The organism is Arenibacterium halophilum, assembly GCF_005938225.1.
Taxonomy (GTDB): domain Bacteria; phylum Pseudomonadota; class Alphaproteobacteria; order Rhodobacterales; family Rhodobacteraceae; genus Arenibacterium; species Arenibacterium halophilum.
Map to the genome: position 1 here is coordinate 227088 of NZ_VCPC01000002.1, position 229006 is coordinate 456093.

Here is a 229006-nt window from a genome sequence, read left to right on the forward strand (position 1 = left end):
GCAGCTACGCGGTGGCGCTGCGCGTTCTGGGAGATCGGGCGGAGGCGGAGGATGTCGCGCAGGAGGCGATGATGCGCCTGTGGCGGATCGCCCCTGATTGGGAGCCAGGGACGGCGAAAGTGAGCACATGGTTATATCGCGTCGTGATGAACCTGTGCATTGATCGCAAACGCCGCCGCAAGCGCAACGGCCCGGCGCTGGACGACGTGGCCGAGCCGGCCGATCCGGGCCCAAGCGTGGTGGGCCGGATGCAAGAGGCCGAACGGGCCGATGCCTTGCAGGGCGCCTTGATGGAGTTGCCCGAGCGGCAACGACTGGCCGTGATTCTGCGCCACATCGAAGGCCTGCCGAACCCCGAGATTGCGGGGATCATGGAGATCAGCACCGAGGCGGTCGAAAGCCTGACCGCCCGGGGCAAGAGGGCGCTGACGGCAATACTGTCGGGCCGGCGCGAGGAGCTTGGTTATGAAAACGCCTGATACGGAACGGTTTGAACGGGAAGACGGGGCCGATGGGCTGGACGCATTCTTTGCGGCGGCGCGTTCTGATGCACGCCTGCCGACGGACCTGGCAGCGCGGATGGTGCGCGATGCTGACGGAATGCACCGCAGCCGCACGCCCAACCGGCCCGGTCGCTGGGCGCAGCTGCGCGACGTTCTGGGCGGATGGTATGGTATGGGCGGCCTTGTCGCAGCCTGTGCGGCCGGGGTCTGGATGGGGTTTGCGCCGCCTGCGGGATTGCCGGATGCTGTTTCGCTTTTCGCAGGACAGGACAGCACGGCCGAACTGTATCTGAGTGAAAGTTTTGCCATGGCCATGGCAGAGGATGGGTGACAGGGATGCGCGAACCAATTGATAGACCCAAACGGCGGATATGGCTGCGAGCACTGTTTGCGGTTTCGCTTGCTTTGAACCTGCTTGTGGTCGGGTTGGCGACCGGGGCCATGCTGCGCCATGGCGGGCTGCGCGACGGGGCCGAGGGGCGGCGCCCTCCACCGTCGCTTGGAGCGGTAATGTATCGTGCCTTGCCGCGCGATGAACGCCACGCTCTTCGCGAGGCTTCGGTAGAGGGTGGCGATGGCGCTCGGGTGAAGGTGAGCCGCGGCGACAGTGTGGCGCGGATGGTCTCGCTGTTGCGTGCGCCCGACTTCGACGACGTCGCGGTTTCGCAGATTTTGGCGGAAGAGCGCACGCGGCGTGAGGATTGGGCCGATCGGGCCGAAAGCAACCTGATGCGCGTCGTGGCGGGCATGAGCGCGGCCGAGCGGCAGGCTTTTGCGGATCGGATGGAAGATGTCGCGCAGAAGCGTGGCAAGAAGTTCGCGAAATAGCAGGCAGCGGGCGCGGCTGCTGACGCGCATAGGGGTCAGGCGGCGGTTCCGGCCATCGTCACCTTGTTCCGGCCCGCGTCCTTGGCGCTGTACAGCGCGCGGTCTGCCTGTCCGATCAGCATATCGGTCAGGCGGTTCTCGGCCTCGGGCACGGCGGGTGGCTGAGCCATGACCAAGCCGATGCTTATCGACACGGAAATCGGTGTGTCGATGCCGGGAACAGGGAAAGGCCGGGCATTGATCTGCTGGCACATCCGATCGGCGGCGCGCAGTGCCTCATCCTCTGTCATGTCGGGCATGACGATCATGAATTCTTCGCCGCCAACGCGGGCGATCATGTCATCCGGGCGCAGGTGTTTTCGCAACCTTGCCGCAGTTTCAACCAGCACGGCATCGCCGGCAAGATGGCCGAATTTGTCATTGATCCGTTTGAAATGATCCAAGTCGGCCAGCATCAGCGCAAAACGTCCGCTTGTCCCATTGCGTGGCCCTTGCGCAATCTTGTTCAGGTAGGGCAATGCATAACGGCGGTTGTAAAGGCCTGTCATCGGATCAATCAGCGCGGCGCGCAGCCCGTTTCGCATCGTGTCGCGCAGGTGATCGGCGCGCAGCTTTTCCCGCAGGCGCGCTGTCAGGCGCAGCGAAAGTTCCTCGGCGCAGAAACCGGTGGGCATGGCATCGTTGGCGCCGCGGTCCAGCGCTTCGGCGGCCAGAGACGCGTCGGACGGCGCTGCAACAGCTATCAACGCAGCGGTGCGTGTGGCGGCCCGGGCGCGCAGATCGGCCAGCAGATGCAACCCGTTGCGCCGACCGTTGCCCGACACCTCGATCACGTAGGCGTCGAACGGGGGCTGGTCGGTTTGCTCGCCAATATCGCCGCGCTGCACGGCATGGAACCGGTTGCCTTTCCGAAGCGACAGTTGCTCGACCCAATTGACGCCAGTGTCGGCGCTGCGGGCCAGGATGGCCACGCGCGGTGCAAAGCTGAAGGCCCTTTGCGGCCGTTCGCCAAATCCCAACGCGGCCGATGACTCGCCGCTGGCCAGATCCTCGGCCTGGGGGGCGTGACGCAGCAGGTTACGGATACGCGCCTGAAATATCTGATCGTCGAAGGGTTGCGCCATCGCGTCGTCGATCCCGGCTTGCAGCGCGTTCAACCGGGCCTGCCTGTCGTTTTCTGGCGTAATGGCAAGGATTGGTATGTCGGCGGTGGCCCTGTCACTGCGCATCCGGGCCTTCAGCGTGATCGCATTGCCATCGGGCAGCCGCATCGCTGTAACGATCAGATCGGGCGTGGTTCGACGCACCAGCTGTTCTATGCCGTCCAACCGGTCGCTTTGCACGACATGGTATTGGGATGCGGACAGTTGAACCTTGAGCATGATTCGATTCGTTGCGATTCCGTCAACGACAAGCACGGTCACCGGCACGATGAAGCCCCTCGCTTTTTCATCAATATCTGGCGATTTTTTCTGATAGGAGTTAACAAACTCTTTCCGACAGCAGGAAAAGGCCGGGACCTTGGAATATTCGACGGATGCGGCCGAAACGCTGGCGCTGCAGGCGCTGGGGTGGCTGGTTGGAAATGATGATCTTTTGCCGGTGTTTCTGGGGGCGTCGGGGGCATCCGAGGCGGATGTGAAAGCCAATGCCACAGACCCGGCGTTTTTGGCGGCCGTGCTCGATTTTCTGCTGATGGACGATGCCTGGATCATCGCCTTCTGCGATTCGGCCAACGTAAGATACGACAAGATTTCCCAGGCCCGCGCGGCGCTGCCGGGCGGGGCACAGATGAACTGGACATGACATGACGATCAAGGCCATCGTTTTTGACAAGGACGGCACGCTGTTCGATTTCTCGGCAACCTGGGTTGCCTGGGCCGAGTCGTTTCTGTCGCGGCTGGCGGGGGGCGACCGGGACCTGACCCGCAGGTTGGGCCAGAGGATCGGGTTCGATACCGAGACACGGCGATTCCTGCCCGGGAGCGTCGCCATTGCCGACACGCCCCCGGATATCGTGGAGGCTTTGCTGCCATTGTTGCCGGGCATGCCTGCGGAAGAGGTTCTGGCTCTGCTCAATTCCGAAGCCGAGGCCGCGCCGCAGGTCGAGGCCGTGCCGCTGGCCCGGGTGCTGGGAGATTTGCGTGCGCGGGGGCTGCGTCTTGGCGTGGCGACCAACGATGCAGAGGTGCCGGCGCGGGCGCATATCACCTCGGCCGGTGTCGGGCATCACTTTGAATTCGTGGCCGGATCTGACAGCGGGCACGGGGCGAAACCTGCGCCCGGGCAACTGCTGGCTTTCGCATCGTATCTGCGGCTTGCGCCCGGTCAGATCGCCATGGTCGGCGACAGCTGTCATGATCTGGCAGCGGGGCGCGCGGCGGGGATGTCGACGATCGGCGTGCTGACAGGCATGGCGGGCGCCGACGAGCTGACCCCGCTGGCGGATGTCATCCTGCCCGATATCGGCCATATCGCTGGCTGGCTGGATCGCTGAGCCGGGTATTTTCCACCGTAAGTTCTAAAATCGACACATCGCGTCGCAATCAGGCCGGCGTTCAGGGCGGTGTTCCGGCTTGCTTGCCCTGCGCAGTGGCGGAGGGCTCGATGGCGGATACAACAGGCAAACGGCGGCGCGGCGGCGGGCGTGCCGGGAATGCGGCCCGCCGTGGGGGCGATGTTATAGAACAGATGCCGTGGCGCATGATCGAAAATATCGATCCGCCCATCGAACCGCTGACCCCCGAGGGCGTCGAGGCGATCCACGATTGCGCGATGCGTATCCTGGAAGAAATCGGCATCACCTTTCTGAATGACGAGGCGCTGGAGATCCTGCGCGAGGCCGGATGCCGGGTCGAAGGCGCGAATGTGCGCATGGGGCGCGAGTTCGTGATGGAGATGGTGGCAAAGGCGCCGTCGAGTTTCACGATCACGCCACGCAACCCGGCCCGCGAAATCACGATGGGCGGGCGCACGATGTTGTTCGGCAACGTGTCCTCTCCTCCGAACTATTGGGATATGGAGCTGGGCCGCAAGGTGCCCGGCACCCGAGAGCAATGCGCCAACCTGCTGAAACTGACGCAATATTTCAACTGCATCCATTTCGCGGGCGGCTATCCGGTGGAACCCGTCGACATCCACGCCTCGGTGCGGCATCTGGATGTGCTTTATGACAAGCTGACGCTGACCGACAAGGTGATGCACGCTTATTCGCTTGGGCGCGAGCGGGTCGAAGACGTGATGGAGATGGTGCGCATTGCCGGTGGCATGACCGACGAAGAATTCGAGTCGCGCCCGCATATGTACACCAACATCAACTCGACCTCGCCGCTGAAGCACGACGAGCCGATGATCGATGGGTGTCTGCGGCTGGTGCGGCGCGGACAGGCGGTCGTGGTGACGCCTTTTACGCTGGCCGGGGCGATGGCGCCCGTTACGATGGCCGGAGCGGTGGCGCAATCCATCGCCGAGGCACTGTGCGCGATTGCACTATTTCAATATGTACGCCCCGGATGCCCCTGTGGGATCGGTACTTTCACGTCCAATGTCGATATGAAGTCGGGCGCGCCCGCGTTCGGAACGCCCGAGTACATGCGCGCCACCCAGATGACGGGGCAGTTGGCGCGGTTCTACGGTCTGCCGATGCGATCCTCTGGCGTGTGCGCGGCCAACGTGCCCGATGGGCAGGCGATGTGGGAAACGTCGAACAGTCTCTGGGCCGCTGTCCAGTCGGGCACGAACATGGTGTATCACGCAGCCGGTTGGCTTGAGGGCGGACTGATTGCAAGCCCCGAGAAGTTCATTATGGACTGCGAGGTTCTGCAGCAAATTCAACGCTATATGGAGCCCGAGATCACCGCGACGACCCCCGATCATACCGCCTTTGACGCGATCAACTCGGTCGGCGATAGTGGCCACTTCTTCGGAATCCAGCACACGCAGGACAGATACACCAGCGCCTTCTACCAGCCCTTTCTAAGCGACTGGAAGAATTACGAGGGCTGGGAAGCTGCAGGCGCCGTCTGGACCCCAGAGCGCGCCCATCATCTGTTCAAGCAGATCATTGCCAGCTTCGAGCCGCCCGAGATGGATATTGCGATCCGCGACGAGCTTGCCGCTTTCGTCGAACGGCGCAAGGCGGAAGGCGGGGCTCCGACGGATTTCTGATTAAATTCAGTCTGGTGCAGGGCTGGCTTGACCTGTGCACAGGTTGTCCACCCGCCTATGTGTGTAAATGGGAAACCGCGATACTAAAGCGACTTTGCGCCGCATATCGCGCCCGGATCTGCCGGCCTTTCCATCGTGATCGAGGTCGGCGTGTCATATCCCTTATGGGCGGTCCTGCCGGTTTCGACGAACCCAAGCCTTGCGAATGTCGCATGGTTTTCAACCAGTTCGATGCGGGTTTGAAGGCGCAGCCGGGTCAGCCCCAAAGCAATGGCACGCTGCGCTGCCACGTCAATCAGCCGCGCGGCAAGGCCCTGCCGGCGCGCGCCCGGATCCACGGCCAGCTTGCCGATGTACAAGCTGTCGGGCTGCGGCGTCAGCGTTACGCAGGCAAGTGCCGGGGTGCCGATACACCAGATTTCGCCTGTCAGGGCCGCCCGCTCCATATCGGGCATCGTGAGCCGGTGCATGGAAGACGGCGGGTCGATCCGGCCGTCCATCTCGGCAAAGCAGCGCCGGATCAGGTCCAGCGTCTGGGCCAGTCCGGTCTCCCCGGGTTGCAGGCGGCGTGGGTTCATTGGTAAAAGTCCTGTCGCTTTCGCGAAATTTCCCCTAGCGTCCGACCACGCCCGGATCGCGCGAAGAATGCCGTCCAAACCGCCACAGGTAAAGCAGGAACCCCATGCCGGACCACATCGGAATACGCGCTGCAATGCCTTGGGCAGACAAGGCCGGGCTGGCGGCGATTGGCGCCGTGGCGGCGTTTCTGCTCTGGGGGTTCGGCAAGGCGATCGACCAACCCGAGGTTCCGGCTGCCATCCTGCTTGGCGCGTTCATTTTCGTGCTGACCCACGCCATTTTGACGATGTCGCTTGCCGGGCCGCTGCGCGTCGCGCAGGCACTGTTGGGCGCGCTGAGGTTGTCGCTGCCCCTGTCGGCCTTGGTGGTATGGTCCGGTCTTCGTCATCCGATGGCAACAGATGTGCTTGGGCAGGCCTCTACCATGGGGGCTGTCTGCGTCATCCTTTTGGTCGGCGCGCCGTTCCTGATGCTGCGCCTCGTCGCCCCGCGCGATTGGCTGCGGTATACCTCACTTTTCGACACGGCCTGGACGATGCACCTTCGGTTCCTTGGCGGGCTGCTGTTCGTCGGGATGGTCTGGCTGGTTCTGCTGATGTCGAATGCGCTGCTTGAACTGGTGCGGGTGCCGCTGCTGGATTGGCTGCTGGCGCCCGAGTGGTCGGGCTTTGTCCTGACCGGGCTGTTTCTGGGCATCGGCATGGCGGTTGTGCATGATCTGAGCGATACAGTTTCACCCTTTATCCTGTTCAGATTGCTGCGCATTCTGGTTCCGGTGGTGCTGTTGGTGCTGATCGTGTTCGTGGTGGCACTGCCGCTGAGCGGGTTGTCCGACATTTTTGGGCCCCTGTCGGCGGCGGGCGTGCTTATGGGAATGGTTCTGCTGGTTCTGACCCTGCTGAACGCGGCGATCGATCGCTCTGACAACAGGGCTGTTGGCGACGGATGGCTGGGTCGCGCCACGCGGTTTCTGGCCATCGGGATGGTTGTCCTCTGTGGCCTTGCCGTGTGGTCGGTTGCGGTTCGCGTGCAACAATACGGCTGGACACCCCAGCGTGTCGTTGCGCTTTTGGCGGCGCTGATGCTGCTGGCGTACGGCATCGCCTACGGGGCTATCGCGCTGCGTGGCGCGGATTGGAAGGGGCATCTGCGCGCCGCCAATGTCCGTCTTGCCATCGCGTCTGTCGTGGTCGCCGCGGTTCTGATGACGCCGGTTCTGAACCCCTACAGAATCACGACCTCCAGCCAGATCGCGCGCTACGACGCGGGGCGGATCGACCCCGAAGCGCTGCCGCTGTGGGAAATGGCGCACGAATGGGGCCATGCGGGGCAGGCGGGCTTGCTGCGTCTCGAAACAGCCGATGCACAGCCCGAAGGCGCCCGGCTACACGAACGGATCGCGCTGGCCCGCTCGGCGCGTAGCCTTTCGACCTATCGCGCCGAAGACAGGCGCCAGCAGCTACCGGATCGCATGGCGAAACTGGCCGAGTTGATGCCCGTGCGGCCTGTGGGCGCCTCGCGGCCTGATATCTTCGCGGAAACCTCCACCTATCGGCTTGAGACGTGGGAAGAGGGCTGTAACCGGCGCTTGCCGGGCGGGCGCCCGGGCTGTGTGCTGATCTTTGGCGGCTTCCTGCCCGAAGTGCCGCCGGACGAACAGGCCATTTTGCTGTATCGGCTGGGCGACGGCGGTGTCTGGGGCGGGTTCGCGAGTTTTCAGAACGGCGCGATTGCCGAGGTGCAGCCGCTGATGGACCCGCGCACTGGCACTACGCCGGATCTGGGTGTGGATGATATCGTGCGCGCGCTTGATGGCGGTTTTGACATCCGGCCCAGCCCGGCACAGGTGCTTTGGCTGGGCGATGTGCCGATTGGCCCCGCGCCGTAAAGACGTTTTGCCAAAGCGGGCGCCGTTGGCGGATTCTTAACCCGTGATCTGCAACAAGGCCCCATGCAAGACGGGGCCACGCGATGCACGGACTGATCAACAAGGCGGTACAATCCTTTTTCTGCCATACCTATGGCGCCGCACGATGGGATCGGGTCGTTCGTGCCGCCGATATCGGCGTTTCGGATTTCGAGGCGATGCTTGTCTACGATGACGAGGATTCGTTGAAATTGCTCGGTGCGGTGTGCATGGAACTTGACCGGCCCGAGGCGGAAGTGCTGGAAGATCTTGGAACATTCCTCGTGTCGCATCCCCAGCTTGAATCGCTGCGGCGCCTGTTGCGCTTTGGCGGGGTGGACTATGTCGAGTTTCTGCATTCGCTTGATGATCTGCCCGACCGGGTGCGCCTTGCGGTCTCTGATCTGATCCTGCCGCCGATGGAACTGCGCGAACATACCAGCGGGCTGTTCACGTTGACCTGCGCCAGCGGCCCGCCCGGCTTTGGCTCTGTCATGGTCGGCCTGCTGCGGGCGATGGCCGATGACTATGGCGCGCTGGTGATGCTGGATCATCGCGGCTTGCAGGACGGACGCGAGGTTATTTCCGTCGCGCTGGTGGAAAGCGCATTCGGCGAAGGGCGCAGCTTTGAACTCGGGGCCGCGTCATGAGCTTGATCCGCGACGAAATGGGCATCGTGATGGATCGGCTGTGCCCGATGCATGTCATCCTGGGGGACGACGGTCGCATCACGCGGGTTGGCCCCACTCTGCAAAAGCTGCGCCCCGATGTGCCAATGGCCGGTCAGATGTTCCTGGAACTGTTTGAACTGAACCGCCCGCGCGCGGTGAATTCGATGGCGGATCTGATCGAACGTCAAGGCGCCAAGCTGCACCTGCGGCTGCGCGATGTTCCGCGCACGGCGCTTAAGGGGCAGATCGTGAAGTTGCCCAATACCGCCGGGTCGGTCGTGAACCTGTCGTTCGGAATTTCGGTTCTGGATGCGGTGCGGGACTATGAATTGAACGCCGCCGATTTTGCCGCCACCGACCTGACCATCGAAATGCTCTATCTGGTCGAGGCAAAGTCGGCCGCGATGGAGGCGTCTCGCAAGCTGAACATGCGCCTGCAGGGCGCGATGATCGCGGCCGAGGAACAAGCCTATACCGACACGCTGACCGGGCTCAAAAACCGCCGTGCCATGGATTACCTGCTCGATCGGCTCATCCAGTCCGGAGGGCGGTTCGCACTGATGAACCTGGATCTGGACTATTTCAAGCAGGTGAACGATTCGCTTGGCCACGCGGCGGGCGATCACGTCTTACAGCGCGTGGCCCGCATCATGACCGAAGAAACCCGCGAAACCGACATGATCGCGCGGGTCGGGGGCGATGAATTCGTCGTGATCTTCAACCGGCTTGTTGATCGCGACCGGCTTGACCGGATCGCAACCAAGCTGATCGGCCGCATTCGTGAACCGGTGCTGTTCAAAGGAAATACCTGCCAGATCTCGGTTAGTATCGGCACTGTCCTGTCGCCCCCCTCGGGCGAGGTCACGGCCGAGCTTATGCTGCATCAGGCCGATATGGCGCTCTATGCCGCCAAGGATTCCGGGCGAGCGGCGCACTACTTCTACGCGCCCGAGATGGAGCGCCGCAAATCACGGATGAAGGCCGCGCCGGGCCCAGAGCGCGACCGACGACAGGTGGACTGACCCCGTTCAAAGCGCAGGGTTGCCGTAATCCCGTTGTTCGCAACGTCGGCCTTGCCCGTAACGGGGCCGAACGCGTAGGGTCAAGCCATTGGAAACTTGGCCTTTGCCCCGGATGCGTGTTCCGCAACCCGGGCACCGTGGGGCCAGGGGTGGCTAGGGGTGCGATGCGTATCGCCATGTTCATTGCGGCGATCCTGCTTGTCTTGGCGACGGGCGGCGCGGCCTATTTGCTGGTGCAGGCCTGTGGGGTGCGCCTGCCGCTGATCGGAACCGTCAGCTATTGCGCGCCCGATACCGGGGCCACCCGCGACCAACTGGCCGCCACGCTTCAGGACAGCCGCGACGCCGAGGCCGAAATCGCCGCACTGGAACGCGAGATCGCCTTGCTGGCCTGCAAGGCCGATCCGCCACCTCCACCGCCGCCGCCCGAACCCGAAACACCCAGCGGGCTGGACCCGGATGCCTTCCGGTCCGAGGATATCTCGGTCATGGAGGGCTGCTGGGAGCTGTCGTCGAACTATGACGTGCGCGACATCCGCAGCGACCGTGTGACCCGGTTCCGCTATTGGCAGATCTGTTTCGATGCGCAGGGCAACGGGCGCGAGATCATGCGCGCAACCGACGGCACCCAATGCAGCGGGGCGCTGTCCGGGCAATTGGGTCAGGGGCAGTTGACGATGCGCGAACCGGGCAACCTGCAATGCGACAACGGGTCCGAAATTTTCCGCCGTGACATCACCTGCACGCTGGATTCGGCGGGCCGGGCCAATTGCGAAAGCCTGCAACCGGAAATCAACGGACGCGGGCGCGCCACGCTGCGCCGCGCCGGGAGGTAGCCAAGATGAGCGATCATTTCCTGTCGAAACTGAAGGTGGCCAATGACGATTTTGTCGAGGCTGGCGGCCAGAGCGCGCTGGAACAATATGCCGCCCTGCAGGAGTTGCTGACCGAACATGCCGGCCCCGAGGTGGCAGCGATGTTCGCCGAGCCGCTGATCAGCCGGGGCAACGATGCCGCACCCCCGACTGTTTCGTGGTATACATCGCTGGCCGGAGAGGCGCGCCCGCTGGACCGGTTGCCGCCGCTGGAGCGCGACCGGATCGAAAGGTATCTGTCCGAACACCTGCGCCCTGTCCGCGCGCTGGCCGAGGCCGATCGCGGCGGGCTGGCGATGGGCGCGCTGACGACCTATGGCGCGTCTGACGTTCTTGTGGTCGACGGGCGGCCCGTGATCCAGAACTGGGGGCTTATGCCCGGCGGAGGCGGGGCAAACGCGGCCGCGCGTCCTGCGCACTATGGCGCGACCCTTGGTCGGTTCCTTCCTCTGGGGGTAGGGGCCGCCGCTTCAGCCATGCCTGCGTCGACGTCGGCAAAACCGCCCCCGCGTCAGACCCCGCCGCCGCCGCCGGTTGCCGCCCCGGCGCGGCTGACGCCGCTGGCTTGGGTGCCGCTGGTTGTGCTGTTGGTTCTGGCGGCGGGAACGCTGGCCTGGCTGCTGATACCCGGAAACCGCCTTTTCCCCGCGCCGGAAGCGACGGCCGTTACCGATGCCGATCGCCTTGCGGCCGCCCGCGCGGAAACCGCTGCGCTGGTGGCCCGTCGTGGGCAGTTGCAAGACCAGTTGGCTGGCGCCATGTGCCGCGCCGATGGCCAGTTGATCCTGCCCGGGGGGCTGACACCCGAGGGGCTGACTCCGCCGCCGCTTGGGCAGGTGCCACCGGATCGCGCCGATGCGGCCCCGGATGCGACTCTTCCCAGCCGTCCGACCCGCGTCGTGGTGCCCGATGGCGATGGCGCGGAAACGACCTTGCTCGCGCATCTCGAAGCGCGAACCGTGCTTGTCATCGCCGATGGGGCCACCGGTTCGGGCCTGTCGCTGGGCAACGGGCTGATCGTGACGAACAATCACGTTATTGACAGCGGAACAGGCGATGTATTCATTGTTGGCGCCGCGCTTCAGGCGCCTCAACGTGCCACAGTGGTTAAAACCACCGGCCCGCTGGACCAGACCGGAGGCGATTTTGCCCTGCTGCGCATCGATGACAGCACCTTGCCCGCGTTCGACTTTTACAGGGCACCGGGGTCGCTGGCGCTGACGAATGTGGTCGCGGCGGGCTTTCCGGGCGACGTGTTGGAAACCGATGCGCGTTTTGCGGCGCTGCGCCAAGGGGATGTGGGCGCCGTGCCGCCGCTGACCGTCACGGACGGTATCGTGAATACCGAACAGCAGCTGGGGAGCCGCACCAATGTTTTGATGCATTCGGCGGCGCTCTCGACCGGCAATTCCGGCGGCCCGCTGGTTGATATGTGCGGGCGCGTGGTTGGCGTGAACACCTTTGTGCGCAAGGGCACGATGCAGAATCGCGGCTTTGCGCTGGCAACGGGCGATCTGCTGGATTTCCTGTCGGGAACCGAGGCCGTGCCACAATTGGCCGACGCGCCTTGCGCACCCGTTGTCTTGCGCCCCGCGCTGGCCGGGGTGACCCCCGCGCCGCAGGACTGACCCGATGCGCGACACGCTGATCGTCACCTCGACGCCGGAAAACCTGATGCCGCTGGGCAGCCCGGCGCAGCGGTCGTTCGACCTGGTGACGGGGGTGGTCGCTGACCGCATTGGCGCCGATCACGCGGCCCTGTTCGCGGAACCGGTGCTGGACGCGCGCGGCACCAGCATCGACTGGCACGCGCCGCGCGCCGGGCAAGCCATGCCACTGTCCGATCTTGCCTCCGAAGAGGCGACCGAGGTCAAGTTGCGCCTGTCCGATATGGTCGCGCGTATTCTGGCAGAGGCTCAGGCGTTGCGAGAGATTGGCGGGGCAGATCAGCTGCGCCTCGCCGAAGCCCTTGAAAATGCAATGGAAGTGCCGGGGCAGGATCAGGTGTATGTGATACGCAGCCCCGATGGCGGGCTGGACCCGGTGTTGGTGCATTGGGCCTGGCTGCGCCAGACGCGCGCGCCGGTCCGTGGCGTACTGAGCGCGATGGTGCCGCGCGCGTCGGCGCCGGGGGCCGCAAGTGTCGGCGCGCAACAGGGCACGCATCCGGGGCTGTGGTGGCTGCTCGGGCTGGGATGGCTGGCTCTGGCGCTGATGCTGGCCGCGATCTGGTGGCTCAGCCTTGCGCCCTGCGGCCTGCGCCTGAGCGGGCCAAACGCCTGCGCCCCCGATCCGGCCGAAATCGCCGCCGCCGAGACCGATCACCGCATCGCCGCCGATGCCGTTGCCGCGCTGGAGCGCGAGATCGCGCTGGCCAATCGTCAGTGCCACCCGGTGGTGCCGCTGACGCCTGCCGCCGCGCCCGAGGACAAGACAGAGCTGCCCCAACCTCTGCGTCGCTTCGCTCGCATTGGCAGGCCGCCACAGGAGGCCGCGCATATTTTCCGCGCCGATTTACCTTTGCCGGGCGTTAAAGTTATGGTGATGCACAATCAGGCCGACCAAGGCGCCAGCAGGGGCCCCGGCATCGGCATATCGAGGTAAGGCGGCAGAATGCAGCATTCGACACAACTGGCTCCGCTGGTGGACTGGCGCGACGAGGTCACGCTGGTGCCTTGGTCGGGCGTGCAGATGCTCGATTTCGGGTTCCGGCTCGATACGCTCGATCTGCGCAACGCCCGCTTTGTCGAACGGGTGATCGGCGGCACCGAAGCGGCAGAGGAGTGGGCGCTGGTCCCGCTGACCGGCGATGCCGCGCTGGACGAAACCGCCGAGGAAGAAGCCCGCGCCGACGACGATGAATATTCGGTGCGCCCTGCGGCCGCGTTGGAGCCGTTTCTGGAAAAATGGGTGCCTGTGCCGGTCCTGCGGGTCAAGAACGATCGCGGCCCCGGGGGCGAGGAACGGTTCGATCCCGGCCCGACGGCATGGGCACGCTGCCGCGTGGTTGAACTGGATTCGCCCGATCCCGACACCGGCCACACCCACCGGGTGCAACTGGCGTTGGACACCGCGCTGGCCGAGGACGAACCGCCCCTGCAATACACCACCCCAACGATCGCGGATTCGGAAAAATCGCGCGATTTCAAATTCGTGTCCGATCCGGCGCGGATGGATTGGTTCCTGCGCCGCCCTGAACGCGATGGCGACGGCAACCTGCTGGATTTGCAGAAATGGGTGTCGGACTGGCTTGACGATCTGTTCATGGCCTTCAAGCGCGCCGAACGTCCCGGGCGTCCCATCACCCACGATGGCTTGCCGCATCGGTTTGAGCATTGGGCGCGCTACCTGGCGTTCCTGAGGCTGATCGACCATGCCGTTGCGGTGCCGCGCATCCGGTTGGTGAACACGGTCGATGCCCGCGATGGCGCCACCCCGGTCGAGGTTGACCTGGTGCTGGACGTGGGCAATTCGCGTACCTGCGGCATCCTCATCGAACGGTTTCCCGGCGCCGCGCGGCCCGAACTGGCGCGGTCCTTCCCGCTGGAAATCCGCGATCTGTCGCGGCCCGAATTGCTGTATTCCGGCTTGTTCGACAGCCGCGTGGAATTTGCAGAACACCGCATGGGTGATGAACGCTTTGCCAGCCGCTCGGGGCGGCGCAACGGGTTCCTCTGGCCCTCGATCGTGCGGATCGGCCCCGAGGCGCTGCGCCTTGTCGCAGGGGAAGAAGGGACCGAGACCGCCTCGGGCCTGTCCTCGCCCAAACGTTATCTGTGGGATGGCGCGCCCGCCCAGCAGGACTGGCGTTTTCATCATCACAACGACCCGAACAATCTGCCGAAATCGCTGCGCGCCGCCATGCGCTACATGACCGAAGCGGGCGACATGCTGACCCAGATCCGCGCGGACGAGGCCGACCGCCTGCGCCCGCGCAGCCGCACGCCGCATACGCCCGCGATCCGGCCCCGGTTCGCGCGCTCGTCGCTATTCGGGTTCATGCTGGCGGAAATCATCGCCCATGCGCTGGTGCAGGTGAATGCGCCCGCAGGCCGCGCGCGGCGGCGCGAATCCGATCTGCCGCGCCGATTGGATCGCATCATCCTGACCCTGCCGACCGCCACCACGGCGCAGGAACAGGCAATCATCCGGTCCAAGGCGCGCGGCGCGCTGGCGCTCGTGTGGGACATGCTCGGCCGCAAGGATGGCGAAAGCGCGATCAGCCAGATGCCCGAACTCGTTGTCGACTGGGACGAGGCCAGCTGCACCCAACTGGTCTATCTCTACTCTGAGCTGACGCAGAAATTCGAAGGCCGCATCGACCGCTTTCTTGAGTTGAAAGGCCGTGAACGTGACGGACGGCCCTCGCTTCGGCTGGCCTGTGTCGACATTGGCGGGGGCACCACCGACCTTATGGTGGTGACCTACACGGGCGAGGACAACCGCGTATTGCACCCGGTGCAGAATTTCCGCGAGGGGTTCCGCGTGGCGGGCGACGAGCTGTTGCAGCGCGTCATTGCCACCATCGTGCTGCCCGCGATCCAGCACCAGATCGAGGCCGCCGGGGGCCGCTTCGTTGCCGAAAAGATGCGCGAGCTGTTCACCGGTGACAGTGGCGGCATGGATCAGCGCACCGTGCAAAGCCGCCGCCAATTCGCGCTGCGTGTGCTGATGCCGATTGCCGTGGCCGTGCTGGGCGAAAGCGAAACCGCCGCACCCTTTGCGCCGCTGTCACTGACGCTGTCCAAGGTTCTGCCCGAACTTGCCCCGGCCGAGGGTGAAGAGGCTCCGTCCACGCTGGCCGCCTTCATCGAAGACGCCGCCGCCGAGCGGGGGGCCGAGGGGTTCCGGCTGGCCGATATGGTACTGCACTTCAACCGAGAAGACGTGGACGCCGCCGCGCGCGAGGTGTTCCAGCAGGCCATCGGCAACATGGCCGAGGTGATGGACCATTTGGGCGTCGACGTTGTGCTGCTGACGGGGCGGCCCTCGCGGCTGCCTGCGGTGCGGTCCATCTTGGAGGAAATGCTGGTGGTGCCGCCGCATCGCCTGATCTCGATGCACAGCTACAAGACGGGGCCGTGGTATCCGTTCCGCGACCGCATGACCCAGCGCATCGGCGATCCGAAATCCACCGTTGCGGTAGGGGGGATGCTGATTGCGCTGGCGGAATCGCGCATCCCGAATTTCAAGGTCGATACGCGCGCCTTCCGGATGCAATCCACCGCGCGCTATATCGGCGTGATGGAAGGCTCGGGCCAGATCACCGATGCGCGGGTACTGTTTTCAGATGTCGATCTGGATGCGCGCCGGTCGGCGGGCGATGCCACGCCTTCGGTCACGCTGACCTCGCCCATGTATCTGGGCGCGCGGCAATTGCCGCTGGAACGCTGGACGACGACTCCGCTGTACCGTCTGGATTTCGCGACTGCCTCGGCGGCGCAACGCGCGCCGCTGACGGTGCAGTTCGAGCGCACCGAATTCGATGGGGACCCAGACTCGGCCGCGCCCGAACAGGTGCTGCGCCGCGAGGCGATGCGCGAGGCCATCGCCGTCGACCTTGTCGAAGACGCCGAGGGCACCGAGATGAAGAAGACCGAAGTCGGGTTGCGGCTGCACACGCTGGGGTGCGAAGACGAGTACTGGATCGACACGGGGTTGTTCCGGCTGTGAGAAAGGTTTCCCGCCCATGACGACGCCAGAGCAGGAACAGCTGGCCCGCGACTGCGCCGAGGTCGCCGATCTGACGGCGCAGGCCCGCGACTGGATCGCGCGTCCCGAAAACGCTGATATGGTCGGGGCCGAGGCGCGCTCGCTCTCGCGCATGATGGGGCGGTCGATCCGGCGCAGCCGACGGCTGGCGCGGGCTGCGGAAACGCCGATGTCGGTATCGGTTTTCGGACCCAGCCAGGCGGGCAAATCGTTTCTTGTGTCGGTTCTGGCGCGCCCCGAAGGCGGGCGGCTGGTGGGTGCCTATGACGGCGGCGCGATGGATTACATCGCCGAGGTCAATCCCGAGGGCGAAGGCGAAAGCACGGGGCTGGTCACGCGCTTCACGATGGAGCGTCAGCCGACGCCCGAAGGATTTCCCATCCGCTTGTCGCTGCTGTCGGAATCCGACCTGATCCGCATCGTGGTCAATTCCTTCTTCAACGATGGCGACGGATCGGAAGAGCCGATCGACGTCTCTGATCTTTCCGCGCATCTTGACACTTACAAGGCGCGGGCCGGGGCGGTGCAGCCTGGGCTCGACGGCGATGGCGTGCTGGATATCGCCGAATATGTCGAAGCCACATTCCGCAAAAGCGCCTATGCCGCAGCGCTGAAACCCTTTTGGGAGGAAGCGGCCGAGATCGCACCGCGACTTGGGATCGAAGACCGCGCCGGTTTCTTTTCCGTGCTCTGGGGGCGTCATTCCGCGCTGGGCGACCTGTATGCCCAACTGGCCCGCGCGCTGGCCACGCTTGACCACGCAGAGGTGGTGCATGCCGAACGCGCCGCCCTGATCCCGCGCGGTCAATCCATCATCGACGTCAAAACGTTGACCGGGCTGCGCGGGGCCGATGTGGGCCCGCCGGTCGCGATCCGGACTGAGGCGGGGCGTGAACTGCGCCTGCCGCGAGCCGAGCTGTGCGCGCTGGCGGCTGAGCTGGTGTTTCCGATGCAGGATCGCCCCTCGGAACTTTTCGGGCGCACTGATCTGCTGGATTTCCCCGGTGCCCGCAACCGGTTCGAAGAGCCGCTCGACAAGACGTTGAACGATCTCGACAAGAACCTGCATCAGCTGCTGTTGCGAGGGAAAGTCGCGTATCTGTTCGACCGCTACGTCGAACATCAGGAAATCACCTCGATGCTGTTGTGCGTGCCCGGGTCGAACATGGAAACGCTTGATCTGCCCGGGTTGGTCGACACATGGATCGCGCGCACCCACGGTGACACGCCCGAGCAGCGCGCGCTGACGGACAACGTGCTGTTCTTCGTGCTGACGAAATTCGACATGCAATTGGGCGAATCCGCGGCCGATGGCGGCGTGGAAACGCGGTTTGAACGGCGGATGCAGGCGTCCTTGCTGGAACGCTTTGGCCGGGGGCAGGACCCTTGGGTGGATGAATGGACCCCGGGGCAGCCGTTCGAGAACTGTTATTGGCTGCGCAACCCCAACTATTACGTCGACGGTCTTGTTGAATACGATGACGCCCGGCGCGAACTGCGCCTGCGCCCCGAGAAACAGGCGCGCTTGGCCGAGCTGAAGTCGGGCTGTCTGTCGGCCCCGCCAGTGCGCCGCCACTTTGCCGAACCCGAACGCGCCTGGGATGCAGCAATGCAGCTGAACGATGGCGGGGTGACCTATCTGACCGAACAGCTGGCTCGCGTCTGCAAACCCGACAGCAAGCTGCGCCAGATCGCGGTGCAACTGGATGCGATCCGGGCCGAGCTGGCGCGCGCAATGCAACCCTATCACGTCTCGGATGATGTCGAGCAGCGCGTCGCCCAGGCGCAGGAGGCCGCAAACCGCGTGATCGACGATCTGGAACAGGTGCTGGCACGGCATCAGTTCGGTGCGGTTCTTTCGGGGCTGACGGTTGATCAGGACCTGATCGAGGCGCGGATTGGCCGTGTGCCAAGTTCCGTGCGGATCACCAGTGCCGTTGGCGGGGCAGGGGCGGAACCCGCGCGCCGCGGTCCGCAACGTCCGGGCCGTCCGCGCCCGGCCGAGGCCCGCGCGCCCGAAGCGGCGGCATCCGACATCCGGACCATGACGCTGGAGCAGTTTCAGGCGGAAACCGCGCTGGAATGCTGGATCGACGCGCTGAAGGCGTTCCGCGATGATCGCGCGCGGCTTGCCGCCTTTGGTCTTGGCGAACCCGCCGCCGGCGATCTGGTGGCAGAATTGATCCACGCGGTGCGCCGTACCGGACTGTTGGCGCGCATTGCCCGCGCCTTCGAGGCTGTGAATTTCGGGCTCTCGGTCGAAAAGCAGGCACCGCCCGCTGCAATCCTGGGGGCCGAACGGATCAACAGCTTTGTCGCCACGCTGGGCATGGACGATCAGCCCGAGAGCCAGCGCCCACAGGTTCAGGACGCAAATGGCGGCACACGCCCGGTGTTTCGCGCCCGGCCTGCACATGACACGGTCGACGGCCTGCCGCCACAGCCACGCAACATGGCAGAAACCATGTGGACGGATTGGGTGTTCGCGCTGGACGCGATGTTTCAGGCCAACGCAAAGGATGGCGCAGGCGGAGAGATCGACATTGAACAGAACCTTGCGCTGGGCCGGATCCTTGCCCAGCTGGAGAGCCCTGCGTGACCGTTCAGGTCCATCCAGATCCGCAGGAACCTGCGGGTGGCTACGCGTTTTTCGAGCTGCCCGAGGGCACGCTGGCCGAAGATCAGGTGACGCTGACGGTGTTCGACGCCTTTGGCGAACGCTGGCTCGGGCTGGATGCGGCGCCGGGCGCACCGGTGCCGGTGGGAGAGCCGCATTGGCAAGCCGATCCTCATGCGTTCGGGCCCTATACCGTCTATCGCCATGAAAGCGCCGATTGGGTGCGTGTTGGCCCCGAGATTGTGAATCAGGTTGGCGAGTACATGTCGCTGCGGCTGGGTATCGCTGGCGGCGATTATGCGGTGATCTGGCCCGATGACGTGCCGCCGCGCGCCGGGGCTGCCGTGCTGGGCGGCATCCGACCGCTGCGCAAACCGGCGCCCGAACCTGCACCCGCGCCTTTGCAGGCACCTGAGCCGGCCCCGGAACCCGAACCCGGCCCTGTACCAGAACCGCCAAAAAAGCCGGAACCGCGCAAGCCGTTGCGCGCAGAGCCAAAGTCCGGCACCAAGCCGCGCAGGCGGCTTTGGCCATGGCTTCTGCTGCTTCTCGCACTTCCTGCAGCCGTCGCGGCGTGGTGGTTCTGGCCTACGCCGACCTACGAGCCGGTGGCCGAAGCGGTTCCGGCCGCCGAACCTGTCGCGCAGCCGGTCACCGATCCCGGCAATCAGTGTGGGCTTGCCCCGCTGCTGTCCATTCCGGGCAGTTTCAGCGCTGTCGCGCCGCAACTGCGCGCCTGCGGCGATCAGGTCACCCCGGATATTGCGCTCACCGTGGTTGAAACCCATGTGGCACGCGACGATCCAGACGCGCTTTTGTTGATGGCCACCCTATATGATGGCACGGAACAGGATACGGATGTCGAGGAACGGATCGGACTGACCTTCAGCGCGGATGATACGCGCGCCGCCGAATATTACGCCCGCGCGGCTGATGCCGGGCTGGCGCGGGCGTCGGGGCGGCTTCAGGCCACCTGCGCGCGGCTGGAACAGGATACGTCGACATTGGCCAGGGGGGCTTTGGATGATTATTGTAACTAGGTTGGCCGTTGCGGCCACGATGGCGGTGATGGCTGCGATGCCTGCACCGCTGGCGGCGCAGACACCCGCACGACCCTTGCTGGTGGAAGGCAAGCAAAGCGTGTACCAGCGCGTGCTGACCCGCCCCGGCGCCGAACGCTTTCAGGCTGTGGATGCCGCGCCCGAAGGTGCCTATCCGGCCTTTCAGCCGCTGTACGTCTATGGTGAGCAGGCGGGCTGGTATCAGGTGGGCCGCTCGATCAGTTCCGGCCCCGAGGCATGGGTCAAGGCCGATACCGTCGTCGACTGGAAGCAGAATATCGTTGCCGCTTTCACCAACCCGGCCGGGCGTCAGCGTCAGGTTCTGTTTGAGACAGAAGACCAGCTGCGCGCCCTGATGGAACACGAGGCCCTGCGCGAGATGCAGGACCAACTGCTCGATCAGATCGCCTCGGACACCGTGCCGCCAGAGCGCGGCGTGGTGGCTGCCGAACCGCCCGTGTTCGTGAACATCGTCGATCAGCTGTACCTGATGCCGATCCTTGATTTCACGCAGGATCTGCACCCGCTGAACTACGAAGAGAACCTGCTGATGCAGGTTGCCTCGGTTCCCCTGCGCGAAGAGGGCCGGTCGCAGCCTCAGGACGATGGGTTCGATGCAGGCGTGGTGTTCGTGTTCGACACCACCCAATCGATGGAGCCCTATATCGCGCGCACGCAGGCCGCTGTGGAACAAGTCGTGCGCGACATTCGCGGCACCGAAACCGGCGATCGGGTGCAATTCGGAGTCACGGCGTTTCGCGACAACACCGAGGCCGCGCCCGAACTGGAATATCGCACCCGCACGCTGCTGCCGCTGCAACGCCGTGCCGACCAGTCCGAAGTGCTGGCGACGATCCGCGCGGCCACAAACGTGGCCTCGGTGGATTCGCCCGGTTTCAACGAAGACAGCCTTGCCGGGGTCGAAGATGCGGTGGATCTGACCGATTGGACGGCGGGCGGGGGCGACCCGTTCGATGCGCGGATCGTCATCCTGATCACCGACGCCGGTCCCAAGGATGTGCGCGACCCCAACGCACGCTCGCAGATCGGGGCGCGCGAAGTGCAGCGCGCCGCGCAGGACAAGGGCGTGGCGATCATGACGCTGCATCTGAAGACCCGTGCAGGCGGCGAGGCCCAGCACGCCTATGCCGAAGGCGCCTATCGCGAACTCAGCCGGTTCAACGACGATACATTTTACTATGGCATCGACAATGGCGCGCCCGAGGCATTCGAGGCCACGGTGCGCCGCGTCGTCACCGCGATCACCGATGTGATCCGCACCGCCCGTGACGAGGCGCCGGTGCTCTCGACCGAGGAAACCGGGCAAGAGCTGGTGAACCTCGGCCTGGCGATGCAGCTGGCCTATCTGGGCCGTCGCGAAGGCGCGCAGGCGCCCGATGTGATCGAAGGTTGGGTGTCGGAAAAAGCCATCGAAGATCCGGCGCGCCTGGCAATCGAACCCCGGCTTCTGGTGACCAAGAATGAAATGGCGACTATGGCCGATCTGCTGTCGCAACTGCTGACGCTGGGGGAACAGGCGCGCGGGGCCGAGGATGCGGCCAATTTCTTTACGCAGGTGCGCGACGTTGTCGCCCGCATGGCGCAGAACCCCGACCGACTGGTGAATACAGAGTCGGAGACGCTGGGCGGCGCTTTGGAATTTCTCGAGGATTTGCCCTACGAAAGCCAGCTGATGCTGACGACCGAGGATCGCTGGGCGCAAAGCGCGATGAACCGGCGCCAGATTCTGGACGGGATGCGGCAGAAGCTGGTGCAGTATCGCAAGTGGCTGCTGAACCCCGATGTCTGGACACCGCTGTATGACGGCGCACCCGATGGTGAATATGTCTTTGCCATGCCGTTCGACGTTCTGCCCTAGGCGGTGATGGAGGGGCTGCACCTTCACGATGCCTCGGTTTCGCTGCGCGATGGCGACAGGGCGTTCCGGGTGTCTGTCGACGATCTTGCGATAGCCCCGGGGCAGGCCGTGGCGCTGACCGGGGCCAGTGGCTCGGGCAAGACGCTGCTGCTCGAAGTGCTGGGCCTGCTGCGTCGCCCTGATCCCGAAACGCGCTACGTCTGGCGGGAAATCGATCTTGCCGGCACATGGGCGCGACGGGCCGAACTGGCCGCGCTGCGGGGCCGCATGTTCGGATTCGTGCCGCAAACCGGGGGCTTGCTGCCTTTTCTTGATGTGCGCGCGAATGTGGCCCTGCCGCAGCGGGTAACGGGACGCGAAGATGCCGCGCGCGTGGGCGCGTTGATTGAACGGCTCGGGCTGACGGCGGTGGCCGCGTTGCGACCGGGCGCGCTGTCGATCGGTCAGCGCCAGCGCGTGGCGGTGGCGCGCGCGCTGGCCCATCGCCCGCCCGTCATCATCGCGGATGAACCCACCGCCGCGCTGGACGGTGACACCGCCAGCGACGTTCTGGCACTGTTGTTGGATACGGCGGCGCAGGATGGCTGCGCCGTGATCCTGTCGTCGCACGATCACTCCCGTGTTGCGCCATTTGGCCTGCGCCGGGTGCACCTGACCAGCCAGCGCGAGGCGGGCGGGCAGGTGATCTCGACAGCGGAGGAGATGCCATGGTGATCCTCTCGCTTGCCATGCGCGATCTTTGGCGTGACAGGTTTTTCACGCTGTGCAACATCGCCATCATGGTTGGCATCCTTGTTCCGCTTCTGGTGTTGTTCGGCGTCAAGAACGGCGTGTATTCCGCGCTAGTAGGTGACATGCTGGCCGATCCGGCCAACCTTCAGATCGACACGGCGGGCAATGCCACCCTGTCCGAGGCAGACATCGCCCCGATCCGTGACTGGCCCGAGGTGGCCTTTGTCACGCCGCGCGTGCGGGGCCAGTTCGATTTCATGAACGTGCGCGCGGTTGATGGCCGCCGGATGCGCCCGGCGCTGGTGATCCCGTCGGGCGCGGGCGATCCGACCTTGCCGGATGGCGCCGATCTGGCTGCCGATGAGGTGGCGATCAGCGCACAACTGGCCGAGCAGCTGACCCTGGCGCCCGGCGACGCGATCCAGCTGGTATCGCAGGCCGAAGACCGCCCCCGCCAGCTGGTTCTGCCGATGCGCGTGGCGCTGGTGCTGGCCCCCGGCGCGGCCTCGGGGCGGGCGGTGCTGGCGCGGTTCGAAACGCTGGATCTGATCGAGGCATTTTACGATTCCTACAGCCTTCCCGACTATGGCATCGACACGGGTAAGGATTTGGCCACGCGCACCCCGGCCTATGCCGGTGCGCGGCTCTATGCCCGCCGGTTGGAAGAACTGGGCGCGCTCCAAGCCCGGGTTGAAACGCAGCTTGGTCTTGGCACGACCGCCCGCACGCGCGAGGTCGACTCGCTGTTGTCCTTGGGGCGCAAGCTCAACCTGGCGCTGGCAGGCACGGCGGCTTTGGCGGCGCTGGGGCTTGGTGCGGCGTTGGTGCTGGGGTTCTGGTCGCATGTGGTGCGCAAACGCGCGGTGCTGGCGGTGATCGCGCTGATCGGGCTGGGGCCGTGGCAACTTGCGCTGTTTCCGCTGGTACAGGCGGTGGTGACGGCCGCCGCTGGGCTGGCGACGTCTTTCGTGCTGTATGCGCTGGCTGCGCGGGGGGCCGGCTGGCTGTTCAGGGCCGAGATGGCGCAGGGCGCACCGTTGGCGGTGATCGCGCCGGGGCAGGGCGCGCTGATCGCACTCGCCTTGCTGGCGCTTGTGATGCTGTCCGCAGGCGCGGCGGCATGGCGGGCGCAACGGATCGACCCGGCCACAATCCTGCGGGACGCGATATGAAGGCGCGCGCACTCTTCCTTGCCTGTGCGCTGGTAGGCCCGGCCGCTGCGCAAGACGCGCCTTGGCCGGTTGACCTGTACGATCCTGCGGCCGAAGCCGGCGCGCCAGCCGATTTGGTGCTGCCCATGCCCTGCGGCGCGTCGATGGCCTTTCAGAAGGTCGTCGTGCCCGTCGAACCCGGCGACCCGCTGGCCGACCGGCGCCTGCGCCTGGGCCAGACGCAGGATGAAACCGGCTTTTCCGACTATCTGCGCGCGGGGTTCCTGCGCGGCGCCTTCACCGAAGGCGACGGCGGCACGACGTTCTACTACATCGCCCGGTATGAGCTGACACAAGGCCAGGTGCGCGCCCTGCGCGGCGATTGCAGCGCGCCGGGCCGAGCCGACCGGCTGGCGCAGGGCACGCTGTCTTGGTTCCAGGCGGTGCAACTGAGCGCGACCTATACCGAGTGGCTGATCGCGAACGAGGTGGCAGATCTGCCCGCCACCGACGGCGCTCCGGGCTTCCTGCGCCTGCCGACCGAGGCCGAGTGGGAATATGCCACCCGCGGCGGCGCCAAGGTCGAGCCGACGCAATTTCCCGCGCGCCATTTCTTCGGCGACGGCGCGTTGCAGGATTTTGCGCGGTTCCAGGGCAACGGATCATCACGCGGCCAGCTGGGGCCGATCGGGTTGCGCGCGGCCAACCCGCTGGGATTGTTCGACGTTTACGGCAACGCGGAAGAGCTGATGCTGGAACCGTTCCGCCTGAACGCCATCGGTCGCGATGGCGGGCAGGTGGGGGGCATCGTCACGCGCGGCGGGTCCGTCCTGTCGGACGCGCGGCAGGTCTACAGCGCGCAGCGCACCGAATATCCGCCCTTTGATGCCCGCACCGGCGCACCGCTGGCTTTTGAAACCTTTGGCGCGCGTTTCGTGATCTCGGCCCCCATTGCCACGTCCGACGCGCGGCTGCGCGCGATCCGCAGCCGCTGGATCGCCTTGGCTGAAAGCCTTGCCCGCCGTCCGACAGACAGCGGTGAACTGGACCCGACCGCGATATTGTCCGACCTGATCGAGGCGGAATCCGATCCGGTTCGCGGCGCGGCGCTGGACGATCTGAAACTGGCCTTCCGCCGCACCAGCGATCAGGCCCAGAGTGCCCAGCAGCAATCGGCCCGCGCCACGCTTCTAGCAGGGGCGATCTTTGTCGAGATGCTGGGCGATACCGAGGCCGACATCGCCGCGAAACAGGCCGGGATCCGGATGCTGATCGACCTGCAAAGGGCGGGCAACCAAAGCGCCGTCTACGCCCGGCAGGTCGCGAAACACGTGGTCGAAACCGATGCGCTGCGCCGCGAACGCGCGACCTATCTGCTGTCGTTCCGCGCCGCGCTGGATACGTTGACTGCTGATGTTGCCGCCCCCCTGCGCGAAGCGGCCTACAACGTCCTGCGCGAAGAGTTGACACTGGCGGGACGGCAGGCGCTTTTGCCCGTGCTCGACCGGTTCTGGGCCGATCTGGAGAGCTATTCCGCCGCGCCCGATCTTGACCCCGAGGCGCTGCTGGACCTTGCGCTGAACTAGCTCCGATGAAACGCGCCGATCACAATTGCGCTGCAAACTGCTGGATTCGGCTTGGGCGGGATCAGAAAACTTGACTTTCAGCCGGGGGTTTGTTCGGGTGTTGTTCTAGGTAAAGTCGTTTTTCCCGGTTCCCCGGGCCCGTTCTGCCGGGCGCAACAGGGGCTGGCTTCGGAGGTTTTTGAAATGTTGAAACGAAATCTTTGCGCATCCCTGATGGCTGCCAGCGTGATCGTCTTTCCGGTGGAGCGCGCGCAGGCCGATCGCGGCGCGGCGCTGCTGGGCGGTGCCCTGCTTGGCGGGATCATCGTCAACGAAATCAACAAGAACAAGCGTCGCCGCACGGTGTCCTCGGGTTCCAGCGCCGCCTATAGCGCGCAGCGCGCCCAGAACCGTCAGGTCCAGACCGCGTTGAACTACTTTGGCTACAATGCCGGTACGGTCGACGGGTCACTTGGCAGCCGCTCGCGCGCAGCTATTTCGCAGTATCAGGCGCAGATGGGGTTCAACCCCGATGGCGGTCTGGACGATTACGAACGTGATTTCCTGCTGGGAAGCCACCAGCGCGCGATGGCCTCGTCGCATGTGGCGCCATATAACCAGATCGTCGCGCAGCAGGGCCCGGCCGGACTGCTGCGGACCTATCGCAACGAGCAGCTGGGCATCTCGACCACCACAGCGGTGCAACCCGCGCCGGCTCCGGCGCCTGCGCCGGCACCTGTTCCGGTGGCAACGGCCCCCGCGCCTCAGCCAATGCCTGCACCAACACCGGCCCCGGCTGCGACGCCGGCCCCGACCGAGCCTGTTTCGGTCACCACCCGGTCCGACAATGCATCGCTGCCATCATTCACCTTCGGTCAGGCCGATCGCTCGGTCAGCCAGCACTGCAGCGAGATCAACGTGCTCACCGCTGCCAATGGCGGCATCACGGCGCCCGGCCGGGTGACGGATTCGGAATTCGCGCTGAACGAACAATTCTGCCTCGCCCGGACTCATGCGATGGCTGAATCGAACTCGATCACCGCCACGATCCCGAACCTGACCGAAGCGCAGATCGAACAGCAGTGCCAGGGTTTGGCGCAAGTCATCAAGCCGCAGCTTTCGGCCCTGCCGACAGCCCGCCCCGACATGGTCATAAGCGACGCCTCGGCCGTGCTGCAAGGTTCGGGCCAGCCGATGGCGCAGCTGATCTCGGGCGGCAAGGTCTGCCTCGGGGTTGGGTATCGCACCGACAACGCGGAAATGGCGCTGGCCTCTGCCGTGCTGCTCTCGGCTGCCGGTCAGCTTGGGTATGGCGAAGCTGTCAGCCACCACATGCGCGAAGGCTTTGGCACCGCTCAGGCGGATGCAGCCAAATCCGGCGCCTGGATGTCTCTGGCGCTGAACGCAGTCACTTCGACCGCTGGCGCTGCCGTGATGGGCCAGTCTCAGGACCGCGTCGCCGTGCTGCAGGATGCGAGCCAAGGGTCGGCCAGTGGTGGCGCCTCGGCGGGCCTGCCGGTCTTCCCGGCGCCTTCGGGCAACTGAGCCAGTCATACGCTCCGATACGCAATGATCGCCCCGGCCAGAAACGGTCGGGGCTTTTTGCTTCTTTAGGGCAGAAATATCCCGGGGGAGTCCCGCAGGGACGGGGGCAGAGCCCCTTCTTCTTGTCGCGGGCCTGGTGGGAATAAAAAATCCGTGCAGCTTTTTTGTGCCTGACAGGTAAGCGACTGGATTGGCAAAAAAACAAAAGCCGCCCAAAGGGCAGCTTTGTTTTCAACCGTGGGTGTCGGTTGATTTTGGAGCGGGCGAGGCGATTCGAACGCCCGACCCTAACCTTGGCAAGGTTATGCTCTACCCCTGAGCTACGCCCGCTTCCTTGTGAGGGCGGATGTATAAATATCTCGGATCGGCTGCAAGAGGAAAATCGCGGCTTACGAAAATTTTCTTGCCGCGCGACGGAAAACGGCCGATCCTGCGTTTGTATCTTGCGAGGTCCAATGGGAGTGTTCGCGGATGAAGTACCTGCAAACGATAAAAATAGCGATTCTGGGCGCGCTGATCTTCGTTGCGTTGCTGATCAGCTAGGGTGTCAGGCCGGTGACGCCCTATGACCTGGTCTGAGGCGCTGAGAGTTCTGCCCCCACCGTAGGGAGGTGGCAATACAATGGGTTGGGGGCGCTGCCCCCGTCCCTGCGGGACTCCCCCGGGATATTTTTGCCCCGAAGAAGAATTGCTCAAAGAAGAAGGGGCGCGCCGCGGCTATCTGGCGGCGCGCACGCGGGTTATTCCAATTCGACCAAAAGGTCCTTGGCGTCGATCTGGGTGCCGGGGGTGACGTGAACGGCCTTGATGGTGCCGTCGCGTTCGGCATGCAGGCCGGTTTCCATTTTCATGGCTTCGATGGTCAGCAGCAGGTCGCCCTGTTTGATCTTCTGTCCGACGCTTGCGCCGACCGAGGCGACAACGCCGGGCATCGGCGCGCCGATGTGGTTGGGGTTGCCGGCTTCTGCCTTGGGGCGTGCGGCTGTTGCGGCGGTGACCAGGCGGTTCGGAACGCGGATCACCCGGGGCTGGCCGTTCAACTCGAAGAACACCTTCACCTCGCCCTTTTCGTCGGTGTCGCCAATGGCTTGCAGGCGGATTTCCAGAGTCTTGCCGGGGTCGATCTCGGCGCTGATTTCCTCGCCCGGTTCCATACCATAGAAGAAGGTATGGGTTGGAAGCGTCCGCACCGGGCCATAGCTGCGGTGGCGGCCCATGTAATCCAGGAAGACCTTGGGATACATGAGGTATCCGTTCAGATCCTCGTCATCGATGCTCATGCCTTCCAACTCGGCGGAAAGTTTGCCACGGGTCTCTTCGATGTCTACCGGGGCGGCCTTTAGCCCTGGTCGGTCGAGATTGGGCTTTTCTCCTTTCAGCACTTTCTTGAGGATGGTGTCGGGAAAACCGCCCGGCGGCTGGCCGAGGTTGCCGCGCATCATGTCGATCACCGAGTCGGGGAAAGACACCTCGGTTTTCGGGTCTTCGACCTGCGCGCGTGTCAGTCCCTGAGACACCATCATCAGCGCCATGTCGCCCACCACCTTGGAGGAAGGCGTGACCTTGACGATGTCGCCGAACATGCGGTTCACATCGGCATACATCTGCGCCACCTCGTGCCAGCGTTCTTCCAGCCCCATCGAGCGGGCCTGCGCCTTGAGGTTGGTGAACTGCCCACCCGGCATCTCGTGCAGATAGACCTCGGAAGCCGGGGCCTGCATGCCCGATTCGAATGCCGCGTACTGGCCGCGTACCGCCTCCCAGTAATCCGAGATTTCGCGGATCGCCCCGATGTCGAGCCCGGTGTCGCGGTCGGTGTGGCGCAGCGCCTCGACCACCGAACCCAGCGTGGCTTGCGAGGTATTGCCCGAGAGCGCGTCCATCGCGCAATCGACCGCATCGACGCCCGCCTCAGATGCGGCCATGATGGTGGCGATGGCCACCCCGGCGGTGTCGTGGGTGTGGAAGTGGATCGGCAGGCCAACCTCTTCCTTCAGCGCCTTGACCAGCACGCGGGCGGCAGCGGGTTTCAGCAGGCCCGCCATATCCTTGAGGCCCAGGATATGGGCCCCGGCGTCGCGCAATTGCTTGCCCATCGCCACGTAGTACTTGAGGTCGTATTTGGCGCGGTCCGGGTCGAACAGATCGCCGGTATAGCAGACCGTGCCTTCGCAAATCTTGCCCGACTCGACCACCGCATCCATCGCCACGCGCATGTTTTCGACCCAGTTCAGCGAATCGAAGACGCGGAACACGTCGATGCCGGTTTCGGCGGCCTGTTTCACGAAGAACTTGACCACGTTGTCGGGGTAGTTGGTATAGCCGACCCCGTTGGCCCCGCGCAGCAGCATCTGGGTCATCAGGTTGGGCATCCGCTCGCGCAGGTCACGCAGGCGCTGCCAGGGGCATTCCTGCAGGAAGCGATAGGCCACGTCAAAGGTCGCGCCGCCCCAGCATTCCATCGAGAACAGCTGTGACAGGTTGGCGGAATAGGCAGGCGCCACTTTGATCATGTCGATCGATCGCATCCGCGTCGCCAGCAGCGACTGATGCCCGTCGCGCATCGTGGTGTCGGTGATCAGCAGCTGGCGCTGTGCCTTCATCCAGTCGGCCACCGCCTGCGGGCCCTTCTGCTCCAGCAGGTTGCGGGTGCCCATCATTGGCTCACCTCTCAGCGCGGGGGGCTTGGGCGCCTTCAGATCGGCGGCGGGCAGGGGGCGGTTCTTGGTTTCCGGGTGCCCGTTGACCGTGATGTCGGCGATATAGGTCAGCACCTTGGTGCCCCGGTCGCGGCGGCTGCGGAAGTTGAACAGCTCGGGCGTCGTGTCGATGAACTTGGTGGTGTATTCGTTCGACAGGAAGGTCGGGTGTTTCAGCAGGTTCTCGACAAAGGCGATGTTGGTCGACACGCCGCGGATGCGGAATTCGCGCAAGGCCCGGTCCATCCGGGCGATGGCCATCTCGGGCGTCGGCGCCTTGGCGGTGATCTTCGTCAGCAGCGAATCGTAGTAGCGCGTGATGACCCCGCCCGCGTAAGCCGTGCCGCCATCCAGCCGGATGCCCATGCCTGTCGCACTGCGATAGGCGGTGAGGCGGCCATAGTCGGGGATGAAATTGTTCTGCGGATCCTCGGTTGTGACGCGGCATTGCAGCGCGTGGCCGGTCAGGCGCACGTCATCCTGACTGTCCTTGCCGGTGGCCTCGGCAATTGTCTTGCCTTCGGCAATCAGGATCTGGGCGCGCACGATGTCGATGCCGGTCACCTCTTCGGTGACGGTATGTTCGACCTGCACGCGGGGGTTCACCTCGATAAAGTAGAACTGGCCCGACTCCATATCCATCAGGAATTCGACGGTGCCCGCGCATTCGTAATTCACGTGTTTGCAGATGCGATAGCCAAGTTCGCAGATCTCGGCGCGCTGATCTTCGCTCAGGTAGGGCGCGGGGGCGCGTTCGACGACCTTCTGGTTGCGGCGCTGGACCGAACAGTCGCGCTCGAACAGATGGTACATGTTCCCGTGCTTGTCGCCAAGGATCTGCACTTCGACGTGGCGGGCGCGGGTGATCATCTTTTCAAGATAGCCCTCGCCGTTGCCAAAGGCGGCCTCGGCCTCGCGGCGGCCTTCCTTGACCTTGTCTTCCAGCTCCTCCGGCTTTTCGATCGGGCGCATGCCGCGACCGCCGCCGCCCCAGGACGCCTTCAGCATCAGCGGATAGCCGATTTCGGCGGCCTCTGCCTTGATCGCCTTCATATCGTCGCCCAGCACTTCGGTTGCCGGGATCACCGGCACGCCGGCCTCGATGGCGACCTTGCGGGCGCTGGCCTTGTCACCCAGCTTGCGCATGGTCTCGGCGCGCGGCCCGATAAAGGTGATGCCCGCCGCGTCACAGGCATCGACGAATTCCGGGTTTTCCGACAGCAGGCCATAGCCGGGGTGGATCGCATCGGCGCCCGACTCGCGCGCCACGCGGATGATTTCCGGGATCGACAGATAGGCGGCCACCGGGCCCAGACCTTCGCCAATGCGATAGGCTTCGTCCGCCTTGAAGCGGTGCAGGCCCAGCTTGTCTTCCTCGGCATAGACCGCGACGGTCTTTTTTCCCATCTCGTTGGCGGCGCGCATGATGCGGATGGCAATCTCGCCCCGGTTGGCGATCAGGATCTTCTTGAAGTCTGGCATGGGTCTTCTCCGTGTTCGGCAAAAGCCTAGGATAATGCTGTCGCAGCGTAAACATGCCGCAGGTGCAAAATGGAGCTGCGGAAATTCATCTGGTGTTACAGGGGCGTATGGTGAAACGGCTTGGGCAGGTCGGTCAGCACGGGTGCGCCCAATTGGCCCATATTTGCGACCATGTCGCGCTGAAGCATGTCAATCAGGTGTGCCGGGCCGGCCGCGCCAAGCGCAGCAAGGGCAAAGTGAAAGGCGCGGCCCAGCATCACGAAATCGGCCCCCAGCGCGAGCGCGCGCAGGATATCCAGCCCCGATTCGATGCCGCTGTCGAAGATCAGCGGCAGGCGGGTGGCTTCGCGGATCGCGGGCAGCACCTCGATTGTTGCGGCGGCCCCGTCAAACTGGCGTCCGGCGTGGTTGCTGACCCAGATCGCATCGGCGCCCAGTTGTTCCAGCGTGGCGCAATCCTCGGGGCGCATCACGCCCTTGATCAGCAGCGCGCCCTCCCAATGATCGCGCAGCCATTTGACGTATTCGGCATCCGGCGAGGTGCGCAGCAGGTATCCCACATGGGCGGTTGGCGGCAGGTGCGCGCGATCCCCGCTGATATACTTGTCGAGCATCCGCATATGCGGAATGCCGCGCCGCGCCATGCCCAGCGCCCAGGCGGGACGCAGCGCGGTCTGCGCCAGCAGGCGCGGCGTCATCACCGGGGGAGAGGTCAGGCCCGACCGCGTCTGGCGTTCGCGGCGCGAGGCGACGGGCACATCCACCGTCAGGATCAGCCCGGTAAACCCCGCGTCGCGGGCGCGGGCCAGCATATCGTGGCGGATGCCTTCATCTTTGGGTGGATACAGCTGAAACCACGCGTTCTTGCCCAGATGCGGGGCGAGGTCTTCGGGGCTCTGGCTGGCGACCGTGCTCAGGCAATAGGGAATGCCGGCGGTGGCGGCGGCACGGGCAAGGGTGCACTCGGCGTCGGGCCAGATCAGCCCCGACATGCCGACCGGCGCAATCCCCACGGGCAGGGGGTAATCCTGGCCCAGAAAGCTGCAGGAGGTGCTGGTGTCCTGCGTGCCGTGCAGGATCGAGGGCGCAAAGCCGACCAGGTCCAGCGCGGCGCGGTTGCGCGCCTTTGTCGCCTCGGAGCCGGTGCCGCTGTCCAGATACTCCCAGACGAATTTCGGCACGCGCCGTCGCGCGCGGGCCTTCAGATCATCGACGCCGGGGAAGGTGCTGTGCAGGTCCATGCGCGGCATTTGCGTCGCTCGATTCGGAAATGTCCAGACTGTTAGCGCTGCCCGAAAGCGCACGCGAAACTTGGCGTGAATTGAAGGAACAAAGGTGGAACGGTTCTTTCCAATCGCCGGGCGATCGTCTATCTAGGAGCCATGAGCAGTTTCGACGATATCGACGCTTTCGAGGCGGCATCGCTGTCGGCCCGTGCCATGGCGGCGCGTCCGGCCCCCTATCTGGACGGGCTGAACCCGGCGCAGCGCGACGCGGTGGAACATCTGGACGGGCCGGTGCTGATGCTGGCGGGGGCGGGCACGGGCAAGACACGGGCGCTGACCGCGCGCATCGTGCACCTGCTGTCGGTGGGCAAGGCGCGCCCGAACGAAATTTTGGCGGTGACCTTCACCAACAAGGCCGCGCGCGAGATGAAGAACCGCGTAGGCGACATGCTGGGCCAGTCAATCGAGGGGATGCCCTGGCTGGGCACCTTCCACGCGATCTGTGTCAAGCTGTTGCGCCGCCATGCGGAACTGGCCGGGCTGAAATCGAATTTCACCATTCTGGATACCGACGATCAGATCCGCCTGCTGAAGCAGCTGATCCAGGCGGAAGGCATTGATGACAAACGCTGGCCCGCACGGATGCTGGCCAATATCATCGACGGCTGGAAGAACCGCGCGCTGACGCCCGACAAGGTGCCCACCGCCGATGCGGGCGCCTACAATCACCGCGGGGCGGAGTTGTACGCCCAGTACCAAACCCGCCTGCGCGAGTTGAACGCCGTCGATTTCGGCGATCTGCTGCTGCATATGGTCACGATCTTCCAAACCCACGCCGACGTGCTGGAGCAATATCAACGCTGGTTCCGCTATATTCTGGTGGACGAATATCAGGATACCAACGTCGCCCAGTACCTGTGGCTGCGGCTGCTGGCGAGTGCGCACAAGAATATCTGCTGTGTCGGCGACGACGATCAGTCGATCTATGGCTGGCGCGGCGCCGAGGTGGGCAACATCCTGCGGTTCGAAAAGGATTTTCCCGGCGCCCATGTGGTGCGGCTGGAGCAGAACTATCGCTCGACCCCGCATATTCTGGCCGCCGCATCGGGCGTGATCCGGGGCAATCAGGGGCGCCTTGGCAAAGAGCTGTGGACCGAGGCGGAAGAGGGCGAAAAGCTGCGCCTGATCGGCCATTGGGACGGCGAGGAAGAAGCGCGCTGGATCGGCGAAGAGATCGAGGCGATGCAGCGCGGCACGCGTGGAATGCGGCCGATGGGGCTGGACCAGATGGCGATTCTGGTGCGCGCCAGCCACCAGATGCGCGCGTTCGAAGACAGGTTCCTGACCATCGGGCTGCCCTATCGGGTCATCGGCGGGCCGCGATTCTACGAACGGCTCGAGATTCGCGATGCGATGGCCTATTTCCGTGTGGTCACAAGCCCCGACGACGATCTGGCGTTCGAACGCATCGTCAATACGCCCAAGCGCGGGCTTGGCGACAAGGCGCAGCAGGTGATTCAGCGTGTGGCGCGGGCCAATGGCGTGAACCTTGTGGAAGGCGCACGCATGGCTGTGGACGCCGGCGAGATCAAGGGCAAGGGCGGGGGCGAGCTGCGTCGCCTGATCGAGAGCATCGACCGCTGGTCCGCCATGGCGCGCGGGCCGCAGCGCGTGCTGGACCGGGACGACGACAGCGTGCTGGACGACGGCCCCACCCCGATGGAGCCCGGCGGGCTGGACCATCTGGAACTGGCCGAGACCATTCTGGACGAATCCGGCTATACCGCCATGTGGCAGAACGACAAGACGCCAGAGGCACCGGGGCGGCTGGAGAACCTGAAAGAACTGATCAAGGCGCTGGAAAGCTTTGATAACCTCCAGGGCTTTCTGGAGCACGTCAGCCTGATCATGGACAACGAGCAGGCCGATGCGGAGCAGAAAGTTACAATCATGACCCTGCATGCGGCCAAGGGGCTGGAATTTCCCGCCGTGTTCCTGCCGGGATGGGAGGATGGGCTGTTCCCGTCGCAGCGCAGCATGGATGAAAGCGGGCTGAAGGGGTTGGAGGAAGAACGGCGGCTGGCCTATGTCGGCATCACCCGCGCCGAGGAGATTTGTACCATTTCCTTTGCCGGGAACCGCCGCGTGTTCGGCCAGTGGCAATCGGCGCTGCCGTCGCGGTTCATCGACGAATTGCCCGAACAGCATGTCGAGGTGCTGACGCCTCCGGGGCTCTACGGTGGCGGCTATGGCGCCGCCGGGTCGGTCAGCGGCGGGATGCAGCAGCGCATGGCCGATGCCGATGGCTACAACTCTCCGGGGTGGAAGCGGTTGCAGTCGCGCGCGGGCCAGCGCGGCACGGCGCAACCGTCCGAAGTGCGCAGCACGGTGATCGACATGACCGCCGTCAGCGCCTTTGCCATGGGCGACCGGGTGTTTCACCAGAAATTCGGCTATGGCGCGGTGACAGGGATCGAGGGCGACAAGCTGGAAGTCGATTTCGAGAAGGCCGGGGTCAAGAAGGTCGTGGCGCGGTTCGTGACCAGCAGCGACGACGTTCCGTTCTAGCAGGGTCGGCGGGGGCGCTGCCCCCAGCCGCTGCGCGGCTTCCCCCGGGATATTTGTGCCCCAAAGAAGCCGGGTTATTTGAGCGGGTGCGAGACCAGTTTGTTCAGTTTTCCTGCGTGGTCGGTGATGGTTTTCGACCGCGAGGACACTTCGCTGACCACGTCGTCGATGTCTTTGCTGATATCCTTGTAGGCCGACATCATCTGGGCGACGAGCGCCTCTGCCTCGCGTTCCAGCTGTTCGCATTGCGGGACCAGCTTGGCGGCGGTTTTGGGGGCGATCAGCAACAACGAGTCGAATTGAGCTTGTTTCTTGGTCAGCTTGGTCAACACGTCGAAGAGCGCGACCCAATACCCCTTGTTCTTTTCCACCGCCTTCTTGCCGAGCTCACGATGGCCTTCGACCGCTTGGCGCAGCATGATCCCTTCGACCATGATCTTGTCCATCAGGTTGACGTAGGCAGCGTTGTTCTTTTGCTCGGCCTTGGCGGCCTTTTGCAGAATGCGGCCATCAGTGGCTGTCATTTCCGGCAGCGGGCCGCCCATCAGGATCGCCGCCTCGGTAAGGCCGCCGACCGCGCCATCGGGTTTCATCTTGGCCTTTTTCTGGAAAGCCTGAACGGCGGCTTTGGTCAGCGGGCCGAAAATGCCATCGACTTTGAGCTTTGGCTTGGCACCGAGCCGGTTCAGATCGGTTTGCAGCCGCTCGACGGGCTTGCCTTTGCTGCCTTGCTTCAAAAGTCCCATGAAAACCCCCTGAAAAATAGGGCGAGGGTACAGCGGCGGCGCGAGTCGGCCTAGAAATTTCGAGGCAGAAAACAAAAACGGCGACGCCAAGGGAGGAGGAGGGCGTCGCCGTTCGTTGCAACATCCGAAGCTAGAGGGAGGAGAAGCCCCGGACGTATCTGGCCCGGCTGATCTGCCGGTATCTTGGTAAGGTCGCGGCGGCACCAGGGAGGAGGAGGGTGCCGCCGCTCTCTTACAACACCAGGGGCACAGGGAGGAGCGGCCCGAGGTGTATTCTGCTCCGGCGTCGTGCCGGGAATTTCGGTTCGAGGCGCGGCGGCACCAGGGAGGAGGAGGGTGCCGCCGCTCTCTTGCAACACCAAGGGCACAGGGAGGAGCGGCCCAAGGTGTATTCGGGTCCGGCGTTCAGCCGGGGTATTAGGTGCGACGGCATCGGGGAGGAGGATGATGCCGCCGCTGAACACAGACACTCCAGGGAGGAGGAGAGGAGTGCCTGATCTCTTAATTCCTGTCCGGGCGTTCGACCTTTGGGCCTGGTGTCCGGTAGTGCGCTGTGTTGCGCCTTATTTCGATACTCAAAATAACGAATTGCTGCGTTTGCACAATAGATGCTTTTTCAATGCTGCTATGCGGCAAGCGCATGGATAGGCAGAGTTTTTTGGAAAGGCTCGTGCTGCAACAGAGAAACTTTTGTTGCGTGACCTAACGGAAATAGGATGATTTTGCCTGCGAAATGGGCGAATTGCATATGATCTGAGCGGTGTGACGCTGGTGGCGCCATCAGTTTCTGCATCGGGCACGATTTTTGTGACGCCATGTCGCAACAGCCGTCTTGCCGAAAGTTATCGTCTCCTTTCTCGCGACACACATTCTGTTTGCGGGGTGCGAGTTGTCCGCGACTCGCGTCGGAATCAGGATGACGCTGCCCCCGGGGCCGCCACTGCGGTGGGAAGCTGTGGGATCGGTGGGAATACATGGGACAGACTCTGCGAGCATCCGAATCACGGGGCCGTGACGGGCCGTGATTTGAGCGAATTCGCCCCGATTGCGGTGGGGTGTCCGGCGTATCGGGTGTTGCAGTGCTGCCGGTTTGGGGCAGGTTGAACTTTTTTCTGGGAATGGATGGGAATTTCTTAGGTCGCCGCTTTGGGGCTATATATGGTGTGCGTTTTGTCACGAAAATCTATATGCGCGAAGACTTCGCGGGTTCTTCTTAAAAATATAGCGATCTTGGGCTGCGTTCCCGGTCGGGCGGGTCCAAATTCCCGTAAAATTCTCTTGCTTCCCATGATCTCCCATGGCATCCCTCTGTCATCGGATGAGGACGAGACAGCTCAGGGGCAACAAACGACCCCGAACCAATAAAAAGCAGGTTTCATACAGGCACTTCGCTTCATCAGACCAAGAGATCCGGCGCGCGGGCGAGCAGACATCCCCCCAGGTGGCGCGCGCAGCTGGACACCCCGCACAGCGGGACGAGGGGCGGCGGGTTGATCAGTGGCAGCAGATCAACGCGCCGTTTCTCATTTCTGGGGGTCAACTCGCGGGGGCGCGGACAAAGGGCAGGGCAGGTGAGCCGCAGGTTCAGAGGCGAAAGCCAGCATAAGGTGGACAGCAAGGGCAGGGTCTCGATCCCGGCCCAGTTTCGCCGTGTGCTCGAAACCTGCGACCCGAACTGGCAGGCGGGCGGCAACCCCGAGTTGGTCATCGTCTATGGTGACAAGCGCCGCGGCTACCTTGAATGCTATACCATCGAGGCGATCCAGGAAGTGGACGCCAAGATCGCCGCCTTGCCGCGTGGATCGGGCCCGCGCAAGACGCTGGAACGCCTTTTCAACCGTCAAAGCTATCAGATGAGCGTGGATGAGACCGGCCGCCTTGTGCTGCCGGCCAAACTGCGCGATCGGATCGGGCTGGACGGCGAGGCGGTGTTTGCCGGCGCGGGCGATACGTTTCAAATCTGGCACCCCGACGCCTATGACATCGAAACCGCCGAATCCGATGCGGCGCTGGAAGAATTGCCCGAGGATTTCGACCCGCTGATGTACCTGGACGGGATCACGCCCGACCAGCTGAAGGGGTAGGCGCATGGCACCGGATCGCCCAGATACATCGTCCGACACGCCCAAGGCCCCGCATGTTCCGGTTCTGCTACGCCCGCTGATCGAGCGGGTGTCGCCCGTTTCGGGGGTCTGGCTGGATGGCACATTCGGCGCGGGTGGCTATACCCGCGCGCTGTTGCAGGCCGGGGCCGAGCGGGTAATCGCGGTGGACCGTGACCCGCTGGCGTTTCAGATGGCGCAGGGTTGGGCGGGCGATTATGGCGACCGGCTGGTGATGCAGCCCGGCGTGTTTTCCAGGATGGACGACTACGCCCAGGATTTGGACGGCGTGGTGCTGGACTTGGGCGTGTCGTCCATGCAGCTGGATCTGGCCGAGCGGGGCTTTTCCTTCATGAAGGACGGCCCACTGGACATGCGCATGTCGCAGGACGGGCCAAGCGCGGCTGACATCGTCGCGACGGCGAGCGAGGCGCAGCTGGCCGATATCCTGTTTCATTACGGTGAGGAGCGCGCCAGCCGCCGCATCGCGCGGGCGATCCTGCGGGCACGCGAAGAGGCGCCGATAAAAACCACGCTGCAACTGGCAAAGCTGGTCGAATCCTGCCTGCCGCGCGCAAAGCCCGGGCAATCGCACCCGGCGACCCGCACATTTCAGGCGCTGCGCATCGCGGTGAACGGCGAATACGAAGAACTCTATCGCGGGCTGATGGCCGCCGAGCGGGCGTTGAAGCCGGGCGGGCTGCTGGCGGTGGTCAGCTTTCACTCGGTCGAGGATCGTATGGTCAAACGCTTCCTTGCCGCGCGAGCGGGGCAAAGCGGGCAGGCCAACCGCTATGCGCCGGTGCAGGATGAAAGCCCGGCGCAATTCGTGGCCGAGCCGAAGAAATCCATCGCGCCCGACGCCGAGGAACTGGAACAGAATCCGCGCGCACGCTCGGCCCGGTTGCGGATTGCGCGGCGCACCGATGCGCCCGCCGGAACGGTCGAGCCGCGCGAGATTTCAATGCCGCAGGTGGGCGAGGGACGCACATGAGAAACCTGGTGTATATCCTGACCGCGCTGGCGGTCTTTGGTCTGGCGTTCTGGGCCTATCGCGAAAACTATGCCACGCAGACCGTGCTGAAGCAGACCCAGCGGTTGCAGCGCGACATTGGCGCGGCGCAAATCCGGCTGGGCGTGTTGCGGGCGGAATGGGCCTATCTGAACCGCCCCGACCGGCTGATCGAGCTGGCCGAGCTGAATTTCGACCGTCTGGGCCTGCTGCCGCTGCGTCCCGATCAGTTCAGCCGCATCGACGAGGTCAGCTTTCCGCCGCCGCCCGAAGTGGGCGAGTCGCTTGAGTTGCCGGTGGTGAACCCGATCGACATTTCCACGATGACGATGCTTGATAGCGGGGAAAACCCATGATCCGCACGCCGCTGCGCCCGCTGGCCCGTATCCTTTCCGCCCGCGACCGGGGCGAAAACCCCGATGCCATCGAACGCGAGAACATTCGCCGTCGCCACGAGGATATGCAGGACAGGTCGCGCGCCCGGGCCGAGGGGCGGCTGCTGGTGCTTGGGCTGTTCTTTTTCTGCGCCTTCACCGTGGTTGGCGCGCGCATGGGCGTGATTGCCACCGCCGAGCCCGCCGAGCCGCTGGCCAACGCGGGCGGCACCCCGATCGCGGCGCAGCGTGGCGACATCGTGGACCGCAACGGCCATATCCTTGCGACCAACTTTGAAACGCACTCTCTCTATGCGCAACCGCCGATCCTGATCGACCCCGAGGCCGCCGCCAAGGGGCTGGCGCGTATCTTTCCCGACCTCAGCGAAGAGCGGTTGATCAAGGATTTCACCGGCAAGCGCAAATTCGTCTGGATCAAGAAGAAGATCAGCCCCGAGCAGAAACAGGCGGTGCATGATCTGGGTGATCCCGGTCTGCTGTTCGGCGCGCGCGAGATGCGGCTGTATCCCAACGGCCCGCTGGCGGCCCATGTGATGGGCGGCGCGTCTTTCGGCAAGGAGGCGGTGAACGCGGCCGAGGTGATCGGCACCGCCGGCGTGGAAAAACAGTTCGATACCTACCTGCGCGACCCGGCCAACGCGGGCAAGCCTCTGCAACTCTCGCTGGATCTGACGGTGCAGGCCGCGGCCGAACGGGTGCTGTACGGCGGCATGAAGATCATGAACGCCAAGGGGGCCGCCTCGATCCTGATGGATGTCCATACCGGCGAGGTGATCAGCGTCGTCAGCCTGCCCGATTTCGACCCGAACGACCGTCCGCGCCCGCCGACCTCGGGGTTTGACCCCTCGGTCAGCCCGCTGTTCAACCGCGCGGTGCAGGGCGTGTACGAACTCGGCTCGACCTTCAAGATCTTCGCCGCCGCGCAGGCGATGGAGCTGGGGCTGGTCACGCCCGAGACGATCATCGACATTCGCGGCCCGCTGCGCTGGGGCAAGTTCCGGATCAGCGATTTCCACTATTACGGCAAGGAGTTGTCGGTCACCAAGGTGATCGCCAAGTCGTCGAACATCGGCACCGCGCGCATGGCCCAGCAGATCGGGGCCGAGCGGCAGCAGAAATTCCTCTCGGCGCTGGGCTTCTTCGATGCCACGCCTTTCGAGATTGTCGAGGCAAGCGGCGGAAAACCGCTGTTGCCGCCGAACTGGTCCGAGCTGTCGGCGATGACGATTTCCTATGGGCACGGGCTGTCCGCCAGCCCGATGCATCTGGCCGCCGCCTATGCCGCCATCGCCAACGGCGGGCACTATGTTGCGCCCACGATCCTGCGCAAGGAGGGCCCGCAATACGGCCCCCGCGTGATGTCGGAAGAGGTGGCCAAAGCCTCGCGTACAATGCTGCGTCAGGTGGTGACCGAAGGCTCTGCCTCTATGGGCGAAGTGCCGGGATACGCGGTTGCGGGCAAGACGGGCACCGCCGACAAGCCCAAACCGCGCGGCGGCTATTACGAGGACAAGGTGATCGCGACCTTCGCCACCATGTTCCCCGCGCATGACCCGCGCTATGTGCTGGTGGTGACGCTGGACGAGCCCTCGGAAAATTCCGGGTCCGAGCCGCGCCGCACGGCTGGCTGGACCGCCGTTCCCGTCGCGGCCGAGCTGATCGGGCGCATCGCGCCGCTGCTGGGGCTGCGACCGGACGTTGAACCCAAGGTGCTGGCTGGTGTAACCCTGACCTCATCCAACTGACCGGGGCACATGGGCATGACCAATTCGGGGGCAACGAAACCGTTGAGCGCGCTGGCGCTGACGGCGCGCGGCGGGCATGACCCCCAGATCACGGGCCTCTCGGTTGACAGCCGCGACATCCGGCCCGGCGTGCTGTTCGCGGCGCTACCCGGTACGAATGTGCATGGTGCAACCTTTATCGAAACCGCCTTGCAGGCCGGGGCCGGGGCCATCCTGACCGACCGCGACGGGGCCGACATGGCCGCCGATGCGCTGGCAGGTCACGATGCCGCGCTGGTCATCGCCGAAGACCCGCGTCAGGCGCTGGCCGGGGCGGCGGCGCTGTGGTTCGGCGCGCAGCCCGGCGTGATGGCGGCGGTGACGGGCACCAATGGCAAAACCTCGGTTTCGACCTTCCTGCGCCAGATCTGGACGGAACTGGGCCATAGCGCGATCAACCTTGGCACCACCGGCGTTGAAGGCGCGTGGAGCGCGCCGCTGAAACACACCACGCCCGAGCCGATCACCCTGAACCGCGCGCTGGCACAGGCGGCGGCCCATGGCGTGACCCATGCGGCGATGGAAGCTTCCAGCCACGGGCTGGCGCAGCGCCGGCTGGACGGGGTGCACCTGCGCGCGGCGGGGTTCACCAACTTCACCCAGGACCATCTGGATTACCACGCCAGCTTTGACGACTATTTCGATGCCAAGGCCGGGCTGTTCCGCCGCGTGCTGCCCGATGAAGGCACCGCCGTCGTGAACCTTGACGACCCGCGCGGCCCCGAGATGCGCGCCATCGCCGCCGCGCGCGGCCAGAAGGTGCTGACAACGGGGCGCGGCGTCGGCGATCTGATCCTGCTGAACCAGCGGTTCGACGCCACGGGGCAGGACATCCGGTTTTCCTTCGGCGGGCGCACCTACCAGACCCGGCTGAACTTGATCGGCGGGTTTCAGGCGGAAAACGTGCTGCTGGCCTGCGGGCTGGCGATTGCCTGCGGTGATGCCCCCGATTCCGTGTTTGATACCTTGCCGCACCTCACCACCGTGCGGGGCCGGATGCAGCTGGCCGCGCAGCGCGGCAACGGCGCGTCGGTCTTTGTCGATTACGCCCATACGCCCGACGCGGTGGCGACAGCCCTGCGCGCCCTGCGCCCGCATGTGATGGGCCGCCTGATTGCCATCATCGGCGCGGGCGGAGACCGTGACGCGGGCAAGCGGCCACTGATGGGGCAGGCCGCGGCAGACCATGCCGACGCTGTGATCGTGACCGACGACAACCCGCGCAGCGAAGACCCGCGCGTGATCCGCGCGGCCGTTCTGGCCGGCGCACCCGGTGCCACCGAAGTGGCCGACCGGGCCGAGGCGATCCTGCGCGGCGCCGATATGCTTGGCCCGGGCGATGCGCTGCTGATCGCGGGCAAGGGGCATGAGACCGGGCAGATCATCGGCGACGATGTGCTGCATTTCGACGATAGCGAACAGGCCAGCGTCGCCGTGGCCGCGCTGGACGGGAGACTGGCATGACAGCGCCTCTTTGGACCGCTGATGAGGCCGCAAAGGCCACTGGCGGCACGGCCACGACCGACTGGCAGGCCACAGGCCTGTCGATCGATACACGTACGCTTGCACCGGGCGATCTGTTCATCGCGCTGACCGCGGCGCGGGACGGGCATGATTTCGTAGCTGCCGCGCTGGACAAGGGCGCCGCCGCCGCGCTGGTGACGCACCGCCCCGATGGCGTGGCCGAGGATGCACCGCTGCTGATCGTGCCCGACGTGCAGGCGGGGCTAGAGGCGCTGGGGGTTGCGGGGCGCGCACGCACGCGGGCGCGGGTGGTGGCGATAACCGGTTCGGTCGGCAAGACCTCGACCAAGGAAATGCTGGCGGGCATTTTAGGCGATCAGGGGCAGGTCCATGCCAGCGTCGCCAGCTACAACAACCATTGGGGCGTGCCGCTGACGCTGGCGCGGATGCCCGCCGAGACAGAATTTGCGGTGATCGAGATCGGGATGAACCATCCCGGTGAAATCGCGCCGCTGGCCCGGATGGCCCGGCCCCATGTCGCGCTGATTACCACCGTGGCCGCGGCGCATCTCGAGGCGTTCGACTCGGTGGCCTCTATCGCGGTGGAAAAGGCCAGCATTCTTGACGGGCTGGAACCGGGTGGCGTGGCGGTGCTGAACGCGGATATCGACACCGCCGCGATCCTTGCGGCCAAGGCGGCAGACCTGCGTGCGCGCACCATCGGCTTTGGCTGGCAGGGCACTGATTTCAAACTGAAAGATGTGCAGGTGACGGCAGATGCCACCGTGGTACAGGCCGAGTCTGACGGCGCGCCGCTGCTGTTCAAGCTGGGCACGCCGGGGCGGCATTTCGCGATGAACGGTCTGGGCGCGCTGGCGGCGGCGCAGGCGCTTGGTGCCGACATGGCGCTGGCCGCGATGAGCCTGGGCCGCTGGACGCCTTACCGGGGCCGGGGCACGCGCGAAACCATCTGGCTCGATCCGGTGGAAACCGATCTATGGCTCGAACTGATCGACGATGCCTATAACGCGAACCCGACCTCGATGGCTGCCGCGCTCGAGGTACTGGCCGCCGCGCCGGTGCGCAATGGAACGGGGCGGGTGTCAAAAGGGAGGCGCATCGCCTTTCTGGGCGATATGAAGGAGTTGGGGGGCGACGCTGCCGCGATGCACGCCGAGCTGGCCCGCCACCCGGCATTGGCGAAGATTGACACGATCCATTGCATCGGCCCGATGATGGCGCATCTGCACAAGGCGCTGCCCGAAGCGCAGCGCGGCCAATGGGCCGAGACCAGCGCCGAAATCGCCGCCGACGTGCGCCACAGGCTGGATAGCGGCGATGTTGTGCTGGCCAAGGGCTCGCTCAGCATGAAGGTCGCCACGGTCGTTGACGCCATCCGCAAAATGGGTCATGCGCGCCCGGATACGGTTCTGGCCGCCGAGGAGTGAGCCACCGATGACTGAACTGCCAGACAGGACAACCGCCACATGCTTTACTGGCTGACCGCGCTTTCGGACGGGGGGGATTTCTTCAACCTGTTCCGCTATATCACCTTCCGCGCCGGGGGGGCTTTCCTGACCGCGCTCGTGTTCGGGTTCCTGTTCGGTCGGCCACTGATCGCGGTGCTGCGGCGCACGCAGGGCAAGGGCCAGCCGATCCGCGATGACGGCCCCGAGGGGCATTTCGTCAAGGCGGGCACGCCGACGATGGGCGGTTTGCTGATCGTGGGGGCACTGACCACGGCCACGCTGCTTTGGGCGCGGCTCGACAATCCGTTCGTGTGGCTGGTGCTGTTCGTCACGCTGGCCTATGGGCTGATCGGTTTTGCCGACGATTACGCCAAGGTGTCGAAACAGAACACCAAGGGCGTGCCGGGCAAGCTGCGGATTTTGCTGGGTATTCTGATTGCCGGGGTGGCGGCCTTTCTGGCCAGCGCCTTCCACCCGGCCGAGTTGCAGAACCAGCTGGCGCTGCCGGTTTTCAAGAACACGCTGATCAATCTTGGCATCCTGTATATTCCCTTTGCGATCTGCGTGATCGTGGGGTCGGCCAATGCGGTGAACCTGACCGACGGGCTGGACGGTCTGGCGATCATGCCGGTGATGATTGCGGCCTCCACGCTGGGGGTGATTGCCTATGCGGTGGGGCGGGTCGACTTTACCGAATATCTGGATGTGCATTACGTGCCGGGCACCGGGGAAATCCTGATCTTTACGGCTGCGCTGTTTGGCGGCGGACTGGGGTTCCTGTGGTACAACGCGCCGCCAGCGGCCGTGTTCATGGGCGACACCGGCAGCCTTGCGCTGGGTGGCGCGCTGGGGGCCATCGCGGTGGTCACGAAACACGAGTTGGTGCTGGCCGTGGTCGGCGGGCTGTTCGTGGTCGAGGCGCTCTCGGTCATCATTCAGGTGCTGTATTTCAAGCGCACCGGGCGGCGCGTGTTTCTTATGGCGCCGATTCACCACCATTATGAAAAGAAGGGCTGGGCCGAGCCCACCATCGTGATCCGGTTTTGGATCATCTCGCTGATCCTCGCGATGATCGGTCTGGCGACGCTGAAGGTGCGCTAGGGACGAGGGAGCAGGGGGCTCTGCCCCCCTCCGCTTTGCGGAGTCCCCCGGGATATTTGGCCCCAAAGAATTGGACTTAGAACACCGACCAGTCCATGGCACGAGCGAGAAGTTCCATCGCTTCGGTGCCGAGTTTCGAATTGCCATAGGCATTGAGCCCCGGCGACCAGACCGCGACCGAAGCACGCCCCGGCACGATGGCGAGAATTCCTCCGCCCACGCCGCTTTTGGCGGGCAGCCCGGTGCGGAAGGCGAATTCGCCCGATCCGTCGTAATGCCCGCAGGTCAGCATCAGCGCGTTCAGGCGGCGGATACGGGGGCGGGCGACGAGGTTGGGCATGCCGGGCGCGCCGATCAGGAAGCGCCCGGCGCGGGCCAGCTGGCGGGCCGAAAGCTCGATCGCGCATTGGTGGAAATAGGTGCCCAGCGTCAGTTCCGGCGCGTGGCGCAGGTTGCCGCAGGCGCGCAGGAAATTGGCCAGCGCATAGTTCCGGTGGCCGTGCGCGTTTTCCGACAAAGCCACCTTGTCGTTGATATAGATGCTGTCGTCGCCCGCCGCGGCGCGCACGAAGCCGAGGATTTCGGCCAGCGCCTCTTTTGGCGGGCGCCCCGAGAGGATTTCATCGGTCACGACGATGGCGCCTGCATTGATGAAGGGGTTGCGAGGGATGCCCTGTTCGTATTCGAGCTGCACGATCGAGTTGAAGGCCGAGCCCGAAGGTTCGCGGCCCACCCGCGCCCAGAGTTGATCGCCTGCGCGGCCCAGCGCGATGGCCAGCGCGAAGACCTTGGTCACGCTTTGCGCCGAAAACGGCGTGTCGGCGGCGCCTGCGGTCAGCATCTCTCCGCCTGCGGTGGCAACCGCGATGCCGAATTGCCTGGGCGGGATTCGGGCGAGTTCGGGGATATAGCTGGCGACCTGGCCCCAGTCGTCGCTGGCCTGCATCCGGGTTGTGATCGTGTCGAGCGCCTGTTGCAGGCGGGCGGTATCCATGGGCGGTCCTTCGCTGGGCGCGGCGGGGTTGTGGGGGGCGCGCGTTCTGCGCATTGTGCCGCGCGACAGGATAAGGGGACAGTGTAAATGATTCCGGTCAAGGGTGTTGCGGGGCAGCGGATTGCGGTGCTGGGGCTGGGGCGGTCTGGTCTGGCCGCGGCGCGGGCGCTGCGCGACGGCGGGGCAGAGGTGGTGGCTTGGGATGACAACCCCGCTGCGCGGGCGACTGCCGAGGGCGAGGGGTTCGCAACCGCCGATCTGACGCGGGCCGGGGCCTTTGATCAGATCGCGGCGCTGATCGTGTCGCCCGGCATTCCGCATCTCTACCCTGCCCCGAACCCGGTCGTGATGGCCGCACTGCGGGCCGGTGTGCCCGTGGACAACGACATCGGGTTGTTCTTCCGGTCGTTCGCGACCGAGGAATGGCACAGTTTCGACATGCTGCCGCAGGTTGTCGCGGTGACGGGATCGAACGGGAAATCCACCACCTCGGCCCTGATCCACCACATCCTGAGCCATGCGCAGCGTCCCGCGCAGTTGGCGGGCAATATCGGGCGCGGTGTGCTTGATCTGGACCCAGCGGCGGATGGCGATGTGATCGTTTTAGAACTGTCATCGTATCAGACCGATCTGGCCCGCGCGTTGACGCCGGATGTGGCGGTGTTCACCAACCTCAGCCCCGACCATCTGGACCGGCATGCCGGGCTGGGCGGCTATTTCGCCGCGAAACGGCGGCTGTTTGCCGAGGGCGGGCCCGACCGCGCGGTGATCGGGGTGGACGAACCCGAAGGCGCCTATCTGGCCGGGCAGATGGCCGAGGGGCCGACGGATGACCGGGTGATCCGCGTCTCGGTGGCCGCGAAGCTGACCGGGCCGGGGTGGCAGGTGTTTGCGCGCAAGGGGTTCCTGTCGGAGTATCGCAAGGGGCGTCAGGTGGCCTCGATCGATTTGCGCGAGGTGGCGGGGCTGCCCGGGGCGCACAACCATCAGAACGCCTGTTGCGCCTATGCGGTGGCGCGCACGCTGGGCCTTGCGCCGCGGGTGATCGAGGCGGCGTTGCACAGCTATCCGGGGCTGCCGCACCGCAGCCAGATCGTCGCGCAGGCGGGCGGCGTGACCTATGTGAACGACAGCAAGGCGACCAATGTCGACAGCGCGGTGCAGGGGCTGCGCGCCTTTTCCAACATCCGCTGGATCTGTGGCGGATTGCAGAAGGAAGGCGGGCTGGAGGCGCTGAACGCGGCGTCGGGCAATGTGGCCAAGGCCTATGTGATCGGGCGGGAGGCGGCGCAATTCGCGCTGCAACTGACCTGCGAGACCGAGATTTGCACCGATATGGCGACCGCCGTCGCCCGCGCTCATGCCGAAGCGCAGCCGGGCGATACCGTGCTGCTGGCCCCGGCGGCGGCCAGTTTCGATCAATACGACAACTTTGAGAAACGCGGCGAGGCTTTCGCCGCCGAAGTCGCAAAGGTGACGGCCGGTTAGGCGTCGATCAGGGTCAGCATCCGGTTCTCGGTCGCAGACAGCCCGCGCAGCCCGGCGCCTTCGGGCGTTTGCGGGGTGTCCAGCAGGTCGATCACCTTGGGGTGGATGTAGGAATTGCGCGCCACGGTAGGGGTGTTCGCCAGCCGCGTGGCGGCGGCTTCGGACAGGGCCTTGATCGTGTCGGCGCCACCCTCGACTGCCTCGAACGCGGCAAGGGACCCGGCCCAGGTGCGGAACACCTTGGCGGTGGTGTCGCTGCCCGCGGCATCAGAGAGGTAGGCGTTCAGCCCGCCCGAGGTCAGGCTGCGCGCGATGCCGTCGTCATCGACCCACGACATCAGCGTCGCCCCCGGCAGGTCGCGCACCGTTTCCAGCACGCGCAGCAACTTGCGGTCGGTCAGGCGGCGGCGCACGGCCAGCCCGCCCTTGGCCGTGTAGCTGAGGTTCAGCCCCGTGCGGGTCAGCCGCAGGTGCCGCCGGGTCAGCGTCAGCGCGCCATAGGATCCGTTTTCGCGGGTATAGGCCTTGTTCCCGACGCGCAGCGACAGCCGGTCGATCAGCAGCGCGGCGGCGGCCAGGGCAAACGCCTCGCTTCCCACCTCTTCCGCCAGATCGCGGGCGATGCGGCGGCGGATGCGGGGCAGGGTGCGCCCGAATTCGGCCAGTCCGCCGAATTTCAGCAGGGCGCGGGCCTCGGCCCAATCGGGGTGATAGCGATATTGCTTGCGATGGCGGGCGTCCATGCCGGTGGCCAGCAGATGCCCACGCGCGTGCGGGCTGATCCAGACGTTATCGTAGGCGGGCGGCACAGCCAGCGCCTCGATCCGGGCGCGTTCGGCGCCGCGCGCGATGGTGGTGCCATCGGCCCCGCGATAGCTGAACCCGCGCCCGCAGCGCACCCGGGTGATGCCCGGCTCGCTGTCGGGATACCACAGCAGCCCCTTGGGAACCTCGGCCGTGCCCATGTTACTTGTGCCGCACTTCCGAGACGAGTTTCAGCACCTTTTGCCCATCGTCCTGTTCGATCACCAGTGCCGGATCGTCGGAAGAGCCATTGCGGGAGATATAGCTGCCGTTGATCTTGCGTTCGATCCGGTCTTCGTGGCGCTCGGTCACCTTGCCCTCGGCGGTGCCATTGCCCCAATCCCACTGAACCGTGCTGCCCTTGCGGATTGTCATCTGTGCCTCCCGGGGATGTGTGCCGGGAAAACGCCGCTAGACCTGTGGCGGTTCCGTGCCCGCGCGGGCGGCGATGGCGGTGCCGGCGGCGTGCCCCGAAGACCAGGCCCATTGGAAATTGTAGCCGCCCAGCCAGCCGGTCACATCCACCGCTTCGCCGATGGCGAACAGCCCGGGCAGCGCCTTGGATTCCATGGTTTTCGACGACAGCCCGTCGGTGTCGATGCCGCCCAGCGTCACTTCTGCGGTACGATACCCTTCGCTTCCAGACGGGGTCAGGTGCCAGCTGCGCAAGCCATCAACCAGCGTCTCGAGCGTGGCGTCCGATTGGTCGGCCAGCCGTGCGTCCAGCGGGACCGGAGTTGGCAAGGCCTCGACCAGACGGGCGGGCAGGGCACGCGCCAGAACGGTGCGCAGGGCGCGGCGGCCCTCGCTCTGACGGGTGTCGCGCAGCAGCTGCAACAGCGCGCCGGACGGGTCCAGATCGGCGACGATCTCCTCTCCCTCGCGCCAGTAGGACGACAGTTGCAGAACCGAGGGCCCCGACAGCCCGCGATGGGTGAACAGCATCGCCTCGTCAAAAGATGCGCGCGCGTTTGACAGCCGCACGGGCAGCGCCACGCCGGACAGATCGGCAAAGCGGTCGTTCGGAAAGGTAAAAGGCACCAGCGCGGGGCGCGTTTCGGTCATCGCAAGCCCGAACTGCTGCGCGATGTCATAGGCCAGTCCGGTGGCCCCCATCTTGGGGATGGATTTGCCGCCTGTGGCCAGCACGAGGTTCGGTGCGCTGACATCCTGGCGCTGCCCGTCGCGGTCCAGCGTGACATGGAACAGCCCATCGGCATGGCGCACCCCGGCGACCGAGGTGGCCAGCCACAGCTCGGCCCCTGCGCGCGCCATTTCGTCGCGCAACATCTGCACGATCTGCGTCGCGCGCCCGTCGCAGAACAGCTGGCCCAGCGTCTTTTCGTGCCAGGCGATGCCGTATCGCCCGACCAGATCAAGGAAATCCCACTGCGTATAGCGCGCCAGCGCCGATTTGCAGAAATGCGGATTGGCCGACAGGAAGTTTTCCGGCGTCGCGCCCATGTTGGTGAAATTGCAGCGCCCACCGCCGGAAATACGGATCTTTTCGCCCGGGGCGCGGGCATGGTCCACCACCAGCGTGCCGGGCCCGGCGTGGGCGGCACACATCATGCCGGCGGCCCCGGCGCCGAGGATGATCGTGGTATAGCGCATGGCGCGCCTTATGCCCGCCGGCGAGGCATGACGACAGGGCAAAATGCGCAAGGACCCGCAAACACGCGCCCGTGACCGAATGGGCCCCATCAATCTGCTGGCCTGAACGCGCAAATCACGCTATCCTTGGCGAACGAGACCCCGAAAACGGGGCGGTAGAGGCAGAAAACGGCGGTTGGCCATGACAGAGATGGTGTACGGCGCGGCTCCGGATCGGGGCGGCGAACCTATTCTTCCACGGTGGTGGCGCACGGTCGACAAGCTGTCGATGACCTGCGTTCTGCTGCTGTTTGTGGTCGGGCTGCTGCTGGGGCTGGCCTCTTCCCCGCCTTTGGCCGCGCGCAATGGCTTTGACGCTTTCCACTATGTCCAGCGTCAGGCGGTGTTCGGCTCGGCCGCGCTGGTGGCGATGTTCCTGACCTCGATGATGTCGCCGGTGCTGGTGCGGCGGCTGGCAACGATCGGCTTTCTGGGCGCCTTCATTGCGCTGGCGCTGCTGCCGTTTTTCGGCACCGATTTCGGCAAGGGCGCGGTGCGCTGGTTCAGCCTTGGGTTTGCCAGCGTGCAACCTTCGGAGTTCCTGAAGCCCGGGTTTGTCGTGGTGGCGGCGTGGCTGATCGCGGCAAGCCAGGAAATCAACGGCCCGCCGGGCAAAACATGGTCCTTCTCGCTGTGTGTCGCCATCGTGCTGATGCTGGCGATGCAGCCGGACTTCGGGCAGGCCTGCCTTGTGCTGTTTTCCTGGGGTGTGATGTATTTCGTCGCCGGCGCGCCGATGCTGCTGCTGGTATGCATGGCCGGGCTGGTGGTGCTGGCCGGGACGGTGGCCTATTCCAGCTCGGAACACTTCGCGCGTCGGATCGACGGCTTCCTGTCGCCGGATGTCGACCCGACCACCCAGCTGGGCTATGCCACTAACGCCATACGCGAAGGCGGGCTGTTCGGCGTCGGCGTGGGCGAGGGGCAGGTGAAATGGTCGCTGCCCGATGCGCATACCGATTTCATCATTGCGGTGGCCGCCGAAGAATACGGGCTGATCCTGGTGCTGGTCATCATCGCGCTGTACACGGTGGTTGTCGTGCGCTCGCTGCTGCGGCTGATCCGCGAACGCGATCCTTTCATCCGGCTTGCGGGCACCGGGCTGGCCTGCGTGTTCGGCGTGCAGGCGATGATCAACATGGGCGTGGCCGTGCGCCTGCTGCCCGCCAAGGGCATGACCCTGCCCTTTGTCAGCTACGGTGGGTCATCGCTGATTGCGGGTGGCATCGCGTTGGGCATGTTGCTGGCGCTGACGCGGACCCGGCCCCAGGGACAGATCAGCGACCTGCTGCGCGGGCGCGGAAGATGAGCGCGCCTTACCTGGTGATTGCCGCAGGCGGCACGGGCGGGCATATGTTCCCGGCCCAGGCGCTGGCCGAGGCGATGCTGCGCCGGGGCTGGCGGGTGCGGCTGTCAACAGATGCGCGCGGCGCGCGCTATACCGGCGGCTTCCCCCATTCGACCGAGATCACCGAGGTGCAAAGCGCGACCTTCGCGCGTGGCGGCGCACTGGGCCGCGCGATGGTGGTGCCCAAGATCGCGCTGGGCGTGGCGCGCACCGCCTGGAACATGTACCGCGACCGTCCCGATGTCGTGGTGGGCTTCGGCGGCTATCCTTCGATCCCGGCGCTTGGGGCGGCAACGCTGCTGAAGCTGCCGCGCATGATCCATGAACAGAACGGCGTGCTGGGCCGCGTGAACCAGATTTTCGCCCCCCGCGTGGAGGCTGTGGCTTGTGGTGTCTGGCCCACCGCGCTGCCCGAAGGGGCCGAAGGCATCCACGTCGGCAACCCCGTTCGCGCCGCCGTGCTGGAGCGTCAAGGGGCGAGCTATATCACGCCGGGCGACTACCCCATGTCGCTGCTGGTCATCGGTGGCAGCCAGGGCGCGCGCATCCTGTCGGATGTGGTGCCGCAGGCTATCGCCCTGCTGCCCGAACCGATGCGCGCCAACCTGCGCGTGGCGCAGCAGGCCCGCCCCGAAGACCTGGATCGCGTCAGCGCTGCCTACGCCGAGCTGGACGTGCGCGCCGATGTGCAGGCGTTCTTCACCGACATTCCCCGCCGCATGTCCGAGGCGCAGCTGGTGATCTCGCGCGCGGGGGCGTCTTCGATCGCCGATCTGACCGTGATCGGGCGGCCCTCGATCCTGATCCCCTTTGCCGCCGCCGCCGGAGACCACCAGACCGCCAATGCGCGCGGGCTGGTCGAGGCCGGGGCGGCCATAAAGATACCCGAATCGGCGCTTGACCCCAGCACGCTGGCCGCGCAAATCGAAACGATCCTTGCCAACCCCGCAGGTGCCGCGCAGATGTCGCGCGCGGCCATGGCGGTGGGGGCACCCGATGCGACCGAACGGCTGGTCGCGCTGGTCGAAGAACTTGCACAAAGGGAACCCGCATGACCCCAGCCACCAAATTGCCCGGCGACGTTGGGCCGATCCATTTTGTCGGCATTGGCGGCATCGGTATGTCGGGCATCGCCGAGGTGCTGATCAACCACGGTTACACTGTGCAGGGGTCCGACCTGAAAACCTCGCGCATCACCGACCGGCTGGCAGGGCTGGGCGCCACAATCTTTGAAGGCCAGCGCGCCGAGAACCTGGAAAACGCCGAGGTGGTCGTGATTTCCTCGGCCATCAAGACGGGCAACCCCGAGTTGGACGAGGCGCGGCGGCGTGGTCTTCCGGTGGTGCGGCGGGCCGAGATGCTGGCCGAGCTTATGCGCCTGAAATCCAACGTTGCCATCGCGGGCACCCACGGCAAGACGACGACCACGACGATGGTCGCCACGCTGTTGGACGCAGGCGGGCTCGATCCGACCGTCATCAACGGCGGCATCATCCACGCCTATGGCTCGAACGCGCGGGTGGGTCTGGGCGAATGGATGGTGGTCGAGGCCGATGAATCCGACGGCACCTTCAACCGGCTGCCGGCCACAATCGCCATCGTCACCAATATCGACCCCGAGCATATGGAGCATTGGGGCAGCTTCGACGCGCTGCGCGACGGGTTCCACGAATTCGTGTCGAACATCCCCTTCTACGGGCTGGCGGTGTGCTGCACCGATCATGTCGAGGTGCAGCGCCTTGTGGGCCGCATCACTGACCGGCGCGTGGTGACATACGGCTTCAACGCGCAGGCCGATGTGCGCGCGGTGAACCTGCACTATGAAAAAGGCGTGGCCCATTTCGACATCGCGCTGCAAGCCGACGAGATTGTGATCGAGGGCTGTACCCTGCCGATGCCGGGCGATCACAACGTGTCGAACGCGCTGTCGGCGGTGGCCGTCGCCCGCCACCTTGGCATGAAGGCCGAGGAAATCCGCACCGCGCTGGCCAATTTCGCTGGGGTCAATCGCCGCTTTACCCGCGTGGGCGAGGTGGATGGGGTGACCATCATCGACGATTACGGCCACCACCCGGTGGAAATCGCCGCCGTGCTGAAAGCCGCACGGCAAGCGACCGAGGGCCGGGTGATTGCCGTACACCAGCCGCATCGCTATTCGCGCCTGTCGTCGCTGTTCGATGATTTCTGCAACTGCTTCAACGAGGCCGACGTGGTCGCCATCGCCGAGGTCTATGCCGCCGGAGAGGACCCGATCCCCGGTGCCTCGCGCGATGACCTGGTCAGCGGGCTGATCCGCCACGGCCACCGCCACGCCCGCGCCATCGTGTCGGAGGACGATCTGGAGCGGCTGGTCCGCGAACAGGCGCGCCCCGGTGACATGGTCGTGTGTCTTGGCGCCGGGACGATCAGCGCTTGGGCAAACGCGCTGCCCGAGCGGCTGACCAATAAGGGAGCGGCGGCATGAGCACCTCGATCCTGCTGGCGGCGGCCTGGGTTTTCGCGGCGACGGCTGTCGCCTTCCTGCCGCTGCGCCTGCAGATGGTGCCGGGGCTGGCGCTGATGATCGCGGCGCCGCTCGTCATTGCCTACCTGGGCTTTCAGCACGGAGCGGTCGCGGCCATCGCCGGGACTGCCGGGTTCATTTCGATGTTCCGCCAGCCGCTGCGCCATTTCTTGGGGCGCCTGCGGAGACGGGCACAGGAACCGGTCGAATGACGCTCTCACTGGTGCTTGCGGCGCTCTGGGGCTTGGCGGCGAACATAATCGCCCTGTTGCCCAGCCGCGATCACCACTGGCGCAGTGCCTATGCGCTGATTGCCGTCGGCATCCCGATCGTCGGGTATGTCACCTGGCAGAACGGCCCCTGGGTCGGTCTGGCCGTACTTGTCGCAGGGATGAGCGTGCTGCGCTGGCCCGTGATCTATCTGTTCCGCTGGCTCCGCACACGGGTGTCAGGTGGCGCGGCGCGCTGATTTCGGCACGTTTCCTCATTGCCTGCCGAAAGGTGATTCCCGTTCCCGCCGGAATGGATTAACAGGGCGCCATGACCGGATTACCAACTCCCAAAGGCACCCTGACTCCGGGGCGCGACCTTTCTGAACTGACGTGGCTACGTGTGGGCGGCCCGGCGGATTTCCTGTTTCAGCCGAAGGACAAGGCCGATCTGGCCGAATTCCTGCGCAATCTGGATGCGTCGGTGCCGGTATTTCCCATGGGCGTCGGGTCCAATCTGATCGTGCGCGATGGGGGGCTGCGCGGGGTCGTGATCCGGCTGGGGCGCGGCTTCAACCAGATCGAATGCGACGGCACGCGCGTCACTGCAGGGGCGGCGGCGCTGGATGCGCATGTGGCTCGACGGGCGGCGGATGCGGGGCTGGATCTGACGTTCCTGCGCACGATCCCGGGCAGCATCGGCGGCGCGATACGGATGAACGCGGGCTGTTACGGCAGCTATGTCGCCGACCGGCTGGTGGCCGCCACCGTCATCACCCGCGAAGGGGCCGAGGTGCGGCTGACGCGCGACGATCTGAACCTGCGCTACCGCCAGTCTGATCTGCCCGAAGGCGCGGTGCTGATTTCCGCCGAATTCGAGGCGCCGCAGGGCGACCCCGAAGCGCTGCACGCCCGTATGGAAGACCAGCTGGCCCGCCGTGACGCGACCCAGCCGACGCGCGAACGCAGCGCCGGCTCGACCTTTCGCAATCCGGCCGGATTCAGCTCGACCGGGCAGGCGGATGATACCCATGATCTGAAGGCGTGGAAGCTGATTGACGACGCGGGCCTGCGCGGTGCGCGCCGGGGCGGCGCCCAGATGAGCGAGAAGCATTCGAACTTCATGATCAACACTGGCGGCGCCACGGCCGCAGATCTCGAATCGCTTGGCGAGGACGTGCGAAAAAAGGTTTACGCCTCCAGCGGGATAACGCTAGAATGGGAGATCATGCGGGTCGGCGATCCGCTGGCTTGAAACCGCCCCCCAAAGACCCGACAGGCACCAATGATACGGGGCAGGGGCGGTCCTGATACTAGAAACCGATCACACAGAAGATCGGGCAATTTGAGGCACTTGCGGTGGGTCATTCGAGCGTGACACCCCTGAAAGTGGCGGTATTGATGGGCGGGCCCTCGTCCGAGCGCGAGGTGTCCTTGTCAACGGGGCGCGAATGCGCCGCCGCGCTTCGGGGTGAAGGATACGAGGTTGTCGAGGTCGATGCCGGCCCCGATCTGGCGCAGCGGTTAAGCGCGATTGCGCCCGATGTGGCGTTCAACGCGTTGCATGGGCGCTGGGGCGAAGACGGCTGTGTGCAGGGCATCCTGGAATGGCTGCGCATTCCCTATACCCATTCGGGCGTGCTGGCCTCCGCTATGGCGATGGACAAGCAGCGCACCAAGGCCGCCTATGAATCCGCCGGTCTGCCAGTTGTGCCCTCGCTGATCGCCGCGCGTGACGACATCGCTGCGCGCCACCTGATGGAACCGCCCTATGTGGTGAAACCGAACAACGAAGGCAGTTCCGTAGGCATCTATTTCGTGCATGATGCCGCCGACAGCCCGCCGCAAATTGCCGATGACATGCCGGCCCGCATGATGGTCGAAGCCTATGTGCCGGGGCGCGAGCTGACGGTGACGGCGATGGACGGGCGTGCGCTGACGGTCACGGAAATCATCACCGATGGCTGGTACGACTATGATGCCAAATATGCCCCCGGCGGATCGCGTCACGTGGTCCCTGCCGAGGTGCCGGCCGATATCTTCGACCTGTGCATGGATTACGCGCTGCACGCACATCGCGCGCTGGGCTGCCGGGGCATTTCGCGCACCGATTTCCGCTGGGACGACACGCGCGGCGCCAAGGGGCTGTTCCTGTTGGAAACCAACACGCAACCCGGCATGACGCCCACGTCGCTTTCGCCCGAACAGGCCGGGGCGGCGGGCATGTCATTCGGTGCTCTGTGCCGCTGGCTGGTCGAGGACGCATCATGCGATCGCTAAGACGCAACCGCACGACGCATGATCCCGCGCCCTCACGACTCAGCTATCGGCTGCAACGGCTGATGCTGACACCTGGCGTGCGGCTGGGCCTGCGCATCGGCATTCCCTTTGCCATCGTTTTCGCCGCCACATCGGCCTATCTGGCGAATGATGTAAGGCGCGATGCGCTGATCGGCTATGTCAACAGTGTCCGCGCCTCGATCGAGGAGCGCCCCGAATTCATGGTCTCGCTCATGGCGATCGACGGGGCAGGGGCCTCGCTTGACGAAGACATCCGCGAGGTGGTGCCAATCGACTTCCCGGTCAGCTCGTTCGATCTGGATATCTCGGCCATTCGCGATCTTGTCACCGGGCTGGATCCGGTGAAGGCAGCGACCGTGCGTATCAGACCCGGCGGTATCTTGCAGATCGACGTGACCGAACGGCAGCCGGTGGTGCTGTGGCGCAACCGGCATGGTCTGGCGGTGCTGGACGAAGGCGGCGTGCATATCAAGCGGGTGCCAGAGCGCACCGATTTCCCGAACCTTCCGCTGATCGCGGGCGATGGCGCCAACCGCCATGTGCGCGAGGCGCTTGAGATCGTCTCCGCCGCCCAGCCTTTGGCAGACCGGATGCGCGGGCTGGTACGGGTTGGCGAGCGGCGGTGGGATGTGGTGCTGGATCGCGAACAGCGGATTCAACTGCCAACCGAGGGTCCTGTGCGTGCGCTGGAACGCGTGATCGCCCTGTCGGAAGCGCAGGATATGTTGCAGCGCGACGTGGCGGTGGTGGACATGCGGCTGGGTCAGCGGCCGACCCTGCGGATGAACGAACCAGCGGTGCAGGACTGGTGGCGCATTCGCGAGTTAAACGGCTATTAATCATGATAAAAACAAAAGGCGGGCAGCGGGCATGACGGATTTGTATCAATCGCAACGGGCGATGCGGCAGCTGCGCCAGCAGGCCCTGCAACGCGGCGTGATTGCCATTCTGGACGTCGGCAGCTCGAAAATTGCCTGTCTCGTGCTGCGCTTCGACGGGCTGGGACGGCTGAGCACCGACAACTCCATCGGCGCGCTGGCCGGGCAATCGGGCTTTCGTATCGTGGGGGCCGCCACGACCCGCTCGCGCGGGGTGAAATTTGGCGAAATTACCGCCATGCAGGAAACCGAACGCGCGATCCGCACCGCGCTTCAGGCCGCGCAGAAGATGGCCGAGGTGCGCGTTGATCACGTCATCGCCTGTTTCTCGGGCGCCGATCCCCGCTCGTACGGGCTGGACGCCACGGTCGAGTTGGAAGGCAACGTGGTGACAGAGAATGAAATCGCCCGCGTTCTGGCCGCCTGCGAGGTGCCGGAATACGGCGCGGGCCGCGAAGTGCTGCACGCCCAGCCGGTGAACTTCGCGCTCGACAACCGTTCAGGCCTGTCCGATCCGCGCGGCCAGCTGGGGCATGAGTTGGCCGCCGACATGCACATGCTGACAGTGGATTCCACCGCCGTGCAAAACCTGGCGCAATGCGTCAAACGCTGTGATCTGGAACTGGCGGGCATCGCGAACTCGGCCTATGTCTCGGGCCGTTCGGCGCTGGTGGAAGACGAGCAGGAATTGGGCGCGGCCTGCATCGACATGGGCGGCGGATCGACCGGCGTGTCGATCTTCATGAAGAAACACATGATCTATGCCGACTGCGTGCGCATGGGTGGCGATCATGTGACGCAGGACATTTCCATGGGCCTTGGCATCCCGATGGCGAACGCCGAACGCATGAAAACCTTCTACGGCGGTGTGCTGGCCACCGGCATGGACGATCGCGAGATGATCGAGATCGGCGGCGACACTGGCGATTACGAACATGACCGTCGCCGCGTCAGCCGGGCCGAGCTGATCGGCATCATGCGCCCCCGGGTCGAGGAAATTCTGGAAGAGGTGCGCGCGCGGCTGGATGCGGCGGGCTTCTCGCACCTGCCGTCGCAGCAGATCGTGCTGACGGGCGGGGGCAGCCAGACACCGGGGCTGGACGGTCTTGCGACACGCATCCTGGGCCAGCAGGTGCGGCTGGGCCGCCCGTTGCGCGTGCACGGGCTGCCGCAGTCGGCCACCGGGCCGGGCTTTGCATCGGTCGTCGGACTGTCGCTTTTCGCCGCGCATCCACAGGACGAATGGTGGGATTTCGAAGTGCCGATCGACCGGTATGCCAAGCGCAGTTTTGGCCGCGCGGTGCGCTGGATTCGGGACAACTGGTAAAGCGCGCTTCCGCAGAATCAGGTTGCGGCGGGGGGCTGCCGTGATACTGTTGTCCACAAGGCACGAAGAGGCCCGACAGGCGGACCGAGCAGTCCTCTGACATTCAATCGAACGATCATGCGCAGATTTTGTGCATGCTTGCCCGGCGCAACAGTCCGTTTCGCGCCGCTAGTATTACTTTGGCCTCGTGCCGCAAGATGTTGGCGTCCCGGCGAAATACTGCCAACGGGGTCTACTGCCTCTCCACATTTTGTATTGGATCTGTGTTTTTTGGGTGACGATCCTGTGTGCAACGGGTATTGTTGCCCTCAGGACAGAGCCGTCCGGCAGAGACGGTGGCGCGACACAACCGATTTAAGACAGGCGGACCTCAGAATGACTTTGAACCTATCGATGCCGGGTCAGGACGACCTCAAGCCGCGGATTACCGTATTTGGCGTGGGCGGTGCTGGCGGTAACGCCGTCAACAACATGATCGAAAAACAGCTGGACGGTGTCGAGTTCGTGGTGGCGAACACCGACGCGCAGGCGCTGCAGCAAAGCGCCGCGACCAGCCGCATCCAGATGGGTGTGAAGGTGACTGAAGGGTTGGGCGCCGGGGCGCGTGCCGCTGTGGGCGCGGCCGCTGCCGAAGAAAGCATCGAGGAAATCGTCGACCATCTGGCGGGCGCGCATATGTGCTTTATCACCGCTGGCATGGGCGGGGGCACCGGCACCGGCGCCGCGCCGATCATTGCGCAGGCCGCGCGCGAGCTAGGTGTGCTGACTGTCGGTGTTGTTACCAAGCCGTTCCAGTTTGAAGGCGCCAAGCGGATGCGCCAGGCCGAAGAAGGCGTCGAGCAGCTGCAGAAGATGGTCGACACGCTGATCATCATTCCGAACCAGAACCTGTTCCGTCTGGCCAACGAAAAGACCACCTTTACCGAAGCCTTCAGCATGGCTGATGACGTTCTGTATCAGGGTGTAAAAGGCGTGACCGACCTGATGGTGCGTCCGGGCCTGATCAACCTCGACTTTGCCGATGTCCGCGCCGTGATGGACGAAATGGGCAAGGCGATGATGGGCACCGGCGAAGCCGAAGGCGAAGATCGCGCCATTCAGGCGGCCGAGAAAGCCATCGCAAACCCGCTGCTGGACGAAATCAGCCTGCGCGGCGCAAAGGGTGTGCTGATCAACATCACCGGCAGCCACGATCTGACGCTGTTCGAGCTGGACGAAGCCGCCAACCGCATCCGCGAAGAGGTGGACCCGGACGCCAACATCATCGTCGGCTCGACTCTGGACACCGCGATGGAAGGTGTGATGCGCGTGAGCGTTGTTGCCACCGGCATCGACGCCTCGGAAAGCGTGGGCGACATGCCCGTGCCGCGCCGCTCGATGTCGCGCCCGCTGCCCAAGAAGATCGAAGACTACGAGCCCGTCAACGAAGAGATGCCCGAGCCCGCACAAACCCGCGTGTCGGCTGCCGCCGAAGAACCGGCGCAATACGAAGGCATGAGCGTTGTGGCCAGCAACGAGCCCGAGCCCGAGATGGAGCCCGAGCAGGACCTGTTCACCCAAGCCGAGCCCGAGATGGAAGACGATGGTCTGCCCGCGCCGGCCTATCGCCCCGAAGTGCCCGCGTTCGAGCCGCGCCTTGACGTGGAAGAAGAGGCACCCGAGGCCTTCGTCGCGCCGCGCCCGCGCCCTGCCGGAACGCCGTCGCCCGAGGCGTTGGCCCGGCTTCAGGCCGCCGCTGCAAAGCAGACACCGCGCCGCCCTGTTGCCGCACCCGAACCGCAGCGTGGGGCCGCACCTGCCGCTGATCGCAAAGGCTTTGGCATCAACTCGCTGATCAACCGGATGACAGGCCACGCCGCCGATACACCGGCGGAACGGCCCGCGCCGAAACCGGTGCGCCAGCAGCCGCAGATCCGGCAATCAGACTCGGTTGCGCGCGCAACTCCGGATCATGAAGACGATCAGGACAAGATCGAAATTCCGGCCTTCCTGCGCCGCCAAGCCAACTGATACCGTCACAATACATGGAAATGCGGCCGCCAAGTGCGGCCGTTTTTCTTTTTTATTACATGCATTTAGAGTGCTGGTGGCGGTATGCTGCCAATGTGTTACAGACATGTTTCATTCCGTTGCAAAGATTGAGTTGAGCCGGAACAAGGCAGCCGCTACCTGAGTTGCACCACTGAACGAACAGTGGATAAGGACATAAAATTCCGAGGCTCGTCTTGCAGAACACGATCAAATCACCGGTGGTTTTCGAAGGCGTGGGGCTACACACAGGGGCCCCCGTGAAGATGGTTCTGCGTCCGGCTTCCGCCGGTCACGGTGTCTGGTTTCGACGCACCGACATTCAGATCGGCAACGCACTGGTTCCTGCGCTGTGGGACGTTGTTGAACGCTCGCCGCTATGCACGCGACTGGTCAATCACTCGGGTGTGTCGGTTTCGACCGTCGAACACGTGATGGCGGCGCTGGCGGGCTGTGGGGTTCACAACTGCCTGATTGAAATCGACGGCCCCGAAGTGCCGATCCTTGATGGATCGTCGGCACCTTTCGTGCGGGGCATCATGGCGCGCGGCGTGCGCCGACTGGCGGCCCCGGTGCTGGCGTTTCAGGTTCTGAAACCGATCACTGTCGAAAAGGATGGCGCCAAGGCAACTCTGCTGCCGTCGGACAAGTTCGAAATCGAATTCCACATCGACTTTGCCGACAAGGCGATTGGTCGTCAAAGCAAGTCGCTTGACATGCACAACGGCACTTTCGCGCGTGAGTTGTGCGATAGCCGCACCTTCTGCCGTCAGGCCGATGTTGATGCGATGCATGAAAAGGGCCTGGCCCTTGGCGGCACGCTGGACAATGCCGTCGTCGTCGATGGCGACCGCGTGCTGAGCCCCGGCGGGTTCCGCCACGCTGACGAAGCCGTGCGCCACAAGATGCTGGACGCGCTTGGCGACCTCGCGTTGGCCGGTGGGCCGATCTTTGGCCGCTACATAGGAGAGAAGGCCGGGCACAGCCTGACCAACACGCTGCTGCGGGCGCTTTTCCAGACTCCGGGCGCCGTGCGCACCATCCTGTGCGACGCCGAGCAAGCCGACCGCCTGCCGGGTCAGGGCCTTGTTCTTTCGGAAATTCCCAACGTCGCGTGACCGAACGGCCCCATGCGGTTGACCTTGTCGCAGCGCAGGCCCATAACCCGTTTTGCACCGCACCTTATTGTGCTAGGTCAGTCCATGACCGGGGGGGCCGGTCAAGAATGCTAAGGGGTTCTCACGCATGAAAGGCGCCATGTCGCGGGTCAGGCTGATCGGAGCGGTTATAGCGGTGTCGGTGCTTGCCGCCTGCGGAGGTGGTGGGATCGGCGGTGGGCCAGCTGCGGATCGCAGCGAATCCCTTGAGGCCTACAGCCCCGACCAGATTTACGAACGCGGCGAATATGAACTGTCGCGCAACCGCACCGACGACGCGGCCTATTACTTCTCGGAAGTCGAGCGGCTCTATCCCTATTCGGAATGGGCGAAGCAGGGGCTTATCATGACCGCCTTCGCCTTTCACCAAGGCAAGGATTACGAAGAAAGCCGCGCCGCCGCCCAGCGGTACATCGATTTCTACCCGACCGAAGAAGATGCCGCCTATGCTCAATACCTGCTGGCGCTGTCCTATTACGACCAGATCGACGAGGTCGGGCGCGATCAGGGGCTGACCTTTCAGGCCCTGCAAGCGCTGCGCACCGTGATCGAGGTATATCCCGACAGCGAATATGCCACCTCGGCAGTGCTGAAATTCGATCTGGCGTTTGACCATCTGGCGCGCAAGGAAATGGAAGTTGGCCGCTACTATCTGAAGCGCAGCCATTTCACCGCTGCCATCAATCGCTTCCGCGTGGTGGTCGAGGATTTCCAGACCACCAGCCACACGCCCGAGGCGCTGCACCGTCTGGTCGAGGCCTATCTGGCGCTTGGTCTGGATGAAGAGGCGCAAAGCGCCGGCGCCATTCTGGGCCACAACTTCCAGTCGACCGAATGGTACGAAGACAGCTATGCGCTGCTGACAGGGCGCGGTTTGCAGCCGCGGGCACTGGGCGACAACTGGCTGGCCCGTATCTATCGTCAGACGGTCAAGGGCGCCTGGCTCTGAGCCGGGCAGGAGCCTGTCCTTTCGGAGTGTGGGCCGATGCTGCGCGCCCTTGATATTCGCGATCTGTTGATCATCGACCGGCTGGAGATTGCCTTTCAGCCGGGGCTGAATGTGCTGACCGGCGAAACCGGGGCGGGCAAGTCCATCCTGCTGGATTCGCTGGGGTTCGTACTGGGCTGGCGGGGCCGGGCCGAACTGGTGCGGCAGGGTGCCGAGCAGGGCGAGGTGACGGCTGTCTTCGATCTGTCCGCCGATCATCCGGCCCGTGCGGTGCTGGACGAGGCCGGGATTCCCTGTGGTTCGGAACTGATCCTGCGGCGCGTCAATACCGCAGAGGGGCGCAAGACGGCCTGGGTCAACGACCGTCGCGCCAGTGGCGAGGTGTTGCGCGCGCTGTCGGAAACGCTGGTTGAACTACACGGGCAGCACGATGACCGCGGGTTGCTGAACCCCCGCGGGCATCGTGACATGCTGGATGCCTTTGCCGGGCACGACGATCTGCGCGCCGATGTGCGTGCCGCGTGGCGCGCCCGCGCCGCCGCCGAACGCGCCGTGGCCGAGACCAAGGCCGCCTTGGAAGCCGTGCGCGCCGAGGAAGATTTCCTGCGCCATTCCGTGGCCGAATTGGACGGGCTGGCACCCGAGCAGGGCGAAGACGCCGCGCTGGACGTGGCGCGCCGCCGGATGCAGGGCGCGGAAAAGGTTCGCACCGATATCGCGCGCGCTTACGATTTGCTGGGCGGTAGCGGGGCCGAGGCCGCGCTGATGGACGCCATGCGCTGGCTGGATGGCGCGGCGGCGGAATCCGATGGCACACTGGATGCGCCCTTGGCCGCCTTGGGCCGCGCGATGGTGGAACTGACCGAGGCGCAGTCGGGCGTTGCCGCCAGCCTCGACGCGCTGGATTTCAACCCGACCGAGCTGGAAGAGACCGAGGAACGCCTGTTCGCGATCCGCGCCATGGCGCGCAAGCATGGCGTGCTGTCTGACGATCTGGCCGAATTCGCCGAAACCCTGCGCGCCCGGCTTGCGGCGCTGGACGCGGGCGAAGGCGATCTTGCCCGGCAAGAGGCCGATTTGCGCAAGGCGCGCGCGGCCTTTGATGCGGCGGCAGAGGCTCTGTCTGCTTCGCGTGTCGAACACGCCTCGGCGCTGGACGCGGCCGTGATGGCCGAGCTTGCCCCGCTGAAGATGGAGCGCGCGGTGTTTGCCACGGCGATTACCCCGGCAGACCCCGGCCCCGACGGGCGCGACAGCGTGGCCTTTACCGTCGCGACCAACCCGGGCGCGCCGGCTGGCCCGCTGAACAAGATCGCCTCGGGCGGTGAACTCAGCCGCTTCCTGCTGGCGCTGAAGGTCTGCCTGACCGGCGAACGGGCGGGCGTGACGATGATTTTCGACGAAATCGACCGGGGCGTGGGCGGGGCGACCGCCGATGCCGTGGGCCGGCGTCTGGCAAAGCTTGCGCAGTCGGGGCAGGTGCTGGTGGTGACACACTCTCCGCAGGTGGCCGCGCGCGGCGCGCATCACTGGCGTGTGCAGAAACAGGTTGAAGAGGGGATGACGCTCTCGACCGTCGTGCCGCTGGCGAAAACCGAACGCACCGACGAAATCGCCCGGATGTTGGCGGGCGATACGATTACCAAGGAAGCGCGGGCCGCCGCGCGTGCGCTGCTGGAAGGCTGACAGATGAGCATATCGCCAGACGACCCCGATTTGACACTCGACCCGTCTGATTGGGACGCTCTGCGCGCGCGTGCGCATACCATGTTGGATGCCGCGCTTGAGGAAATGCAGCGCAAGCCCGGTGGCCCGGTCTGGCAGGAACCGCCCGAGGCGCTGAAGGCCCTGTTTGACCGTGATCTGCCGGTGGAGGGCCTTGGGCCCGATGTTGTCAGCCAGGACATGCAGGCCTTGTTGCCGCATGGCGTGGGCAACACGCACCCCCGGTTCTTCGGCTGGGTGCATGGCAGCGGCACGCCCGCTGGCGTGGTGGCCGAAATCGCCGCGGCCGCGATGAACGCCAATCTTGGCGGGCGCGACCATGGCGCGATCTATGTGGAAAAGCAGGTGATGCGCTGGTGCCGCGAGTTGTTCGGCTTTCCCGAAGGGTCAAGCGGGCTGATCGTGTCGGGCACCTCGATGGCGACGATCATCGCGTTAAAGGCGGCACGTGACCGGGCGCTGGGTTTTGCCTCGCGCACCGAAGGCGTCGGCGCGGCGCGGCTGGTCGGCTATACGTCAACGCAAACCCACGCCTGCGTGGCGCGTGCCTTCGACATGCTGGGCCTTGGCAGCGACGCGCTGCGCCGTGTGCCCGTCAACGCGGCCTATGAAATCGATACCACCGCGCTGGCCGATGCCATCGCCCGCGACCGGGCAGAGGGGCTGACCCCCTTTGCCATCATCGGCACTGCGGGCAGCGTCGATCTGGGCGCCATCGACGATCTGGCCGCGCTGGCCCGCATCGCCGCCCGCGAAGACCTGTGGTTCCACGTCGACGGCGCCTTTGGCGCGTTGGCGGTTCTGTCAGAGCAACTGCGCCCGCGACTGGCAGGGATGGAGCGCGCCGACAGCCTGGCCTTTGATTTCCACAAGTGGATGCATGTGAACTATGACGCGGGGTTCGTGCTGATCCGGTCAGAAGAGGCGCATCGCCGCGCGTTTTCCGACCGCCCCGGTTATTTGCAAGGGGCGACCCGCGGGTTGGCCGCAGGCAACCCTTGGCCGGTGGAATACGGCCCCGAGCTGTCACGCGGGTTTCGCGCGCTGAAAGTCTGGGCCCAGATCGCCGAATTCGGCACAGCCCGGTTCGGCGCCCTGATCGATCGCAACTGCGCCCAGGCCGCCTATCTGGCCGATGCCGTGCGCGCCGACCCGGCGCTGGAGCTGATGGCGCCCGTCGCGCTGAACATCTGCTGTTTCCGTTACCTGGCGCCAGAGGCGATGGCCGCCGAACAGGACCATCTGACCGAAGAGCTGGTGATCGCGTTGCACCTGCGTGGCACGGCCGCTCCCTCGACCACCACGATCAACGGGCAGAAGGCGATCCGGGTGAACATCACCAATCATCGTACCGGCTTTGCCGATCTGGATCTCTTTCTGGAAGAGGTGCGCGCCGTGGCGGCCGATCTGATCGCCGGAATGGGCAGGAATACCGGTTAGACCCCGCCGCGAAACAGGATAGAACAAGGTATCCCAGCCAGCCGATTTCACGCCAAGATGACCAACGAACCGCCCTCTTTCCTGTCTGATCAGTACAAACAGGCCGTGACCGCCTGCAAGACGGGCTGGACAGTGATGCGTCGGCGCGGGCCGAGCCAGGTGCAGTTCTGGTTCATCGCTTTGGTGATCGGGATCGCGGCCGGCTTTGCCGCGCTGTTCTTCCGCAAGGGCATCGATGCGCTTCAGGCAGCGCTGTATGGCACGGACGATGTGCAGTTCCTGCACACTTTCGCGCAATCGCTGCCATGGTACTGGATCCTGATGCTGCCGGTTCTGGGCGGGCTGATCGTGGGCGTGATCCTGCATCGGTTCACGCCCGATGGTCGGGTGCGCGGCGTGGCCGACGTGATCGAGGGCGCAGCAATGCGCGATGGCCGGGTCGAACGCCGGGCAGGGGCGGCGTCGATGGTGGCCTCGCTGATCACGCTGTCCTCGGGCGGGTCTTCGGGCCGCGAAGGCCCGGTTGTGCATATGGCGGGCGTGATCTCCACGCTGGTTTGCCGCAAGATCAACGCCGACGGGATCACCGGGCGCGACCTGCTTGGCTGTGCCGTGGCCGCCGCCGTCTCGGCCAGCTTCAACGCGCCCATTGCCGGGGCGCTCTTCGCACTCGAGGTCGTGCTGCGCCACTTCGCCGTGCACGCATTTGCCCCGATCGTGATCGCCTCGGTCGCCGGAACGGTCATCAACCGGCTGGAATTCGGAGACGTGACCGAATTCGTGCTGACGACACCTGGCGCCCTGCAATTCTACGTCGAATTGCCGGCCTTTCTGATGCTTGGGCTTGTCTGCGGGGTGGTCGCCGCCGCCCTCATGCGCTCGGTCTTCTGGGCCGAAGATTTGGGCACTCATTTGCAGCGCGGACTGCGCCTGCCGCGCTGGCTGCGCCCGGCGCTGGCCGGGGCGATGCTGGGCGCGCTGGCGATCTGGTATCCGCATATCATCGGCGTCGGCTATGAAACCACCTATCGTGCGCTTTCGGGCGATCTGATCCTGCACGAAGCACTCGTGTTTGCCGTGCTGAAAACCGTGGCCGTGGCCATCACCTTCGGCGGGCGTATGGGCGGAGGCATCTTTTCGCCCTCGCTGATGATCGGGGCGCTGACCGGGCTGGTCTTTGGTGTGATCGCCACCGGCGTTCTGCCTGATGTGTCGGGGTTGCCGACGCTCTATGCCTTTGCCGGGATGGGCGCGGTGGCGGCGGCAGTCCTTGGCGCACCCATCTCGACCACGCTCATCGTGTTCGAACTGACTGGAGACTGGCAGATCGGCCTCGCGGTTATGGTTTCGGTGTCGATGTCGACCGCGCTTGCCTCGCGGCTGGTCGATCGGTCGTTCTTCCTGACCCAGCTGGAACGGCGCAACATTCACCTCGCCGCTGGCCCCCAGGCCTACCTGCTGGCGATGTTCCGCGCCGGCGCCGTGATGCGCCCGATGGGCGATGCCCGTGGAGGCGAACCAGACGTGTGCCGAGAGATGATAGCCGAGGGGCTCTTCGTCGAGGCCTCCGCCACTCTCGAAGCTGCGATGCCGCTGTTCGAACGCGCCGACGTGGCGTTTCTGCCGGTGGTGACGCGCTCAAAAACGCAGCCGCCCGAACTTGTGGGAACCTTGTTCCATATCGACGCGCTGAAAGCCTACAACCGCGCGCTGGCCGCGACCGCGGCCGAGGAACACAGCTGACTTCGCGAAAGGCTGGCGGCAATATCGCGCTGCGCGCGATGCCTCCGGCGGGGATATTTAGGGCCCAAAGAAGCGCGGACCATGTCGCTTTCTTTGGGCTCCAAATATCCCGGGGGAGTCCGCGCAGCGGGCGGGGGCAGAGCCCCCTTCCACCTGTTTGACAAGGCGCCTCAGACCTGCTCGACCGCCACCTGTTCGCCCACATAAAATGCGATGTGCCCGGCAATCTCCGAAACACCGTCAATCGGTGTCTCATAGCTCCACGCGGCGTTCTCTAAGGTCGTCGACCGGGTGACTATGGAAAAATACGTCGCATCGCCCTTGTGTGGGCAGTGCGACGTCTTTTCGGTGCGGTCCAGAAAGGCCATGGCAATATCGCCCCGGGGGAAATAGATCACGGGCGGGTAATCGCCCTCGCTCAGCTCCAGCGCATTCGTGCTCTCGCCCAATACGGCGCCGCCCGAGCGGACAACCCAGTTGCCGCCTGCTTTGCGAATTTTGATGTGATCTGCCATGCCCGTCCTCTCCCCTTGTTGTGTCGCTCAAGCCGCCTGCATATGACAGTGAAATGTCACAGCGGCGCAGCCGCGGCATCCAACCACAGTTTGGCATCCTTGCCCACCCTGGGGCCGATCTTTTCGCGCACCTCGGCGTGGTAGGCATTCAGCCAGGCGCGTTCGTCCGCGCTCAGCATCTCGACGACGATCAGACGGCGGTCAATCGGTACAAAGGTCAGCGTCTGCCACTGCAGAAAGCTGCGTTCGGGATCGGCGCCCGGCAGATCGCCAAGGGGTTGCACCACCAGAAGATTTTCGATCCGGATGCCAAAGGCGCCTTCGCGGTAATAGCCGGGCTCATTGCTCAGGATCATGCCCTGCTCCAGCGGGATCGTGCTGGCGCGCGACAGGCGCTGCGGCCCTTCGTGGACGCTGAGATAGGCGCCAACACCATGGCCCAGCCCATGATTGAAATCCTGACCGGCAGCCCAGAGCGGTGCCCGCCCGATGCATTCGATGTCACGCCCGGCCAGCCCGGCGGGCCAGTGCAGCATCGACATGGCAATCATGCCTTTCAGAACCCGGGTAAAGGCTGCGCATTCTTCGGAGCCAGGGGCGCCAATGGCGACAGTCCGCGTGATGTCGGTGGTGCCGTCCAGATATTGCCCGCCGCTGTCCAGCACCAGCAAGTGCCCCTCTTCCAGCCGGGCATCGGTTTCCTCGGTCACGCGGTAGTGCATGATTGCACCGTTCGGTCCGGTGCCCGAAATCGTATCGAAACTGATATCCTGCAACGCGTTGTCACGGCGGCGGCACAGTTCCAGACGGGTTACAACGTCGATCTCCGTCAGGTTGCCGGCAGGTTGCGCATCAAGCCATGCCAACAGCTCGACCATCGCCGCCCCGTCGCGCAGGTGCGCTTGCGCCGCGCCCTCGATCTCGGCGTCGTTCTTGCGGGCCTTCGGCAGCGCGCAAGGGTCGTCTCCAGCCACCCATCGCCCCTCCAGCGCGTCTGCAACGGCCTGCGGCGCTGTCGCCGGATCCAGACGCACCCAACCGGAAAGCGGCTGTAGTGCTGCGCCGAACTCATTCGTGTCGAAGACAGCAACATCCGCGCCCAGATGGTCGGCCAGATCCACCAGCCGGTCCCGCCCCATGAACAGATCGACCCGACCGTTGGCATGCAGGATCGCAAACCCCAACGCCAGCGGATTGCGCGCAATGTCGCTGCCGCGAATGTTCAGAAGCCACATGATCGAATCCGGCTGTGTCAACACGGCGGACGTCTGTCCCGCGGTGGTCAGTCCGCGCGCCAGCCGGGCGATCTTGTCAGCACTGCTTTCCCCTGCAAACTCCAGCGGATGCGCCTTGATTGGCGCGGCAGGGGGGGGCGGCTGATCGGCCCAGATGGCATCCACCAGATTGGGCGTGCGCACCATCTCGATTCCGGTGTCCGCCAGCGCCTTGCCCCACCGCTCGACTTCGGAAATCGTGTGCAGCCACGGGTCGAACCCCACCTTTCCGCCCTGCGGAAGGTGCTCTTTCAACCAGCCCGGCAATTGCCGGTCGGGCCATGGCACCGGAGAATACACATCGGCCACCTGCGCTTTGACCTGCGTGCGATAGCGTCCGTCGATGAACACGCCCGCCACCTCGCGCAGCGCCGCGCAGAATCCGGCCGAACCGGTGAACCCGGTCAGCCATGCCAGACGCGCATCCCGTTCCGCCACGTATTCGCCCTGATGCGCGTCGGCGCGCGGCACCATGAATCCATCAAGCCCATGGCGCGCCATTTCGGCGCGCAAGGCGGCCAGACGCGGCGGCCCCTGTTCGGGGCGGGCGGTCACGTCGAAGGTCTGGAACATGGGGGTCTCCTTGGTTGGCCGATGCCACCCAACCGCGAAGCCGCCCGGGGTGCAAGCCGATTGCACCACCGGACCGCGGCTTCTTTTCGGTACAAATACTTTCGCCGAAGGCGGGCGAGCGTCAGCTGGCCTTGCGCATTCCCATCACCCGGGCGCGCGCGCGCGGATCACTGTCGAACAGCGCGGCAAGCTGTTCGGTCATCGCACCGGCCAGCTGCTCGACATCGGTGATTGTCACCGCGCGGTCGTAGTAACGGGTCACGTCATGGCCGATGCCGATGGCCAGCAATTCCACCAGCTTGCGCTTTTCCACCATGGCGATCACGTCGCGCAGGTGTTTTTCCAGATAATTCGCCGGGTTTACCGACAGCGTCGAATCGTCAACCGGGGCGCCGTCGGAAATCACCATCAGGATCTTGCGCTGCTCACGGCGGTTGATCATGCGGCGGTGCGCCCATTCCAGCGCCTCGCCGTCGATGTTTTCCTTCAGCAAGCCTTCCTTCATCATGAGGCCAAGGTTCGGCCGCGCACGGCGCCAGGGCGCATCGGCGCCTTTATAGATGATGTGGCGCAAATCGTTCAGGCGGCCGGGTTGCTGCGGGCGGCCATCGTTCAGCCATGCTTCGCGGGCCTGTCCGCCTTTCCACGCGCGGGTGGTGAACCCAAGGATCTCGACCTTGACGTTGCAGCGTTCCAGCGTGCGCGCCAGAACGTCGGCGCAGATCGCCGCGATCGAAATCGGACGCCCGCGCATCGAGCCCGAGTTATCCAGGAGCAGCGTCACCACTGTGTCACGGAATTCGGTGTCTTTCTCCACCTTGAAGGACAGCGGAGTCGTGGGGTTGGCAACCACGCGGGCCAGGCGCCCTGCGTCCAGGATGCCTTCCTCGCGGTCGAATTCCCAGCTGCGGTTCTGCTGGGCCTGAAGCCGGCGTTGCAGCTTGTTCGCCAGCCGGCTGACGGCGCCCTTCAGCGGCTCGAGCTGCTGATCCAGGTAGGCGCGCAGACGCTCCAGCTCGGCGGGTTCGGCCAAGTCCTCGGCGGCGATTTCCTCGTCGTGGGTGGTCAGGAACACCTTGTAATCCGGGTCGGCCTCTGACGCGGGCGGGGGGCCGGGCGGGTCAAGCGGCGCCTCGGCATCGGGCATTTCCGCATCTTCGCCCAACTCGTCATCGGCAAGATCATCCATTGACACCTGCGCATCCGCGGCATCCTGCTGATCGTCCTGCGAGCGTTCTGGATCGGCGTCGGCAGCATCATCGTCGCTGTCGTCATCGCCGGTGCTTTCCGGCTCCTGATCGTCGGACTGGTCTTCCTCGGCCTGATCTTCCTGTTCGTCGTCATTGGCGTCGGGGTCGTCGCCCAACTGATCGCCAAAGCCCAGATCCTTGATCACCTGCCGCGCCAGACGGGCAAAGGCCGACTGATCGGCCAGCATCTCGTTGATCTGCTCTAGGCTGCCGCCGGCCTGGTTCTCGATGAACCCGCGCCACAGGTTCATCACGTTCTCTGCGCCTCGTGGCAGATCGCGCCCTGTTGCCAGATGGCGCACCAGATACCCCGCCGCCATCGGCAGCGGCGCTTCCGAGCTTTGCGTTATCTGATCATACCCGCGCCGCAAGGCATCGTTGCCGATCTTGGCGTCGATGTTGCCGGCGGTGCCGGGCATGTCGCGCGCGCCCATCGCCTCGCATCGGGCAACTTCCATCGCCTCATACAGATCGCGCGCCATGTCACCCGGAGGGGCATAACGGGCGTGGGTGGCATTGTCGTGATACTTGCGGTGCATCGCCAGCGCATCGGCGGTGCCGCGCGCCAGCAGCACCTCTTCGCGGCTCATCCGGCGGCTGATCTGGGGCAGGCGCATAGCCTCGCCCGACAGGCCCGAGGGGTCGACCGTATAGCTGACCGTCAGTTCAGGGTCGTTGGCCATGACCTTGGTGGCCTCGGCCAGGGCCTTCTTGAACGGGTCGGCGGGGTTGTCTGACTTCTGCGCCATGTTTGGCCTTCTGATCGCTCGCGGAGTTCAAGGCCGCAACCTAAGCGCATTGATCGGGATTGACCAGCGCGGGCGGCACCACGGCTTCAGGAAATTAGGCGGGGAAGGGCTCTAAAGCACCAGCGCCCGACAGATGCGCAGGCGCTGTTCCAGCAATCGGTGGGCCCGGTCAACACGACGTTGATCCAGCGCATAATCGGCCTCGGCCAGCAGCACCGCCATTTCGCTCCACCCGTTGGTGCGCCATTGACGGGGCTGGGTTTCGGCAGTGCCATCGCGCAGCGCATCGGGCAGGATCGTATCGACCATCAGATCGAACAGATCGCGCAGGCGTTCATTTTCCGCCGCGTCGGGATCGTCCCAGGCGCGTTGTCGCGTGGCAAGCGCGGCCAGCCGCCCCGAGCATGTTGCAAAGACCTCGACCCGTTCCTGAGATCGTGAGGGAACGGCATTCGCCGCTGTGCCGGACAGAAGGCCGAGGCAGAGAACCATCAAGGGAAACATGTGGGCAGCGCGTGTCATGGGATCCAGCCTACCGCAGAATCCCTAACCGACAATTGAGTATATACATTGCATATGCAATTTCGTTGCAAATGGGATACATTTCCCCTGAGTCGTGCCGTGCTGATGCGGCGCGGTGCCTGAAAATCAGGCGATCCCGAACAGATGGATGCCTGTTTAGCCCAAGGTCAGCGCCCGGCACTCGGCAATGGCGCGGTCTGCCCCGGAACGTGCCATGCGCCTGTCGCGAGCCGATGTGGCGAATTCGGCGTGTAACAGCATTCTGGCCAGCAGGTGCTTGGCCTCGATCCGGCGCGCCAGGTGTTGTTTGGGGTTCGGGGCAGGAGCCGTTTCAAGTAGGTCAATCATGCCTTGCCGTTGGGCCCGCGTCAGATCCGCGCCCGCCGCGCCAATCAGCCACTGGTGTTCCATCAGGGCCGAAAGCCGGCCGGCACAGGTGGCAAACCGTGCGTAGGGGTCTGGCGTTTCACCCGCATGGACCGGAGCGCCAAGGCAGGTCAGCAGGGTATATGAAATGAAAATTTTTCGCATAGCGCCCATAATTCAAGCAGATCACTTAAGATACCGCCTGTCAAATGTGCGATCTGAAAACTTTTTGGTAACGTTGCCTAAAAATGAAAACGCCCGCCAGAGGCGGGCGCCGGTAATGCGATGTCGTCGGGTTTAGCCCAGCGAAACGCTGGCCGCGCTTTCGGGCAACTCTTCGTCAAAGCAGCGCTGATAGAACTCGGCCACGGTCTGGCGCTCAAGCTCGTCACACTTGTTCAGGAAGGACAGGCGGAAGGAATAGCCGACATCGCGGAAGATCTCTGCGTTCTGGGCCCAGGTGATGACGGTCCGAGGGCTCATCACGGTCGACAGGTCGCCGTTCATGAAGGCGGTTCGCGTCAGATCGGCCAGGGTGACCATCTGGCTGACGGTCTTGCGGCCCTTTTCGTTGTTGTAATGCGGCGCTTTCGACAGAACGATCGCAACCTCGGCGTCGTGGCTGAGGTAATTCAGCGTCGCCACAAGGCTCCAGCGGTCCATCTGCGCCTGGTTGATCTGCTGCGTGCCGTGATAGAGGCCCGTGGTGTCGCCAAGGCCCACGGTGTTCGATGTGGCAAACAGGCGGAAGTACTTGTTCGGCGTAATGATCTCGTTCTGATCCAGCAGCGTCAGCTTGCCGTCATGCTCCAGCACGCGCTGGATCACGAACATCACGTCGGCGCGGCCCGCATCGTATTCGTCGAACACGATGGCAGTGGGGTTGCGCAGCGCCCAGGGCAGGATGCCTTCGTGGAATTCCGTCACCTGCTTGCCGTCGCGCAGCTTGATCGCATCCTTGCCGATCAGGTCGATCCGGCTGATATGGCTGTCAAGGTTCACGCGCACGGTGGGCCAGTTCAACCGCGAGGCGACCTGTTCGATATGCGTCGATTTCCCGGTGCCGTGGTAGCCCTGGATCATGACGCGGCGGTTGTGGCTGAAGCCGGCCAGGATCGCCAGCGTGGTGTCGCGGTCGAACTTGTAGGTCGAATCGACTTCGGGCACACGGTCGGTCCGCTCGGGGAAGGCCTTGATCTTCATGTCGGTGTCGATGCCGAACACCTCGCGCACCGAAATTTCTTCCGTGGGTTTTGCGTTGATATCGATTCCGCCGTCGGCCATGCCTGTCGTCCTTGTCGCTTGCGCCCGGGGTGTTGTCTCGGACCGGGCGTTGGTGCCTCATTCTTGGCTCAAGGGCAAGAGGAAGCGGCGCCAGGCCCGTGTCATTGTTCGCGCGCGTTAGGGCGGGCTGCGCAAAAGGCGAGCAGACAGCGCTGAACACTTTGTGATGAAAAAATCGGCATCCATTTGAAACCAGTCCGGTCCGGGGCCCGTACCTCTTGTCATACCCGGCGCGCTGCCGGGCCAATGCTCAAGGGAGATAAGCATGTTCACGATCAAGACGTTTGCCGCCGCTGTTGCCAGCACCTGTGTTCTGGCGCTGCCCGCCGCTGCCGCCGAGAACCCGATGGTGGGTGGTGCGGCGATGTATGCCGACAAGAACATCGTCGAAAACGCGGTGAATTCCGCCGATCACACCACGCTGGTCGCCGCTGTGAAGGCCGCCGATCTTGTCGATACGCTGGCAGGCCCCGGCCCATTTACCGTGTTCGCCCCCACCAACGCAGCGTTCGACATGCTGCAGAAGGGCACTGTGGAGACCCTGCTGAAGCCCGAAAACAAGGAAATGCTGACCAAAGTCCTGACCTGCCATGTTGTGGCGGCTGATGCCATGTCGGACGCGATTGCCGGTATGATCAAGGACGACGGCGGTGTGCATCCGGTGTCGACGGTGGGCGGTTGCACCTTGCAGGCTAAAATGATGGGTGATGACATCGTGCTGGAGGACGAGCGTGGCCGCACCGCGACAGTGACCATCGCTGACGTCGATCAGTCGAACGGCGTGATCCACGTGATCGATACGGTTCTTCTGCCGGCGGAATAATGCCAGCCAGTGATCGCGCCTATGGGTCGGAGGTGCTGCTTCATGGCCCACAGGTGACGTCGACCTGAATATCAGGACGGTCCTTGCCCGGTGCGGCGGGGGCCGTTCCTGTTTTGCGCGCGGCCGTGGCGGGCGAAGTCAGGACAGGTGGGCATCCTGAAATACCTGATATTGCGCGGCAAAGGCGCGCTGATAGGCGGGCTGGGTCTCGGCACGGGCAATATAGGCGCCAAGGCGCGGGTAGCCTTCCAATATGCCCGCGCCGTCCAGCCTGCGGATCGCATGAACCATCACGATATCGGCGGCACTGAACGCTCCGGCGAACCAGTCCGCATCGCCAAGCGCGGCGGCAAGCTGATCGAGGCGCGCCCGGATCCGCGCATCCACCATGTCGAAACGCTCGGCCTGCCAAGGCTTGTCGGTTTCGAAGAACCGGACGGTTTCTCGCTCCAGAATTGGCGGCTCGACCGTGCTCAGAGCCGCGAACAGCCAACTGAGCGCACGGGCGCGCTGGACTGAATCCCGTGGTAAGAGGACCGGATGATGCTCTGCGATATGCAGAACGATGGCTCCCGACTCGAACATCGCAACGTCGCCGTCCTCGTATGCCGGGATTTGCCCGAAGGGCTGGCGCGCCAGGTGCGCGGGGTTTTTCATCTGCTGAGACGTCACCAGCCGCACGTCGTAGGGTTGCCCCACCTCCTCCAGCGCCCAGCGGACGCGCATATCGCGCGCCAGCCCGGCCCCTTTGTCAGGCGAGTCCTTGAAAGCTGTGAGTGTCGGCATGATCATTCCGGCTCCGTGAGGGCCACGTTCGGCCGAAAACTAGCACAAACCGATACACGGTCGTGCACGCGGTCGTAGTTTCGGTCTCGTAGAACGGCAAAAAGGCGCCCGGTTCCCCGCGCGCCCAGTCTCTGTCACCGGGACGGGGCCGGGTTCAATCCTTGAAGTTGCGGCTTGCCTTGATCTGATCCCAGGCCCAGACCACCTGCTGCAATTGTTCTTCCTGGCTGCGGTCGCCGCCGTTCATATCGGGGTGCAGTACCTTGATCAGAGCCTTGTAGGCTTTGCGCACCTCGGTCTTGGTCCAGCCGTCACCCGCATCAAGGATTTCGATCGCACGGCGCTCGGTGGGAGGCAGGCGGCGGCCTGAATTGTTGGTGCGGCGGCCCGGGTTCTGAGTGGCATTGGCGCCCAGAACCTGGTGCGGGTCCTCGATGCCAAGGCGGGCCCAGGCGCGCGCCTCGGGGTCGCTGATCGGCTTGGTGGTGCGTTCCCAGACTTTGTCTTTCGACATCTGAGCGTTCAGTTCGGCCTCGGTCGTGCCGTCGAAAAAGTTCCACTTGAGATTGTATTCGCGCACATGCTGCTGGCAGAACCAGAAATAGTCGTCCAGCACGTCCGGTGCCTTCGGCGCGCGGAACTTTCCGGGCTGGTCGCACCCTTCGTGTTCGCAGATACGGACCGAGGTCTCCGACGCGCCTGACATCCCACGCCGTCCGCGGGGGTTCTTTTTCTTCGCGGACGACACGGACATATCGAATCCAAAGGGGTCTGGTTTGGTCATCGGGCGATCCTCGGGATTGTACTTTTCGACTCGGAGGCCAGAGTTTAGTCTATGTCGCGACAGACGGAAGAGGGGAGCGGCAATAAATTTGCTGCATTGGATCAAAATGACCGTGACCGAGACGATACGCGACAGGTTGCAAGCGGCCTTTGCACCACACGCACTGGATGTGGTGGACGACAGCGAGCGCCACCGGGGCCATGCCGGTTATCAGGACGGCGGCGAGAGCCATTTCAACGTGCGAATCCGCGCGGCGGCCTTCGAGGGACAATCACGCATCGCGCGCCATCGGGCGGTCCATGACGCCTTGGGCAAAGACCTTGTCTCGCGCATCCACGCATTGTCGCTTGATATCGACAGCTAGACTGACATGGGGGCGCTGCCCCCGTCCCTGCGGGACTCCCCCGGAGTATTTTCGGAATAATGAAGAGGAGAAGACTCCCTGCTTCTTTGGGGGTCAAATATCCCCGCCGGAGGCATCGCGCGTCAGCGCGATCAGCACCCTTCCAGCGAGTTGCGCGATCAGTTTTTTGAGTCCTCGCCCGCGTTGTGGCGCATGGCTTTCTCGATGCCGGTCATCCGTTGGTCGGGCGCATCATCCTGTTCGTCATCCGGCGTGTCCACGGCGGGTTTCGTTGTGGGCGGGGTGTTCCGCGACGCGGTGACCGGCGGGGTTTTCCCGGCGGCGGGAGGGGTGCTGCTGATCGGGCGGGCCGCGGCGGCGCTGTCGGAATTGGCGGCGACCGACAGGGCAGATGCACCCGCGACCATCGGCAGGCCGGTTTCAACCACGCCCGCATTGGCCGTGGTATCCACCGAGGTGATTTCACGGCGGAACACCAGCAGGTTGCGCCAGTTGGTGGCGCTGCCGGTCAGGCCACTGCGTTCTTCGCTGGGCAGCAGTTCGGCGCGCTGGAACTCCCAGCCTTCGGCGCCCATCGTGTTGAGCAGGGATTCGACCGTGTGCGCAAAGCGGGTTTCGGGCGTTTTCAATCCCTTGGCCTTGGTGCCCTTGGCGGGGGCGGGGATCACCTTGTATTCGTAGACGGGCATATTTCTGGTCCTGCTTGCTCTGGCCGGATGCGGCTTGGCCGTGGCTTTGCCTTGAATGGCCGATCAGGCGCCTTGACGCAAGCCGATGCGGCGTCCGGCGCCGTCAGGGTGGGGCAGGTCGGCATGATCCTGCGCCATTGCGGCGATTCTGGCCTGAACGTCGTCGGGGAAGGCCGCGACGCGCGGGCCGGATTGATCTATCGACAGATGTAGCGTTTCGCCCGTCGCCGCCAGCCAGCCATCAACGTGGCGCAATTCCTGGAAGGAATGCACGCGCTTTGCGTCATGGTCGAGGATCTGGAACGTTGAAGTCACCAGATCGCCCAGCTTCAGCTCGCGCACATAGCGGACATGGAATTCGGCGGCAAAGGTCGTCATGCCGCTGGTTTTCACGTAGTCGAGCCCAAGGCCGAAATCGTCCCACACCTGATCGACGCCCCGGTCGAACAGGACCGAGTAGAACGCCATGTTGAGATGGCCGTTGTGGTCGATCCATGCCGGTTCAAGCGCCAGAGGCGAAGAGGTGAATACAGCCATGCCGAGTTACAGACCCAGCTTGGCCGAGACGATATCATTGACCGCCTTCGGATTCGCCTTGCCGCCTGTGGCCTTCATCACCTGACCCACGAACCAGCCGGCCAGCTTGGGGTTCTGCTTGGCCTTTTCGACCTGCGCCGGGTTGGCGGCGATGATCTCGTCCACGGCGGTTTCGATGGCGCCGGTATCGGTCACCTGCTTCATGCCTTCGGTTTCCACGATCTCTTCGGGGTCGCGGCCCGAGGTATAGCAGATCTCGAACACGTCCTTGGCGATCTTGCCGCTGATCGCATCGGATTTGATCAGGTCGACGATCTGGCCGATCTGTGCGGGCGATACCGGGCTGTCGGCCAGCTGGGTTTCGTCTTTTTTCAGGCGGCCGTAGAGTTCGTTGATGATCCAGTTCGCGGCCAGCTTGCCGTCGCGGCCTTCGGCGGCCTGTTCGAAATACCCGGCGGCTTCGACTTCGGCGGTCAGAACGCTGGCGTCATAGTCGCTGAGGCCAAAGCCCGTCATGAAACGGGCCTTCTTTTCATCGGGCAATTCCGGCAGTGAGGCCGCGATATCGTCGACCCAGGCCTGTTCGATTTCAAGCGGCAGCAGGTCGGGATCGGGGAAGTAGCGGTAATCATGCGCCTCTTCCTTCGACCTCTGGGTGCGGGTCTCGCCGGTGTCCGGGTCGAATCCGCGGGTTTCCTGGTCGACGGTGCCGCCGCCTTCGACAATGGCGATCTGGCGGCGGGCTTCGTAGTCGATGGCCTGCTGGATGAACCGCATCGAGTTCATGTTCTTAATTTCGCAACGTGTCCCGAGGTGCGAGAAATCGCCGCTTTCAAGATATTTTTCATATTGCCCGGGCAGGCAGACCGAGACGTTCACATCGGCGCGGAGATTTCCGTTCTGCATGTTGCCATCGCAGGTGCCAAGGTAGCGCAAAATCTGCCGCAACTTGGTGATATAGGCGGCAGCCTCATCCGCACCGCGGATGTCGGGGCGCGAAACAATCTCCATCAGGGCGACGCCTGCGCGGTTCAGGTCGACGAAGCTCATCGTTGGATCCATGTCGTGGATCGACTTGCCCGCGTCCTGTTCCAGGTGGATGCGTTCGATCCGGACGCGGCGCGCGATGCCTTCCCCCATTTCGACCAGCACTTCGCCTTCGCCCACGATGGGGTGATACAGCTGGGAAATCTGGTAGCCCGCCGGTTGGTCTGGGTAGAAATAGTTCTTGCGGTCAAACGCGCTGTTCAGGTTGATCGCGGCTTTCAGCCCAAGCCCGGTGCGTACGGCCTGATCGACGCAGAATTCGTTGATGACGGGCAGCATTCCGGGCATCGCCGCATCCACGAACGACACGTTGGAATTCGGCTCGGCCCCGAATTTGGTCGAGGCGCTCGAAAACAGCTTGGCCCGCGACGACACCTGGGCGTGGACTTCCATCCCGATGACCAGTTCCCAGTCGTGCTTGGCCCCGGCGATGGTTTTCACCTTGGGGGCCTCGTAGGTCAGATCCAGCATGTCGCGCGCCTCTTGTCCGCTATCCGGTTTGCGTTCTAGGCCAGCACAGGGGGCGGGGCAAGGGCGCGGGTTACGCGCGTTCAGATCGAGCGCATCGACAGGCCGGTTTCGGTGAAGGTGATATGGGTGCCGCGGCGGATGTCGTCGCCGAACACCTCGCCCAGAACCCGGAACGCAGAGCGGCGCCCGCGCGCGGCAAAGCGTTCGACCGAACCGACCGTTGCGTTGTTGTCGAACCGGTCAAGCGCATGGGCCCAGATCATCGGGTGCAGCTCGGTCAGGTGATCGCGGATCAGCCAGTCGGCGGAGGCCGCGACGCGCGCGCGCTTGTCTGCGTGGCGGTCATTGGGGCGGGCGTCGGAGCTGGCATCAAGCGGCAGCGTCAGTGCGCAGTAGGCTGCAAGCAGGTTGACGGTGGCCTGATCGGGGCGGGCGGCGACGATATCGTGCAACCCCGCGATGAAGCGATCTGCGTCAAGCCGATCAAAGGCGCCAGCGTCGCGGGCGATGGCGTCAAAACAGACCCAAGTGTAGCCTCCGTCGCCCCATATGTCGCGGGTGCGCGCAGCGGTGTTCTTTGCCTGCCGGTCAAGCTCGGCGTAGGAACCGAACCAACGGGGCAGCAGGTAATGCCCAAGGGCGCGCATGTGGCGGAAGTTATGCGGATCAAGGTCAATCAGGTCTTCGTAATCGTCGCTGATGCGCTGGTTGGGATCGCTTGCGCCCGCGAGCAGCGCGCATTGGGTCGCGGCCACCAGAGGGCTGTTCAACTCGACGCCGTTGTAGGGCGCCATCAGTCCGGTTGCGCGGTCGAAATGGGCGGCGCATTTCTGGCGGCGATCCTCGGGCAGACCGTCGCGCCAGTCGTTGCCTCGCCATGCCCAGCCGATATCCAGATGCGTCTGTGCAAGGATGGTGGCAAGGTAGGGAGCGGTGTCCGGGGTGGTGTCGAGATCGTGGCGCAGGGCTTCGAGAGCGTTGATTCCGGCAGTCAATGCCGGATCATCGCAGGCGCAGCCATCGCGGATCGCGGTGTCGGCGGCCTGCACCACGTCGGTGCGGGCCCCAAAGGCCAGAAGTTCGGCAACCGGCAGGCCCTGTCCGGTGGTGGCGCGGGCCATGTCGGCCTGATGGATTTCGTGCAACAGCGTGTCCCACATGTCTTGCCGGGCAAGGAACTGGCCGCGGGTGCGAGCGGCATCAGCGCGGGTCGTATCCTCTGTCAGCTCGCGCATCGGGATCGAGATATGGGTTTCCGGGCGCGGCGGCGGGAAGGCGCCAAGCGGCGTCTCGGACCCCGAAGGCTGCGCGCCGATCTGGGCGGTCGGCTTGAGGCAATCGGCGAGGCGCGTCATCAGCGCGAGGGGACGGGAACGCAAATTGGTGGCTCCGGGTATTGCTGTCATTCTGATGCAGACCATCGGCGCGGTTTCGGGCGCAAACAAGGCAGGGATAAGATGTTTGCGGTTTCGATGTGGGGTAATTGCAAGGCGCGACGTATAAGCGCGCTGGGGGCTGCTTCACCGCTGAGGGGATGTTCGATTTTCCCGTCTTTTCACCGGGATTTCAGCAGGCCCGGATGCGTTCATTTTTGTTACTATTGAACATCGGCAGGCTGCGCGATTTTTGCGCACAGCCTTGGACCCGGCGTCCAGCCTGTTGGCTAAACCCGTTTCACGATGTATGGCATGCTCCGTCCCGGATCGCCGGGCCCTCGAAGGACGCCACAAGGCTCGAAAGCCCGAAAGCGGGCACGGCATGTTGCGGTGACCTTCGGTGGAGGCGGCCGCCGGACGCACGACGGCGCCAAGCCCGTGCGGTGATTGCGCGCCAAGCCCCGGCATTCACGCAGATTTCACGGCGGGTCGCGCGTCACGCCGCCTTGCGAAACGCCTGATTGAAATTGGCAAGGTCGTCGCGGGGACAACATGACACAACATTACAGACAGCCAAAGGCCATGTCGGACCTCTTGCTTGAGATGCGGAATGTGCGCGCTTCTGACGCCGAGGCGGTGCATGAAATATTGAAGTCCGATCATGTGAACCGCGGCACCATGCGCTTGCCGATCGAGTCGCTTTCGATGGTGACCGAGAGGATCGCCGATACCCCCGGCGCAACCAAGATCGTCGCGATGCGGGGTGGCGCGGTTGCCGGCTATGCGGAACTGATACGCTATCCAATGCTTCCAAGGCACTGGCATTGCGCCGACATCAACCTGATCGCCACCCATCCCGGTCATCACGGCAAGGGGGTGGGTCACGCCCTGATGCAGCAGATGGTCGATCTTGCGGACAAGTGGCTGCAAATTCGCCGGCTCTCGCTTGTCGCCTGGGCGGGCAATCGGCGGGCCATCGCGTTGTATGAAGCCCTCGGGTTCGCAATTGAAGGCAGGATGCCCGGGTACGTGTTCCTTGACGGTGCCTACGAAGATGCGCTGGTCATGGGGCGCTTGCGGCCATTTGCGGACAGGGGCGAGGGCTAAGCATGGTATATGCTTTCGAAAACCGGGTCGTGCGTGGGTCCGATGGATGACGCTGTGTCTGTCGGGCGAAAGAGTCACGCGCCCTGACGGCGTAACGCCCGTGCGGTTGTGTGCGTGCTGATACCCCGGCTTTTCGACCGGGTTCAGGGCCTGACGTAATCCCGTTCAGGGCTAAGCAGGAGCAGCGCGCAATCCTCGAGGCCGGCGGCGCTCACAACCTCTGCATGGCTCTGGCGATCCGCTTCGGTCGACGGCCATAGAAGGAGTTCGGCGGTGCGGATGTAGAGTGAAAGCAGGCCGATCGGCTCTTCCGCCGCGAATGCCTGCATCGCATCCATTTCCTCTTGCGCCAAAATCCGGTCACCGTCCATCACGGCGCGTTCCAGAACGCTCGCGTGATACCACAGGACAGAATGTGCCAAGGAGCCCCGCGCGATACACGCCCGGCCCTGCGCGATCCAGTGATCGCGCGTCTCTCGATCTTCGGCGAGCAAGGCGGCATGACCAAGTATCTTGGCGCCGATATACGCGTCTGAAACGGCGTCTTCGAGAAACGGTGCAAGACGGTCGCGCGCTCTTTGGGGATCGCCCCGGCGCATGTAGAGCCAGGCATAAAGCGCCTCAACATCTTTCATGAACCGGGTTTCCCCCTTGGCCGTGGCGATGTTGGAAATCGCGAGCAGGTCCTGTTCCAGTCCTGTCAGGTCACCATTCGCTGTCCGCATTTCGGCGCGTATCTCGCGTGCGATGAGTTCCGTGCGCGCGGCGCCACATTGCACGGCGCTGTCAACGGCGACATCGGCCAGAAGAAAGGCCTGCGGACCGGGGTCGGCGAAAAACAGCGAGAAGGCGCGCATGAACATATATTCTTCGCGCACCAGCCCAAGCCCAGCCGTTTCGGCGGTTTCGATTGCCTTGGTGAAATGGTCATAGGCTGTGGCAAAGCGACCGGCCGCATAGGCTGCATCGCCAAGGCCACCGTGGCCGCGGGCGATCCCGCGGGGATCGCCTGTAGCTGCGGCCGCCGCGAGTGCGGCCGAGTGATGTGCCATGCAGGCGGCATGATCGCCCCGCACAAAGGCGCGATTTCCGCGCTGTTCATGGATTTCCGCCCGGACAGGGCCGGAAAGACCTCCTGCGTCTGCGATCTCTTCGGCCGCGTCCAGTGCCCGGTCTGCCTCTTCTCCACGACCAAGCCGGTGCAGGACAAGCGCCTGGCGGGTCAGCATGGCGACATGGGTCTGGGCTTTCGTGGCAAGGGCATGCGCGGCGCGGTAATCGTCCAGGGCTCCGGCCATGTCGCCGCGGGTCCGTCGGATGCTGGCGCGGCACGAATGCAGCTCGGCATGCGCTTCGGGGTCTGCGTCGCGGGCCAGTCCGGCCTCGATATAGGGAAACGCGGCCGAGAAGCGGCGCGCGGCAACCATCGCATTCGCGGCAGCCGCCGTTGCATGCCCGGCCTCGGTACCATCGGCGGCCCGCAGCGCATGGTCCGCCCATAAAAGCGCATCGTTGCCGCGAAAATAGGCTGCCGCCTTTGCGTGCCAGTTCTGCCGGGTCTGTTCGGGGATGGCCTCGTAGATCGCAAGGTGGATCAGGTCGTGTCCGAAGGCGAGGCCGGTATCGGTTTCGTGCAGCAGATCACCGGTCGCCCGCAGGCGTGCGGTATCGGGGAAAATGGCGGCGGCATCGGCCAGGTTGAAGCTGACGCCAAGAACAGCGGCCTGCCGCAGGGCGTCCCGCTCTGCTTCGGGCAGCCGTTCGACCTGCTCTTGCACCAGTTCGCCGACACTCGACGGCAAGGCACCCTCGGTCCAGTTCGCTTCCAGCAGCCGGATCAGGAACAGAGGGTGCCCGGCGGCCCGTTTGATCGCGGCTTCCGGCGCGGCGATGTCGGGCGCCACCGCGCGCACAAGATTGCGCGCTGTCGCCTCGGGCAGGGGCGGGAGCGCGACCCGGACAAGCCCGGACCGGCTGCGCACCGCAAGACGACGATCCAGGCTGCGCGATCCGGGGCGTTCGGTCAGCAGGAGAACGGCAGGGCTGTCCTGAAGGTGTTTGACGAGTTCGAGAATGAAATCGCCTGCCCCCATCGGCCGCCAGTGGCAGTCTTCCAAGACAAGAAGCAGCCCAGTTTGCCGCGCCACGCTGTTTAGCGCGTCGGCCAGGACATCAACGATGCGTGCCTGCTGCGCCTCGGGTGCGAGGGCACTCATCCGCAGTTCGACCTGAGTGTCGGTCCGAGCATCGCGCAGCCACGACCACACTGCCCGGTCGATCGAATTCGCATCGTCGCGTGGCGCAATGTCGGGCAATTCGGCCACGATCCTTTGTGCCAGATGACGCGACCCCGGAGTGAAGGCTTCGAACCTTGCCACCGCGATGGCCATCCCGGTCTCAGCACTGCGCCGGGCGATTTCGGTGGTCAGGCGGCTCTTGCCTATTCCGGCTTCTCCAGACAGGTGGATCGTCAGGCTGGTCCCGGCAGCCCGGGCTGCGGCGATGGCAGCGCCGATCTGTGCCAGTTCCGTGTCGCGTCCGATGATCGGCAGATCGGGGCGCTTACGCGTCGCGTCGGGTTGAAGGGCAACGGCGCGTTGGCCTGGCTGCACGGCCAGACCAAGGCGCGGCGCAAGATCCGCAGCAACCAGAATGGCGCCGGGTTCCGCCATTGCCGCTACGCGCCGGGCCTGAACGAGCAGACGGGATGCCAAGGCGTCCTCTGAGCCTGAAGGGATCAGCCCGAAAGACAGGCTCCGCCCAGCTACGGCGGCGATTCGCAACGCGGTATTCGATACTTCGTGCAGAGGCCTGCCGCTGAACAGGAAAGCCGCTTCGCCCGGGCCTGCCTCGACCGGGGCCGCACCTTCGGTGCTGGCGATGCTGCGCACTTCCGCGAAATCCGGAGCTCCATCCGCCTCCATGCAGAGCAGCAGGAAGGTGGAGCCGGTACCGGTTACATTGTCAGCCGCGTCGGCGCGAACCGGTTCCGGCGCGGCAGCGGGCGCGCCGGCGCCCCGGCGCAAGCGGTCATACATCGCGCGGGTTTCGGGTGCGGGATCGGTGCCAAGATCGCGGCGCAGCGCGGCTGCTAGCCCCTCGTATCGCGCCCTGACCGCGCCGCGCATTCCACGGGCGGCATCCAGCTGCATCAGACGCCGGTGCGCCGCTTCGTTCAGAGGGTCGTGGCCCAGCAACCGGTGCGCGACCGCCGCCGAGTCCGGGCTGTCTCCGATGCGCTCAAGCTCTCGCGACAGGGCGTCTGTGGCAAGGCTGGCAAGACGTGCGCGATGCTCTGCGATCGCCTGCGCCAGATCCGAGGCCGCCGAGTCCAGCCCGTCAAGGAACGGCCCGCGATACAGGCGCGCCGCCTCGGCCGGATCGTCGCGTGACAAAGCCTCGCCAAAGGCATCCAGATCGGTCACCACGTCAGGACCAAGCCGCAGATCCTCGCCCTCTGCCTCGATCCAGCCATCGCCGCCGACACGTCGGATCTGGGCCAGGGCCTGACGCAGGCTGACCCGGCCCTGTTCGGCATCGCTGTCTTCCCACAGCAAGGCGGCCAACCGTTGGCGGGTCATGGTCCGGCGCCGCGCGACAGCAAGCAGGCCGAGAAGAATCCGCGGCTTGCGAGCGCCAAGCGGAACCTTGGCACCATCCCTGGTTATCGCGAAACCCCCAAGAATTTCGAGCCGGAGGCCCATTTTCACGCACCTTTCACGCATGCACGCCCGGATGAATTCACGCTGACCGGGCAAACGTCGGCTCATCGGACATTTTCAGCGAGCCAACACATGAATCAATTCATTTCACGACCTCGCTCCGGAAAAACATCCGGAGCGTCACAGCCGCGCAAATGGCGCGGTCTGATCTCCCGCATCTTCGGATTGCCGCGGATCGACCCCATTGACGAGGTGTTCGGTCTGCCGCCGCAACTCCCGACCCTGCATCAAAACCCCAACCTATGGTGACCCACATGACAATCTATCGCAACAACCTTCCCCAGCTGGACGATACCCTGCTGCTGACCGATTCCGGTCTGGAAACGACGCTGATCTTTCACGACGGCCTCGACCTGCCGGCCTTTGCCGCTTACCCGCTGATGGAGACGCCCGAAGGGCGCGAAACGCTGGCGCGCTACTATCGCCGACACATCAGCATCGCCGCCGACCACGGCACCGGTTTCCTGCTGGAATCGCCGACCTGGCGCGCCAGCCGCGACTGGGGCGCGCAGCTGGGTCACAGCTCCGAAGACTTGGCTCGGATCAACCGGGCAGCCATCGGTTTCCTGTCGGATCTGCGCGGCGCCTCCGGATCGGTGCGCCCGATGGTGATCTCGGGCAATATCGGGCCGCGGGGCGATGGCTATCAGGCCAATACCGCCATGACCGAAGCCGAAGCCGAGGCCTATCACGCCGAGCAGATCGGCTGGTTCGCCGAAACCGACGTTGACATGGTGACCGCTGTGACCCTGTCGACCGTCGCCGAGGGCGTCGGGGTGATCCGCGCCGCCCAAAAGGCCGGCTTGCCCGTCGTGGTGTCCTACACGGTGGAAACCGACGGGCGTCTGCCCGACGGCACCCCGCTGGGCTGGGCCTTCGAGGAAACCGATGCGCGGACCGACGGCGGCGCGGCCTATTTCATGATCAACTGCGCCCACCCCGACCACTTCCACGAGGCGCTTGCGGCGGGGTCGGGATGGTTGAAGCGGATCGGCGGCGTGCGCGCCAATGCCTCGCGGCTCAGCCATGCAGAACTGGACGAGGCCGAAGAGCTTGACGCCGGTAACCCGGCCGAACTGGGGCGCGACTATGCCCGTCTGCGCCGCCTTTTGCCGAACCTTTCGGTCCTGGGCGGCTGTTGCGGCACCGATCACCGCCACGTCGAGGCGATGGCCGATTGCTGCGTGGCTTCCCGCGCCGCGTGATGCCCTGACCGCCCTGCAGGTGCCCGGGGATTTTCCCGGGCACCCCCAGTCACATCAATTTTTCAAAAGGAATAAATCTGTGATCGCGTCTCTTCCCGGATTTGGCATAATTTATGTGTCGGCTCGCGCCCGTTCTGTCGCTGTTGGCTCTGCCAGTCCTGAACCGCTCGGGCATGGCCCGACGACGCGCTATCGCGGCGTCGCCTATAGCAAGCCCGCAAACCGCCCTGCCAAGCCGACTGCCAATCTGCGCCTCGTGTCTCGCGGAGCCGAATAGGGGCCTGCAAACATACCGGTGCCTGGCCGCCCTTGCGCGTCGCGCTCCGGTATCGCGGCGCGGCGTACTGAAGATATCGCAGTCCTTCTCCGCCATTCGGGGCGGACCGCCACAAAACCAATTTGAAAGGTAAACTAATGACATTGATCAACCTGATCCGGCCCCAGACGGACGCCGCGAGGTCCCCCGCCAACCGCGCGCTGAACATCATTCAGCGTGCCTTCCAACAGGATCCGCCCGTGCGCTGGCTTTACCCGGACGATGCGGACTACAGGGCGTATTTTCCCGCTTTCGCAGCCGCACTTGGTGCGCCTGCGTTTCAAGAGGGCACATTGGGTCTCAACGCGGGGGCGGCGGCCCTCTGGATTCAGCCCGGGTCCGAACCGGACGAATCCGCGCTGTGCGAGATTATCGACCGCTCGCTTCCTGCGCATCGCAAGGCCGATGCCTTCGCCGTCATCCAGGAGATGGGTGCCCATCACCCGGACGAGCCGCACTGGTATCTTCCGGTAATCGGAACACAGCCTGACATGCAGGGGCACGGCCATGGGTCGGCTTTGCTGCGGCCGGTGCTCGAGATTTGCGATCGCACTGGCGTGCCCGCCTACCTCGAGGCAACGACAGAGCGCAATCGCGCGCTCTATGCCCGCCGCGGCTTTGTCGCCACGGCCGAGATCCGGGCCGCCGATTGCCCGCCGCTGACCGCCATGGTGCGCAGGCCCGGGTAGGAGGGGCAAGCGATTGACTCAGGGCCCCGACGCCCGGATCGCTGCATCCTGTTGTCGGGGTTGCCGTCGAGGTTCCACCTCCCTTGCCGGGAAACGTGATGAAAGGGGGCTCGGCCCCTGTCCGCTTTGCGGGTTCCCCAGAGATAATTTGCCCAGAGACAAGCGATGTCAGGCAAAGGTGAAATGGTTGCGCCGGGTCGCGACCCCATGGCTGGCAAGGGCGCGCTCGAGTGCGCGGTGTGGTGGTGAGCAGGGCGGCGGAAGAGTCACGCGGGTCTTATCGGCAAGAAAAAGGCGAATGCGGACCGAAAAATCCCAGCGGGTGTCGAACTGAACGCGCTCGATGTTGGAAAGGGCGGTCTGGCCGGACAATGTGCCGTGTCGCCACGAAAGGGTCTGCCCGTCGAGCAACAGCCGCGTCGGAGTGGCGCGCAAGAGATCCCAGGCCGCTGGCAAGCCAGCGCAGGCGAGCGGCGCGATGATCCACGGGCTGGCGTTAAGGCCGGCCGCGGCCCAGATCAGCGCCCCCCACCACACGGCCAGTGCAACAGCGGTGCGCCCGGAGCGGCCCGAGCTTTCGTAATGCAGCGTCGGGCCGGACGGCTCCGGGTGGTGGGCCAAGGCTCAGCTGCCCAGGATGCGGGTCACCATTTCCGTCGTGTCGCGGCTGAGGCCCGGTTGCGCGGCGATACGGGACAGCTCGGCGCGGATCAGCGCCTGACGGTCGCTGTCATAGCGGCGCCAGGTCTGGAACGCGGCGCACATGCGCGCGGTGGTCTGCGGGTTCAGCGGATCAAGTTTGATCAGCCATTCCGCCAGCAGCGAATAGCCCGAGCCGTCGGCGGCGTGGAAGCCTGCATGGTGGCCCGCCAGCGCCCCCAGCGTGGCGCGGAAGCGGTTGGGGTTCTTCCAGTTGAAGTCGGGGTGCTCCGTCAGTTTGCGCGCGACCGAGGCGGCCTGATCCGGCGTGGATTGGACAACTTGCAGCATGAACCACTTGTCGATCACCAGCCGGTCGCCTTGCCATTGGTCATAGAAGGCCTCAACCTGCGCGTCGCCTTTACCGGCGCGGATCAGCTGACCCAATGCCGAGAGTTGCAGCGTCATATTGTCGGCCTTGGCGTATTGGTCTTCGGCCCGGGCACCGCCATCAAGGCGCGTCAGCAGCGCCAGCAGCGCGCCGCCAAGGGCGCGTTTACCGGATTGTTCGGCGTCGGGGCTGTAAGGCTCGGTCACCTGGCAGGCCTCGAACAGGGCGGGCAGCATTTCGGCAGCCTGTTCGGCCAGCGCCTGGCGCAGGGTTTCGCAGGCGGTCCAGATCGCCATCGGATCGGGGCGGTGCCCCGCGTCGGCCTGTGCGGCGGCCAGTTCGGACTGCCCCGGAAGCGCCAGCATCAGCGCGCGATAGGCCGGGTCGAGGCCGTCGTCGCCCAGCACGCGACACATTCCATCCAGATAGGCCGGATCGGGGGCGGCACCGTGGAGCGCCATGTCGTTCAGCGTGGTGCGGGCCAGCGCCGTGGCTGCATCCCAGCGGTTGAAGGGGTCGGTGTCATGGGCCAGCAGGAAGGCGCGTTCTTCGGTCGTCACCTCGCGTTCAAGGATCACCGGCGCCGAAAATCCGCGCAGGATTGATGGCACGGGCCGTTCGGGCAGGCCGGTGAAGTCAAAGCTTTGCGTTGCCTCGGTCATTTCCAGCAGGCGGGTTTCGGCGACTTCCTCGCCCGAGGGCGCCAGCAGCCCGACGGCCACCGGGATCACCTGTGGCTGGGGCGAAGGGCTGGCGACGCTGGGCGGCGTGCTTTGGGTGAAGGTCAGCCGGTACGTGCCTGCATCGTCCCAGTCGTCCTGCACCGACAGGCGCGGGGTGCCGGCCTGGCTGTACCAGCGTTTGAACTGGGTCAGGTCGCGGCCGGTGACGTCTTCAAAGACCTTCAGCCAGTCCTCGATCGTGCAGGCCTGCCCGTCGTGGCGTGCGAAATACAGATCTAGCGCCTCGGCATAGGCGGCATCGCCCACAAGGCGGCGCAGCATCGCGATGACCTCGGCGCCTTTTTCATAGACGGTGGCAGTGTAGAAGTTATTGATCTCCTGAAAGCTTTCGGGCCGCACCGGATGCGCCAGCGGGCCGTTGTCTTCCGGGAACTGGCGCGCGCGCAGGTCGATCACGTCCGAGATACGTTTCACTGGGGCGCTGCGCATGTCGGCGGTGAACTGACTGTCGCGGAACACGGTCAGCCCTTCTTTCAGACACAGCTGGAACCAGTCGCGGCAGGTGATGCGATTGCCGGTCCAGTTGTGGAAATATTCATGCGCGATGATCGCCTCGATCCGTTCGAAATTCATGTCGGTCGAGGTTTCTGGGCTGGCGAGCACGGCGGAGGAGTTGAAGATGTTCAGCCCCTTGTTCTCCATCGCGCCCATGTTGAAATCGTCCACGGCGACGATGTTGAAGATATCAAGGTCGTATTCGCGGCCATACACCTCTTCGTCCCAGCGCATCGACCGTTTCAGCGCGTCCATGCCGAAGGCACATTTGCCCTCATCCCCGGGGCGGACCCAGAGGTTCAGCTCGACCTCGCGGCCCGTGCAGGTCTCGAACGTGCCGGGATGGGCGATCAGCTCGCCCGCGACCAGCGCGAACAGGTAGGCCGGCTTTGGCCAGGGGTCGTGCCATTCGGCCCAGGCCTCGCCGCTGTCGCCTTTGTTGCCGTTGGACAGCAGCACCGGCAGATCGCCGTTGATGCGCACGGTAAAGGTGCTCATCACATCGGGGCGGTCCGGGTAATAGGTGATCTTGCGAAAGCCCTCGGCCTCGCATTGGGTGCAATACATGCCGTTCGACATATACAGCCCCTCAAGTGCCGTATTGTTGGCCGGGTCGATCTCGACCTCGCATTCCCAGATGAAGGGCAGGGCGGGCACATCCAGCACCAGCCCTTCGGGCGACAGTTCGGGGTCGACCTCTTCACCGTTGATCCGGGCCGAGATCAGGGTCAGCCCCTCGCCATGCAAAAAGAACCGCGTGTCTTCGGCATCCGGGTTCGGGCGAAACGCGATGCGGCTGGTCACGCGCGTGGCGTTGGGGGCCAGATCGAAGGTCAGGTGCACGTCATCAACGATATAACCGAAGGGCGTGTAATCCTGCAGGTAGATCGTTTTGGGGGCGGCGTCTTTCATGCGGGCTCCATCACATTGGCGCGAGTGCGCGAAACCAATTGAGTTCTCCTGTTGTTAGGGTGTCGAAGGCCCCTTCGCAATCAATCTTGCGACGCGGGCAGGACAGGAACAGGAACGGAGACCGACATGTCAGCCCCCGACACAAATCTCGAGAAACAAAAACGCAATCATCGCGGCCCGCTGTCGGGCATCTGGCTTAGCCTGATCGTGGTGGCGGTTTTGTTTGTCGGCTGGCTGCTGTGGTACGCCGTGTCGCCCGACAGCGACGACACCGGTGGCCCGGTGATGGAAACGGAAACAACCGCGCCTGCAAACTAAGCGCGGAAGATGGATGGGTGGGCCGGGCGTGCAACAGTGCGTCCGGCCTTTTTGACTCGGCGCCATTCTGTGGTGAATTCTTCGGGGCAGGGCGAAACTGCTGCTTGGTAAGATTGGTCAGTAAAGATGACCAGCTTGTTGCCTATAGGAAACTTTCGTTCTAATGCTCGGCACGGAGATCAGAATGAAGGGGATTGCGACATGACCGAGCGGCACGACAAGAGCGGCCTTTCCGTAGCGGCCGAGCTGGTAGAGTTTATCGAGGCGCGGGCGCTGCCCGGCACAGGGATTGACGCCGCCACCTTCTGGGACGGTCTGGCGCGGATGGTGGAAAAGCTGGGGCCGAAAAACCGCGATTTTCTGGAACAGCGCGAAGCAATCCAGCAAAAGATCGACGCATGGCACCAATCGCGCCAAGGGCAGGCGCATGACGCCGCCGCCTATCGTGATTTCCTGACAGAGATCGGTTATCTGCTGCCCGAGGGGCCGGATTTCACCATCGAGACCCAAAACGTTGACCCGGAAATCGCTGGCATCGCCGGGCCACAGCTTGTGGTGCCGATTACCAACGCCCGCTTTGCGCTGAACGCGGCGAACGCGCGCTGGGGGTCGCTGTACGATGCGCTCTATGGCACCGATGCGCTGGGCGATCTGCCGGAAGGCGGCGGATATGACGCCGCGCGCGGCGCTCGGGTCATTGCATGGGGCCGCGATTTCCTGGATCGCGCTGTTCCGCTGGCCTCGGGGTTGTGGGCGGATGTGTCGAAGATCGAGGTCCAGAATGGCCAACTGTCGCCTGCGCTGGCCAATCCGGCGCAATTCACCGGCCATCAGGGAGACTCGGCCGCGCCGACCAGCGTTCTGCTGTCGAACAACGGGCTTGGCGTTGAAATCCTGATCGACGCCAGCTCGACCATCGGCGGCTCGGACAAGGCGGGTGTCTCGGATATTCGGCTTGAATCGGCCCTCTCGACCATCATGGATTGCGAGGATTCGGTTGCCTGCGTCGATGCCGAGGACAAGGTGCTGGCTTATGGCAATTGGCTGGGCCTGATGCGCGGCGATCTTGAAGATACTTTTGAAAAGGGCGGCAAAAAGGTCACGCGCGCCTTGCACGACGACGCCGAGTACACCGCCCCCGATGGCAGCAGCCTTGCCGTCAAAGGCCGCTCGCTGATGCTGGTGCGCAATGTCGGCCACCTGATGACCAACCCCGCCGTGCTGGACGGCGAAGGGCGCGAGATTGGCGAAGGGCTGATGGATGCGCTGGTCACCGTGATGATCGCCATGTACGACCTGAAGAAAGACAGTGGCCCGCGAAACAGCGAACACGGCTCGGTCTATATCGTGAAGCCCAAGATGCACGGCCCGCAAGAGGTGGCATTCGCGGTCGAGATTTTCGACATGGTCGAGGACATTCTTGGCCTGCCGCGCAACACCGTCAAGCTGGGCATCATGGACGAGGAACGCCGCACCTCGGTGAACCTCAAGGAATGTATCCGCGCCGCGAAATCGCGGGTGGCCTTCATCAACACCGGCTTCCTGGACCGTACCGGCGACGAGATTCATACCTCGATGGAGGCAGGCGCCATGCTGCCCAAGGGCGACATGAAGGCCACGCCTTGGATCGCGTCCTATGAAGATCGCAACGTCGATATCGGTCTGGCCTGCGGGTTGCAGGGGCGCGCGCAGGTGGGCAAGGGCATGTGGGCCATGCCCGACCGCATGGGCGACATGCTGGAGCAGAAGATCGGCCACCCGAAATCGGGCGCGACCTGCGCCTGGGTGCCCAGCCCCACCGCGGCCACGCTGCACGCGACGCATTACCACCAGGTAGACGTCTTCGCCCGTCAGGACGAAATCGCCGCCGGCGGGCCGCGCGGCACGCTGGACGATCTGCTGACCATTCCGGTGCTGACCGGGCGCAACCTGTCCTCGGACGAAATCGCGCGCGAGATCGAAAACAACGCGCAGGGTATTCTGGGCTATGTTGTGCGCTGGGTCGATCAGGGCGTCGGCTGTTCCAAGGTGCCTGACATCAATGATGTCGGCCTGATGGAAGACCGCGCCACCTGCCGTATTTCCAGCCAGGCGCTGGCGAACTGGCTGCACCACGGCGTGGTGTCCGAGGCCGAGGTGATGGCCGCCATGCGCAAGATGGCCGAGGTGGTGGACCGCCAGAACGCCGGCGATCCGGCTTATCGCCCGATGGCGCCCGACTACGACGGCGTGGCGTTTCAGGCGGCCTGCGATCTGGTATTCCGGGGGCGGGTGCAGCCTTCGGGCTATACCGAGCCGGTGCTTCATGCGCGGCGGCTGGAGTTGAAGGCCGCGGGCTAGGCGCCTGCGTTCAGACGAATTTCCAAGCAAGGGACAAAGACTATGATCAAGGCAAAACAGGCGCGCCGCATCGTGCGCGCCACCCGCAAGGCCGGGCGCGAGATGGGGCTGAACCCGCTGGCCGTGGTGGTGCTGGACGCAGGCGGCCACCCGATGGCGTTTGAACGCGAAGATGGCGCTTCGGCCGGGCGGTTCGAGATTGCTGCAGGCAAGGCCTTTGGCGCGGTGATGTTGGGCATGGCGGGCAAGGCACAGATGGCGCGGGCCGAACAGCAGGCCTATTTCGTGAACGCGATGAACGGCCTGTTCGGCGGGCGCTTCGTGCCGGTTCCGGGCGGTATCCTGCTGAAGAACGCCAAGGGCCGTGTCGTTGGCGCGGTGGGCGTGACGGGGGACACCTCGGACAATGACGCCGCCGCCGGTCTGGCCGGGATCGAAGCGGCAGGGCTGACAGGCGAAGCCTAGGCCCTCGGGCACGATTGCCCGGTTTCTGTGCGCAGGCTCACATCCACTTGGGCCGCTGCGCAGAGCCGGGTTGTTGCCGCGTTAACACTGCCGGTATACTAATGGGGCAAGGATCAACGCAGGCCCATCCACATGTCACGACCCGTCGTCGGTATCATCGGTAACGTTCATCTTCTCAACGATCAGTACCCGGTTCACGCGGGCGGGTCGATGAACTCGGCCGCCGTGGCCAGCGTCTCGGATTGTACTCCACTGCTGATCCCGGCTGATCCTGCATTGTGCCGGGTCGAAGATCTGCTCGACTGCTGCGACGGGTTCGTGCTGACTGGCGGGCGCCCCAACGTCCACCCCGAAGAATACGGCGAAGCCCCGACCGAGGCGCATGGCGCCTTTGACCGCGCGCGTGATGCCATCGTGCTGCCGCTGGTGCGCGCCTGCGTCGAACGCGGCCAGCCGTTTCTGGGCATCTGCCGGGGGTTCCAAGAAGTTAACGTGGCCATGGGCGGCACGCTCTATCCCGAAATCCGCGAGCTGCCGGGCCGCACCAACCACCGCATGCCCCCCGATGGCACGCTCGAGGAAAAATTTGCCCTGCGCCACGAAGTCACCCTGACCGAAGGCGGGCCGTTCCATCAGGTGTTCGGATCGCCCAAGGTGATGACAAACACGTTGCACGGGCAGGGGATCAAGGCGCCCGGCGCCCGGATTGTCATCGACGGCCACGCCCCCGATGGCACGCCCGAGGCGATCTATGTCCGTGACGCGCCCGGGTTCACCCTGTCGGTACAATGGCACCCTGAATGGAACGCCAAGAACGATCCCGTCTCGCGCCCGCTGTTCTGTGCCTTTGGCGCGGCTGTGCGGGATTGGGCCAAAGACAAACGGCCCTATCCATTGCGGCAGGCGGGTTAACCGCCCTTACACCAGCAGGTCAAAGTCGTGCATCAGCGGCAGGCTCCGCGCGCGGCGGCCTGTCAGATCGAACAGCGCATTGCCCAGCGCAGGCATTGACGGTGGTGTTCCCGGTTCCCCCGCGCCGCCCATATGCGCGTTGGTTTCCAGGACCGAAACCTCGGTCACCGGCGTGTTGTGAATGCGCAGCCCATCGTAATCGGGGAAATTCTGCTGCTCGACACGGCCCTCGGCAAAGGTGATTTCGCCGAAACACGCGGCAGACAGGCCATAGATCATGCCGCCCACCATCTGCGCCTCGACGATGCTGCGGTCCAGAGCGATCCCCATGTCACAGGCGATCCAGGCGCGGGCAATGCGGATGCCGTCCTCGGTCTGTTCCACTTCGACCACCTGCGCGACCGGGGTGCCGAAACTGTAAGTAAAAGCCACGCCGCGGCCCACGCCCTCAGGTGTTTTCCCCGTCCAGTTCGACATCTGCGCCACGGTTTCCAGACACCCGGCCGAGGGCGCATGTTCACCGCGCATCATCTGAAGCCGAAAGTCCAGCGGGTCGCGCCCGGCGGCATGGGCCAGTTCGTCCAGAAACGTGTCGTGGAAGAAACCGTTGAAGGAATTCCCGACCGACCGCCAGAAGCCGACGGGGATGTCCAGCGGCGCGATATGGCCGCGAATGCGGTAGTTCGGAATAGCATAAGGCTGGTTGAAGGCGCCTTCGACCAGCACCTTGTCGGGCCCCGCAGCAGGCAGACCCGCAAGGCGGCCCATCGCCTGATGCACCGCAGATTGCGCCGCGATCTGCCCGTCGACCATCACCGCTTTGCCGTTCTGAACCGCGCCGCGAAACCGCGCCACAGCCCCGGGGCGATAGAAGTCGTGGGTCATATCCTCGGCCCGCGACCATGTCAGCTGCACCGGCACGCCGGGCATCGCCACGGCCAGTTCGGTGGCATAGCTGGCAAAGTCCAGCTCTCCCCTGCGGCCGAACCCGCCGCCCATCAGCGTGGTGTGGATGGTCACGGCCTCGGGCTCCAGCCCGGCGATCTTGGCGCAGGTATTGCGCTGGAACACGGGCGTCTGGTTGCCGCACCAGACCTCTAGCGCGTCACCGGTGAAATGCGCGGTGGCGTTCATCGGCTCCATGGTGGCATGGGCCAGGTAGGGCGCGCGATACGCGGCCTCGACCAGCGTGGCACCTGTGGGCAGGGTGGCGACATCGCCATCGTCGCGCATCGTCGAATTTGGCGCATCGTCCAGCGCGGCAGCGATACGGGCAAAGACGGCATCGGTATCGGGCGGGTTGGGCGAGGCGCCCCATTGCACCTTAATCGCGTCCACCGCCTGCTGCGCGAGCCATGTGTTGCAAGCCACCACCGCCACGCCATTGGTCAGCGGCACCACCTTTTCCACCCCCGGCATCGCACGGGCGGCGGTATCGTCATAGCCCTGCATCGTTCCACCAAGCGCCGGGTTGATGCGCAGCGCGGCGAAGCGCATGTCGGGCAAGCGAACGTCGATCCCGAATTGCGCGGTGCCGGTGGATTTCGCCACCATGTCCACGCGCGGCTGCGATTTGCCAAGGATGCGCCAGTCGCGCGCATCGCGCAGCGCGGGTGCGCTGGGCGGCGTTATCTCGGCGGCGGCCCCGGCCAGCGCGGTATAGGGCAGTTCGGTGCCATCGGGCGCGATCACCTTGCCTTGCGCGGTGCGCAATTGGCCCACCGGCACGCCCAGCTGCTCGGCGGCGGCCAGCTTCAGCGTTTCGCGCGCCACGGCCCCGGCCTCGCGCATCCGGGTAAACCCGTCCTTCATCGAGGTTGACCCGCCCGTGATCTGAAAGCTGATCAGCTTGCCCAGAACGCCAAGCGCCTCGGCCACGGAATGCTGAAACTCCGACTTGTCGTAATCGCGCCCGGGCAGGGCATCGCCCACCACGGCGGAATTGTAATAGGCCTTGGCTGCCGGTCCGTGGATCACGCGCACATCCGCCATGTCAACGTCCAGTTCTTCGGCGATCAGCGCGGCCCATGTGGTATGCACGCCTTGCCCCATCTCGGCGCGGGGCGAAATCAGCGTGATGCCCTGCGCGTCGATCAGCACAAACGGCGTAATGGCGGCGGCGCCCTCGGGCGGAGTCAGCGGATTGGCGGCGGGCTGGCGGACCTTGTAGAGGCCAAAACCCACGCCGCCCACGATGGCGACCGAGCCGACAAGAAAGCTGCGCCGGGCGATTTTTCCGATGCGGGACATGGATTAAACCTCCTTCATCTTGGCAGAGGCGGTTTTCACCGCCGCCCGGATGCGCGGATAGGTCCCACAGCGGCACAGGTTGCCCTGCATCGCTTCGTCAATCTCGGCATCGCTTGGGTCGGGTATTTCAGCCAGCAGCGCGGCGGCCTGCATGATCTGGCCCGACTGGCAATAGCCGCATTGCGCCACCTGGTGTTCGACCCAGGCCGCTTGCACCGCAGACAGCGCGGCGGGGGTGCCCAAGCCTTCGATGGTCGTCACCTCGTCCCAGACATCGCCGACCGGCAATTGGCAGCTGCGCACGGCCACGCCGCCCACATGCACTGTGCAGGCGCCACAGGCCGCGATGCCGCAGCCGAATTTCGTGCCCGTCAGTCCCAGGTCGTCGCGCAGCACCCAGAGCAGGGGCACATTCTCGGGCAGGTCAGTCTGGTGGTCTGTGCCATTCACGGTCAGGGTTAGGGGCATGGGGAGTCCTCCGGCTGGGTTCTGACATAATGAACTAAAAGTGTCAGGTTGTAAATTGACAAAATTCACCAATTTTGTCAGAGCTGTCGCATGAGAAATGCGATTGCCCCCGACCCGCGCCAGCGGGCGATTCTGGATGCCGCTTGGCAGTGCTTTGCCGCCTATGGGTTTCGCAAGACATCCATGGATGACATTGCCCGCGCGGCGCAGATGTCGCGCCCGGCGCTGTATCAGCATTACCGCAACAAGGAAGACATCTTTCGCAGCCTCGCGGCGTGGTACTACGATCAGGCGATGATCGACGTGGGCAAGGCCCTGGCAGGGCAGGGCGACGTGCAAGGCGCGTTGCGCGCCGCGATGGCCACGCAGGGGGCCGAGATCGTGAAGGCGATGTTAAGCTCGCCGCATGGGATGGACCTGATCGATTCCACCAAGACGACCGCCGCCGATATCGTGACCGAGGGCGAGGCGCGGCTGACGGCGGTCTACGCAGATTGGCTGGCGGCGCAGGCACAGGCCGGGCGGGTGCGCCTGAGCGCCCCGGCAGAGCAGGTCGCGCAGACCATCACGGCGGCGATGAAGGGGCTGAAGATGGACGTGCCCGATTTCGACAGCTACCGGACGCGGCTGGCGACTTTGGCCGACATCGTGGCGGCCGGTCTGGCCAAACCCTAGGCCGCGCGCCGATCGACCAGCGCGTGACAGGCCAGACCGCCGACAGCAATCGACACGATCCCCAGAATGGCCGCCAGTGACAGCGTCGGCACGCCCGACAGGCCCGCGCCCAGCGTGCAGCCCCCGGCCAGCACGCCGCCCACGCCCATCAGCGCCGCGCCGAGAAAATAGCGGCCCGTGCCGCCCGGGCTGGCGAAACTCTGCCAACGGAAAGTGCCGAAGATCAGCGCCGATGCGCAGGCCCCGATCAGCACGCCGCCCACCAGAGCAGGGCCAAAGCTGGCGGGAATGGCGCTGGAGGCGATGACAAAGAACAGCGTTTCCGCGCTGGGTAAGGTGAAAGACATGCTTTCCATCGCGATCGGGTCGAAATCGTCGAACAGCACAAAGCCGGTGCCGACCCAGGCCAGAGGCACCAGCAGCCCGATCAGCGCGGCCATCAGCAGATGAGCGGGCCGGTTGCCCGAGCGCAGCGCGACGGCCAGACAGGCCAGCACGATCACCCCGGCCCAGACCGGCGCACCGCCCGGCAACGCGGCAAGCGAGATGGCATCGCCCATTGGCACGGTCACCGAACCAAGCGTCGTGCGCAGCGGGGCCAGCACGCCTTTCAGCGTGGCGTGGGCGACGATGGCAAAGACCATCAGCACCGTCAGCGCGCGCAGGTTGCCGCCCGCGCCCAGCACCGTCAGCCGCGAGACACATCCCCGCGTCAGCACCATGCCCGCGCCGAACATTAGACCGCCTGCGGCAATCGCCAGCGCGGGCAGGGCGGGGGCCATGAAGCGGTGTTCGTCAAAGCTGATCCAACCAAGCGCCACCGCGCCCTGCGTGCCGGCGACGGCCACGGCCAGCGCCATCAGCCAGATGCCAAGCGCGGCGCGCGCGTCCTCGCCCACCAGCGAGCGGCGGAAACAGAACTTGGTCCGCTCGGCCAAAACGCCGAACAGGATGCCAATCGCCAGGCCCAGCACAACGCTGGCCTGCCGGGCGGTGAACTCTTCGAAACCGAGGGACTCGAACATGGGGGCGCGCTTTTGTTAGGGGCGGGGTGCGCCCCCGGGATGGCGCAAATCGCGCCGTGGTTCAAGTCTGGGGGGCGCAGGCCGTGACCCGCGCCCCTTGGAAACGCCTAGCGCGACCGGCTGCGCGGGTCGAGCGCGTCGCGCAGACCGTCGCCCAGGTAGTTGACACTCAGCACCGTCAGCGAAATCGCCACACCCGGCCAGACCACGCGCGAGGGGTATTGCTGCAGGTAGTCCGTCGCGTCGAACAGCAGACGCCCCCAGGTCGGGAAATCCGGCGGAAAGCCAAGGCCAAGGAAGGACAGCGCGCTTTCCGTGATGATCGCGTTGGCGATGCCCAGCGTGGCCGAGACCATGATCGGCGACAGCACGTTGGGCAGGATATGGCGCGCGATCATCTTGGTGTTCGTCGTCCCGATGGACCGCGCCGCAAGCACGAATTCGCGTTCCTTCAGCGCCAGCACGTCGCCGCGCACGATGCGTGCGGTGGGCATCCAGCTGGTGATGCCGATGGCGCAGACGATCAGGATGAAAATGCCCTGTTCCGTGCCAAATGCCGCCGACAGCGGTTCGCGGAAAAGCAGCATCATCACCAGCAGCAGCGGCAGCAGGGGCAGCGCCAGGAACAGGTCGGTCAGGCGCATCAGCAAGCTGTCGAGCCGGCGGAAATACCCCGCCACCACACCGACGAACGAGCCAACGAACAGCGCCAGCAGCATCGCGGCAATCCCGACCGAAACCGAGGTACGCCCGCCCTCCATCATGCGCGCGAGCATGTCGCGGCCCAGCTGGTCGGTTCCGAAGGGATGCGCCAGCGACGGCCCCTGATTGCGCGCACGAATGTCGATCTGGGTCGCCTCGAGCGTCCAGAAGAACGGGCCAAGGAACACCGCAAAGACGATCAGCAGAAAGATGATGCCGCCCGCCATGGCGCCCTTGTGGTGGGTGAACTGATCCCACACGTTGCGCCACTGGCTGCGCGGCGCGGTGGTCAGCGTGTCGCGCAGGGGGCCTGCGGCGCCGATGGTGGCCTCGGACGCGGGGGCCAGCCCTTCGTCGGGCACAAGAGGCTCGCGATCAGTCATAGCGGATCCTCGGGTCAAGAATGCCGTACAGGACGTCGGCGATCAGGTTGAACAGCACGATCAGCACGGCAAAGATGAAGGTCAGCGTCTGCACCATCGGCAGGTCGTTGGCCTGAAGCGCGGTGATCAGTAGCTGGCCGATGCCGTTCACCTTGAACACCTGCTCGGTGATGATGGCGCCGCCAAAGATCGCCGGCACCCCCAGCGCGATCACGGTGACCACCGGAATCATCGAGTTGCGCAGGACGTGGACCATCACGACCGTGTACTCGCCCAACCCTTTGGCGCGCGCGGTGCGGACGTAATCCTGGTTCAGGTTGTCCAGCATCGAGGCCCGCATGAACCGGCTGGTCTGCGCGGTGATCTGCAGAGCCAGCACCATCACCGGCATGACCATCTGTTTCAGTTGCGTCACGAAGCTGTCCCAGCTGTTGACCACCAGCGTGGTGTCATAGATCGACGGGAACCAGCCCAGGTTGACGGAAAAGATCACGATCACCAGCACGCCGGAAAAGAACGGCGGCACCGAAAAGCCGATCATCGACACGAAGGTGCCCAACTGGTCGAACCACGAATACTGCCGGTAGGCCGAATAGATCCCGATGGGAATGGCGATGATCGTCGCGACGACATAGGCGGTGCCGACCACCCAGAGCGTCTGCGGAATGCGCTGCACCACGATGTCCATTACGGGCGACCGGGTCTGCCAGGAAATCACCCGCAGGTCGCCGGCGCTGAACGAGGTGCCGAAGATATGGTCGATCAGAACCTGCGGCTCGATCCAGAAGAACTGCACGATCCATTTCCAGAACCGGATATGCATGGGTTCGCCCAGCCCCAGCGCCTCGCGCATCTTTTCCTTGACCTCGGGCGGCACCGTCAGCGGCACCTGGGCCATCGGATCGCCGGGGGCGAGCTCCAGCAGCAGGAAAATCGCAAGGCTGATGAACAATAGGGTAGGGACAGCCAGAACGAGACGTCTGATCGTAAAAGTCAGCATGAGGCGACGCCTTTACAGCTTCGTCTTGTTGTTATTTTTGAGGCGGGTCGGATGGGCAGACAGCCCCGGAACCGGTCCGGGGCTGTGCCATCGCGTTTACGAGCCTTGCAGGCGGTGCCAGTCGGCCACGTTCCACAGTTCGCTGTCCCAGACGTTCAGGATGACGCCGCCCAAGGTGTTCGAGTGGGCCGACAGACGGCCACGGTGCACCAGCGGGATCATGCCGCCGCCTTCGATCACCATGTCATTCAGCTGACGCGCGATCTGGGCGCGTTCATCGGCACCGGCGGTCTTGGTCAGCTGCTCGTGCAGGGCGTCATACTCTTCCGAGCAGAAGCGCGCCACGTTCTCACCCTGCCACTGCGATGCCGGGCTGGGCACCTTGTCGCAAAGCGCGTTACCCAGATAGCTTTGGGGATCGGTGCCGTTGAATGTGTTGGCGTACATTTCCACGTCGGCATAGAACTTCTGGAAGGTGTCCGGGCTGCCCGGGTCACCGCCGAAGAACACCGAGGAGTTCACGTTGCGCAGCTCGGATTCGATGCCGATCTGGGTCCACCATTCCTTGATCAGCGCTTGGAAATCCTGACGCACGGCGTTGGTCGAGGTCTGGTAGAGGATCTTCATCGGCTTGCCATCGGGGGTTTCCCGAACGCCGTCGCCATTGGTGTCCTTATACCCGGCTTCTTCCAGCATCGCCTTGGCGCCTTCGATGTCCTGGGTGTCGCAGCTGAAGGTGTCGGAATTCACGGCCTCGGGCGCGGGCACCCAGTTGCAGGTGACCTTACCGGCCTGACCATAGCCGATTTCAACCAGCAGCGGGCGGTCGATCGCCATCGACATCGCCTTGTAGACCGCCGGATCGCCAAGGAAGGGGTGCGGGCGCACCACCGAGCGTTCGTCGGGCCCAAGCGCCGGATCGGGGTTGGTGTTGTTCAGCATGATGCGTTCCATCAGCGGACCAAAGCCCGCGACGGCCACGCCCTTGCCGCCTGCTTCCATGTTGGCGATCACGTCGGGCGCCAGCTGCAGGTTCCAGGCATAGTCGAATTCGCCGGTTTCCATCACGGCACGACCCGCGGCCGTCGCATCGCCGCCCCCTTTGAACAGGACCTTGGCAAAGGCCGGTTTGTCCGGGTGACGGAAGTTCGGGTTGGCCGACAGGGTGATCACGTCGTTGGGCTTGAATTCATCCACGACGAAGGGGCCGGTGCCGATCGGGTTGAAGTTCTGCTCGGTGCACTCCGGGGCCTTGGCGCCCATGCAATCGGCAAACTGAGCGGCCTGGATGATCGGGCTTTCGCCACCGACGAAGGGGCCATAGGGGAAGGGTGTGGGCGCGGCAAAGGTGACCTTGACGGTCAGATCGTCCACCACTTCGACCGAGCTGACGCCCTCGAACTTGGTAACCTGCGCGCAGCCGCCTGCCTCGTCCATGCAGTAATCGGCGGTGAATTTCACGTCGTTCGCGGTAAAGGGCGTGCCGTCCGACCACATGATGCCGGGGGTGATCTTCCAGGTGATCGTGGTCAGATCCTCGGACACGCCACCGTTTTCAACGGTCGGAATTTCGTCAACCAGCCAGGGGGTCAGCGTGCCTTCTTCGTCATAGCGGGCCAGCGGTTCGATCACGATCGACGCTGCTTCCACGTCTTTCGTGCCACCCGACAGGAAGGGGTTCATGATCGACGGCGCCTGCCAGTAAATGATGCTGACGGTGCCATCCGATCCGCGCTCGGCAAAGGCCGCGGGGGCCATTGCCAGCCCCGAGATCGCGCCCAGCAATAAGGCTCTGGTTTTCATTTTTCACTCCTTGTTGGACACATCGGTGTCTCTTTTTTCCCGCTTTCCCAGCGGGAAGCGACGGTATCGGGTTTGCGGCAAGCCTTTGCCGACACTAGGAATTTGCGTCCCAATGTTCGGCGTGGCCCAGTTTGTGCCTCCCGAATACGCAGCTATCGAAACAGAGTTTGAGAAAAAAGCAAGCCTTGCCTAGGGTAATGCGGGCGAAGGGTTTGACAGCAGATCGAACCGCGCCTTAGCCTTGGGCATTCCCGGGCAGCAACAACAGGGGAGCGGGGGCGCCATGCTCGACCAGCCGATTGCCGAAATCCAGAACCTGCGGGTGGAATTTCAAACAAAGGATGGCCCCGTCGTTGGGGTCGAGGATGTGTCGTTTTCGATCCGGCCGGGCGAAACCGTGTGCATCGTCGGCGAATCCGGGTCGGGCAAATCGGTGTCGTCCCTGTCGCTGATGCGGCTGGTGGAATACGGCGGCGGAGAGATTGCGGGCGGGCGGCTGCTGTTTGATCGCAAGGAGGGCGGGCAAACCGATCTGGCCACAACCGATCAGGCCGAAATGCGCGACATTCGCGGCAACGAGATCGGGATGATCTTTCAGGAGCCGATGACGGCGCTGAACCCGGTGTTCACCGTGGGCCGCCAGCTGACCGAGGGTCTGCGTGTGCATCGTGGCATGGGCAAGGCGCAGGCCCGTGCCCGCGCGCTGGAACTGCTGCGCGAGGTGCGCATTCCCGAACCGGAACGCCGGCTGGAGCAATACCCGCACGAACTTTCGGGCGGGATGCGCCAGCGCGTGGTGATCGCCATGGCGATGGCCTGCCGTCCGCGCCTTCTGATCGCGGATGAGCCGACCACCGCACTGGATGTGACCATTCAGGCCGAAATCCTTGCGCTGATGGACCGGCTCAAGCGCGAAACTGGCACGGCGGTAATGTTCATCACCCACGACATGGCCGTGGTGGCCCAGATGGCCGACCGCGTGGTTGTGATGTTCCGCGGCAACAAGGTGGAAGAGGGGCCGGTCGAGCAAATCTTCAACGCGCCCCAGCACCCTTATACCAAGGCGCTGCTGGCCGCTGTTCCCAAGCTGGGCGAAATGCAGGGCAAGGCCGCGCCGGAACCGATGCGCCTGCTGGGCGTCGAAGGGCAGAAGATCGCGCCGATCCCCGGCACCGATGAAACGCTGCTGAGCGTGCGCAATCTGACCACGCGCTTCCCGGTCAAGGGTGGGCTGATGCGGCGCACCGTGGCCAATGTGCACGCGGTCGAGGATGTGTCGTTTACGCTGAACAAGGGCCAGACACTCAGCCTCGTGGGGGAATCCGGGTGCGGCAAATCCACCGCCGGGCGCTCGATCCTGCGGCTGGTCGAACCGTTGCGGGGTAAGATCGACCTGGACGGCACAGATGTTCTGGCGCTGAACGCGTCCGAGCTGCGGCAGGCGCGGCGCGACATGCAGATGATCTTTCAGGATCCCTTTGCCTCGCTCAACCCGCAGATGCAGCTGATCGATCAGGTGGCGGAACCGATGCGTAACTATGGCATCGCCAGCGGGTCGGAAATCACCGACCGGGTGGCCCAGCTGTTCGACCGGGTGGAACTGCCGCGCAGCTTCATGCGCCGCTATCCGCATGAAATGTCGGGTGGTCAGCGCCAGCGTATTGCCATCGCCCGCGCGCTGGCCCTGCGCCCCAAGCTGATCGTCGCGGACGAGGCGGTGTCGGCGCTGGACGTGTCGGTGCAGGCGCAGGTGGTGAACCTGATGATGGAGCTTCAGGCCGATCTGGGCCTGTCCTACCTGTTCATCAGTCATGACATGGCCGTGGTGGAACGTGTCAGCCACCAGGTTGGCGTGATGTACCTGGGTCGCATCGTCGAAATCGGGCCGCGCGCGCGGGTGTTCGAAAACCCGCAGCACGCCTATACCAAGGCGCTGATGAAGGCGGTGCCGATCGCCGATCCGACCCTGCGCAAATCCGAACGTGATCTGAATTTCAAACCGATCCCCTCGCCGATCCATGGTCTGGACTACGACCCGCAGCCCTCGGCCTATGACGAGGTGGAACCGGGGCATTTCGTGCTGACCACCGACAGCGGGTACTAGGGCAACCAGAGGGGGCCACCATGCCGATCAAGAACCGTTTCGCCGAGCTGCATCCCGAAATCACCGGCTGGCGGCGGCATCTGCATACGATCCCCGAATTGCTGTTCGATCTGCCAAAAACCTCGGCCTATGTCGAAGGCGTCCTGCGTGAGATGGGGATCACCGATATCACCACGGGCATTGCGCAGACGGGCATCGTGGCGGTGATCGAGGGGCGCACCAACACCTCGGGCCGGGTGGTCGGGCTGCGCGCCGACATGGACGCGCTGCCAATTCAGGAGGCGACCGGGCTGGACTATGCCAGTACCCACCCCGGCAAGATGCACGCCTGCGGGCACGACGGGCACACCGCGATGTTGCTGGGCGCGGCCAAGTACCTGCACGAGACGCGGAATTTCGACGGCAAGGTCGTGTTGATCTTTCAGCCGGCGGAAGAGGGCGGTTGTGGCGGGCGCGTGATGTGCGACGAAGGCATGATGGAGCGTTGGGGCGTGCAAGAGGTGTACGGTATGCACAACCATCCCGGAGCTCCTGCCGGAGAGTTTCACATTCGCCCCGGGCCGCTGCTGGCGTCGGCCGACCAATTCGACGTGGTGCTGACCGGCAAGGGCGGCCATGCCGCCGCCCCGCACGAGGCGATCGACACCAATCTTGCCGCCGCTCATGTGATGGTAGCGCTGCAATCCATCGCCTCGCGCAACGTGGACCCTCTGAAACAGGTGATCGTTTCGGTCTGCACCCTGCGCAGCGAGACCGAGGCCTATAACGTGCTGCCGCAGACGGTGCTGCTGCGCGGCACGGTGCGCGCGCTGGACGGCGCGGTGCGCGACCTGGCGCAGGCGCGGCTGGAAAAGATCGTCAGCGCCACGGCCGATGCCTACGGCTGCACGGCCCAGATCGACTATCAACTTGGTTGCCCCGTTACGATGAACCACCCCGAGAACACGGATTTCGCCGCCGACATGGCCGAATCCGTCGCTGGCCGCGTCGAACGCAACACCGTGCCCATCATGGCGGGCGAGGATTTTTCGTTCATGCTCGAGGTGCGCCCCGGCGCCTATATGTTCCTTGGCAACGGAGATGGCCCGCAGGTGCACCACCCCGCCTATGTCTTCAACGATGACATCATCCCGGCGGGCTGTTCCTGGTTTGCCGAGATCGTGGAAAAACGGATGCCCGCCGCGTAAGCGCGGCACCAAGGAGGCCAAATGCCCGTCAAGAACCGCATCGCGGCCCTGCAACCCGAACTTGCGGCGCTGCGCCGCGATATTCACGCCCATCCCGAAATCGGGTTCGACACGCATCGTACTGCCGAATTGGTGGCCGCGCGGCTGCGCGACATCGGCTGTGACGAGGTGGCAACCGGCGTCGGCCAGACCGGCGTTGTCGGCGTGATCCGGGGCCGCAACGGCGGGGCGGGGCGCACCATCGGGCTGCGCGCCGATATGGACGCGCTGCCGATTGTCGAGGCGACGGGGGCGGGCCATGCCTCGCTGACCGAAGGCGCGATGCACGCCTGCGGGCACGACGGGCACACCACGATGGTGCTGGGTGCCGCGCAGTACCTGGCCGAGACGCGCAATTTCGACGGCACGGTGGTTGTGCTGTTCCAACCGGCCGAGGAACTGGGGTCGGGCGCCAAGGCGATGGTTGACGATGGCTGCATGGATCGCTGGGGTGTCGACGAGGTTTACGGGCTGCACAACATGCCCGGGATGCCGTCGGGTCAGTTTGCCATCCGGCCCGGCCCGGTGATGGCCGCGACGGATGAATTTTTCATCACCGTTCAGGGCAAGGGCGGCCATGCCGCCGCGCCGCATGACACCGTCGATACCACCGTTCTGGCCAGCCATATGGTCGTGGCGCTGCAAACCATCGTGGCGCGCAACATGGATCCGGTGAAACAGGGCGTGCTGTCGGTCACCGCCTTCACCACATCTTCCACCGCCTTCAACGTGATCCCCGATTCCGTGCGCCTGCGCGGCACCGTGCGCAGCCATGCCGCCGACATGCAGGATATGATCGAGGCCCGGATCGCCGAGGTGGCCCATGGTGTCGCCGCCACTTTCGGCGGCAGCGCGCAGGTCGAATATCTGCGCCATGTTCCGATCACCGTGAATTCCGACGAACCCGCCGCCTTTGCCGCCGGTATCGCGCGCGCCGTCTCGGGCGATTGCACAGAGGCCCCGCTGATCATGGGGGGCGAGGATTTTTCCTATATGCTTCAGGCCCGCCCCGGCGCGTTCATTTTCCTTGGCAACGGCGACAGCGCCGGGCTGCACCATCCCGAATACGATTTCAACGACGAGGTCATTCCGGCAGGCGCCAGCTGGTTCGCCGAACTGGTCGAACAACGGCTGCGCGCCTAGGCACACTGGATCGCACAGGCCGTGGCCCTAACTGGTTGATCCTGCCACCAGCAAGGACACCCAAGCCATGGCCGATGCGACCTTCAGCAAGACGTTCCTGCGCCGTGCCACCGGTGCCGAGGGGATGGACCAGACCGAAGCCCATAACGGCCTGCGTCATGTGATGGCGCTGTCGCTGACCAAGGTGGCCGACGGGCTGATCGACCCCAAGCTTATCCTGAGCTGGCTGATGACGGCGCTGGGCGCGCCCGGGTATCTGATCGGCGCGCTGGTGCCTCTGCGTGAAGCGGGGGCGTTGCTGCCGCAGATCGTGCTGGCCCCCCGCGTGCAGGCGATGCGGTATCGCAAGTGGATGTGGGTCGCGGGCAGCGCAGGGCAGGGCGCCTGTGCCGGGCTGATCGTACTGGCAGCCCTGACGCTGGAGGGCGTGGCCGCCGGTTTGGCGATCTGCGCCGCTCTGGCGGTGCTGGCGCTGTTCCGCGCCGCCTGTTCCGTGTCGTTCAAGGATATTCTGGGCAAGACTATCGCCAAGCGTCGGCGCGGCGCGATCACCGGGCTGGCCGGGTCGGTGTCGGCCGTGGCGGTGATTGTGCTGGCGCTTTTGCTGATGTCGGGCCTGTTTCAGAACCGCACGCTTGTCGTCGGGGCGATTGCACTGGCGGCGACCTTCTGGGGCATTGCGGCTTTGGTGATGTCGCGGCTGCGCGAGGAGGCATCTGACGACAATGGCGACTCCAAAATCACGTTACGGGCCGTGCTGCGCGACAATCCGCAACTCTGGCGCTTCATCGCGACGCGGGGTTTGCTGGTCTCGACCGCGCTGGCACCGCCTTACATCGTGTTGCTGGGTGGGGCCGAGCTGAACGCGCTGGGCGCGCTGCTGCTGGCGTCTGCCGTTGCAAGCCTTGTCAGCTCTTATGTCTGGGGGCGGCTTGCAGATCGGTCTTCGCGGCTGGTGCTGATCCGCTCGGGTCTGGTGGGCGGCGTGGCGCTGCTGGCGGCTGTGGGCGCGGGGTTATCCGGAGTGGAGGCCATCCCGGGCGTACTGCCTGCCATCCTGCTGGTGCTGATGGTGGCCTATCACGGGGTGCGGCAAGGCCGGTCAACCTATCTGGTCGATATGGCACCCGAGGATCAGCGCGCCAGTTATACCGCCGTGTCGAACACGGTGATAGGCGTGGCACTGCTGGCCGTTGGCGTGGTTGGCGGGCTTGGCTCGGTCGTGGGGCCGGCCTGGGTGCTTGCGGGCTTTGCCGCGATGGCATTTGCCGCCGCACTGGTCGGGCGCGGGTTGAACGAGGTTGAACAAGGCTAGACCCCGCGCTTTCGCTTGTCCTTCCCCGGAGCCGGGGCCAGTATGCCCGCGAAATGCCCCGGAAGGATCTAAGATGAACGAAGTCGATTGGTCGCGCCTCAAGGCGCACGAATTGCGTGCCCTTGCCCAACAGAACGCGGTGGTGATCCTGCCGATCGCCTCGATCGAACAGCACGGGCCGCATTTGCCGGTGATGACCGACACGAAACTGGGCTACGAGGTCGCCGTGCGCGCCGCGCGGCTGGCCTATGACACGCGGCCCGTCGTAGTGACGCCGGTCGTCTGGTCGGGGCTCAGTGAACATCACATGCCCTATGGCGGCACGCTCACCCTGTCGCATGGCACCTTCCGCGCCGTTCTGGCCGACTTGATCGACTCGCTCGTGCGGCACGGGTTCCACGACATCCTGATCTCCAACAGTCACGGCGGCAATATCATCGCGATGCAGCAGATTTGCGATGAATTGTCCTCGCAGGTCGATGCCACGCTGGTCGCGGTGACCTACCCCAGCGAGGCGGCGGCCGAGATCGGCGAGATCCTCGAAGATCAGCCCGGTCTGGCCCATGCCTGCGAAGGGGAAACCGCGATGATGATGGCGGTTGAACCCGGTCTGGTCGATACCTCCGATCTCGGCAGCCTCGCCAACGATGCCTCCGAGGGGCCGACATTCCTGCGCGCCGGGCGCTCGGCCTATCGCTGGCGTCCTTTCGTGCACATGACGGGCAATGGCGTGGCGGGCGATCCGGCTCGCGCGACGGCGGAAAAGGGCGAACGCCTGTTCGAGGTCAGCGCCAAGGCATTGGCGCGGCTGATCCGCGATCCGGCCACATGGGCGCCTGCGAAAGACCTGCGCGAGGGTGCCACCGGCGGCGTGCCCTTCCGGACAGACGGCGCATGAGCGCGCTGCAATTCCATACGCCGCAAGGGCGGCGGATCGCCTATCACCTGACCCCCGGCACCGGGCCCACGGTGGTGTTCCTGGGCGGGCTGAAATCCGACATGGACGGCACCAAGGCGCTGCATCTAGATGCATGGTGCGCCGCACGCGGACAGGCGTTCTTGCGCTTCGACTATTCCGGCCACGGGATCAGCAGCGGCACTTTTGAGGAGGGCTGCATCGGCGATTGGCATCAGGACACGCTCGCGCTGTTGGATGCAGTGGTGCAGGGGCCTCTGATCGTCGTCGGGTCTTCCATGGGCGGCTGGCAGGCGTTGCTTCTGGCCCGCGCCCGGCCCGAACGCGTCGCTGGCATGGTTACCATCGCTGCCGCCCCGGATTTCACCGAAGATGGCTATTGGGCGAATTTTTCTGACGCGCAGAAACAGGCGCTTGAAACGGTCGGCCATGTCGAACTGCCGTCCGATTACATGGAGCCCTACATCGTAACGCGACGCATGGTCCAGGATGGGCGCGACCATCTGGTGCTGCGCGCGCCGTTGTCACTGCCGTTCCCGGTGCGTTGCCTTCAGGGCACCGCCGATAGCGCCGTCAGCACCGAAACTGCGCTGCGCCTGCTGGATCACGCTGAATGCGACGACATGCGCCTGACGCTGGTGCGCGGCGCCGATCATCGGTTTTCCGATGAAGCTTGCCTTGGCTTGATCGAAACTGCCGTGGCCGAGGTGGCGTCCATGTCTGTGCCGGGGCGGCATTAACCGGCTGGAAATCCCTGTGTGCAAAAGTCTGCGTCGAATGAATCGATACAGGCTTTCGTATGAACTTCCTCGGCATGATACTTCTGCCCGTTCTGGCGGTCCTGGCCGGGCCGGTCGTGGTTCTGGCTGCACATCCACCGCTGCCGGGGGCGCCGGTGCTGGTGATCGCGCTGCCTTGGCACGATCCCGACGGCATCGTGGCCCTGTCCGGTGGTGCGCGGATCGGGCCTGAAATGTCGCCTATGGCGGTGCTGGCGCAACCTGAAAGCCCCGATTTTATCGCACGGGCCAACGCGGCTGGGGCTATTGGCGTTTTCGATGGGCAGTTTTTGGCGAATTGGTGCAGGGGATAATCAGTGGGTACGGATATGACGAATGAATACACGCGCGAGGCGAAGTGGCTGGCAACCGGCGCTTGGGCCGGGCCGGTGGCCTCGGCTGCCGCCGCCTGGTTCACCGGGGCTGATGTCGCGGTTGTCGCAGGGATCGCTGCTGTGTTCGCGCTGGCGGGCACGGTCGCCCAGCGATTTTCTCCAGCGGTTGCGCGCACCGGCGCGGCACAGGCGCTGACTGCGCAGGCCGTGGTGCTGAACGCGGCATTTGCCGGGCATCCGTGGCAGATTGATACCCACATGCTGTATTTCGCGTTGCTGGCTGTCACGACGATTCTGTACGACATCCGCGCGATCCTGGGAGCGACGCTGGTGGTCGCTGTGCATCACCTGTCTTTGACGTTCATCATGCCCAGCCTTGTTTTCCCTTCGGCCAGCATTGCGGAGAATATTCCGCGCACCGCCCTGCACGCTGTGATCCTTGTTATGGAAACGGCGGCGTTGGTTTACGCGGTGTACCATCAAAAGCAGCTTGCCGCGCAAATGAACCTGCAGAACGCCGACCTGGAACGCTCCAGCGCCGAGGCAGAACAGTCGCGCCAGAACGTGGAAGCCGCGCTGCGCGAGGCGGAAGCCGCACAAACAGCCTCTGCCAAATCCGAGGCCCGCGCGCAGGAGGCGCTGACCAAGGCGGAAGAGCAGGCAAAGCGCGCCGCAACTCTGGAACGGGAAGGGCGCGAAAGCTCCGAGCGCGAATTGCGCCACCGCGAAGAGATCGCTGAACAGCAGCGCGCCGCCGTCGATGCGCTGCGTGAAAGCCTCAAGGCTTTGCGCAACAACGATCTTTGCGCCAATATCAATGCGCGCCTCGACCCGGAATATGACGGGTTGAAAGCCGATTTCAACGCGGCCACCGAAGGGCTGCGTATGACTCTGGCCGCCGTGCGTCAGGCCGCCGATGTCATTGGAACCGAAGCCAACGCACTGGCCGCCGCCTCGGGTGACATGTCTCGCCGGACCGAAAGCCAGGCGTCCACCTTGGCCGAGATTTCATCGAACATGTCCTCGCTTACCGACCGGGTTCGCGAAACCGCCCAATCCGCGCGCGACGCCCAGACCGAAGCAGACGATACCCGGCAGGAAGTCGCGGCCAGCGCCGAGCTGGTCCAGCGGGCGGTGGTGGCCATGGGGGCCATCGAGACAAGCTCGAACCAAATTCAGAAAATCGTTGGCGTGATTGATGAAATCTCGTTCCAGACCAATCTGCTGGCGCTCAACGCCGGGGTCGAGGCCGCGCGTGCCGGAGAAAGCGGCAGGGGCTTTGCCGTGGTGGCCTCGGAGGTGCGCAACCTGGCCATGCGCAGTTCCGAAGCCGCTCAGGAGATCAAGACCTTGATCGCAGAAAGTGACGTGCGTGTCGCTGAGGGTGTCGGTCTTGTGCGCCAATCCGGGGATGTGAATTCCACCATCACCTCTGCTGTGAACGGCATCGTGCAGCGCGTTGTTGAAATTGCCACCAATGCAGAAAAGCAGTCCTCTTCGGTCGCCGATATCAACGGGGCATTGTCCAAGCTCGACTCGGTCACTCAGAAGAGCGCGGCAATGTTCGAAGAAACCGCTGCTGCCAGTGAAACCCTTCTGAACGGCACGCGCGAGCTTCATTCCGCGATCATGAACTTCAGGATAGATGCCGAGACGTCAGGATCGGTTCCTCGCGCCAGCGCTGCCTGACAGCGTGCCCACGGGCTGCACCCTGCACTCCACCGTCCGCGAACGTATCTGACGCGAAATCCGGCACGCGAGGCCTTAGCCGGATCCTGCCTGTTTGGGGCGGTGTCAATTGACGCCGCCCCATCTTTCGTCTGTGGTACCATCAGATCGCTGGTCACGGCAAATGAATGGGCACGGCATACAGGCGGAGTGGGCAGGATGAGCATCCCCTTGGTGTTATTGCCAGACGTGATGTGTGATTCACGGGCGTTCTGGCCCCAGATGAACGAACTCTCCGCCAGATGGACGATCACGGTGGCTCCGGTGACCCGCGCCGCGCGGTTCGAGGCGATCGCCAGCGAACTGCTCGCCGAGCTGCCCGCGCGATTTGCGCTGTTCGGGCTGAACTTTGGCGCGACAGTCGCGATGGATATCCTGCGCCAGGCGCCCGATCGGATTGATCGGCTGTGTCTTATGGGCGGCAGCCCCTTGCCCGAAGCCCCGGCTCAGGCCGCGGCGCGCGAGGATGCGATCATCGCGGCTCAAGCAGGCCGGCTTCAGGATGCGCTGGACACAATACGCCCGTCGCAGTTGCTGGCCGAAGGGTCAAACCGGCCGCTGACGAAAGCTTTGCTTGCCGAAATGGCGCGCGACCTTGGCGCCGATGTCTTTGTGCGGCAAGTCAGGGCAATGCAGCGCGCGCGGGATCAGCAGGCCATTCTGCGCCGCGCCAAAGTCTCTACCCTCATTGCCTGTGGAGCCGACGATAGGGTCACGCCTTTGAAACGCCACCAGTTTGTGGCCGAATTGATGCCGAATGCCCAACTGCATGTCATCGAAAACGCAGGGCACATGGCTCCGCTGGAGCAACCTGCGCAGGTGACCACGATGTTGGAGAACTGGCTTCAGGCGCCTTTGGTTCTATGGTAGGTCTGTCTATATGACCCGCTGCGGCGCAATGATCGGACGCCCGCTGACGTTATCAAAAAACGGCGTCTTGCGCCAGCGACCGGTCACGCGTGCTGATATAACCCGACCAACCACTTGAAAGAAGGCGATTGGATTGCCCGAATGACGGCTGCGGCCGTTTCCCGAAGGGCGAAAGGTGCGCAGCTTGACCGGGCCCAAGACATCACGATCAACCAATCGCCCGACGTGGACAGCGACAAATGGGAACTGTCGTTTCGGGGACGTATTGAACAGCGGAGTGGTGCAGCAGGCCGCATACCATCGCAGCGGGCCGGAGCGGGACATTTGAAAACAGGCCAATTGGTCCACCCCGGTGGCAAAACTCACCGTGTCGGCGGTGGTAATGAAAAGCCCGACGCCGGAATTTGCCGGGTCGGGCTGGTCAAGGTGAAGGTCGGCGCGCCGACAATCGGTGCAGAAGCACTGAACATGTGTGCCCGAATGCCGGGTGCAAGGATCAACCCGGCCCGACACCGCGCCGCAGGCGCAGCCAAAAGCCACGCCTGCCATTGCGCTCAGGCCGCGTTCTTGTTGGCAGGTTTCTTGGCCGTCTTGCTGCCGGGGGTGCCGTTGTTGGCATCGATGAAATCCAGCACCAGCGGCCGGATGTTGTTGCGCCAGGATTTGCCGGCGAAGATACCGTAGTGCCCGGCGCCGGGTTCAAGGTGGCTGGCTTTCATCTCGTCCGGCAGTCCGGTGCAGAGTTTCAGCGCAGCAACACACTGGCCCGGTGCGGAAATGTCGTCGTTCGCGCCTTCGACGGTTTTCACGGCGACCTTGGTGATCTTGCCGATATCGACCTTGTGGCCATCGACCACGAATTCGTTCTTGGCAATTTCGCCGTTCTTGAAGATGCGCTCCACCGTCGAGAGGTAGAATTCGGCGGTCATATCCATCACGGCAAGATATTCGTCGTAGAACCGGTTGTGCGCGTCATGGTCGGACGCCTGCCCATCGGCAACGCGCTTTATCTGGTCGGTAAAGGCCTTGCCGTGGCGTTCGGCGTTCATCGACATGAAGGACGACAGCTGCAGCAGACCGGGATAGACCAGCCGTCCGACACCCGGATATTTGAACCCGACACGCTGGATCATGGCCGACTCAAGCTGGCCCATGGTAACGCGGGCGCCGAAATCGGTCACTTCGGTCGGGGTGGCATCGGGGTCGATCGGGCCACCGATCAGCGTGAGGGAGCGCGGCTGCGCCTCCGGGTCCTGCTCGGCCAGATAGGCGGTGGCGGCCAGCGTCAGCGGCGCGGGCTGGCAGACGGCGATCACATGGGTGTCGGGGCCAAGTTCGCGCATGAAATCGACGAGGTAGAGAGTATAATCCTCGATGTCGAATTTACCGGCGCTGACGGGAATATCGCGCGCATTATGCCAATCGGTCACATAAAGCTCGACATCGCCCAGCAGGCTTTGCACGGTAGAGCGGAGCAAGGTTGCATAATGGCCCGACATCGGCGCCACAAGAAGCACCTTGCGTTTGCAGGGCTCGGACCCGGAGACGCGGAAGTGAATGAGATCGCCAAACGGACGTTCGATGACGGTTTCAACCTCGACAAGGTGGTCGCGGCCATCGGGGCCTGTCACGCTGTGAATGCCCCAGTCGGGTTTCACGACCATCCGGCTGAAGGTGCGTTCCGTCACCTCGCCCCAGGCTTCCATCCATTGCAACCCGGGGTTCGGGACCATCGCGAAGGCCGGGTAGGACGCCAGCGCGCGGGCGGAGGCACCAAGCCATTCGTTGGTGTTCCGCATCGTTTCCATCAGGTCGTAGGTCAGCATGTAACGCATATCGTGTCTCCTGAGTCGGGTCGGCAGAGCGGTCAATTCGTCGCTTTGCCTCCCGAAAGCGGCGACAGTATTCTGCATAGCAGCAAGAGTAGGGGGGAATTGTTGAGATGACAACAACGGAAGGCGAGGGCACCCAGCCTGTCCCGGAACATTTTGAACGACTTGCGGAAAATCTTGAAAAAGTCGAGGCATTGTCGCGCAGGCTTGTCGATGTGATGTCTCATAAAACGACGCATGATCCGGCCTTGAACGGCCCGAATCATGAACTGTTTGCACATGCAGCAACAGCCTATTGGGCCGAAGCCGTGCAGAACCCGGCCAAGTTTCTGGAACAGCAGGTGCAGTACTGGGGCCGCTCGGTCGCGCATTTCGCCGAGGCACAAAGCGCGCTGGCCAAGGGCAAGTTGCAAGCGCCCGACGACCCGGGCCCGAAGGACCGGCGCTTTGCCAATCCGCTGTGGGACACGCACCCCTATTTCAACTTCATCAAGCAGCAGTACCAGATCAATTCGAAGGCGATCGAGGATGCCGTCCAGTCGGTCGAGGAATTGGACGCGACAGAAAAGAAACGCCTGACTTATTTCGCGCGTCAGATCGTCGACATGATGGCGCCGACCAATTTCCTGGGCACCAACCCGGATGCACTGGAAAAGGCCGTCGCGACCGAGGGGCAATCGCTGGTGCAGGGGCTGGAGAATCTGGTCGCGGACCTGGAGGCGAACGACGGCGAGCTTGTCGTGCGGCTGGCCGACGACACGGCGTTCGAGTTGGGGCGTAACATCGCCACCTCTGAAGGCGAGGTGGTGTATCGCAACCGCATGATGGAGTTGATTCAGTATAAGGCGACCACCGACAAGGTGCACGAGATACCGCTGGTGATCTTTCCGCCCTGGATCAACAAGTTCTACATTCTTGATCTGAAAGCCCAGAACAGCCTGATCAAATGGATCACCGAGCAGGGCTACACGCTGTTCGTGGTCAGCTGGATCAACCCCGATGTCACCTATTCCGAGATCGGGATGGAGGATTACATCGAAGATGGCTATCTGGCTGCCTTCCGCGAGATCAAGGCGATCTGCGGCGTCAAGCAGGTGAACGCCGTTGGTTACTGCATCGCGGGGACCACACTGGCGCTGGTGCTGTCGCTGCTGAAACAGCAGGGCGACAAGTCGGTCAAATCCGCAACCTTCTTTACCGCGCTTACCGATTTCTCGGATCAGGGGGAATTCACGCCTTTCCTCAGTAACGATTTTATCGACGGGATCGAGGCCGAAGTGCAGCGCAAAGGGTACCTGCGATCCTATATCATGGCGCGGACCTTCAGCTATCTGCGCTCGAACGATCTGGTTTATACCCCCGCCATCCGCAGCTACATGATGGGCGAGGCGCCGCCCGCCTTCGATCTTCTGTACTGGAACGGCGACGGGTCGAACCTGCCGGGCAAGATGGCGGTGCAGTATCTGCGCGGACTGTGCCAGGGCAATGAATTCGCCAACGACGGCTATGAATTGATGGGCCACAAGCTGAAGCTGAGCGAGGTGGATGTGCCGCTGTGCTCGGTTGCCTGCGAGACCGACCACATCGCGGCGTGGAAGGATTGCTATCGCGGGGTGCAGCAGATGGGGGGCAAGAACAAGACCTTCATAATGACGCAGTCGGGCCATATCGCGGGCATCGTGAACCCGCCGTCGAAAAACAAATACGGCCATTATACCAATAACGATCTTTCGTTGTCTGCCAATGACTGGCAGGCGCAAGCCGAGTTTCACGAAGGGTCGTGGTGGCCTCTGTGGGGCAATTGGCTGAAGGCGAAATCGGGCAAGCAGATCGCCGCGCGCGAGGTCGGCGATTCGGATCATCCACCGCTTTCGCCCGCCCCCGGCACCTACGTAAAGGTCAAAGCCAAGGTCTGACCGCCGCTAACCCGATGATTTTGCTGGTGCAGCAGGTTTTTTTGCTGCACCGCAGAAAAAAACCTTGAATTGCTGCGGTGCAGCATGCATATTCCTGACAGCTGAACAAAACACGGGGCCGTCCCGAACAGCCGAAAAGGAATTTAGTTATGGCAAAGACCCAAGACTTCACCACCATGATGAAAGACATGATGGGCGCCTTCCCGGTAGACACCATGGCGTTCGACGATGCATTCAAAACCACCGCAACGCTGAATGAAAAACTGTCGGGCGTCGCTCTGGAAGCCGCCGAGAAATCGGCCGAGATTTCCAGCAAGTGGACCAAGGACACGCTGTCCAAGCTGGCCGACATGTCGAAAGCAAAATCCGAGCCCGCCGATTACGCCAAGGCAATGACCGATTTCGCATCGGCATCGGCCGAAGTGGCTGCCGAAAACATGGCCGCCTTCGCCGAGATCGCCAAGAAAGTCCAGATGGACACGGTTGAGCTGATGATGGCTGCTGGCAAGGATCTGACCGAAGACGCGACCGCCGCTGTCAAGAAAGCCAGCAGCGACATGACCACGGCCGCCAAGAAGGCCGCTGCCAAGTAAGCGTGGCAAGTGATCGTTTAACGATTGCCGATCTGTACCAACTCCTCCCAACCGGTACAATCGCAGGGGCGGGTCGCAAGACCCGCCCTTTCTTTTTGTTTTTTGCTGGCTTAGGGTTTGCTGCAACGCATCATTTCGGGAAGCGAACAGAATGGCCGAACCCCAGAAGCCGCTGCTGATAAAACGCTACGCAAGCCGGCGGCTATACAACACCGAAACCAGCGATTACGTGACGCTTGAAGATATCGCGCGCTTCATCCGCGAAGGCCGCGAGGTTCAAATTGTCGACCTGAAGTCCGGCGACGACCTGACCCGGCAATATCTGCTGCAAATTATCGCCGAACATGAAAGCCGGGGTGAAAACGTCCTGCCGGTGACCGTGCTGAACGATCTGGTGCGCAGCTACATGGTGCCCGGCGGTGGGATGATGCCTCAGTTCCTGCAATCGTCCTTCGACATGCTGCGCGAGAGCCAGGAAAAGATGGTCAAGAACATGACCGCGATGAACCCGATCGCCAAGATGCCCGGATTCGAGGTGATGCAGGCACAGCAGGATGCGTTTCTGAAAGCCATGACCAGCGGGTGGAGCGGCAGCAGCGGCCCCGAGCCGGAAAAGGACGGCGAAGGCGACGACGGCGATCTGGATGCCATCAAGAAACAGCTGGCGGAGCTGCAGGCGAAACTGTCGAAACTGAAATAGTTCACTACTTTCGACTTGAAAGTCGGGTTACAGGCCCTTTTGCGCCCATAGCACCCGTTTCGTGCCCGGTTCCGGCGGCATATCGCAGTAGGATCGAATCAAACGGTCAATCGCCTGGCGCGTGATGTGGCGGTGATCCTCGGAAAACCCAAGCGACGCGACCATTTTCCAATGGCCATACATCAGGCTGACGAACAGAAACGACAGCTCTTCGGCGGCCTGCGCGGTCAAATCCGGAAACTGGACCGAGAATTCGTGGCTTAGAACCTGCCCCACCAGCCGGTATTGATTGGCAAGGTTTTCGCGGATCGGGCGCGATTTCGTCGCCAGCGACAGCATGGCGTCATATACCTGATCGTCGCGGGGTTTGCGTTTTGCATCCAGAAGATCAAAGTAGAAATCCAGAAAAGCATCAACGCGCGCGGGGCCTTTCAGCTGTCCGGCGGTGGAAATCAGCGCCTCGCGATAGACAGCAGCCACCAGATCGCAGACTTCCAGCATCAAATCTTCATGCGATGAAAAGTGGTATCGGATCAGTTGGCGCGTCAGCCCGGTTTCGGCGGCGATGCTGTCATAGGATAGATGCGGCAGCCCATTCTTGCGAAGCGTGTCGTAGGCGCCTTGAATTATCTGTTCGCGCCGCGTCGGCGCGGTGTCGTCCAAAGTCATGTCCGCCAATTCCATCGATCAGCCTGAAACAATATTGAAAAACCGCCGCATCCAACTCAAGGCTGCTTGCGCTACCCTTTCGAAATGAAAAGCCCGAAGGTGGTATTCCTTCGGGCTTTTCGCGCTATAAGTGTGTTCTGCCTGTCGGGGGGACAGGCGGATCAGGCCAGTGTCAGGTGCCGAAGGCGCGCACCGGGCTGGTCACCTCGTCCATCGCATCCAGCAGGATATGGGCGATGGCATCATAGTCGGCTCTGCTCAGATGAACCGGCAGGCGCACGTCGCAGGCTGTCATCAGCATGGCACGGGTCTGCGGCAGATCGGGAATGTCGCCCAGAAATTTCCAGTTCCAGAAAGCGCGGGCGTTGTCGTCGGACCGGCCGAAGATCTGCACCTTGATGCCCCGCGCGGCGGCAGCATCGGAAAACGCGTCGATCTCGGCATCGCTCAGGCCGACAAGGTTGAACTGGATCGAATCCGGTGCGCGCTGTTCAGGTGCCAGCTTTTCCGGCACCTCGATATAGGCCGAGGTGTTCAGCCGTTCGGCCACGTAGTCATGCCCCCGGCGGCCATCCTGTACACGGCGGGCCAGCTCGGGCAGCTGCGGGCGGATCACTGCGGCCGAAAGGTTGCCCATACGCTGGTTGTACAGCGGCAGCGTGTTCTGGTGACGGGCAAAGGCATCCTGCAGCACCGGGTGTTTCTTCCAGTTGTGTTCGTAGGCGCCTGACATGATGATCGCGCGGGCGACCAGATCGGCGTCGTCGGTGATCAGGATGCCACCTTCGCCGGCGTTGATCATCTTGTAGGACTGGAACGAGAAGCAACCGATCTTGCCGATGGTGCCAATCTTGCGACCATGCCAGGTGGTGCCCAGCGAATGCGCCGCATCTTCGATCACAGGGATGCCGCGCGCCTCGCACAGAGCCATGATCGTGTCCATGTCGGATGTATGGCCGCGCATGTGGCTGATGATGACGGCGGAAATATCGTCGTCCAGCTTGCGTGAGAAATCCGACATATCAAGGCGGTAGTTGCTGCCGACCTCGCACAGGACGGGCACGCATTCGGCGTGGACCACGGCCGAGGGCACGGCAGCGAAGGTAAAGCCCGGGATCAGCACGCGGGCGTCGCGCGGAAGGTCCAGCGCCTTGAGTGACAAGAACAGCGCCGCCGAACAGGACGACACGGCCAGCGCGAATTTGCTGCCCATCATGGCGGCGAATTCAGCCTCGAGCAGGGCGACGGGCGCATCCTGCGGCGCGGTATAGCGGAACAGGTCGCCCGATTGCAGCAGCGCCTCGATCGCCTCGCGGGCGGCGGCGGGGATCGGTTCAGCCTGATGAACGTCTGGAGCCTGAGTCATTTTGGTTTTCCTTAATTCGACCTTTGGAAAAGGTAAAACAGTTCGGGGCGATGACAAAGCCTGAATGACCCAAGGTCATGACAAAATAATGTCATGGCGCGGGTATTGTTGCGGCTGCGAAACAGTGGCTGTCAGGCGGCCCCGGCGGCCAGAATGGCAACAGCCGGCTGATCCGTCTCGGGCAGCGCCCGCACCGCCCGCCACGCCCGCAATCCAGAGGTGCAGGCAAACACCGTCTGCCGCCCCGGCGCGGGGCGAAAGCGGGGCATTTCGTCGGGCAACAGCCGCTGTGCCTTTGGGTGCGCCGGGTCAGGGGCCTCGGTCTCATCGCGCAGGTCGTACACATCGTGGGCTTCGGTGATCTCGGACAGGCCAAGGATCGCGGGGCCGGGGGCTGCGGGCTCGGGCGCGCCATCAAACCGCAGCGAGGCCACCCGCCATGTCGCCAGATCACAGCGCATCAGCTGACCCAAAGCCGACGGCACATGCCCCAGCAGAACCGACAGCGCCATCTGCGCCTGCAAGGCCCCCAACATCGCGACGGCTGGCCCCATGACTCCGGCCGTGTCGCAGGACCCAAGTGTATCGGGCAGATCGGGAAACAGGGCACGCAGGCTGGGCGCGGTGCCGCAGAATCCGCCGACATAGCCCTCGCGCCGCAGCACCGAGGCCGAGATCATCGGGATCCCCCGCGCAAGGCAGAGATCGGACAGGGCATAGCTCAGCGCAAAGGAATCGGCGGCATCAATCGTCATGTCCACGCCTTGCAGCAGGTCGCGCAGGGCGGGGGGATCGGCGCGCCGGATATGCGGTGTTACCTGCACCTCGGGGTTCAGGCGGCGCAGTTCGGCGCAGGCCACCTGCGCCTTGGGCTGGCCTATGTGATCCATGCGGAACAGGGTCTGTCGGTGCAGGTTCGACAGCGACACGGTATCCGCGTCCACCACGTCAATCTTCCCGACACCCGCCCCGGCCAGTTGCGGCAGCAGGGTCGCGCCAAGTCCTCCGGCGCCGATCACCAGCACACGGGCGCGCGCCAGCCGGGCCTGACCGCTGGGGCCAACCTCGGGCAGCACCGTCTGGCGGGAATAGCGGCTCATCGCCGCGCGCTTTCGGTGGCTGCGACCCATGCGCGGCAGCGCGCCTCGGGATCGCCGGATTGTACAATATCGGTCACCACCGCCACGCTGTCGGCCCCCGCCGCCAGCGCCCCCGGTGCGCGCTCGGGTGTCATCCCGCCGATGGCGATCAGCGGCAAATCCCCGATCCGGCGCTTCCATCTGCCCAGCTTGTCCAGCCCCTGAGGCGCCCATGGCATCTGCTTCAGCAGCGTCGGATAGACCGGACCCAGCGCGACATAGGCAGGCCCTTGCGCCAGCGCGGTTTCAAGCTCTGCGTCGTCATGGGTCGACAGGCCCACGCGTACCCCGGCACGGCGCAGCGCGGCGAAATCGGCACGTGCCATGTCTTCCTGACCAAGGTGGACGAAGGAACAGTTCAGATCCAGCGCCAGTTCCCAATAGTCGTTCACCACCAGCTGCGCGCCATGCACGGCGCAGATGTCACGCGCGCGGGCGATCTGGCGGCGCAGCTCGGGGGCAGGCATGTCCTTCAGCCGCAGCTGGATCAGCCGCGCGCCCTGCGGCACCAGCAGTTCCAGTAGCGAGACATGGCCGACGATGGGGTAAAAGGGATCAAGCCAGCTCATGCCAATTCCGCCAGGCCAAGGATCGGGGTCGAGGCATGGGCCATGTCGCGCGGCGGCAGCAGCCCGGCGTCATGGGCCTCGCGCCCCGCCTGCACGGCGGCCCCGAAGGCGCGCGCCATGGCGACAGGGTCGCCCGCGCGGGCGACGGCGGTGTTCAGCAGCACCGCATCGAACCCCATTTCCATCGCCTGCGCCGCCTGACTGGGCGCGCCGATCCCGGCGTCGATCACCAGCGGCACGTCGGGGAAATGCGCCCGCATCGCGCGCAGCCCCTCGGGGTTGCGCAGGCCGTGCCCCGTGCCAATGGGCGCGCCCCATGGCATCAGCACCTCGCACCCGGCCTCCAGCAGGTATTCGCCCACGATCAGATCCTCGGTGGTGTAGGGAAACACCTGAAACCCGTCGGCGCACAGGCTGCGCGCCGCCTCGACCAGCGCGAAGGGGTCGGGTTGCAGCGTGTCGGCATGGCCGATGACCTCGAGCTTGATCCAGTTGGTGCCGAACAGTTCACGCGCCATCTGCGCCGTGGTCACCGCCTCGACCGCGCTGTGGCAGCCAGCGGTATTGGGCAAAACCCGCGCGCCGCTTGCGGCCAGAATCTCGCGAAACGCCGCGCCATCGGCGCCTTCCCGGCGCAGCGAGACGGTGATGACCTCGGCCCCCGAGGCGGCAATCGCCTGTTGCAGCACATGGGGCGAAGGGTATTGCGCGGTGCCCAGCATCAGGCGGCTGGTCAGGTCGACTCCGTAAAACATGGATTATCCTCCCTGCATCGGTGACAGGATTTCGACCCGCGCGCCCGGCGCCAGTCGGGCCTGCGCCCGCGCCGTGCGGGGGATGAATTGCCCGTCCAGCGCGGTGGCGACCGAGTGTTCGGGCAGGTCGCGTTCGGCGATCAGATCGGCCAAGGTTGCGGCGGCGGTGTCGACCGGCGCGCCGTTCAGATCAATGCGCATTGGCGCTCTCCTTTGCGAAATGCTGCACCAGGTCACCCGCCAGCGCCGGGGCCAGCAGAAAGCCGTGGCGGTACAGCCCGTTCAGATGCACCCGCGCGCCAGCGAAGCGCAGCGCGGGCAAGTTGTCGGGAAAGGCGGGGCGCAGACCGGCGGCCATGCCTGTCACCTCTGCCTCGGCAAATCCGGGGTGGATGGTGTGGGCCGCCGACATCAGCTCGGCCGCCGAGCGCAGCGTGATGCCGTCGCTGCGCGCGGTTTCCACCATCGTCGCGCCCACCATGTAATGATGCCCGCCGCGGGGCACGATGTAGCAGGGAAAGCGCGGATGGAGCAGCCGGACGGGTCGGGTCAGCCGCACGTCGGGCGCATGCAGCAGCAGCGTTTCCCCCCGCACGGCCCGCAGGTCGGGCAGCGCATCGCGCGCCGCCCAGCCCCGGCAATCGACCACCCGGTTGCCTGACATCGGACCCGGCGCGCGGAAGGCAACGCCGCGATCCACCAGCGACTGGCGCAGCGCGGCCAGCGCGTCCACCGGATCAAGATGGCCCTCGTCCGCGAAGAACAGCGCGCGGCGAAACCGGCCGGCCAGATCGGGTTCCAGCGTGCCGGGATCAACCGTGGCGTGGCCCGTGGTGGCACGCGCGAAACGGGTGAACTCGCCGCCGTCACGAGCAGCGGCCACCACCAGCGTTCCGTGCCGCGCCACGCCCGGCACCCGCGCGGCCCACCAGTCCACCGTGCTTTGGCCGCGCACTGTCACCTCTGAGGGCGCGCCGTCGGACTCGCAAAAGGGCGCCAGCATCCCGCCCGCCATGCGCGAGACGGGTGCGTTGCGCGCATCCTCCACCACGGTGACCGCATGGCCGGCCTCGCGCAGCGCGGTGGCAGCGCACAGCCCCGCCACTCCGGCCCCCAGAACGGTGATCATTCCGCCGGTTCCTTGGCGGGTACATAAAGCTCGCCGCCTTCTCGGAACTTCTCGGCCATCCGCTCCATCCCCGAGGCACGCTCGGCCTCGGCCCGGATGTCATGGCTGATCTTCATCGAGCAGAACTTTGGCCCGCACATCGAACAGAAATGCGCGACCTTATGCGCCTCTTTCGGCATGGTTTCGTCGTGCATCTCGCGCGCGGTGTCGGGATCAAGCCCAAGGTTGAACTGATCTTCCCAGCGGAATTCGAACCGGGCGCGGCTGATCGCATCGTCACGGCGCTGGGCGCCGGGATGGCCTTTGGCCAGATCGGCGGCATGGGCGGCCAGCTTGTAGGTGATGACGCCGGTTTTCACGTCGTCCCGGTCGGGCAGGCCAAGATGTTCCTTGGGCGTGACGTAGCACAGCATCGCCGTGCCGAACCAACCGATCATCGCAGCCCCGATGGCGCTGGTGATGTGGTCATACCCCGGCGCGATGTCGGTGGTCAGCGGCCCAAGCGTATAGAACGGCGCGTCCTGGCAATGTTCGATCTGCTCGTCCATGTTGGCCTTGATCTTGTGCATCGGCACATGGCCGGGGCCTTCGATCATCACCTGACAGTCCTTGGCCCAGGCGATTTTCGTCAGCTCTCCCAAGGTCTCAAGCTCGGCGAATTGTGCCGCGTCATTGGCATCGGCGATGGACCCGGGGCGCAGCCCGTCGCCCAGGCTGAAGCTGACATCATAGGCGCGGGCGATGTCGCAGATTTCGTCGAAATGTTCATACAGGAACGACTCGCGGTGGTGATGCAGGCACCATTTCGCCATGATCGACCCGCCGCGCGACACGATGCCTGTCACCCGCTTGGCCGTCATCGGCACCATATGCAGCCGCACGCCCGCGTGGATGGTAAAGTAATCGACGCCCTGTTCCGCCTGTTCGATCAGCGTGTCGCGAAACACCTCCCACGTCAGGTTCTCGGCGATGCCGTCGACCTTTTCCAGCGCCTGGTACAGCGGCACGGTGCCAATCGGCACCGGCGCATTGCGGATGATCCAGTCGCGGATGTTGTGAATGTTGCGCCCCGTCGACAGATCCATCACCGTATCCGCGCCCCAGCGGATCGCCCAGACCATCTTCTCGACCTCTTCGGCCATGCTCGACGTGACAGCCGAGTTGCCGATATTGGCGTTGATCTTCACCAGAAAGTTGCGCCCGATCACCATCGGTTCCAGCTCTCGGTGGTTGATGTTGGCGGGAATGATGGCGCGGCCTGCGGCGATTTCGTCGCGCACGAACTCGGGCGTCACCAAGTCGGGCAGGGTGGCGCCCATCGGATCGCCATCGCGGGAATGCGCGGCCAAGCGGCCTTCGTTCTCGCGGATCGCGGCGAATTCCATTTCGGCGGTCACGATGCCGGCGCGGGCATAGGCCATCTGGGTGACGGCACCATCGGTGGCGCGCAGCGGCGCGCGCTGATGCGGAAAGGCCGGGGTCAGCCGGTCGCCTGTGGCAAATCCGTTGTCGGCATCCGTCACCGCGCGGCCCGCGTATTCGGTGGTGTCGCCGCGCGCCGCGATCCAGTCGCCGCGCAGGTCGGGCAGGCCGCGCGCCACGTCGATCTGCGCGGTCGGGTCGGTATAGGGGCCCGAGCTGTCATAGACCGACAGCGCCGGTTCGTTCGACAGCGCAATCTCGCGCAGCGGCACGCGGATCGGGTGCAGCTGGCCCGGCACGTAAATCTTGCGCGACGCGGGTAGCGGCCCGGTGGTGACGGTGTGGGCGGGGGTGTTCATATGTTCTCTCCTTGCGAAAAGACCCAATGGAAACAGGTGGCAGAAAGCGGCCCACAGGCCGGTGGCGGCAATGCGCAACAGGCCCTTCGGCCCGAAAGGACCAACCGCGCCATCCGGCAATATCGGTGGAATGTCCCTCGGTCTTCCTACGCCAGCATCAACTGGGTCAGGTTCAAAGGGTCGCGTCACCGGGGTTTCCCCCTGTCAGCCTCTCAGTCCCCTTGGCGGGACTCCCCTGACGTAGGGGGACCGTACAAGATTGCGGCGGGCCGTCAACCGGGATCTTGCGCGCCTAGATTCCCAGCCGGTCGCGCAGGGCGTACCAGCTCATCGCAAGCACAAGCAGCGGGCTGCGCAGTGCCGCGCCGCCGGGGAAGGCGGGAATGGGCAGGGCGGCCATGGTGTCGAACCCCTCGGCCTGGCCTTGGATGGCGCGGGCCATCAGCATCCCGGCATGGGTCGCCGTGCCCAGCCCGTGACCGGAATAACCGGAGGCCGAAAGGATGTTCGGCCCCACCCGCGCGAGGTAGGGCAGGCGACGCATGGTGATCGCCAGCGTCCCGCCCCAGGCATAGTCGATGGGAATATCGCGCAGATGCGGGAAAATCTCGGACATCGGTTTGCGCACCTTGGCGGCGATGTCGGCGGGAAAACGATAGCCATAGCTTTCGCCGCCCCCGAACAGCAGCCGCTTGTCGGCGGACAGGCGGAAGTAATTGACCACGAATTTCGTATCCGCCACGGCCACGTCACGGGTCAGCACGCGGGCGGCGTCATCGCCCAGCGGCGCGGTGGCGGCGATGAAATTGTTGATCGGCATGACCCGCGCGGCCACCTGCCGGTTCAGATCGCCCAGGTAGCCGTTGCAGGCCAGGATCGCGTGATCGGCCAGCACATGGCCCTGGTCGGTGTCGATCCGCACCTTGGCGCCCGGCGTGATCTTCTGCACGCGGCTTGTTTCGTGAATCGCCACGCCCGCACCCTGCGCCGCCCGCGCCAGACCCAGCGCAAAGTTCAGCGGGTGCAGGTGCCCGGCCCCCATGTCCAGCGTGCCGCCGTGATAGGCGGGCGAAGGGCACAGCGCCTGGCAGGCGTCATGATCCAGCGTTTCGATCTGGTCATAGCCATAGTGGTCGCGCATATGATCGGCGTAGCGGTGCAGCTCGTCCGTTTCGCGCGCGGTGAACCCGATATGCGCCACCCCCGGTTTCAGATCGCAGGCGATGTCATGATCGCGGATCAGGGTGCGGACCAGAGCCTTGGCCTCTTCCCCCAGCGACCACAGCTTTTGCGCCGCCTCCATGCCGACCAGCGGTTCCAGCCCGTCCTGTTCGACCCGCTGGCCGCTGCCCAGCTGCCCGCCGTTGCGCCCCGAGGCGCCGAACCCGACGCGCTGCGCCTCGAGCAGGACGACAGACAGCCCCGCCTGCGCCAGATGCAGCGCCGCCGACAGCCCGGTGTATCCCGCGCCGACGACGCAGACATCGGCGCGCACTTCGCCCGTCAGGGGCGCGAACGGCGGCAAAGCGCTCGCCGTTGCCGCGTACCAGCTGGGTGGGTATTGCCCGGCGCGGTCATTGGCATCAAGAAGGTTCATCGCAACACGGCCCCGGCCGGATCAGACGTTCAGCAGCAGGTGTTCACGTTCCCACGGCGAAATCACCTGAAGGAATTCCTCGTACTCGGTGCGTTTCACGATGGAATAGACGCGGGCGAATTCCTCGCCCAGCACGCTGTGCAGGTCCACCGCCTCGTCGAACAGATCCAGCGCCTGGCCCAGCACGCGGGGAATATCCTCGTCCCCGTCATAGGCATCGCCGCGGAACTGCTTTTCGGGGCGCAGATCATTCATCAGCCCCAGATAGCCGCAGGCCAGGCTGGCCGCGATGCCCAAGTAGGGGTTGCAGTCCATCCCCGCCAGCCGGTTTTCGATCCGGCGCGAGTCGGGGGAGGACAGAGGGATGCGGATGCCGGTGGTGCGGTTGTCGCGCCCCCAGGCCAGGTTGATCGGCGCGGCGTGGTCCTTCACGTAGCGGCGATAGCTGTTCACATAGGGCGCCAGCACCGCGATGGCCGAGGGCAGATGCGCCTGCAAGCCACCGATGAAGTTGAAAAACGCATCGGTATCGCCACCCTGCGGGCCGGAAAACAGGTTGCGCCCGGTTTCCATGTCGATGATCGAATGGTGAATGTGCATCGCGCTGCCGGGTTCATCGGCGATGGGTTTGGCCATGAAGGTCGCAAAACAGTTGTGACGCAGCGCGGCCTCGCGGATCAGGCGTTTGAAGTAGAACACCTCGTCCGCCAGCTTGACGGGGTCGCCGTGGCGCAGGTTGATTTCCAACTGGCCGGCGCCGCCTTCCTGCGTGATGCCGTCGATCTCGAACCCCTGCGCCTCGGCGAAATCATAGATGTCGTCGATCACGGGGCCGAATTCATCCACCGCCGTCATCGAATAGGCCTGCCGCGCGGCGGCGGGCCGGCCCGAGCGGCCCATCATCGGTTCGATTTCCTTGGCCGGGTCAAGGTTGCGCGCCACAAGGAAAAATTCCATTTCCGGCGCGACAACGGGCTTCCAGCCCTGATCCTTGTACAGCTGCACCACCCGTTTCAGCACGTTGCGCGGGCTGCACGGGATCGGGTCGCCGTCGCGGTCATAGGCGTCGTGGATCACCTGAAGCGTCCAGTCGCCCGTCCAGGGGGCGGCGGTGGCGGTCGACATGTCCGGTTTCAGGATCATGTCGCGTTCGATGAACCCGTCCTCGCCCGCCGCTTCGCCCCAGTCGCCGGTGATGGTTTGAAAGAAGATGCTGTCAGGCAGGTGGAAATAGGCCTGTCGCGCGAATTTCGATGCGGGAACCGCCTTGCCCCGCGCGATGCCGGGCAGGTCCGAGACGATGCATTCCACCTCGTCCAGTCGGCGGTTTTCCAGATAGTCGCGGGCCGCCTGAGGCAGGTTGTCTGTCCATTCGGTCATGATTTGCTCGCGGTTAGGAAGACATTGGCCATCATCGTGGCCATGTCTGATTTGTGAACGGGCCCCGAGCTGAGCAGCTCGCCCGCGCTGTGCAGCAATTCGGGCGGAACAACGCCCTTGCCGCGCGTGCGGATCAGCCCGGCGATGAAATCGGCGTCATACTCGGGGTGGGGCTGGATTGTCAGGATGCTGTCGCCATAGGACAGGATCGCATTGGCGCAGAAATCGTTGCTGCCCAGCACTGTCGCGCCGGGGGGCAGCTTGGTCACCTGATCCTGATGCCAGGCGTTCAGCGCGATCTTGCGGTCGCCCATGTCGTATTCGGTGCGCCCGATGGCCCAGCCGCCGGGGTATTTTTCGACCTTGCCGCCAAGCGCCTGCGCAATGATCTGGTGCCCGAAACAGACGCCGACCAGCGGCTGGCCCTTGTCCTTGATCTCGCGGATCAGCGTTTCAAGCGGCGCGATCCAGGGGTGATCTTCGTAGGCGCCATGTCGTGACCCGGTGATCAGCCAGCCATCGGCCTCGGCCGCGCTGTCGGGCAGGGTTCCGTTTTCCACATCGTAGGTGGTGAAGGTAAAATCATGCCCGCCCAGCAGCGACTGGAACATCAGGTCATAATCATCGAACTCGCCCGAAAGCTCTTTCGGGGCGTGGCCGGTCTGGAGGATACCGATATGCATGGGACACACTTGGATATGATCAAAAACAAGGCTACCCGAGCCGCCGTCGGGCGACAAGGGGGGCCGTGGTCGCGGCTCAGACGGCTTCGAGGTAGGACAGCCAGTGCCGGTCGGGCGGGGTTTCGGCAAAGCGCGCCAGCTCCTGCCGCTTGGTCATGACAAGGTTCGCCACCAGCGCCGGGTCGAAGATGCGCGCCATCAGGGGCGAGGATTCGAACCTGTCGATCGCCTCGGCCCAGGATTGCGCAAGGCGCGGCACGCCGGTGATCTCATAGGCGTTGCCGGTGATCGGGGCGGGCGGTTCCATCTTGTCTTCCAGCCCAACCAGCGCGGCCCCCAGCACGGCGGCCAGCATCAGGTAGGGGTTGATGTCGCCGCCCGCCACGCGGTGTTCGACGCGCCGCGCCGCCGGACTGCCGCCGGGGATGCGAATGGCGGCGGTGCGGTTTTCATAGGCCCAGACCGCGCTGACCGGCGCATGGGCACCGGGCACCAGCCGTTCATAGGAATTGCCGTGCGGCGCCAGGATCAGCGAACTGTCGGGCATCGCGGCAAGGCAGCCCGCGACCGCGTGGCGCAGCGCATCCGTTCCGCCCGGCCCGCCGTCGTCGAAGATGTTGCGCCCATCCTTGTCGACGATGGAAAAATGCAGGTGCATCCCGTTGCCCGCGTCGTCGGGGTAGGGTTTCGCCATGAAGGTCGCGGCAAAGCCGTGCTGACGCGCCAGTCCGCGCACCAAGGTCTTGAACAGCCACGCATCGTCGGCGGCGCGCATCGCCGTTTGGTGGGTCAGGTTCACCTCGAACTGGCCCAGCCCGCTTTCGGAAATCACCGTATCGGCGGGAATGCCCATTTCATCACAGGCCTCGTAAAGCTCGCTGAAATAGGCGTCGAACGAATCCAGTTGGCGCACAGACAGGATTGCGGCATTGGCAATGGCGCGGCCCGTCACCGGGTTGGTCGCGGCATGGGGCGCCATCGCGCTGTCGTCGATCAGGGTGAATTCCATCTCGGTCGCGGCGATCACCGTCAGCCCCAGCGCGTCGAACCGATCCACCACGCCCTGCAGCGCATGGCGCGGGTCGCCCTGGAACGGTGCGCCCTTGTCGGTGAACATTGCCATCGGCACCAACGCCGAGGGCACCTCGAGCCAGGGCATCGGCACCGCGCCCCGGTCGGTGGGCAGCAGCACGCCATCGGCATCGCCGCTTTCAAACACCAGCGGGCTGTCTTCGATATCGGCGCCCCAAAGATCAACGTTCAGCACCGACAGCGGCATGCGCACCACGCCTTCGTCGAGTTTTTGAGCATAAGAGCGCGGCACACGCTTGCCGCGCATCTGTCCGTTCAGATCGCTGGCGGCAACGCGGAAAGTGGGGAAATGGTTGAGATCCATGGAAAGACGACCGTGGTGAAGCTGATTATGACACAGGTCTAGCCAATGCCGCGCGACCTGTCATGCGAATTTGATCAAATTCCGCAACGGAGCATTTATCGGATCAGATTCGGGCGGAACCGCATCTTGGTGCGGCGTTCCTGCGGCAAGTGCCGGTTCAGCCGCCGGTTGATCAGACCGAAGACGGTGACCACCACCAGCGTGAACAGGATGAAGTAACCCGCCAGGATCGGGTAGGGCACAAAGGGGTTGAACGTCTTGTCCGCGAAGTAGCTGGCGTAATACAGCGCGTCGCCGCGTTGCTGCCAGGCCGGAAAGCCGGAAAAGAACACCAGCGTGGTGGCGTGGAACAGAAAGATCGCCTCGTTCGTGTAGGCGGGCCAGGCCAGCCGCAGCATGGTGGGCCAGACGATGCGCCGGAACCGGGGCCAGCCTGTCATGCCATAGGCATCCGCCGCCTCGACATCGCCCTTGGGGATCGACCGCAGCGCGCCATAGAAAATCTCGCCCGAGTAGGCGGCGGTGTTCAGGAACAGCACGATCAGCGCGCCCAGCCAAGCGGCGGTGAAGGGGCTGAAGACCGGGTATTGGCTTTTCAGGTTGAGGAACAGGAAATAGGCAAAGAAGAACTGGATGAACAGGGGCGAGCCCCGGAACAGGAAGATGAACCATTCCGCCGGCTTGCGCAGGATCCGCCGGGGAGAGGCCTTGGCCACCGCCAGCGCGGTCGCGAGGAAGAACCCCAGCAGCAGCGCAACAATGCCGAAATAGATGTTCCAGATCATGCCCGAGCCAATGAGCACAAAGTGTTCGCACAGCGTGAAGTCGCTGCGCGGCAGCAGCCGTTCGCCAATGCCAAGGCTGCGCAGCCCGTAATCCTGGATTGTCTGGAAACAGCTCATGCGGCGGCCTTTCGCTGGGCCTCGCCCGCCGTGGTGGCCTGCCCGTGGGCCAGCCGGATCATGATGCGGCTCAGCACGATCTCGGACACGCGGGTGAAGGCCAGATAGAACACCAGCAGGAACAGGAAATACCACATCCGCCAGTCGCCATGCGGGTAGTCGGTGAAGCGCGCTGTCTTGGTTCCGCCCAACTCGCGTGCCCAATAGACGATATCCTCGATCCCCAGCAGAAAGAGCAGCGGCGTCGCCTTGATCAGCACCATCCACAGGTTCGACAGGCCGGGCAAGGCATAGACCCACATCTGCGGCACAAGGATGCGCCAGAGGGTCTGCCGCCGCGACATGCCATAAGCCTCGGCCGTTTCCAGCTGGGCGCGCGGCACGGCGCGCATCCCGCCGAACAGTACATTGGCGGCGAAGGCGCCGAAGACGATGGCAAAGGTCAGCACCGCCAGCGCAAAGCCATAGGTTTCATGCACCCACTCGGGCGAGGTGCCCAGCGGTAGTTTCGCCGCCTGACAGACGATGAAATCGCTGCCCTGTCGGATCGGGGCATCCCAATCGGGGCATTTCACCTTGTGGCGGATGTATTCGAACCCTTGGTCCAGCGCGATGACGAAGAACAGGAAAAAGGCGATGTCGGGCACGCCCCGCACGATCGCGATATAGGTTTTGCCGAACCAGCGCAGCGGCGCGATATGCGACCGCGCAGCCATGGCCCCCAGGAACCCGAACCCCAGCGCCACGGGCGCCGTCACGGCCAGCAGGCCGATCACCTTCAGGAAGGCCAGGTAGAACGACATATGCGCGCCGGTCGTGACATAGCACGACAGCCACGTCAGCCCGGTCAGCGTGTCAGGATCGGCGCAATAGTCGAAAATCGGTTCAGCCTTTCGACAGGGTAGGGTTTACCCGACTGGTCAGCCGGGGTGGTCGCGTTAAGGTTGCGTCAGTCGCCAGCATATTTCCGGCGGCCAATCTATTAAGGAGAATTGATATGTCCGACAAATTTGTCTTCAAGAAACCAATTCCTGCCGTGATCGATACCGGGGAATTCCTGCCCCAGGCGTTCGAGGATCCTTTGTTCGGCAAGGAAGCCCCGCCAGTGTTCGAAGATCCGTTGTTCGGGTTCACGCCGCAGGGGTACATCAAGGTTCCCGATATTGAAGGCGAAAGCTTCTCTCCTGATGGCTTTGTCCCGGTAGGTTTCGAGGATCCCCTGTTCGGCTGACGCCCGAATGTGGAAGCGGCGCGACATTGGTCGCGCCGCAGCCATGCATCAGTAGGTGGTGACGCCGTCGCCGAACCACTTCACCAGCAGCTCGTTCAGCGAGCCATCTTCCTTCATCGAGGTGATCGCCGTGTCGAACTTGTCACGCAGCTCGCCGTCACTTTCGCGCAGGCCAAGGCCGATGCCGCCACCCAGCGGGACGCCTTCGCCCACGAACGTCAGCTCTCCGCCCGATTCCTCGACCAGCGGGACAAGATAGTCGTAGTCGGCAAACACCGCGTCGGCCTCGCCGTTGCGCACGGCGGCGACGGTTTCCTCTGGCGTGGCGAATTCAACCAGCGTCGCGCCGCTTTCGGCAACGTGGCCGGCCTGGATGGTCGCGGTCTGCGCGGCCACCACGCCACCCATCACGTCAACGTCGGTCGACAGGGCGACATAGGCGGATTCGGTGGGCGGATAGTAGTTCTGGGTAAAGTCGATCACCTGATCGCGTTCTTCGGTGATGCTCATCCCCGCGATGATGGTGTCATAGTTGCCCGACACCAGGTTGGGGATGATCGAATCCCAGTCGTTCTTGACCCACTCACAGGTCAGCTCGGCGCGCTTGCACAGCTCGTCTCCCAGCTCGCGCTCGAACCCGTCGACTTCACCCTTGTCATTGATGAAGTTGTACGGAGGGTAGGCGCCTTCGGTGCCCATGCGGATGGTGTCGCTTTGGGCCAGGGCCATACCGGCGCTCAGCGCAAGGGCGGCGGTGCCAAGGATAAGGGTCTTCATAATGGTTACTCCCAGTGGTTGTTGTTGTTCAGGTGGCGTGCGTGGCGGACAGGAAGCCGCGCAGCCGTTCCGATTTGGGCGCCCCGAACAGCGTATCGGGCGCGCCTTCTTCCTCGATCAGGCCTTGGTGCAGGAACACGACGTGATCGCTGACATCATGGGCCAGTTTCATGTCGTGGGTCACGATCAGCATGGTCCGCCCCTCGGCGGCCAGGTCCTTGATGACCTTCACGACTTCCTGTTCCAGTTCCGGGTCCAGCGCGCTGGTGGGTTCGTCGAACAACAGCGCCTCTGGCTCCATGCACAGCGCGCGCGCGATGGCGGCGCGTTGCTGCTGGCCGCCTGACATCTGCGCCGGGTAGACATCGCATTTGTCGCCGATGCCGACCTTGTCAAGATACTGGCGCGCCTTCTGTTCCACCTCGGCCCGGTCGCGGCGCAGCACGGTCAGCGGCGCCTCCATCACGTTCTGCAGGATCGTCATGTGCGACCACAGGTTGAACTGCTGGAACACCATCGACAGGTTGGTGCGGATGCGCAGCACTTGGCGCGCGTCGGCGGGGCGGCGCGCCGCGCCCGATCCGGCCCAGGTGACCGGTTCGCCCTTGAACAGGATGTCGCCCTGCTGGCTGTCTTCCAACAGGTTGGCGCAGCGCAGAAGCGTGGATTTGCCCGACCCGGACGACCCGATCAGCGATACCACATGCCCGCGTTCAGCGGTAATCGACACGCCCTTGAGCACCTCGAGAGCGCCATAGCTTTTGTGGATGTTCTTCAGTTCGATAACGGGCTGGGCGGCTGACACGCGGGATCCGTCTGTTTTTTCCGATTTTGCCTACTAGGGCGGAAAATCGCCCGCATTGCAACGCAGAATGCGGCATTTGGTCCGCCGGAAGCGGTTGGTTGACGAAACGGAAGGCAAACAGATGCCGGTTAGACGGGCTGAACAGTGGGGGTGGCGACGTTCAGATAATCCTCAAGCGGGATGTCGGTCAGCCCGTTCAGATGCAGCGCGCGCCGGTCGGCAGCGCCGATGTCGGCCATGGCCGCCGAAATGGCCGCGCGCAGGGCGGCGGCATCCTGACCGGGCGCGCAGATATAGGGCAGCCCGGGCGTCGACGGGGTTGCCGCGATCACCTGCAATCCATCAGCAACCGGATCGTGATCGCGGATCAGCGCCCATGTCAGTGCGTCGATCCCGGCGAAATCCGCCTCGTTCCGGGCGATGGCGTGGGCCGATTTCAAATGCCCCCCGGTGCCAAGATACTGCCCCGGCGTCACGCCGCTGGCGGCAAGGAAGGTCGTCGGCCCGGCCCAGCCGGATTGCGAGGCAGTTTCGTTATAGGCAAACCGCCGCCCGTTTTGCGCCGCAATGTCGGGCGTTTCGCCAGCGCGGATCACGATGAGAGAGCGGTAGTGCCCGGCGGGGCAGCCATCCAGCGCGTAATCGGGCGTTGCGATCTTTTGCACACGGTCATGCAGGCGCGAACGGTAGGGCAGGCCACAGGTCTGGCCCAGCACCAGATCGGGCGATTCCCACATTTCGAAATAATCCATGTCACGGGTCAGCCGCGCGGGGCCGTGGCCAAGGTGGTCGCGAATCGCCTGCCAGTAACGATCGTTCACCGGCTGGATAGCGGGCATGTCGTACATGCCAAGCATCGCGATCATCTGCGGTCTGCCTTCTGCCGGGCCAGGGCGCTGTCCTGATCCGTCACGCCCAGCAGGCTGGCCGTTAGCCGCATCAGCGCGTTTTCGCTGTCGGCGCGTTCACCATCGGCCAGCACGACCGACCACATCGCCTGCACCACCGCGCGGCGATGATCGTAATCCACCGCATCCTTGATCGCGCGGGTGAAGCGTACCGTATCGGGAGCCTCGGCCTCCAGCGTTTCCGCTTCGGCGCGCAGGGCGGCGGCCTCAGCCGCACTCAGGCCATAGCGCTGGGCAATCACGCGGTCGATCTGGGCGACCTCGGCCGGGGAATAATCGTTGTCCGAGCGGGCGATGCGCACCAGCAGGGCAGTCAGCGCCAGCCGCGCGTCACCATCGTTCAGCGGGGCCGGTTCAGGCGCAACAAGGCGCTTCAGGAAATCTGCAAACATGCAGGAGATATAGGCAATCCGCCCCGAAGGGCCAAGGCCGATTTATGGCTGCTCGGCGGCAGGTTCGGCGCCATTGCGTTCAAGAATGCGTGCCCGTGCAGCTTCGCTGTCGGCGGCGGACAGGCCCATGGCGCGGCGCGCGTCCTCGACGATCTTGACCTCGCCCTCGGATTCCTCGTCATCGGCCAGCACCACTTCCCACAGCGCGTCCAGCGCGGCGAGCCGTTCAGGCAACGTGGTGGTTTCGCGGATCAGCTTGCCAAAGGTATCAGTTTCCGGCGCAGCGGCGTGCAGCTTTTCGCAGGTGGCACGCACGCGGGCGGCCTCGATCGCGTTGTGGCTGTACATGCGGGCCAGAATCCGGTCGATCAGGCTGATTTCTTCAAATTTGTACATCCGGTCGGATTTCGCCACGCGCACCAGCAATGCGCCAAGTGCCAGTTCGGCATCCGGATCGGGTGCGGGCGGTGGCTCCTTCGGGCGGAACGATTGGAAGAATTTGTTCAGCATGGCCGCAGATTATCCCGTATCAGTTGAGCCGCCAAGCGGCTTGTCACTTCGCCCCGGCAGGTCAGAGCAACATCGCCAGCGCCAGTGTTCCAATGGCAAGCCCTGCCGAAACTTCAATCAAAGCGCCCGCGCGCCGCGCCGTTTCCGACCCGGCAAGCCCGGTCAGCATGCCTCCGCGCAGACCGGCGGCGGCAAGGGCAACAAGAACCGTCACCAGCGCGGTGCCCGCCGCCATTGCAAATGCCGCGGCAATTCCGGCGCCCGCGATGCCCATCTGCCATGTGATCAGCAAGACGAACACGGCCCCGGTGCAGGGCCGCATTGCGATCCCGGCGACCAGAATTGCCATGTCGCGCCAGCCCCGCGTGGCGCGAATATCCTCGACCGAGGGGCCGTGGCTATGCCCGCAGCTGTCGCAAGTGCCGTGATGATGGTGGTCGTGATGTGGACGCGCGCGCCAGATCCGACGCGCGCCGCGAAAGGCCAGCCACGCCCCGATTGCGGCAATGGCGGCATAGCTCAGCGGGGCCAGCGCATCTTCGGCGATGCCCACCATCCGCTCGCGTGTCAGCTGGAACAGCGCCAGACCGCCATGCACTAGCGCAATCGCCGTCACCGCCTGCCCGGCAGAAGACAATGCCGCCATCGCCGCCAGCCGGGCCACCGGAACATCGCGCGCCAGCCCATAGCCGCCCACCAGCACTTTGCCGTGACCGGGGCCGACTGCATGAAAGAAGCCATAAGCAAAACTGACCACCAGAAGACCGGCCAGCGCGCCCGCTGTTCCGGCGCGCAATTCGCGTAGCACCCGCGCCAGCGTGTTCTGGAACTCGCGCTGTTCGGCCGCGGCGAACCGGGCCACGGCATCGAACCCGCCCGCCAGCCAGACCGCGACCAACGCCGCCAGAAGGCCAAGACAGGCAAGGCCGATCACACGCCGGGACATTGCACCGTGATCCGCGTGGCAAAGGCTGCGCCCGGCTGGGGCAGATCGGTGTCGGCGATGTCGGTATCGCGGTCCAGCAGTTGCAACTGGTCCTGCAACTCCGCCAGCTTGCCTTGAATGTCGGGCAGGGCGGTTTCGATCATGCAGGCCTCGGCCCCCGTCACCCGCACCGGCAGCGTCACGTCATAGGCGGTGTAATAGGTCGCGTCATAGGGCAGCACTTCCACCATGGCCCCGCCCAGCACCGGAGTGTCCGCCACATCACGCAGATGGGTTGTGATGATGCGGCCGCCTGTCAGGTCAGCGGTGGGGGCGATGGGACGTGACAAGGCAACCTCGGCCCCGTCAATCCGCAGCGCTAGATCGCCGTTGAAGCCCTCGATCCACTTCATGTCGAAGCCGGTCAGCGTCTCGCGATCCGCGTCCGAGGCCTGCCCGTCGAAATCCTGATCGATGCCCAGATCCTGCGCGATCAACAGCGAGTAGTAATCGTCATAGGCCCAGGTGACCTTGACCTGCGCCAGCCGTCCGGCATCGTCGGCAATCAGCTCGACACCGGTGTCGACAAAGATATGCGGATGCGCCCCTGCGAGAGAGGGCAGCAGGACCGCACAGATATAGATCAGATGTTTCATGGCCAACCGCCCGGTTATGCCGCGAAACAAATCAAGGCGGCCAAGTCATTGCAAGCGCGCCGCACCGCCTTCGGCGGAAACCGGCGCCTGCACCGCATTACACCAGCCGCGACGTTTCCTTGGCTGCGCGCACGAAATCGGCAAACAGCGGGTGCGGCTCGAAGGGTTTCGATTTCAGCTCGGGGTGGAACTGCACGCCGATGAACCACGGGTGATCCTGCCATTCGACGATCTCGGGCAGGCGGCCATCGGGCGACATGCCGGAAAACTTCAACCCGACCTCTTCCAGCTTTTCGCGATAGCGCAGGTCAACTTCATAGCGGTGGCGGTGGCGCTCCTCGATCTGAGTGCTGCCGTAGACCTCGGCCACCTTGCTGCCCTCGGCCAGCATGGCGTCATAGGCGCCAAGGCGCATGGTGCCGCCTTTGTCGTCATCGACCTTGCGTTCCACGGTGTGGTTGCCCTGCACCCATTCCTTCAGGTGATAGACAACGGGTTCAAACCGCTTCTTGCCGGCCTCGTGGTCAAATTCCTCGGACCCGGCGGTCTTCATCCCGGCCACGTTGCGCGCCGCCTCGATCACCGCCATCTGCATCCCCAGGCAGATGCCAAGGTAGGGCACCTTGCGGGTGCGGGCGAATTCCGCCGCCTTGATCTTGCCCTCGGTGCCGCGTTCGCCAAAGCCGCCGGGCACAAGGATGGCGTGAAACCCTTCCAGGTGGGGCGCCGGATCTTCGGTGTCGAAAATCTCGGCATCGACCCATTCGACACGCACCTTGACCCGGTTCGCCATGCCGCCGTGGGTCAGTGCCTCGGCGATGGATTTATAGGCGTCTTCCAGCTGGGTGTACTTGCCCACAATCGCAACCTTCACCTCGCCTTCGGGGTTGTAGATGCGGTCGGCCACGTCTTCCCAGCGGTCCAGGTTGGGGCGCGGCGCCGGGGTGATCTGGAACGCATCCAGCACCGCCTGATCCAGCCCTTCGCGGTGATAGGCCAGCGGCGCCTCGTAGATCGATTTCAAATCCTGCGCGGCGATCACGCTGTCGGGGCGCACGTTGCAGAACAGCGCCAGCTTTTCGCGTTCCTTGGCCGGGATCGGCCCTTCCGAGCGGCAGACAAGAATGTCGGGCGCCAACCCGATCGAGCGCAATTCCTTCACCGAGTGCTGGGTCGGTTTGGTCTTCAGCTCGCCGCTCGCCTTGATGTAGGGCAGCAGGGTCAGATGCATGAAAATGCACTGACCGCGCGGGCGGTCCTGGCTGAACTGGCGGATGGCCTCGAAAAACGGCAACCCTTCGATATCACCCACGGTGCCGCCGATCTCGCACAGCATGAAATCGACCTCGTCCTCGCCGATGGCAATGAAATCTTTGATTTCATTCGTCACATGCGGGATCACCTGAATGGTCTTGCCCAGATAATCGCCCCGGCGTTCCTTCTCCAGCACGGTCGAATAAATCCGCCCCGAGCTGACCGAGTCGCTCATGCGGGCGGCGACGCCGGTGAAGCGTTCGTAATGCCCGAGGTCCAGATCGGTTTCCGCGCCGTCGTCGGTGACGAATACCTCGCCGTGTTCAAACGGGCTCATCGTGCCGGGGTCGACGTTCAGGTAGGGGTCCAGCTTGCGCAGGCGCACCGAAAACCCACGCGCCTGCAGAAGCGCCCCCAGCGCCGCCGAGGCAAGGCCCTTGCCAAGCGAAGAAACCACACCGCCGGTGATGAAGATGAAACGCGCCATAGGTGTTGCTGGCTCCCGTGAGTGTTCGCAGAAAATAAGTGATCGGCGGCTCCCGAAAAACCGCTGCCCACGGGAGTTCACCTATAGAGGATTCGTCGGCCAAGGGCAAGAGAACCGCAAGATGCTGTTGCGGTTCTTAACCTGTCGGCAAGGTCTTGTAGACTGGTGTCAGTCGGCGCGCGGCACCAGCGGGGCGTCGTCGCCCTGTGTCGGGGGCAATAGGTTGCCCGCATCCGGCACTGGCAACGGATCGGCACTTTCGCCTTGTGTGGGCTGATCGCCCAGACGGTCAAGAACCGAAGTGCCGGCCGCTTTTTCCGCCGCGATGATCGTCAGCGCCAGCGAGGTACAGATGAAAGCTGCCGCAAGAAGCCATGTCAGCTTGCCCAGGGCCGTTGCCGCCGCGCGGCCGCTCATCGCGCCGCCACCGCCACCGCCGCCCATTCCAAGGCCGCCGCCTTCCGAGCGCTGGAGCAGAACGATCCCGATCAGCCCGAAGGCAAGGATCAGGTGGATGATGAGAACGACGTTTTCCATGCGATTGTTCGGCTCCGGTCAGTAACGGGGGGTATCTATGCAAGATTGCCGCGCGGGGCAAGAGAGCTTTGCCGCCCTGCGGCAGGGACACATGGACGCGCGTGTGGACAGGTGGGAAACAAGCGTGCAATCTGCGCCCATGCCACATGACCATTCGGGCGATGCCCACCCTCATTCCCTGCTGCCCTCCGATCCCGCCCTGCGCGTCAAGGCGCTGGAAACGGTACTGGTGCGGCGCGGTCTGGTCGATCCGGCGGCGCTGGATGCGATCATCGATACCTATGAAAACAAGATCGGCCCGAAAAACGGGGCCGATGTGGTCGCGCGCGCCTGGAGCGATCCGGGCTTTCGCGCCGATTTGCTGGCCGATGCTACGGCGACCGTTTCGGCGCTGGGGTATTACGGACGGCAGGGCGAACATATCGTGGCGGTGGAAAACACGCCCGAGACTCACAACATGGTCGTTTGTACCTTATGTTCCTGCTATCCGTGGCCTTTGCTGGGCATCCCGCCCGCGTGGTACAAATCGGATGCCTATCGCGCCCGCGCGGTGCGCGAGCCGCGCAAGGTGCTGGCCGATTTCGGCGTGGCGCTGCCGCCCGACACCGCCGTGCGCGTGTGGGATTCAACCGCCGAGGTCCGTTATCTTGTCATCCCGATGCGACCCGAAGGCACCGACGGCCTCAGCCGCGAGGAGTTGGCCGCGCTGGTTTCGCGCGATTCGATGATCGGCACGGCGCTGGCGGGAGCCGCCGCATGACCCGCGTGCACGATATGGGCGGCCGATTTGGCGACGGACCGGTGATCCCCGACCCCGAGGGCGAGGTGTTTCACGACGACTGGCACGGCCGCGCGCTGGCGCTGACGCTGGCGGCCGGCGCGCTGGGGCAGTGGAACCTTGATATTTCGCGCCACGCCCGCGAGAGGCTGGGCCCGGATTACAACCGCTTCAGCTATTACGAGAAATGGATCGCGGCGACGGCCGATCTGCTGGTGGAAAACGGCGTGCTCGACGCCTCGGAGCTGACCGGCGACGCAACCGATGCGCCGCACCCGCTGGCGGCCCGCAAGCTGGCTGCCGAGGCCGTTTCCTCCGCGCTGTCGCGTGGCGGGCCGGTGGATCGCGATGCCGGGCCCGCCCCGATTTTTCAACCGGGGCAGGCGGTGCTGGTGCGCCGCCCCGCCGACAGCCAGCTGGTCGAAGGCGGGCACACGCGGCTGCCGGCCTATGCCGCTGGCGCGCGGGGCAAGGTGCTGCGTTGCCACGGAAATCACATCCTGCCCGATGCCCATGCCCACGGTCTGGGCGAAGCGCCCGAGCCGGTGTACGCGGTGGCCTTCCCGGCCTCTGAACTCTGGGCGCATCCCGAACACCCCCGCGACGAGGTGGTGATCGACCTGTGGCAATCCTATCTGACCGCCGCATGAGCCGCCCGAAGGAACCCGCCTTTGCCGAGCCATGGCACGCGCAGATCTTTGCGCTGACGGTGCACCTGTCCGAGTCGGGGCGCTTTACATGGCCTGGCTGGGCCGAGCGGTTCGGCGCCACGCTGGCGCGGCACGGGCTGGCGCGCGACTTGGATGGCGGTGACGATTACTTTATCGCCTGGCTGGAAACGCTGGAAACCTTCATGGCCGAAACCGGAGCGGCCCCCGCACCGGAAACAGCCGAGGTCCGCGCCCGGTGGGAGGCCGCGTATCTGGCAACACCCCACGGCCAGCCCGTACATATCGACGAAACCTGACGCCCCGCGCCTTTCCCGCGCGGCGCGCGAATTTGCGGTTTCGCTGGTCGAACGGCGCCGCTATACCGGCGCGGGTTTGATCCATTCGCAATCAGAGGACCATCTAATGGCCAATGTCGTCGTGGTCGGCGCCCAGTGGGGCGACGAGGGTAAGGGCAAGATCGTGGACTGGCTGAGCGAGCGCGCGGATGTCATCGCGCGCTTTCAGGGCGGTCACAACGCGGGCCATACGCTGGTGATCGACGGCAAGGTCTACAAGCTGAACGCGCTGCCCTCGGGTGTGGTGCGCGGCGGCAAGCTGAGTGTCATCGGCAACGGCGTGGTGCTGGACCCCTGGCACCTGGTCAAGGAAATCGCCTCGATCCGCGAGCAGGGTGTGGAAATCACGCCCGAAACGCTGATGATCGCGGAAAACACCCCGCTGATCCTGCCGATTCACGGCGAGCTGGATCGCGCGCGGGAAGAAGCGGCTTCAGCCGGGACCAAGATCGGCACCACAGGGCGCGGTATCGGCCCGGCCTATGAAGACAAGGTGGGGCGCCGATCGGTACGCGTGGCGGATCTGGCGGATGCCGAAACGCTGTCGGCGCGGGTTGATCGTGCCTTGCAGCACCATAACCCGCTGCGCCGGGGCCTTGGCATCGACGAAATCGACCGCGACGCGCTGATTGCCCAGCTGCAAGAGATCGCGGCAGAAATCCTGCCCTATGCCGCTCCGGTCTGGAAGGTGCTGAACGAAAAGCGCAAATCGGGCAAACGCATCCTGTTCGAAGGCGCGCAAGGCGCGCTGCTCGACATTGATTTCGGCACTTACCCCTTTGTCACTTCGTCCAACGTGATCGCGGGGCAAGCAGCGACCGGCGTCGGCATCGGCCCCGGCTCGATCGACTATGTTCTGGGCATCGTGAAGGCCTATACCACCCGCGTCGGGGAAGGCCCGTTCCCAAGCGAATTGCACGACGCCGATGGCCAGCGCCTGGGCGAGCGAGGCCGTGAATTCGGCACTGTCACTGGGCGCAAGCGGCGGTGTGGCTGGTTCGACGCGGCGCTTTTGCGTCAGACTTGCGCCACCAGCGGCGTGAACGGAATCGCGCTGACCAAGCTGGATGTGCTGGATGGGTTCGAGACGCTGAAGATCTGCGTAGGCTACGACTTGGACGGCACACGGCTGGACTACCTGCCGATGGCCGCCGAACAGCAGGCGCGCTGCACGCCCGTCTACGAGGAAATGCCGGGCTGGTCCGAATCGACCGAGGGCGCGCGCAGCTGGGCCGATCTGCCCGCCGAGGCCATCAAGTATGTGCGCCGCGTCGAGGAACTGATCGAATGCCCGGTCGCGCTGTTGTCGACCTCGCCCGAGCGGGACGACACGATTCTGGTGACAGACCCCTTCGCCGACTAGGCGAAGGCCAGCCAAACGGAGGGTGCCATGGCACTCAGCTACAAGGCGCGGCGGCGCTGGTCGCTTGTCATTCTGCTGATCGGGCTGCCGCTTTATATCGTGGTGGCGGTCACGGTCGTATCGCTGTTGGATCGCCCGTCCATCCTGGTTGAACTGGCGGTATACGTGGGGCTGGGCATTTTGTGGGCGCTGCCGTTCAAGTTCATCTTCAAGGGCGTCGGGCGCGAAGACCCGGAGGCCGGCAAGAATGACGGGGCCGGGCGCTAACGCCGCCGCCGATATGCAGGCTGCCAACCGTCTGGGCAGCTTGTGGATGATTGCCTCGATGGCAAGTTTCGCTATCGAAGACTCGCTGCTGAAAGCGGCCGCCGCTACGCTGCCCGTGGGGCAGGTCATGATCCTGTTCGGGCTGGGCGGTGCGGTTGTGTTCGCGGCGCTGCTTTGGCGCGACGGCGCGCCGCTGTTCATCCCCGAGGTCGTTTCGCGCCCAATGCGCTGGCGCGTGCTGTTCGAGGTCACCGGGCGGCTGTTCTATACGCTTGCCCTTGCGCTGATTCCGCTATCGGTCGCCACGGTGATCCTGCAGGCGACTCCGCTGGTGGTGGTCGCGGGCGCGGCGCTGGTGTTTCGCGAACCCGTGGGCTGGCGGCGATGGACGGCGATTTTCATTGGCCTGCTTGGAGTCGTGGTGATCGTCCAGCCCAGCGGAGACAGTTTTTCGATGCTCTCGCTGCTGGCGGTGGTCGGCATGGCGGGCTTTGCCGGGCGCGATCTGGCAAGCCGCGCGGCCCCCGCCAGCATCCCCACCGCGATGCTGGGGCTATACGGATTTCTGGCGATCGTGGTCGCGGGCATTCTGTTTTCGCTCTGGCAGGGCGCGGCGTTTGTCCTGCCCGGGTCGCCGGCCGCTTTGGGCTTGGCGGGGGCGGTGCTGGCGGGCGTGACCGGCTATAGCTGTCTGATGAAGGCGATGCGCACTGGCGATGTCTCGGCCGTGACCCCGTTCCGCTACACGCGCCTTCTGTTCGGCACCGCTCTGGGCGTTCTGGTCTTTGGCGAGGGGCTGACCTGGGCGATGGCCGCCGGGTCGGCGCTGATCCTGCTGTCGGGGTTGTTCATCATGTGGCGGGGCAAACAGGTGCGACCCAACTGAAACGCCTTGCGCCGGACCGTTGTATGAACGACCCGGCGCAAGGCATTGTTTCAGCGGCGTTTACCCGGCGGCGCGGCGGTCCGGGCGGAACCCGATATCGCTGCTGGCGGTAAAGCGGCCGCCGCTGGTTTTCTCGATCTTGCCATCGCGCAGCAGCTGCCCGAAAGACCGCAATCCGTCTTCGCGCTTGAACTCCTGGCCTTCCATCTGGCGGACCTTGTTCATCAGCTGCGGGCGTGAAAACTGGTTACGCCCTTCTACGAACGACATATAGGCCGCCGCCGCTTCCAGCAGCTCGGACAGGTCCGAGGCGCCCATCCGGTCGGCGAATTCGGCGAAGCCGCCCGATTTGGCATCGGCGATGATGTCTTCGTCTTCTGACGCTACACGGCGCGGACGCACCGGGCCGCGATCCTTGGCGATGGTGTCCAGATCGATGCGCTGCTCGGCCACCAGTTTCAGCGGTGCGGGTCGCGTGCCCGCGGGGCGATCCGGGCGCTGGCCCGACCCCGACACGGGGCGACGCGGGCGCACCACGCTGGCCAGATCGTCGCGATAGGCGCCATCCTCTGCATCGTCCTGCGTCGGGCGCCCGGCGGCGCGATCGGCGGCGGCAACGGCAGCAGCGGCGCGCAACTGGGTATAGGTCGCGCGGTTGGTCGAGGATTGTTCATCCTCCATCTTTTCTTCTGCCGCTGCCATCAGGCGCGACAGGTCATCCTCGGACTTGGCCGGTGTCGTGTCCTGACGCAGGCGGTGCGGCGTCGGCTGATGCACGGCTGCATGGTCTTCCTCGGGGGCTTCCGCATCGGCCATGTCCGGTTCAGCCTCGGCCACATCCGGTTCTGCAGCGGCGAATTGCGCCTGAACGGCCGCCAGCTCGCGCATCAGGTCAGCTTCGTCTTCGCCCGAGAGGGTCGAGGCGGACAGTTCTTCGGCGTCGCCATCCTCGTCTTCGTCGTCATCAAGCGCAAACAGCGATGTGTCGATGTCATCCTCGGGAAGATCATCTTCTGACACGACCTCTGCTATTGCCGCGTCAGACCCGTCGACGTCGTCGGTCAGTTCTTCGATCTCGCCTGCGGCCAGCGCGGCGTTCAGCTCGCTCCGCGACATGCGCAGAACACGCGGCGCGTCGTCGTCCGAATCGAGCAGGTTGACGATCTCGTCTTCTTCCTTGTCGGTCTCTTCGGCATCTTCTTCGGGGGCGTCAGCGGCCATCACAGCGGCCATCGGATCAAGGCCAAAGGCTTCCGGGGCGTCCGGATCGTCGAACAGCCCGTCGTCGTCGCCCCGGTCTTCTGCCTCTGCCACCGCTTCGTCGGCGTCGGTTGCATCTGCATCCAGTTCGGGCGTGTCGGCCAGATCCGCTGTCCCAAAGGCGTCTTCGGGATTTTCTTCCTCGACCAGATCGGCGTCGGGCGTGGTCTCTGCATCGTCTTCGCCGGTTTCTGCCGATGCATCGGACGCCACCGCATCAGGCGTCGGGTCATCCCGCACCTGCGTCAGAACCGACAGCGCGATAACCGAGTCATCCTCAGGGTCATAGTGTTCGTCATAACCATGCAGGTCTTGGCCGGTCGACAGGTCGGACAGATCGACATCGTCGGGCACGGCCTTGTCTTGCTTGATGCTTGCCGCGTCGATCCGGGCCAACGCCTGGCCGATTTCATCCGGGGCGGCAGGCTGCGGAGCGGCGGCTTCGGCTTCTGCCACGTCATCAATCGCAAGCGCCTCGGACAGATCGCTGACCGTACCGACAAGCAGATCGGTCCCGTAATCGTCCTCTGTCTCTTGTGCGGGCTGCGGCTCGGCCCGCGACACCACGGCGCGGATACGCTGAAGTTTCGCGGCAATGCTGTCGGGTTCCGGGGCAGGCTGGGGGGCCACCTCTTCGGCTTCGGCAACGGGCATCGCGGCAGGTGCGGCCACGGTCGGCTCGGGCATCGCCTTGGGCGTGGGGGCGGGCGTCGGCGTTGGCGCGGTTGGCACCGGAGCATAACTGGTGTGCGAGGGAGACTCGGCCGGTGCCGCAGGTGCAGTACCGTGATAATCGCTTGCCCGCAGGACAATGCCCGTGTCATCGCGGCGCGCTTCGACCTGGCGCGAAATCTCGCGCTGGGCGATATGGGCCAGCATCTCGGCGTCGATCTGCGGAGGCTCCGCACCGAAGAAACGGTCATCTGCGGCCAGATCGCGGAAGTATTCGGCGATCACCTTCATCGTTCCGAACGCATCCTCGAAGCCTTCCAAGGTGCAGGAAAACGTGCCGTAGGAAACGGTAAGGATCTTGTTGTTGTTAACCATCCGATGCGCGTCCTCTGCTTGTCGATACGCCAAAGGTTACCCCTATCAGCACGTCAAAAGCGGCCCGAATCTGTGAAACTGAACGTATCATTTCGTGGCGAGATTGTGATGACTTTCCAAAAATGCCATTAAATTCGGCGAGATGAACAAAATACTTAATGATTTTCCGGCGATAACGGTTGTTGGTGGCGGGGCCATCGGCGCAACCGATCTGTCCGAGGCGCTGGTCCTTGCTCCGTCGATCGTTGCGGCCGACGGCGGCGCGGCCGTGGTTCTGGCTGCAGGACGCCTGCCGGATATGGTGATCGGCGATTTCGATTCGCTTGACGCCACGGACCGCGCGCGCATTCCACCAGACCGGATGCATCATGTCGGCGAACAGGACAGCACCGACTTTGAAAAGGTGCTGACACGGCTTCAGGCCGATCTGATCGTGGGAATCGGGTTTCTTGGCAAACGGTTGGATCATCAGCTTGCAGCGCTGAACGCCTTGGCGCGGCTGCACCATCTTCCCTGCGTTCTGCTTGGTGCGCATGAGGTAGCCTTTCATCTTCCATCCCGGATTACCCTGAACCTAGAGCGAAACGACGTGGTGTCGCTGTTTCCGCTGGCCCCGGTGACGGGGCGCTCGGCTGGTTTGGAGTGGCCCATCGACGGGCTGGCCTTTGCGCCTGGCGCGCGCATCGGCACGTCAAACCGCGCGACGGGGCCTGTCGAGATTTGCATGGACGCCCCGGGCATGATCGCGCTTGTTCCAAGGGCGCGGCTGGCAAATGTCGCCGAGACGCTCAGATCTCGGGCGGGTGCGGCTGACCGGCGATAACTTCGGCATCCGACTGGCGGGCCATCCGGTGTTCCCGCAGGATCACGTAAAGCCCAGAGGCCATCGTCACCAGAATACCGATCGCGGCCAGTTGATCGGGGAAATCGCGAAAGATCAGCCAGCCAAAGGCCGTGGCGACAGGGATCTCGAGATATTGCATCGGCGCCAACGTGGCCGAGGGCGCAAAGCGCAGCGACCATGTCATGAGCAGGTGCGCGCAGGTGCCAAGAATGCCGATGGCGGCCAACAGCCACCATGTATCGGAAATGTCGAAGGTAACCGACAGGGCAGGGATACCGGCCTGATGTCCCCAGAGCAGCGCGGGAAACAGAATTGCACTGGCGATCACGCCGCTGACGGCCTGCAAGGCGATAGGGTCGGTTTCCTTGGCAATCCGGCGTGTGACCAGCATGAACAGCGCAAAGGTCACCGCGACGGCAAGCGGCCAAAGCGCGGGCCAGCCGACCTCGGCGAAACTGGGCTGGATCACCAGAAGCGTGCCGATGAATCCGACCACGCAGGCGCCAAGCCGCCGCACGCCGACTTCTTCGCCCAGTACGAATTTTCCCAGCAACAGCATCAGGAAAGGCATGACAAAGGCGATGGCGATGGCATCGGCAAGCGGCAGGTGCACCAGCGCGGTGAACATCGCGCCAATGCCTGCAATGTGCAACAGCGTGCGAAGCACGATCAGCCACAGAACGTGGCCCGAGGCCCGCCAGGGCCGCGCGGTCATCCAGACCAGCGGGAGCAACAAGAGCGCCTGTATCGCAAACCGCACGAACAGCAATTGCCCAAGCGGGATTTGCGGGCCCAGCAGCTTTGCAATGGAATCGCCAAGCGGCGCCAGTACGCAGAACCCAAGCATGAGGATGATGCCCAATGCGGGCCTGTCCTGTGTCATGCGCGGACACTAGGAACGAACGGCGCTGGCGGCAAGCCGGGAAAGGCGGGCTGTCGCGAGCGCCGGGAGGCGGCAACGATACAAGTGGGGGGGCTCTGCCCCCATCCCTTCGGGACTCCCCCGGAGTATTTCGGGAATAATGAAGTGGGAGCGAACCCCCTGCTTCTTTGGGCGATAAATATCCCCGCCGGAGGCATCGCGCGTCAGCGCGAACAACTTGCTTCAGCAGTTCGGGACGTTGACGGCGAGGCCGCCGAGCGAGGTTTCCTTGTATTTCTCGCTCATGTCCGCGCCGGTCTGGCGCATGGTTTCGATGCAGGCGTCCAGCGGAACAAGATGGGTGCCATCGCCCCGCAAGGCGAGGCTGGCGGCGCTGACGGCCTTGATGGCGCCCAGCCCATTGCGTTCGATGCAGGGCACCTGCACCAGTCCCTTGACCGGATCGCAGGTCATGCCGAGGTGATGTTCCAGCGCGATTTCGGCCGCGTTTTCGACCTGTTCCGGCGTGCCGCCCATCACGGCGCAAAGCCCTGCGGCAGCCATGGCCGAGGCGCTGCCGACTTCGGCCTGGCACCCGGCTTCGGCGCCGCTGATCGAGGCATTGTATTTGACGAGACCGCCGATGGCCGCCGCCGTCAGCAGGAAATCCTCGACCTTTGTGGCGCTTGCGCCGGGCACGTGATCGAGCCAATAGCGGATCACGGCAGGCACCACGCCGGCGGCGCCATTGGTGGGGGCGGTGACGACCTGGCCTCCGGCGGCGTTTTCCTCGTTCACCGCCATGGCGTAGGCACTCATCCAGTCGTTGATCGTATGCGGGGGGGTGATATTCAAGCCGCGTTCGGCCAGAAGCGCATCATGAATCGCCTTGGCGCGGCGCCGCACGTTGAGACCACCGGGCAGAGTGCCATCGGTGGTCAGGCCCCGGTCGATGCAGTCGTTCATCACCTGCCAGATGCGCGCCGAACCGCGGGCGAGATTGGTGGCTCCGTCGCGCGAGATTTCGTTGGCGCGTTTCATCGCGGCGATGGACTTGCCGGATTCTGCCGACATCTCAAGCATTTCGGCCGCGCTTTTGAAGGGGAAGGGGACGGGGGCGCCTTCGTCGGTGTCTTTTCCGGCGGCAAGCTCTTCCTCGGTCATTACAAAGCCGCCGCCGACCGAATAATAGACCTGTTGCAGCAGCACGTCGCCCTGGGCATCGGTGGCCATCAGGATCATCCCGTTGGCGTGGCCGGTCAGGGGCGTGTCATAGTCGAACAGCAGATCGCGGGTGGGATCGAAGTGCAGATCGCCAAGGCCCTCGGGTGACAGGGTTTTTGTTTCGCGGTTCTGTGCCAAGACGTCTTCGGCGCGGTCTGCGTCGTAGGTTTCGGGCTGAAACCCGGCCAGGCCCAGGATGGTTGCGCGGTCGGTCGCGTGGCCGACACCCGTGAAGGCAAGGCTGCCGTGCAGCGAAGCGCGCAGACCGGCGACATGGAAGGGCGCGGCGCGCACCCGGTCAAGAAACCGTGCGGCGGCCACCATTGGCCCCATGGTGTGCGAGGAGGAGGGGCCGATGCCCACCTTGAACATATCGAAAACAGAAAGGAACATGGCTGGGTGGCGTCCTGTTCGGGGTGGGCTTTGCCTAGCAGATAGCCGGTTGTCTGTCTGCCGCTGTGGTCAAAGGCGACATGTTTTGCACGAAAACTGAAGTGTCTGCGCGAATCCTTGGGCTCTGGGGCTGAAACGGAGGCCTGATTGAGTATTTGTGGAATAATGAAGCAGGGCGCGTGCGATGGGCGCAGCGTGACATAACGCCCCGCATTGGCGGCCCGGGAGGGGCAAATCGGCTCTCGCCCCCTGGGGATGCTTCGCCTATAACCCCGCAAAACCATCGGGAGTCACTGACATGACCGGAGAATTGTCGCCCATCGACAAGGCCAAGTTCGTGGCCGCCAGACGTGCGGCCGATTTCGTCGAGGACGGGATGCGCGTGGGGCTTGGCACCGGATCGACCGCGGCCTGGCTGGTACGCTGCCTTGGCGAGATGGTGCGCGACAACGGGTTGCGCATCAAGGGCGTGCCGACATCGACCCGGACGGCCGAGCTGGCGCGCGAAGTGGGGATCGAGGTGATCACGCTGGACGAGGCGCGCTGGCTGGATGTGACGATTGACGGGGCCGACGAATTCGACGGGCAGCTGAACCTGATCAAGGGCGGCGGCGGCGCGCTGTTGCAGGAGAAGATCGTGGCGACCGCGTCGGACCAGATGATCGTGATTGCCGATGCGGGCAAGGAGGTCGAGACTCTGGGGGCCTTTCCGCTGCCGGTCGAGGTGGTGCCCTTTGGCTGGAAGACCACGCAGGCGCTGATCGAGGAAACGTTGATTTCCATGGACGTGCTGGGGCGCAGCTCGACCCTGCGGATGAACGGGTCGCAGCCGTTCATCACGGACGAGGGCAACCATATCCTTGACCTGCATCTGAACCGGATCGGCAATCCGCGTCAGCTGGCGCTGGTGTTGAACCAGATGCCGGGGGTCGTTGAAAACGGGCTTTTCATAGATATCTGTGACGTTGTGGTGCTGGGCTTTGGCGATGGCCGCGTCGAGCTGCGCGATATCAACGAAGGCACGGTGCAGCACGACAAGATGGATTTTGTCGAGGGCGACAACCTGTTCGGCGATCTGGCGGACTAGGGCCATAGGCCGGATTTTCGAAGGGGCGGCCATTTGGTGGGCCCCTTTGACCTTGTGACCAGGAAAGAAGACGCGATGACATTCGACTATGACCTCTTCGTGATTGGCGGCGGTTCGGGCGGCGTGCGCGCCGCGCGGGTTGCGGCGGGTGACACCGGGGCGCGCGTGGCGCTGGCGGAAGAGGATCGCTATGGCGGGACCTGCGTGATCCGAGGGTGCGTGCCGAAAAAACTGATGGTGTTCGCGTCGGGTTATGGCCGCATGGCGGAAGAGGCGCGCAGCTATGGCTGGGACATGCAGGCCGTCGGCTTCGACTGGCTGGCGTTTCGCGGCAAGCTGCATGCCGAACTGGACCGGCTGGAAGGCATTTATCGTCGCTTGCTGGCGAATGCGGGTGTTGAAACCTTTGACGCGCGCGCCGTGGTCAAGGATGCCCATACGGTGCAGCTGTCCACCGGCGAGGTGAAGACGGCCAAGCATATCCTTATCGCGGTGGGTGGCTGGCCGACGCTGGCCGAGATTCCGGGGGCCGAGCTGGCGATCACCTCGAACGAGATTTTTCATCTGGATGCTTTGCCGAAATCGATGCTGATCGTGGGCGGAGGGTTCATTGCCTGCGAATTCGCGGGCGTAATGGCGCGGCTGGGCGTCCAGGTGACACAGTTCTACCGGGGCGAGCAGATCCTGCGCGGGTTCGATGACGAGGCGCGCGAAATGGTGGCGCAATCGCTGCGCGATCAGGGGGTGACGCTGCTGACCGGGATCAATGTCGCCGCGATGCGGCGTGATGGCGAGGGCATTCAGGTCGATGACACTGAAGGGAAAATCCACCATTTCGACAAGGTGATGTTTGCCACAGGCCGGTCGCCCAATACCGCCGGGCTGGGGCTGGAAGAGGTGGGTGTCAAGTTGGCGAAGAACGGCGCGATCGAGGTTGACGCCTATAGCCAGACGGCGATCCCGTCTATCTATGCCATCGGCGATGTGACCGACCGGGTGAACCTGACGCCGGTTGCGATCCGCGAAGGCATGGCGTTTGTGGAAACCGTGTTCAAGGGCAACCCCACGCCGGTCGACCATGATCTGATCCCAAGCGCAGTCTTCACTCAGCCTGAACTGGGCACCATTGGTCTGACCGAGGCCGAGGCAGCAAAGCAAGAACCGATCGAGGTGTACTCGACCAGTTTCCGGCCCATGCAAAGCAGCTTTGCCGGGGGCGAGGAAAAAGTGCTGATGAAGCTGGTTGTCAGCAAGGCAACGCGCCGTGTTCTGGGGTGCCATATCGTCGCGCCTGACGCGGGCGACATGATCCAGCTGGCGGGCATCGCGGTCAAAATGGGCGCGACAAAAGAGGATTTTGACCGGACCGTGGCGGTTCACCCCACCATGGCCGAAGAAATCGTGACGATGAAAGCACCTGTGCGGACAACTTGAATTTCGCAAGCGTTGCGCACAGTTTGATGCGAACTGCCGAAGCCGGGTTCTCCGGGACAGGTGGCAAGAGAGGGATAGGATAGTATGGCGGGCAACAGTGGCGGCCCCTGGGGGGGCGGAGGCTCTTCCGGCGGAGGCGGCAATCGCGGCAACAACGGTGGTAACGGTGGCGGAGATCGCAACGGTGGCGGCGGGCGCCGTCCTGAAGGCGGATCACAGATACCGGAAATCGACGACCTTGTGAAAAAGGGTCAGGAGCAGCTGCGGGTACTGATGGGCGGTCGTGGTGGCAACGGCTCTGGTGGTGGATCGCGCCGGGGCGGTGGCGGTCCGCTGTTCACGCGCGGCACCGTCGGCTTGGCCGTTGTGGCGGGCGTTGCGCTTTGGGCGCTGGCCAGCGTGTACACCGTGAAGCCCGAGGAAAAATCGGTAGAGCTGTTTCTGGGCCGTTATCATGCCACGGGAGAACCGGGCCTGAACTTTGCGCCCTGGCCGCTCGTGACCTATGAGAAATTGGCAGTAACCCGCGAACAGACCGAAGATATCGGCACAGGCCAGCGCGGCAGCGATGCCGGGCTGATGCTGACCGGCGATGAAAACGTGGTTGATATTGATTTCCAGGTCGTCTGGAACATCAACGATCCGGCGGAATTCCTGTTCAACCTGCGCGATCCGCGCCCGACGATCCGGGCTGTGTCGGAATCGGCCATGCGCGAAATCATCGCCCAGTCGAACCTTGCGCCGATCCTGAACCGCGACCGGGGCGTGATTGCCGACCAGCTGCACGACCTGATCCAGACCACGCTGGATGCCTATGACAGTGGCGTGAACATCATTCGTGTGAACTTTGACCGTGCCGATCCGCCGCAATCGGTGATCGACGCCTTCCGCGACGTGCAGGCGGCCGAGCAGGAGCGCGACCGCTCGCGCAACGTGGCCGATGCCTATGCCAACAAGGTGCTGGCAGAGGCGCGCGGCGAAGCGGCGCAGATCATGGAAGAGGCCGAGGGCTATCGCGCGCGCGTCGTGAACGAAGCGCAGGGTGAGGCCAGCCGTTTCAGCGCCGTGCTGGAGGAATATAGCAAGGCACCCGAGGTCACCCGCAAACGCCTGTATCTGGAAACGATGGAACAGGTGCTGGGCGACATCGACAAAGTGATCCTTGATGATGACGTGGGCGGTGCAGGGCAGGGTGTTGTGCCCTACCTGCCGCTGAATGAACTGGGCCGCAACCGGTCGGGCAACACCGGGGGGACGAACTGATGCGCAAGACAACCTTCATCCTGCCCGTCGTGGTGGTGGCGATTGCCGTTGCGCTGTCGTCGATGTTCATCGTCGACGAACGCGAACGTGCTCTGGTTCTGCAATTCGGCCGCGTGGTTGACGTGAAAGAAGAGCCGGGGCTGGCCTTCAAGATTCCGCTGTTCCAGCAGGTCGTGCGCTATGACGACCGGATCCTGAGCCGCGACATCGAACCGCTCGAGGTGACTCCGCTGGACGATCGTCGTCTCGTGGTCGACGCCTTCGCGCGCTATCGGATTTCTGATGTGATCCGCTTCCGTCAGGCGGTTGGTGCCGGGGGAATCGCTGCCGCTGAAAGCCGGCTTGATTCGATCCTGCGGGCAGAAACCCGCGAGGTGCTGGGCTCGGTGACGTCGAACGATATCCTCAGCTCGGACCGGGCGGCCCTGATGCTGCGCATTCGCAACAGCGCGATTGCCGCCGCGCGGGCGCTGGGCGTCGATATCATCGACGTGCGCTTGCAGTCGACCGATCTGCCCACGCAGAACCTTGCAGCCACCTTCGACCGGATGCGGGCTGAGCGGGAGCGCGAGGCGACCGATGAACGCGCCCGCGGCAACGAGGCGGCGCAGCGTATTCGCGCGCAGGCCGACCGCACCGTGGTCGAGCTGGTGTCCGAGGCGCAACGCGAGGCCGAGATCGTCCGAGGCGAAGCCGACGCGCTGCGCAACAACATCTTTGCCGAAGCCTTCGGTGCGGACGAAGAGTTCTTTGAATTCTATCGCTCGCTGACAGCCTACAGCCGGGCGTTGAAGGGCGGGAATACCTCGATGATCCTGTCGCCGGATTCCGAATTCTTCAATTATCTCAAATCGCCGTCGGGTGTGCGGCCCGCCGCGCAGCAATCGTCGCAGCAATCGTCTGCGGCTGGCGCTGTAGAGGCCGCGCCGCAGGCTGCTCCGGCACCTGCGACAACAGAAGATACGACTGATTCGGCCGCAACCGATACGCCCGCACCGGCGTCGGACGGATCGAATTGATCGCATACCTGTGCCTGGCCCTCGGGCTGGTATTTTTGGTGGAGGGGCTGGTCTGGGCACTGGCCCCTTCTTTTTTGGAACGGATGCTTGCGATGCTGCGCGATCTTCCGCTGCCGGCGCGTCGGCAGGCCGGGCTGCTTGGTATGGTGACCGGTGCCATGCTATTATGGCTGGCAAATGCGCTGGGCCTTTGATCCGTTCACCAAAGATCAAGACAATTTCACATAACCTTGAAACGGTGCAACAGTGTTTGCGGCCAACCGCTCAGCGACTACATTGGCCTCAGATGCAGGCGCCTTGGCGGTTTTGACCCGGTGGCGCGATATCGACAAGGAGAACTCCATTGCAATCACAGGCAGTCACCATTGCGCGGGCGCAGGTGGATTGGACGGCGGCACGCATCCGGCTTGCGCTGCTGACCCTTCTCACGCTGGCGCTTGTCGCGGCCCAGACGATCACGGCGCAGGCGCGCCCTGAAAGCCTTGCGCCGCTGGCTGAAAAGATCAGCCCCTCGGTGGTCAACATCACCACCTCGACCACGGTCGAAGGCCGCACCGGCCCGCAGGGCATGGTGCCCGAAGGATCCCCGTTCGAGGATTTCTTCCGCGAATTTCAGGATCGCAACAACAACAACGGCGAAGGCCGGCGTCCGCGTAAATCTTCGGCGCTGGGCTCGGGGTTCGTCATTTCGGAAGATGGCTTTGTTGTTACCAACAACCACGTCATTGATGGTGCCGACGAAATCACCATCGAATTCTTCTCGGGCAAAGAGCTTCCGGCCGAAGTTGTCGGAACCGATCCGAACACCGATATCGCTCTGCTGAAGGTCGAAACCGACAGCCCACTGCCCTTCGTTCAGTTCGGCGACAGCGATCAGGCGCTTGTGGGTGACTGGGTTATCGCCATGGGCAACCCGCTGGGGCAGGGCTTTTCCGTCAGCGCGGGCATCGTTTCGGCCCGCAACCGGGCGCTTTCCGGCACTTATGACGATTACATCCAGACTGATGCCGCCATCAACCGGGGCAACTCGGGCGGGCCGCTGTTCAACATGGATGGCGAGGTGATCGGCGTGAACACCGCGATCCTGTCGCCCAACGGCGGCTCGATCGGGATCGGGTTCTCGATGGCGTCGAACGTGGTGTCGCGCGTGGTGGATCAGCTGAAGGAATTCGGCGAAACCCGTCGCGGCTGGCTGGGTGTGCGCATCCAGGACGTGACCGATGACGTGGCCGAGGCGATGGGTCTTGCCAGTGCCTCGGGCGCGCTGGTCACCGATGTGCCGGATGGTCCGGCCAAGGATGCCGGCCTGCTGTCGGGCGATGTGATCACCGCATTCGACGGGGTCGATGTTACCGATACGCGCGGCCTGGTGCGCCAGGTGGGCAATACCACGGTTGGCAAATCGGTTCGTATCGTTGTGAACCGCGAAGGTGAAACCAAGACCATTCTGGTGACCCTCGGCCGCCGCGAAGAGGCCGAGCGTGCCGTGCCGGTTGCCCAGCCGGGCGAAACCGAAGAGGCCGAGAAATCGGTTCTGGGTCTTACCCTGACCCCGCTGACCGAAGATCAGCGCGCCGAACTGAACGTGCCCTCGGGCACCGAAGGCATCGTGGTGACAGCGGTCGACGAAGCCAGCCAGGCTTTTGAAAAGGGCCTGCGCGCAGGTGACGTGATCACCGAAGCCGGTCAGCAGAAAGTGACACGCCTGTCCGATCTGGATGACCGCATCGAAGAAGCGCGCGACGCCGGGCGCAAATCGCTGCTGCTGCTGGTGCGGCGCGCAGGCGAACCCCGCTTCGTGGCGCTGGCCCTAGAAGACGAATAACAGCATCCGCCCGCGGGCGGTCCCGCCCCCGGGCAAATCAAAAAATAAAGGCCATGTGCGGTGCACATGGCCTTTGTCGTTCTGAAATTTGAACCGTCTTAAACTCGTACCCGAAGCGTAGAACGCGCTTCCCTTACTGTGCCGAATGTTACCGCCGGCTACTCTTTAATCTGCGCCCCTAAATCGGAGGCAGGTTGGCCCTGTCCGGCCGCAAGGCCGTGGGACGGGTGTGGCCCGGAACGCCCGGACAAGGCCGATCTGGTCTGGCACCAAGGGTGTGAAACAACCCTTCGCTACGTTCTGGGGAGGACATATGCCACGGTGCTTTCCCTCTGTCGGGCCACCGGCTTTGGGATGGGATGGCGACCCTATGCCCCTGTTATGCCAGCCCGCGTGCGGCGCGACTGTGAACCATGTCACACAGGAACGGGAAAATGCGACAAGGGGCGAAAAACTTCAGATCTGGTCGGGGTCGGCCAGCATCTGCAAGGCGCTGCGATCCTTGACCGCCAACGCACCGCGCGCCGAATCGATCACACCAAGGCGTTTCCACCCCGACAGCGTCTTCGACACTGCCTCGCGCGTGGCCCCGACGAATTCGGCCAACTCGGCCTGGCTCAGGCTTAGCGTGGCGGTGCCGCCATCGGGCCGCTCGGTCAGATACAGGATCTTGCGCGCCAGCCGCGAGGGCATCGGCAGAAACACCTGTTCGTTCAACTGCCGGTCCATCCAGCGCATCCGCTGCCCGGCCAGATGGATCAGGTCGATCGCCAGATCGGGCGTCTTGCGGATTTGCACCAGCACATCGTCATAGCGCACGCGCCGTACGGTGCTGGGTTCCAGCGCGGTGACCGTGGCCGTGCGCTCGCCCGGATCGAACAGCGCGATTTCCCCGAACAGCGCCCCGGGCCGCATCACGTTCAGCGCCAGCTTGCGCCCGTCCAGCGACAGCACGCTGACATCCAGCGATCCGCTGACCACCGCGTAGAGCTCGCGCGCGGCGTCACCCTGCTCGAACAGCATGTCGCCCGTGTCCAGCCGGACCTCGGTCGACAGGGAATCGAGCATGTCTTTCAGGGCGTCCGACGCCTCTGACAGAAATCCGGTCTTGGGGAGTTTGTCTGCCGTCATCTTGCCTGTCCCGCTGGTTGCGCGCAGACTAGCAAAGCGTGCCATCGGCACAAGTGTTTTGGGTTACTCGGCGTCAGGCCGGGGCAGGGCGATCAACCCCAGCTTGCGCGCCGCAGTCAGCGACAACACCCCCGAATCAAGACCTTGGTCCGCCTGGTAGCGGCGCACCGCGGCACGTGTGCCCCTGTCCATCTCGCCATGAGCGCTGCCATGATACTGCCCGCGCGCGGCCAGCGCACGCTGCAGCGACATGACCAACTCGGGAGTCATCTGCGCGGGGCAGGGGGTTTCAAACCAGGTCTCGCGCCGGGGCGTCACGATCCGCTGCAGCGTTTCCGTCTTGAACAGCGCCGGACGCTGTACCGTTCCGTCGGCCAGAACCTCGGCCGGCTGCATCATCACCTGTTGGGTCACGGTTTCGATCACCGCAGGCGTCACGTTGCGGCCCCAGCAAGTGCCGGGCGCCGCACCCGGTGGCGCGGCGGTGCCGTCACCAAAGGCGCGAGAGTCGCCTTCCGTCACAGTGTCGCAGGCCGACAGCGCAACCATCAGAAGACCCAGCGCCGCAAGCCGGGCGAGGGGTGTCGGGCCGTCCGCGCGGCGGGGGAATTGTGTCATGCTCGATCTGCCTCTTGCGGGCGTGGCGGGAGACTACCCCGGATCAGCGGCCTGCGCAAAGTCTTCCATCGCGCGCACCACGTCAGCGTCGTCGCTCAGCAGCCGGTCCAGCAGGGGTGACATGTCCTCGATGCGTTCGGCAATCACATGGGTCACCTCATGGGCGCGCTGCACCCGCCCCGTCACCCGCAGCATCCGTCCGGAAATCACCGCGCGGCGAAAGCGTTCATAGATGCCGCGCCAGACGATCACGTTTACCACGCCGGTTTCATCCTCGAGCGTCACGAAAATCACCCCCTTGGCGGTGCCAGGGCGCTGGCGCAGGATCACCAGACCCGCCACCGCAACGCGCGCGCCGTCAGGGGGCGCCTCAAGCCGATTGGCAGGCAGGCAGGCCGGCGGGCGCGGCCAGTGTGTATCGGGACGTGGCAAGGGCATAAGGAACATTTAGCGAACAAAGGCAACATGTGTCCAGCACGATAAATCCCGCGATAAAAATGGGCTGGCATCGCCCGGACCGCTTGGCTAAGACTCCGCCGGAATGATCGCAAGGAGCCTGCGCCAATGGCGAAAATCACCTATATCGAGCATAACGGCACCCGCCACGAAGTGGATGTCCCCAACGGCCTGACGGTGATGGAAGGCGCGCGTGACAACAACATTCCCGGCATCGAAGCCGATTGCGGCGGTGCTTGCGCCTGTTCCACCTGCCATGTCTATGTTGATCCGGCCTGGGTCGAAAAACTTCCGGCAAAGGAAGACATGGAAGAAGACATGCTCGATTTTGCGTTCGAACCCGATTCCGCCCGTTCGCGGCTGACCTGCCAGCTGCGCGTCAGCGACGATCTGGACGGGCTGGTCGTGCAAATGCCGGAAAAACAGATCTGATGCGCCGCGCGCGGCCGCGTTTTCGCGGCTGCCTGCTGGCCTTGGCGCTGGCTGCTCTCGCGCCGCAGGCCCACGCGGCCTGCGCGACCTCTCCGACAGAACCGGGCTTCACCGCCTGCCTGCACCGGCAGGACGGCTGGCCGCGTTATGGCCACGATGTGCTGGGAGACACGCCCGAATGGTCCACCCTGCGCATCGCGCGCGGTGGGAAGATCACCGACATCTCGCACCCCGGCCACATCTTCGAAGATGTGATCCCCCGCTTCGACGATATCACCGGCGATGGCCAGCCAGAGGTCTGGCTGGTGCAGTCCAGCTATACAGAGGGAGCCCGGGTTGTCGTCTACGACCCGAACGCCCCCGGTGCCCCAATCGCAGCAACGCCCTATATCGGCCAGGCCAACCGCTGGCTCGCCCCGGTCGGGGTGGCTGATCTGAACGGCGATGGCAGTCCCGAACTTGCCTATGTCGACAGGCCCCACCTGCGCCGGACCCTGCGCATCTGGCAGTTTCGCAAGGGCGCATTGCATGAAATCGCCACGCTGGATGGTGTCACCAATCACCGGATCGGCGATCCGGAAATCGGGGGTGGCATCCGCCCCTGTACAGGCACGCCAGAAATGATCGTCGCCTCAGCCGATTGGCGCCGCGTTCTGGCAATACGTCTGGTGGGAAACCGCCTTATGCAAAAGGATATCGGGCCCTACATCGGGCGAGAGTCGCTAGCGGCTGCCCTGATGTGCCGACACCAAGGCTGATCGCAGCCCCAACCTGTTCTTTGGGGCCAAATATCCCGGGGGAGTCCGCGCAGCGGATGGGGGCAGAGCCCCCTCTTCATCGGTAATTTTTGCTGTCCGAAGGCGAAGGCCTCTTACCGCTTGCGGTCGCGGCGTGAACTCATCGGCTGGAACGCCACGCCCACATGCGCCTCGCAATAGGGTTTGCCCGATTGCACCGGCAGGCCGCAGAACCAGAAATCCGGGGTTGCCGGGTCGCCGACGGGCCATTTGCAGGTCCGCTCGGTCAGCTCCATCAGGCTGATCTTCTTGGCCTTTTTCTCAACCTCGTTGACTTTGGCCAGCGCCTCGGGGCTGATTTCATTGGCCGAAGGCTGCGGCGGCAGCGGTTGCCCGGCAGGAATAATCTGGCGCCGTGCGGGCACGGCCGATTTCGTTTCGGGTGCCGCAGCCTGCGGACGGGCCGCTTCTGTCTTGGGGGCGGCGGGCTTGGGCTTGGTCTCGGGCTTGGCGGCCATCGGCTTGGCTTTCGGTGCGACGGGTTCGGGTTTGCTTGGCGGGGCGCCGGCGGTTCGGTTCGACAAACCCAGCCGATGCACCTTGCCGATCACCGCGTTGCGGGTGACCCCGCCCAGCTCTTTCGCGATCTGGCTGGCCGACTGTCCGTCGCTCCACATCTTCTTGAGCAATTCCACGCGTTCGTCGGTCCAGGACATGGGGCGCCTTTCAAGTTAAAAAGCGGCCCTCGATCCTCGGCCGCTTCCCTGTGTTGCAGGTTCTCTATTTTAATCACTCGGGCCAGAGTTACAAGGCGGGTCGTCGCGGTCTTTTCCTCGCCCTCATTTCGGGATCGGCGGAACCTGGTGCACCCGGCGTTCGCGCAAGGCAAGCACCAGCGCCCCGCCAAGAATGATCCCCGCGCCCAACAGCGTGACGGCATCGGGGCGGGCCCCGAACATCAGCGCGTCATAGACGGCCGCGAAGACCAGCGTGGCATAGCTGAAAGGCGCCACGAACGACGCATCCGCCCGTGCCACCCCGTTCAGAAACGCTGTCTGCGCACAGGCCATCAACACGCCGATCCCGGCCAGCGCCACCCATTGCAGCGCCGTGGGCGCGATCCACACCGGCCACACCGCCAGTGTTGCAATGCAGATGCCGATCAGGTTGTTCACCGTCAGGATTTGCAGGATCGGCTCGCGCCCCGACAGTTTCTTCATGAAGATCAGCTCGATCCCCATCGACACCGCCGCCGCCAGCGCCAGCAGCGCGGCGGGCTGGAAACTGGCCGGGGTCGGACGCAGCAGGATCGCCGCCCCGATGAGAGCGGCAATGGCTGCCGACCAACGGATCGGCCCGACCTTTTCGCCCAGCAGCGGAATGGCAAGGATCATGGCAAACACGGGATTCAGAAATGTGATCGCAGTGGCATCGGCCATCGGGATATGGGCGACCGAGGCAAACATCAGCGACACGCCAAGCCACCCGAACAGCGTGCGTGCCCCGTGCAGCCGCAGGTCGGGCGCGTGCAACCTGCGCCGCCGCACAGCAAGGATCACCAAAAAAGTGAGGCAGGCAAACAGGAACCGCCCATGGCTGATCTGCAGTGGATGCAGCGGTGTGCCAAGCGCGTTGATGCCAAGCGCATCCGACCCAAGTGCCTTCGCCAGCAGCGTCGTGCCCGCGATGAAGGCCGTCGCCGTCAGGATCAGCACGGCGGCCAGAAGCGGGTTTTGCGTGCGGGGTTCAAACATGAATGAAGCGATATACCGGCTGTTTCTGCGCACAAGCGCAATCGTGCGTTTCGTCGCGAAACCATTTGCATCGCGGCCCGCGTCGCCCTACACAGCCGGAATGAGCACCTGCATCTTCCCCCGCGGCCTGCGACGCCGACGCTGATCGCAACGTGGCCCCCGGGCCGCGCCTCTTGTGCTTGTCTGCCCAAACGGGCCCCTTCCTTACAGCTGTAATTGACCTTTCCGCCCGAAACGGGGCAACTGTCATTCAGGTTAACCCGATCCCTAAAAAGGAGGATCCGATGATCCCGTCCGTGCTGCCCACCTACTCTCGTGCGCCCCTGTCCTTCGTCAAAGGCGAAGGCGCCTGGCTTGTCGAGGCCGATGGCCGCCGATTCCTGGACCTCGGCGCGGGCATTGCGGTGAACTCGCTGGGCCATGCGCATCCCACACTGGTGGCGGCGCTGACCGAACAGGCGGGCGCGCTGTGGCACACCTCGAACCTCTACAACATTCCGCAGCAGCAGGCGCTGGCCGACAAGCTGGTCGAGCACAGCTTTGCCGACACGGTGTTCTTCACCAACTCGGGCACCGAGGCCTGCGAGCTGGCGGTGAAGATGGCGCGCAAATACTGGTACGAAAAAGGCCAGCCCGAGCGCACCGACATCATCACCTTCGAAGGCTCGTTCCATGGCCGCTCAGCGGCGGGGATCGCGGCTGCGGGCAGCGAGAAGATGACCAAGGGCTTCGGCCCGTTGCTACCCGGCTTCGTTCACCTGCCCTGGGGCGATGAAGATGCCTTGCGCGCGGCAATCACCGACAAAACGGCGGCGATCCTGATCGAACCGGTCCAGGGCGAAGGCGGTATCCGCCCGATGGAAGACAGCGCGCTGAAGGCGCTGCGTGCGCTTTGCGATGAAACCGGGACGCTTCTGGTCCTGGACGAGGTGCAATGCGGGGTTGGCCGTACCGGGCGGCTGTTCGCGCATGAATGGGCCGGTATCACGCCTGATATCATGATGGTGGCCAAAGGCATCGGCGGCGGCTTTCCGATCGGGGCGGTGCTGGCCACGGAAAACGCCGCCTCTGGCATGACGGCGGGCACCCACGGCTCGACCTATGGCGGCAACCCACTGGGGTGCGCCGTCGGCTGCGCGGTGATGGATGTGGTAACCGCGCCGGGCTTCCTTGACGATGTGGGGCGCAAGGCCGGCCGTCTGCGTCAAAAGCTGGAAGGATTGGTTGCCGCCCACCCCGAGGTGTTCGAGTCCGTGCGCGGTTCGGGGCTGATGCTGGGCCTGCGCTGCAAGGCGGTGAACGCCGATGTTGTGAAGGCCGGATATGGCGCAGGCGTGCTGACAGTGCCTGCAGGCGACAATGTGATCCGCCTGCTGCCCCCGCTGACCATCTCGGACGACGAAATCGACGAAGCGATTACCCGTCTCGATCAGGCCGCCAGCACCGTGTCGGCTGGCTAAGCGCCGTTTATCAAAGCAAGCGGTGCGCGGGACCTTCTCGCCACCGCAGGACGAAAGCGAAGACAGATCATGAAGCATTTCCTTGATATTCACAAAACCGATGCCGATGCCCTGCGGGGGATCATCGATCAGGCGGGCGCCATGAAGACCGCGCGTCAGGGCCGCAGCCGCGGTGCCGTGGACGATGAACAGCCGTTGGCCGGGCGCATGGTGGCGCTGATTTTCGAAAAGCCTTCGACCCGGACACGCGTGTCATTTGACGTGGGCGTGCGCCAGATGGGCGGACAGACCATGGTGCTCTCGGGCAGCGACATGCAACTGGGCCACGGCGAAACCATCGCCGACACGGCCCGCGTGCTCAGCCGCTATGTCGACATGATCATGATCCGCACATTTGACGAAAGCGTGCTGACCGAGATGGCGGAATTTTCCGACGTGCCGGTGATCAACGGATTGACCGACCGGACGCACCCCTGCCAGATCATGGCCGATGTCATGACGTTCGAGGAACACCGCGGGCCCATCGCGGGCAAGAAGGTGGTCTGGACGGGCGATGGCAACAACGTCTGCGCATCCTTCCTGCACGCCGCGGGCCAGTTCGGGTTCGACATGACCTTCACCGGCCCCGCGCAACTGGACCCCGAGGCGGAATTCGTCGGCTTTGCACGCAACAAGGGCAGCCGGATCGAGATCGAGCGCGACGCGGCAAAGGCGGTTCAGGGCGCCGATCTGGTGGTGGCCGACACCTGGGTCAGCATGCACGACGCGCAATCCGCCCGCGAACGGCGGCACAATCTGCTGCGTCCCTATCAGGTGAACGCCGAGTTGATGGCCCAAGCCAAGCCCGACGCGCTCTTCATGCACTGCCTGCCCGCCCACCGCGAGGAAGAGGTGACAAGCGCGGTGATGGACGGCCCGAATTCAGTGATCTTCGACGAAGCGGAAAACCGCCTCCACGCGCAAAAGGCGATCATGCGCTGGTGCCTCGGCGTCTGAGCCTGAGGCGACGAATATCGCGCTTCCGCGCGATGCCTCCGGCGGGGATATTTATAAGCCCAAAGAAGCGAGGGGGTCCCTAACCCCTTCTTTGGGCTCTAAATATCCCGGGGGAGTCCCGCAGGGACGGGGGCAGAGCCCCCTTTTTTTTCCAATTGCCGTCTCCCGGCTGCGGGGGGGACAGGGCACCAGGTCCGCGATCAATTCGCCAGTGCGTTCAGGATCAGGAAGATCACGCCAGACATCAGGGCTGCTGCCGGCACGGTGATGACCCAGGCCGCGATCACCGTCATGAAATGCGACCGGCGCACCAGCTTGCGGCGACGGCGTTCGGCCGAGGCAATGCGGGGTGCTGCCGGGGTTGCGTTCACCTGTTGCCGCAGGCGTTTCTCCATGTACCATTCGCGGAAAAACCCGACACCAAAAACCCCACCTACGGCGATGTGCGTCGAACTGACAGGCAGGCCGAGCCAACTGGCAAGGATCACCGTGATCGCGGCAGAAAGCGCCACGCAGAAGGCGCGCATCGGGTTCAGCTTGGTGATCTGGCTGCCGACCATGCGGATCAGTTTCGGCCCGAACAGGAACAGTCCGAAGGAGATGCCGAAAGCGCCGATCACCATGACCCATGTCGGGATCGTGACGCTGCTGGCGAAATCGCCCGATTGCGCCGCGTGGACAATGGCGGCCAGCGGCCCCACAGCATTGGCCACGTCATTCGCGCCGTGGGCAAAGGACAAGAGCGCCGCCGAGATCACCAGCGGCAAACCGAACAGCACCTTCAACGACTTGTTACGATTCTCCATCCCTTGCGAGCGGGCGCGGATCAGCGGACGCGACAAAGCCCATGTCAGAACGCCAACAGCCAGGCCCACCAGAACCGCCACGACCGGATCGACCGAGAGAATTTTCTTCAACCCTTTCATTGCAAGGTAGGTGGTAAAGGTGCCTGCCATCAGCCCGACAAGGATCGGCACCCAGACTCGGGCTGCGGCAATTTTGTCGTCCCGGTAGATCACCTTTGCCTTGATGAGCGCCAGGAAACCGGCGGCGACCGCGCCGCCCAGCAGGGGAGAGATGACCCAGCTGGCCGCGATGGTGCCCATCGTCGCCCAGTTGACCGCGCCAAGCCCGGCAGCCGCCACGCCCGCGCCGACAACGCCGCCGACCACCGAATGCGTGGTCGATACCGGTGCGCCCAGCCATGTTGCAAGGTTGACCCAAAGCGCGGAAGAGACCAGCGCCGCCATCATCGCCCAGATGAATGTGGACGGGTCGGCAATCGAGTTCGGATCGACAATGTCTTTCGAGATTGTCGCGACGACGTCGCCCCCGGCCAGCAAGGCCCCCGCGCTTTCGCAGATCGCGGCGATCAGGATCGCGCCGCCCATGGTCAGCGCGCGTGCGCCCACAGCGGGGCCCATGTTGTTGGCCACGTCGTTGGCGCCGATATTGATTGCCATATAGGCACCAAAGGCCGCAGCGGCCACCACGATTAGGCGTGTGTCAGGCTGGCCGAACAGCACGGCCGCAGCCAGGCCCGCGATCACGATAAAGGCCAGCGCAATGCCAGAACCAACCAGCGAGCGCCCGACATAGGCGGTGGCATATTCGACCTGGCTGATGCGGTTCAGATCGCGATCAAGCGTTTTCCAGGGGTGCCCCAGAGGTTCTTGTGCCATGGCGTGTATCCGTGATCCCCCAATCCGAAGTCCGCCCGCGCCTAAAGCCTTGGCGCCTCAGGATCAAGCGACCTGTCACAAAACCGTTGCAAAATCGTTGCAATCAGATCGCGCGCAGAATGTCCTGCAGGCCCGGTTCATCGACCATGTTGGCCGCGTCTTCGGCGCTGACCCAGCGACGCTGACGTTCGGGCGCCTCGGGGTAGGTGTCGGACATCTCGCAGACCCGGGCCAGGTAAACCTGGGTCTCAATCGGCGCGCTGGCACCGTTGTCGAGCACTTTGGAATACCCGTAGGTGCCAATGGGCACCGGCTGGATCTTGGCCTCGCGCACGCCAGCCTCTTCCCACGCTTCGCGCAGCGCCGCCTCGGACCCGCCCATCCCGTCGATGGGCCAGCCTTTGGGCACGATCCATCGCCCGGTGCCCCGGCTGGTGATCAGCAGGACATCCTTGCCGGTGTCGGTTTCGCGAAAACACAGGGCAGCGACCTGAACACGTTTCGGTCGAAGCAGCATGGGGCGAACAACCTCTTCCCATGCCTTTGAAATGGCACTCGTCATAGTATCTTGTTCCTAAATTCGCCTGCTCGTTTTTGTATTGCATTAGTATAGTCAATAATTCGTAAAAGGCAAATTTAGCAAAGACATCTTGGCAAAAGAGTTGGATTTTTCGGCGGGGTTGCACCTGTGGGGCCATAGGGCCATTTTCAGGCAAGGCAGTACAGGTGGGTGGCAGATGGCGAAGCAGGCGCAGATCGGGGTTTACGGGCTGGGCACCATGGGCAGCGCACTGGCGCTGAACCTTGCTGAACGAGGCAATCAGGTGGCCGTTGCCAACCGCGAGGTGGATTGGCTGGCGCCCTTCGTGGCGCGCTCGGGCGACTTGGCGGCGCGGATCGTGCCCTGCGAGACGGCCGAGAGTTTCGTGGCGGCTCTGGCGCGTCCCCGGGTTGTGGTACTGATGATCCCCTCTGGCGCGCCGGTGGACCAGATGATCGACACGCTGCGCCCGCTGCTTGAGTCGGGGGATATGATCGTGGATGCCGGGAATTCCGATTTCCACGACACGCGGCGCCGGTCTGACATGCTTGCCAGTGCGGGGCTGCATTACGTTGGTATGGGCGTGTCAGGCGGGGCCGAAGGCGCGCGCCATGGGCCGTCGATGATGGTCGGCGGCTCCGAGGAAAGCTGGACCCGGCTGCGCCCGCTACTGGAACCCTCGGCCGCGCGGTTTGGAGATGACGCGTGCATTGCCCATGTCGGCCCCGACGGCGCGGGGCATTTCGTCAAGACGGTGCACAACGGCATTGAATACGCCGATATGCAGTTGATTGCCGAGGTTTACGGGCTTTTGCGTGATGGGGGCGGCTGGGGCGCCGACCGCATTGCGGGACTGTTTGAATCCTGGAACGACGGGCCGCTGAAATCCTACCTTGTCGCCACCACGGCCAAGGTTCTGGCCGCACGCGATCCGGCAACCGGCAACCCTGTGGTCGACATCATCCGCGACAGCGCGGGGCAGAAGGGCACCGGGCGCTGGACGGTGATCGAGGCGCTGCGTCTGGGCCAGTCGGCCAGCGTGATCGAGGCCGCAGTCGGCGCGCGGGGCTGGTCCTCGGACGGGGCAGCGCGGCAGGCGGCGTCCGACGTTCTGGGCACACCGGCCACCGCCAAGCTGCCAGCGCGGCAAGATATGGAGCACGGCTTGCTGGCGGCGCGGATTCTGGCCCATGCGCAGGGGTTCCGCGTGATGTCGGTGGCGTCCGACGAATTCGGCTGGGGGCTGGACTTGGCGCGCGTTGCCGAAATCTGGCGCGCGGGCTGCATCATCCGCTCGGCGCTGCTGGATGATATCGCGGCCGCGATGCGCAGCGCGCCGCCGCATGGGCACCTGATCCTGGCGCCGCAGATCACCGCGACCTTGCGGCAGGTGGTGCCGGGGCTGCGGCGCGTGGTGGGCTGGGCCATGACGAATGGCTTGCCGGTGCCCGCGCTTTCGGCCGCATTGGCGTGGCACGACAGCATGCGCCGCGCGCGTGGCAGCGCCAACCTGATCCAGGCGCAGCGCGATTTCTTTGGCGCGCACGGGTTTCAACGGATCGACAGCGAGACCGGCGGCGATCACGGGCCGTGGCACACGGGGTGACTATGTCCCGCGCGGTTTGGCGCGCAGGGTAGGGTCCGCCTGCGTTGGGTCTTCGGGCCAGGGGTGTTTCGGATAGCTCGCGCGCATGTCCTTGCGTACGTCTGCGTAACTCCCGGCCCAGAACCCGGGCAGATCGCGGGTGACCTGGATCGGGCGTTGGGCGGGAGACAGAAGCGTCAGCTTGATCGGCTGGCCGGCGGCCAGGGGGTGGCGGGTGACGCCGAACATCTCTTGCAGGCGCAGCGCGATTTCCGGGCCATCGGGGGTGTAGTCGATGGCAACCTCGCGCCCCAGCGGCGTGGTAAAGCGTGCGGGCGCCACCCGGTTCAGCGTTTGGGTTGCGCCATAGTCCAGCATGGCACTCAAGGCGGGCAGAAGGTCGTAGGCCGCCCAATCCTGCGCCGAGGCTACTTTTCCCAGCATGGGCAAAAGCCAGTCCTCGAGCGTCGCCAGCAACGCATCGGGCGACATATCGGGCAGATCGTCATGGCCCATGGCGCGGGCCAGTTGGACCCGCTGCGCCAGCCGGTGTGCGGCGCCCGTCAGGTTCAACCCCAACTCGCGGATGCCGTCCAGCATGGCGCGGGCGATGCGCTCGGTCGGGGCGTCGCGCCAGGCGCGGTCGCCCAGCGCGACGGCGCCCAACCGTTCCTGTTGCCGCGCAATCACGCGGCGGTCGCGTTTGGACCAGGTGCAAATGTCGTGCCACGCGATGCGATCGGCGAAAAGGTCGCGGATATCGCTTTCGGTGATCGGTGCGGCCAGGCGGATCGTGGCCTCGCGCGGATCGCCATCGGTGTCGAGCGCCACAAGCCAGAGGGTCCCGGAGAGCGGGTCGTCGTCTTTCAGCATGGCGCCTTTGCCGCCCGACAGAAGGTAACGCGGCGCGTCACCGGGGCGGCGGCGCCCGATCCGGTCGGGGTAGGCAAGTGCGGCCATGGCGCCGGGCGACATCCCGCGCGCGGGCGGAGCGCCGCGTTCCAGCCGTTTTGCTTCAGCGCGTATCCGGTCGATCGCGCCGCGTGCAGGTTTCGGCGCGCGGGAAGGGTCACGCAGGGTGTTCAACCGCGCCGTTACATCCGAGCCCACGCCACGAAGCGGGTCGCGGTCGGCCAGCAAGGCGGCCAAGGCGGCCGCGTCGCGCCCCGCGGTTGCGATCATATGCGACAGACGCGGGTGTAGCGGCAGGGCGATCAGCGCCTTGCCGTGCGGCGTGATCCGGCCCGTGCCATCGAGTGCGCCCAGAAGTTCCAGCAAGGCGCGCGCTTCGGCCATGGCTGGGGCGGGGGGCTGCGTGGGAAAAGCCAGGTCTTCGGGCTGCGCGCCCCATGCGGCCAGTTCCAGAGCCAGACCGGCCAGATCCCCGGTTTCGATCTCGGTTGGGGGGAAGGCGACCAGCGCGCCTTCTTCGCCGCGAGTCCAGAGGCGATAGCAGATGCCTTCCGCCACGCGTCCGGCGCGCCCGCGCCGCTGGGTGGCCTCGGCGATGGACACACGCTCGGTGACCAGCCGCGCCATGCCCGATCCGGGATCGAATCGCGCACGCCGTGCCAGACCGGCATCAACCACGACGCGGATGTCGGGAATGGTCAGCGAAGTTTCGGCGATCGAGGTCGCCAGGACGATCTTGCGGCCCGTGCCCACCGGGGCGATGGCGGCGCGCTGGTCGGAAAAGGGCATGGCGCCATAGAGCGGGCGCAAGACGCAATCGCCGGGCAGGTGCGGGGCCAGCAGGAACTGCACGCGCCGGATTTCGGATTCGCCCGGCAGAAAGACAAGGATGCCGCCACCCCGGTCTGGATCCTTGGTGCGTGTTTGTGACTCAGACTGCTGCACCAGATCGGCCATCGCTTCGGCTATGCGGGGGCGGGGGCCGAGCGGGCGGTCAAGCCAGCGGGTGTCGACAGGGAAGGCGCGGCCCTCAGACGTGATGACGGGCGCGCCCATCAGCGTCGCCACCGGCCCGGCGTCAAGCGTGGCGGACATGGCGATCAGCATCAGATCGGGACGCAGGGCATCGGCCACATCAAGGCAAAGCGCGAGACCCAGATCCGCGTTCAAGGAGCGTTCGTGGAATTCATCGAAGATCACGGCGCCGATGCCGGGCAATTCGGGGTTGGATTGCAAGATGCGGGTCAGGATGCCTTCGGTCACCACCTCGATCCGGGTTTCGACCGAGGCTTTGGACTCGCCCCGGATGCGGTAGCCGACCTGCGCGCCCACGGTTTCACCCAGCTGCGCAGCCATCCGCTCGGCTGCCGCGCGGGCTGCCAGCCGGCGTGGTTCGAGCATCAGAATACGGCCAGAGACCAACCCCGAGTCCAGCAGTGCCAGCGGCACGCGCGTGGTTTTCCCGGCGCCCGGCGGTGCCTGCAGCACGGCGCGGGGCGTGCGGGCCAGGGCGGCCAGCAGCTCTGGCAAGGCGGTGTCGATCGGAAGCGCGGGTGTCATGGGGGCGTTATGGAGAAGGCGGGCGGCACCGTCCAGTGAGAGGACAGGCCGGGGGCCAGCCCCCGGACCCCCGGAGTATTTTTGCAATGGAGAAACAGGGGGCGGGGTGGACATTCGCGGGCGGGCCGCGTCATTTGGCGTGAGGTGACGGGGGTGCGCATGGATACGTTGGAACTGGCCGAGAAGGTGGAGCGGGGCGACCGGCGGGCGCTGGCGCGGGCGGTAACGCTGGTGGAGAGCGGGCGCGCCGATCACCGGGCCGAGGCGGTGACGGTGTTGGAGCGGCTGGCGAAAACGGGGCGGCAAGCGCTGCGCATCGGATTGTCGGGCACGCCGGGCGTGGGCAAATCGACGTTTATCGAAGCGTTTGGCATGATGCTGATCGCCCGGGGGCTGCGGGTGGCGGTGCTGGCGGTGGATCCTTCGAGCGCGCGTTCGGGCGGCTCGATCCTGGGCGACAAGACGCGCATGGACCGGCTGTCGCGCGAGGCGGGCGCCTTCATCCGGCCCTCGCCCAGCCAAACCCATCTGGGCGGCGTGGCGCGGCGCACGCGCGATGCGGTGGCGCTGTGCGAGGCGGCCGGGTTCGACGTGGTGCTGATCGAGACGGTCGGCGTGGGCCAGTCGGAAACCGTGGTGGCCGAGATGGCGGATATGTTCGTGCTGTTGCTGGCGCCGGCCGGCGGGGACGAGTTGCAGGGCGTCAAGCGCGGCATCATGGAAATGGCCGATCTGATCCTTGTGAACAAGGCGGATGGCGATCTGAAGACCTCGGCCTCGCGGACCTGCGCGGATTACGCCGGGGCGCTGCGTCTGTTGCGCAAGCGCCCGCAGGATCCCGAAGGCTTTCCCAAGGCGATGATGGTCTCTGCCGCGCAGGAGACAGGCCTGACGGAGGCCTGGGCCGAAATCGAGGCGCTGATCGGCTGGCGGCGCGAGAATGGGCATTGGCAGGGGCGGAGGGCCGAGCAGGCGCGGTTCTGGTTTCAGGAGGACGTGCGGCAGGCTTTGCTGGCGCAGTTGCAGACTCCGGACGCGCGCGCGCGGATGCGGGCGCTGGGTGATGCGGTGGCCCGGGGCGAAATGCCACCGGGGCGCGCGGCGCAGGATATGCTGGCGGATCTGAGGGCTGTCTCCGCGTCTTCGGGGAAGTGACTTGACCATGGGGGCGATTCCGCCTAAACGCAGCGAACGAATTTCGGGGCACGGCCGATGGCGGTGCCCCATTGTGTTGAACGGGCCGCACGCGCCCACATGACGAACCAGAGGATGAACCCATGTCGCGCGTTTGCGAATTGACCGGTAAGGGCCCGATGACGGGCAACAACGTCAGCCATGCCAACAACAAGACCCGTCGTCGTTTCCTGCCGAACCTGAACGATGTGACGCTTCAGTCGGAAGCGCTGGGCCGTGGCATCAAGATGCGGATTTCCGCCGCTGCCCTGCGCAGCGTCGACCACCGTGGCGGTCTGGACAAGTTTCTTGCCAAAGCCAAGGACACCGAGCTGTCGGCCCGGGTTCTGAAGGTGAAGAAGGAAATCCAGAAATCTGGCGGCAACGCTGTCGAAGCGGCTGTTTCCGAATAATATCTGTCTTTTGAGACAGCTTTGACGGCCTCGCATCTGCGGGGCCGTTTTGCGTTTCAGCGGTGCCCCGCCAAGAGGTGTTCGACCAGCGCGGGCACGGTTTGCGTGGCGCTGCCAAGGATGGTTTCGTCGAACTGGTCCGACGTGGCCGAGGGATCAAGATTGACCTCGATCGTCTGCGCTCCGGCCTCTTGCGCGGCCAGAACGAACCCGGCGGCGGGGTAAACCTGCCCCGAGGTGCCGATGGAAATGAACAGGTCGGCCCCGGCGAGGTGATCCAGAATCGCATCCATGAAATAGGGGATTTCGCCGAACCAGACCACGTCGGGCCGGGCAGACAGCCCGTTGCAGGCGGGACAGAGCGTATCCGGTGTCATCTGTGAAGGCGCTGGCCAGCGGTGGCCGCAGTGGGCGCAGAGCGCGCCTGCCAGCGTGCCGTGCATATGCAGGACGTTGCGCGCGCCAGCGGCTTCGTGCAGGGAATCGACATTCTGGGTTACGATGACCACGTTTTCCGGCCCCAGCGTTTGTTGCAGATGGGCGAGCGCGTGATGGGCGGAATTGGGCGCGGCCTTGGCGGCGGCCTCACGTCGCGCGTTATAGAAATCGTGCACCAACGCGGGGTTGCGGGCGAATCCTTCGGGGGTGGCGACATCCTCGATCCGGTGGCGCGCCCACAGCCCGCCTTCGTCACGGAAGGTGCCCAGCCCGCTTTCGGCCGAGATACCCGCCCCGGTGAGAATGACGATTTTCCGATGGGGTGCTGTGGTCATTTCAGGTGGCTCGCGTCAGGGTTGGCCGGTCTGGCAAGGAAGGGGATGCCTGTGATCCGCAGTGTTGTGTTTGTCTGTCTGGGTAACATATGCCGCTCGCCCGCGGCAGAGGCGGTTTTTCGCGCGCAAGCGCCCGGGCTGGCAAGCGACAGCGCCGGAACCAGCGACTGGCACGTTGGAGAGCCCCCTTATGGCGCGATGCAGGCGGCAGCGCTGGCGCGGGGGATAGACATGTCGGATTTGCGCGCGCGCCAGTTTGGACCGGAGGATTTTGCCCGCTTCGATTTGATCGTGGCGATGGATGGCGACAACCTTGCGCGGATCGAAGCGCAGCGGCCACAGGGCAGCGATACGCCTGTCCACCTGCTGACCGATTACGCGCCCGACAGCGGGGCCGACCATGTGCCAGATCCCTATTACACCCGCGACTTCGACGGGACGTTGGATTTGATCGAAAAGGCTGTTGGCGGGTTGATTGCCCAAATTTCGGGCGATCGGGAAGAGGTAGATTAAGTAAAGTGAAATAACACCAAAGGTCTTTTCAATACACCGTTGGCGCCATTGTGCTGCCCCAATCGCGCAGTGTTCTGTGGAGAAAGGCAACCGCAGGCGCGACAATGCAGCACAGGGCGACCACGCAGAGGCAAACCGAGGCAGGGCTACTCCGGCTCTTGCAGGGTACGCAGCTGCCCGGCAAGCCACGGCAGTTTCGCGATGGCCGGGTCGATCATGCTGGATTGCACCAGCTGGCGTGCAATATGTGCCACGTCGCGGGGCAGTTGATCGTGCCAGTCGGTGCCAGCAAACAAAGAGATCGTACGCGCGAAAGCGCCAAAGGGCAGCGCGAAGGCCTCGAGATCGTCGTGGAAGCGGCTGGTGCGCATGTAGCCCAGGGGCGTGGTGATCGCCCAGCCGATGCGCCGCGCCACCATCGCCATCAGCGCCGGATGGCTGCCGATCTCAAAGCGTTCTTCAAAGCTGAGTTTCTGCCGCGACAGGTGGGTTTCGATCTGGCGGCTGATCAGCTGATCGCGGGCATAGCGCAGGAACGGCAGCCCCGAAAGCTGCGACATGGGCGCCGCCGGCGTCGTGACGATGCCACGCGGGGCCACAAGGATAAACGGGTCGCGGGCCAGTGGAATTTCACGAATTCCGGCGTGCGCTTCACCGGTGCTGGCGGCAATCGCGATATGCAGCGCGCCTTCGGCCAGTGCGGCGCTGATGTCGTTGCTGGAGGCGGTAATCAGTTTGAAACGGCAGCGTGTCATGCTGTCGGCCAGCGCGGTTGCCAGCCTTGGGGTCAGGTCGTTGTCGAAATCGTCGATCATGCCGACCGACAGTTTGCTGAGATGGCTCAGGTCCATCACCGTCAGCTCGCTTTGGGCCTGGCGCAACTGGGCCAGCGCCGCCTCTGTCCGGGCAAGGAAGCTGCGCCCGGCGGGAGTCAGCCGCATGGGGCGGCGGGCATGATCGACCAGTTCGGTGCCAAGCGCGGTTTCAAGGTTGCGCAGCTGCTGGCTGACGGCGGGCTGGCTCAGCCCCGTCAGGGCCGCCGCCTGAGCCACCGATCCGGTCGCGGCCAGCGATTCGAAAACTTCCAGCCCGCGCAGGGTGACGCCCTTGTGCAACATGCGATTGGCTCCCTTCAATTCGCATTTCTTGAATATATGCTTCCCCAAGGTCAAGGGGTGAATGGCAAAGGAACGCCGCAATGGCTTTGACGAAATTGAAATCCGCGCCAGGCCTGACGGGCGATGCCGATTTGGAAACCGGCGCGATCGTGCGCACTATGCTGGACCGGATCGCGCAAGAGGGCGAGCAGGCCGTGGTTGACTATGCCCGTGATCTGGACGGCTGGACCGGGGCGATCGAGGTCTCGCAGGCCCAGGTCGATGCCGCCGAGGCGCAGCTGAGTGACGATCTGAAACTTGATATTCAATACGCGCATCAGAACATTCGCGCCTTTGCCCTGGCCCAACGCGCCAGCGCGCAGGAATTCGAGGTGCAGCTGCGCCCCGGGTTGTTCGCCGGGCAGCGCCATATCCCGTTGCAGACCGCCGGCTGCTATGTGCCGGGCGGTCGCTATGCCCATATCGCCTCGGCGCTGATGACGATCACAACGGCGCGCGCCGCCGGGGTGAAAAACGTGATCGCCTGCACGCCCGCGCGCGGCAGCGACGGCCCGGCGCCCGCAGTTCTTTATGCGATGCGACTGGCCGGGGCCGACCGGATCCTGTGCCTTGGCGGGGTGCAGGGGGTGGCCGCGCTGGCGCATGGGTTCTTTGGCGGCCAGCCGGCCGACATCCTCGTGGGCCCCGGCAACCAGTTCGTGGCCGAAGCCAAGCGGCAGATGTTCGGCCCCGTGGGGATCGACATGTTCGCCGGGCCGACCGATTCGATGATCCTGGCCGATGCCACGGCGGATGCGCTGACCATCGCGTGGGATCTGGTGGGGCAGGCCGAACACGGGCAGAATTCGCCGGTATCGCTGGTGACTACCGATGGCGATCTGGCGCGCGAGGTCATGCGCCTTGTGCCGCGCTGCATTGCCGAATTGCCCGAGGCAAATGCCGCCCCGGCGCGCGCCGCCTGGGCCGCGCTGGGGGAAGTCATTCTGGCCGAAGCGCCCGAGGATATGGCCGCCCATGCCGATGCCGAAGGCCCCGAGCACCTGCATGTGCAGGCCGCCGACCTGGAGTGGTGGAAGGCTCGACTGACCAGCTATGGATCGTTGTTCCTTGGGGAAAACACCACCGTTGCCTTTGGCGACAAGGCAGCCGGGCCAAACCATGTTCTGCCCACGTCAGGCGCGGCGCGCTATACCGGGGGCCTCAGCGTGCACAAGTTCCTGAAAACCGTGACATGGCAGCGGGTCGAGGACGCGGCGCTGGCCGATCTGGCGCAGGCCACGGCCAATATCTCGCGTCACGAAGGGATGGAGGCGCACGCCCGCACCGCCGATATCCGGCTTGCGCGGCTGGCGCCAGCTCAGCGAAGGGTGGGGCAGGGCTAAGCCGCCATAGCCACTGGGATCAGGTGCAGATTTCGGCGGCCTTGTCGCCGAAAGCCTTCCAGCGCTGCCAGAATTCGGAATGGCCGATCTTGTCCGACTGGCGGATTTCCTGCGCGCGATGCGGATCGGCAAAGAAACTTGCGCCCAGACGCTGGTCGCCATTTGAAAGCGATGCATCGGCCACCGATTGCACGCAGCCGCAGCGGGTATAGCTGGCACCGCTGCGTCCGGCCTGCATACAGGCCGTGGCAATCGGCCCCGTGCTGACCGTGTTCCGGCTGACCACGGTGCGGGATTTTCCGCCGCCACAAGACGCCACAAGCGTCACAACCATTGCCGCCACTACGACAAGTTTCATATTCTGCCCTCAAATCGCCGTCCGGTTGCACACATGGTATACGCCCCGGTGTTAATTGGCTGTTAAGCGCGGATCATGCCGTAAGTTCACAGCAATTTCAATCGGGACATGCGGTCCGGGCGATCACGCAAAGATAAAATCGCCCTGATCCAGATCGAACTGCGAGAGCGGGCCGTCTGCGCCTTTCACCAGGATTGTTTCGCCCATCACTGCAAGCGTGACATTGGCGCCTTTTTGCGCGATCACCAGATCGGTAAAGCCCAGCGTGTCGCCAAAGGCGGTCAGGTCGATCTTGTCCAGCCCGTCCTGATAATCGGTGATGACGTCGCGGCGGCGGTCCTGAACAAATATGAACACATCCTGAACCAGCCCGGGCCCGCCTGTCATCCGGTCGGCCCCGGCGCCATCGGTGAGCCGGTCCAGCCCATTCCCGCCGATCAGCCGGTCATTGCCCGACCCGCCGTCCATCACGTCGTTGCCATCGTGGCCGATCAGACGGTCGGCTCCGGCGCCGCCATACATGCGGTCGTTTCCGTCGCGCCCCAGCAACAGGTCGTCGCCGCTGTCGCCGCGCCGGATGTTGTCATTCCGGTTTCCGCTGATCGTATCGTCCTCGGCCACGAAACGGAGGCTGCGCAGTTCATCCACCGCACCCGTCGAGGCAAAGAGGAACTGTTTGCCGTCAATGTCCTGCGCCTCGATGTCATAGACCCGGCCCAATGGCGCCGAGTTTGGCGGAGTCAGTTCCTCGACTTCGGTCAGGGCGCCACCATTCGAGATTTGGAACACCGCCAGCGCGTTGCCGTATCCGCCCGCCGCGAGGTAGTGATTGCCGCCTTCGGTAAACACCTCGAGCGCTTCGGGGCTGCCCCAGGGATCGTCCCGCCCGGGTGTCTCCTGATCGACCAGTGTCAGCGTGCCATTGCGGTCGATCTCGTACACCATGATCGAGCCTGCTGTCGCTTCCGAGACGATCACAAAGCTGCGCCCACCAATCTGCACGGTTTCCAGGTCTGTCGGGTTGCGGTTGTATATCGCCGATTCCGAGGTTGGCAGGTTGTAGACCTGCCGCATCTCACCGGATTTGAAGAGGCGAAGAACCTGCATCGGTACGGCGTCGAAGTAGCCAAAAGTTACCACGAAATCGCGGTTCCCCACGCTGGCAACGTCGAATTTGGACGCATAGTCGAATTCGGTCGCGGTTTTGGCCAGTGGCTTCAGCGTGCCGTCGTCGCGCACCTGATAGGTCTGAAAGGCGTTGAAATTTCCGCTGTTTTCACGTGCATTCACGATCATGATGTCGCGCCCCGCGACGTTCGCGAATGTCGGGTCGATCCCGAAGGAACTGGCCACGCCGAATCCAGCCGATACGTCGTACTGCCGGATGCTCTGGATCAGGTCAGGCATGCCATCGGCCGTGATTTCGACCACGTGAATCCCCACCGTGCGTGTGGCCACGTTATTCACCTGCGACTGGCCCGCGCCGGTCAGGTAAACGAATTGCCCCTTCAGGGTTTCAAAGCTTTCGATGCCGGGGTCAACGAAGTGGTACATTTCCAGCCAATCAGAGGCGTGGCCGAACACGCTTTCAAACGTCATCTCGCCAGTGCCAGCAACATCGATCATGCCAACACCCGTGGTTTCCGACCCCGCCAGCAGATAGGTCTGCGTTTCGAAATCCAGCGTGGCGATGCGGCCGGGGCGGAAATACTCTGTGATGCTTTCGCCATTTACAAACGCCATGTCCCGCACACGTTGCAGGCTGTCGGTGTCAATCAGCGCCATGAAATGTCTCCAATGCTCAACAAGTTTTTGCCGCCCGAAGGGGCGCCAGTGAATTCTGGTGGCGGGGGACTGCTGCTGCCGCTTGACGCCTTATAAAATTGGCCTCATATCGCCACCATGACAGACCTCGCACATATCCGTAATTTCTCGATCGTCGCCCATATCGACCACGGGAAATCCACGCTTGCCGACCGGCTGATCCAGTCGACCAACACCGTCTCGGAACGCGAGATGAAAGAGCAGTTGCTTGACGCGATGGATATCGAGCGTGAGCGGGGCATCACCATCAAGGCGAACACCGTCCGGATCGAATATATCGCCGACAATGGCGAGCTTTACGTGCTGAACCTGATCGACACGCCCGGCCATGTCGATTTCGCCTACGAGGTGTCGCGATCGATGCACGCGGTCGAAGGCTCGCTGCTGGTGGTGGACAGTACCCAGGGGGTCGAGGCGCAGACGCTGGCCAACGTGTACCAGGCGATCGACGCCGATCACGAAATCGTGCCCGTGCTGAACAAGATCGACCTTCCGGCAAGCGAACCGGACCGGATCAAGGAACAGATCGAGGATGTGATCGGGATCGACGCCAGTAATGCGCTGCTGGTTTCTGCCAAATCGGGCATCGGGATCAAGGAAACGCTGGAAGCGATCTGTGCGCGCCTGCCGGCCCCCACGGGCGACCGTGACGCGCCGCTGAAGGCGATGCTGGTCGACAGCTGGTATGACCCCTACCTTGGCGTTGTCGTGCTGGTCCGCGTCATGGACGGCGTGATGAAGAAAAACGACCGCGTGAAATTCATGCGCAACGGCACAGTGCACCAGATCGACAAGATCGGCGTGTTCCGCCCCGCAATGCAGGACGTGGCCGAGCTTGGCCCGGGCGAGATCGGGTTTATCACCGCCTCGATCAAACAGGTGCGCGATACCAAGGTGGGCGACACCATCACGACGGAAAAGAAGGGCACCGACAAGCCGCTTCCGGGCTTCAAGCCGTCGATCCCGGTGGTGTTCTGCGGGCTGTTCCCGGTCGATTCTGCCGAGTTCGAAGATCTGCGCGACGCGATTGAAAAGCTGGCGCTGAACGATGCCTCTTTCAGCTACGAAATGGAAACCTCGGCCGCACTGGGTTTTGGCTTCCGTTGTGGCTTCCTTGGGTTGCTGCACCTCGAGGTGATCCGCGACCGGCTGGAACGCGAATACGATATCGAGCTCATCACGACCGCGCCGTCGGTGGTGTACCATGTCCACATGAAGGACGGGTCGATGCAGGAATTGCACAACCCCGCCGACATGCCCGACATGACCTATGTCGATCACATCGAAGAGCCGCGCATCAAGGCCACGATCATGGTGCCCGACGAATATCTGGGCGACGTGCTGAAGCTGTGCCAGGACCGGCGCGGCATCCAGCAGGAACTGACCTATGCGGGCACCCGGCCTCTGGTGGTGTATGATCTGCCGCTGAACGAGGTCGTGTTTGATTTCTACGACCGGCTGAAATCGGTCACGAAGGGCTACGCCAGTTTCGACTATCAGCTGACCGGGTATCGTCAGGACACGCTGGTGAAAATGTCGATCCTTGTGAACGACGAACCGGTCGATGCGCTGTCGATGATGGTGCACCGCGACCGTGCCGAGATGCGCGGCCGTGCGATGTGCGAAAAGCTGAAAGAGCTGATCCCCCGCCACATGTTCAAGATTCCGATCCAGGCGGCCATCGGCGGCAAGGTGATCGCGCGCGAAACCCTTAGCGCGATGCGCAAGGATGTGACGGCCAAGTGTTACGGTGGCGACGCCACGCGGAAACGCAAGCTGCTGGACAAGCAGAAGGCGGGTAAGAAGAAGATGCGCCAGTTCGGCAAGGTCGACATCCCGCAAGAGGCGTTCATCTCGGCGTTGAAGATGGACAACTGATCGGGATTGGCCGCAAGGGCAGGGGCCGCATTGGCGGCCCGGCCCGCAGCGATCAGATTTCGGTGGCGCGTGTCGTGCGCATAAGGACGTAGGCCATCGCCATCAGCGCGATGCCGGCCCAGCCGCCCAGCATGTAATAGCCCAGCGTGTGCCACAGGCTGCTGCCATAGGCGACCAGCCCATAGGCGCCTCCGGCCAGTCCGGTGAAGATGGATGCAAAGATGTGCCCCGTCATGTGCCCTGCTCCTCTTTTTCCCCATTAGGCCCGGGACTCCCCAGTCCCGTGACAGTTTTATTAACCATTTGCCCAATACCCGCCGGAGTGATGCAGCGGGAGCACATCTATTGGTTGAGCCGGGGTTAAAGTCAAGCCGCCGAATTCGGCGAGGCGTCCAGAAATACGCGCACGGCGGCCTCAAACTCGCGGGGTTTGTCGGCGTGCAGCCAGTGGCCTGCGCCCGGCAGGCTGGCAAAACGCGCGTGCGGGAACAGGGCGCGAATGGTGTCACGGTCGGCGCGGTCCACGTAAGAAGAACTTTGCCCGGTCAGGAACAGGGCGGGGCCGTCGAACTGGCTTGATACCTCGGGAAATGACATGATTTCAGGCATGTAGCGTTCCAGAATGTCAAGGTTCAGCCGCCATTTCCGGTTCGGCAAATCCAGCGATTGGGTAAAGAAACTTTGCAGCGCAGGCTCGACGCCTTGTTCGGCCAGTATGGCCTCGGCCTCGGATCGGCGGGTGACAGCCGAAACATCCACCGCGCGCATGGCGTGGATATACGCCATCTGAGAGTGTGAATACGCCTTCGGCGCGATATCGCCGACGATCAGGCGATTAACGGCAGATTCGTGCTGCAAGGCCAATACCATCGCCGCCTTGCCACCCATCGAGTGGCCCAGCACGTCGGCACGCCCGCCAACAGATTCGATCACCTCGGCCAGATCGGCGGCCATGTCGGTATAGCTGTGGCTGTCGGACCAATCGCTGTTGCCGTGGTTGCGCATGTCCACGGCGATCACCTGCCGGCTGTCGCTGAGCCGCTTGGCGATGACGCCCCAGTTGCGGGCAGACCCGTACAGCCCGTGCGCGATAATCAGCGGCAATAGCCCGTCGCGAGGGGCGCCATGTTCGATGGTGTTCAACATGGCCGGGGTTCTAGCCGTTGCGCCCGCGCGGCGCCAGTGGCAAGAAGGGCGGCGGTGAGACTGGCAAGCAGGGGCAGGGGATGCGCGAGGCCGAAACATTCCTGAAGGACACGGACGAGCTGACACAGATGCTGCGCGTCAAGATGGGCGTGCGCGGGCGCGGCTATGCCTCGGCCTTTGGACGCGCGAAACGGCGGCTGCCCCGCACGGTGCGCGCCGAGGGCCGCGTGCTGGCCGAGGGCCTGGCCATGGCCGAACATCCCAAGCTGCGCCAGACGCTGGACTTTCCGCGCCTGAAACGCGCCGGGGCCGAGATGCGAAGCCATCTGGGCGGAATCAATCTGGTGGAGCGGCGCAAGGGCGCGCTTCTGAACCTGCTGGGCGTCATCGTCTTCAACCTGCTGGTGGTCGTGACGCTGTTCATCATCTGGCTGGTCTGGCGCGGTTACGTCTGAGACGCACACAAAAGGGGCGACCCGAAGGCCGCCCCCTGTTCTTCGTGTTCGTATGCCTTACAGGTCGGGATACAGCGGGTAGCGCGCGCAAAGCGCCGACACCTCGGTCTTGACCTTTTCCTCGACCGCGCCATTGCCGTCTTCGCCATTGGCGGCCAGCCCATCGACAACTTCAACGATCCAGTCGGCAATCTGGCGGAACTCGGGTTCGCCGAAGCCACGGGTGGTGCCTGCCGGGGCGCCCAGACGGATGCCGCTGGTCACGAACGGCTTTTCCGGGTCAAACGGCACGCCGTTCTTGTTGCAGGTGATGTGCGCGCGGCCCAATGCGGCCTCGGCGGCCTTTCCGGTCACGCCCTTGGGGCGCAGGTCGGCCAGACAAAGATGGTTGTCGGTGCCGCCCGACACGATGTCGATGCCGCCCTTCATCAGCTGGTCGGCCATGGCGCGGGCGTTGGCCTGCACCTGACGGGCATAGTCCTTGAAGCCGGGGCGCAGCGCCTCGCCAAAGGCGACGGCCTTGGCCGCGATCACATGCATCAGCGGGCCGCCCTGAAGGCCGGGGAACACGGCCGAGTTGACCTTTTTCGCGATATCCGCGTCGTTGGTCAGGATCATGCCGCCACGCGGGCCACGCAGGGATTTGTGCGTGGTCGTGGTAACAACATGCGCGTGCGGCAGGGGCGAGGGATGCACGCCACCGGCCACGAGGCCCGCGATATGCGCCATGTCGACCATCAGGTAGGCGCCAACCTCGTCCGCGATCTCGCGGAAGGCGGCCCAGTCCCATTCACGCGAATAGGCGGTGCCCCCGGCCACGATCAGCTTGGGCTTGTTTTCCAGCGCCTTGGCGCGGATGTCTTCCATATCAAGCAGCTGATCCTGCTGGCGCACACCATAGGACACCACGTTGAACCACTTGCCCGACATGTTCACCGGGCTGCCGTGGGTCAGGTGACCGCCGGAGTTCAGGTCAAGCCCCATGAAGGTGTCGCCCGGCTTCAGCAGCGCAAGGAACACGGCCTGGTTCATCTGGCTGCCCGAGTTGGGCTGCACGTTGGCGAATTCACAGCCAAACAGCTCTTTCGCGCGCTCGATGGCCAAGGTTTCGGCCACGTCAACGAACTGGCAGCCGCCGTAATAGCGTTTGCCCGGGTAACCTTCGGCGTATTTGTTGGTCAGGACCGAGCCCTGTGCCTGCAGCACGGCAAGGCTGACGATGTTTTCCGAGGCGATAAGCTCGATCTCGTCGCGCTGGCGGCCAAGTTCATCAGTGACCGAGCCAAACAGCTCGGGGTCACGGCTCGACAGGGGTTCGGTGAAAAATCCGGCATCACGGTGGGGCGCGTTCATGCAAGGCTCCTATCTGGAAGAGGGCGGGATGCTGGCACGTGTCCTAGAGCAAACCCCGGCAGGGATAAAGTGCATTAGCGACGATTCAGGCGTGCCATGCGCCAAGTCCGGCACCAACTCTGGCCTTGGCGGGAAAGGTATGATTGTTTCGGGATCAACTGCACCCTGTCGGAAACTTTTTACATGGATCTGAAGATCGCGTTCATGGCCGGGCGCTCGGCTGCGGCCCGGGCGGCGTTCGACACGCTGGTCGGGCAATATGGCAATGTCGCGCCGGAGGCGGCCGAGTTCATCGTGGCGCTGGGCGGTGACGGGTTCATGTTGCGCGCGCTGCATGCCACGCAGGCGCTGTCGGCACCGGTATACGGCATGAACCGGGGCACCGTCGGGTTCCTGATGAACGAATACAGCGAATCCGATCTGCCGGACCGGCTGCGCGCCGCCGTGCAAGAGGTGATCAACCCGCTGACCATGGTGGCGATGGATCAGGCCGGGATGCGACATCAGGCGCTGGCCATCAACGAGGTGTCGCTGCTGCGGGCCGGGCCACAGGCGGCCAAGCTGCGAATCTCGGTCGACGGGCGGGTGCGACTGGATGAACTGGTCTGCGACGGGGCGCTGGTGGCGACTCCGGCCGGGTCAACGGCCTATAACTATTCCGCGCATGGGCCGATCCTGCCAATCGGGGCCGATGTCCTGGCACTGACGGCGATCGCGGCATTTCGGCCCCGGCGCTGGCGCGGTGCCCTTTTGCCAACCACGGCGCATGTACGGTTCGACGTGATCGAGGCCGACAAGCGCCCGGTGATGGCCGATGCCGATTCGATTTCCATCGCCGATATCGACTGGGTCGAAATCCGGTCGGACCCGCGGGTCACGCACCGGATTCTGTTTGATCCCGGCCATGGGTTGGAAGAGCGGCTGATTTCGGAACAGTTCCACTAGCGCCGCTGCGGCGGATTTTTCCGCCTGCCCCAGGAATGGCCCGTTTCAGTCGTAAATCGCCCTTCATTCAACGGCATACAGGTTTCATCGGTGTCAAACGGCCTGTGTTTCCCTGCCGGGGATGCGCGCAAGGGCTGCTGACGCGGCATCTGACGCCTTGGTAACAAGTACCCGGTTCAGGTTGATGACGCGCCAAGTTGCGGGCGCGGGGCAGGGCCTCGCGCCGCGCGCTTTTTGTGAAAAAAGGTCAGGATCGTCACGTTAGTGTAATGCGCTTCACTTACCCCTGCAGCCGATTAGGCGACAAAGGGCCCAGGCTGCATTTTCAGCCCTCTGATCCGATGACCGGCCAGAGTGTGATGGTAACAAGTGAACATATCGTTTCCCCGATCTGCGGGCGCAGGGCCCCAACCCTGCGTCCGCAATTCGTTTGGGCGGGGGCTCAGCCCATGCGCTTCCACAGCGGATCGCACATGCGTCCAAGCCGCGCTTCAACCGCTTGCATCGCGTCCACGATCAAGTCTTCGCGCCAGCGCCGCCCGACGATCTGCACGTTGATCGGTTGCGGCCCCTGCGGCAGGTCGGCCAGCCGCGTTGGCAGATTCCCGGCCGGCAATCCCATGAAGTTCATCGAATAGGACCACAGCGCCGACCCCAGCACCTCGCGCACGCCTTCCGCGCCTTCGGTGTCGCGGTCGGGGGCAAAGAAGGGCTGCGGCAGGAAGGGCGTCAGCACCAGCGGATAATCGTTCAGCAGAAGGCTCCAGACGCGCGCGTAATGGGTGCGTCGCGCCATCACGGTCAGCAACTCGCCGCCCTCGAACGGGGGGAACTGGCGGAAATATTCGTCAAAAATCGTGTTCACCGTGTCGGATCCGGCGGCGCGGATGTCATTGCCCAGCATTCCCAGAGTTTCGCCCATCAGCGCGCGATAGCCGTCCATCGCGCAATCCTTCAATTCGGGAGGGTCGATTTCGGTGATCTCGTATCCCGCATCAGAAAGCGCATCGCGGGCAGCCAGCAGGGCTTGTTCCACCTCGGGGTGCAGGTCGAACCCAAAGGTTTCCATGGTAAAGCCCACCTTCACCGGCCCGTCGAGCGGGTCCATCCGCCAGGGAAGGGGCACATGGAACGGGTCGCGCGCGTCGGGCGCGATCAGGCTGGGCATCCCCAGATGCAGGTCTTCGGCGGCGCGGGTGATCAGCCCCTGCACCGACATCGCCTGCGACAGCATCCCGCGTTCAGATTTTTGCCCCGGGTTCCACGCGGGCACGCGGCCCAGCCCCGGCTTCACCGTCACCGCACCATTTGCGGCGGCGGGAAAGCGCAGGCTGCCGCCGATGTCATTGCCATGAGCCAGCGCGCCGATCCCGGCCATCACCGCCGATCCGGCCCCGCCCGATGAACCACCCGCCGACACATGCCGCCCCCACGGGTTGTGCGTGCGCCCGTGCAGCGGGTTGTCGGTGTCGGCGCGGAACGAGAATTCCGGCGTATTGGTGCGCCCGATCACCACGGCGCCCGCGTTCAGCAGGTTGGCGACCAGCGGCGCATCCTCGGGCGCGATCAAATCGCGCAGGGCGGGCAGGCCGTTGCTGGTGGCCTGGCCCTTCTGATCGATGTTGATCTTGATTGTCACGGGTACCCCGAACAGCGGCCCCGGAGTCGCGCCGCCCGCCCGCGCCTTGTCCAGCGCCACGGCGCGGTCCAGCGCCTGCGCCGACAGATCGACGACGACGGCGTTCAGGTCGGGATTGGCGGCAGCCATGCGATCGACCGAGGATTGCACGGCAGCCTCGGCGGTGATGTCACCGTTTTGCAATTGGGTCGAAAGGTCGGTGGCTGTCAGCTGCCAGAGGGGGGAAGTTGTCATGTTCAGGGTCTCCTTGCCCCGACCCTAGGGCCGGAGCAGGAAAGACGCCACATCGGAATGCGCCTGCCGCTAGGGCAGTCAGGCGCCGGCATATCCGATCGTCTGCAAGGCGGCGCGAATTTCATCAAGGATTGCCGGATCGTCGATGGTCGCCGGCATCTTGAAGTCCTCGTTGTCGGCAATCTTGACCATGGTGGCGCGCAAAATCTTGCCCGAGCGAGTTTTGGGCAGGCGGTCCACCACGACCGACAGCTTGAACGCCGCCACGGGGCCGATCTGATCGCGCACCAGCTTGGCGCATTCGGCGGTGATGTCGCCATGTGGTCGGTTCACGCCCTTGGTCAGGATCACGAAACCAACGGGCAGTTGCCCCTTCAACGAGTCGCCCACGCCGATCACCGCGCATTCGGCCACGTCGGGATGGCTGGCCAGCACTTCTTCCATCGCGCCGGTCGACAGACGGTGCCCCGCGACGTTGATCACGTCATCGGTACGCGCCATGATATACAGGTATCCATCCTCGTCGATCATGCCCGCATCGCCGGTTTCATAATAACCGGGGAACGCGGTGAGGTAGGATTTGCGGAACCGGTCCTCGGCGTTCCACAGGGTTGGCAGCGTGCCCGGCGGCAGCGGCAGTTTCACCGCGATCGCGCCCAACTCGCCCGGTTTCATCGGGTGCCCGGCTTCGTCCAGGATTTGCACGTCATAGCCCGGCATCGGCACGGTGGGAGAGCCGACCTTGACCGGAAGCGCCTCGAGCCCGGCGGGGTTGCCCGCGATGGTCCAGCCGGTTTCCGTCTGCCACCAGTGATCGTAGACGGGCTTGCCCAGCACCTTCTGCGCCCATTCGATGGTATCGGGATCGGCGCGTTCGCCGGCAAGGTACAGCGCGCGCAGGCACGAGATGTCATAGCGTTTGACGCTGTCGCCTTTCGGATCTTCGCGTTTCACCGCGCGGATGGCGGTGGGGGCGGTGAAGAAGCTGCGCACGTTGTGTTCGGAAATCACCCGCCAGAAGGTGCCCGCATCGGGGGTGCCCACGGGCTTGCCCTCGAACACCACGGTGGTGTTGCCGTGGATCAGCGGGCCATAGGCGATATAGCTATGCCCCACGACCCAACCCACGTCCGACGCCGCCCAGAAAACATCGCCCGGATCGACGTTATAGATGTTCTTCATGGACCAGTTCAGCGCCACCAGATGCCCGCCGGTGGCGCGCACCACGCCCTTGGGCGCGCCGGTGGTGCCCGAGGTATAAAGGATATAGGCCGGGTGGCTGCCCGGCACGGGCACGCAATCGGCCGGGGCCACACCCTCCTGCACCGCGTCCCAATCGTAATCCCGGCCTTCGATCAGCTCGGCGCGCTCCTGATCGCGCTGAAAGATCACGCAGAACTCGGGCTTGTGGGTGGCCTGTTCGATGGCCCCGTCCAGCAGCGGTTTGTAATGCACCACGCGCCCCGGTTCCAACCCGCAGGACGCCGCGATGATGGCCTTGGGGGTGCAATCGTCGATCCGCACGGCCAGCTCATGCGCGGCAAACCCGCCAAAGACGACCGAGTGGATCGCCCCGATGCGTGCGCAGGCCAGCATCGCCACCAGCGCCTCGGGCACCATGGGCATGTAGATGATGACGCGGTCTCCGGTTTCGATCCCTTTGGCCTTCAGCGCCCCGGCCAGCTGCGCGACCTTTGCCTGCAATTGGGCAAAGGTGATGGCCGATTTGGTGCCGGTGATCGGGCTGTCGTAGATGATGGCGTTCTGATCGCCTCGGCCGTCGCGCACATGCCGGTCGACCGCGTTGAAACAGGTGTTCACCAGACCATCGTCAAACCACGAATAGATCGGCGCCTTGTCATCGTTCAGCGCCCGGGTCGGAAATTTTTCCCATTCGATGGCTTTGGCCGCTTCAGTCCAGAACCCTTCGGGGTCGGCTTTCCACCCTGCGTATACGTCCTTGTATCCCACGCCTCATCCTCCTCCGCGTCGTTGATACGGTGATAGGGCGGGTTTTGCGGCCTCGCAATATCGGCACCTGCGGTCAGGCGTCACGGTTGGCGCTAAACGTGATCGTGATCTCGGGCGGAAAGCGACGCGCGCGTCGAATTTGTGCAAGTGGAATCGGACCCGTGGTGGAAGTGTTAATTCAGGAGGAAACGCGGTGTTTCCCCCTGTGGTCAAAGGATTGTTGCCATGGGCGACAAGAAATCGAAACCGTCGAAACCCGGCGAAAAGACAGTCAAGAAATAACCCCAGAGCAAGGGCCTTCCGTCACGGGGGGCTCGGTTTCCCTCGTGACGGATCGCGCCTAACCGTAATGCGCAACAGGGGTGCCCGCGATGGCCCCCATGTTCAGCAAGCCCCGCGTGGTGATCGACGGCGACACGATATGCGCCTTGTTCCCCATCCCCATCAGGATCGGCCCCACCTCAAGCCCGCCGGCGCGCATCTTCAGGATGTTGCGCACGCCGCTGGCGGCATCGGCATGGGCAAAGACCAGCACGTTGGCCGCACCCTCCATCCGTGAATTCGGGAAGATCCGCGCGCGTAGCTGCGCATCCAGCGCGGTATCCACGTTCATTTCGCCTTCGTAGACGAAATCGCGGGGGCTGGAATCAAGGATCTCGAGCGCGCCGCGCAGGCGCTTGCCCGAGCCTTCCGCCTGATTGCCGAATTGCGATTGCGAACACAGCGCCACCTTGGGCGCGATGCCGAACCGGCGCACGTGGCGGGCCGCTCCGATGGCGATTTCAGCCAGTTGTTCGGGATTGGGCAGCTGATGCACATGGGTGTCGGCAATGAACAGCGGCCCGTCTTCCAGGATCATCAGGCTCAGCGCGCCCTGCGGATGCAGTGCCTCCGTTCCCAAGACCTGGCTGACATAGTTCAAATGCCAGCGGAATTCGCCGAAGGTGCCGCAGATCAGGCTGTCGGCCTCGCCCCGGTGGACCATGATCGCGCCGATGGCGGTCGTGTTGGTGCGCATCACGGCCTTGGCAATGTCGGGCGACACGCCGCGCCGCTGCATCAGCTCGTGGTAGGAATTCCAGTAATCGTAATAGCGCGGATCGTTTTCCGGGTTCACGATCTGCACGTTCTCGCCGGGCCGCAGGATCAGGCCGAACCGGTTGCAGCGCTGTTCGATCACGTCGGGGCGGCCGATCAGGATGGGCTGTTCGGTGGTTTCCTCCAGAATCGCCTGCGCCGCGCGCAGCACGCGTTCATCTTCGCCCTCGGCAAAGACGATCCGGCGCGACGCGACCTTGGCCGCCTCGAACACGGGGCGCATGAACAGGGCGGATTTGAACACGCTCTGGTTCAGCTTCTGTTTATAGGCGGCCATATCCGGGATCGGGCGCAGCGCCACGCCACTGTCCATCGCCGCCTGCGCGACCGAGGAGGACACGACCCCCACCAGACGCGGGTCGAAAGGTTTCGGGATCAGGTAGTCGGCGCCAAATGTCAGCTGTTCGCCACTATAGGCCGCCGCCGCCTCGGCGCTGGTGGTGGCGCGGGCCAGGTTCGCGATTCCGTCGATGCAGGCCAGTTCCATTTCATCGTTGATCTCGGTCGCGCCCACATCCAGCGCGCCGCGAAAGATGAAGGGAAAGCACAGCACATTGTTGACTTGATTGGGAAAATCGCTGCGGCCCGTGGCGATGATGGCATCAGGCGCCACCGCGCGCGCCGCATCGGGCAGGATTTCCGGCGTCGGGTTCGCCAGCGCAAAAATGATCGGGCGCGCCGCCATGCGCGCCACCATCTTGGGCGTCAGGACGTTGGGGCCGGACAGGCCAAGGAACAGGTCGGCCCCGTCGATCACCTGATCGAGGCTGCGCAGATCAGACGCTTGGGCAAAGGCCGCCTTTTGCGGGTTCATGTCTTCGGCGCGGCCTTCATAGACCAGCCCGTGAATGTCACACAGCCAGATGTTTTCGCGCCGCACGCCCAGCTTCATCAGCATGTTGAGGCAGGCAATCCCCGCCGCACCGCCCCCGGTCGACACGATCTTGATGTCCTCGAACGCCTTCTGCGCCACGAACAGCGCGTTCTTGGCGGCGGCACCCACCACGATCGCGGTGCCGTGCTGGTCGTCGTGGAATACCGGGATGTTCATCCGCTCGCGGCACAGCTGTTCAACGATGAAGCAGTCGGGGGCCTTGATGTCTTCGAGGTTGATCGCGCCAAAGGTCGGCGCCAGCGCGCAGACGATATCGGCCAGCTTCTCGGGGTCGGTTTCATCCACCTCGATATCGAAACAGTCGATATTGGCGAATTTCTTGAACAGGACGGCCTTGCCTTCCATCACCGGTTTCGAGGCCAGCGCGCCGATGTTGCCCAGGCCCAGAACGGCGGTTCCGTTCGACACCACCGCCACAAGGTTGCCGCGCGCGGTATAGCGGGCCGCCGTGGTCGGGTCGTCGCGGATTTCCAGACAGGCCTCGGCCACTCCGGGGGAATAGGCGCGCGCCAGATCGCGCCCGTTCGCCATGGGTTTGGTGGCGCGGATCTCCAGTTTTCCGGGCTTCGGGAACTCGTGATAATCAAGCGCCGCCTGGCGCAGGTTGGGTTGGTCAGTCACGGTATGCGCGCTCCTCAACTGTTTTGTTTAGCGTTAAACTAATTTTCCGGCGCGGCAAACGGGTGATTTAACGGCCCGCCTCGGAGGGCGGGTTGCCAAGGCCAAAATCTGCAGCCAGATTTGCCCGCGAAAGACCAAGCAAGAGGCCACCATGAGCGTTGTCACCGCCGAGATCCGTCTGCCCACCTCTGAGTTGCGGGATGACATACCGTTTTACACCAAGATTCTGGGGATGCGGATGGATATGATTTTTCCCGCCGATGACCCAAAAGTCGCGGTGTTCTCGGGGCATGGCCTGCGCCTGCGGATCGACGCCGACGCACCCGAAGCGCCGGGCACCATCCGTATTCTGTCGGACGATCCCGACGGTTTCGCCGATGGGAAGCGCCAGCTGGTCGCGCCGAATGGCACGAAAGTGGAAATCGACCATCGCAACCCACCCGTGGCCATGCCCGAAACCCAGCACGCCTTTGTCGTGCGACGTCTGGCCGATCAGGCGCCCTGGGTGATTGGCCGCGCGGGGATGCAGTACCGCGATCTGCTGCCCGACCGGCTGGGCGGGTCGATCATTGCCAGCCATATCCGCATCCCCGATGGCGGGCCGGTGCCCGACATGGTGCATTTCCACCGCGTCGGGTTTCAGCTGATCTTCTGCTATCGCGGCTGGGTCGATGTCGTCTACGAAGATCAGGGGCCCAAGATGCGGCTGACTGCGGGCGATTGTTTCATCCAGCCGCCGGAAATCCGGCACCGGGTGCTGGAAGCCTCGGACAATGTCGAGGTGATCGAGATCGGCGTGCCCGCCGAACATGTGACCGAGATCGACCACGAGATGGAATTGCCCACGCCGCACCTGCGCCCCGAGCGGGAATGGCAGGGCCAGCGGTTCGTGTTCAATCAGGCCAAGGGGGCCGAGTGGCTGCCGTTCCGGCTGCCCGGCTACATCTGCCGCGACACCACGATTGCCGATAACACCAAGGGCGTCGCGGGGGTTCAGGTCGTGCGCCCCGGCGAGGGCACGCCGCAATGGGCGCGCCACGACACCGACATCCTGTTCGGTTTCGTGATGCAGGGGCGTGCCACGCTCGAAAGCGAAGGCCGCGAGCCATCGCAGCTGGTGGCCGGGGATGCCTATGCGATCCCGCCGAACCTGCGCACCAGGCTGGGTGCGGCCAGCGACGACTTCGAACTGCTCGAAGTGGCCTTGCCCGGCGTGTTCACCACCACGCTTGATGGCTGACACAGGGGCTGACGCGGGGACAGGCGCGCGCGGCCGAACTTCTGCTTGCATCCCCTTGGGCGGGGCTGGCAACCTGAGTGCTCAGAAGACCAACCAGCCGGGGGAAAGATGACGCAAGATCTGAAATGGGCCGCGCTGGCCGTGCGCGAAAACGCCTATGCACCCTATTCGCGGTTCAAGGTGGGGGCCGCGATCCGGGGCGCATCGGGCAAGATTTACGCAGGCTGCAACGTCGAAAACGTGGCCTATCCCGAAGGCACCTGCGCCGAAGCGGGGGCGATTGCCGCCATGATTGCAGATGGCGAAACTGTCCTGACAGAGGTTTATGTGGTGGCCGATGCGCCCGACCCGGTGCCGCCTTGCGGAGGCTGCCGCCAGAAGCTTGCGGAATTCGGGGCGGCGGCGGTGCCTGTGACGCTCTCGACCACGGCGGGGGACGAACGCGGCGTGACCATCGGCGATCTGCTGCCCGGGGCGTTCGGCTCTGCCCATATGCCGGGCTTCTGAGGCGATGGATGCCCGTGCAATCATTGCCCGCCTGCGCAAGGGCGAAGTGCCAAGCGAGGATCAGCTGCGCTGGTTCGCGCAGGGGCTGGCCGATGGCGGAGTCAGCGATGCGCAGGCCGGCGCCTTTGCCATGGCGGTCTGCATGGGCCAGCTGGGCACCGAGGGGCGCGCCGCGCTGACCCGCGCAATGCGCGACAGCGGCAAGGTCATGTCGTGGTCCTTGCCCGGGCCGGTGGTCGACAAGCATTCGACCGGCGGCGTGGGCGATGCGGTGTCGTTCCTGCTGGCACCTGCGCTGGCGGAGTGCGGGGCCTTTGTGCCAATGATCTCGGGCCGGGGGCTGGGGCACACAGGCGGCACACTGGACAAGCTGGAATCCGTCCCCGGTGTGGCGACCCTGCTGCCGCAGGACAGGTTCCAACAGGTCGTCGCCAGCGCTGGCTGCGCCATCGTGGGCGCAACGGGCGAAATCGCCCCGGCAGACAAGCGGCTGTATGCGATCCGCGATGTGACGGCGACCGTTGAAAGCCTTGATCTGATCACCGCTTCGATCCTGTCGAAGAAGCTGGCCGAAGCGCCCGATGCGCTGGTGCTGGACGTCAAGACCGGCTCGGGTGCTTTCATGAAAACCCCCGAAGAGGCGCGCGCGCTGGCCAAGGCCTTGACCGAAACTGCACAGGCCGCCGGCTGCCCGACCCGCGCCGTAGTCAGCGATATGAGTCAGCCCTTGGCCCCCGCGCTGGGCAACGCGCTGGAAATCGCCGAGGTGATGCGCGTGTTGACCGAGGCGTGCACCGGCCCTCTGGCGCGGTTGACCGCGATCCTTGGGGGTGAGGCCCTGTGCGCCGCCGGTCTGGCCAAGACGGCGGATGCGGGCAAAAAGGCGATCTTCGACGTGCTGGCCGATGGCCGTGCCGCCGAACGCTTTGGCCGGATGCTGGCCGCGCAGGGCGGGCCGCTGGGCTTTGTCGACAACTGGGCGCGCTTCCTGCCCGAGGCGACGGTGATGCACGAGGTCACCGCGACCGAAACAGGCTATATCACCGCGATCGACGGTGAGGCGCTGGGCCTGACGGTCGTGGGCCTTGGCGGGGGGCGGCAGGTGGAAAGCGATACGGTCGATCCGGCGGTGGGCCTGTCGCGCGTTCTGGGGCTGGGCGAAAAGGTGCAGAAGGGCACGCCGCTGGCGGTGATCCATGCCAGCCGCGAAGACGCCGCGCGCCGGGCCGAGGGCGAGGTGCGCCGCGCCTATACCATCGGGCAAACCGCGCCGAAGCTGCCTGATCTTGTGCTGGAAAGGATCGGCTGATGCCGCGCGCCTTCCTTGTGGTGATGGATTCCGTCGGGATCGGCGGTGCGCCGGATGCCGACCGTTTTTTCAATGGCGACCGGCCCGACACGGGCGCGAACACGCTGGGCCACATCGCGCAGGCCTGTGCCGAGGGGCGCGCCGAGCAGGGGCGCAACGGGCCGTTGCAGGTGCCCGCGCTGGCGGCGCTGGGGCTTGGTGCGGCGATGCAGCAGGCCAGCGGCACGGATGGCGGGCTGCCGCCGCCCGATGGCACGGGGCGCTGGGGGGCAGCGGTTGAAACCAGCCCGGGTAAGGACACGCCTTCGGGCCACTGGGAGTTGGCCGGGCTGCCGGTGCCTTGGGAGTGGCACTACTTTCCGAACGACACCCCGTCCTTTCCACCCGATCTGTCCGCCCGCGTGGCCGAGTTGGCCGGAACCGACGGCATTCTTGGCAATTGCCACGCCTCGGGCACCGAGATTCTGGCGCGCCTTGGCGCCGAGCACATGCAAGCCGGCTGGCCGATCTGCTATACCTCGGCCGACAGCGTGTTTCAGATCGCCGCGCATGAGGACACATTCGGGCTGGACCGGTTGCTGGACCTCTGCCGCGCCATTGCCCCCACCTTGCACGCGATGAAGGTCGGGCGCGTGATCGCGCGCCCCTTTGTCGGCACGCCCGAGGCCGGGTTCACCCGTACCACCAACCGTCGCGATTTCGCCATCGCGCCGCCGGGGCCGATCCTGACGGATTGGGTGCAGGCAGCGGGCGGACATGTGCATGGCGTGGGCAAGATCGGCGACATTTTCTCGATGCAGGGCATCGACGACGTGCGCAAAGGCGATGACGCCACGCTGATGCGCCACCTTGCGGATCTGGTCGAGAGTGCCGCCGATCACAGCCTGACCTTCGCCAATTTCGTGGAATTCGACAGCCTGTACGGTCACCGCCGCGATGTATCGGGCTATGCCCGCGCGCTGGAAACCTTTGACGCAGGCATCGCGCCCATACTGGAAAATCTGCGCGACGGAGACATGATGATCCTGACCGCCGACCACGGCAACGACCCCAGCTGGAGTGGCACCGACCACACGCGAGAGGCGGTGCCGGTGCTGGTTGCGGGGCAGGGCGGCGGGCCGCTGGGTACGGTAGCCTTCACAGATGTGGCGGTCAGCATCGCCGCGCATCTGGGCGCGCAGGCCACGGGGCCGGGGCGCAGCTTTCTGTAAGCCGCGCCGCTTTCGCGGGTGCAGGCGCTTGTGAATCCCGCGCGGCTGTCGGAAAAGGGTCACCATCCGCATCATAGCCCGAGGCCGCCCATGACCGATCACCTGACCGAAGTCGCCCATCCGCTTGTCCAGCACAAGCTGACCCTGATGCGGGACAAGGCCACGCCCACGGCTGTTTTTCGTCAGCTTCTGCGCGAAATCACCCAGCTTCTGCTGTATGAAATCACCCGCGAGCTGCCGATGACCACCAAACCCATCGACACCCCGATGGAGGTGATGGACGCCCCCACGCTGGCGGGCAAGAAACTGGCGCTGGTGTCGATCCTGCGGGCCGGGAACGGGATGCTGGACGGCGCGCTGGAGCTGATCCCCTCGGCCCGGGTCGGGTTCGTGGGGCTGTACCGCGACGAGGAAACCCTGCAACCGGTCCAATATTACTACAAGGTGCCCGAGGCGATGGAGGACCGGCTGGTGATTGCCGTGGATCCGATGCTGGCCACCGGCAATTCCTCGGCTGCCGCAATCGACTTGCTGAAGCAATCCGGCGCGCGCGACATCCGCTTTTTGTGCCTATTGGCCGCGCCCGAAGGCATCGCCCGCATGAAAGAGGCGCACCCAGATGTGCCCATCGTGACGGCGGCGGTAGATCGGGGCCTGAACGATCATGGCTATATCATGCCGGGGCTTGGCGACGCGGGTGACCGGATGTTCGGCACCAAGTAGCCGAGGTGGCGCCAAGCCGCTGGCGGCGGAGTTTTTTCCGCCGCCGTGCTTTACGACTCAGGCAAGACCCGGCAGACTGCACCGCAATATCTTGTGGGGCCAGTCATGAGAGTAACAAGAATTATTGCGATCATACTTGGTTTGGGGTGGGCTTTCGGCGCCCCTGTCACCGCGCAGACGCTGCGGGATGCAGGGCCTCCGGCGGAATTTCCTCCGGCGTCCTACACCGGCAAGCAGTACGTCGACAGCAAGGGCTGTGTCTATATCCGTGCGGGGATCGACGGCAGCGTCACTTGGGTGCCGCGTGTCACGCGCCAGCGCAAGCTGCTGTGCGGGCAGGTGCCCTCGCTGTCGCCGGATCAGCTGGCGCGGGCCGGGTCTGCCCCGGCGCGGCCAGCGCCACCCGATGCGGTGGAAATCACGCTGACACCGGGGCAAGCCACAGCAACGCCCGCGCGCCCGGCGGCCACGCCTGCACCCGCACCGCGCACACCCTCTGCCGCGCCGGAGCCGACTGTGATTGCCCGGCCCGCGCCTGTGCGCACGGCTCCGAGAGCCCAGCCAGCCCAGCCGACGACCGTGCGCGTTCAGCCGGTTGCACCCGCCCCCAGACAAGCGCAGGCGGCGACGGCCCTTGCCCCCAGCACGCGCATTGTGCCGCGTCATATCTATGAAAACCGCCAGAACACCCGGGGCGGCACCGTGCCTAAGGGCTATCGCAAGTCGTGGGACGACGACCGGTTGAACCCCTATCGCGGCGAACGCACCGCCGCGCCAAGCGGCACCTTGCCGGTGCCACGCGTGCCCAAGGGATACCGCCCCGCGTGGGACGATGACCGGCTGAACCCGAACCGAGGCCCGCGCACTGCGCAGGGCGAAGCCGCAACCGACGCGATCTGGACCCGCACCGTTCCGCGCGAATTGATTCAGGAACCCACGCGCGGCCACGTCCGGCGCATCCCCAACAACGCGCGTAACGGCAATTCGCCGTTTTGGGAGCCGCCGGCGCGCGCGACAGTTGCCCAACCGCGCGTGTCGACACGATCGGAGCCTGTGGCCTCGACGGGGCAGGCCTTTGTGAGGGTGGCGGTCTACCGGGCCGAAGCGCAGGCGCGCACTGCTGCGCAATCGCTGGTCAAGACAGGCATGACGCTGCGGCTGGGCACCCTGCGTCACAAGGGAGAGACATTGCAGGTGGTAGTGGCCGGTCCGTTCCCGTCGCAAGCCACGGCCAGCGCGGCAGTGGGGCAATTGCGCGCCGCCGGGTTCAGCAACGCGCAGCTGCGGCGCACGCCCTAAGCAGGGATCAACCGCCGCAGACGCTTTGCAGCAGCACCCAGTCGCGATCTTTCAGCACCGGGGCGGGGGATTGGCCCGACAGCGGGTCAGCCTCGATCAGGCCGATGGTGGATTCGCCGGTGATGTCACGCGCATAGGCGTAAGGGGTCGAGGGCACCAGCGCCGCTTCGAACCCGTCCAGCAGACGATCCAGCGGCGGCGCAGTGCGTGGCGCAACCAGCACCCGTTCAGCATAGCCATCCAGAATCGCCTGGTTCAGATCGCCCGTGGTCAGCAGGCGAAAGCTGGCGGCGATCCCGCCTTGTTTCAGCACGTCGCCGAGCGGGTCGCGCAGCGCAGCGCGCGTTTTTTCGGCCACGATATACCCCGCCACCACCGAGGGGTCTTCGAAATCTTCGAACAGCGCGCGGTTCAGCAGGATGATCCCGCCGGGCAGGTGCAGACTGGTGCGGACACCACCGGGTAGCACAACCAGTTTGCGCACTTCCATCCGGCGCGCCAGCCGCGCCAGCACGGGGCCATTGTCAGAGGTTCGGCAGGCCCGGCCCGACACCCGCTCGACCCGGGTCAGCAGGGCCTCGCCAATCGCCTGCCGCTTGATCACTGGCACCAGCTTCAGCGCGTGACGCTCCATCGCGCCGGGCAGCCAGAACACCGCCAGCGCCGTCAGGATCAGCGCAACGGCCGCAGTGCCGACAAAGCGCAGCCGCCCCGGGCGCGGGCGGGCCCGATCGACGGCGGAGCGCAACCGTTCGATCGCCTCGATCATCTGGGCTTCTCTCTCGTCAAGGTCCAGCGTCTCGCCGGGGTCGCCCTCGGGGTGATAGGTGGCCGGCATCCGGCCCGGGTTCTTGCGGCGGATCGCGGCCAGAGACCAATGGGTCAGCGCGCGGCCCTGGAAATCGGAAATCGTGAGCGTCGCCTCGCCAACCGAAACAAGCACCTCGCGGCGCTGCGCCTCGGGCGTCGCGCGCCACAGGCCCGTCGCTTCGAGCCGCTCGTATTCCCTGAATGCCGTCATCCCGCCCGGGTCTGCCCTGCCTGCGCCAGCCCTATCACGCCGCTTTGACTGCGGTAAACGGGATAACGTGCCCAGAAGCCACACAGGATGCAGAATTCGCCATCATCACAGCGCCTTGGCCTTGCCGCGCAGCTCGAATTTCTGAATTTTCCCGGTCGAGGTTTTTGGCAGCTCTCCGAACACAACCTGTTTCGGCGTCTTGAACCCGGCCAGCCTTTCGCGGGCAAAGGCGATCAGCGCGGCAGCATCCCCCATCGCCCCCGGCTTCAGCTCGACAAAGGCGCAGGGCACTTCGCCCCATTTCTCGTCAGGTTTCGCCACCACGGCACAGAGCATCACATCTGGATGCCCCATCAGCACGCCTTCGACTTCAACGGACGAGATGTTTTCGCCGCCGGAGATGATCACATCTTTCGCCCGGTCGGTGATCTGCACGAAGCTGTCGGGGTGCTGCACGGCAATATCGCCCGAGTGGAAATAGCCGCCCTTGAAGGCTTCGGCTGTCGCTTCGGGGTTCTTGTAGTACCCCTTCATCACCCCATTGCCGCGCATCATGATTTCGCCGGTGGTTTCGCCATCCATCGGGGTTTGCCGCATCTGGTCGTCCATCACGGTGATGTGGTCGTAGATCGGCATCGCCACACCCTGACGTGCCTTGATCGCGGCGCGGTCGTCGCCTTGCAGATCATCCCAGTGGGGCCCCCAGGTGCACTCGGTTGCCGGGCCATAGGTTTCAGTCAGACCGTACACCTGCGTCACGTTGAACCCCATCGGTTCGATCCGGGCCAGCGTCGCCGGGGCAGGGGGGGCGCCTGCCGTGAACACCTCGACCGTGTGATCGAAGGCGCGCCGCTCGCTCTCGGGGGCGTTGACCAGCATGTTCAGCACGATGGGCGCCCCGCCGAAATGGGTCGCGCCTTCGTCGGCGATGGCGGAAAAGATCGCAGGCGCCGTGATGTCGCGGCAGCAGATGATGCGCCCGCCCAGCATCGGCATCATCCACGTATGACACCAGCCGTTGCAGTGAAACAGCGGCACGATGGTCAGGTAGCGCGGCCGCAGCACCATGCGCCAGCTGAGGATCTGCCCCATCGCGTTCAGATAGGCGCCGCGATGGTGGTAGACCACGCCCTTGGGCCGACCGGTGGTGCCAGAGGTGTAGTTCAGCGCGATGCTTTCCCATTCATCGTCGGGCATGATCCACTCGAACGCAGGATCGGCCCCGGCCAGCATGTCCTCATAAGTCAGATGCCGCCCGGTGGCGGGGAACCCGGCCTGTTCGTCGGGCACTTCGATCAGGATCGGCGCGGGGCCGTCCTGCGCGGCGATGGCCTGTTCGGCGAGATCAATGAACTGCGTGTCGGCCAGCACCACCTTGGCACCGCCGTGACCCAGGATATAGGCGACCGTATCCACATCCAGCCGCGTGTTGATCGTGTTCAGCACCGCACCACAGGCGGGCACGCCGAAATGCGCCTCGGCCTGGGCGGGCAGGTTCGGGATCAGCGTCGCCACCACATCGCCCGGCGCCACGCCCCGCGCCGCCAGCGCCGAGGCCAGCCGCGTGATGCGTTCGGCGTATTCCACATAGGTCTTGCGATGCGTGCCATAGACCACGGCCAGCTCGGGCCCATAGATCGACACCGCCCGCCGCAGGGTCGACAGCGGGGTCAGCGGCACATAGTTGGCCGGCCCCTTCTCCAGCCCGGTTTCATCCGCCATCCAGCCCATGTCAGCCCCTCCCATCTGTGCCGCGTCGCGCCAATTCTGCGCCGGGGCGCGCGCGAAGGAAAGCCCGTTATGCGATTGCGAAGGCGGGGAAAACCGCTAGCCTTGCGGCATGATCCTCAGCACCGGGCGGCGATACCTGTTCATCCATATCCCCAAGACGGGGGGCACGGCGCTGGCGCTGGCGCTGGAAGCGCGCGCGATGAAGGATGATATATTATTGGGGGACACGCCCAAGGCGCTGCGGCGGCGCGGCCGGGCGGCGCAGGGGGCGGCGCGCGGGCGGCTGTGGAAACATTCCACCCGCGCCGATGTCGAGGGGCTGGTCCCGACAGAGGTGCTGAACGACCTGTTCGCCTTCACCCTCGTGCGCAACCCGTGGGACCGGGCGGTCAGCTATTACCACTGGCTGCGCGCGCAAACCTTCGACCACCCGGCGGTGACCCTGGCCCGCACGCTTGATTTCAAGGGCTTCGTGACCGCCCCCCAGACCATCGCCGCCTTCCAGGCCAACCCGGCCGCGTCCTACCTGCGCAGCAGCGACGGCGAGGACCGCCCCGCGCTATTCATCCGCATCGAGCATTTCGATCAAGACGCCGCCCCCCTGTTCCACCACCTCGGCTTTCCCCTTGCCCTGGAGCGGGTCAACACCTCCGCCCGCGCAAGGGACCACCGGACATATTACGATGACGAAAGCGCCGAGGCTGTGGCGTTGGCGTGTTCAGAGGACATCGCGCGGTTTGGGTATGGGTTTTAAGGGGGTACGTGTACATTGATGTTGCGAGGGGGTGGATTCTAGCCGCTTCGCCGCGTCCTGTATGATTGTCATAGAAGCGCTTTATCGTCTCTCGCCAATCGATTCAGGGGCGCTCTTCAACTTTGGACGCCTACCACGCTTGTGGAATTTGGCGAAGGTACGACTCACTGACAAGAGAGCTAAATGAGCGATTTCATTCTCCGCTCTTTCCGAATTTTCCATATGATGCGAATTTTGGAAGGATGTCCGCGATCGCATCAATCTCGGGCCTGAAATCCTTCAGAGCCTTTTTGATTAATTCTGCAATCCTTTCTTGATCTTGGACGTCTTCCACGTTGAAAAAGTTCTTCTTAAAAATCTTCGAGTATTTGCGGCCTTCATCTGCTGCGCCTGCTTGAAATTTGATTCGCAGCCTGCTATTCGTCTTGGTGGCATTCTGAATGCCGTTGATCAAATCATGACGAAACTCGTGATCACTTGCCGGGCCGACTTCGGACATCAGTCTAATTTTTCCTGATGTGCCGTCTGCATCAACTGTCAGGCTTATCCACATTGTGATGGGAAATCCCATCGCCCAGTTTTCACAACCGTTCCAATAAAGTTTTCCCCCGCCAAGTGCTTTATGCCAGCTTTGGGGGAGAAAACTAATGCTGCTTGCGTCACAGTTATTGAAAACGAATCTCTCATTATCAACCTCTACTATATTTCCGTGCTCCAGTCCCTCCCCAAAAACCGAGTCGCATGCGAACGAGAAGTCTGTCGCTTTTCCGTGCTCAATGACAAAGTCCAAAACGCGCCGGTGATCGCGATAAAGCTGCCTAGCAAGCTTCTCCAGTTCTTTCTGCTCTTCACTCATTCCCGTAGCTTCCCGGATAATTTCAAGATAATGCTTTACAAATGTTTCAACTTCGGCAGTCAGGGGGTGGCGTCCCGACACGGCTTGCTGCTCCAGGATCTCGCAGATTGACCCATAGTTAATAGGAGCATATCTGTCGTCGTCAGGATCTTCGTCCCAAAGCGACAAAAAGATGCCTCGAATATGAGAAAAGTCGTCTTTGCTAAAGCTCGATTGGACCAACTTCAGATAGCGCGCCAGCTGATTGGTGTGTTGTCCGCTATCGAACTTGTTTTCGATCACGAAGATCCATTTGTTTGCTGGGCTCAGCAAGAGAATGTCAATATGCCTCCATTCGCGTCGAACTTCCGTATCCATCATGTCAGCTTGGGATACCTGCAACGCTGATGGGTGCATGGCCGTAGGATGTCCCCGTAGAGCCTCAGAGATGAAAGCTTTCAGAAACTTATCCCCCAAACCGTGCGTTTCCTGGGGGTTGAGAAGCCACGCGAGAATGGCTGAATGACGGATTTCCATTCTTGCCATTCGCATGGTTTTAATCGGATTGAACTTCGAAAGGTGTGCCCTGACATTGTCGAGGTCCCGGTTGTTGACGAATAAGCTTTCAAAGTCATCCAAGGTCGGGGCGGTATTTAAATCCGGAACGGCACTCATTGGCAAATCTCAAAAAATAATATTGTACAGGGTTGAATGTTTTGACCCGCAGCTTAGGCTAACTTCGCGGCGCTTCAATCCTTTCGATGTTTGACACGGAAAGTATGAGAAAGCAACGGCGCAGCACACAAAAGGGTCTTTCCTACACAGGATGTGCTGGCATCTGCAATACTCTGGCCTAGAATGAATCTCAGCTATGAGCCGAATTCCCCCAAAAAAAAGAGGCGCCCGAAGGCGCCTCTCTTAACTCTCCTCAGGCTGCCTTGGCTTCTGGCCCGAAGCGGCCGTAGAAGCTTTGGCCCTTGGCGGCCATCTCGCGCAGCAGGTCGGGGCATTTGAAGCGCTCGCCGTATTTGGCGGCCAGCTGGTCGCAGCGTTCGGCGGCGTAGGGGGTGCCGATGATGTCGAGCCAGCTGAACGGCCCGCCCGACCACGGCGCAAAGCCCCAGGCCAGAACGGCGCCCACGTCGCCTTCGCGGATGTCTTCCAGCACGCCTTCCTCGAGTGCGCGCACGGCCTCGAGCACCTGGGCGAACATCAGCCGTTCCTGCACCTCGATCAGGTCGGGCTGTTCCTCGGCGAGGGGGTATTTGTCGTGGATGCCCTTCCAGTAGCCGATGCGCTTGCCGTTCTCGTCATAGTCGAAGTACCCGGCCTTGGCCTTGCGCCCCAGGCGGCCCTTTTCCTCCATCCAGAACACCAGGTCGTCGGCCTCGGAGGCGGGGTATTCGTTGCCCATCGCCTCTTTCGTGGCGCGGGTGATCTTGGCGGCCAGGTCGATGCTGGTTTCATCGCCCAGCTGGATCGGCCCCACGGGGAAGCCCAGCTGCCGCGCGGCATTGTCGATCAGCACCGGCGCGACGCCTTCGGTGACCATGCGCGTCGCTTCGTTGCCATAGGGGATGATGCAGCGGTTGCAGTAGAAGAACCGCGCGTCGTTGACCACGATGGGCGTCTTGCGGATCTGGCGGACGTAATCCAGCGCCTTGGCCACGGCCCGGTCGCCGGTTTCCTGCCCCTTGATGATTTCGACCAGCAGCATCTTTTCAACCGGCGAGAAGAAGTGGATGCCGATGAAATCCTTGGGCCGCGAAAACGCCTTGGCCAGCCCGGTGATCGGCAGGGTCGAGGTGTTGGAGGCAAAGATGCAGTCCTCGGGGATGACCTGTTCCACCTTCTGGGTGATCTCGGCCTTGACCTTGGGGTCTTCGAACACCGCCTCGATGATCAGGTCGCAGCCTTTCAGCGCGTCGAGATCGGGGGTGGCGGTGATGAGGCCCAGCATCGCGTCCTTCTTCTCGGGGGTGACCTTCTTGCGCTGGATGCCCTTGTCCAGATAGGCCTCGGTATAGGCCTTGCCCTTGTCGGCGGCGGCCTGGTCGCGGTCGATCAGCACCACTTCGATCCCCGCCTGGGCCGAGACCAGCGCGATGCCCGCGCCCATCATGCCCGCGCCCAGCACGCCCAGCTTCTTGACGCGCTGGTCCGGCACGCCCTCGGGACGCACGGCGCCCTTTTCCAGCGCCTCCTTGTTGACAAACAGCGAGCGGATCATCGCGCCCGAGGATGGGTTCATCAGCACATGGGTGAACCAGCGCGCCTCGATCTTCAGCGCGGTGTCGAAATCCACCAGCGCGCCTTCGTAGACCGCGCTCAGCAGGGCCTTGGCGGCGGGGAAGGCGCCCTGGGTCTTGCCGTGGACCATGGCGCTGGCGCCGACGAAGGTCATGAACCCGGCAGGGTGATAGGGGGCGCCGCCGGGCATTTTATAGCCTTTGGCATCCCAGGGTTTCAGGATGTCGGCGTCCTTGGCGGTCAGCACCCACTCCTTCGCGGCGGCCAGCGGGTCGGCGACGACCTCGTCGATCACGCCCGCGCCTTTGGCCTTGGCCGGTTCCAGCATCTTGCCTTCCAGCAGCAGCGGCGAGGCCGCCATCGCGCCCAGCTTGCGCGCCAGCCGCGTGGTGCCGCCTGCGCCGGGGAAGATGCCGACCATGATCTCGGGCAGGCCGATGCGCGCCTTGGGGTTGTCGGCCACGAAGATGCGATGCGTTGCCAGCGGCAGTTCCAGCCCGATGCCCGCCGCGGTGCCGGGCAGTGCGGCGGCAATCGGCTTGCCGCCCTTGTTGGTTTTCGGGTCCATGCCCGCGCGCTCGATCTTGCGCAACAGGGCGTGCATCTGCATCGTTCCCTCGAACAGACCCTTGGCCGGATCGTCGCCCGCCTGTTCCTTCAGCGTGGCAAGCAGGTTCAGGTCCATCCCGCCAGCAAAGGAACCCTCCTTGCCGCTGGTGATGACGATGCCCTTGATGGCATCATCCGCCAGCGCCGTGTCGACCAGCGCGTCAAGTTCCGACAGGCCCTCGATCGACATCACGTTCATCGTCTTGCCGGGGCAGTCCCAGGTGATGATGGCAACGCCGTCGTCGCCGGTGGTCATGGTAAAATCGGTCATCTGTTTCTCCCTTCGTGGGGTATCTGAGATGGGGCACGGCGTGCGCCCCGAAATGTCTTGGTCAGGTCAGGCGCTCAGGCGGACCCACGGCCTACGCGTGGCGACGCATCCGACAGCCGCGTCGGCGGGCCCTCGGACCGGCTGACACGGGTGCGATCCATCGCCTGCAACCGCTCCATCCAGTCGGCATGGCCGATGGTGTGCGCGGTCGACACCGCCCGCCACACGCCCGCATCGCGCCGCAGCGTAATGGCCGAGCGATAGGGCGCGACAAAGCCTTCGTCGTGGCGGTACAGCTGCGTCTCGTAGGTGCCCGTAGCCAGCGTTTCCCCCAGCATCACGGTGTCGAAGACGTGATGCCGCAGGTCGCTGAACCCAAGGTCGCGCAGCCCCGTGCAGAAAAGGTGGAAATGGTCGGCCATGTCCGTCTCGCGCACGAAGGTCCGCGTGCCCGAGGCGGTGATCACCTGATAGGGCAGGGCGATCATCGACAGATAGGCGTTGACGTCCGAGGCATGAATGGCCTCGATCACCCGGTCCATGAAGTCCTGCAGGTTCAGCATCACACGCGCTCGAGGATCGTGGCCGCGCCCATGCCCGAGGCGATGCACAGCGTCGCCAGCCCGGTTTCCTTATCCGCGCGTTCCATTTCATCCAGCAGCGCGCCGATAATCATTGCCCCCGTGGCACCCAGCGGGTGGCCCATGGCGATGGCACCGCCGTTCACGTTAACGCGGTTGGAATCCACATCGAAGGCCTGCATGAACCGCAACACAACGCTGGCAAAGGCTTCGTTCACCTCGAACAGGTCGATGTCGCTGATCGCCATGCCGTTGTCAGCCAGGATCTTCTGCGTCACCGGCACCGGCCCGGTCAGCATGATGGTCGGGTCTGTCCCGATCTTCGCGGTGGCGCGGATGCGCGCGCGGGGTTTCAGGCCATTCTTCTCGCCGAATTCCTTCGACCCGATCAGCACGGCCGCCGCGCCATCGACGATCCCGCTGGAGTTGCCGGCATGGTGGATGTGGTTGATCCGCTCAAGGTGCGGGTACTTCAGCATCGCCACCTTGTCGAAACCGGGCATCACTTCGCCCATGTCCTTGAACGAGGCCTTGAGCGCGCCAAGGCTTTGCATGTCGGTCTCGGGGCGCATGTATTCGTCGCGGTCCAGGATCGGCAGGCCGTTCTGGTCGCGCACGGTGATGACGGATTTGGCAAAACGGCCATCGTCCCAGGCGGCCTTGGCCCGGCGCTGGGATTCCACGGCCAGCGCATCGGCCTCGTCCCGGGTGAACCCGTATTCGGTGGCGATGATGTCGGCGGAAATCCCCTGCGGTACGAAATACTTCTCCATCGCCAGTGTCGGATCCACGGCAATCGCCGCGCCATCGCTGCCCATCGGGACCCGGCCCATCATCTCGACCCCGCCGGCGATATAGGCCTCGCCCGCGCCGCCGCGTACCTGGTTGGCGGCCAGATTCACCGCCTCCATGCCCGAGGCGCAAAAGCGGTTGATCGCCAGGCCCGGGATCGATTCATCCAGATCCGACGCCAGCACCGCCGAGCGCGCCAGACAGCCGCCCTGTTCCGTCACCTGGGTCACATTGCCCCAGATCACGTCCTCGACGGCGTGGCCGTCCAGGTTGTTGCGCTCTTTCAGCGCGTTCAGCGTCAGCGCGGACAAGCGCACCGAAGTCAGCTCGTGCAGGGCGCCATCCTTGCGGCCCTTGCCGCGCGGGGTGCGCAAGGCATCATAGATATAAGCGTCGGTCATGTGGTCCTCCGTCAGGCCCGGTCGGCAGGCGAGCCGGGCATCAAGTCATAGGGGTGTTTCCAGCCGGGCTGCTCGGAGAGCCGGGTCAGCCAGGCATCGATATGGGGCCAGTCGGCACGGTCAAAGCCAAAGGGCTCGGGATAGTACAGGTATCCGCAGCACGACAGGTCGGCATTGGTCACGCCATCGCCCACGATCCAGTCGCGCCCGTCCAGATGCGCGTTCAGCACATCGTAGGCCGCTTTCAGGCGGCCCTGCGAGAAGGCGATGATATCCGGGTTGCGGTGCTTTTCCGGCAGGAAATTCATCAGAAACCGGGTCATTCCCGCCTGGCTCGACAGTTTGTGGTTGTCCCATAGAACCCAGCGCAGGACATCGTATTTTTCGGCCTGCGTCGTGCCGCCGAATTTGCCGCTCTTGTCGGTGACATATTGCTGGATCACGCCGGATTGCGTCAGCCGCAGATCGCCGTCGACCAGCACAGGCGCCTCGCCCATCACGTTCACACCGCTGCGGAATTCAGGGGTGCGTGTGGCGCCGTTGAAAAAATCGACATAGACCGGTTCCCAGTCGAGGCCCGACAGCTGCAAAGCGAGCGCCGCCTTGTAGGAATTCCCGCTTTCACCGAAGCAGTGCAGTTGGATAGTCATCGCGCGCAAGCCCCTCCCCGGGCGTGTGGTGCAACCGTTGGATTTGAGTATTTTTGCAAAGAAGAAGGGGACCTGCTTGCTTGGTAACCCGATTTTAACGTTGATCCTGTCTTGTCACAGGCGCGGTACAGGCTGGAGAGCCGATGACCGCCAAAGGAGAAGCCCGGCGCCTCTTGTGCGAGTGACGGAGAGTTGGATCGCGTTAGAGCCGCCGGGTGGACTGTCCTCTGCTTCTTCTTTGTCCAAATACTCCCGCCGGAGGCGGTCCAGGTGGTGCTGCGGGCGTGGCGGTGATCGGTCATAGCCCCCTCGCGATCAGTTCCTTCATAATTTCGTTGGTGCCGCCATAGATGCGCTGGACCCGGGCGTCGGCCCACATTTCGCCCACGGCATATTCCATCATGTAGCCATAGCCGCCGTGCAACTGCAGGCATTCATCCAGCACCTTGCCTTGGGCCTCGGTCGACCAGAGTTTGCTCATCGCGGCCTTGTCGACGCCAAGTTCGCCGCGCAGGTGCTCCTCCATACATTCGTTCAGGAAGGCACGCGACGCGGCGACCAGAGTCTTGCATTCGGCCAGTTTGAAGCGGGTGTTCTGGAACTGCATGATCGGGCCGTTGAAGGCCTCGCGTTCGCGGGCATAGGCGATGGTGCGTGTCAGCGCGCCTTCCATGGCGCCCTGCGCGGTGCAGGCGATGGTCAGCCGTTCCTGCGGGAGTTGCTGCATCATCTGATAAAAGCCCTGGCCTTCCTGCCCGCCAAGGATGTTCTCGGGCGGGATCTCTACATTGTCGAAGAAGAGCTCAGAGGTGTCCGCCGCGTGCATGCCGACTTTTTCGAGGTTTCGGCCGCGCTGAAACCCCGACGCGCCGTCGGTTTCGACCGCCACAAGCGACACGCCCTTGGCACCTTGGGTCGGGTCGGTTTTCGCGGCGACGAGGATCAGATTGGCATGCTGGCCGTTCGATATGAATGTCTTTTGCCCCGAGAGGCGATAGCTGTTGCCGTCGCGGACCGCCTTGGTGCGGATCGCTTGAACGTCGGATCCGGTGCCGGGTTCCGTCATCGCCAGCGCGCCGACCATCTCGCCTTTGGCCATGCGGGGCAGCCAGCGGCGCTTCTGATCCTCTGTTCCATAGGCCAGGATGTAGTGCGACACGATGGGACCGTGGATCGCCATGCCCCAGCTGGCGAGGTTGGCGCGCGCCGCTTCGATCAGGATCGCGGCATCAAAGCCGAAATCGCCGCCCGCGCCGCCATATTCCTCGGGGATGGATGGGCAGATCAGTCCGAGTTCGCCAGCCTGTTGCCAGATTTCACGATCCATGATGCCTTGCTTGCGCCAGCGTTCATAGTTCGGCACCCATTCGCGTTCGATGAACTGCGCCGTCATCTCGGCGATCATACGGTGCTCGTCGCGCATCCATGCGCCTTCGTTGACCAGCTTTTCCGTCACGGCTCTCCCCTTCCGTTCCTGTCTTTCCTTAGGTCTTGCGCGCGTCCAGCTCGGCGTTGAACTGGCGCAGGCGGTGGGTCAGGTTGTCCTGATCCACCACGCTTGTAAAGTTCTCGAACAGGAACGACAGCGCCTCGCCTTCGTCAAGCCCGGCCTCCTGCGCGAACCGCTTTAGCCTCCGGTATCCGTCTTCCGTCATGGCAACGGGAAAGCGGCGGGTCAGGCGAAAGCGTTTCGGCATCGGGTGTCCTTTCGAGCGCCTTGATCAGAAGTTGGCGGCGTCCAGCGTCATCACCGGATCGGCGCCGCTTTCGATGCGGGCGAGGTGCATCTTGGTCGCGGGCAGGCGGCGCGCCATGTAATAGCGCCCGGTCGCCAGCTTGGTTTCGTAGAACGTGGGGTCCTGCGTGCCGGCGTCAAGCGCGGCGCGGGCGGCCAGCGCCATCTGGGCCCAGACCAGCCCAAGGCAGACGTGACCGAACATGTGCATGAAGTCATAAGACCCGGCCAACGCGTTATTGGGGTTCTTCACGCCCTGCTGCATGAAATACATCCCCGCCGCCTGCAAATCCTTCGAGGCTGATTTCAGCGGTTCGAGGAAGTCGCGGTCAAACGCCTCGTCCTTGCCGGCGTTTTCCTTGGCAAAGGATTTCACCATCTCGAAGAAGGCCATCACATGCTTGCCGCCGTCCTGCGCCAGCTTGCGCCCCACGAGATCCAGCGCCTGAACGCCATTGGCGCCCTCGTAGATCATCGCGATCCGGGCATCGCGGGTAAACTGCGACATGCCCCATTCCTCGATATAGCCGTGCCCGCCATACACCTGCTGGGCCTGCACCGTCATGTCATAGCCCTGATCGGTCAGGAAGCCCTTGATGACCGGCGTCAGCAGCGACACGAGCCCATCGGCATCCTTATCGCCCTTGCGGTGCGCACTGTCGATCATCGAAGCGCCCCACAGGATGAAGGCGCGCGCGCCCTCGGCAAAGGATTTCTGGTCCATCAGGCTGCGGCGGATGTCGGGGTGCACGATCAGCGGATCGGCCGGGCCATCGGGATTCTTGGCGCCGGTCACGTCACGGCCCTGAAGCCTGTCCTTGGCGTAGAACAGCGCGTTCTGATAAGCGATTTCGGCCTGCGCCAGACCCTGCATCCCGACGCCCAGACGGGCCTCGTTCATCATGGTGAACATGGCGCGCATGCCCTTGTGCTCTTCGCCCAACAGATACCCGGTGGCGCCGTCATAGTTCATCACGCAGGTCGAGTTGCCGTGAATGCCCATCTTTTCCTCGATGTTGCCACAGGCCACACCGTTGCGCGCTCCAAGGCTGCCATCTTCGTTGACAAGGAACTTGGGCACGATGAACAGCGACACGCCCTTGATGCCTTCGGGGCCGCCGGCGATTTTCGCCAGCACAAGATGGATGATGTTGTCGGCCATGTCGTGTTCGCCGGACGAAATGAAAATCTTCTGCCCGGTGATCTTGTAGCTGCCGTCGTCCTGCGGATCGGCCTTGGTACGCATCAGGCCCAGGTCGGTACCGCAGTGCGATTCCGTCAGGTTCATGGTGCCGGTCCATTCGCAGGACACCATTTTCGGCAGATAGGTTGCCTTTTGCTGGTCCGAGCCATGCGCCAGGATCGCCGAGGCGGCGCCGTGAGTCAGGCCCTGATACATCGTAAAGGCCTGGTTCGACGACGAGAACATCTCGCCCACGGCGGTGTTCAGCACATAGGGCATATTCTGGCCACCGAATTCCTCGGGCATGTCCAGACCCGGCCAGCCGCCGTCGCGCATCTGGTCAAACGCCGCCTTGAAGCCTTCAGGCGTGCGCACCACGCCGTTTTCCAGCGTACAGCCTTGTGTATCCCCAACCACGTTCAGCGGGTGCAGCACTTCGGAGCTGATCTTGCCCGCCTCTTCCAGCACCGCCGAGGTGAACTCGGGTTCAAGCTCGTCATAGCCGGGCACATCACTTTGAGACACTTTCAGCATCTCGTGAAGGATGAACTGCATGTCCTTGGTCGGGGCGGTATAGCTGGGCATTCTGGCCTCCCTGAATGTCGTCGGTGTGGTCTGTGTTAAGGGTGGGGCGCCGCCTATTCGGCAGCGGCGCGCCGTGTTTCACTTGCGGCGACCATCTGCTCGCCCCATCGCAGCTGTTCCTGCAATTCGTCGATGGCGGCGGTCAGGTCGTCGCGCTGGCGTTCCATGTCGGCAAGCCGTTCGCGGGCGATTTCGACGGTGCGGCGCAGCTGCGTGTTCTGCTGGTCGCCCATGTCGTACATGTCCAGCAACTGGCGGATTTCCTCCAGGCTGAAGCCAAATCGCTTGCCGCGCAGGATCAGCTTCAGCCGGGCGCGATCGCGCCGTGTGAACAGCCGTTTCTGGCCCTGTCGCAGCGGGAACAGCAGTTCCTTGCTTTCATAGAACCGCAGGGTGCGCGCAGTGACGCCAAAGGCGTCGCACATCTCGCGGATGGTCATGTATGTTTCGGTCATCGGTTCATCTCGTCATTAGGAAACGGCGACGAATTGAGATCGGTCGCCTTCAATTACAACGATAGTTTACGTTGACGTAAGTTCGACGTCGCGTCACGAGGAAGTTGACGTAACAGTATGTCGCGTCAACCGCGTTTCACGCAATCTTGCGTCGCTGTCAGATGAGTGCCGAGCCGGGCAGTTTGCGCAGTTGCGCTCAGTTCAGCCGATTTCGCGCAGAGATTCGCGGCGCAGTTTCTGCAGCTCGTCCATCGCCTCGTCGATCTGCTTGCGCTGTTCCGTCAGCTCGACCATCTGGCGGTCGGCCATGTCGATGAAGGCCCGCATCTGCGCCTCGGTGCCGTCATTTTCGTAGATCAGCAGCCATTGGCGGATGTCTTCCAGCTGAAATCCCACCTTGCGGCCCCGCAGGATCAGCGTCATCCGGGCGCGTTCGCGCGCACCGTAAAACCGCGACCGGCCTTCGCGGCGCGGGTGCAGAAGTTCGATGTATTCGTAATAACGGAGCGTGCGCGGAGTGACGTCGAATGTGGCGCACATCTCCTTGAACGTCAGTTCCTTGTCCTGCATGGCCTCTTCCCCAGTTCCTGCCACGGGCCGGGCCCGGTGTTGGTTGCAGTTTCACAGGAAGGGCGGGGGGCTTCAAGGTGCCCCGAGGGCAAGTGCCGTAAAAACGCGCGCAAAGGTAGCGCGCAGGGTGCGACGCCGCAACCGGGGTTGTCCTTGGACGCGCGCTGCGGCCATAACATCGTACGACATCAGCCAGCCGGAGCCCGCCCATGCCGACCAACGCCGAGATGGCGCAGAAATTCATCACCGCGCTGCCCCATGCGCGCGAGTTGGGCATGACGCTGACCGAATTGGGCGACGGCTATGCCGAAATGGCGCTGCCCTACGATGCGCGGCTTGTGGGCGATCCGGCAACCGGAGTGATTCACGGCGGCGCGGTCTCTACCGTGATGGATACCTGCTGTGGCACGGCCGTGATGTCGCACCCCGATGCGCGTGGCGTGACCGCCACCATCGACCTGCGCATCGACTATATGCGCGCAGCGACTCCGGGCCAAACCGTCGTGGCCCGCGCCACTTGCGTACACATCACCCGCAACGTGGCCTTTGTGACGGCGACGGCGGTGGATGACGATACCGACAGCCCTGTAGCCCGCGCCAGCGGATCATTCACCGTGGGCGCCAACGCATGAGCCGCCCGCGTCCCGAACCCGTGCAGGTGGTCAAACAACGCCGCGATACCGCGCTGGCCGCGCTGTTGCAGGGCATCCCCTATGCGCGCTTCCTGAACATCACGTTTGACCGGCGCGGAGACGAGCTGACCGCTGTGCTGAACTTTCAGGACATGCTGATCGGCAACCCGACTTTGCCCGCGATCCACGGCGGGGTGACGGCGGCGTTTCTCGAGGTGGCTTCGATCGTCACGCTCAGCTGGTCGTACCTGTGGCCCGATATCGAAAGCGGCGAACTCGACCTGTCGGCGCTGACGCCCGCAACCATGCCGCGCCTACCCAAGACCATCGGGATCACGGTGGATTACCTGCGCTCGGGCCTGCCGCGCGATGCCTATGCGCGCGCGACGATTACCCGCAGCGGGCGGCGCTATGCCAGCGTGCAGGCCGAATCCTGGCAGGACAACCGCGACCGACCTTTCGCGCAGGCCACGGGGCGGTTCCTGATGCCGCAACCCAAGCGCGCCCAGAATGGCTGACATCGCCGCCTCCGGCACCGGCGTTGAGGATCGCCCGATCACCCATGCCCGGGTGTTGAAGATCGCGGTTCCGATCGTGCTGTCGAATGCGACCGTGCCGATCCTCGGGGCGGTCGATACCGGTGTGATCGGCCAGATCGGCGCCGCTGCCCCGATTGGCGCGGTGGGCATCGGCGCGATCATTCTGTCCTCGCTCTACTGGGTATTCGGGTTTCTGCGCATGGGCACCACCGGGCTGGCCGGGCAGGCGCTGGGCGCGGGCCGTCATGCCGAGGTGACGGCCATCCTGACCCGCGCCATCCTGATCGGCGCGTCGGGCGGGGCGCTGTTGATCCTGTTGCAACTGCCACTGTTCGCCGGGGCCTTCGCCGTGTCGCCCGCCTCGGACGAGGTGGAAACGCTGGCGCGGCAATACATGGGTGTGCGGGTCTGGTCCGCACCGGCGGCGATTGCCATCTACGGCGTCACCGGCTGGCTGATCGCGCAGGAACGCACCCGCGCGGTGCTGGTGCTGCAATTGTGGATGAACGGGCTGAACATCGCGCTGGACCTGTGGTTCGTGCTGGGCCTTGGCTGGGGCGTGCGCGGTGTGGCGCTGGCGACCTTTCTGGCGGAATGGTCGGGGCTGGCGCTGGCGCTCTGGCTGTGCCGGGGCGCGTTCATCGGGCCTGCGTGGCGTGACTGGGCGCGGGTGTTCGACGCCCAACGGCTGAAACGTATGATGACCGTCAATCTTGATATCCTGATCCGGTCGCTGGCGCTGATGTCGGTCTTTGTCACCTTCGTCTTTGTCGGATCCGACTTTGGAGATGTGACGCTGGCGGCCAACCAGATCCTGCTGCAATTCATCGAGATCACCGCCTTTGCGCTGGATGGTTTCGCCTTTGCGGCGGAATCGCTGGTGGCGCAGGCGGTGGGGGCGGCCAGCGTGCCGCGCCTGCGACGGGCGGTCTGGCTGGCGGGGGTATGGTCGGGGATCGGCGCGCTGGCGCTGGCGGCGCTGTTCCTGTTCGGCGGGGGCACCCTGATCGACATCATGACCACGGCCGAAGGCGTGCGCGCATCGGCGCGCGGCTATCTGGTGGTGATGGCGCTGGTGCCGATCCTGGGCGCGGCCAGCTGGCTGCTGGATGGCGTGTTTATCGGCGCGACCCGCACGGCGGACATGCGCAACATGGCGCTGCTGTCCGCCGCGATCTTTGCAGTGATCGCGGTTGTCCTGATTCCGATCTACGGCAACGCCGGGCTGTGGGCGGCCTTCCTTGCATCTTTCGTGGCGCGTGGCATCACGCTGGCGATCCGCTATCCCGCATTGGAACGCGCCACAGCCGCAGGCGCGCTTTAGTCTTGCAGCAGCTCCAGCAGTGCCTCGGGCGGGCGGCCAATCACGGCGCGGCCGCCTGAAATCCCCAAGGGGCGTTCGATCAGGATCGGATGCGCGGCCATCGCCTCCATCAACTCGGCCTCGGGGCTTTCGCGGGTCAGGCCCAGTTCCTTGAAGGTCTTCTCGCCGGTTCGCATCATGTCGATCACCGGTGGGCGGCCCAATGCCTCCCATGCGGCGCCAAGCTCGGCCAGCGTGGGCGGCGTGCTCAGGTAGGGGCGAATCCGCAGCTTCGCGCCATGTTCTTCCAGCAGGGCAAGCCCCTGACGCGATTTCGAGCAGCGCGGATTATGCCAGTATTCGATCATGTCCACTTTCCGTTTTCCGTTCCCACCGCCGCCTCGACAGAGGCAAAGCCATCCCGCGCCAACAGCGCGTCCAACTCCTGCGCGATCCGTGCGCCAAGGCTGAGACCCTGGTAGACCAACGCGGTGTAAAGTTGCACCGCCGAAGCCCCGGCGCGGATCTTTGTATAGGCATCTGCGGCCGAGCCAATGCCCCCCACGCCAATCAGCGGAACCTCGCCCTCGGTCAGCCTGTACAGCCGTGCCAGAACGCGCGTCGAGCGATCGAACAGTGGCGCACCGGAAAGGCCGCCCGCCTGATCGCGATGCGCGCTGCGCAATCCGTCGCGCGACAGGGTGGTGTTGGTGGCCACAATCGCCGACACGCCGCTGTCGAGTGCAAGGCTGGCGATGTCTTCGATCTCGGATTCGCTCAGATCGGGTGCGATCTTCAGAAAGATCGGCAGCGGCGCCGGCAGCTCGCGCCGCGCCTGCATCACGCCGGTCAGCAGCGCCTTCAACGCCTCCTTGCCCTGAAGATCGCGCAGCTTTTCGGTGTTGGGCGACGAAACGTTGACGGTGGCGAAATCCAGATGCGCCCCGCAATGGCGCAGAACGCGGGCGAAATCGGCGGACTTGTCTGTACTGTCCTTGTTGGCGCCAAGGTTCAGCCCGATCACGCCTTCGGTGGGGCGCGCGGCCAGCCGGGCGGCAATCGCCTCCATCCCGTCGTTGTTGAACCCGAAGCGGTTGATCGCGGCGCGATCCTCGCTCAGGCGGAACAGGCGCGGTTTCGGGTTGCCCGGCTGCGGGCGCGGGGTGGCGGCGCCCACCTCGACAAAGCCAAAGCCGGATCGCACCAGCGGCGCAAGGCAGTCCGCGTTCTTGTCGAACCCGGCGGCCAGCCCGATCGGGTTGGGCAGATCAAGCCCCGCCATCTGCGTGCGCAACCGGTGAGAAGTTACAACCCCGGGCATTGGTGCCAACCCCGCGCGCAGTGCACGCAACGCCAGACCATGCGCGCGCTCGGGGTCAATCTGGCGCAGCGCGGCCAGCCCGATCTGTTCCAGCGCGCTCATTCCATCCCCTCGGGGAAGCTGTGAGCTCCGTCGATCAGCGGCAAGTCCTGCGCCACGATCACATCGGCCAGCCGCAAAGGCCCGTAAAGATGCGGAAACAGCGCACCGCCGCGCGACGGCTCCCATTTCAGGTCGGGGCCAAGCGCCTCGGATTCCAGCGTCAGCAGCATCAGGTCGTCGGCCCCGGCGAAATGTTTTGCCGCCGTTTCCGCCGCCTGCGCAGCCGTCGAGAAATGGATGAAGCCGTCGGCCTCGTCCACGGGGGCGCCGGCGGTTTCGCCCTGCGCCTGAAACGCGGCCCACTCATGGGCCCTGAGTATCTTGTAAATCCGCATGGAACGGTGATGCCTTGGGCACGCGACAGGCGCAAGCCCCCGCGATGGGCGGCCTTCCGCTGCGACAGGCTTTGACTCGATCCGGAAACCGGCGCAGGCTTTGGCCATAAACCGACCGGGAGCTTTGCCATGATCACTCGATTCCTGACCGCCAGCGCCGCACTTGCCCTAAGCGCGGGCGTGGCGCAGGCCGACTACAGCCTGACCATTCTGCACACCAACGACTTCCACGCCCGCTTTGAACCGATCAGCAAGTATGACAGCGGTTGTTCCGCCGAGGACAACGGCGAAGGCAAGTGTTTTGGCGGCACCGCGCGCCTTGTCACCGCGATCAAGGATGCGCGCGCCCGGTCGAACAATTCGATCCTCGTCGATGGTGGAGACCAGTTTCAAGGCACGCTGTTCTACACGTATTACAAGGGCAAGCTGGCCGCCGAGATGATGAACAAGCTTGGCTATGACGGGATGACCGTTGGCAACCACGAATTCGACGATGGCCCCGAGGTCCTGCGCGGGTTCATGGACGCCATCGAGTTTCCGATTCTCATGAGCAATGCCGATGTCTCGGGCGAACCGCAACTGGCCGGCAAGCTGATGAAATCAACCGTCATCGAGCGCGGCGGCGAAAAGCTTGGCATGATCGGGCTGACCCCGCAGGACACCGACGAGCTGGCGAGCCCGGGGCCGAACATCATCTTCACCGATCCGGTCGATGCGGTGCAGTCCGAGGTGGACCGGCTGACCGAAGAGGGCGTGACCAAGATCATCGTGCTGTCGCATTCGGGATATGGCGTGGACCAGCGCGTTGCGGCGGAAACCACCGGAGTCGACGTGATCGTGGGCGGGCATTCAAACACGCTGCTGGGCGAGATGGAGGGCGCCGAGGGCCCTTACCCGACGATGGTGAACGGCGTCGCCATCGTATCGGCCTATGCCTACGGCAAGTTCCTGGGCGAGCTGAACGTGACTTTTGATGATGAGGGGGTCGTGACAAGCGCCAGCGGCGCGCCGTTGATCATGGATGCCGCCGTCGCCGAAGATACGCCAACTGTCGAGCGCATCGCCGAGGCGGCGAAACCCCTTGACGAAATTCGCAACAAGGTGGTCGCCCAGACCGATCAGGCCATTGGTGGTGACCGGGCTGTTTGCCGGGCCGAGGAATGCACCATGGGCAACCTGATCGCCGATGCGATGCTGGCCCGTGTCAAGGAACAGGGCATCCAGATCGCGATTCAGAACGGCGGCGGCATCCGCGCCAGCATCGACGCGGGCGAGGTGACAATGGGCGAAGTGCTGACCGTGCTGCCATTCCAGAACACGCTGTCGACCTTTCAGGTGTCGGGCGAAACCATGATGGCGGCGCTGGAGAATGGCGTGAGCCAGGTGGAAGAGGGCGGCGGCCGTTTTCCGCAGGTCGCCGGAATGAAGTTCGCCTTTGACGCGGCGGCCGAGCCGGGCGCGCGCGTGAGCGAGGTCTTCGTGATGGAGGCTGACCAATGGGTGCCGCTGGACCCGGCGAAAACCTATGGCGTGGTCTCGAACAACTACGTCCGCAATGGCGGCGACGGCTACAAGATGTTTCAGAACGCGGAAAACGCCTATGATTTCGGCCCTGACCTGGCCGACGTCACGGCGGAATATCTGGCCACCCACGCGCCTTATGCGCCCTATACCGACGGGCGTATTTCGCGCAAATGACGTGATCCAGGGGCGGGGGCTCTGCCCCCGTCCGCTGCGCGGACTCCCCCGGAGTATTTTGGGAATAATGAAGGGCGGCTAACGCCCGGCTTTTGTGAGGTTGCAAACAGCCACGTCAGGGAGGCGCCGCGCGCAGGCGCGATCAATCGATCGGTGATTGGAGTTCGGGCCACAGCGCTGGGTCAAGACCGTCGATCAAGGGCTGCAGCATCGCGGTGTGGTGCCGCCACCCGCCGACCGAACGGGCATGCACAGGCTGGCGGATTTGTGTGGCGCTGGCCGTCAGAACCTGCCCGGCATGGCGGTTGGGTTCGGCCATTTCGGGAGCTCGGTTCAGGCCACATGCATCGGCAAGGCTGTTTGACGCCTCTGCAATGTCGCGGGTGATGAATTCGTAGCTCAGGGACACAAGCTGTGTCGCCGGGATCACCGCCTGCCAGTGCGCCATCAGCCTTGCATAGGCGTTGAAACGGCGGGCCATGGCGGACATGTCGTAGGTATAGGCAAGCGCGGCGCCGGTGAAGCTGGTCCGCCACATCGACAGCGCCACGTCGCGCGGATCGCGGCGAATATGGATGATCCGGCTTTCGGGGAAGGCGGAGGCCAGCAGCCCGGCCAGGCGGTAGTTGTCGGGCATCTTGTCGACGTAGGCCTCTGTCGTGCCGGACAGATCGGGGAGCATCGCGGTATAATCAGAGCGGATCGCTTCTAGTGCCGCTTGGTCGAAGGGGGCGCCCGCCTCGATCTTGGGGTAGAGCAGGATGCCCGCGCTCGCCCGCTCGCCCAGCGCCGTCACGCGGGGATGCGCGGCCAGGATCGCTTCGGCCAGGGTGGTGCCGGATCGAGGCAGACCCACCACGAAGATCGGACGCGGCCCCGGGTGCCGGCTTGCGGTGCCGAATTCCAGCGGGATATCCATGATCCGGGCATCCAGACGCTCGGCCGCTTCCGCGTCGTGGGGCATCTGGCGGGCCATGGCGCGGTTGGCTTCGCCCAGCGCGCGTGCCATTGCGGCCGGGTCGCCCTCTTGGGCGGCGATGTGTCCCAGTGCGAATTGCAGCAGCGGTCGGGTCGAGTCGGTGCGGGGGAGGCGCCGGGCCGCGGCCTCGATCCTTGGCAGCAGGGCGCGGTTGGCCTCGGTATCGTTCAGGCGCGCCAGACGATCAAGCGCGTCGGCACTGTCGGGGGTCAGGCGCAGTACCTCGTGCAAGGCCGCGATCGCGGCCTGGGTGTCGCCGGTTTCGGTCAGGTGTGCGGCCAGCCGGAGCCGGGCGCCGGGGTGCTCGGGCGCAAGGCTGACGGCCCGGTCGAGTGCGGCGCGGGCCTCGTCGGTGCGCAGCTGGCGGGCAAGGGGCAGCGAGATGTTGATCAATGTCTCGACATCCGCGGGATTGAGACGCAGCGCTTCGTGGTAGTCGTCCAGCGCGGCGGCCTGTTGGCCCAGCCGGTCGCGCAGAACCGCGCGCAGGTTGAAGTTGCGTGCCCGCTCGGGCTGCAGCGCAATGGCACGATCCGCAGCCTTCGAGGCGCCGGTCAGGTCGCCGCCGGAAAGGCGGGCCTGGGCCAGCAAATAGAACAGGTCGCCATCGCCCGAAAGGGGCGTGGTCAGCCGGTCAAGCTGCTGGATCGCAAGCTCGGGCCGGCCCAGCAGAAGCAGGGATTGCGCCAGGTTCTTTCGGGCATCGTGGAAATCGGGGGCCAGTTTCAGTGCCTTGCGGAAATGCTCGACGCTGTCGGCGTAGCGCGTCATGGCAGACGCCGCGATTCCACACAGGTTATGCCCGACGGGGTGTTTTGGATGCCGCGATGCGATCTGGCGTGCGTGCTTGAAGGCGGCTTTGGGCGATCCCTCTCGCAGGAGTGCCAGGACTTTGTCGATGTCGGTCTGCATGGAAGTACGGCCTGTTGTCGTCGCGCCAGTCCGACAAACGCGGTTTGGCGGAGATTGTAAATATTCCATCACAAAAAGATGTCTTCGGCAGGCGGATTGTCAGCGATTCCACCCGGATGCCAGTGTGGTGCGCATGCGGTACGCTTGACTTGCGCCATGGCGCGCGCGGCCTATTCTATGGGAATGTGTGGTCGTTTTGCAGTCACCCTTCCGCCGGATGCGATGGCGCAGCTGTTTGCGGCGGTGCCATCCAATGACCTTCCGGAGGTGCCGAACTACAATGTCTGTCCCACGAACCGGGTTCATGTGGTGCGGTCGGCCGAGGCCTCGCGCCGTTTGGTCGGCATGCGCTGGGGGTTTCTGCCGCATTGGTACAAGGCCGAGAATGACGGGCCTTTGCTGATCAACGCGCGCGCCGAGACCCTGGCGGATAAACCTGCCTTTCGTGCGGCGTGCCGCGCACGGCGGTGTCTGATCGTGGCAAGCGGATTTTACGAGTGGACGAAGACGCCCGAGGGTACGCGGCTGCCGTGGTATTTTACACGGAACGACGGGGCGCCCATCGCGTTTGCCGGGATTTGGCAGTCGTGGGTCAAGGGGGACGACCCGATTGACACCTGTGCCATCGTGACGACGGCAGCAAACGAAGAGGTATCGCAGCTTCACCACAGGATGCCGTTGGTCCTGGAACCCGATGATTGGGGGCTGTGGCTGGGCGAAGACGGGCAGGGGGCCGCGCGGCTGATGCAGCCCGGCGCAGCGGGCGTGCTTGGCTGGCACCGGGTGGATCCGAAAGTGAATTCCAACCGGGCGCGCGGGGCGGAGTTGATTGAGCCGATTGCGGGATAAGATCAGGTTTCGGACTGATCGGGATCAGGCGGCACCCAGGGTGCCCGGCTGCTGCTGTTCCCGGCCATGGTGACCTTGTCCAGCAAATTTCGGAACAGCCGTTGTTCTTCAGATGTCAGACCGGTCAGGATGTCGGGTTGCAGGGCTTCGACATGGGGGCGGGCGGCGGTGTAGAGCGCGTGCCCTGCCTCGGTCAGAGTAAGGACCTTGGCGCGCCTGTCACGGGGGGACGTGGCGCGCGCGACGAGGCCTCGGGCCTCCATCCGGTCCAGCACCCGGCCCAGCGTCGCCCTGTCATAGGCGACAAGCCCGGCGATCGTCGCCTGATCGCTGCCTGGGTGATGGGTCAGCGCGCTGAGCACCCCGTATTGCACCGGGGTCAGGCTATGGCCCGCGCGCGCCATGTGATCCATGAACAGGCCGGTCGCGATCTGGTTCAGGCGGCGGATCAGGTGCCCGGGCATTGCGAAGATTTCCATGCGGGCATCCTTAAGCCACTGGCGCGGATTGACAAGCTGGGTTGTCGCGCAGCCTGTGCAGGGCCCTGTTCCTGCATCCAAGGGTGATGTATGGCCAATTGCGAAGATTCAGGCCCGGAGGGATGACATGGCGCTGGGGTTTGGCACGTTGGCCGAGATGCTGTCGCACGGGTTCGATACGGTGATCGATGTGCGCAGCCCGGCGGAATATGCCGAGGACCATGTGCCCGGCGCGATCAACCTGCCGGTGCTCGACAACGAAGAGCGTGCCCGGGTCGGCACGATCTACAAGCAGCAGAGCCCGTTCCTGGCGCGCAAGCTGGGTGCGGCGCTGGTGTTTCGCAATGCGGCCGACCATATCGAGCACCGGTTGAGCCACCATGAAGGCGGTTGGCAGCCGCTGGTTTATTGTTGGCGCGGGGGGCAACGGTCGGGGTCGTTTGCCTGGATGCTGGGGCAGATCGGCTGGCGGTCAGAGGCGCTGGAAGGAGGGTATCGCAGCTATCGGCGGCTGGTGAATGCGATGCTCTATGACCGGGCGTTGCCGCATCGGATCGTGTCGCTGGATGGCTATACCGGCACGGCCAAGACGCGGTTGCTGCATCTGCTGGCGGCGCGAGGAGTGCAGGTGCTGGATCTGGAAGGCGCGGCGAACCATCGCGGCTCTTTGCTTGGGGCGATGCCGGGGGGGCAGCCAAGCCAGAAGGCGTTTGAATCGACGTTGGCGGGTCAATTGTGCCGGTTTGATCCTGCGCGCCCCGTATTGGTGGAAGCGGAATCGAGCAAGATCGGAGAGCGGATCCTGCCACCCGCCTTGTGGGAGCCTATGAAACGGGCGCCCCGGATCGAAATTGTCGCTCCGATCGAGGCGCGTGCGCGTTATCTGGCACGCGAGTATGCCGATGTCCTGTCGGCCGGGGAAGATCTGCGCCATCGCCTGTCGTTCCTGCGCGAGGTGCGGGGCCGTGCGGTGGTGGAGGGTTGGGCGACGCTGAGCCGTTCCGGTGAGCACGAGGCGCTGACCCGCGCGCTGATGGAGCAGCATTATGATCCGGCTTATGACAAGGCGCGAGCAATTCATGGGACGACGGCGACAGTTCAAATTGCCTTGTCTGATCTGACTGACGGCGTGTTGGAGCGGGCGGCGGGGCAGATTGACGCTGCACTGGCGCGGATGTAGCGGGCACGTCGCGGGGGCGCTGCCCCCGCACCCCCGGAGTATTTCACGATGGTGAAGGGGGCGCGATGGTGAGCCTTGGCGGGCCGTCCGCGATGGTTCCGATGAGGAGCGCGGGGTAGCCTGCCTTTGTGAGAGCGGAAAGCGTGGGTTGGGCCGTGTCGGGGTGCACGGCGGCCAGCAGCCCGCCAGCGGTTTGCGGGTCGAACAGCAGATCGATCCGGTGGACATCGTCTGGCGCGGCGAGGCCGGGCAGGTAGGGGGCCTGGGCACGGTTCTGGGGGTAGAGCGTCGAGCGGATACCGGCGCGCGCGAGTGCTTCAGCGCCCTGCAGGAAGAGAGCGGGCGAGAGGGTGAGCGTGGCGGCGCACCCGGAGGCGTCGCAGATGTTCAGCAGGTGACCGGCGAGGCCAAAGCCGGTGACATCGGTCATGGCATGGGCCTGGGCGAGGAGGGCCGAGGCTGTGCCTTGGCTGTGGGTCATCTGGGCGTAAGCGGCGGCCACATCGGCACCGGGGGCGCGGCGCTGCATTTCGGCCGCCATCAGGACACCGCTGCCGATCGGTTTCGTCAGGATCAGCCGGTCGCCCGGGCGGGCACCCTTGAGGGCGACGGGCGGGTGCGGGCAGAGGCCGGTGAGGGTGAAGCCGATGGTGAGTTCATCGCCCACCGACGTATGGCCGCCGACGATCTCGGCGCCGGCGGCGCGCATGACCTCGTGGGCGGTTGTCATGATCTCGGACAGTTGGCGGGCCATGAGAGGCTCGCTCTGGCGGGGCAGGATCAGCGTGGCTGTCGCGGCCTGTGGCTGCGCGGCCATGGCCCAGATATCGCCCAGCGCGTGATGGGCGGCGATGCGGGTCATCAGAACGGGATCGTCGGTCAGGGCGCGCAGGTGATCGGATGTCATGACCTGTTGCACGGTGCCGGTTGTCATCAACGCCGCGTCGTCGCCGGGCAGGGGGGTGATGTCGGGCCGGTTCAAATGCGGAGTGCCAAGCGCTGCGCGCAGCGTGTCACGCCCGACTTTCGCACCGCAACCGCCGCACATGGGAGCGTCGCCAACTGCCTCGGCCAGTGCGCTGGTATGGTTCCGGGGCAGTTTGGGACGGGGCATCTTGGGCAGGTCTGAAAAGCGGGCCATGAACCGCTGGTCAATGCGGTCTTTCCAGCACCACATGAGCCGCCCGACCGGGGCCAGTCCGAAACGGTCGGCCAATGCGCTTTTGCGGCCGAGAGAGATGAGTTTCAGGTAGTCGGATTGCGGGTGATAGCGGCGTGGGCCTGCCTTGGTCAGCGCGGCGCGCAGGTTGTGGAACAGAACAGGGGCTTCGCGCACGGCGAAAACGCCGGCTTTGGGGCGCGGGGCGTGGGAGAGATGCGCACAGTCGCCCGTGGCCCAGATGGCCGGGTCGCTGGTTTGCAATTGCGCGTCAACGGTAACAAACCCATCCGTCAGGTGCAGCCCGGTGGCGTGTAGCCAGGGTGCGGGCCGGGCACCGGCGGCGCCGGAGATGAAATCAGCCGGGAGGGTGCGGCCATCGGCCAGGGTGACGGCATCGCCGGTGATCTCGGTGATCTGCGCCTGTTCGATCAGGGTCACGCCCTGCTGCGTCAGTTCGCTGAGCAGGCGGTGGCGCGCCCGAGGCCCCGTGGCCGCCAGCGCGTCGGCGCTGTCGACCAGCGTGACCCCGCCCGCGCGCCCCCTTTGGCGCAGCGCATGGGCCATGGCCAGTGCCAGTTCGGCCCCCGCTATCCCGGCGCCGATCACGACCACCTGTGCCGGGCCACTGCCTTTGCAGAACGCCTGCCAGCGGGCGGCGAAGAGGCCAAGGGGCTTGGCGGGCACCGCATGTTCGGGAAATCCCGGCAGGGCGGGCATGGCAGAGGTGACGCCGATGTCGAGCGCGCAGAGGTCGTATCCGATGGGCGGGCGGCCGGGCACATGGATCTGGCGCGCCTCGCGGTCGATCCCTTCGGCCGCGCCCAAAATCAGCCGCGCCCCGGCGTGACGGGCGAGGCGGACCAGATCAATGTCGAGTGCCGCGCGCGGGTAATGGCCGGCGATATGACCGGGCAACATGCCGGAATAAGTGGCCGTTGGTTCGGGGGTGATCAGGGTCAGCCGTGCCCCGGCCAGTGGCGACATGCCCCAGCGGCGCAGCACCAGCGCATGGGTGTGTCCGCCGCCGATCAGCACGATGTCATGGGTCAGGGGAAGCGGGGCGCCATTCATGCCCGGGGTTGTATCGAGGTGGCAGTGGGGCTGGCAATATCGGAAACAGGACTCACTTCCGCGTGTGGGGGCTTGCGCGGGCGGCGGTTTGGCGGATGAAACTGCATGCAAGCCACGCGGGAGACCCCAATGCAGACCAGTAGCCCCCTGACCGCCGCCGATGTTCTGGCGCGGCGCCTGTATGAGGCGGGTTGCCGCCATGCCTTCGGGATGCCGGGCGGCGAGGTGCTTGATCTGGTCGAGGCGCTGGAACGCGCGGGCATCGCCTTTATTCTCGCAAAGCATGAAAACGCCGCGGGCTTCATGGCCGAGGGCGTCTATCACCGCACCGGGGCGCCTGCGATATTGGTGGCGACGCTGGGGCCGGGCGCGCTCAACGGAGTGAACGTGGTTGCCAACGCGCATCAGGACAGGGTGCCGATGATCGTGCTGACGGGCTGTGTCGATGCCGACGAGGCGCTGCACTATACCCACCAGGTGCTGGATCATGGCGCGGTCTTTGCGCCGATCACCAAGGCGCAGTTTCGGTTGAGCGCCGGGGCGGCGGCGAATATTGCCGAGCGCGCCGTGACCGCGGCAACCGATCCGCGCCCCGGGCCGGTGCATGTGGATGTGCCGATTGGTGTGGCGGGGGCGCCGGTTGCGTCTGGCCCCGCGCCGCGGCGGGTGGCGCCGTCGCCACTGGTACCGGCAGGGGCCGATCTGGCCCGCGCGCGGTCCGCGCTGACGGGGGCGCAGCGGCCGATTGCCATATTGGGGCTGGATCTGCTGGAGGCAAGCGACCGCGCCGCGCTACAGGCGTTTGTCGAACATTTCGGCATTCCTTTCGTCACCACCTACAAGGCCAAGGGCATAGTGCCGGAAAGCCACCCCTTGTGCCTTGGCGCGGCGGGGCTGTCGCCCTTGGCCGACGGTCATCTGCTGCCGCTGTTTTCGCAGGCTGATGTGGTGCTGGCCATTGGCTATGACCCGATCGAAATGCGCAGTGGCTGGCGCGATCCTTGGTCGCCCGAGACGCAGATGGTGATCGACGTCTCACCGGTGGAGAACACGCATTACATGCACCAGGCCAGCCTGCATTTCCGCGCCGACATTCCGGCAACGCTGGATACTTTGGCCAGCGGCACGGCACCTGCGAAGGTCTGGCCCGACCACGCCCCGGATGAGGCACGCAAGGCGCTGGGCGCGGCGTTTGACCGCTCGGAACCGTGGGGCCCGGCTGCAATCATAGACGAAGCATGCGCCGTGCTGCCGTCCGACACGCTTGCCAGTGCCGACAGCGGCGCGCACCGCATTCTTCTGTCGCAGATGTGGCGGGTGGAGGAACCGCGCGGGCTGGTGCAATCCTCGGGGCTGTGCACCATGGGCTGCGCGCTGCCACTGGCGATCGGGATGAAACTGGCATCGCCCGATCGCCCGGTTGTCAGCTTTTCCGGCGATGCCGGGTTCCTGATGGTTGCGGGTGAACTGGCCTCGGCGGTCGAATTGAAGACCCCGGTCATCTGCATCGTCTTCGTCGATGCTTCGCTGGCGCTGATCGAGAAAAAGCAGCGCGAACGCCAGATGCCGAACCGCGGCGTGGATTTCGCGCGCCACGATTTCGCCGCCATCGGGCAGGCCTTTGGCGGGGCAGGGGCAACGGTGCGCAACCGGGCCGAACTGCGCGCGGCGCTTGATGCGGCATTGACCGCGCCAACCTTTACCGTGATCGCGGCCGAGATCGACCGGGGCGCCTATGACGGGCGCATCTAGCAGCGCTCTGCAACAATTCTCACGCGGGGGTACACCGGGTTTCACCAATGCGCGAGCCTTAGCAATAGCTTTTCTGCGGCCGCGTCCTGCCTGCTAACCTCTTGATCGGGCGCGCCGATGCGCCGGGGCATCTTGGGGCAGCGCCATGACGAACGAGCATTTACACCACCCGGATTTGGCGGGGGATGCGGCAGCGCAGGCCGATTGGGTCGCGGTGCAGATCGGGTTTCTGGCGCATTCGGCACAGACCCCGCAGGCAATGGCCCGCCTGCTGGCGGCGCGGCCTGAATTTTCGCGGGGCCATGCGGTGATGGGCCTGTTCTACCTGCTGCTGGGGCGGGCCGAGTTGATCGCCCCCGCGCGCGATGCGCTGAACAAGGCACGGTCGTCACAGTCCGGGGCGGATACGCAGTACGTTGCTGCGCTCGAGGCCTGGCTGGCAGGCGCGCCATCGCGCGCCGTGGCCTGCTGCGAAACCATCCTGCGCGACAGTCCACACGATGCGCTGGCGATGAAGCTGTCGCAGGCGATCCGATTTGTTCTGGGCGACAGCGCTGGAATGCGCCGCTCTATCGAGAGGGTGCTGCCCGCCTACGGCGCCGATCATCCCGCGCGCGGTTATGCGTTGGGCTGTCATGCGTTTACGCTGGAGGAAACCGGCGCGTATTCCCGTGCCGAGATCACCGGGCGACAGGCGCTGTGGCTGGCGCCCGACGATGCCTGGGGGCTGCACGCGGTGGCCCATGTGCACGACATGACGGGCCGCAGCGCCGAGGGGTTGGCCTGGCTGACGGGGCGAGAGGGCGCCTGGGCGCATTGCAACAACTTCCGCTATCACGTCTGGTGGCACATGGCGCTGATGCTGCTGGATCAGGGCGATATCGCCGGCGCGCTGGCGCTCTACGACCGTGAAATCCGGGCAGAGCGCACCGATGATTACCGCGATATCGCCAATGCGACCTCGCTTTTGATGCGGATCGAGCTGGAGGGCGGAACGGTTGGCGCCCGGTGGGAGGAGTTGGGCGCGCTTTGCGCGGCGCGCACCGGCGATGGCTGTCTGATCTTTGCCGATCTGCATTACATGCTGGCGCTGGAAGGCAGCGGGCGCGCCGCCGACAGTGCGGCGTTGTTGAAACGGGTGGCGCGCGACGGTGCCGCCCACTCGGGCGAGTTTGCCCGCTGCATGGCTGATCCCGGGCAAGAGGCGATGCTGGGACTGCGCGCCTTTGCCGCCGCAAACTGGGGCGCGGCCTTCACCCATCTGGCCCGGGCCCGCGCCACATTGCCGCGGGCTGGTGGCAGCCATGCCCAACGCGACATTTTCGAGCGAATGACTATCGATGCTGCTCTACGCGCTGGTTTTCTGGACGATGCCGAGCGTCTGCTGAGCGAAAGAACGCGCCTTCGCGCCATGCGCGAAGATCTCTATTGTGCAAAACGTCGTGATATGATCGAGCAAGCGCGGGAACCCGCTGGGCGCTACCGCGTTCCAGCCCAGTAAGTTCCTGACATGTCACAGGTTCGTTCATGACCGGCATCGCGCCAAGTACCAGTTTCGCCGCCCCTCGGGGCGGCTCTCAAACCGCTGTTTCCAGTGCCCCGGCTGCGGCCGTGTCCGGCCGAGATCCGCGGCTCGATTTCTATCGCGGACTGGCGATGTTCATCATTCTGGTCGCGCATATTCCCTATAACGCATGGGCGGGGTGGATTCCGGCGCGCTTTGGCTTTTCCGACGCAACCGAGATTTTCGTGTTTTGCTCGGGCATGGCCTCGGCCGTGGCCTTTGGCGGCGCCTTCCTGCGTCGGGGCTGGCTGATGGGCACAGCGCGGGTGATGTTTCGCTGCTGGCAAGTCTATTGGGCGCACATCTGCCTGTTCTTCTTTACGCTCACGGCGATGGCGGCGCTCGATCTCTATGGCGGGTTCGAAAAAAGCTATATCGACGATCTGAACCTGCGCTTCGTGATGGATGATCCGGCACCGCAGCTGGTAGGCATGTTCACGCTGACCTACGTGCCGAACTATTTCGATATCCTGCCGATGTATCTGGTGATCCTGGCGATGCTGCCGCTGGTAATGGGGCTGGCGCGCATCGGCACATGGGCGGTCGCGCTTTTTTGCATCGCCCTGTGGAGCGCGGCCAACATCGGATCAATCCACTTTCCGGCGGAACCCTGGTCGGCCCGCGAATGGTTCTTCAATCCCTTTGGCTGGCAACTGCTGTTCTTCACCGGCTTCGCATTCATGCGGGGCTGGATTCCGGCGCCGCCGGTGTCGAGCACACTGGTCTGGATTTGCGCTGGTGTCCTGATTCTATCGGCGCCGATCGGGTCGTGGAAGGTTTTTGAGTGGATCAATGCAGCTGCACCCGCGCTGGGTGACTCGCTGCGCGGCGTCTGGCGCGGCATCGACGCGCTCGACAAGGCGACCGGCTTTGCCCTGCGCGACAAGACCGATTTCAGCATCCTGCGCTATCTGCATTTCCTCGCGCTGGCCTATGTCGCATGGGTCGCGGCAGGGCCGGGCGGGGCGCATCTGCGCGCAGTGGCCTCTGGCGCGGCCGGTGAAGTCTGGCGCGGTCTGCTGGCGATTGTCACCAAGGTTGGTCAGCAATCTCTCGCCGTTTTCGTCGCCTCTATGGCGATTGCCCGCCTGCTCGGATTTGTCCTCGACCAGATTGGTCGTACAGGTGCGAGCTATGCGCTGGTTAACCTGATCGGCTTCGCCATCATCATTGCCGTGGCCTATGTGGCTGGCTGGTTCAAATCCCAACCGTGGAAGACCAAACGGACATGACACCGACACGACGTGCCTTCCTGACCGCAACAACTGCACTGGCGCTGGCCTGGGCTGGGCGGAGTTTTGCCTCGGATCAACCCGCTACGCCGTTTTCGCGCGACACCGTGATCGATATGGCGCGCGAACTCGCCAGCCGCGAATTCCGGCCGCGAGATCCGGTCCCGCAGGCGTGGCAGGATCTGACCTATGAACAGTATCGCGCGATATGGTTCCGCCCGACCGCCGCGCTCTGGGTCGAGAGCGACCGCCCCTATGCCGTTGATTTCTTTGCGCCGGGCCTTTATTTC

The 229006-nt window shown here is 64.4% G+C and carries 204 protein-coding genes, 1 tRNA gene and 1 riboswitch (2 of these 206 only partly in view); of the genes, 110 read left to right on the plus strand and 95 right to left on the minus strand.

Translation table 11 applies throughout. The features are described 5' to 3' along the window. The 3 genes from FGK64_RS07920 to FGK64_RS07930 all read left to right on the plus strand — a co-directional run. Positions 1 to 479, plus strand: the 3' portion of a protein-coding gene (locus tag FGK64_RS07920) for an RNA polymerase sigma factor (RefSeq protein ID WP_138863277.1). The gene continues 130 nt to the left of window position 1, outside the view; only the last 479 of its 609 coding nucleotides appear in the window; its start codon lies beyond the left edge, outside the window; its stop codon occupies positions 477 to 479. Then, on the plus strand, positions 466 to 834 hold the full coding sequence (locus FGK64_RS07925; protein WP_138863278.1) for a hypothetical protein: 369 nt from the start codon (positions 466 to 468) through the stop codon (positions 832 to 834). Before FGK64_RS07920 ends, FGK64_RS07925 begins: the two co-directional genes overlap by 14 nt. Before the next feature lie 74 nt (positions 835 to 908). Then, a complete protein-coding gene (locus FGK64_RS07930; RefSeq protein ID WP_171054010.1) occupies positions 909 to 1331 on the plus strand; it encodes a periplasmic heavy metal sensor in 423 nt (140 codons plus the stop codon). 35 nt (positions 1332 to 1366) lie between these two features. On the opposite strand, the gene FGK64_RS07935 is transcribed toward FGK64_RS07930, so the two are convergent. Further along, positions 1367 to 2761, minus strand: coding sequence for a diguanylate cyclase domain-containing protein (locus tag FGK64_RS07935; protein WP_138863280.1), 1395 nt, complete (start codon positions 2759 to 2761; stop codon positions 1367 to 1369). 91 nt (positions 2762 to 2852) lie between these two features. Here FGK64_RS07935 and FGK64_RS07940 point away from each other — a divergent pair, with 91 nt between their 5' ends. From FGK64_RS07940 to FGK64_RS07950, 3 genes are all read left to right on the plus strand, one after another. Further along, on the plus strand, positions 2853 to 3137 hold the full coding sequence (locus tag FGK64_RS07940) for a DUF3572 domain-containing protein (protein WP_138863281.1): 285 nt from the start codon (positions 2853 to 2855) through the stop codon (positions 3135 to 3137). 1 nt (position 3138) lies between these two features. Next, the gene (locus FGK64_RS07945; RefSeq protein WP_138863282.1) at positions 3139 to 3828 is read left to right on the plus strand and encodes an HAD family hydrolase; all 690 of its coding nucleotides are present in this window, start codon (positions 3139 to 3141) and stop codon (positions 3826 to 3828) included. 110 nt (positions 3829 to 3938) lie between these two features. Then, positions 3939 to 5498 carry a trimethylamine methyltransferase family protein gene (locus tag FGK64_RS07950; RefSeq protein ID WP_138863283.1) on the plus strand — a complete coding sequence of 520 codons (1560 nt, stop codon included), beginning with the start codon at positions 3939 to 3941 and terminating at the stop codon, positions 5496 to 5498. Positions 5499 to 5581: 83 nt separating this feature from the next. Here FGK64_RS07950 and FGK64_RS07955 read toward each other — a convergent pair whose 3' ends face one another. Continuing rightward, positions 5582 to 6076, minus strand: coding sequence for a GNAT family N-acetyltransferase (locus FGK64_RS07955; RefSeq protein ID WP_138863284.1), 495 nt, complete (start codon positions 6074 to 6076; stop codon positions 5582 to 5584). A gap of 104 nt (positions 6077 to 6180) precedes the next feature. Between FGK64_RS07955 and FGK64_RS07960 the strand changes: the two genes are divergently transcribed. The 14 genes from FGK64_RS07960 to FGK64_RS08025 all read left to right on the plus strand — a co-directional run bounded on the left by FGK64_RS07960 (position 6181) and on the right by FGK64_RS08025 (position 26813). Then, positions 6181 to 7965 (plus strand): DUF4153 domain-containing protein, encoded by a 1785-nt coding sequence (locus FGK64_RS07960; protein WP_138863285.1) that lies wholly within the window; start codon positions 6181 to 6183, stop codon positions 7963 to 7965. A gap of 83 nt (positions 7966 to 8048) precedes the next feature. Beyond that, complete coding sequence (locus tag FGK64_RS07965; protein ID WP_138863286.1) at positions 8049 to 8633, plus strand: heme NO-binding domain-containing protein; 585 nt, start codon at positions 8049 to 8051, stop codon at positions 8631 to 8633. Then, complete coding sequence (locus FGK64_RS07970; protein WP_138863287.1) at positions 8630 to 9676, plus strand: GGDEF domain-containing protein; 1047 nt, start codon at positions 8630 to 8632, stop codon at positions 9674 to 9676. The genes FGK64_RS07965 and FGK64_RS07970 overlap by 4 nt, the downstream gene beginning before the upstream one ends. 164 nt (positions 9677 to 9840) lie before the next feature. Next, entirely contained in the window at positions 9841 to 10512 is a 672-nt protein-coding gene (locus FGK64_RS07975; protein WP_138863288.1) for a hypothetical protein, read from the plus strand. A 5-nt stretch (positions 10513 to 10517) separates the two neighbouring features. Next, the gene (locus tag FGK64_RS07980; RefSeq protein WP_138863289.1) at positions 10518 to 12179 is read left to right on the plus strand and encodes a trypsin-like peptidase domain-containing protein; all 1662 of its coding nucleotides are present in this window, start codon (positions 10518 to 10520) and stop codon (positions 12177 to 12179) included. 4 nt (positions 12180 to 12183) lie between these two features. Then, positions 12184 to 13155, plus strand: a complete 972-nt coding sequence (locus FGK64_RS07985) for a hypothetical protein (RefSeq protein WP_138863290.1) — start codon at positions 12184 to 12186, stop codon at positions 13153 to 13155. Between the two features lie 9 nt (positions 13156 to 13164). Beyond that, complete coding sequence (locus FGK64_RS07990) at positions 13165 to 16224, plus strand: virulence factor SrfB (RefSeq protein WP_138863291.1); 3060 nt, start codon at positions 13165 to 13167, stop codon at positions 16222 to 16224. Between the two features lie 16 nt (positions 16225 to 16240). Beyond that, complete coding sequence (locus tag FGK64_RS07995; protein ID WP_138863292.1) at positions 16241 to 18862, plus strand: virulence factor SrfC family protein; 2622 nt, start codon at positions 16241 to 16243, stop codon at positions 18860 to 18862. After that, positions 18859 to 19920, plus strand: coding sequence for a hypothetical protein (locus FGK64_RS08000; protein ID WP_138863293.1), 1062 nt, complete (start codon positions 18859 to 18861; stop codon positions 19918 to 19920). The genes FGK64_RS07995 and FGK64_RS08000 overlap by 4 nt, the downstream gene beginning before the upstream one ends. Next, positions 19904 to 21820 (plus strand): vWA domain-containing protein, encoded by a 1917-nt coding sequence (locus FGK64_RS08005; RefSeq protein WP_171054011.1) that lies wholly within the window; start codon positions 19904 to 19906, stop codon positions 21818 to 21820. Before FGK64_RS08000 ends, FGK64_RS08005 begins: the two co-directional genes overlap by 17 nt. Before the next feature lie 6 nt (positions 21821 to 21826). Next, the gene (locus FGK64_RS08010) at positions 21827 to 22534 is read left to right on the plus strand and encodes an ABC transporter ATP-binding protein (RefSeq protein ID WP_138863294.1); all 708 of its coding nucleotides are present in this window, start codon (positions 21827 to 21829) and stop codon (positions 22532 to 22534) included. Then, positions 22528 to 23724 carry an ABC transporter permease gene (locus FGK64_RS08015; protein ID WP_138863295.1) on the plus strand — a complete coding sequence of 399 codons (1197 nt, stop codon included), beginning with the start codon at positions 22528 to 22530 and terminating at the stop codon, positions 23722 to 23724. Before FGK64_RS08010 ends, FGK64_RS08015 begins: the two co-directional genes overlap by 7 nt. Then, positions 23721 to 25289 (plus strand): formylglycine-generating enzyme family protein, encoded by a 1569-nt coding sequence (locus FGK64_RS08020; protein ID WP_138863296.1) that lies wholly within the window; start codon positions 23721 to 23723, stop codon positions 25287 to 25289. Before FGK64_RS08015 ends, FGK64_RS08020 begins: the two co-directional genes overlap by 4 nt. A 183-nt stretch (positions 25290 to 25472) precedes the next feature. After that, a complete protein-coding gene (locus FGK64_RS08025) occupies positions 25473 to 26813 on the plus strand; it encodes a peptidoglycan-binding domain-containing protein (RefSeq protein ID WP_138863297.1) in 1341 nt (446 codons plus the stop codon). A gap of 255 nt (positions 26814 to 27068) precedes the next feature. Here FGK64_RS08025 and FGK64_RS08030 read toward each other — a convergent pair. From FGK64_RS08030 to FGK64_RS08040, 3 genes are all read right to left on the minus strand, one after another. Further along, positions 27069 to 27143, minus strand: a tRNA-Gly gene (locus FGK64_RS08030). 410 nt (positions 27144 to 27553) lie between these two features. Further along, complete coding sequence (locus FGK64_RS08035; protein WP_138863298.1) at positions 27554 to 30994, minus strand: pyruvate carboxylase; 3441 nt, start codon at positions 30992 to 30994, stop codon at positions 27554 to 27556. A 95-nt stretch (positions 30995 to 31089) separates the two neighbouring features. Next, positions 31090 to 32244, minus strand: a complete 1155-nt coding sequence (locus tag FGK64_RS08040; protein ID WP_138863299.1) for an alpha-hydroxy acid oxidase — start codon at positions 32242 to 32244, stop codon at positions 31090 to 31092. A 132-nt stretch (positions 32245 to 32376) separates the two neighbouring features. Between FGK64_RS08040 and FGK64_RS08045 the strand changes: the two genes are divergently transcribed. Next, positions 32377 to 34788 carry an ATP-dependent helicase gene (locus FGK64_RS08045; protein WP_138863300.1) on the plus strand — a complete coding sequence of 804 codons (2412 nt, stop codon included), beginning with the start codon at positions 32377 to 32379 and terminating at the stop codon, positions 34786 to 34788. Between the two features lie 74 nt (positions 34789 to 34862). On the opposite strand, the gene FGK64_RS08050 is transcribed toward FGK64_RS08045, so the two are convergent. After that, entirely contained in the window at positions 34863 to 35534 is a 672-nt protein-coding gene (locus tag FGK64_RS08050) for a peptidoglycan-binding domain-containing protein (protein ID WP_138863301.1), read from the minus strand. Positions 35535 to 37105: 1571 nt separating this feature from the next. Between FGK64_RS08050 and mraZ the strand changes: the two genes are divergently transcribed. The 7 genes from mraZ to mraY are packed head-to-tail and all read left to right on the plus strand — an operon-like array spanning position 37106 to position 44861. Continuing rightward, the gene (gene mraZ / locus FGK64_RS08055) at positions 37106 to 37618 is read left to right on the plus strand and encodes a division/cell wall cluster transcriptional repressor MraZ (protein ID WP_138863302.1); all 513 of its coding nucleotides are present in this window, start codon (positions 37106 to 37108) and stop codon (positions 37616 to 37618) included. Positions 37619 to 37622: 4 nt separating this feature from the next. After that, a complete protein-coding gene (rsmH, locus tag FGK64_RS08060) occupies positions 37623 to 38630 on the plus strand; it encodes a 16S rRNA (cytosine(1402)-N(4))-methyltransferase RsmH (RefSeq protein ID WP_138863303.1) in 1008 nt (335 codons plus the stop codon). Next, positions 38627 to 39004 (plus strand): cell division protein FtsL, encoded by a 378-nt coding sequence (gene ftsL / locus FGK64_RS08065; RefSeq protein WP_138863304.1) that lies wholly within the window; start codon positions 38627 to 38629, stop codon positions 39002 to 39004. The genes rsmH and ftsL overlap by 4 nt, the downstream gene beginning before the upstream one ends. After that, on the plus strand, positions 39001 to 40788 hold the full coding sequence (locus FGK64_RS08070; RefSeq protein ID WP_138863305.1) for a peptidoglycan D,D-transpeptidase FtsI family protein: 1788 nt from the start codon (positions 39001 to 39003) through the stop codon (positions 40786 to 40788). The genes ftsL and FGK64_RS08070 overlap by 4 nt, the downstream gene beginning before the upstream one ends. A gap of 15 nt (positions 40789 to 40803) precedes the next feature. Continuing rightward, positions 40804 to 42291 (plus strand): UDP-N-acetylmuramoyl-L-alanyl-D-glutamate--2,6-diaminopimelate ligase, encoded by a 1488-nt coding sequence (locus tag FGK64_RS08075; protein WP_138863306.1) that lies wholly within the window; start codon positions 40804 to 40806, stop codon positions 42289 to 42291. Further along, positions 42288 to 43739: a UDP-N-acetylmuramoyl-tripeptide--D-alanyl-D-alanine ligase gene (locus FGK64_RS08080; RefSeq protein ID WP_138863307.1), complete on the plus strand. Its 1452-nt coding sequence runs from the start codon at positions 42288 to 42290 to the stop codon at positions 43737 to 43739. The genes FGK64_RS08075 and FGK64_RS08080 overlap by 4 nt, the downstream gene beginning before the upstream one ends. A gap of 39 nt (positions 43740 to 43778) precedes the next feature. After that, positions 43779 to 44861, plus strand: a complete 1083-nt coding sequence (mraY, locus tag FGK64_RS08085) for a phospho-N-acetylmuramoyl-pentapeptide-transferase (protein ID WP_138863308.1) — start codon at positions 43779 to 43781, stop codon at positions 44859 to 44861. 76 nt (positions 44862 to 44937) lie between these two features. Here mraY and FGK64_RS08090 read toward each other — a convergent pair whose 3' ends face one another. Further along, complete coding sequence (locus FGK64_RS08090) at positions 44938 to 45855, minus strand: glutaminase (RefSeq protein WP_138863309.1); 918 nt, start codon at positions 45853 to 45855, stop codon at positions 44938 to 44940. A gap of 87 nt (positions 45856 to 45942) precedes the next feature. On the opposite strand from FGK64_RS08090, the gene murD reads away from it, so the two are divergent. Continuing rightward, complete coding sequence (murD, locus tag FGK64_RS08095; protein ID WP_138863310.1) at positions 45943 to 47343, plus strand: UDP-N-acetylmuramoyl-L-alanine--D-glutamate ligase; 1401 nt, start codon at positions 45943 to 45945, stop codon at positions 47341 to 47343. On the opposite strand, the gene FGK64_RS08100 is transcribed toward murD, so the two are convergent. The 3 genes from FGK64_RS08100 to FGK64_RS08110 are packed head-to-tail and all read right to left on the minus strand — an operon-like array spanning position 47340 to position 49761. After that, positions 47340 to 48308: a DNA topoisomerase IB gene (locus FGK64_RS08100; protein WP_138863311.1), complete on the minus strand. Its 969-nt coding sequence runs from the start codon at positions 48306 to 48308 to the stop codon at positions 47340 to 47342. The genes murD and FGK64_RS08100 overlap by 4 nt on opposite strands. 1 nt (position 48309) lies before the next feature. After that, the gene (locus FGK64_RS08105; RefSeq protein ID WP_138863312.1) at positions 48310 to 48522 is read right to left on the minus strand and encodes a hypervirulence associated TUDOR domain-containing protein; all 213 of its coding nucleotides are present in this window, start codon (positions 48520 to 48522) and stop codon (positions 48310 to 48312) included. Between the two features lie 36 nt (positions 48523 to 48558). Next, positions 48559 to 49761 (minus strand): BaiN/RdsA family NAD(P)/FAD-dependent oxidoreductase, encoded by a 1203-nt coding sequence (locus FGK64_RS08110; protein ID WP_138863313.1) that lies wholly within the window; start codon positions 49759 to 49761, stop codon positions 48559 to 48561. A gap of 181 nt (positions 49762 to 49942) precedes the next feature. Between FGK64_RS08110 and ftsW the strand changes: the two genes are divergently transcribed. The 15 genes from ftsW (at position 49943) to FGK64_RS08185 (ending at position 67408) form a co-directional block, all read left to right on the plus strand. Continuing rightward, the gene (gene ftsW, locus FGK64_RS08115) at positions 49943 to 51109 is read left to right on the plus strand and encodes a putative lipid II flippase FtsW (protein WP_138863314.1); all 1167 of its coding nucleotides are present in this window, start codon (positions 49943 to 49945) and stop codon (positions 51107 to 51109) included. Next, on the plus strand, positions 51106 to 52203 hold the full coding sequence (locus tag FGK64_RS08120) for a UDP-N-acetylglucosamine--N-acetylmuramyl-(pentapeptide) pyrophosphoryl-undecaprenol N-acetylglucosamine transferase (protein WP_138863315.1): 1098 nt from the start codon (positions 51106 to 51108) through the stop codon (positions 52201 to 52203). The genes ftsW and FGK64_RS08120 overlap by 4 nt, the downstream gene beginning before the upstream one ends. Then, on the plus strand, positions 52200 to 53612 hold the full coding sequence (gene murC / locus FGK64_RS08125; RefSeq protein WP_138863316.1) for a UDP-N-acetylmuramate--L-alanine ligase: 1413 nt from the start codon (positions 52200 to 52202) through the stop codon (positions 53610 to 53612). The genes FGK64_RS08120 and murC overlap by 4 nt, the downstream gene beginning before the upstream one ends. Next, positions 53609 to 53863 carry a DUF2484 family protein gene (locus tag FGK64_RS08130; RefSeq protein ID WP_138863317.1) on the plus strand — a complete coding sequence of 85 codons (255 nt, stop codon included), beginning with the start codon at positions 53609 to 53611 and terminating at the stop codon, positions 53861 to 53863. The genes murC and FGK64_RS08130 overlap by 4 nt, the downstream gene beginning before the upstream one ends. Continuing rightward, positions 53860 to 54120 carry a DUF2484 family protein gene (locus FGK64_RS08135; protein WP_138863318.1) on the plus strand — a complete coding sequence of 87 codons (261 nt, stop codon included), beginning with the start codon at positions 53860 to 53862 and terminating at the stop codon, positions 54118 to 54120. The genes FGK64_RS08130 and FGK64_RS08135 overlap by 4 nt, the downstream gene beginning before the upstream one ends. Positions 54121 to 54191: 71 nt before the next feature. After that, positions 54192 to 55115, plus strand: a complete 924-nt coding sequence (murB, locus tag FGK64_RS08140; protein WP_138863319.1) for a UDP-N-acetylmuramate dehydrogenase — start codon at positions 54192 to 54194, stop codon at positions 55113 to 55115. Between the two features lie 146 nt (positions 55116 to 55261). Beyond that, positions 55262 to 56140, plus strand: coding sequence for a D-alanine--D-alanine ligase (locus tag FGK64_RS08145; RefSeq protein ID WP_425456633.1), 879 nt, complete (start codon positions 55262 to 55264; stop codon positions 56138 to 56140). Further along, entirely contained in the window at positions 56128 to 57000 is an 873-nt protein-coding gene (locus tag FGK64_RS08150) for a cell division protein FtsQ/DivIB (RefSeq protein ID WP_138863321.1), read from the plus strand. The genes FGK64_RS08145 and FGK64_RS08150 overlap by 13 nt, the downstream gene beginning before the upstream one ends. Before the next feature lie 31 nt (positions 57001 to 57031). After that, complete coding sequence (gene ftsA, locus FGK64_RS08155; protein WP_138863322.1) at positions 57032 to 58366, plus strand: cell division protein FtsA; 1335 nt, start codon at positions 57032 to 57034, stop codon at positions 58364 to 58366. Positions 58367 to 58741: 375 nt separating this feature from the next. After that, positions 58742 to 60376, plus strand: a complete 1635-nt coding sequence (gene ftsZ / locus FGK64_RS08160) for a cell division protein FtsZ (RefSeq protein ID WP_138863323.1) — start codon at positions 58742 to 58744, stop codon at positions 60374 to 60376. A 215-nt stretch (positions 60377 to 60591) separates the two neighbouring features. Then, complete coding sequence (gene lpxC, locus FGK64_RS08165; protein WP_138863324.1) at positions 60592 to 61512, plus strand: UDP-3-O-acyl-N-acetylglucosamine deacetylase; 921 nt, start codon at positions 60592 to 60594, stop codon at positions 61510 to 61512. Between the two features lie 127 nt (positions 61513 to 61639). After that, positions 61640 to 62500 (plus strand): outer membrane protein assembly factor BamD, encoded by an 861-nt coding sequence (locus FGK64_RS08170; RefSeq protein ID WP_138863325.1) that lies wholly within the window; start codon positions 61640 to 61642, stop codon positions 62498 to 62500. Positions 62501 to 62536: 36 nt separating this feature from the next. Next, a complete protein-coding gene (gene recN / locus FGK64_RS08175) occupies positions 62537 to 64186 on the plus strand; it encodes a DNA repair protein RecN (protein WP_138863326.1) in 1650 nt (549 codons plus the stop codon). Between the two features lie 3 nt (positions 64187 to 64189). Then, complete coding sequence (locus FGK64_RS08180) at positions 64190 to 65665, plus strand: pyridoxal phosphate-dependent decarboxylase family protein (RefSeq protein ID WP_138863327.1); 1476 nt, start codon at positions 64190 to 64192, stop codon at positions 65663 to 65665. A gap of 57 nt (positions 65666 to 65722) precedes the next feature. Next, positions 65723 to 67408, plus strand: coding sequence for a chloride channel protein (locus FGK64_RS08185; protein WP_138863328.1), 1686 nt, complete (start codon positions 65723 to 65725; stop codon positions 67406 to 67408). Positions 67409 to 67578: 170 nt separating this feature from the next. On the opposite strand, the gene FGK64_RS08190 is transcribed toward FGK64_RS08185, so the two are convergent. The 6 genes from FGK64_RS08190 to cobS all read right to left on the minus strand — a co-directional run bounded on the left by FGK64_RS08190 (position 67579) and on the right by cobS (position 73941). Continuing rightward, positions 67579 to 67923, minus strand: coding sequence for a DUF427 domain-containing protein (locus tag FGK64_RS08190; protein ID WP_138863329.1), 345 nt, complete (start codon positions 67921 to 67923; stop codon positions 67579 to 67581). A gap of 56 nt (positions 67924 to 67979) precedes the next feature. Further along, positions 67980 to 69770 carry an aminopeptidase P family protein gene (locus FGK64_RS08195; RefSeq protein WP_138863330.1) on the minus strand — a complete coding sequence of 597 codons (1791 nt, stop codon included), beginning with the start codon at positions 69768 to 69770 and terminating at the stop codon, positions 67980 to 67982. Positions 69771 to 69891: 121 nt separating this feature from the next. Further along, positions 69892 to 71769, minus strand: a complete 1878-nt coding sequence (cobT, locus tag FGK64_RS08200; RefSeq protein WP_138863331.1) for a cobaltochelatase subunit CobT — start codon at positions 71767 to 71769, stop codon at positions 69892 to 69894. A gap of 111 nt (positions 71770 to 71880) precedes the next feature. Beyond that, on the minus strand, positions 71881 to 72291 hold the full coding sequence (locus FGK64_RS08205) for a hypothetical protein (protein ID WP_138863332.1): 411 nt from the start codon (positions 72289 to 72291) through the stop codon (positions 71881 to 71883). Positions 72292 to 72447: 156 nt separating this feature from the next. Next, positions 72448 to 72822 (minus strand): hypothetical protein, encoded by a 375-nt coding sequence (locus FGK64_RS08210; RefSeq protein ID WP_138863333.1) that lies wholly within the window; start codon positions 72820 to 72822, stop codon positions 72448 to 72450. Positions 72823 to 72954: 132 nt separating this feature from the next. Next, positions 72955 to 73941, minus strand: coding sequence for a cobaltochelatase subunit CobS (gene cobS, locus FGK64_RS08215; RefSeq protein ID WP_138863334.1), 987 nt, complete (start codon positions 73939 to 73941; stop codon positions 72955 to 72957). Positions 73942 to 74206: 265 nt separating this feature from the next. Between cobS and FGK64_RS08220 the strand changes: the two genes are divergently transcribed. Then, the gene (locus tag FGK64_RS08220; RefSeq protein WP_138863335.1) at positions 74207 to 74764 is read left to right on the plus strand and encodes a fasciclin domain-containing protein; all 558 of its coding nucleotides are present in this window, start codon (positions 74207 to 74209) and stop codon (positions 74762 to 74764) included. 138 nt (positions 74765 to 74902) lie between these two features. Here the strand turns inward: FGK64_RS08220 and FGK64_RS08225 are convergent, their stop codons facing one another. Then, on the minus strand, positions 74903 to 75556 hold the full coding sequence (locus FGK64_RS08225; protein ID WP_246057708.1) for a glutathione S-transferase family protein: 654 nt from the start codon (positions 75554 to 75556) through the stop codon (positions 74903 to 74905). Positions 75557 to 75704: 148 nt separating this feature from the next. Then, the gene (locus FGK64_RS08230; protein WP_138863336.1) at positions 75705 to 76334 is read right to left on the minus strand and encodes a J domain-containing protein; all 630 of its coding nucleotides are present in this window, start codon (positions 76332 to 76334) and stop codon (positions 75705 to 75707) included. Positions 76335 to 76440: 106 nt separating this feature from the next. On the opposite strand from FGK64_RS08230, the gene FGK64_RS08235 reads away from it, so the two are divergent. Further along, positions 76441 to 76698, plus strand: a complete 258-nt coding sequence (locus FGK64_RS08235; protein WP_138863337.1) for a BolA family protein — start codon at positions 76441 to 76443, stop codon at positions 76696 to 76698. 158 nt (positions 76699 to 76856) lie between these two features. Here FGK64_RS08235 and FGK64_RS08240 read toward each other — a convergent pair whose 3' ends face one another. From FGK64_RS08240 to FGK64_RS08255, 4 genes are all read right to left on the minus strand, one after another. After that, positions 76857 to 77387, minus strand: coding sequence for a DUF4177 domain-containing protein (locus tag FGK64_RS08240; RefSeq protein WP_138863338.1), 531 nt, complete (start codon positions 77385 to 77387; stop codon positions 76857 to 76859). 63 nt (positions 77388 to 77450) lie between these two features. Continuing rightward, positions 77451 to 77924 carry a thioesterase family protein gene (locus FGK64_RS08245; protein WP_138863339.1) on the minus strand — a complete coding sequence of 158 codons (474 nt, stop codon included), beginning with the start codon at positions 77922 to 77924 and terminating at the stop codon, positions 77451 to 77453. A 6-nt stretch (positions 77925 to 77930) separates the two neighbouring features. Beyond that, positions 77931 to 79442, minus strand: a complete 1512-nt coding sequence (gene gatB / locus FGK64_RS08250) for an Asp-tRNA(Asn)/Glu-tRNA(Gln) amidotransferase subunit GatB (protein WP_138863340.1) — start codon at positions 79440 to 79442, stop codon at positions 77931 to 77933. Positions 79443 to 79522: 80 nt separating this feature from the next. Further along, entirely contained in the window at positions 79523 to 80821 is a 1299-nt protein-coding gene (locus FGK64_RS08255; RefSeq protein ID WP_171054012.1) for a hypothetical protein, read from the minus strand. A gap of 549 nt (positions 80822 to 81370) precedes the next feature. Here FGK64_RS08255 and FGK64_RS08260 point away from each other — a divergent pair. After that, positions 81371 to 81925: a GNAT family N-acetyltransferase gene (locus FGK64_RS08260; protein ID WP_138863342.1), complete on the plus strand. Its 555-nt coding sequence runs from the start codon at positions 81371 to 81373 to the stop codon at positions 81923 to 81925. Between the two features lie 143 nt (positions 81926 to 82068). Here FGK64_RS08260 and FGK64_RS08265 read toward each other — a convergent pair whose 3' ends face one another. Then, positions 82069 to 85506: an ATP-binding protein gene (locus FGK64_RS08265; protein WP_171054013.1), complete on the minus strand. Its 3438-nt coding sequence runs from the start codon at positions 85504 to 85506 to the stop codon at positions 82069 to 82071. Between FGK64_RS08265 and FGK64_RS22125 the strand changes: the two genes are divergently transcribed. The 3 genes from FGK64_RS22125 to FGK64_RS08275 all read left to right on the plus strand — a co-directional run bounded on the left by FGK64_RS22125 (position 85495) and on the right by FGK64_RS08275 (position 87857). Next, complete coding sequence (locus FGK64_RS22125) at positions 85495 to 85896, plus strand: hypothetical protein (RefSeq protein ID WP_171054014.1); 402 nt, start codon at positions 85495 to 85497, stop codon at positions 85894 to 85896. The genes FGK64_RS08265 and FGK64_RS22125 overlap by 12 nt on opposite strands. A 5-nt stretch (positions 85897 to 85901) precedes the next feature. Beyond that, positions 85902 to 86852 (plus strand): homocysteine S-methyltransferase family protein, encoded by a 951-nt coding sequence (locus FGK64_RS08270; protein WP_171054015.1) that lies wholly within the window; start codon positions 85902 to 85904, stop codon positions 86850 to 86852. A gap of 414 nt (positions 86853 to 87266) precedes the next feature. Continuing rightward, the gene (locus FGK64_RS08275; protein ID WP_138863345.1) at positions 87267 to 87857 is read left to right on the plus strand and encodes a GNAT family N-acetyltransferase; all 591 of its coding nucleotides are present in this window, start codon (positions 87267 to 87269) and stop codon (positions 87855 to 87857) included. A gap of 168 nt (positions 87858 to 88025) precedes the next feature. Here FGK64_RS08275 and FGK64_RS08280 read toward each other — a convergent pair whose 3' ends face one another. Continuing rightward, entirely contained in the window at positions 88026 to 88478 is a 453-nt protein-coding gene (locus FGK64_RS08280) for a hypothetical protein (RefSeq protein ID WP_138863346.1), read from the minus strand. A gap of 3 nt (positions 88479 to 88481) precedes the next feature. After that, entirely contained in the window at positions 88482 to 91037 is a 2556-nt protein-coding gene (gene pepN, locus FGK64_RS08285; protein WP_138863347.1) for an aminopeptidase N, read from the minus strand. Positions 91038 to 91163: 126 nt separating this feature from the next. Here pepN and FGK64_RS08290 point away from each other — a divergent pair, with 126 nt between their 5' ends. The 4 genes from FGK64_RS08290 to FGK64_RS08305 all read left to right on the plus strand — a co-directional run bounded on the left by FGK64_RS08290 (position 91164) and on the right by FGK64_RS08305 (position 95072). Continuing rightward, positions 91164 to 91355 (plus strand): hypothetical protein, encoded by a 192-nt coding sequence (locus FGK64_RS08290; protein WP_138863348.1) that lies wholly within the window; start codon positions 91164 to 91166, stop codon positions 91353 to 91355. A 201-nt stretch (positions 91356 to 91556) separates the two neighbouring features. Then, on the plus strand, positions 91557 to 93695 hold the full coding sequence (locus FGK64_RS08295) for a malate synthase G (protein WP_138863349.1): 2139 nt from the start codon (positions 91557 to 91559) through the stop codon (positions 93693 to 93695). A 42-nt stretch (positions 93696 to 93737) separates the two neighbouring features. Beyond that, on the plus strand, positions 93738 to 94160 hold the full coding sequence (locus FGK64_RS08300; RefSeq protein WP_138863350.1) for a GlcG/HbpS family heme-binding protein: 423 nt from the start codon (positions 93738 to 93740) through the stop codon (positions 94158 to 94160). A 132-nt stretch (positions 94161 to 94292) separates the two neighbouring features. Then, on the plus strand, positions 94293 to 95072 hold the full coding sequence (locus FGK64_RS08305) for a gamma-glutamyl-gamma-aminobutyrate hydrolase family protein (RefSeq protein ID WP_138863351.1): 780 nt from the start codon (positions 94293 to 94295) through the stop codon (positions 95070 to 95072). 6 nt (positions 95073 to 95078) lie between these two features. On the opposite strand, the gene FGK64_RS08310 is transcribed toward FGK64_RS08305, so the two are convergent. Together FGK64_RS08310 and FGK64_RS08315 are read right to left on the minus strand one after the other, a co-directional pair. After that, positions 95079 to 97322 (minus strand): xanthine dehydrogenase family protein molybdopterin-binding subunit, encoded by a 2244-nt coding sequence (locus FGK64_RS08310; RefSeq protein ID WP_138863352.1) that lies wholly within the window; start codon positions 97320 to 97322, stop codon positions 95079 to 95081. Positions 97323 to 97325: 3 nt separating this feature from the next. Continuing rightward, on the minus strand, positions 97326 to 97790 hold the full coding sequence (locus FGK64_RS08315; RefSeq protein ID WP_138863353.1) for a (2Fe-2S)-binding protein: 465 nt from the start codon (positions 97788 to 97790) through the stop codon (positions 97326 to 97328). Positions 97791 to 97880: 90 nt separating this feature from the next. On the opposite strand from FGK64_RS08315, the gene FGK64_RS08320 reads away from it, so the two are divergent. Beyond that, positions 97881 to 98465, plus strand: coding sequence for a TetR/AcrR family transcriptional regulator (locus tag FGK64_RS08320; RefSeq protein ID WP_138863354.1), 585 nt, complete (start codon positions 97881 to 97883; stop codon positions 98463 to 98465). Here the strand turns inward: FGK64_RS08320 and FGK64_RS08325 are convergent. From FGK64_RS08325 to FGK64_RS08340, 4 genes are all read right to left on the minus strand, one after another. After that, the gene (locus FGK64_RS08325; RefSeq protein WP_138863355.1) at positions 98462 to 99490 is read right to left on the minus strand and encodes a YeeE/YedE family protein; all 1029 of its coding nucleotides are present in this window, start codon (positions 99488 to 99490) and stop codon (positions 98462 to 98464) included. The genes FGK64_RS08320 and FGK64_RS08325 overlap by 4 nt on opposite strands. A gap of 107 nt (positions 99491 to 99597) precedes the next feature. Next, positions 99598 to 100575: an ABC transporter permease gene (locus FGK64_RS08330; protein WP_138863356.1), complete on the minus strand. Its 978-nt coding sequence runs from the start codon at positions 100573 to 100575 to the stop codon at positions 99598 to 99600. Then, positions 100568 to 101575 carry an ABC transporter permease gene (locus FGK64_RS08335; RefSeq protein ID WP_138863357.1) on the minus strand — a complete coding sequence of 336 codons (1008 nt, stop codon included), beginning with the start codon at positions 101573 to 101575 and terminating at the stop codon, positions 100568 to 100570. Before FGK64_RS08335 ends, FGK64_RS08330 begins: the two co-directional genes overlap by 8 nt. A gap of 96 nt (positions 101576 to 101671) precedes the next feature. Then, a complete protein-coding gene (locus FGK64_RS08340) occupies positions 101672 to 103378 on the minus strand; it encodes a peptide ABC transporter substrate-binding protein (RefSeq protein WP_138863358.1) in 1707 nt (568 codons plus the stop codon). Positions 103379 to 103661: 283 nt separating this feature from the next. Here FGK64_RS08340 and FGK64_RS08345 point away from each other — a divergent pair, with 283 nt between their 5' ends. From FGK64_RS08345 to FGK64_RS08385, 9 genes are all read left to right on the plus strand, one after another. Continuing rightward, on the plus strand, positions 103662 to 105482 hold the full coding sequence (locus FGK64_RS08345) for an ABC transporter ATP-binding protein (protein WP_138863359.1): 1821 nt from the start codon (positions 103662 to 103664) through the stop codon (positions 105480 to 105482). A gap of 20 nt (positions 105483 to 105502) precedes the next feature. Beyond that, positions 105503 to 106669, plus strand: coding sequence for a M20 aminoacylase family protein (locus tag FGK64_RS08350; protein ID WP_138863360.1), 1167 nt, complete (start codon positions 105503 to 105505; stop codon positions 106667 to 106669). Positions 106670 to 106690: 21 nt separating this feature from the next. Next, on the plus strand, positions 106691 to 107851 hold the full coding sequence (locus tag FGK64_RS08355; RefSeq protein WP_138863361.1) for a M20 aminoacylase family protein: 1161 nt from the start codon (positions 106691 to 106693) through the stop codon (positions 107849 to 107851). 67 nt (positions 107852 to 107918) lie between these two features. Next, on the plus strand, positions 107919 to 109166 hold the full coding sequence (locus FGK64_RS08360) for an MFS transporter (RefSeq protein WP_138863362.1): 1248 nt from the start codon (positions 107919 to 107921) through the stop codon (positions 109164 to 109166). 73 nt (positions 109167 to 109239) lie between these two features. Next, positions 109240 to 110064: a creatininase family protein gene (locus FGK64_RS08365; RefSeq protein WP_138863363.1), complete on the plus strand. Its 825-nt coding sequence runs from the start codon at positions 109240 to 109242 to the stop codon at positions 110062 to 110064. Then, the gene (locus FGK64_RS08370; protein WP_138863364.1) at positions 110061 to 110822 is read left to right on the plus strand and encodes an alpha/beta fold hydrolase; all 762 of its coding nucleotides are present in this window, start codon (positions 110061 to 110063) and stop codon (positions 110820 to 110822) included. The genes FGK64_RS08365 and FGK64_RS08370 overlap by 4 nt, the downstream gene beginning before the upstream one ends. A gap of 74 nt (positions 110823 to 110896) precedes the next feature. Continuing rightward, a complete protein-coding gene (locus FGK64_RS08375) occupies positions 110897 to 111175 on the plus strand; it encodes a hypothetical protein (protein WP_138863365.1) in 279 nt (92 codons plus the stop codon). A gap of 15 nt (positions 111176 to 111190) precedes the next feature. Beyond that, positions 111191 to 112885: a methyl-accepting chemotaxis protein gene (locus FGK64_RS08380; RefSeq protein ID WP_138863366.1), complete on the plus strand. Its 1695-nt coding sequence runs from the start codon at positions 111191 to 111193 to the stop codon at positions 112883 to 112885. 198 nt (positions 112886 to 113083) lie between these two features. Beyond that, the gene (locus FGK64_RS08385) at positions 113084 to 113794 is read left to right on the plus strand and encodes an alpha/beta fold hydrolase (protein ID WP_138863367.1); all 711 of its coding nucleotides are present in this window, start codon (positions 113084 to 113086) and stop codon (positions 113792 to 113794) included. A gap of 6 nt (positions 113795 to 113800) precedes the next feature. Here FGK64_RS08385 and FGK64_RS08390 read toward each other — a convergent pair whose 3' ends face one another. Together FGK64_RS08390 and phaZ are read right to left on the minus strand one after the other, a co-directional pair. Then, complete coding sequence (locus FGK64_RS08390) at positions 113801 to 114343, minus strand: DUF6151 family protein (protein ID WP_138863368.1); 543 nt, start codon at positions 114341 to 114343, stop codon at positions 113801 to 113803. A gap of 5 nt (positions 114344 to 114348) precedes the next feature. Beyond that, complete coding sequence (gene phaZ / locus FGK64_RS08395; protein ID WP_138863369.1) at positions 114349 to 115629, minus strand: polyhydroxyalkanoate depolymerase; 1281 nt, start codon at positions 115627 to 115629, stop codon at positions 114349 to 114351. Positions 115630 to 115736: 107 nt separating this feature from the next. Here phaZ and phaC point away from each other — a divergent pair, with 107 nt between their 5' ends. The 3 genes from phaC (at position 115737) to phaR (ending at position 118835) form a co-directional block, all read left to right on the plus strand. Then, on the plus strand, positions 115737 to 117542 hold the full coding sequence (gene phaC / locus FGK64_RS08400) for a class I poly(R)-hydroxyalkanoic acid synthase (RefSeq protein ID WP_138863370.1): 1806 nt from the start codon (positions 115737 to 115739) through the stop codon (positions 117540 to 117542). A 149-nt stretch (positions 117543 to 117691) separates the two neighbouring features. After that, positions 117692 to 118135 (plus strand): phasin family protein, encoded by a 444-nt coding sequence (locus FGK64_RS08405; protein WP_138863371.1) that lies wholly within the window; start codon positions 117692 to 117694, stop codon positions 118133 to 118135. 151 nt (positions 118136 to 118286) lie between these two features. Further along, positions 118287 to 118835, plus strand: a complete 549-nt coding sequence (gene phaR / locus FGK64_RS08410; protein WP_138863372.1) for a polyhydroxyalkanoate synthesis repressor PhaR — start codon at positions 118287 to 118289, stop codon at positions 118833 to 118835. A 27-nt stretch (positions 118836 to 118862) separates the two neighbouring features. Here phaR and FGK64_RS08415 read toward each other — a convergent pair whose 3' ends face one another. From FGK64_RS08415 to FGK64_RS08480, 14 genes are all read right to left on the minus strand, one after another. After that, positions 118863 to 119504, minus strand: coding sequence for a TetR/AcrR family transcriptional regulator (locus tag FGK64_RS08415; protein WP_171054017.1), 642 nt, complete (start codon positions 119502 to 119504; stop codon positions 118863 to 118865). 172 nt (positions 119505 to 119676) lie between these two features. Beyond that, positions 119677 to 120870, minus strand: coding sequence for a DegT/DnrJ/EryC1/StrS family aminotransferase (locus tag FGK64_RS08420; protein ID WP_138863374.1), 1194 nt, complete (start codon positions 120868 to 120870; stop codon positions 119677 to 119679). 131 nt (positions 120871 to 121001) lie between these two features. Beyond that, positions 121002 to 121970 (minus strand): HesA/MoeB/ThiF family protein, encoded by a 969-nt coding sequence (locus FGK64_RS08425; protein ID WP_138863375.1) that lies wholly within the window; start codon positions 121968 to 121970, stop codon positions 121002 to 121004. After that, positions 121967 to 122578, minus strand: coding sequence for a thiamine phosphate synthase (locus FGK64_RS08430; RefSeq protein WP_138863376.1), 612 nt, complete (start codon positions 122576 to 122578; stop codon positions 121967 to 121969). The genes FGK64_RS08425 and FGK64_RS08430 overlap by 4 nt, the downstream gene beginning before the upstream one ends. After that, a complete protein-coding gene (locus FGK64_RS08435; protein WP_138863377.1) occupies positions 122575 to 123333 on the minus strand; it encodes a thiazole synthase in 759 nt (252 codons plus the stop codon). Before FGK64_RS08435 ends, FGK64_RS08430 begins: the two co-directional genes overlap by 4 nt. Positions 123334 to 123336: 3 nt before the next feature. Continuing rightward, positions 123337 to 123534, minus strand: a complete 198-nt coding sequence (gene thiS / locus FGK64_RS08440; protein ID WP_138863378.1) for a sulfur carrier protein ThiS — start codon at positions 123532 to 123534, stop codon at positions 123337 to 123339. Continuing rightward, positions 123524 to 124462, minus strand: coding sequence for an FAD-dependent oxidoreductase (locus FGK64_RS08445; protein ID WP_138863379.1), 939 nt, complete (start codon positions 124460 to 124462; stop codon positions 123524 to 123526). Before FGK64_RS08445 ends, thiS begins: the two co-directional genes overlap by 11 nt. Beyond that, positions 124459 to 126243 carry a phosphomethylpyrimidine synthase ThiC gene (gene thiC / locus FGK64_RS08450; protein ID WP_138863380.1) on the minus strand — a complete coding sequence of 595 codons (1785 nt, stop codon included), beginning with the start codon at positions 126241 to 126243 and terminating at the stop codon, positions 124459 to 124461. Before thiC ends, FGK64_RS08445 begins: the two co-directional genes overlap by 4 nt. 126 nt (positions 126244 to 126369) lie before the next feature. Continuing rightward, positions 126370 to 126490: riboswitch (TPP riboswitch) on the minus strand. Between the two features lie 45 nt (positions 126491 to 126535). Then, a complete protein-coding gene (locus tag FGK64_RS08455; protein WP_138863381.1) occupies positions 126536 to 127840 on the minus strand; it encodes an NAD(P)/FAD-dependent oxidoreductase in 1305 nt (434 codons plus the stop codon). Positions 127841 to 127861: 21 nt separating this feature from the next. Then, positions 127862 to 129220 (minus strand): glutamine synthetase family protein, encoded by a 1359-nt coding sequence (locus FGK64_RS08460; protein WP_138863382.1) that lies wholly within the window; start codon positions 129218 to 129220, stop codon positions 127862 to 127864. Further along, on the minus strand, positions 129217 to 129903 hold the full coding sequence (locus FGK64_RS08465) for a type 1 glutamine amidotransferase (RefSeq protein WP_138863383.1): 687 nt from the start codon (positions 129901 to 129903) through the stop codon (positions 129217 to 129219). The genes FGK64_RS08460 and FGK64_RS08465 overlap by 4 nt, the downstream gene beginning before the upstream one ends. A 76-nt stretch (positions 129904 to 129979) precedes the next feature. Next, a complete protein-coding gene (locus FGK64_RS08470; protein ID WP_138863384.1) occupies positions 129980 to 131299 on the minus strand; it encodes a glutamine synthetase family protein in 1320 nt (439 codons plus the stop codon). Positions 131300 to 131394: 95 nt separating this feature from the next. Continuing rightward, the gene (locus FGK64_RS08475) at positions 131395 to 132201 is read right to left on the minus strand and encodes an ABC transporter permease (protein ID WP_138863385.1); all 807 of its coding nucleotides are present in this window, start codon (positions 132199 to 132201) and stop codon (positions 131395 to 131397) included. Beyond that, complete coding sequence (locus tag FGK64_RS08480; RefSeq protein WP_171054073.1) at positions 132198 to 133082, minus strand: ABC transporter permease; 885 nt, start codon at positions 133080 to 133082, stop codon at positions 132198 to 132200. Before FGK64_RS08480 ends, FGK64_RS08475 begins: the two co-directional genes overlap by 4 nt. A gap of 116 nt (positions 133083 to 133198) precedes the next feature. Here FGK64_RS08480 and FGK64_RS08485 point away from each other — a divergent pair, with 116 nt between their 5' ends. After that, positions 133199 to 133432 carry a hypothetical protein gene (locus FGK64_RS08485; RefSeq protein ID WP_138863387.1) on the plus strand — a complete coding sequence of 78 codons (234 nt, stop codon included), beginning with the start codon at positions 133199 to 133201 and terminating at the stop codon, positions 133430 to 133432. A 48-nt stretch (positions 133433 to 133480) separates the two neighbouring features. On the opposite strand, the gene FGK64_RS08490 is transcribed toward FGK64_RS08485, so the two are convergent. The 9 genes from FGK64_RS08490 to secG form a co-directional block, all read right to left on the minus strand. Further along, the gene (locus tag FGK64_RS08490; protein WP_138863388.1) at positions 133481 to 134209 is read right to left on the minus strand and encodes a transporter substrate-binding domain-containing protein; all 729 of its coding nucleotides are present in this window, start codon (positions 134207 to 134209) and stop codon (positions 133481 to 133483) included. Positions 134210 to 134237: 28 nt separating this feature from the next. Continuing rightward, on the minus strand, positions 134238 to 135014 hold the full coding sequence (locus FGK64_RS08495; protein ID WP_138863389.1) for an ABC transporter ATP-binding protein: 777 nt from the start codon (positions 135012 to 135014) through the stop codon (positions 134238 to 134240). A 128-nt stretch (positions 135015 to 135142) separates the two neighbouring features. Then, positions 135143 to 135880 (minus strand): phosphate/phosphite/phosphonate ABC transporter substrate-binding protein, encoded by a 738-nt coding sequence (locus FGK64_RS08500; RefSeq protein WP_246057709.1) that lies wholly within the window; start codon positions 135878 to 135880, stop codon positions 135143 to 135145. Beyond that, entirely contained in the window at positions 135877 to 136314 is a 438-nt protein-coding gene (locus FGK64_RS08505) for a tellurite resistance TerB family protein (RefSeq protein WP_138863390.1), read from the minus strand. Before FGK64_RS08505 ends, FGK64_RS08500 begins: the two co-directional genes overlap by 4 nt. Positions 136315 to 136356: 42 nt before the next feature. Then, entirely contained in the window at positions 136357 to 136824 is a 468-nt protein-coding gene (locus FGK64_RS08510) for a tellurite resistance TerB family protein (RefSeq protein ID WP_138863391.1), read from the minus strand. Positions 136825 to 136885: 61 nt separating this feature from the next. Beyond that, entirely contained in the window at positions 136886 to 137770 is an 885-nt protein-coding gene (locus FGK64_RS08515; RefSeq protein WP_138863392.1) for a nickel/cobalt transporter, read from the minus strand. Further along, positions 137755 to 138405 carry a DUF1007 family protein gene (locus FGK64_RS08520; RefSeq protein ID WP_246057710.1) on the minus strand — a complete coding sequence of 217 codons (651 nt, stop codon included), beginning with the start codon at positions 138403 to 138405 and terminating at the stop codon, positions 137755 to 137757. Before FGK64_RS08520 ends, FGK64_RS08515 begins: the two co-directional genes overlap by 16 nt. 97 nt (positions 138406 to 138502) lie before the next feature. Further along, positions 138503 to 140146: a CTP synthase gene (locus tag FGK64_RS08525; protein ID WP_138863393.1), complete on the minus strand. Its 1644-nt coding sequence runs from the start codon at positions 140144 to 140146 to the stop codon at positions 138503 to 138505. Positions 140147 to 140314: 168 nt separating this feature from the next. After that, a complete protein-coding gene (secG, locus tag FGK64_RS08530) occupies positions 140315 to 140683 on the minus strand; it encodes a preprotein translocase subunit SecG (RefSeq protein WP_138863394.1) in 369 nt (122 codons plus the stop codon). 139 nt (positions 140684 to 140822) lie between these two features. Between secG and nthA the strand changes: the two genes are divergently transcribed. The 6 genes from nthA to FGK64_RS08560 all read left to right on the plus strand — a co-directional run bounded on the left by nthA (position 140823) and on the right by FGK64_RS08560 (position 144983). Further along, on the plus strand, positions 140823 to 141443 hold the full coding sequence (gene nthA / locus FGK64_RS08535) for a nitrile hydratase subunit alpha (protein WP_138863395.1): 621 nt from the start codon (positions 140823 to 140825) through the stop codon (positions 141441 to 141443). Then, positions 141440 to 142111, plus strand: coding sequence for a nitrile hydratase subunit beta (gene nthB, locus FGK64_RS08540; RefSeq protein ID WP_138863396.1), 672 nt, complete (start codon positions 141440 to 141442; stop codon positions 142109 to 142111). Before nthA ends, nthB begins: the two co-directional genes overlap by 4 nt. Beyond that, positions 142108 to 142428, plus strand: coding sequence for a nitrile hydratase accessory protein (locus FGK64_RS08545; RefSeq protein WP_138863397.1), 321 nt, complete (start codon positions 142108 to 142110; stop codon positions 142426 to 142428). Before nthB ends, FGK64_RS08545 begins: the two co-directional genes overlap by 4 nt. A gap of 106 nt (positions 142429 to 142534) precedes the next feature. Then, the gene (locus FGK64_RS08550) at positions 142535 to 143830 is read left to right on the plus strand and encodes an adenylosuccinate synthase (protein WP_138863398.1); all 1296 of its coding nucleotides are present in this window, start codon (positions 142535 to 142537) and stop codon (positions 143828 to 143830) included. 27 nt (positions 143831 to 143857) lie between these two features. Continuing rightward, on the plus strand, positions 143858 to 144097 hold the full coding sequence (locus tag FGK64_RS08555) for a DUF2842 domain-containing protein (protein WP_138863399.1): 240 nt from the start codon (positions 143858 to 143860) through the stop codon (positions 144095 to 144097). Then, on the plus strand, positions 144078 to 144983 hold the full coding sequence (locus tag FGK64_RS08560) for a DMT family transporter (RefSeq protein ID WP_138863400.1): 906 nt from the start codon (positions 144078 to 144080) through the stop codon (positions 144981 to 144983). Before FGK64_RS08555 ends, FGK64_RS08560 begins: the two co-directional genes overlap by 20 nt. Before the next feature lie 60 nt (positions 144984 to 145043). Here FGK64_RS08560 and FGK64_RS08565 read toward each other — a convergent pair whose 3' ends face one another. Beyond that, positions 145044 to 147290 carry a chemotaxis protein CheA gene (locus FGK64_RS08565; protein ID WP_138863401.1) on the minus strand — a complete coding sequence of 749 codons (2247 nt, stop codon included), beginning with the start codon at positions 147288 to 147290 and terminating at the stop codon, positions 145044 to 145046. A 142-nt stretch (positions 147291 to 147432) separates the two neighbouring features. Between FGK64_RS08565 and FGK64_RS08570 the strand changes: the two genes are divergently transcribed. Further along, the gene (locus FGK64_RS08570) at positions 147433 to 148113 is read left to right on the plus strand and encodes a thiamine diphosphokinase (RefSeq protein ID WP_138863402.1); all 681 of its coding nucleotides are present in this window, start codon (positions 147433 to 147435) and stop codon (positions 148111 to 148113) included. Here FGK64_RS08570 and FGK64_RS08575 read toward each other — a convergent pair. Together FGK64_RS08575 and FGK64_RS08580 are read right to left on the minus strand one after the other, a co-directional pair. Continuing rightward, on the minus strand, positions 148079 to 149017 hold the full coding sequence (locus tag FGK64_RS08575; RefSeq protein WP_138863403.1) for a DMT family transporter: 939 nt from the start codon (positions 149015 to 149017) through the stop codon (positions 148079 to 148081). The genes FGK64_RS08570 and FGK64_RS08575 overlap by 35 nt on opposite strands. A 222-nt stretch (positions 149018 to 149239) precedes the next feature. Next, complete coding sequence (locus FGK64_RS08580; RefSeq protein WP_138863404.1) at positions 149240 to 150613, minus strand: L-serine ammonia-lyase; 1374 nt, start codon at positions 150611 to 150613, stop codon at positions 149240 to 149242. A gap of 298 nt (positions 150614 to 150911) precedes the next feature. Between FGK64_RS08580 and rpiA the strand changes: the two genes are divergently transcribed. From rpiA to FGK64_RS08610, 6 genes are all read left to right on the plus strand, one after another. After that, positions 150912 to 151700 (plus strand): ribose-5-phosphate isomerase RpiA, encoded by a 789-nt coding sequence (gene rpiA / locus FGK64_RS08585; protein WP_138863405.1) that lies wholly within the window; start codon positions 150912 to 150914, stop codon positions 151698 to 151700. A gap of 75 nt (positions 151701 to 151775) precedes the next feature. Then, positions 151776 to 153134, plus strand: coding sequence for a glutathione-disulfide reductase (gene gor / locus FGK64_RS08590; RefSeq protein ID WP_138863406.1), 1359 nt, complete (start codon positions 151776 to 151778; stop codon positions 153132 to 153134). Between the two features lie 84 nt (positions 153135 to 153218). Next, complete coding sequence (hflK, locus tag FGK64_RS08595) at positions 153219 to 154397, plus strand: FtsH protease activity modulator HflK (RefSeq protein WP_138863407.1); 1179 nt, start codon at positions 153219 to 153221, stop codon at positions 154395 to 154397. Continuing rightward, a complete protein-coding gene (hflC, locus tag FGK64_RS08600) occupies positions 154397 to 155416 on the plus strand; it encodes a protease modulator HflC (protein WP_138863408.1) in 1020 nt (339 codons plus the stop codon). Before hflK ends, hflC begins: the two co-directional genes overlap by 1 nt. Beyond that, positions 155413 to 155610 (plus strand): DUF2065 domain-containing protein, encoded by a 198-nt coding sequence (locus FGK64_RS08605; protein ID WP_342773944.1) that lies wholly within the window; start codon positions 155413 to 155415, stop codon positions 155608 to 155610. Before hflC ends, FGK64_RS08605 begins: the two co-directional genes overlap by 4 nt. 149 nt (positions 155611 to 155759) lie before the next feature. After that, complete coding sequence (locus tag FGK64_RS08610) at positions 155760 to 157241, plus strand: DegQ family serine endoprotease (protein WP_138863409.1); 1482 nt, start codon at positions 155760 to 155762, stop codon at positions 157239 to 157241. Between the two features lie 456 nt (positions 157242 to 157697). Here the strand turns inward: FGK64_RS08610 and FGK64_RS08615 are convergent, their stop codons facing one another. The 3 genes from FGK64_RS08615 to FGK64_RS08625 all read right to left on the minus strand — a co-directional run bounded on the left by FGK64_RS08615 (position 157698) and on the right by FGK64_RS08625 (position 159428). After that, positions 157698 to 158372 carry a Crp/Fnr family transcriptional regulator gene (locus FGK64_RS08615; protein WP_138863410.1) on the minus strand — a complete coding sequence of 225 codons (675 nt, stop codon included), beginning with the start codon at positions 158370 to 158372 and terminating at the stop codon, positions 157698 to 157700. 63 nt (positions 158373 to 158435) lie between these two features. Then, the gene (locus FGK64_RS08620) at positions 158436 to 158990 is read right to left on the minus strand and encodes a peptidoglycan-binding domain-containing protein (protein WP_171054018.1); all 555 of its coding nucleotides are present in this window, start codon (positions 158988 to 158990) and stop codon (positions 158436 to 158438) included. Between the two features lie 33 nt (positions 158991 to 159023). Then, a complete protein-coding gene (locus FGK64_RS08625; protein ID WP_246057711.1) occupies positions 159024 to 159428 on the minus strand; it encodes an OB-fold nucleic acid binding domain-containing protein in 405 nt (134 codons plus the stop codon). Positions 159429 to 159554: 126 nt separating this feature from the next. Here FGK64_RS08625 and FGK64_RS08630 point away from each other — a divergent pair, with 126 nt between their 5' ends. Both FGK64_RS08630 and FGK64_RS08635 read left to right on the plus strand, forming a co-directional pair. Continuing rightward, the gene (locus tag FGK64_RS08630) at positions 159555 to 159878 is read left to right on the plus strand and encodes a 2Fe-2S iron-sulfur cluster-binding protein (protein WP_138863412.1); all 324 of its coding nucleotides are present in this window, start codon (positions 159555 to 159557) and stop codon (positions 159876 to 159878) included. After that, a complete protein-coding gene (locus FGK64_RS08635; RefSeq protein WP_246057712.1) occupies positions 159878 to 160636 on the plus strand; it encodes an FG-GAP repeat domain-containing protein in 759 nt (252 codons plus the stop codon). Before FGK64_RS08630 ends, FGK64_RS08635 begins: the two co-directional genes overlap by 1 nt. A gap of 113 nt (positions 160637 to 160749) precedes the next feature. Here the strand turns inward: FGK64_RS08635 and FGK64_RS08640 are convergent, their stop codons facing one another. Both FGK64_RS08640 and FGK64_RS08645 read right to left on the minus strand, forming a co-directional pair. Then, a complete protein-coding gene (locus FGK64_RS08640; protein ID WP_138863413.1) occupies positions 160750 to 161331 on the minus strand; it encodes a GcrA family cell cycle regulator in 582 nt (193 codons plus the stop codon). A 123-nt stretch (positions 161332 to 161454) separates the two neighbouring features. Beyond that, positions 161455 to 162369: a DMT family transporter gene (locus FGK64_RS08645; protein ID WP_138863414.1), complete on the minus strand. Its 915-nt coding sequence runs from the start codon at positions 162367 to 162369 to the stop codon at positions 161455 to 161457. Between the two features lie 284 nt (positions 162370 to 162653). Between FGK64_RS08645 and FGK64_RS08650 the strand changes: the two genes are divergently transcribed. Further along, on the plus strand, positions 162654 to 163829 hold the full coding sequence (locus FGK64_RS08650) for an aspartate aminotransferase family protein (RefSeq protein WP_138863415.1): 1176 nt from the start codon (positions 162654 to 162656) through the stop codon (positions 163827 to 163829). A gap of 69 nt (positions 163830 to 163898) precedes the next feature. Further along, a complete protein-coding gene (gene argF, locus FGK64_RS08655; protein WP_138863416.1) occupies positions 163899 to 164825 on the plus strand; it encodes an ornithine carbamoyltransferase in 927 nt (308 codons plus the stop codon). A 200-nt stretch (positions 164826 to 165025) separates the two neighbouring features. Here the strand turns inward: argF and FGK64_RS08660 are convergent, their stop codons facing one another. Together FGK64_RS08660 and FGK64_RS08665 are read right to left on the minus strand one after the other, a co-directional pair. Beyond that, the gene (locus FGK64_RS08660; RefSeq protein WP_138863417.1) at positions 165026 to 166507 is read right to left on the minus strand and encodes an inorganic phosphate transporter; all 1482 of its coding nucleotides are present in this window, start codon (positions 166505 to 166507) and stop codon (positions 165026 to 165028) included. A gap of 103 nt (positions 166508 to 166610) precedes the next feature. Next, positions 166611 to 167069 (minus strand): NUDIX hydrolase, encoded by a 459-nt coding sequence (locus FGK64_RS08665; RefSeq protein ID WP_138863418.1) that lies wholly within the window; start codon positions 167067 to 167069, stop codon positions 166611 to 166613. A 175-nt stretch (positions 167070 to 167244) separates the two neighbouring features. Here FGK64_RS08665 and gndA point away from each other — a divergent pair, with 175 nt between their 5' ends. Beyond that, positions 167245 to 168654: an NADP-dependent phosphogluconate dehydrogenase gene (gene gndA / locus FGK64_RS08670; RefSeq protein WP_138863419.1), complete on the plus strand. Its 1410-nt coding sequence runs from the start codon at positions 167245 to 167247 to the stop codon at positions 168652 to 168654. Here gndA and hrpB read toward each other — a convergent pair whose 3' ends face one another. After that, positions 168655 to 171105: an ATP-dependent helicase HrpB gene (gene hrpB / locus FGK64_RS08675; protein WP_138863420.1), complete on the minus strand. Its 2451-nt coding sequence runs from the start codon at positions 171103 to 171105 to the stop codon at positions 168655 to 168657. It lies immediately after the preceding gene. 159 nt (positions 171106 to 171264) lie between these two features. On the opposite strand from hrpB, the gene meaB reads away from it, so the two are divergent. Together meaB and rpmB are read left to right on the plus strand one after the other, a co-directional pair. Further along, the gene (gene meaB / locus FGK64_RS08680) at positions 171265 to 172260 is read left to right on the plus strand and encodes a methylmalonyl Co-A mutase-associated GTPase MeaB (protein ID WP_138863421.1); all 996 of its coding nucleotides are present in this window, start codon (positions 171265 to 171267) and stop codon (positions 172258 to 172260) included. Positions 172261 to 172382: 122 nt separating this feature from the next. Beyond that, on the plus strand, positions 172383 to 172691 hold the full coding sequence (rpmB, locus tag FGK64_RS08685) for a 50S ribosomal protein L28 (RefSeq protein WP_138863422.1): 309 nt from the start codon (positions 172383 to 172385) through the stop codon (positions 172689 to 172691). A gap of 56 nt (positions 172692 to 172747) precedes the next feature. On the opposite strand, the gene FGK64_RS08690 is transcribed toward rpmB, so the two are convergent. Beyond that, positions 172748 to 173464 carry an NAD-dependent deacylase gene (locus tag FGK64_RS08690; protein WP_138863423.1) on the minus strand — a complete coding sequence of 239 codons (717 nt, stop codon included), beginning with the start codon at positions 173462 to 173464 and terminating at the stop codon, positions 172748 to 172750. Between the two features lie 51 nt (positions 173465 to 173515). Here FGK64_RS08690 and FGK64_RS08695 point away from each other — a divergent pair, with 51 nt between their 5' ends. Beyond that, complete coding sequence (locus tag FGK64_RS08695) at positions 173516 to 173977, plus strand: low molecular weight protein-tyrosine-phosphatase (RefSeq protein ID WP_138863424.1); 462 nt, start codon at positions 173516 to 173518, stop codon at positions 173975 to 173977. A gap of 146 nt (positions 173978 to 174123) precedes the next feature. Here FGK64_RS08695 and FGK64_RS08700 read toward each other — a convergent pair whose 3' ends face one another. Continuing rightward, positions 174124 to 175095 (minus strand): LysR family transcriptional regulator, encoded by a 972-nt coding sequence (locus FGK64_RS08700; RefSeq protein WP_138863425.1) that lies wholly within the window; start codon positions 175093 to 175095, stop codon positions 174124 to 174126. 80 nt (positions 175096 to 175175) lie between these two features. On the opposite strand from FGK64_RS08700, the gene hisD reads away from it, so the two are divergent. Next, on the plus strand, positions 175176 to 176477 hold the full coding sequence (gene hisD / locus FGK64_RS08705) for a histidinol dehydrogenase (protein WP_138863426.1): 1302 nt from the start codon (positions 175176 to 175178) through the stop codon (positions 176475 to 176477). Between the two features lie 19 nt (positions 176478 to 176496). Here hisD and FGK64_RS08710 read toward each other — a convergent pair whose 3' ends face one another. Together FGK64_RS08710 and FGK64_RS22485 are read right to left on the minus strand one after the other, a co-directional pair. After that, positions 176497 to 176835, minus strand: a complete 339-nt coding sequence (locus FGK64_RS08710; RefSeq protein ID WP_246057713.1) for a hypothetical protein — start codon at positions 176833 to 176835, stop codon at positions 176497 to 176499. Between the two features lie 123 nt (positions 176836 to 176958). Beyond that, complete coding sequence (locus FGK64_RS22485; RefSeq protein WP_246057714.1) at positions 176959 to 178620, minus strand: calcium-binding protein; 1662 nt, start codon at positions 178618 to 178620, stop codon at positions 176959 to 176961. Positions 178621 to 178737: 117 nt separating this feature from the next. Here FGK64_RS22485 and lepA point away from each other — a divergent pair, with 117 nt between their 5' ends. Then, positions 178738 to 180537, plus strand: a complete 1800-nt coding sequence (gene lepA, locus FGK64_RS08720; protein ID WP_138863427.1) for a translation elongation factor 4 — start codon at positions 178738 to 178740, stop codon at positions 180535 to 180537. Positions 180538 to 180589: 52 nt separating this feature from the next. On the opposite strand, the gene FGK64_RS08725 is transcribed toward lepA, so the two are convergent. Next, positions 180590 to 180772 carry a hypothetical protein gene (locus FGK64_RS08725; RefSeq protein ID WP_138863428.1) on the minus strand — a complete coding sequence of 61 codons (183 nt, stop codon included), beginning with the start codon at positions 180770 to 180772 and terminating at the stop codon, positions 180590 to 180592. A gap of 131 nt (positions 180773 to 180903) precedes the next feature. Continuing rightward, complete coding sequence (locus FGK64_RS08730) at positions 180904 to 181683, minus strand: alpha/beta fold hydrolase (protein WP_138863429.1); 780 nt, start codon at positions 181681 to 181683, stop codon at positions 180904 to 180906. Positions 181684 to 181700: 17 nt separating this feature from the next. On the opposite strand from FGK64_RS08730, the gene FGK64_RS08735 reads away from it, so the two are divergent. Next, positions 181701 to 182138, plus strand: coding sequence for a hypothetical protein (locus FGK64_RS08735; protein ID WP_138863430.1), 438 nt, complete (start codon positions 181701 to 181703; stop codon positions 182136 to 182138). 57 nt (positions 182139 to 182195) lie between these two features. Here FGK64_RS08735 and glyA read toward each other — a convergent pair whose 3' ends face one another. Then, the gene (gene glyA, locus FGK64_RS08740) at positions 182196 to 183491 is read right to left on the minus strand and encodes a serine hydroxymethyltransferase (protein WP_138863431.1); all 1296 of its coding nucleotides are present in this window, start codon (positions 183489 to 183491) and stop codon (positions 182196 to 182198) included. A gap of 183 nt (positions 183492 to 183674) precedes the next feature. On the opposite strand from glyA, the gene FGK64_RS08745 reads away from it, so the two are divergent. Then, positions 183675 to 184436 carry an NAD kinase gene (locus FGK64_RS08745; RefSeq protein ID WP_138863432.1) on the plus strand — a complete coding sequence of 254 codons (762 nt, stop codon included), beginning with the start codon at positions 183675 to 183677 and terminating at the stop codon, positions 184434 to 184436. Between the two features lie 442 nt (positions 184437 to 184878). Here FGK64_RS08745 and FGK64_RS08750 read toward each other — a convergent pair whose 3' ends face one another. From FGK64_RS08750 to FGK64_RS08760, 3 genes are all read right to left on the minus strand, one after another. Next, positions 184879 to 186309 carry an amidase family protein gene (locus tag FGK64_RS08750; protein ID WP_138863433.1) on the minus strand — a complete coding sequence of 477 codons (1431 nt, stop codon included), beginning with the start codon at positions 186307 to 186309 and terminating at the stop codon, positions 184879 to 184881. Between the two features lie 78 nt (positions 186310 to 186387). Continuing rightward, entirely contained in the window at positions 186388 to 188280 is a 1893-nt protein-coding gene (locus tag FGK64_RS08755) for a propionyl-CoA synthetase (RefSeq protein WP_138863434.1), read from the minus strand. A 340-nt stretch (positions 188281 to 188620) separates the two neighbouring features. After that, entirely contained in the window at positions 188621 to 190894 is a 2274-nt protein-coding gene (locus tag FGK64_RS08760; protein WP_138863435.1) for an NADP-dependent malic enzyme, read from the minus strand. 151 nt (positions 190895 to 191045) lie between these two features. On the opposite strand from FGK64_RS08760, the gene FGK64_RS08765 reads away from it, so the two are divergent. The 6 genes from FGK64_RS08765 to FGK64_RS08790 all read left to right on the plus strand — a co-directional run bounded on the left by FGK64_RS08765 (position 191046) and on the right by FGK64_RS08790 (position 197183). Next, the gene (locus FGK64_RS08765; RefSeq protein ID WP_138863436.1) at positions 191046 to 192134 is read left to right on the plus strand and encodes a cupin domain-containing protein; all 1089 of its coding nucleotides are present in this window, start codon (positions 191046 to 191048) and stop codon (positions 192132 to 192134) included. A 108-nt stretch (positions 192135 to 192242) separates the two neighbouring features. After that, on the plus strand, positions 192243 to 192641 hold the full coding sequence (locus FGK64_RS08770) for a cytidine deaminase (protein ID WP_138863437.1): 399 nt from the start codon (positions 192243 to 192245) through the stop codon (positions 192639 to 192641). 4 nt (positions 192642 to 192645) lie between these two features. After that, positions 192646 to 193950: a thymidine phosphorylase gene (locus FGK64_RS08775; RefSeq protein WP_138863438.1), complete on the plus strand. Its 1305-nt coding sequence runs from the start codon at positions 192646 to 192648 to the stop codon at positions 193948 to 193950. Then, positions 193950 to 195161, plus strand: coding sequence for a phosphopentomutase (locus FGK64_RS08780; protein ID WP_138863439.1), 1212 nt, complete (start codon positions 193950 to 193952; stop codon positions 195159 to 195161). The genes FGK64_RS08775 and FGK64_RS08780 overlap by 1 nt, the downstream gene beginning before the upstream one ends. 90 nt (positions 195162 to 195251) lie before the next feature. Next, the gene (gene upp / locus FGK64_RS08785) at positions 195252 to 195884 is read left to right on the plus strand and encodes a uracil phosphoribosyltransferase (RefSeq protein WP_138863440.1); all 633 of its coding nucleotides are present in this window, start codon (positions 195252 to 195254) and stop codon (positions 195882 to 195884) included. A gap of 105 nt (positions 195885 to 195989) precedes the next feature. Further along, a complete protein-coding gene (locus tag FGK64_RS08790) occupies positions 195990 to 197183 on the plus strand; it encodes an SPOR domain-containing protein (RefSeq protein ID WP_138863441.1) in 1194 nt (397 codons plus the stop codon). Between the two features lie 7 nt (positions 197184 to 197190). Here the strand turns inward: FGK64_RS08790 and FGK64_RS08795 are convergent, their stop codons facing one another. Further along, on the minus strand, positions 197191 to 198204 hold the full coding sequence (locus FGK64_RS08795) for a hypothetical protein (protein WP_138863442.1): 1014 nt from the start codon (positions 198202 to 198204) through the stop codon (positions 197191 to 197193). Between the two features lie 105 nt (positions 198205 to 198309). After that, positions 198310 to 199935 carry an AMP-binding protein gene (locus FGK64_RS08800; RefSeq protein WP_138863443.1) on the minus strand — a complete coding sequence of 542 codons (1626 nt, stop codon included), beginning with the start codon at positions 199933 to 199935 and terminating at the stop codon, positions 198310 to 198312. 109 nt (positions 199936 to 200044) lie between these two features. On the opposite strand from FGK64_RS08800, the gene FGK64_RS08805 reads away from it, so the two are divergent. Continuing rightward, entirely contained in the window at positions 200045 to 200689 is a 645-nt protein-coding gene (locus tag FGK64_RS08805) for a sulfotransferase family protein (RefSeq protein ID WP_138863444.1), read from the plus strand. 193 nt (positions 200690 to 200882) lie between these two features. On the opposite strand, the gene FGK64_RS08810 is transcribed toward FGK64_RS08805, so the two are convergent. From FGK64_RS08810 to FGK64_RS08855, 10 genes are all read right to left on the minus strand, one after another. Beyond that, positions 200883 to 202199 carry a PDDEXK-like family protein gene (locus FGK64_RS08810; RefSeq protein WP_138863445.1) on the minus strand — a complete coding sequence of 439 codons (1317 nt, stop codon included), beginning with the start codon at positions 202197 to 202199 and terminating at the stop codon, positions 200883 to 200885. Positions 202200 to 202452: 253 nt separating this feature from the next. Continuing rightward, a complete protein-coding gene (locus FGK64_RS08815) occupies positions 202453 to 204654 on the minus strand; it encodes a 3-hydroxyacyl-CoA dehydrogenase NAD-binding domain-containing protein (RefSeq protein WP_138863446.1) in 2202 nt (733 codons plus the stop codon). Between the two features lie 74 nt (positions 204655 to 204728). Continuing rightward, on the minus strand, positions 204729 to 205217 hold the full coding sequence (locus tag FGK64_RS08820; RefSeq protein WP_138863447.1) for a hypothetical protein: 489 nt from the start codon (positions 205215 to 205217) through the stop codon (positions 204729 to 204731). Further along, positions 205217 to 206428, minus strand: a complete 1212-nt coding sequence (locus tag FGK64_RS08825) for an acetyl-CoA C-acetyltransferase (RefSeq protein WP_138863448.1) — start codon at positions 206426 to 206428, stop codon at positions 205217 to 205219. Before FGK64_RS08825 ends, FGK64_RS08820 begins: the two co-directional genes overlap by 1 nt. An 11-nt stretch (positions 206429 to 206439) precedes the next feature. Then, positions 206440 to 207078 carry a glutathione S-transferase family protein gene (locus FGK64_RS08830; protein WP_138863449.1) on the minus strand — a complete coding sequence of 213 codons (639 nt, stop codon included), beginning with the start codon at positions 207076 to 207078 and terminating at the stop codon, positions 206440 to 206442. A gap of 298 nt (positions 207079 to 207376) precedes the next feature. Continuing rightward, positions 207377 to 208501 carry an acyl-CoA dehydrogenase family protein gene (locus tag FGK64_RS08835; RefSeq protein WP_138864266.1) on the minus strand — a complete coding sequence of 375 codons (1125 nt, stop codon included), beginning with the start codon at positions 208499 to 208501 and terminating at the stop codon, positions 207377 to 207379. Between the two features lie 61 nt (positions 208502 to 208562). Next, entirely contained in the window at positions 208563 to 208775 is a 213-nt protein-coding gene (locus FGK64_RS08840; RefSeq protein WP_138863450.1) for a hypothetical protein, read from the minus strand. A gap of 24 nt (positions 208776 to 208799) precedes the next feature. Next, a complete protein-coding gene (locus FGK64_RS08845; protein ID WP_138863451.1) occupies positions 208800 to 210581 on the minus strand; it encodes an acyl-CoA dehydrogenase C-terminal domain-containing protein in 1782 nt (593 codons plus the stop codon). A gap of 53 nt (positions 210582 to 210634) precedes the next feature. Continuing rightward, a complete protein-coding gene (locus FGK64_RS08850) occupies positions 210635 to 211036 on the minus strand; it encodes a MerR family transcriptional regulator (RefSeq protein ID WP_138863452.1) in 402 nt (133 codons plus the stop codon). Between the two features lie 201 nt (positions 211037 to 211237). After that, the gene (locus FGK64_RS08855; protein ID WP_138863453.1) at positions 211238 to 211606 is read right to left on the minus strand and encodes a MerR family transcriptional regulator; all 369 of its coding nucleotides are present in this window, start codon (positions 211604 to 211606) and stop codon (positions 211238 to 211240) included. Between the two features lie 209 nt (positions 211607 to 211815). Between FGK64_RS08855 and FGK64_RS08860 the strand changes: the two genes are divergently transcribed. From FGK64_RS08860 to FGK64_RS08870, 3 genes are read left to right on the plus strand one after another with little or no spacing between them, the layout of a single operon-like run. Continuing rightward, positions 211816 to 212238, plus strand: a complete 423-nt coding sequence (locus FGK64_RS08860) for a PaaI family thioesterase (protein WP_138863454.1) — start codon at positions 211816 to 211818, stop codon at positions 212236 to 212238. Beyond that, on the plus strand, positions 212235 to 212756 hold the full coding sequence (locus FGK64_RS08865; protein WP_138863455.1) for a PaaI family thioesterase: 522 nt from the start codon (positions 212235 to 212237) through the stop codon (positions 212754 to 212756). The genes FGK64_RS08860 and FGK64_RS08865 overlap by 4 nt, the downstream gene beginning before the upstream one ends. Further along, positions 212749 to 214101 carry an MATE family efflux transporter gene (locus FGK64_RS08870; protein WP_138863456.1) on the plus strand — a complete coding sequence of 451 codons (1353 nt, stop codon included), beginning with the start codon at positions 212749 to 212751 and terminating at the stop codon, positions 214099 to 214101. Before FGK64_RS08865 ends, FGK64_RS08870 begins: the two co-directional genes overlap by 8 nt. Here the strand turns inward: FGK64_RS08870 and arsC are convergent. Genes arsC through FGK64_RS08885 form a run of 3 tightly spaced genes read right to left on the minus strand, consistent with a single transcriptional unit; the run spans position 214098 to position 215838 of the window. Next, a complete protein-coding gene (gene arsC / locus FGK64_RS08875; protein ID WP_138863457.1) occupies positions 214098 to 214448 on the minus strand; it encodes an arsenate reductase (glutaredoxin) in 351 nt (116 codons plus the stop codon). The two genes, FGK64_RS08870 and arsC, sit on opposite strands and share 4 nt — an antisense overlap. Then, on the minus strand, positions 214445 to 215503 hold the full coding sequence (locus FGK64_RS08880; protein WP_138863458.1) for a quinone-dependent dihydroorotate dehydrogenase: 1059 nt from the start codon (positions 215501 to 215503) through the stop codon (positions 214445 to 214447). Before FGK64_RS08880 ends, arsC begins: the two co-directional genes overlap by 4 nt. Further along, positions 215500 to 215838 (minus strand): DUF952 domain-containing protein, encoded by a 339-nt coding sequence (locus FGK64_RS08885; RefSeq protein WP_138863459.1) that lies wholly within the window; start codon positions 215836 to 215838, stop codon positions 215500 to 215502. Before FGK64_RS08885 ends, FGK64_RS08880 begins: the two co-directional genes overlap by 4 nt. Before the next feature lie 129 nt (positions 215839 to 215967). On the opposite strand from FGK64_RS08885, the gene FGK64_RS08890 reads away from it, so the two are divergent. Beyond that, a complete protein-coding gene (locus tag FGK64_RS08890; protein WP_138863460.1) occupies positions 215968 to 217536 on the plus strand; it encodes a bifunctional metallophosphatase/5'-nucleotidase in 1569 nt (522 codons plus the stop codon). Positions 217537 to 217678: 142 nt separating this feature from the next. Here FGK64_RS08890 and FGK64_RS08895 read toward each other — a convergent pair whose 3' ends face one another. After that, complete coding sequence (locus FGK64_RS08895; protein WP_138863461.1) at positions 217679 to 219496, minus strand: tetratricopeptide repeat-containing sulfotransferase family protein; 1818 nt, start codon at positions 219494 to 219496, stop codon at positions 217679 to 217681. A 114-nt stretch (positions 219497 to 219610) separates the two neighbouring features. On the opposite strand from FGK64_RS08895, the gene FGK64_RS08900 reads away from it, so the two are divergent. After that, complete coding sequence (locus tag FGK64_RS08900) at positions 219611 to 220276, plus strand: SOS response-associated peptidase (RefSeq protein WP_138863462.1); 666 nt, start codon at positions 219611 to 219613, stop codon at positions 220274 to 220276. Between the two features lie 2 nt (positions 220277 to 220278). Here FGK64_RS08900 and FGK64_RS08905 read toward each other — a convergent pair whose 3' ends face one another. Next, positions 220279 to 220755 (minus strand): MarR family winged helix-turn-helix transcriptional regulator, encoded by a 477-nt coding sequence (locus tag FGK64_RS08905; RefSeq protein WP_138863463.1) that lies wholly within the window; start codon positions 220753 to 220755, stop codon positions 220279 to 220281. Between the two features lie 127 nt (positions 220756 to 220882). Here FGK64_RS08905 and mnmH point away from each other — a divergent pair, with 127 nt between their 5' ends. Then, complete coding sequence (mnmH, locus tag FGK64_RS08910) at positions 220883 to 221935, plus strand: tRNA 2-selenouridine(34) synthase MnmH (RefSeq protein WP_138863464.1); 1053 nt, start codon at positions 220883 to 220885, stop codon at positions 221933 to 221935. 43 nt (positions 221936 to 221978) lie between these two features. Here mnmH and selD read toward each other — a convergent pair whose 3' ends face one another. Next, positions 221979 to 224168: a selenide, water dikinase SelD gene (gene selD, locus FGK64_RS08915; RefSeq protein WP_138863465.1), complete on the minus strand. Its 2190-nt coding sequence runs from the start codon at positions 224166 to 224168 to the stop codon at positions 221979 to 221981. Positions 224169 to 224297: 129 nt separating this feature from the next. Between selD and FGK64_RS08920 the strand changes: the two genes are divergently transcribed. The 4 genes from FGK64_RS08920 to FGK64_RS08935 all read left to right on the plus strand — a co-directional run. Next, positions 224298 to 225920: a thiamine pyrophosphate-binding protein gene (locus FGK64_RS08920; RefSeq protein WP_138863466.1), complete on the plus strand. Its 1623-nt coding sequence runs from the start codon at positions 224298 to 224300 to the stop codon at positions 225918 to 225920. A 145-nt stretch (positions 225921 to 226065) separates the two neighbouring features. Continuing rightward, complete coding sequence (locus FGK64_RS08925; protein WP_138863467.1) at positions 226066 to 227421, plus strand: tetratricopeptide repeat protein; 1356 nt, start codon at positions 226066 to 226068, stop codon at positions 227419 to 227421. Positions 227422 to 227447: 26 nt separating this feature from the next. Beyond that, a complete protein-coding gene (locus tag FGK64_RS08930; protein WP_138863468.1) occupies positions 227448 to 228716 on the plus strand; it encodes an OpgC family protein in 1269 nt (422 codons plus the stop codon). Then, on the plus strand, positions 228713 to 229006 hold the start of the coding sequence (locus FGK64_RS08935; RefSeq protein ID WP_138863469.1) for an OpgD/OpgG family glucan biosynthesis protein. The gene runs 1233 nt beyond the window's last position; 294 of the gene's 1527 nt are visible here — the first part of the coding sequence; its start codon is at positions 228713 to 228715; the stop codon falls past the right edge of the window. Before FGK64_RS08930 ends, FGK64_RS08935 begins: the two co-directional genes overlap by 4 nt.

Bases quoted from the DNA above. Each gene is read 5' to 3' on its own strand.
- ftsA (WP_138863322.1), top strand. From the start codon at position 57,032: ATGACGGATTTGTATCAATCGCAACGGGCGATGCGGCAGCTGCGCCAG.
- FGK64_RS07955 (WP_138863284.1), bottom strand. From the start codon at position 6,076: ATGAACCCACGCCGCCTGCAACCCGGGGAGACCGGACTGGCCCAGACG.
- arsC (WP_138863457.1), bottom strand. From the start codon at position 214,448: ATGATCGAATACTGGCATAATCCGCGCTGCTCGAAATCGCGTCAGGGG.
- cobS (WP_138863334.1), bottom strand. From the start codon at position 73,941: ATGGCCGACGGCGGAATCGATATCAACGCAAAACCCACGGAAGAAATT.
- FGK64_RS08920 (WP_138863466.1), top strand. From the start codon at position 224,298: ATGCAGACCAGTAGCCCCCTGACCGCCGCCGATGTTCTGGCGCGGCGC.
- FGK64_RS08350 (WP_138863360.1), top strand. From the start codon at position 105,503: ATGCCGATCAAGAACCGTTTCGCCGAGCTGCATCCCGAAATCACCGGC.
- FGK64_RS07995 (WP_138863292.1), top strand. From the start codon at position 16,241: ATGACGACGCCAGAGCAGGAACAGCTGGCCCGCGACTGCGCCGAGGTC.
- FGK64_RS08775 (WP_138863438.1), top strand. From the start codon at position 192,646: ATGGATGCCCGTGCAATCATTGCCCGCCTGCGCAAGGGCGAAGTGCCA.
- FGK64_RS08805 (WP_138863444.1), top strand. From the start codon at position 200,045: ATGATCCTCAGCACCGGGCGGCGATACCTGTTCATCCATATCCCCAAG.
- FGK64_RS08010 (WP_138863294.1), top strand. From the start codon at position 21,827: ATGGAGGGGCTGCACCTTCACGATGCCTCGGTTTCGCTGCGCGATGGC.
- FGK64_RS08080 (WP_138863307.1), top strand. From the start codon at position 42,288: ATGACAGCGCCTCTTTGGACCGCTGATGAGGCCGCAAAGGCCACTGGC.
- FGK64_RS08575 (WP_138863403.1), bottom strand. From the start codon at position 149,017: ATGACACAGGACAGGCCCGCATTGGGCATCATCCTCATGCTTGGGTTC.
- FGK64_RS08845 (WP_138863451.1), bottom strand. From the start codon at position 210,581: ATGCCCAGCTATACCGCCCCGACCAAGGACATGCAGTTCATCCTTCAC.
- FGK64_RS08205 (WP_138863332.1), bottom strand. From the start codon at position 72,291: ATGACACGCGCTGCCCACATGTTTCCCTTGATGGTTCTCTGCCTCGGC.
- ftsZ (WP_138863323.1), top strand. From the start codon at position 58,742: ATGACTTTGAACCTATCGATGCCGGGTCAGGACGACCTCAAGCCGCGG.
- FGK64_RS08415 (WP_171054017.1), bottom strand. From the start codon at position 119,504: ATGACTTTGGACGACACCGCGCCGACGCGGCGCGAACAGATAATTCAA.
- FGK64_RS08075 (WP_138863306.1), top strand. From the start codon at position 40,804: ATGACCAATTCGGGGGCAACGAAACCGTTGAGCGCGCTGGCGCTGACG.
- FGK64_RS08880 (WP_138863458.1), bottom strand. From the start codon at position 215,503: ATGAGCGCGCTGGAACAGATCGGGCTGGCCGCGCTGCGCCAGATTGAC.
- FGK64_RS08325 (WP_138863355.1), bottom strand. From the start codon at position 99,490: ATGTTCGAGTCCCTCGGTTTCGAAGAGTTCACCGCCCGGCAGGCCAGC.
- FGK64_RS08580 (WP_138863404.1), bottom strand. From the start codon at position 150,613: ATGTTCCTTTCTGTTTTCGATATGTTCAAGGTGGGCATCGGCCCCTCC.
- recN (WP_138863326.1), top strand. From the start codon at position 62,537: ATGCTGCGCGCCCTTGATATTCGCGATCTGTTGATCATCGACCGGCTG.
- FGK64_RS08905 (WP_138863463.1), bottom strand. From the start codon at position 220,755: ATGGAAATCTTCGCAATGCCCGGGCACCTGATCCGCCGCCTGAACCAG.
- FGK64_RS08130 (WP_138863317.1), top strand. From the start codon at position 53,609: ATGAGCACCTCGATCCTGCTGGCGGCGGCCTGGGTTTTCGCGGCGACG.
- thiC (WP_138863380.1), bottom strand. From the start codon at position 126,243: ATGAACACCCCCGCCCACACCGTCACCACCGGGCCGCTACCCGCGTCG.
- FGK64_RS08135 (WP_138863318.1), top strand. From the start codon at position 53,860: ATGACGCTCTCACTGGTGCTTGCGGCGCTCTGGGGCTTGGCGGCGAAC.
- FGK64_RS08470 (WP_138863384.1), bottom strand. From the start codon at position 131,299: ATGGATCTCAACCATTTCCCCACTTTCCGCGTTGCCGCCAGCGATCTG.
- FGK64_RS08800 (WP_138863443.1), bottom strand. From the start codon at position 199,935: ATGGGCTGGATGGCGGATGAAACCGGGCTGGAGAAGGGGCCGGCCAAC.
- FGK64_RS08765 (WP_138863436.1), top strand. From the start codon at position 191,046: ATGAGCGTTGTCACCGCCGAGATCCGTCTGCCCACCTCTGAGTTGCGG.
- hflK (WP_138863407.1), top strand. From the start codon at position 153,219: ATGGCGGGCAACAGTGGCGGCCCCTGGGGGGGCGGAGGCTCTTCCGGC.
- murD (WP_138863310.1), top strand. From the start codon at position 45,943: ATGATTCCGGTCAAGGGTGTTGCGGGGCAGCGGATTGCGGTGCTGGGG.
- FGK64_RS07975 (WP_138863288.1), top strand. From the start codon at position 9,841: ATGCGTATCGCCATGTTCATTGCGGCGATCCTGCTTGTCTTGGCGACG.
- murC (WP_138863316.1), top strand. From the start codon at position 52,200: ATGACCCCAGCCACCAAATTGCCCGGCGACGTTGGGCCGATCCATTTT.
- mnmH (WP_138863464.1), top strand. From the start codon at position 220,883: ATGGCGCTGGGGTTTGGCACGTTGGCCGAGATGCTGTCGCACGGGTTC.
- FGK64_RS08725 (WP_138863428.1), bottom strand. From the start codon at position 180,772: ATGACGGGGCACATCTTTGCATCCATCTTCACCGGACTGGCCGGAGGC.
- FGK64_RS08885 (WP_138863459.1), bottom strand. From the start codon at position 215,838: ATGCGGATTTACAAGATACTCAGGGCCCATGAGTGGGCCGCGTTTCAG.
- FGK64_RS08620 (WP_171054018.1), bottom strand. From the start codon at position 158,990: ATGACACAATTCCCCCGCCGCGCGGACGGCCCGACACCCCTCGCCCGG.
- FGK64_RS08555 (WP_138863399.1), top strand. From the start codon at position 143,858: ATGGCACTCAGCTACAAGGCGCGGCGGCGCTGGTCGCTTGTCATTCTG.
- FGK64_RS08520 (WP_246057710.1), bottom strand. From the start codon at position 138,405: ATGAAACATCTGATCTATATCTGTGCGGTCCTGCTGCCCTCTCTCGCA.
- meaB (WP_138863421.1), top strand. From the start codon at position 171,265: ATGGATACGTTGGAACTGGCCGAGAAGGTGGAGCGGGGCGACCGGCGG.
- FGK64_RS08150 (WP_138863321.1), top strand. From the start codon at position 56,128: ATGCGATCGCTAAGACGCAACCGCACGACGCATGATCCCGCGCCCTCA.
- FGK64_RS08730 (WP_138863429.1), bottom strand. From the start codon at position 181,683: ATGTTGAACACCATCGAACATGGCGCCCCTCGCGACGGGCTATTGCCG.
- FGK64_RS08645 (WP_138863414.1), bottom strand. From the start codon at position 162,369: ATGTTTGAACCCCGCACGCAAAACCCGCTTCTGGCCGCCGTGCTGATC.
- gor (WP_138863406.1), top strand. From the start codon at position 151,776: ATGACATTCGACTATGACCTCTTCGTGATTGGCGGCGGTTCGGGCGGC.
- ftsL (WP_138863304.1), top strand. From the start codon at position 38,627: ATGAGAAACCTGGTGTATATCCTGACCGCGCTGGCGGTCTTTGGTCTG.
- FGK64_RS08560 (WP_138863400.1), top strand. From the start codon at position 144,078: ATGACGGGGCCGGGCGCTAACGCCGCCGCCGATATGCAGGCTGCCAAC.
- FGK64_RS08435 (WP_138863377.1), bottom strand. From the start codon at position 123,333: ATGTTTTACGGAGTCGACCTGACCAGCCGCCTGATGCTGGGCACCGCG.
- FGK64_RS07980 (WP_138863289.1), top strand. From the start codon at position 10,518: ATGAGCGATCATTTCCTGTCGAAACTGAAGGTGGCCAATGACGATTTT.
- FGK64_RS08240 (WP_138863338.1), bottom strand. From the start codon at position 77,387: ATGCCCGTCTACGAATACAAGGTGATCCCCGCCCCCGCCAAGGGCACC.
- FGK64_RS08110 (WP_138863313.1), bottom strand. From the start codon at position 49,761: ATGCGCTATACCACGATCATCCTCGGCGCCGGGGCCGCCGGCATGATG.
- FGK64_RS08430 (WP_138863376.1), bottom strand. From the start codon at position 122,578: ATGAGCTGGCTTGATCCCTTTTACCCCATCGTCGGCCATGTCTCGCTA.
- rsmH (WP_138863303.1), top strand. From the start codon at position 37,623: ATGGCACCGGATCGCCCAGATACATCGTCCGACACGCCCAAGGCCCCG.
- phaZ (WP_138863369.1), bottom strand. From the start codon at position 115,629: ATGCGTTACATGCTGACCTACGACCTGATGGAAACGATGCGGAACACC.
- FGK64_RS07990 (WP_138863291.1), top strand. From the start codon at position 13,165: ATGCAGCATTCGACACAACTGGCTCCGCTGGTGGACTGGCGCGACGAG.
- rpmB (WP_138863422.1), top strand. From the start codon at position 172,383: ATGTCGCGCGTTTGCGAATTGACCGGTAAGGGCCCGATGACGGGCAAC.
- FGK64_RS08180 (WP_138863327.1), top strand. From the start codon at position 64,190: ATGAGCATATCGCCAGACGACCCCGATTTGACACTCGACCCGTCTGAT.
- pepN (WP_138863347.1), bottom strand. From the start codon at position 91,037: ATGAAAGACGCCGCCCCCAAAACGATCTACCTGCAGGATTACACGCCC.
- FGK64_RS08070 (WP_138863305.1), top strand. From the start codon at position 39,001: ATGATCCGCACGCCGCTGCGCCCGCTGGCCCGTATCCTTTCCGCCCGC.
- FGK64_RS08780 (WP_138863439.1), top strand. From the start codon at position 193,950: ATGCCGCGCGCCTTCCTTGTGGTGATGGATTCCGTCGGGATCGGCGGT.
- FGK64_RS08100 (WP_138863311.1), bottom strand. From the start codon at position 48,308: ATGGGCACGGCCGAGGTTCCCAAGGGGCTGCTGTGGTATCCCGACAGC.
- FGK64_RS08120 (WP_138863315.1), top strand. From the start codon at position 51,106: ATGAGCGCGCCTTACCTGGTGATTGCCGCAGGCGGCACGGGCGGGCAT.
- mraY (WP_138863308.1), top strand. From the start codon at position 43,779: ATGCTTTACTGGCTGACCGCGCTTTCGGACGGGGGGGATTTCTTCAAC.
- FGK64_RS07965 (WP_138863286.1), top strand. From the start codon at position 8,049: ATGCACGGACTGATCAACAAGGCGGTACAATCCTTTTTCTGCCATACC.
- FGK64_RS08425 (WP_138863375.1), bottom strand. From the start codon at position 121,970: ATGAGCCGCTATTCCCGCCAGACGGTGCTGCCCGAGGTTGGCCCCAGC.
- FGK64_RS08855 (WP_138863453.1), bottom strand. From the start codon at position 211,606: ATGCAGGACAAGGAACTGACGTTCAAGGAGATGTGCGCCACATTCGAC.
- FGK64_RS08545 (WP_138863397.1), top strand. From the start codon at position 142,108: ATGAGCCGCCCGAAGGAACCCGCCTTTGCCGAGCCATGGCACGCGCAG.
- FGK64_RS08830 (WP_138863449.1), bottom strand. From the start codon at position 207,078: ATGACTATCCAACTGCACTGCTTCGGTGAAAGCGGGAATTCCTACAAG.
- FGK64_RS08025 (WP_138863297.1), top strand. From the start codon at position 25,473: ATGTTGAAACGAAATCTTTGCGCATCCCTGATGGCTGCCAGCGTGATC.
- FGK64_RS08050 (WP_138863301.1), bottom strand. From the start codon at position 35,534: ATGGGACTTTTGAAGCAAGGCAGCAAAGGCAAGCCCGTCGAGCGGCTG.
- FGK64_RS08630 (WP_138863412.1), top strand. From the start codon at position 159,555: ATGGCGAAAATCACCTATATCGAGCATAACGGCACCCGCCACGAAGTG.
- FGK64_RS08300 (WP_138863350.1), top strand. From the start codon at position 93,738: ATGATCAAGGCAAAACAGGCGCGCCGCATCGTGCGCGCCACCCGCAAG.
- FGK64_RS08460 (WP_138863382.1), bottom strand. From the start codon at position 129,220: ATGACCGAATGGACAGACAACCTGCCTCAGGCGGCCCGCGACTATCTG.
- FGK64_RS08315 (WP_138863353.1), bottom strand. From the start codon at position 97,790: ATGCCCCTAACCCTGACCGTGAATGGCACAGACCACCAGACTGACCTG.
- FGK64_RS07950 (WP_138863283.1), top strand. From the start codon at position 3,939: ATGGCGGATACAACAGGCAAACGGCGGCGCGGCGGCGGGCGTGCCGGG.
- FGK64_RS08825 (WP_138863448.1), bottom strand. From the start codon at position 206,428: ATGACCGACGCTTATATCTATGATGCCTTGCGCACCCCGCGCGGCAAG.
- FGK64_RS08650 (WP_138863415.1), top strand. From the start codon at position 162,654: ATGATCCCGTCCGTGCTGCCCACCTACTCTCGTGCGCCCCTGTCCTTC.
- FGK64_RS08550 (WP_138863398.1), top strand. From the start codon at position 142,535: ATGGCCAATGTCGTCGTGGTCGGCGCCCAGTGGGGCGACGAGGGTAAG.
- FGK64_RS08235 (WP_138863337.1), top strand. From the start codon at position 76,441: ATGACCGTGACCGAGACGATACGCGACAGGTTGCAAGCGGCCTTTGCA.
- FGK64_RS08310 (WP_138863352.1), bottom strand. From the start codon at position 97,322: ATGTCCCGCATCGGAAAAATCGCCCGGCGCAGCTTTCTTGTCGGCTCG.
- FGK64_RS08890 (WP_138863460.1), top strand. From the start codon at position 215,968: ATGATCACTCGATTCCTGACCGCCAGCGCCGCACTTGCCCTAAGCGCG.
- hisD (WP_138863426.1), top strand. From the start codon at position 175,176: ATGGCTTTGACGAAATTGAAATCCGCGCCAGGCCTGACGGGCGATGCC.
- FGK64_RS08870 (WP_138863456.1), top strand. From the start codon at position 212,749: ATGGCTGACATCGCCGCCTCCGGCACCGGCGTTGAGGATCGCCCGATC.
- FGK64_RS08790 (WP_138863441.1), top strand. From the start codon at position 195,990: ATGAGAGTAACAAGAATTATTGCGATCATACTTGGTTTGGGGTGGGCT.
- FGK64_RS08335 (WP_138863357.1), bottom strand. From the start codon at position 101,575: ATGCTGACTTTTACGATCAGACGTCTCGTTCTGGCTGTCCCTACCCTA.
- FGK64_RS08270 (WP_171054015.1), top strand. From the start codon at position 85,902: ATGACAATCTATCGCAACAACCTTCCCCAGCTGGACGATACCCTGCTG.
- FGK64_RS08405 (WP_138863371.1), top strand. From the start codon at position 117,692: ATGGCAAAGACCCAAGACTTCACCACCATGATGAAAGACATGATGGGC.
- FGK64_RS08625 (WP_246057711.1), bottom strand. From the start codon at position 159,428: ATGCCCTTGCCACGTCCCGATACACACTGGCCGCGCCCGCCGGCCTGC.
- FGK64_RS08710 (WP_246057713.1), bottom strand. From the start codon at position 176,835: ATGAAACTTGTCGTAGTGGCGGCAATGGTTGTGACGCTTGTGGCGTCT.
- FGK64_RS08260 (WP_138863342.1), top strand. From the start codon at position 81,371: ATGACACAACATTACAGACAGCCAAAGGCCATGTCGGACCTCTTGCTT.
- FGK64_RS08770 (WP_138863437.1), top strand. From the start codon at position 192,243: ATGACGCAAGATCTGAAATGGGCCGCGCTGGCCGTGCGCGAAAACGCC.
- FGK64_RS08745 (WP_138863432.1), top strand. From the start codon at position 183,675: ATGGATCTGAAGATCGCGTTCATGGCCGGGCGCTCGGCTGCGGCCCGG.
- FGK64_RS08500 (WP_246057709.1), bottom strand. From the start codon at position 135,880: ATGATCGCGATGCTTGGCATGTACGACATGCCCGCTATCCAGCCGGTG.
- FGK64_RS08005 (WP_171054011.1), top strand. From the start codon at position 19,904: ATGATTATTGTAACTAGGTTGGCCGTTGCGGCCACGATGGCGGTGATG.
- FGK64_RS22485 (WP_246057714.1), bottom strand. From the start codon at position 178,620: ATGGCGCTGATTGACACCGACAGCCTGCAACGTGTGCGGGACATGGCG.
- FGK64_RS08615 (WP_138863410.1), bottom strand. From the start codon at position 158,372: ATGACGGCAGACAAACTCCCCAAGACCGGATTTCTGTCAGAGGCGTCG.
- FGK64_RS08525 (WP_138863393.1), bottom strand. From the start codon at position 140,146: ATGGCGCGTTTCATCTTCATCACCGGCGGTGTGGTTTCTTCGCTTGGC.
- FGK64_RS07925 (WP_138863278.1), top strand. From the start codon at position 466: ATGAAAACGCCTGATACGGAACGGTTTGAACGGGAAGACGGGGCCGAT.
- FGK64_RS08210 (WP_138863333.1), bottom strand. From the start codon at position 72,822: ATGCGAAAAATTTTCATTTCATATACCCTGCTGACCTGCCTTGGCGCT.
- cobT (WP_138863331.1), bottom strand. From the start codon at position 71,769: ATGGCGCAGAAGTCAGACAACCCCGCCGACCCGTTCAAGAAGGCCCTG.
- FGK64_RS08345 (WP_138863359.1), top strand. From the start codon at position 103,662: ATGCTCGACCAGCCGATTGCCGAAATCCAGAACCTGCGGGTGGAATTT.
- FGK64_RS08570 (WP_138863402.1), top strand. From the start codon at position 147,433: ATGAACAAAATACTTAATGATTTTCCGGCGATAACGGTTGTTGGTGGC.
- FGK64_RS07970 (WP_138863287.1), top strand. From the start codon at position 8,630: ATGAGCTTGATCCGCGACGAAATGGGCATCGTGATGGATCGGCTGTGC.
- FGK64_RS08810 (WP_138863445.1), bottom strand. From the start codon at position 202,199: ATGAGTGCCGTTCCGGATTTAAATACCGCCCCGACCTTGGATGACTTT.
- FGK64_RS08565 (WP_138863401.1), bottom strand. From the start codon at position 147,290: ATGGTTAACAACAACAAGATCCTTACCGTTTCCTACGGCACGTTTTCC.
- selD (WP_138863465.1), bottom strand. From the start codon at position 224,168: ATGAATGGCGCCCCGCTTCCCCTGACCCATGACATCGTGCTGATCGGC.
- FGK64_RS08090 (WP_138863309.1), bottom strand. From the start codon at position 45,855: ATGGATACCGCCCGCCTGCAACAGGCGCTCGACACGATCACAACCCGG.
- FGK64_RS08850 (WP_138863452.1), bottom strand. From the start codon at position 211,036: ATGACCGAAACATACATGACCATCCGCGAGATGTGCGACGCCTTTGGC.
- FGK64_RS08690 (WP_138863423.1), bottom strand. From the start codon at position 173,464: ATGACCACAGCACCCCATCGGAAAATCGTCATTCTCACCGGGGCGGGT.
- gatB (WP_138863340.1), bottom strand. From the start codon at position 79,442: ATGCTGGATCTGACCTACGAGGCCCCCAAGGTGAAAACCATCGCCGGG.
- FGK64_RS08835 (WP_138864266.1), bottom strand. From the start codon at position 208,501: ATGCGCGACGAGCACCGTATGATCGCCGAGATGACGGCGCAGTTCATC.
- FGK64_RS08815 (WP_138863446.1), bottom strand. From the start codon at position 204,654: ATGACCGATTTTACCATGACCACCGGCGACGACGGCGTTGCCATCATC.
- FGK64_RS08230 (WP_138863336.1), bottom strand. From the start codon at position 76,334: ATGACCAAACCAGACCCCTTTGGATTCGATATGTCCGTGTCGTCCGCG.
- FGK64_RS08515 (WP_138863392.1), bottom strand. From the start codon at position 137,770: ATGTCCCGGCGTGTGATCGGCCTTGCCTGTCTTGGCCTTCTGGCGGCG.
- FGK64_RS08275 (WP_138863345.1), top strand. From the start codon at position 87,267: ATGACATTGATCAACCTGATCCGGCCCCAGACGGACGCCGCGAGGTCC.
- FGK64_RS08840 (WP_138863450.1), bottom strand. From the start codon at position 208,775: ATGCCGAAACGCTTTCGCCTGACCCGCCGCTTTCCCGTTGCCATGACG.
- hrpB (WP_138863420.1), bottom strand. From the start codon at position 171,105: ATGACACCCGCGCTTCCGATCGACACCGCCTTGCCAGAGCTGCTGGCC.
- FGK64_RS08020 (WP_138863296.1), top strand. From the start codon at position 23,721: ATGAAGGCGCGCGCACTCTTCCTTGCCTGTGCGCTGGTAGGCCCGGCC.
- FGK64_RS08390 (WP_138863368.1), bottom strand. From the start codon at position 114,343: ATGGCAGGCGTGGCTTTTGGCTGCGCCTGCGGCGCGGTGTCGGGCCGG.
- FGK64_RS08660 (WP_138863417.1), bottom strand. From the start codon at position 166,507: ATGGCACAAGAACCTCTGGGGCACCCCTGGAAAACGCTTGATCGCGAT.
- FGK64_RS08860 (WP_138863454.1), top strand. From the start codon at position 211,816: ATGCCGACCAACGCCGAGATGGCGCAGAAATTCATCACCGCGCTGCCC.
- thiS (WP_138863378.1), bottom strand. From the start codon at position 123,534: ATGCGCATTGATCTGAACGGCGCGCCGGTCGACACCGCCGCCGCAACC.
- FGK64_RS08700 (WP_138863425.1), bottom strand. From the start codon at position 175,095: ATGTTGCACAAGGGCGTCACCCTGCGCGGGCTGGAAGTTTTCGAATCG.
- rpiA (WP_138863405.1), top strand. From the start codon at position 150,912: ATGACCGGAGAATTGTCGCCCATCGACAAGGCCAAGTTCGTGGCCGCC.
- FGK64_RS08295 (WP_138863349.1), top strand. From the start codon at position 91,557: ATGACCGAGCGGCACGACAAGAGCGGCCTTTCCGTAGCGGCCGAGCTG.
- FGK64_RS08475 (WP_138863385.1), bottom strand. From the start codon at position 132,201: ATGAGCTGTTTCCAGACAATCCAGGATTACGGGCTGCGCAGCCTTGGC.
- FGK64_RS08045 (WP_138863300.1), top strand. From the start codon at position 32,377: ATGAGCAGTTTCGACGATATCGACGCTTTCGAGGCGGCATCGCTGTCG.
- phaR (WP_138863372.1), top strand. From the start codon at position 118,287: ATGGCCGAACCCCAGAAGCCGCTGCTGATAAAACGCTACGCAAGCCGG.
- FGK64_RS08895 (WP_138863461.1), bottom strand. From the start codon at position 219,496: ATGGAATATTTACAATCTCCGCCAAACCGCGTTTGTCGGACTGGCGCG.
- argF (WP_138863416.1), top strand. From the start codon at position 163,899: ATGAAGCATTTCCTTGATATTCACAAAACCGATGCCGATGCCCTGCGG.
- FGK64_RS08040 (WP_138863299.1), bottom strand. From the start codon at position 32,244: ATGCCGCGCATGGACCTGCACAGCACCTTCCCCGGCGTCGATGATCTG.
- FGK64_RS08185 (WP_138863328.1), top strand. From the start codon at position 65,723: ATGACCAACGAACCGCCCTCTTTCCTGTCTGATCAGTACAAACAGGCC.
- FGK64_RS08320 (WP_138863354.1), top strand. From the start codon at position 97,881: ATGAGAAATGCGATTGCCCCCGACCCGCGCCAGCGGGCGATTCTGGAT.
- murB (WP_138863319.1), top strand. From the start codon at position 54,192: ATGACCGGATTACCAACTCCCAAAGGCACCCTGACTCCGGGGCGCGAC.
- FGK64_RS07985 (WP_138863290.1), top strand. From the start codon at position 12,184: ATGCGCGACACGCTGATCGTCACCTCGACGCCGGAAAACCTGATGCCG.
- ftsW (WP_138863314.1), top strand. From the start codon at position 49,943: ATGACAGAGATGGTGTACGGCGCGGCTCCGGATCGGGGCGGCGAACCT.
- gndA (WP_138863419.1), top strand. From the start codon at position 167,245: ATGGCGAAGCAGGCGCAGATCGGGGTTTACGGGCTGGGCACCATGGGC.
- upp (WP_138863440.1), top strand. From the start codon at position 195,252: ATGACCGATCACCTGACCGAAGTCGCCCATCCGCTTGTCCAGCACAAG.
- FGK64_RS08385 (WP_138863367.1), top strand. From the start codon at position 113,084: ATGAGCATCCCCTTGGTGTTATTGCCAGACGTGATGTGTGATTCACGG.
- FGK64_RS08375 (WP_138863365.1), top strand. From the start codon at position 110,897: ATGATACTTCTGCCCGTTCTGGCGGTCCTGGCCGGGCCGGTCGTGGTT.
- FGK64_RS08195 (WP_138863330.1), bottom strand. From the start codon at position 69,770: ATGTTCCAGACCTTCGACGTGACCGCCCGCCCCGAACAGGGGCCGCCG.
- FGK64_RS08170 (WP_138863325.1), top strand. From the start codon at position 61,640: ATGAAAGGCGCCATGTCGCGGGTCAGGCTGATCGGAGCGGTTATAGCG.
- FGK64_RS08190 (WP_138863329.1), bottom strand. From the start codon at position 67,923: ATGGCAGATCACATCAAAATTCGCAAAGCAGGCGGCAACTGGGTTGTC.
- FGK64_RS08035 (WP_138863298.1), bottom strand. From the start codon at position 30,994: ATGCCAGACTTCAAGAAGATCCTGATCGCCAACCGGGGCGAGATTGCC.
- glyA (WP_138863431.1), bottom strand. From the start codon at position 183,491: ATGAACGCGCCCCACCGTGATGCCGGATTTTTCACCGAACCCCTGTCG.
- FGK64_RS08665 (WP_138863418.1), bottom strand. From the start codon at position 167,069: ATGACGAGTGCCATTTCAAAGGCATGGGAAGAGGTTGTTCGCCCCATG.
- FGK64_RS08930 (WP_138863468.1), top strand. From the start codon at position 227,448: ATGACCGGCATCGCGCCAAGTACCAGTTTCGCCGCCCCTCGGGGCGGC.
- FGK64_RS08510 (WP_138863391.1), bottom strand. From the start codon at position 136,824: ATGCTGAACAAATTCTTCCAATCGTTCCGCCCGAAGGAGCCACCGCCC.
- FGK64_RS08455 (WP_138863381.1), bottom strand. From the start codon at position 127,840: ATGAACCTTCTTGATGCCAATGACCGCGCCGGGCAATACCCACCCAGC.
- FGK64_RS08925 (WP_138863467.1), top strand. From the start codon at position 226,066: ATGACGAACGAGCATTTACACCACCCGGATTTGGCGGGGGATGCGGCA.
- FGK64_RS08015 (WP_138863295.1), top strand. From the start codon at position 22,528: ATGGTGATCCTCTCGCTTGCCATGCGCGATCTTTGGCGTGACAGGTTT.
- FGK64_RS08245 (WP_138863339.1), bottom strand. From the start codon at position 77,924: ATGGCTGTATTCACCTCTTCGCCTCTGGCGCTTGAACCGGCATGGATC.
- FGK64_RS08265 (WP_171054013.1), bottom strand. From the start codon at position 85,506: ATGACCCGCCAACGGTTGGCCGCCTTGCTGTGGGAAGACAGCGATGCC.
- FGK64_RS08380 (WP_138863366.1), top strand. From the start codon at position 111,191: ATGACGAATGAATACACGCGCGAGGCGAAGTGGCTGGCAACCGGCGCT.
- FGK64_RS08465 (WP_138863383.1), bottom strand. From the start codon at position 129,903: ATGCATATCGGTATCCTCCAGACCGGCCACGCCCCGAAAGAGCTTTCG.
- FGK64_RS08505 (WP_138863390.1), bottom strand. From the start codon at position 136,314: ATGTTTGCAGATTTCCTGAAGCGCCTTGTTGCGCCTGAACCGGCCCCG.
- lepA (WP_138863427.1), top strand. From the start codon at position 178,738: ATGACAGACCTCGCACATATCCGTAATTTCTCGATCGTCGCCCATATC.
- FGK64_RS07960 (WP_138863285.1), top strand. From the start codon at position 6,181: ATGCCGGACCACATCGGAATACGCGCTGCAATGCCTTGGGCAGACAAG.
- FGK64_RS08330 (WP_138863356.1), bottom strand. From the start codon at position 100,575: ATGACTGATCGCGAGCCTCTTGTGCCCGACGAAGGGCTGGCCCCCGCG.
- FGK64_RS08490 (WP_138863388.1), bottom strand. From the start codon at position 134,209: ATGAAGACCCTTATCCTTGGCACCGCCGCCCTTGCGCTGAGCGCCGGT.
- FGK64_RS08900 (WP_138863462.1), top strand. From the start codon at position 219,611: ATGTGTGGTCGTTTTGCAGTCACCCTTCCGCCGGATGCGATGGCGCAG.
- FGK64_RS08485 (WP_138863387.1), top strand. From the start codon at position 133,199: ATGTCCGACAAATTTGTCTTCAAGAAACCAATTCCTGCCGTGATCGAT.
- FGK64_RS08290 (WP_138863348.1), top strand. From the start codon at position 91,164: ATGTCAGCCCCCGACACAAATCTCGAGAAACAAAAACGCAATCATCGC.
- FGK64_RS08640 (WP_138863413.1), bottom strand. From the start codon at position 161,331: ATGTCCTGGACCGACGAACGCGTGGAATTGCTCAAGAAGATGTGGAGC.
- secG (WP_138863394.1), bottom strand. From the start codon at position 140,683: ATGGAAAACGTCGTTCTCATCATCCACCTGATCCTTGCCTTCGGGCTG.
- FGK64_RS08220 (WP_138863335.1), top strand. From the start codon at position 74,207: ATGTTCACGATCAAGACGTTTGCCGCCGCTGTTGCCAGCACCTGTGTT.
- hflC (WP_138863408.1), top strand. From the start codon at position 154,397: ATGCGCAAGACAACCTTCATCCTGCCCGTCGTGGTGGTGGCGATTGCC.
- FGK64_RS08105 (WP_138863312.1), bottom strand. From the start codon at position 48,522: ATGACAATCCGCAAGGGCAGCACGGTTCAGTGGGATTGGGGCAATGGC.
- FGK64_RS08750 (WP_138863433.1), bottom strand. From the start codon at position 186,309: ATGACAACTTCCCCCCTCTGGCAGCTGACAGCCACCGACCTTTCGACC.
- FGK64_RS08355 (WP_138863361.1), top strand. From the start codon at position 106,691: ATGCCCGTCAAGAACCGCATCGCGGCCCTGCAACCCGAACTTGCGGCG.
- FGK64_RS08225 (WP_246057708.1), bottom strand. From the start codon at position 75,556: ATGATCATGCCGACACTCACAGCTTTCAAGGACTCGCCTGACAAAGGG.
- FGK64_RS08865 (WP_138863455.1), top strand. From the start codon at position 212,235: ATGAGCCGCCCGCGTCCCGAACCCGTGCAGGTGGTCAAACAACGCCGC.
- nthB (WP_138863396.1), top strand. From the start codon at position 141,440: ATGACCCGCGTGCACGATATGGGCGGCCGATTTGGCGACGGACCGGTG.
- FGK64_RS08340 (WP_138863358.1), bottom strand. From the start codon at position 103,378: ATGAAAACCAGAGCCTTATTGCTGGGCGCGATCTCGGGGCTGGCAATG.
- FGK64_RS08305 (WP_138863351.1), top strand. From the start codon at position 94,293: ATGTCACGACCCGTCGTCGGTATCATCGGTAACGTTCATCTTCTCAAC.
- FGK64_RS08145 (WP_425456633.1), top strand. From the start codon at position 55,262: ATGGGCGGGCCCTCGTCCGAGCGCGAGGTGTCCTTGTCAACGGGGCGC.
- FGK64_RS08360 (WP_138863362.1), top strand. From the start codon at position 107,919: ATGGCCGATGCGACCTTCAGCAAGACGTTCCTGCGCCGTGCCACCGGT.
- FGK64_RS08365 (WP_138863363.1), top strand. From the start codon at position 109,240: ATGAACGAAGTCGATTGGTCGCGCCTCAAGGCGCACGAATTGCGTGCC.
- FGK64_RS07945 (WP_138863282.1), top strand. From the start codon at position 3,139: ATGACGATCAAGGCCATCGTTTTTGACAAGGACGGCACGCTGTTCGAT.
- FGK64_RS08635 (WP_246057712.1), top strand. From the start codon at position 159,878: ATGCGCCGCGCGCGGCCGCGTTTTCGCGGCTGCCTGCTGGCCTTGGCG.
- FGK64_RS08445 (WP_138863379.1), bottom strand. From the start codon at position 124,462: ATGATCACCGTTCTGGGGGCCGGAGTGGCGGGGCTGTGCGCTGCCACC.
- FGK64_RS08795 (WP_138863442.1), bottom strand. From the start codon at position 198,204: ATGACGGCATTCAGGGAATACGAGCGGCTCGAAGCGACGGGCCTGTGG.
- FGK64_RS08420 (WP_138863374.1), bottom strand. From the start codon at position 120,870: ATGACTCAGGCTCCAGACGTTCATCAGGCTGAACCGATCCCCGCCGCC.
- FGK64_RS08370 (WP_138863364.1), top strand. From the start codon at position 110,061: ATGAGCGCGCTGCAATTCCATACGCCGCAAGGGCGGCGGATCGCCTAT.
- nthA (WP_138863395.1), top strand. From the start codon at position 140,823: ATGCCACATGACCATTCGGGCGATGCCCACCCTCATTCCCTGCTGCCC.
- FGK64_RS08820 (WP_138863447.1), bottom strand. From the start codon at position 205,217: ATGCTGAACCTGCAGGACTTCATGGACCGGGTGATCGAGGCCATTCAT.
- phaC (WP_138863370.1), top strand. From the start codon at position 115,737: ATGACAACAACGGAAGGCGAGGGCACCCAGCCTGTCCCGGAACATTTT.